211 protein-coding genes, 16 tRNA genes, 3 rRNA genes, 3 pseudogenes and 1 other annotated feature (2 of these 234 running past the window's edge) are annotated in these 230,686 nt (G+C 46.3%); of the genes and pseudogenes, 149 read left to right on the top strand and 84 right to left on the bottom strand.

The window, feature by feature from the left end; genetic code table 11:
* Together ESP131_RS05305 and ESP131_RS05310 are read right to left on the bottom strand one after the other, a co-directional pair.
* Nucleotides 1–612: the 5' portion of a CHASE3 domain-containing protein gene (locus tag ESP131_RS05305; RefSeq protein WP_069940323.1), read on the bottom strand. The gene continues 27 nt to the left of window position 1, outside the view; 612 of the gene's 639 nt are visible here — the first part of the coding sequence; it begins with the start codon at nucleotides 610–612; the stop codon falls past the left edge of the window.
* Nucleotides 613–805: 193 nt separating this feature from the next.
* On the bottom strand, nucleotides 806–1,672 hold the full coding sequence (locus ESP131_RS05310; protein ID WP_029340819.1) for a YitT family protein: 867 nt from the start codon (nucleotides 1,670–1,672) through the stop codon (nucleotides 806–808).
* Nucleotides 1,673–1,809: 137 nt separating this feature from the next.
* On the opposite strand from ESP131_RS05310, the gene ESP131_RS05315 reads away from it, so the two are divergent.
* The gene (locus tag ESP131_RS05315; protein ID WP_029340820.1) at nucleotides 1,810–2,412 is read left to right on the top strand and encodes a hypothetical protein; all 603 of its coding nucleotides are present in this window, start codon (nucleotides 1,810–1,812) and stop codon (nucleotides 2,410–2,412) included.
* Between the two features lie 183 nt (nucleotides 2,413–2,595).
* Complete coding sequence (locus ESP131_RS05320) at nucleotides 2,596–3,432, top strand: formate/nitrite transporter family protein (protein ID WP_069940324.1); 837 nt, start codon at nucleotides 2,596–2,598, stop codon at nucleotides 3,430–3,432.
* Between the two features lie 55 nt (nucleotides 3,433–3,487).
* Here ESP131_RS05320 and ESP131_RS16510 read toward each other — a convergent pair.
* Both ESP131_RS16510 and ESP131_RS05335 read right to left on the bottom strand, forming a co-directional pair.
* Nucleotides 3,488–4,836 (bottom strand): annotated as a pseudogene (locus ESP131_RS16510) (IS3 family transposase).
* Nucleotides 4,837–4,909: 73 nt separating this feature from the next.
* Entirely contained in the window at nucleotides 4,910–5,329 is a 420-nt protein-coding gene (locus tag ESP131_RS05335) for a YkvA family protein (protein ID WP_029340822.1), read from the bottom strand.
* A 98-nt stretch (nucleotides 5,330–5,427) separates the two neighbouring features.
* On the opposite strand from ESP131_RS05335, the gene ESP131_RS05340 reads away from it, so the two are divergent.
* The gene (locus tag ESP131_RS05340; protein ID WP_047395096.1) at nucleotides 5,428–6,651 is read left to right on the top strand and encodes an aminopeptidase; all 1,224 of its coding nucleotides are present in this window, start codon (nucleotides 5,428–5,430) and stop codon (nucleotides 6,649–6,651) included.
* A 55-nt stretch (nucleotides 6,652–6,706) separates the two neighbouring features.
* Here ESP131_RS05340 and murB read toward each other — a convergent pair whose 3' ends face one another.
* Nucleotides 6,707–7,618, bottom strand: coding sequence for a UDP-N-acetylmuramate dehydrogenase (murB, locus tag ESP131_RS05345; RefSeq protein WP_029340824.1), 912 nt, complete (start codon nucleotides 7,616–7,618; stop codon nucleotides 6,707–6,709).
* A 248-nt stretch (nucleotides 7,619–7,866) separates the two neighbouring features.
* On the opposite strand from murB, the gene ESP131_RS05350 reads away from it, so the two are divergent.
* The 4 genes from ESP131_RS05350 to ESP131_RS05365 all read left to right on the top strand — a co-directional run bounded on the left by ESP131_RS05350 (nucleotide 7,867) and on the right by ESP131_RS05365 (nucleotide 10,320).
* A complete protein-coding gene (locus ESP131_RS05350; RefSeq protein WP_047395100.1) occupies nucleotides 7,867–8,382 on the top strand; it encodes a GNAT family N-acetyltransferase in 516 nt (171 codons plus the stop codon).
* A 15-nt stretch (nucleotides 8,383–8,397) separates the two neighbouring features.
* Nucleotides 8,398–8,883, top strand: a complete 486-nt coding sequence (locus ESP131_RS05355; protein ID WP_051656213.1) for a GNAT family N-acetyltransferase — start codon at nucleotides 8,398–8,400, stop codon at nucleotides 8,881–8,883.
* Between the two features lie 29 nt (nucleotides 8,884–8,912).
* Nucleotides 8,913–9,272 carry a hypothetical protein gene (locus ESP131_RS05360; protein WP_029340826.1) on the top strand — a complete coding sequence of 120 codons (360 nt, stop codon included), beginning with the start codon at nucleotides 8,913–8,915 and terminating at the stop codon, nucleotides 9,270–9,272.
* Between the two features lie 112 nt (nucleotides 9,273–9,384).
* Nucleotides 9,385–10,320: a hypothetical protein gene (locus ESP131_RS05365; RefSeq protein ID WP_029340827.1), complete on the top strand. Its 936-nt coding sequence runs from the start codon at nucleotides 9,385–9,387 to the stop codon at nucleotides 10,318–10,320.
* Here the strand turns inward: ESP131_RS05365 and ESP131_RS05370 are convergent.
* Nucleotides 10,309–11,139 (bottom strand): GNAT family N-acetyltransferase, encoded by an 831-nt coding sequence (locus tag ESP131_RS05370; protein ID WP_328286320.1) that lies wholly within the window; start codon nucleotides 11,137–11,139, stop codon nucleotides 10,309–10,311. The two genes, ESP131_RS05365 and ESP131_RS05370, sit on opposite strands and share 12 nt — an antisense overlap.
* 149 nt (nucleotides 11,140–11,288) lie before the next feature.
* Here ESP131_RS05370 and ESP131_RS05375 point away from each other — a divergent pair, with 149 nt between their 5' ends.
* Entirely contained in the window at nucleotides 11,289–11,552 is a 264-nt protein-coding gene (locus tag ESP131_RS05375) for a hypothetical protein (protein ID WP_029340829.1), read from the top strand.
* A gap of 88 nt (nucleotides 11,553–11,640) precedes the next feature.
* Here the strand turns inward: ESP131_RS05375 and ESP131_RS05380 are convergent, their stop codons facing one another.
* Complete coding sequence (locus ESP131_RS05380; protein ID WP_069940326.1) at nucleotides 11,641–12,552, bottom strand: hypothetical protein; 912 nt, start codon at nucleotides 12,550–12,552, stop codon at nucleotides 11,641–11,643.
* A gap of 144 nt (nucleotides 12,553–12,696) precedes the next feature.
* Between ESP131_RS05380 and nfsA the strand changes: the two genes are divergently transcribed.
* From nfsA to ESP131_RS05405, 5 genes are all read left to right on the top strand, one after another.
* Nucleotides 12,697–13,443: an oxygen-insensitive NADPH nitroreductase gene (nfsA, locus tag ESP131_RS05385; protein ID WP_029340831.1), complete on the top strand. Its 747-nt coding sequence runs from the start codon at nucleotides 12,697–12,699 to the stop codon at nucleotides 13,441–13,443.
* Between the two features lie 15 nt (nucleotides 13,444–13,458).
* Nucleotides 13,459–14,697, top strand: coding sequence for an LCP family protein (locus ESP131_RS05390; protein ID WP_047395106.1), 1,239 nt, complete (start codon nucleotides 13,459–13,461; stop codon nucleotides 14,695–14,697).
* A 154-nt stretch (nucleotides 14,698–14,851) separates the two neighbouring features.
* Nucleotides 14,852–15,562 carry an NAD(P)H-binding protein gene (locus ESP131_RS05395; RefSeq protein WP_023467211.1) on the top strand — a complete coding sequence of 237 codons (711 nt, stop codon included), beginning with the start codon at nucleotides 14,852–14,854 and terminating at the stop codon, nucleotides 15,560–15,562.
* A gap of 147 nt (nucleotides 15,563–15,709) precedes the next feature.
* Nucleotides 15,710–16,255 carry a TlpA family protein disulfide reductase gene (locus ESP131_RS05400; protein WP_029340834.1) on the top strand — a complete coding sequence of 182 codons (546 nt, stop codon included), beginning with the start codon at nucleotides 15,710–15,712 and terminating at the stop codon, nucleotides 16,253–16,255.
* A 2-nt stretch (nucleotides 16,256–16,257) separates the two neighbouring features.
* Entirely contained in the window at nucleotides 16,258–16,710 is a 453-nt protein-coding gene (locus tag ESP131_RS05405) for a hypothetical protein (RefSeq protein ID WP_069940327.1), read from the top strand.
* A gap of 91 nt (nucleotides 16,711–16,801) precedes the next feature.
* Here the strand turns inward: ESP131_RS05405 and ESP131_RS05410 are convergent, their stop codons facing one another.
* Nucleotides 16,802–17,011 carry a DUF3006 domain-containing protein gene (locus ESP131_RS05410; RefSeq protein ID WP_058703651.1) on the bottom strand — a complete coding sequence of 70 codons (210 nt, stop codon included), beginning with the start codon at nucleotides 17,009–17,011 and terminating at the stop codon, nucleotides 16,802–16,804.
* A 258-nt stretch (nucleotides 17,012–17,269) separates the two neighbouring features.
* Nucleotides 17,270–18,646, bottom strand: a complete 1,377-nt coding sequence (nhaC, locus tag ESP131_RS05415; RefSeq protein WP_069940328.1) for a Na+/H+ antiporter NhaC — start codon at nucleotides 18,644–18,646, stop codon at nucleotides 17,270–17,272.
* A 508-nt stretch (nucleotides 18,647–19,154) separates the two neighbouring features.
* Between nhaC and argC the strand changes: the two genes are divergently transcribed.
* The 7 genes from argC to argF are packed head-to-tail and all read left to right on the top strand — an operon-like array spanning nucleotide 19,155 to nucleotide 28,318.
* Nucleotides 19,155–20,186: an N-acetyl-gamma-glutamyl-phosphate reductase gene (gene argC, locus ESP131_RS05420; RefSeq protein ID WP_069940329.1), complete on the top strand. Its 1,032-nt coding sequence runs from the start codon at nucleotides 19,155–19,157 to the stop codon at nucleotides 20,184–20,186.
* Between the two features lie 30 nt (nucleotides 20,187–20,216).
* On the top strand, nucleotides 20,217–21,434 hold the full coding sequence (gene argJ, locus ESP131_RS05425; RefSeq protein ID WP_069940330.1) for a bifunctional glutamate N-acetyltransferase/amino-acid acetyltransferase ArgJ: 1,218 nt from the start codon (nucleotides 20,217–20,219) through the stop codon (nucleotides 21,432–21,434).
* A complete protein-coding gene (gene argB, locus ESP131_RS05430) occupies nucleotides 21,431–22,204 on the top strand; it encodes an acetylglutamate kinase (RefSeq protein WP_069940331.1) in 774 nt (257 codons plus the stop codon). The genes argJ and argB overlap by 4 nt, the downstream gene beginning before the upstream one ends.
* Nucleotides 22,170–23,315 (top strand): acetylornithine transaminase, encoded by a 1,146-nt coding sequence (locus tag ESP131_RS05435; RefSeq protein WP_069940332.1) that lies wholly within the window; start codon nucleotides 22,170–22,172, stop codon nucleotides 23,313–23,315. The genes argB and ESP131_RS05435 overlap by 35 nt, the downstream gene beginning before the upstream one ends.
* Entirely contained in the window at nucleotides 23,312–24,370 is a 1,059-nt protein-coding gene (locus tag ESP131_RS05440; RefSeq protein WP_069940333.1) for a carbamoyl phosphate synthase small subunit, read from the top strand. Before ESP131_RS05435 ends, ESP131_RS05440 begins: the two co-directional genes overlap by 4 nt.
* Nucleotides 24,360–27,392, top strand: a complete 3,033-nt coding sequence (gene carB, locus ESP131_RS05445) for a carbamoyl-phosphate synthase (glutamine-hydrolyzing) large subunit (protein WP_069940334.1) — start codon at nucleotides 24,360–24,362, stop codon at nucleotides 27,390–27,392. Before ESP131_RS05440 ends, carB begins: the two co-directional genes overlap by 11 nt.
* Nucleotides 27,389–28,318, top strand: a complete 930-nt coding sequence (gene argF / locus ESP131_RS05450; RefSeq protein WP_069940335.1) for an ornithine carbamoyltransferase — start codon at nucleotides 27,389–27,391, stop codon at nucleotides 28,316–28,318. Before carB ends, argF begins: the two co-directional genes overlap by 4 nt.
* 42 nt (nucleotides 28,319–28,360) lie before the next feature.
* Here argF and ESP131_RS05455 read toward each other — a convergent pair whose 3' ends face one another.
* Together ESP131_RS05455 and ESP131_RS05460 are read right to left on the bottom strand one after the other, a co-directional pair.
* Complete coding sequence (locus ESP131_RS05455; protein WP_069940336.1) at nucleotides 28,361–29,170, bottom strand: MBL fold metallo-hydrolase; 810 nt, start codon at nucleotides 29,168–29,170, stop codon at nucleotides 28,361–28,363.
* A 153-nt stretch (nucleotides 29,171–29,323) separates the two neighbouring features.
* Nucleotides 29,324–29,397, bottom strand: a tRNA-Gly gene (locus ESP131_RS05460).
* A gap of 169 nt (nucleotides 29,398–29,566) precedes the next feature.
* On the opposite strand from ESP131_RS05460, the gene ESP131_RS05465 reads away from it, so the two are divergent.
* Nucleotides 29,567–30,112 (top strand): hypothetical protein, encoded by a 546-nt coding sequence (locus tag ESP131_RS05465; RefSeq protein ID WP_231925692.1) that lies wholly within the window; start codon nucleotides 29,567–29,569, stop codon nucleotides 30,110–30,112.
* Nucleotides 30,109–30,528, top strand: a complete 420-nt coding sequence (locus tag ESP131_RS05470) for a hypothetical protein (RefSeq protein ID WP_023467229.1) — start codon at nucleotides 30,109–30,111, stop codon at nucleotides 30,526–30,528. The genes ESP131_RS05465 and ESP131_RS05470 overlap by 4 nt, the downstream gene beginning before the upstream one ends.
* Nucleotides 30,529–30,600: 72 nt before the next feature.
* On the opposite strand, the gene ESP131_RS05475 is transcribed toward ESP131_RS05470, so the two are convergent.
* Both ESP131_RS05475 and ESP131_RS05480 read right to left on the bottom strand, forming a co-directional pair.
* Entirely contained in the window at nucleotides 30,601–31,557 is a 957-nt protein-coding gene (locus ESP131_RS05475; RefSeq protein WP_029340846.1) for an alpha/beta fold hydrolase, read from the bottom strand.
* 16 nt (nucleotides 31,558–31,573) lie between these two features.
* Nucleotides 31,574–33,253 (bottom strand): formate--tetrahydrofolate ligase, encoded by a 1,680-nt coding sequence (locus ESP131_RS05480; RefSeq protein ID WP_029340847.1) that lies wholly within the window; start codon nucleotides 33,251–33,253, stop codon nucleotides 31,574–31,576.
* A gap of 166 nt (nucleotides 33,254–33,419) precedes the next feature.
* On the opposite strand from ESP131_RS05480, the gene ESP131_RS05485 reads away from it, so the two are divergent.
* The 5 genes from ESP131_RS05485 to ESP131_RS05505 all read left to right on the top strand — a co-directional run bounded on the left by ESP131_RS05485 (nucleotide 33,420) and on the right by ESP131_RS05505 (nucleotide 37,664).
* Nucleotides 33,420–34,307, top strand: coding sequence for a carbohydrate ABC transporter permease (locus tag ESP131_RS05485; RefSeq protein ID WP_023467232.1), 888 nt, complete (start codon nucleotides 33,420–33,422; stop codon nucleotides 34,305–34,307).
* On the top strand, nucleotides 34,304–35,191 hold the full coding sequence (locus ESP131_RS05490) for a carbohydrate ABC transporter permease (RefSeq protein WP_023467233.1): 888 nt from the start codon (nucleotides 34,304–34,306) through the stop codon (nucleotides 35,189–35,191). Before ESP131_RS05485 ends, ESP131_RS05490 begins: the two co-directional genes overlap by 4 nt.
* Before the next feature lie 144 nt (nucleotides 35,192–35,335).
* Nucleotides 35,336–35,583 (top strand) — a binding site (T-box leader).
* 66 nt (nucleotides 35,584–35,649) lie between these two features.
* A complete protein-coding gene (gene asnA / locus ESP131_RS05495; RefSeq protein WP_029340849.1) occupies nucleotides 35,650–36,624 on the top strand; it encodes an aspartate--ammonia ligase in 975 nt (324 codons plus the stop codon).
* A gap of 166 nt (nucleotides 36,625–36,790) precedes the next feature.
* Entirely contained in the window at nucleotides 36,791–37,012 is a 222-nt protein-coding gene (locus tag ESP131_RS05500; protein ID WP_029340850.1) for a hypothetical protein, read from the top strand.
* 16 nt (nucleotides 37,013–37,028) lie between these two features.
* A complete protein-coding gene (locus ESP131_RS05505; protein ID WP_051656215.1) occupies nucleotides 37,029–37,664 on the top strand; it encodes a DedA family protein in 636 nt (211 codons plus the stop codon).
* Between the two features lie 58 nt (nucleotides 37,665–37,722).
* Here the strand turns inward: ESP131_RS05505 and ESP131_RS05510 are convergent, their stop codons facing one another.
* A complete protein-coding gene (locus tag ESP131_RS05510; protein WP_029340852.1) occupies nucleotides 37,723–39,183 on the bottom strand; it encodes a potassium/proton antiporter in 1,461 nt (486 codons plus the stop codon).
* Between the two features lie 188 nt (nucleotides 39,184–39,371).
* Between ESP131_RS05510 and ESP131_RS05515 the strand changes: the two genes are divergently transcribed.
* Complete coding sequence (locus ESP131_RS05515) at nucleotides 39,372–40,652, top strand: ABC transporter substrate-binding protein (protein WP_029340853.1); 1,281 nt, start codon at nucleotides 39,372–39,374, stop codon at nucleotides 40,650–40,652.
* Nucleotides 40,653–40,710: 58 nt separating this feature from the next.
* Here ESP131_RS05515 and ESP131_RS05520 read toward each other — a convergent pair whose 3' ends face one another.
* On the bottom strand, nucleotides 40,711–42,000 hold the full coding sequence (locus ESP131_RS05520; RefSeq protein ID WP_069940337.1) for an NCS2 family permease: 1,290 nt from the start codon (nucleotides 41,998–42,000) through the stop codon (nucleotides 40,711–40,713).
* Nucleotides 42,001–42,198: 198 nt separating this feature from the next.
* Between ESP131_RS05520 and ESP131_RS05525 the strand changes: the two genes are divergently transcribed.
* The 11 genes from ESP131_RS05525 to ESP131_RS05570 all read left to right on the top strand — a co-directional run bounded on the left by ESP131_RS05525 (nucleotide 42,199) and on the right by ESP131_RS05570 (nucleotide 53,122).
* Complete coding sequence (locus ESP131_RS05525) at nucleotides 42,199–43,962, top strand: sensor histidine kinase (protein ID WP_047395124.1); 1,764 nt, start codon at nucleotides 42,199–42,201, stop codon at nucleotides 43,960–43,962.
* The gene (locus ESP131_RS05530; protein ID WP_023467243.1) at nucleotides 43,959–44,663 is read left to right on the top strand and encodes a response regulator transcription factor; all 705 of its coding nucleotides are present in this window, start codon (nucleotides 43,959–43,961) and stop codon (nucleotides 44,661–44,663) included. The genes ESP131_RS05525 and ESP131_RS05530 overlap by 4 nt, the downstream gene beginning before the upstream one ends.
* 24 nt (nucleotides 44,664–44,687) lie before the next feature.
* The gene (deoD, locus tag ESP131_RS05535) at nucleotides 44,688–45,395 is read left to right on the top strand and encodes a purine-nucleoside phosphorylase (RefSeq protein ID WP_023467244.1); all 708 of its coding nucleotides are present in this window, start codon (nucleotides 44,688–44,690) and stop codon (nucleotides 45,393–45,395) included.
* A gap of 100 nt (nucleotides 45,396–45,495) precedes the next feature.
* Nucleotides 45,496–46,878 (top strand): aldehyde dehydrogenase, encoded by a 1,383-nt coding sequence (locus tag ESP131_RS05540; RefSeq protein WP_047395127.1) that lies wholly within the window; start codon nucleotides 45,496–45,498, stop codon nucleotides 46,876–46,878.
* A 38-nt stretch (nucleotides 46,879–46,916) separates the two neighbouring features.
* Nucleotides 46,917–48,110, top strand: a complete 1,194-nt coding sequence (locus ESP131_RS05545) for a CDP-glycerol glycerophosphotransferase family protein (protein ID WP_231925693.1) — start codon at nucleotides 46,917–46,919, stop codon at nucleotides 48,108–48,110.
* 16 nt (nucleotides 48,111–48,126) lie between these two features.
* Nucleotides 48,127–48,516, top strand: coding sequence for a glycerol-3-phosphate cytidylyltransferase (gene tagD, locus ESP131_RS05550; RefSeq protein ID WP_029340858.1), 390 nt, complete (start codon nucleotides 48,127–48,129; stop codon nucleotides 48,514–48,516).
* A 158-nt stretch (nucleotides 48,517–48,674) separates the two neighbouring features.
* Nucleotides 48,675–49,724 (top strand): CDP-glycerol glycerophosphotransferase family protein, encoded by a 1,050-nt coding sequence (locus tag ESP131_RS05555; protein ID WP_231925694.1) that lies wholly within the window; start codon nucleotides 48,675–48,677, stop codon nucleotides 49,722–49,724.
* Nucleotides 49,725–49,884: 160 nt separating this feature from the next.
* Entirely contained in the window at nucleotides 49,885–50,598 is a 714-nt protein-coding gene (locus ESP131_RS05560) for a Crp/Fnr family transcriptional regulator (RefSeq protein WP_231925695.1), read from the top strand.
* Nucleotides 50,599–50,832: 234 nt separating this feature from the next.
* The gene (locus ESP131_RS16625) at nucleotides 50,833–50,946 is read left to right on the top strand and encodes a hypothetical protein (protein ID WP_023467253.1); all 114 of its coding nucleotides are present in this window, start codon (nucleotides 50,833–50,835) and stop codon (nucleotides 50,944–50,946) included.
* A gap of 12 nt (nucleotides 50,947–50,958) precedes the next feature.
* Nucleotides 50,959–51,429, top strand: coding sequence for a cytochrome c oxidase subunit II (locus ESP131_RS05565; protein WP_069940338.1), 471 nt, complete (start codon nucleotides 50,959–50,961; stop codon nucleotides 51,427–51,429).
* A gap of 1 nt (nucleotide 51,430) precedes the next feature.
* Nucleotides 51,431–53,122, top strand: a complete 1,692-nt coding sequence (locus tag ESP131_RS05570; protein ID WP_029340862.1) for a b(o/a)3-type cytochrome-c oxidase subunit 1 — start codon at nucleotides 51,431–51,433, stop codon at nucleotides 53,120–53,122.
* A gap of 90 nt (nucleotides 53,123–53,212) precedes the next feature.
* On the opposite strand, the gene ESP131_RS05575 is transcribed toward ESP131_RS05570, so the two are convergent.
* From ESP131_RS05575 to ESP131_RS05595, 5 genes are read right to left on the bottom strand one after another with little or no spacing between them, the layout of a single operon-like run.
* The gene (locus ESP131_RS05575; protein WP_047395130.1) at nucleotides 53,213–53,842 is read right to left on the bottom strand and encodes a response regulator; all 630 of its coding nucleotides are present in this window, start codon (nucleotides 53,840–53,842) and stop codon (nucleotides 53,213–53,215) included.
* Nucleotides 53,839–54,864 carry a sensor histidine kinase gene (locus tag ESP131_RS05580; RefSeq protein ID WP_034785901.1) on the bottom strand — a complete coding sequence of 342 codons (1,026 nt, stop codon included), beginning with the start codon at nucleotides 54,862–54,864 and terminating at the stop codon, nucleotides 53,839–53,841. Before ESP131_RS05580 ends, ESP131_RS05575 begins: the two co-directional genes overlap by 4 nt.
* Nucleotides 54,861–55,580, bottom strand: a complete 720-nt coding sequence (liaF, locus tag ESP131_RS05585; RefSeq protein ID WP_029340864.1) for a cell wall-active antibiotics response protein LiaF — start codon at nucleotides 55,578–55,580, stop codon at nucleotides 54,861–54,863. Before liaF ends, ESP131_RS05580 begins: the two co-directional genes overlap by 4 nt.
* Nucleotides 55,581–55,639: 59 nt before the next feature.
* A complete protein-coding gene (locus tag ESP131_RS05590) occupies nucleotides 55,640–56,257 on the bottom strand; it encodes a PspA/IM30 family protein (protein ID WP_029340865.1) in 618 nt (205 codons plus the stop codon).
* Nucleotides 56,258–56,312: 55 nt separating this feature from the next.
* Nucleotides 56,313–56,690, bottom strand: coding sequence for a lmo0954 family membrane protein (locus ESP131_RS05595; RefSeq protein ID WP_023467260.1), 378 nt, complete (start codon nucleotides 56,688–56,690; stop codon nucleotides 56,313–56,315).
* 273 nt (nucleotides 56,691–56,963) lie between these two features.
* Between ESP131_RS05595 and rsgA the strand changes: the two genes are divergently transcribed.
* Nucleotides 56,964–58,013, top strand: a complete 1,050-nt coding sequence (gene rsgA / locus ESP131_RS05600) for a ribosome small subunit-dependent GTPase A (RefSeq protein WP_029340866.1) — start codon at nucleotides 56,964–56,966, stop codon at nucleotides 58,011–58,013.
* A gap of 71 nt (nucleotides 58,014–58,084) precedes the next feature.
* On the opposite strand, the gene abc-f is transcribed toward rsgA, so the two are convergent.
* From abc-f to pflB, 3 genes are all read right to left on the bottom strand, one after another.
* A complete protein-coding gene (gene abc-f, locus ESP131_RS05605) occupies nucleotides 58,085–59,785 on the bottom strand; it encodes a ribosomal protection-like ABC-F family protein (RefSeq protein WP_069940339.1) in 1,701 nt (566 codons plus the stop codon).
* Nucleotides 59,786–60,059: 274 nt separating this feature from the next.
* On the bottom strand, nucleotides 60,060–60,779 hold the full coding sequence (gene pflA, locus ESP131_RS05610; protein WP_029340868.1) for a pyruvate formate-lyase-activating protein: 720 nt from the start codon (nucleotides 60,777–60,779) through the stop codon (nucleotides 60,060–60,062).
* Nucleotides 60,780–60,813: 34 nt separating this feature from the next.
* On the bottom strand, nucleotides 60,814–63,063 hold the full coding sequence (gene pflB / locus ESP131_RS05615) for a formate C-acetyltransferase (protein WP_029340869.1): 2,250 nt from the start codon (nucleotides 63,061–63,063) through the stop codon (nucleotides 60,814–60,816).
* 339 nt (nucleotides 63,064–63,402) lie between these two features.
* On the opposite strand from pflB, the gene ESP131_RS05620 reads away from it, so the two are divergent.
* Genes ESP131_RS05620 through ESP131_RS05630 form a run of 3 tightly spaced genes read left to right on the top strand, consistent with a single transcriptional unit; the run spans nucleotide 63,403 to nucleotide 65,673 of the window.
* Nucleotides 63,403–63,831, top strand: coding sequence for a hypothetical protein (locus ESP131_RS05620; RefSeq protein WP_069940340.1), 429 nt, complete (start codon nucleotides 63,403–63,405; stop codon nucleotides 63,829–63,831).
* Nucleotides 63,832–63,859: 28 nt separating this feature from the next.
* Entirely contained in the window at nucleotides 63,860–65,032 is a 1,173-nt protein-coding gene (locus tag ESP131_RS05625) for a DEAD/DEAH box helicase (protein ID WP_023467266.1), read from the top strand.
* Nucleotides 65,029–65,673, top strand: coding sequence for a hypothetical protein (locus ESP131_RS05630; protein WP_023467267.1), 645 nt, complete (start codon nucleotides 65,029–65,031; stop codon nucleotides 65,671–65,673). Before ESP131_RS05625 ends, ESP131_RS05630 begins: the two co-directional genes overlap by 4 nt.
* Nucleotides 65,674–65,728: 55 nt before the next feature.
* Here ESP131_RS05630 and ESP131_RS05635 read toward each other — a convergent pair whose 3' ends face one another.
* The 7 genes from ESP131_RS05635 to ESP131_RS16765 all read right to left on the bottom strand — a co-directional run bounded on the left by ESP131_RS05635 (nucleotide 65,729) and on the right by ESP131_RS16765 (nucleotide 73,108).
* Nucleotides 65,729–67,516: a GGDEF domain-containing protein gene (locus ESP131_RS05635; RefSeq protein WP_069940341.1), complete on the bottom strand. Its 1,788-nt coding sequence runs from the start codon at nucleotides 67,514–67,516 to the stop codon at nucleotides 65,729–65,731.
* A 10-nt stretch (nucleotides 67,517–67,526) separates the two neighbouring features.
* Entirely contained in the window at nucleotides 67,527–69,368 is a 1,842-nt protein-coding gene (locus ESP131_RS05640; RefSeq protein WP_069940342.1) for a GGDEF domain-containing protein, read from the bottom strand.
* A gap of 168 nt (nucleotides 69,369–69,536) precedes the next feature.
* The gene (locus ESP131_RS05645; protein ID WP_029340872.1) at nucleotides 69,537–71,435 is read right to left on the bottom strand and encodes an ABC-F family ATP-binding cassette domain-containing protein; all 1,899 of its coding nucleotides are present in this window, start codon (nucleotides 71,433–71,435) and stop codon (nucleotides 69,537–69,539) included.
* A 1-nt stretch (nucleotide 71,436) separates the two neighbouring features.
* A complete protein-coding gene (locus ESP131_RS05650; protein WP_029340873.1) occupies nucleotides 71,437–72,135 on the bottom strand; it encodes a lysophospholipid acyltransferase family protein in 699 nt (232 codons plus the stop codon).
* A gap of 78 nt (nucleotides 72,136–72,213) precedes the next feature.
* Nucleotides 72,214–72,471 (bottom strand): hypothetical protein, encoded by a 258-nt coding sequence (locus ESP131_RS05655; protein ID WP_023467272.1) that lies wholly within the window; start codon nucleotides 72,469–72,471, stop codon nucleotides 72,214–72,216.
* Nucleotides 72,472–72,509: 38 nt separating this feature from the next.
* Nucleotides 72,510–72,815 carry a hypothetical protein gene (locus ESP131_RS05660; RefSeq protein WP_029340874.1) on the bottom strand — a complete coding sequence of 102 codons (306 nt, stop codon included), beginning with the start codon at nucleotides 72,813–72,815 and terminating at the stop codon, nucleotides 72,510–72,512.
* Between the two features lie 125 nt (nucleotides 72,816–72,940).
* Entirely contained in the window at nucleotides 72,941–73,108 is a 168-nt protein-coding gene (locus tag ESP131_RS16765) for a hypothetical protein (protein ID WP_023467274.1), read from the bottom strand.
* A 233-nt stretch (nucleotides 73,109–73,341) separates the two neighbouring features.
* Between ESP131_RS16765 and ESP131_RS05665 the strand changes: the two genes are divergently transcribed.
* The 5 genes from ESP131_RS05665 (at nucleotide 73,342) to map (ending at nucleotide 78,502) form a co-directional block, all read left to right on the top strand.
* Nucleotides 73,342–74,196: a CvfB family protein gene (locus ESP131_RS05665; protein WP_047395140.1), complete on the top strand. Its 855-nt coding sequence runs from the start codon at nucleotides 73,342–73,344 to the stop codon at nucleotides 74,194–74,196.
* Between the two features lie 332 nt (nucleotides 74,197–74,528).
* Complete coding sequence (locus tag ESP131_RS05670) at nucleotides 74,529–76,091, top strand: degradosome RNA helicase CshA (protein ID WP_029340876.1); 1,563 nt, start codon at nucleotides 74,529–74,531, stop codon at nucleotides 76,089–76,091.
* A 106-nt stretch (nucleotides 76,092–76,197) separates the two neighbouring features.
* A complete protein-coding gene (locus ESP131_RS05675; RefSeq protein ID WP_029340877.1) occupies nucleotides 76,198–76,464 on the top strand; it encodes a hypothetical protein in 267 nt (88 codons plus the stop codon).
* A gap of 72 nt (nucleotides 76,465–76,536) precedes the next feature.
* Nucleotides 76,537–77,727 (top strand): EAL-associated domain-containing protein, encoded by a 1,191-nt coding sequence (locus tag ESP131_RS05680; protein WP_069940343.1) that lies wholly within the window; start codon nucleotides 76,537–76,539, stop codon nucleotides 77,725–77,727.
* 13 nt (nucleotides 77,728–77,740) lie between these two features.
* Nucleotides 77,741–78,502, top strand: a complete 762-nt coding sequence (gene map, locus ESP131_RS05685; RefSeq protein WP_371742190.1) for a type I methionyl aminopeptidase — start codon at nucleotides 77,741–77,743, stop codon at nucleotides 78,500–78,502.
* A gap of 77 nt (nucleotides 78,503–78,579) precedes the next feature.
* Here the strand turns inward: map and menC are convergent, their stop codons facing one another.
* From menC to ESP131_RS05715, 6 genes are all read right to left on the bottom strand, one after another.
* Nucleotides 78,580–79,650, bottom strand: a complete 1,071-nt coding sequence (gene menC / locus ESP131_RS05690; RefSeq protein ID WP_069940344.1) for an o-succinylbenzoate synthase — start codon at nucleotides 79,648–79,650, stop codon at nucleotides 78,580–78,582.
* Nucleotides 79,647–81,020, bottom strand: coding sequence for an o-succinylbenzoate--CoA ligase (menE, locus tag ESP131_RS05695; RefSeq protein WP_069940345.1), 1,374 nt, complete (start codon nucleotides 81,018–81,020; stop codon nucleotides 79,647–79,649). The genes menC and menE overlap by 4 nt, the downstream gene beginning before the upstream one ends.
* 72 nt (nucleotides 81,021–81,092) lie before the next feature.
* Entirely contained in the window at nucleotides 81,093–81,917 is an 825-nt protein-coding gene (menB, locus tag ESP131_RS05700) for a 1,4-dihydroxy-2-naphthoyl-CoA synthase (RefSeq protein ID WP_023469886.1), read from the bottom strand.
* Between the two features lie 18 nt (nucleotides 81,918–81,935).
* Entirely contained in the window at nucleotides 81,936–82,712 is a 777-nt protein-coding gene (gene menH / locus ESP131_RS05705) for a 2-succinyl-6-hydroxy-2,4-cyclohexadiene-1-carboxylate synthase (protein WP_029340883.1), read from the bottom strand.
* Nucleotides 82,709–84,352: a 2-succinyl-5-enolpyruvyl-6-hydroxy-3-cyclohexene-1-carboxylic-acid synthase gene (gene menD, locus ESP131_RS05710; RefSeq protein ID WP_083254770.1), complete on the bottom strand. Its 1,644-nt coding sequence runs from the start codon at nucleotides 84,350–84,352 to the stop codon at nucleotides 82,709–82,711. Before menD ends, menH begins: the two co-directional genes overlap by 4 nt.
* Entirely contained in the window at nucleotides 84,342–85,727 is a 1,386-nt protein-coding gene (locus ESP131_RS05715) for an isochorismate synthase (RefSeq protein ID WP_029340885.1), read from the bottom strand. The genes menD and ESP131_RS05715 overlap by 11 nt, the downstream gene beginning before the upstream one ends.
* Nucleotides 85,728–85,886: 159 nt before the next feature.
* Here ESP131_RS05715 and ESP131_RS05720 point away from each other — a divergent pair, with 159 nt between their 5' ends.
* From ESP131_RS05720 to ESP131_RS05735, 4 genes are all read left to right on the top strand, one after another.
* On the top strand, nucleotides 85,887–86,780 hold the full coding sequence (locus ESP131_RS05720; protein ID WP_029340886.1) for a 1,4-dihydroxy-2-naphthoate polyprenyltransferase: 894 nt from the start codon (nucleotides 85,887–85,889) through the stop codon (nucleotides 86,778–86,780).
* 178 nt (nucleotides 86,781–86,958) lie between these two features.
* Entirely contained in the window at nucleotides 86,959–87,870 is a 912-nt protein-coding gene (locus ESP131_RS05725; protein WP_029340887.1) for a guanosine-inosine kinase, read from the top strand.
* Nucleotides 87,871–87,898: 28 nt separating this feature from the next.
* Nucleotides 87,899–88,327 carry an NUDIX hydrolase gene (locus ESP131_RS05730; RefSeq protein WP_034785907.1) on the top strand — a complete coding sequence of 143 codons (429 nt, stop codon included), beginning with the start codon at nucleotides 87,899–87,901 and terminating at the stop codon, nucleotides 88,325–88,327.
* A gap of 86 nt (nucleotides 88,328–88,413) precedes the next feature.
* The gene (locus tag ESP131_RS05735) at nucleotides 88,414–89,322 is read left to right on the top strand and encodes a YihY/virulence factor BrkB family protein (RefSeq protein WP_029340889.1); all 909 of its coding nucleotides are present in this window, start codon (nucleotides 88,414–88,416) and stop codon (nucleotides 89,320–89,322) included.
* A 51-nt stretch (nucleotides 89,323–89,373) separates the two neighbouring features.
* Here the strand turns inward: ESP131_RS05735 and ESP131_RS05740 are convergent, their stop codons facing one another.
* Nucleotides 89,374–91,323 carry a heavy metal translocating P-type ATPase gene (locus ESP131_RS05740; protein WP_052169485.1) on the bottom strand — a complete coding sequence of 650 codons (1,950 nt, stop codon included), beginning with the start codon at nucleotides 91,321–91,323 and terminating at the stop codon, nucleotides 89,374–89,376.
* A gap of 185 nt (nucleotides 91,324–91,508) precedes the next feature.
* Here ESP131_RS05740 and ESP131_RS05745 point away from each other — a divergent pair, with 185 nt between their 5' ends.
* Both ESP131_RS05745 and ESP131_RS05750 read left to right on the top strand, forming a co-directional pair.
* Nucleotides 91,509–92,438 (top strand): DMT family transporter, encoded by a 930-nt coding sequence (locus tag ESP131_RS05745; protein WP_029340891.1) that lies wholly within the window; start codon nucleotides 91,509–91,511, stop codon nucleotides 92,436–92,438.
* A gap of 163 nt (nucleotides 92,439–92,601) precedes the next feature.
* On the top strand, nucleotides 92,602–92,889 hold the full coding sequence (locus ESP131_RS05750; RefSeq protein ID WP_029340892.1) for a hypothetical protein: 288 nt from the start codon (nucleotides 92,602–92,604) through the stop codon (nucleotides 92,887–92,889).
* Nucleotides 92,890–92,930: 41 nt separating this feature from the next.
* Here ESP131_RS05750 and ESP131_RS05755 read toward each other — a convergent pair.
* The 3 genes and pseudogenes from ESP131_RS05755 to yfkAB all read right to left on the bottom strand — a co-directional run.
* Nucleotides 92,931–94,082, bottom strand: a pseudogene (locus tag ESP131_RS05755) (MFS transporter); the annotation flags it as partial.
* A gap of 71 nt (nucleotides 94,083–94,153) precedes the next feature.
* Nucleotides 94,154–94,336 (bottom strand): hypothetical protein, encoded by a 183-nt coding sequence (locus ESP131_RS05760; protein ID WP_029340894.1) that lies wholly within the window; start codon nucleotides 94,334–94,336, stop codon nucleotides 94,154–94,156.
* An 89-nt stretch (nucleotides 94,337–94,425) separates the two neighbouring features.
* Nucleotides 94,426–95,538, bottom strand: a complete 1,113-nt coding sequence (gene yfkAB, locus ESP131_RS05765) for a radical SAM/CxCxxxxC motif protein YfkAB (RefSeq protein ID WP_035398770.1) — start codon at nucleotides 95,536–95,538, stop codon at nucleotides 94,426–94,428.
* Nucleotides 95,539–95,622: 84 nt separating this feature from the next.
* Here yfkAB and ESP131_RS05770 point away from each other — a divergent pair, with 84 nt between their 5' ends.
* On the top strand, nucleotides 95,623–95,835 hold the full coding sequence (locus tag ESP131_RS05770; protein ID WP_023467294.1) for an SE1561 family protein: 213 nt from the start codon (nucleotides 95,623–95,625) through the stop codon (nucleotides 95,833–95,835).
* Nucleotides 95,836–95,875: 40 nt separating this feature from the next.
* Entirely contained in the window at nucleotides 95,876–97,261 is a 1,386-nt protein-coding gene (rlmD, locus tag ESP131_RS05775) for a 23S rRNA (uracil(1939)-C(5))-methyltransferase RlmD (protein ID WP_047395164.1), read from the top strand.
* A 50-nt stretch (nucleotides 97,262–97,311) separates the two neighbouring features.
* On the opposite strand, the gene ESP131_RS05780 is transcribed toward rlmD, so the two are convergent.
* From ESP131_RS05780 to ESP131_RS05810, 7 genes are all read right to left on the bottom strand, one after another.
* The gene (locus tag ESP131_RS05780) at nucleotides 97,312–98,190 is read right to left on the bottom strand and encodes an aldo/keto reductase (RefSeq protein ID WP_069940347.1); all 879 of its coding nucleotides are present in this window, start codon (nucleotides 98,188–98,190) and stop codon (nucleotides 97,312–97,314) included.
* Between the two features lie 31 nt (nucleotides 98,191–98,221).
* Entirely contained in the window at nucleotides 98,222–98,788 is a 567-nt protein-coding gene (locus ESP131_RS05785; RefSeq protein ID WP_083254771.1) for a TVP38/TMEM64 family protein, read from the bottom strand.
* On the bottom strand, nucleotides 98,785–100,179 hold the full coding sequence (locus tag ESP131_RS05790) for a sensor histidine kinase (RefSeq protein WP_051656219.1): 1,395 nt from the start codon (nucleotides 100,177–100,179) through the stop codon (nucleotides 98,785–98,787). Before ESP131_RS05790 ends, ESP131_RS05785 begins: the two co-directional genes overlap by 4 nt.
* On the bottom strand, nucleotides 100,176–100,859 hold the full coding sequence (locus ESP131_RS05795) for a response regulator transcription factor (protein WP_023467299.1): 684 nt from the start codon (nucleotides 100,857–100,859) through the stop codon (nucleotides 100,176–100,178). Before ESP131_RS05795 ends, ESP131_RS05790 begins: the two co-directional genes overlap by 4 nt.
* Nucleotides 100,860–100,986: 127 nt before the next feature.
* Entirely contained in the window at nucleotides 100,987–101,547 is a 561-nt protein-coding gene (locus tag ESP131_RS05800) for a GNAT family N-acetyltransferase (RefSeq protein WP_023467300.1), read from the bottom strand.
* 230 nt (nucleotides 101,548–101,777) lie between these two features.
* Nucleotides 101,778–102,917 (bottom strand): amidohydrolase, encoded by a 1,140-nt coding sequence (locus ESP131_RS05805; protein WP_029340900.1) that lies wholly within the window; start codon nucleotides 102,915–102,917, stop codon nucleotides 101,778–101,780.
* A gap of 18 nt (nucleotides 102,918–102,935) precedes the next feature.
* A complete protein-coding gene (locus ESP131_RS05810) occupies nucleotides 102,936–103,844 on the bottom strand; it encodes a TIGR01777 family oxidoreductase (RefSeq protein WP_029340901.1) in 909 nt (302 codons plus the stop codon).
* 133 nt (nucleotides 103,845–103,977) lie between these two features.
* On the opposite strand from ESP131_RS05810, the gene ESP131_RS05815 reads away from it, so the two are divergent.
* The 5 genes from ESP131_RS05815 (at nucleotide 103,978) to ESP131_RS05835 (ending at nucleotide 109,567) form a co-directional block, all read left to right on the top strand.
* Nucleotides 103,978–104,793 carry a RecX family transcriptional regulator gene (locus ESP131_RS05815; RefSeq protein WP_069940348.1) on the top strand — a complete coding sequence of 272 codons (816 nt, stop codon included), beginning with the start codon at nucleotides 103,978–103,980 and terminating at the stop codon, nucleotides 104,791–104,793.
* Between the two features lie 321 nt (nucleotides 104,794–105,114).
* Nucleotides 105,115–106,842 (top strand): ABC transporter ATP-binding protein, encoded by a 1,728-nt coding sequence (locus ESP131_RS05820; RefSeq protein ID WP_029340903.1) that lies wholly within the window; start codon nucleotides 105,115–105,117, stop codon nucleotides 106,840–106,842.
* Nucleotides 106,843–106,856: 14 nt separating this feature from the next.
* Entirely contained in the window at nucleotides 106,857–108,917 is a 2,061-nt protein-coding gene (locus ESP131_RS05825; RefSeq protein ID WP_069940349.1) for an ABC transporter ATP-binding protein, read from the top strand.
* A 60-nt stretch (nucleotides 108,918–108,977) separates the two neighbouring features.
* Nucleotides 108,978–109,298, top strand: coding sequence for a DUF1811 family protein (locus ESP131_RS05830; protein WP_023467306.1), 321 nt, complete (start codon nucleotides 108,978–108,980; stop codon nucleotides 109,296–109,298).
* The gene (locus ESP131_RS05835) at nucleotides 109,295–109,567 is read left to right on the top strand and encodes a YfhJ family protein (RefSeq protein WP_029340905.1); all 273 of its coding nucleotides are present in this window, start codon (nucleotides 109,295–109,297) and stop codon (nucleotides 109,565–109,567) included. Before ESP131_RS05830 ends, ESP131_RS05835 begins: the two co-directional genes overlap by 4 nt.
* 45 nt (nucleotides 109,568–109,612) lie before the next feature.
* Here the strand turns inward: ESP131_RS05835 and ESP131_RS05840 are convergent, their stop codons facing one another.
* Nucleotides 109,613–110,596 carry a metal-dependent hydrolase gene (locus ESP131_RS05840; protein ID WP_047395183.1) on the bottom strand — a complete coding sequence of 328 codons (984 nt, stop codon included), beginning with the start codon at nucleotides 110,594–110,596 and terminating at the stop codon, nucleotides 109,613–109,615.
* 103 nt (nucleotides 110,597–110,699) lie between these two features.
* Here ESP131_RS05840 and mutY point away from each other — a divergent pair, with 103 nt between their 5' ends.
* The 4 genes from mutY (at nucleotide 110,700) to ESP131_RS05860 (ending at nucleotide 114,624) form a co-directional block, all read left to right on the top strand.
* Nucleotides 110,700–111,716, top strand: a complete 1,017-nt coding sequence (gene mutY, locus ESP131_RS05845; RefSeq protein WP_029340907.1) for an A/G-specific adenine glycosylase — start codon at nucleotides 110,700–110,702, stop codon at nucleotides 111,714–111,716.
* Nucleotides 111,716–112,141, top strand: a complete 426-nt coding sequence (locus ESP131_RS05850; RefSeq protein WP_029340908.1) for an SRPBCC family protein — start codon at nucleotides 111,716–111,718, stop codon at nucleotides 112,139–112,141. The genes mutY and ESP131_RS05850 overlap by 1 nt, the downstream gene beginning before the upstream one ends.
* A 116-nt stretch (nucleotides 112,142–112,257) precedes the next feature.
* Nucleotides 112,258–112,800 (top strand): nucleoside tri-diphosphate phosphatase, encoded by a 543-nt coding sequence (ntdP, locus tag ESP131_RS05855; protein ID WP_023467311.1) that lies wholly within the window; start codon nucleotides 112,258–112,260, stop codon nucleotides 112,798–112,800.
* 90 nt (nucleotides 112,801–112,890) lie between these two features.
* Entirely contained in the window at nucleotides 112,891–114,624 is a 1,734-nt protein-coding gene (locus ESP131_RS05860) for an ABC transporter ATP-binding protein (protein WP_047395203.1), read from the top strand.
* 51 nt (nucleotides 114,625–114,675) lie between these two features.
* Here the strand turns inward: ESP131_RS05860 and ESP131_RS05865 are convergent, their stop codons facing one another.
* Entirely contained in the window at nucleotides 114,676–115,974 is a 1,299-nt protein-coding gene (locus ESP131_RS05865; RefSeq protein ID WP_029340910.1) for a glutamate-1-semialdehyde 2,1-aminomutase, read from the bottom strand.
* A 175-nt stretch (nucleotides 115,975–116,149) separates the two neighbouring features.
* Here ESP131_RS05865 and perR point away from each other — a divergent pair, with 175 nt between their 5' ends.
* A complete protein-coding gene (gene perR, locus ESP131_RS05870; RefSeq protein WP_369792039.1) occupies nucleotides 116,150–116,572 on the top strand; it encodes a peroxide-responsive transcriptional repressor PerR in 423 nt (140 codons plus the stop codon).
* Nucleotides 116,573–116,586: 14 nt separating this feature from the next.
* On the opposite strand, the gene ESP131_RS05875 is transcribed toward perR, so the two are convergent.
* Complete coding sequence (locus tag ESP131_RS05875; protein WP_029340912.1) at nucleotides 116,587–116,949, bottom strand: DUF2614 family zinc ribbon-containing protein; 363 nt, start codon at nucleotides 116,947–116,949, stop codon at nucleotides 116,587–116,589.
* 114 nt (nucleotides 116,950–117,063) lie between these two features.
* On the opposite strand from ESP131_RS05875, the gene ESP131_RS05880 reads away from it, so the two are divergent.
* From ESP131_RS05880 to ESP131_RS05990, 23 genes are all read left to right on the top strand, one after another.
* Complete coding sequence (locus ESP131_RS05880; protein WP_029340913.1) at nucleotides 117,064–117,933, top strand: nucleotidyltransferase-like protein; 870 nt, start codon at nucleotides 117,064–117,066, stop codon at nucleotides 117,931–117,933.
* A gap of 347 nt (nucleotides 117,934–118,280) precedes the next feature.
* A 16S ribosomal RNA gene (locus ESP131_RS05885) occupies nucleotides 118,281–119,842 on the top strand.
* A 165-nt stretch (nucleotides 119,843–120,007) separates the two neighbouring features.
* Nucleotides 120,008–122,921, top strand: a 23S ribosomal RNA gene (locus tag ESP131_RS05890).
* A 102-nt stretch (nucleotides 122,922–123,023) separates the two neighbouring features.
* Nucleotides 123,024–123,139 (top strand): 5S ribosomal RNA (gene rrf, locus ESP131_RS05895).
* The 16S, 23S and 5S rRNA genes sit together here with 15 tRNA genes alongside, the layout of an rRNA operon.
* 6 nt (nucleotides 123,140–123,145) lie before the next feature.
* Nucleotides 123,146–123,220: transfer RNA gene (locus ESP131_RS05900), tRNA-Asn, on the top strand.
* Between the two features lie 26 nt (nucleotides 123,221–123,246).
* Nucleotides 123,247–123,337: transfer RNA gene (locus tag ESP131_RS05905), tRNA-Ser, on the top strand.
* Nucleotides 123,338–123,358: 21 nt separating this feature from the next.
* A tRNA-Glu gene (locus ESP131_RS05910) sits at nucleotides 123,359–123,433 on the top strand.
* Nucleotides 123,434–123,443: 10 nt separating this feature from the next.
* Nucleotides 123,444–123,517, top strand: a tRNA-Met gene (locus ESP131_RS05915).
* Nucleotides 123,518–123,525: 8 nt separating this feature from the next.
* A tRNA-Asp gene (locus tag ESP131_RS05920) sits at nucleotides 123,526–123,601 on the top strand.
* 7 nt (nucleotides 123,602–123,608) lie between these two features.
* A tRNA-Phe gene (locus ESP131_RS05925) sits at nucleotides 123,609–123,684 on the top strand.
* A gap of 31 nt (nucleotides 123,685–123,715) precedes the next feature.
* Nucleotides 123,716–123,799: transfer RNA gene (locus tag ESP131_RS05930), tRNA-Tyr, on the top strand.
* 4 nt (nucleotides 123,800–123,803) lie between these two features.
* Nucleotides 123,804–123,874: transfer RNA gene (locus ESP131_RS05935), tRNA-Trp, on the top strand.
* A gap of 9 nt (nucleotides 123,875–123,883) precedes the next feature.
* Nucleotides 123,884–123,956, top strand: a tRNA-His gene (locus tag ESP131_RS05940).
* Nucleotides 123,957–123,966: 10 nt separating this feature from the next.
* Nucleotides 123,967–124,038: transfer RNA gene (locus ESP131_RS05945), tRNA-Gln, on the top strand.
* An 8-nt stretch (nucleotides 124,039–124,046) separates the two neighbouring features.
* A tRNA-Gly gene (locus ESP131_RS05950) sits at nucleotides 124,047–124,121 on the top strand.
* A 6-nt stretch (nucleotides 124,122–124,127) separates the two neighbouring features.
* Nucleotides 124,128–124,201, top strand: a tRNA-Cys gene (locus ESP131_RS05955).
* A 36-nt stretch (nucleotides 124,202–124,237) separates the two neighbouring features.
* Nucleotides 124,238–124,318, top strand: a tRNA-Leu gene (locus tag ESP131_RS05960).
* Nucleotides 124,319–124,322: 4 nt separating this feature from the next.
* Nucleotides 124,323–124,393, top strand: a tRNA-Gly gene (locus ESP131_RS05965).
* Nucleotides 124,394–124,431: 38 nt separating this feature from the next.
* A tRNA-Gly gene (locus ESP131_RS05970) sits at nucleotides 124,432–124,502 on the top strand.
* An 87-nt stretch (nucleotides 124,503–124,589) separates the two neighbouring features.
* Nucleotides 124,590–125,750: a tRNA epoxyqueuosine(34) reductase QueG gene (gene queG, locus ESP131_RS05975; RefSeq protein WP_047396209.1), complete on the top strand. Its 1,161-nt coding sequence runs from the start codon at nucleotides 124,590–124,592 to the stop codon at nucleotides 125,748–125,750.
* A complete protein-coding gene (locus ESP131_RS17030) occupies nucleotides 125,725–126,204 on the top strand; it encodes a methylated-DNA--[protein]-cysteine S-methyltransferase (RefSeq protein WP_029340915.1) in 480 nt (159 codons plus the stop codon). The genes queG and ESP131_RS17030 overlap by 26 nt, the downstream gene beginning before the upstream one ends.
* Nucleotides 126,205–126,207: 3 nt before the next feature.
* Complete coding sequence (trmL, locus tag ESP131_RS05985; protein ID WP_029340916.1) at nucleotides 126,208–126,681, top strand: tRNA (uridine(34)/cytosine(34)/5-carboxymethylaminomethyluridine(34)-2'-O)-methyltransferase TrmL; 474 nt, start codon at nucleotides 126,208–126,210, stop codon at nucleotides 126,679–126,681.
* 238 nt (nucleotides 126,682–126,919) lie between these two features.
* Complete coding sequence (locus ESP131_RS05990; protein WP_029340917.1) at nucleotides 126,920–127,486, top strand: DUF5366 family protein; 567 nt, start codon at nucleotides 126,920–126,922, stop codon at nucleotides 127,484–127,486.
* 1 nt (nucleotide 127,487) lies between these two features.
* Here the strand turns inward: ESP131_RS05990 and ESP131_RS05995 are convergent, their stop codons facing one another.
* A complete protein-coding gene (locus tag ESP131_RS05995) occupies nucleotides 127,488–129,263 on the bottom strand; it encodes a transglycosylase domain-containing protein (protein ID WP_069940350.1) in 1,776 nt (591 codons plus the stop codon).
* A 205-nt stretch (nucleotides 129,264–129,468) separates the two neighbouring features.
* Here ESP131_RS05995 and ESP131_RS06000 point away from each other — a divergent pair, with 205 nt between their 5' ends.
* The 4 genes from ESP131_RS06000 to ESP131_RS06015 are packed head-to-tail and all read left to right on the top strand — an operon-like array spanning nucleotide 129,469 to nucleotide 135,665.
* On the top strand, nucleotides 129,469–130,629 hold the full coding sequence (locus ESP131_RS06000) for a glucose-1-phosphate adenylyltransferase (protein WP_023467324.1): 1,161 nt from the start codon (nucleotides 129,469–129,471) through the stop codon (nucleotides 130,627–130,629).
* Between the two features lie 14 nt (nucleotides 130,630–130,643).
* Complete coding sequence (gene glgD, locus ESP131_RS06005; RefSeq protein WP_023467325.1) at nucleotides 130,644–131,744, top strand: glucose-1-phosphate adenylyltransferase subunit GlgD; 1,101 nt, start codon at nucleotides 130,644–130,646, stop codon at nucleotides 131,742–131,744.
* Between the two features lie 14 nt (nucleotides 131,745–131,758).
* Nucleotides 131,759–133,210: a glycogen synthase GlgA gene (gene glgA, locus ESP131_RS06010; protein WP_029340919.1), complete on the top strand. Its 1,452-nt coding sequence runs from the start codon at nucleotides 131,759–131,761 to the stop codon at nucleotides 133,208–133,210.
* A gap of 28 nt (nucleotides 133,211–133,238) precedes the next feature.
* Complete coding sequence (locus tag ESP131_RS06015) at nucleotides 133,239–135,665, top strand: glycogen/starch/alpha-glucan phosphorylase (RefSeq protein WP_069940351.1); 2,427 nt, start codon at nucleotides 133,239–133,241, stop codon at nucleotides 135,663–135,665.
* Between the two features lie 41 nt (nucleotides 135,666–135,706).
* On the opposite strand, the gene ESP131_RS06020 is transcribed toward ESP131_RS06015, so the two are convergent.
* On the bottom strand, nucleotides 135,707–136,525 hold the full coding sequence (locus tag ESP131_RS06020; RefSeq protein WP_029340921.1) for a sulfurtransferase: 819 nt from the start codon (nucleotides 136,523–136,525) through the stop codon (nucleotides 135,707–135,709).
* A gap of 92 nt (nucleotides 136,526–136,617) precedes the next feature.
* On the opposite strand from ESP131_RS06020, the gene ESP131_RS06025 reads away from it, so the two are divergent.
* On the top strand, nucleotides 136,618–138,354 hold the full coding sequence (locus tag ESP131_RS06025; protein WP_069940352.1) for a phospho-sugar mutase: 1,737 nt from the start codon (nucleotides 136,618–136,620) through the stop codon (nucleotides 138,352–138,354).
* Nucleotides 138,355–138,492: 138 nt separating this feature from the next.
* Nucleotides 138,493–139,389: an aldo/keto reductase gene (locus ESP131_RS06030; protein ID WP_029340923.1), complete on the top strand. Its 897-nt coding sequence runs from the start codon at nucleotides 138,493–138,495 to the stop codon at nucleotides 139,387–139,389.
* Nucleotides 139,390–139,571: 182 nt separating this feature from the next.
* Here the strand turns inward: ESP131_RS06030 and ESP131_RS06035 are convergent, their stop codons facing one another.
* From ESP131_RS06035 to ESP131_RS06055, 5 genes are all read right to left on the bottom strand, one after another.
* A complete protein-coding gene (locus tag ESP131_RS06035) occupies nucleotides 139,572–139,760 on the bottom strand; it encodes a hypothetical protein (protein WP_029340924.1) in 189 nt (62 codons plus the stop codon).
* A 142-nt stretch (nucleotides 139,761–139,902) separates the two neighbouring features.
* A complete protein-coding gene (locus ESP131_RS06040; RefSeq protein WP_029340925.1) occupies nucleotides 139,903–140,553 on the bottom strand; it encodes an amino acid ABC transporter permease in 651 nt (216 codons plus the stop codon).
* Nucleotides 140,550–141,317 carry a transporter substrate-binding domain-containing protein gene (locus tag ESP131_RS06045; protein WP_047396216.1) on the bottom strand — a complete coding sequence of 256 codons (768 nt, stop codon included), beginning with the start codon at nucleotides 141,315–141,317 and terminating at the stop codon, nucleotides 140,550–140,552. Before ESP131_RS06045 ends, ESP131_RS06040 begins: the two co-directional genes overlap by 4 nt.
* 163 nt (nucleotides 141,318–141,480) lie before the next feature.
* Nucleotides 141,481–142,587 (bottom strand): ABC transporter ATP-binding protein, encoded by a 1,107-nt coding sequence (locus ESP131_RS06050; RefSeq protein ID WP_035409428.1) that lies wholly within the window; start codon nucleotides 142,585–142,587, stop codon nucleotides 141,481–141,483.
* A 118-nt stretch (nucleotides 142,588–142,705) separates the two neighbouring features.
* Nucleotides 142,706–143,539: a PucR family transcriptional regulator gene (locus tag ESP131_RS06055; RefSeq protein ID WP_047396220.1), complete on the bottom strand. Its 834-nt coding sequence runs from the start codon at nucleotides 143,537–143,539 to the stop codon at nucleotides 142,706–142,708.
* Nucleotides 143,540–143,613: 74 nt separating this feature from the next.
* On the opposite strand from ESP131_RS06055, the gene ESP131_RS06060 reads away from it, so the two are divergent.
* Together ESP131_RS06060 and ESP131_RS06065 are read left to right on the top strand one after the other, a co-directional pair.
* A complete protein-coding gene (locus tag ESP131_RS06060; protein WP_029340928.1) occupies nucleotides 143,614–144,750 on the top strand; it encodes a DUF445 domain-containing protein in 1,137 nt (378 codons plus the stop codon).
* A gap of 20 nt (nucleotides 144,751–144,770) precedes the next feature.
* Complete coding sequence (locus ESP131_RS06065) at nucleotides 144,771–145,145, top strand: YlbF/YmcA family competence regulator (RefSeq protein WP_023467337.1); 375 nt, start codon at nucleotides 144,771–144,773, stop codon at nucleotides 145,143–145,145.
* Between the two features lie 52 nt (nucleotides 145,146–145,197).
* Here the strand turns inward: ESP131_RS06065 and ESP131_RS06070 are convergent, their stop codons facing one another.
* The 3 genes from ESP131_RS06070 to ESP131_RS06080 all read right to left on the bottom strand — a co-directional run bounded on the left by ESP131_RS06070 (nucleotide 145,198) and on the right by ESP131_RS06080 (nucleotide 147,517).
* On the bottom strand, nucleotides 145,198–145,410 hold the full coding sequence (locus ESP131_RS06070) for a YhzD family protein (protein ID WP_029340929.1): 213 nt from the start codon (nucleotides 145,408–145,410) through the stop codon (nucleotides 145,198–145,200).
* A 58-nt stretch (nucleotides 145,411–145,468) separates the two neighbouring features.
* Complete coding sequence (gene dinB / locus ESP131_RS06075; RefSeq protein WP_047396224.1) at nucleotides 145,469–146,548, bottom strand: DNA polymerase IV; 1,080 nt, start codon at nucleotides 146,546–146,548, stop codon at nucleotides 145,469–145,471.
* 63 nt (nucleotides 146,549–146,611) lie between these two features.
* A complete protein-coding gene (locus tag ESP131_RS06080) occupies nucleotides 146,612–147,517 on the bottom strand; it encodes a magnesium transporter CorA family protein (protein ID WP_047396227.1) in 906 nt (301 codons plus the stop codon).
* A gap of 104 nt (nucleotides 147,518–147,621) precedes the next feature.
* Between ESP131_RS06080 and ESP131_RS06085 the strand changes: the two genes are divergently transcribed.
* Together ESP131_RS06085 and namA are read left to right on the top strand one after the other, a co-directional pair.
* On the top strand, nucleotides 147,622–148,542 hold the full coding sequence (locus ESP131_RS06085; RefSeq protein WP_047396230.1) for an HD domain-containing protein: 921 nt from the start codon (nucleotides 147,622–147,624) through the stop codon (nucleotides 148,540–148,542).
* A 12-nt stretch (nucleotides 148,543–148,554) separates the two neighbouring features.
* Complete coding sequence (namA, locus tag ESP131_RS06090) at nucleotides 148,555–149,586, top strand: NADPH dehydrogenase NamA (protein ID WP_047396233.1); 1,032 nt, start codon at nucleotides 148,555–148,557, stop codon at nucleotides 149,584–149,586.
* A gap of 47 nt (nucleotides 149,587–149,633) precedes the next feature.
* Here namA and ESP131_RS06095 read toward each other — a convergent pair whose 3' ends face one another.
* The 4 genes and pseudogenes from ESP131_RS06095 to ESP131_RS06110 form a co-directional block, all read right to left on the bottom strand.
* Entirely contained in the window at nucleotides 149,634–150,551 is a 918-nt protein-coding gene (locus ESP131_RS06095; protein ID WP_029340934.1) for a peptidylprolyl isomerase, read from the bottom strand.
* A gap of 260 nt (nucleotides 150,552–150,811) precedes the next feature.
* Complete coding sequence (locus ESP131_RS06100) at nucleotides 150,812–151,381, bottom strand: HTH-type transcriptional regulator Hpr (protein WP_023467344.1); 570 nt, start codon at nucleotides 151,379–151,381, stop codon at nucleotides 150,812–150,814.
* A gap of 83 nt (nucleotides 151,382–151,464) precedes the next feature.
* Nucleotides 151,465–151,806: a hypothetical protein gene (locus ESP131_RS06105; RefSeq protein WP_023467345.1), complete on the bottom strand. Its 342-nt coding sequence runs from the start codon at nucleotides 151,804–151,806 to the stop codon at nucleotides 151,465–151,467.
* 114 nt (nucleotides 151,807–151,920) lie between these two features.
* Nucleotides 151,921–152,349, bottom strand: a pseudogene (locus ESP131_RS06110) (HIT family protein); the annotation flags it as partial.
* Nucleotides 152,350–152,475: 126 nt separating this feature from the next.
* Between ESP131_RS06110 and ESP131_RS06115 the strand changes: the two are divergent.
* Complete coding sequence (locus ESP131_RS06115; protein ID WP_029340935.1) at nucleotides 152,476–153,528, top strand: TcaA second domain-containing protein; 1,053 nt, start codon at nucleotides 152,476–152,478, stop codon at nucleotides 153,526–153,528.
* 36 nt (nucleotides 153,529–153,564) lie between these two features.
* Here the strand turns inward: ESP131_RS06115 and ESP131_RS06120 are convergent, their stop codons facing one another.
* Together ESP131_RS06120 and ESP131_RS06125 are read right to left on the bottom strand one after the other, a co-directional pair.
* Nucleotides 153,565–153,816, bottom strand: a complete 252-nt coding sequence (locus ESP131_RS06120) for a GlsB/YeaQ/YmgE family stress response membrane protein (RefSeq protein ID WP_029340936.1) — start codon at nucleotides 153,814–153,816, stop codon at nucleotides 153,565–153,567.
* A 33-nt stretch (nucleotides 153,817–153,849) separates the two neighbouring features.
* A complete protein-coding gene (locus tag ESP131_RS06125) occupies nucleotides 153,850–154,098 on the bottom strand; it encodes a GlsB/YeaQ/YmgE family stress response membrane protein (protein WP_069940353.1) in 249 nt (82 codons plus the stop codon).
* Between the two features lie 319 nt (nucleotides 154,099–154,417).
* Between ESP131_RS06125 and ESP131_RS06130 the strand changes: the two genes are divergently transcribed.
* Nucleotides 154,418–155,152 carry an ABC transporter ATP-binding protein gene (locus ESP131_RS06130; RefSeq protein ID WP_029340938.1) on the top strand — a complete coding sequence of 245 codons (735 nt, stop codon included), beginning with the start codon at nucleotides 154,418–154,420 and terminating at the stop codon, nucleotides 155,150–155,152.
* Nucleotides 155,149–156,285, top strand: coding sequence for an ABC transporter permease (locus ESP131_RS06135; RefSeq protein WP_069940354.1), 1,137 nt, complete (start codon nucleotides 155,149–155,151; stop codon nucleotides 156,283–156,285). The genes ESP131_RS06130 and ESP131_RS06135 overlap by 4 nt, the downstream gene beginning before the upstream one ends.
* 60 nt (nucleotides 156,286–156,345) lie before the next feature.
* Here the strand turns inward: ESP131_RS06135 and ESP131_RS06140 are convergent, their stop codons facing one another.
* A complete protein-coding gene (locus ESP131_RS06140; RefSeq protein ID WP_029340940.1) occupies nucleotides 156,346–157,644 on the bottom strand; it encodes an ammonium transporter in 1,299 nt (432 codons plus the stop codon).
* 117 nt (nucleotides 157,645–157,761) lie between these two features.
* Here ESP131_RS06140 and ESP131_RS06145 point away from each other — a divergent pair, with 117 nt between their 5' ends.
* The 7 genes from ESP131_RS06145 to mscL all read left to right on the top strand — a co-directional run bounded on the left by ESP131_RS06145 (nucleotide 157,762) and on the right by mscL (nucleotide 164,532).
* Nucleotides 157,762–158,064: a MerR family transcriptional regulator gene (locus ESP131_RS06145; RefSeq protein ID WP_023467353.1), complete on the top strand. Its 303-nt coding sequence runs from the start codon at nucleotides 157,762–157,764 to the stop codon at nucleotides 158,062–158,064.
* A gap of 143 nt (nucleotides 158,065–158,207) precedes the next feature.
* Nucleotides 158,208–159,254 carry a uroporphyrinogen decarboxylase gene (gene hemE / locus ESP131_RS06150; RefSeq protein ID WP_023467354.1) on the top strand — a complete coding sequence of 349 codons (1,047 nt, stop codon included), beginning with the start codon at nucleotides 158,208–158,210 and terminating at the stop codon, nucleotides 159,252–159,254.
* Nucleotides 159,251–160,183, top strand: a complete 933-nt coding sequence (hemH, locus tag ESP131_RS06155) for a ferrochelatase (RefSeq protein ID WP_029340941.1) — start codon at nucleotides 159,251–159,253, stop codon at nucleotides 160,181–160,183. Before hemE ends, hemH begins: the two co-directional genes overlap by 4 nt.
* Entirely contained in the window at nucleotides 160,173–161,582 is a 1,410-nt protein-coding gene (gene hemG, locus ESP131_RS06160) for a protoporphyrinogen oxidase (RefSeq protein WP_047396240.1), read from the top strand. The genes hemH and hemG overlap by 11 nt, the downstream gene beginning before the upstream one ends.
* A gap of 136 nt (nucleotides 161,583–161,718) precedes the next feature.
* Nucleotides 161,719–163,170 carry a cardiolipin synthase gene (cls, locus tag ESP131_RS06165; RefSeq protein ID WP_029340943.1) on the top strand — a complete coding sequence of 484 codons (1,452 nt, stop codon included), beginning with the start codon at nucleotides 161,719–161,721 and terminating at the stop codon, nucleotides 163,168–163,170.
* 75 nt (nucleotides 163,171–163,245) lie between these two features.
* Nucleotides 163,246–164,127, top strand: a complete 882-nt coding sequence (locus tag ESP131_RS06170; RefSeq protein WP_029340944.1) for a Cof-type HAD-IIB family hydrolase — start codon at nucleotides 163,246–163,248, stop codon at nucleotides 164,125–164,127.
* Between the two features lie 12 nt (nucleotides 164,128–164,139).
* Entirely contained in the window at nucleotides 164,140–164,532 is a 393-nt protein-coding gene (gene mscL, locus ESP131_RS06175) for a large-conductance mechanosensitive channel protein MscL (protein WP_029340945.1), read from the top strand.
* A gap of 261 nt (nucleotides 164,533–164,793) precedes the next feature.
* Here the strand turns inward: mscL and ESP131_RS06180 are convergent, their stop codons facing one another.
* On the bottom strand, nucleotides 164,794–166,956 hold the full coding sequence (locus ESP131_RS06180; protein ID WP_047396245.1) for an ATP-dependent helicase: 2,163 nt from the start codon (nucleotides 166,954–166,956) through the stop codon (nucleotides 164,794–164,796).
* A gap of 246 nt (nucleotides 166,957–167,202) precedes the next feature.
* Here ESP131_RS06180 and ESP131_RS06185 point away from each other — a divergent pair, with 246 nt between their 5' ends.
* Entirely contained in the window at nucleotides 167,203–167,700 is a 498-nt protein-coding gene (locus tag ESP131_RS06185; protein WP_029340947.1) for a GNAT family N-acetyltransferase, read from the top strand.
* Between the two features lie 50 nt (nucleotides 167,701–167,750).
* On the opposite strand, the gene ESP131_RS06190 is transcribed toward ESP131_RS06185, so the two are convergent.
* The 3 genes from ESP131_RS06190 to ESP131_RS06200 form a co-directional block, all read right to left on the bottom strand.
* Nucleotides 167,751–169,217, bottom strand: coding sequence for a glycoside hydrolase family 32 protein (locus tag ESP131_RS06190; protein WP_069940355.1), 1,467 nt, complete (start codon nucleotides 169,215–169,217; stop codon nucleotides 167,751–167,753).
* A gap of 86 nt (nucleotides 169,218–169,303) precedes the next feature.
* Nucleotides 169,304–170,887 (bottom strand): diguanylate cyclase domain-containing protein, encoded by a 1,584-nt coding sequence (locus ESP131_RS06195; protein ID WP_047396251.1) that lies wholly within the window; start codon nucleotides 170,885–170,887, stop codon nucleotides 169,304–169,306.
* 25 nt (nucleotides 170,888–170,912) lie between these two features.
* Nucleotides 170,913–171,383 (bottom strand): GNAT family N-acetyltransferase, encoded by a 471-nt coding sequence (locus ESP131_RS06200; protein ID WP_051656220.1) that lies wholly within the window; start codon nucleotides 171,381–171,383, stop codon nucleotides 170,913–170,915.
* A 153-nt stretch (nucleotides 171,384–171,536) separates the two neighbouring features.
* On the opposite strand from ESP131_RS06200, the gene ESP131_RS06205 reads away from it, so the two are divergent.
* On the top strand, nucleotides 171,537–172,454 hold the full coding sequence (locus ESP131_RS06205) for an ABC transporter ATP-binding protein (RefSeq protein WP_029340951.1): 918 nt from the start codon (nucleotides 171,537–171,539) through the stop codon (nucleotides 172,452–172,454).
* A complete protein-coding gene (locus tag ESP131_RS06210) occupies nucleotides 172,432–173,175 on the top strand; it encodes an ABC transporter permease (protein ID WP_047396255.1) in 744 nt (247 codons plus the stop codon). Before ESP131_RS06205 ends, ESP131_RS06210 begins: the two co-directional genes overlap by 23 nt.
* Nucleotides 173,176–173,234: 59 nt before the next feature.
* On the opposite strand, the gene ESP131_RS06215 is transcribed toward ESP131_RS06210, so the two are convergent.
* Entirely contained in the window at nucleotides 173,235–173,876 is a 642-nt protein-coding gene (locus ESP131_RS06215) for a YczE/YyaS/YitT family protein (RefSeq protein ID WP_029340953.1), read from the bottom strand.
* A gap of 170 nt (nucleotides 173,877–174,046) precedes the next feature.
* Between ESP131_RS06215 and ESP131_RS06220 the strand changes: the two genes are divergently transcribed.
* The 14 genes from ESP131_RS06220 (at nucleotide 174,047) to ESP131_RS06280 (ending at nucleotide 187,422) form a co-directional block, all read left to right on the top strand.
* Complete coding sequence (locus tag ESP131_RS06220; RefSeq protein WP_023467370.1) at nucleotides 174,047–174,610, top strand: glycerol-3-phosphate responsive antiterminator; 564 nt, start codon at nucleotides 174,047–174,049, stop codon at nucleotides 174,608–174,610.
* A gap of 195 nt (nucleotides 174,611–174,805) precedes the next feature.
* Nucleotides 174,806–175,630, top strand: coding sequence for an MIP/aquaporin family protein (locus ESP131_RS06225; protein ID WP_029340954.1), 825 nt, complete (start codon nucleotides 174,806–174,808; stop codon nucleotides 175,628–175,630).
* Nucleotides 175,631–175,660: 30 nt separating this feature from the next.
* Nucleotides 175,661–177,151 (top strand): glycerol kinase GlpK, encoded by a 1,491-nt coding sequence (glpK, locus tag ESP131_RS06230; protein ID WP_029340955.1) that lies wholly within the window; start codon nucleotides 175,661–175,663, stop codon nucleotides 177,149–177,151.
* Nucleotides 177,152–177,284: 133 nt separating this feature from the next.
* Entirely contained in the window at nucleotides 177,285–178,940 is a 1,656-nt protein-coding gene (locus ESP131_RS06235) for a glycerol-3-phosphate dehydrogenase/oxidase (RefSeq protein ID WP_029340956.1), read from the top strand.
* A gap of 144 nt (nucleotides 178,941–179,084) precedes the next feature.
* Entirely contained in the window at nucleotides 179,085–179,765 is a 681-nt protein-coding gene (locus ESP131_RS06240; protein WP_029340957.1) for a DsbA family oxidoreductase, read from the top strand.
* 38 nt (nucleotides 179,766–179,803) lie between these two features.
* On the top strand, nucleotides 179,804–180,793 hold the full coding sequence (locus ESP131_RS06245) for a lipoate--protein ligase (RefSeq protein WP_023467375.1): 990 nt from the start codon (nucleotides 179,804–179,806) through the stop codon (nucleotides 180,791–180,793).
* A gap of 50 nt (nucleotides 180,794–180,843) precedes the next feature.
* On the top strand, nucleotides 180,844–181,731 hold the full coding sequence (locus ESP131_RS06250; protein WP_029340958.1) for a glucose 1-dehydrogenase: 888 nt from the start codon (nucleotides 180,844–180,846) through the stop codon (nucleotides 181,729–181,731).
* 124 nt (nucleotides 181,732–181,855) lie between these two features.
* Entirely contained in the window at nucleotides 181,856–183,403 is a 1,548-nt protein-coding gene (locus ESP131_RS06255) for a fatty acid--CoA ligase family protein (protein ID WP_047396260.1), read from the top strand.
* 67 nt (nucleotides 183,404–183,470) lie between these two features.
* A complete protein-coding gene (gene mgsA / locus ESP131_RS06260) occupies nucleotides 183,471–183,905 on the top strand; it encodes a methylglyoxal synthase (protein ID WP_029340960.1) in 435 nt (144 codons plus the stop codon).
* Nucleotides 183,906–184,001: 96 nt separating this feature from the next.
* On the top strand, nucleotides 184,002–184,157 hold the full coding sequence (locus tag ESP131_RS16770) for a hypothetical protein (RefSeq protein ID WP_167507527.1): 156 nt from the start codon (nucleotides 184,002–184,004) through the stop codon (nucleotides 184,155–184,157).
* Between the two features lie 134 nt (nucleotides 184,158–184,291).
* Nucleotides 184,292–184,954 (top strand): response regulator transcription factor, encoded by a 663-nt coding sequence (locus tag ESP131_RS06265; protein WP_023467381.1) that lies wholly within the window; start codon nucleotides 184,292–184,294, stop codon nucleotides 184,952–184,954.
* Nucleotides 184,951–186,333 (top strand): HAMP domain-containing sensor histidine kinase, encoded by a 1,383-nt coding sequence (locus ESP131_RS06270; RefSeq protein WP_029340961.1) that lies wholly within the window; start codon nucleotides 184,951–184,953, stop codon nucleotides 186,331–186,333. Before ESP131_RS06265 ends, ESP131_RS06270 begins: the two co-directional genes overlap by 4 nt.
* A gap of 110 nt (nucleotides 186,334–186,443) precedes the next feature.
* Nucleotides 186,444–186,917: a competence protein ComK gene (locus ESP131_RS06275; protein WP_029340962.1), complete on the top strand. Its 474-nt coding sequence runs from the start codon at nucleotides 186,444–186,446 to the stop codon at nucleotides 186,915–186,917.
* 97 nt (nucleotides 186,918–187,014) lie between these two features.
* A complete protein-coding gene (locus ESP131_RS06280; protein WP_023467385.1) occupies nucleotides 187,015–187,422 on the top strand; it encodes a hypothetical protein in 408 nt (135 codons plus the stop codon).
* 43 nt (nucleotides 187,423–187,465) lie between these two features.
* Here ESP131_RS06280 and ESP131_RS06285 read toward each other — a convergent pair whose 3' ends face one another.
* Both ESP131_RS06285 and ESP131_RS06290 read right to left on the bottom strand, forming a co-directional pair.
* The gene (locus ESP131_RS06285; protein ID WP_029340963.1) at nucleotides 187,466–187,807 is read right to left on the bottom strand and encodes a hypothetical protein; all 342 of its coding nucleotides are present in this window, start codon (nucleotides 187,805–187,807) and stop codon (nucleotides 187,466–187,468) included.
* A gap of 60 nt (nucleotides 187,808–187,867) precedes the next feature.
* Nucleotides 187,868–188,245 carry a truncated hemoglobin gene (locus ESP131_RS06290; protein ID WP_029340964.1) on the bottom strand — a complete coding sequence of 126 codons (378 nt, stop codon included), beginning with the start codon at nucleotides 188,243–188,245 and terminating at the stop codon, nucleotides 187,868–187,870.
* Nucleotides 188,246–188,383: 138 nt separating this feature from the next.
* On the opposite strand from ESP131_RS06290, the gene addB reads away from it, so the two are divergent.
* The 9 genes from addB (at nucleotide 188,384) to ESP131_RS06335 (ending at nucleotide 203,943) form a co-directional block, all read left to right on the top strand.
* Nucleotides 188,384–191,815, top strand: coding sequence for a helicase-exonuclease AddAB subunit AddB (gene addB, locus ESP131_RS06295; protein ID WP_047396264.1), 3,432 nt, complete (start codon nucleotides 188,384–188,386; stop codon nucleotides 191,813–191,815).
* Nucleotides 191,812–195,363 carry a helicase-exonuclease AddAB subunit AddA gene (gene addA / locus ESP131_RS06300; protein WP_069940356.1) on the top strand — a complete coding sequence of 1,184 codons (3,552 nt, stop codon included), beginning with the start codon at nucleotides 191,812–191,814 and terminating at the stop codon, nucleotides 195,361–195,363. Before addB ends, addA begins: the two co-directional genes overlap by 4 nt.
* Before the next feature lie 206 nt (nucleotides 195,364–195,569).
* On the top strand, nucleotides 195,570–195,947 hold the full coding sequence (locus tag ESP131_RS06305; protein WP_023467390.1) for a response regulator: 378 nt from the start codon (nucleotides 195,570–195,572) through the stop codon (nucleotides 195,945–195,947).
* Nucleotides 195,928–198,471, top strand: a complete 2,544-nt coding sequence (locus ESP131_RS06310; protein ID WP_047396272.1) for a HAMP domain-containing sensor histidine kinase — start codon at nucleotides 195,928–195,930, stop codon at nucleotides 198,469–198,471. Before ESP131_RS06305 ends, ESP131_RS06310 begins: the two co-directional genes overlap by 20 nt.
* Nucleotides 198,472–198,555: 84 nt before the next feature.
* The gene (locus tag ESP131_RS06315) at nucleotides 198,556–198,936 is read left to right on the top strand and encodes a DUF1516 family protein (RefSeq protein ID WP_029340968.1); all 381 of its coding nucleotides are present in this window, start codon (nucleotides 198,556–198,558) and stop codon (nucleotides 198,934–198,936) included.
* A gap of 111 nt (nucleotides 198,937–199,047) precedes the next feature.
* Complete coding sequence (locus tag ESP131_RS06320; RefSeq protein ID WP_231925697.1) at nucleotides 199,048–200,076, top strand: class I SAM-dependent methyltransferase; 1,029 nt, start codon at nucleotides 199,048–199,050, stop codon at nucleotides 200,074–200,076.
* A 105-nt stretch (nucleotides 200,077–200,181) separates the two neighbouring features.
* Entirely contained in the window at nucleotides 200,182–201,672 is a 1,491-nt protein-coding gene (locus ESP131_RS06325; RefSeq protein ID WP_047396276.1) for a phytoene desaturase family protein, read from the top strand.
* Nucleotides 201,669–203,150 carry a phytoene desaturase family protein gene (locus ESP131_RS06330; protein WP_047396279.1) on the top strand — a complete coding sequence of 494 codons (1,482 nt, stop codon included), beginning with the start codon at nucleotides 201,669–201,671 and terminating at the stop codon, nucleotides 203,148–203,150. Before ESP131_RS06325 ends, ESP131_RS06330 begins: the two co-directional genes overlap by 4 nt.
* Nucleotides 203,110–203,943 carry a phytoene/squalene synthase family protein gene (locus ESP131_RS06335; protein ID WP_029340972.1) on the top strand — a complete coding sequence of 278 codons (834 nt, stop codon included), beginning with the start codon at nucleotides 203,110–203,112 and terminating at the stop codon, nucleotides 203,941–203,943. Before ESP131_RS06330 ends, ESP131_RS06335 begins: the two co-directional genes overlap by 41 nt.
* A 421-nt stretch (nucleotides 203,944–204,364) precedes the next feature.
* Here ESP131_RS06335 and ESP131_RS06340 read toward each other — a convergent pair whose 3' ends face one another.
* The 7 genes from ESP131_RS06340 to ESP131_RS06370 form a co-directional block, all read right to left on the bottom strand.
* Complete coding sequence (locus ESP131_RS06340) at nucleotides 204,365–205,837, bottom strand: phytoene desaturase family protein (RefSeq protein WP_047396282.1); 1,473 nt, start codon at nucleotides 205,835–205,837, stop codon at nucleotides 204,365–204,367.
* A gap of 15 nt (nucleotides 205,838–205,852) precedes the next feature.
* On the bottom strand, nucleotides 205,853–206,929 hold the full coding sequence (locus ESP131_RS06345) for a glycosyltransferase family 2 protein (protein ID WP_047396286.1): 1,077 nt from the start codon (nucleotides 206,927–206,929) through the stop codon (nucleotides 205,853–205,855).
* Nucleotides 206,926–207,627, bottom strand: a complete 702-nt coding sequence (locus tag ESP131_RS06350) for a lysophospholipid acyltransferase family protein (protein WP_029340975.1) — start codon at nucleotides 207,625–207,627, stop codon at nucleotides 206,926–206,928. The genes ESP131_RS06345 and ESP131_RS06350 overlap by 4 nt, the downstream gene beginning before the upstream one ends.
* A complete protein-coding gene (locus ESP131_RS06355; protein WP_047396289.1) occupies nucleotides 207,596–208,351 on the bottom strand; it encodes a carotenoid biosynthesis protein in 756 nt (251 codons plus the stop codon). Before ESP131_RS06355 ends, ESP131_RS06350 begins: the two co-directional genes overlap by 32 nt.
* 136 nt (nucleotides 208,352–208,487) lie before the next feature.
* Complete coding sequence (gene pssA, locus ESP131_RS06360; RefSeq protein ID WP_023467401.1) at nucleotides 208,488–209,195, bottom strand: CDP-diacylglycerol--serine O-phosphatidyltransferase; 708 nt, start codon at nucleotides 209,193–209,195, stop codon at nucleotides 208,488–208,490.
* A gap of 60 nt (nucleotides 209,196–209,255) precedes the next feature.
* A complete protein-coding gene (locus tag ESP131_RS06365) occupies nucleotides 209,256–209,723 on the bottom strand; it encodes an aminoacyl-tRNA deacylase (RefSeq protein ID WP_047396293.1) in 468 nt (155 codons plus the stop codon).
* The gene (locus ESP131_RS06370; protein ID WP_029340978.1) at nucleotides 209,683–211,065 is read right to left on the bottom strand and encodes an MATE family efflux transporter; all 1,383 of its coding nucleotides are present in this window, start codon (nucleotides 211,063–211,065) and stop codon (nucleotides 209,683–209,685) included. Before ESP131_RS06370 ends, ESP131_RS06365 begins: the two co-directional genes overlap by 41 nt.
* Nucleotides 211,066–211,259: 194 nt before the next feature.
* Between ESP131_RS06370 and ESP131_RS06375 the strand changes: the two genes are divergently transcribed.
* Nucleotides 211,260–212,033: an enoyl-CoA hydratase/isomerase family protein gene (locus ESP131_RS06375; RefSeq protein ID WP_029340979.1), complete on the top strand. Its 774-nt coding sequence runs from the start codon at nucleotides 211,260–211,262 to the stop codon at nucleotides 212,031–212,033.
* Nucleotides 212,034–212,090: 57 nt separating this feature from the next.
* Here ESP131_RS06375 and ESP131_RS06380 read toward each other — a convergent pair whose 3' ends face one another.
* On the bottom strand, nucleotides 212,091–213,242 hold the full coding sequence (locus tag ESP131_RS06380) for a cation:proton antiporter (protein WP_047396296.1): 1,152 nt from the start codon (nucleotides 213,240–213,242) through the stop codon (nucleotides 212,091–212,093).
* A 143-nt stretch (nucleotides 213,243–213,385) separates the two neighbouring features.
* Nucleotides 213,386–215,173 carry a glycoside hydrolase family 13 protein gene (locus ESP131_RS06385; protein ID WP_047396299.1) on the bottom strand — a complete coding sequence of 596 codons (1,788 nt, stop codon included), beginning with the start codon at nucleotides 215,171–215,173 and terminating at the stop codon, nucleotides 213,386–213,388.
* Between the two features lie 455 nt (nucleotides 215,174–215,628).
* Between ESP131_RS06385 and ESP131_RS06390 the strand changes: the two genes are divergently transcribed.
* From ESP131_RS06390 to ESP131_RS06420, 7 genes are all read left to right on the top strand, one after another.
* Complete coding sequence (locus tag ESP131_RS06390) at nucleotides 215,629–216,885, top strand: extracellular solute-binding protein (protein WP_193749045.1); 1,257 nt, start codon at nucleotides 215,629–215,631, stop codon at nucleotides 216,883–216,885.
* Between the two features lie 126 nt (nucleotides 216,886–217,011).
* Nucleotides 217,012–218,367: a carbohydrate ABC transporter permease gene (locus ESP131_RS06395; protein WP_023467408.1), complete on the top strand. Its 1,356-nt coding sequence runs from the start codon at nucleotides 217,012–217,014 to the stop codon at nucleotides 218,365–218,367.
* A gap of 1 nt (nucleotide 218,368) precedes the next feature.
* Nucleotides 218,369–219,202 (top strand): sugar ABC transporter permease, encoded by an 834-nt coding sequence (locus ESP131_RS06400; protein WP_035409327.1) that lies wholly within the window; start codon nucleotides 218,369–218,371, stop codon nucleotides 219,200–219,202.
* 22 nt (nucleotides 219,203–219,224) lie between these two features.
* Entirely contained in the window at nucleotides 219,225–220,748 is a 1,524-nt protein-coding gene (locus ESP131_RS06405) for an alpha-amylase family glycosyl hydrolase (RefSeq protein WP_069940357.1), read from the top strand.
* 34 nt (nucleotides 220,749–220,782) lie between these two features.
* Nucleotides 220,783–221,814 carry a LacI family DNA-binding transcriptional regulator gene (locus tag ESP131_RS06410; RefSeq protein ID WP_047396486.1) on the top strand — a complete coding sequence of 344 codons (1,032 nt, stop codon included), beginning with the start codon at nucleotides 220,783–220,785 and terminating at the stop codon, nucleotides 221,812–221,814.
* Between the two features lie 227 nt (nucleotides 221,815–222,041).
* Nucleotides 222,042–224,342: a glycoside hydrolase family 65 protein gene (locus tag ESP131_RS06415; RefSeq protein ID WP_069940358.1), complete on the top strand. Its 2,301-nt coding sequence runs from the start codon at nucleotides 222,042–222,044 to the stop codon at nucleotides 224,340–224,342.
* Between the two features lie 183 nt (nucleotides 224,343–224,525).
* On the top strand, nucleotides 224,526–225,377 hold the full coding sequence (locus tag ESP131_RS06420) for a YitT family protein (RefSeq protein WP_035398426.1): 852 nt from the start codon (nucleotides 224,526–224,528) through the stop codon (nucleotides 225,375–225,377).
* Between the two features lie 50 nt (nucleotides 225,378–225,427).
* Here ESP131_RS06420 and ESP131_RS06425 read toward each other — a convergent pair whose 3' ends face one another.
* On the bottom strand, nucleotides 225,428–226,237 hold the full coding sequence (locus ESP131_RS06425; RefSeq protein WP_069940359.1) for a Cof-type HAD-IIB family hydrolase: 810 nt from the start codon (nucleotides 226,235–226,237) through the stop codon (nucleotides 225,428–225,430).
* A 198-nt stretch (nucleotides 226,238–226,435) separates the two neighbouring features.
* Here ESP131_RS06425 and ESP131_RS06430 point away from each other — a divergent pair, with 198 nt between their 5' ends.
* The 6 genes from ESP131_RS06430 to ESP131_RS06455 all read left to right on the top strand — a co-directional run.
* A complete protein-coding gene (locus tag ESP131_RS06430; protein WP_023467415.1) occupies nucleotides 226,436–226,630 on the top strand; it encodes a YjzD family protein in 195 nt (64 codons plus the stop codon).
* 63 nt (nucleotides 226,631–226,693) lie between these two features.
* Nucleotides 226,694–227,827, top strand: a complete 1,134-nt coding sequence (gene iadA / locus ESP131_RS06435; protein ID WP_069940360.1) for a beta-aspartyl-peptidase — start codon at nucleotides 226,694–226,696, stop codon at nucleotides 227,825–227,827.
* A 13-nt stretch (nucleotides 227,828–227,840) separates the two neighbouring features.
* Nucleotides 227,841–228,329, top strand: coding sequence for a thioredoxin family protein (locus ESP131_RS06440; protein ID WP_069940361.1), 489 nt, complete (start codon nucleotides 227,841–227,843; stop codon nucleotides 228,327–228,329).
* Nucleotides 228,322–229,101, top strand: coding sequence for a phosphatidylserine decarboxylase (locus ESP131_RS06445; RefSeq protein ID WP_029340985.1), 780 nt, complete (start codon nucleotides 228,322–228,324; stop codon nucleotides 229,099–229,101). The genes ESP131_RS06440 and ESP131_RS06445 overlap by 8 nt, the downstream gene beginning before the upstream one ends.
* Nucleotides 229,102–229,151: 50 nt before the next feature.
* The gene (locus ESP131_RS06450; RefSeq protein WP_051656221.1) at nucleotides 229,152–230,501 is read left to right on the top strand and encodes an ArsB/NhaD family transporter; all 1,350 of its coding nucleotides are present in this window, start codon (nucleotides 229,152–229,154) and stop codon (nucleotides 230,499–230,501) included.
* A 136-nt stretch (nucleotides 230,502–230,637) separates the two neighbouring features.
* Nucleotides 230,638–230,686 carry the 5' end (the start) of a YqeG family HAD IIIA-type phosphatase gene (locus ESP131_RS06455; protein ID WP_029340987.1) on the top strand. Its footprint extends 536 nt past the window's final position, so only the first 49 of its 585 coding nucleotides appear in the window; its start codon is at nucleotides 230,638–230,640; its stop codon lies off the right edge, out of view.

The raw sequence follows: 230,686 nt of genomic DNA on the forward strand, positions 1-230,686 counted from the left end.
CTTAGGAGCGAAGCGGTGGAAGAAAAAGACCGTGGCACTAATTAATAAAAAGGACAGGATGGAGAGAGCAAGACACATCCATTTATATGTAGCGATTAAAGAATCTGATTGTTGTAATTTGGCTTGAAGCGTTTTATACAAATCATCTTTCACACGGGATAAGTCTTCGAGAATCGTTTGAGTCGTCTGAGTCGACTGTCTAGCAAGACGTTTTGCGGCTGTTGGACTTTGACGTTCATAGACAACAAACACGCGTTCAATCTCGGACTCCCAGACATTGTTGCGGCGAAGGAGATCTTTAATCGTCCCTGGGGTAGTCGACGATTGGTTCAGACTATTGCGCAAATCATGAATTTTAGACGTTGAAAAGTAATATTGTTCGATATAACGATTATCTTCATACAATAAGAGACCACGAACCGCATTGGCACGATCTCGATTGTGTTCGACCAACTGATCTACCTGATTGATTAACGGTATATCATGATCCTTCATTTGCTCGGTCATCGTTGCAATCGTCCGATAACCGGATAACGCATAGATGATCGGGATAGAGGCGAATAAGCTGACCAAGAAAATCAGCAGAATACGCTGACGCCAAAGAGAGTGCATGCAATCATTCCTTTAAATAAAAGACTTATCATAAGCTTAACTACTATCGTAAAAAAAGTGAAGTATGTCTATTTTTTGAATAGGGATAATGACTGAAAAAGTGAATAATACTAATAAAAAAGCAGGAAAGATGATGCAATACGAGAAGCTGTTTTAAGAAGATAAAAAAAGCACAGCTAAGCTGCGCTTGGTGTTAAAACGAATACGAATGTTCCTTGTAATTGCCGAAGACAGTGTGGATTTCCGAGAATGTAACGAATGCATTCGGTTCGACAGAAGAGACGATTTCTTGCAAACGGACGATTTCGTTATTTTGAACGACGACATAGACCATTTTTTTCGTTCGGTTGGAGTATCCCCCACGTGCATCGAGAATCGTGACGCCACGTCCGAGTTCTTTTGTGATGACTTCATTGATTTCATCTGCTTTCTCACAAATGATGATACATTGCTTAGAAGCAGAATAGAAGCTGTAAACCGTCTGAAGGGCTTTGGCGCGAACAAAGCTCATGATGAGAGCGTACATAACATGTTTAAGATCAAAGACCCACCATACTAGGATGTAGATGACAAGATCTTGCATCAGAAATATACGAGGAAGTGGCCAGTTATGAAAACGAGCAAAGAAAAACTTTCCGAGAATATCAAGCCCTCCAGTTGAAGCACCACCGAAGAAGATCAATGCCATTGCGAGACCAGAGACTAGACCAGCAAAGATGGAAGCGACGAGTGGATCGTTTAAAGATTCCGGAACGATTTGAGTCGGAATCCAGTCAATTAAAAAGGAAGAAGCAATGACGATAATTCCAGATAAGAACATGAATCGTTTGCGCAGGAAACGGAAACCTAAAAGGAAGAGGGGAATGTTTAAGAGCAACTGCGTTAATCCGATTGGCGTGTGGAAGAGCTCTTGAATAATGAGCGTGATCCCCATGATACCACCTGATCCGATATCATTTGGAGATAGTAGTAGGCTGATGTAAAGGGAATACAGCAACGTACCAATGATTAAGAAACTGATTTTTTCAACTCTCTTTTTCTGTGGGTGTGTTGTAGTCATGGCAATATGATGAGTGACCTCATGCTCCTCCTTCTGTGAGTATCTGCCTGCAAGAGTACGCTCATATGCATAAAATTTCAACCCTTCTTATGAAAAAAAGATGAAAAAGGGTACGTTTTTTTAGGAAGGTGATGAAAATGAAGAAAATGTTATGGATTCTTGGTTGTATCTGCTTAGGAATACTAGTTGGAATTCGTCTTTTTGAACAACCCAACGAAAAAAATCAATCATCCATTTGGCATGATGGTGATCTTGTAGCGAGACAAGTGGGGGCCTCGATGACGAATACGGTAGCGGTTCGTCAACTAGCCGAACAACTTCCGTTCTCATCAGAATTAAAACAGGTAGATGTTGAAGGAGAATCGTTACGTCTTGCCTATGAAGTGACAGGAAAAGAGCGACAAGCTTGGATCGGTACCGATACCGGGACACTACAAGTGAATCAGGATTTTTTAAAGGCTCGATTATCTAAAGTTCTGATGCATCATACGCTTGTTTTATTTTCAACGATTCCTGATTTAACTGACCTGGAAATTCACTACACGGATCCGTATTCAGGTGCAGATTTTACGATGGACCGGAAAACATTCGACGCCTATACTCCGACCGATATCGAACGAGCTACTTCGTCTTCTAGACGCTTTAATCGTGTCGTCATTGATGGCTATGTGCTTGATGAATCAAGACGAAATACTTTCTTTGAACGCTTCGCATCACGACTACGAATTCAAACTAATTAGTTGTATAAAGCAAGAAAAGGCATTTTTCACAATCTCGACACAATGATATCGTTTACATCTCGTTCTTTTATAAAAACGATAAAACAGGTCTATTCAATACTTGAACATCTTTTAAGATGGAAGTATGATAATAAATGAACAAACATTGTGAAGTGTTGAACAAAAGAAAGAGAGGTTTCTACGATGAACGAGGTAGAAGCATTAGAAGGATTACGGAATAAAGCAATCAAGTCGACGCGCATGCTACAAATGCGTCCTCTCGAGTACTTAGTTCGTGCCATGCTAGCGGGGATTTTCATTGGATTTGCAATTATTTTTACCTTAAAAGCAATTAACGGTTTATATATGGCGGAGTCACCTGTTGCGACACTTGTCGGTGGACTGACCTTCGGAGTGGCACTTGTCTTGATCGTTTACGGTGGGGCAGAGCTGTTCACAGGAAATACGATGTATTTCACGACGGCGACGATGCGCGGCTATACGACGAAGATGGATACGATGAAGGTCTGGTTAATCTGTCTAATCGGAAATGGACTTGGAGGATTAGCGTTTGCGCTACTCTTTTCCCAAACAGGAATCATACAAGAGCTTGGTATGAACAATTGGTTGTTTGCGGTATCGGAAACGAAAATTCATCATACGACGTGGGAAATTTTCACGCGGGCAATCTTCTGTAACTGGATGGTCTGTTTAGCGATTTTCATTCCAAAGAATATGAAGAATGAGTTGGCGCAAATCATGATGATGATGGTACTTGTTGCAGTATTCTTCGCATCGGGATTTGATCATGTCATCGCCAATATGGCATTGTTCTCTATTGCATTAGTCGTACCACACCCGGATACGATCACATTTGCAGGAGCGATGCACAATCTGTTACCGGCTTTAGCTGGTAACATCATTGGTGGAGCAGTCTTCATGGGAATGATTTATACGTGGTTGAATAAAGAAAAACTAGAGGTGGATGAATCACGTCAATCTACGGCACCGGTTCATATCGCTTCGAAGCAAAACGCATAAAAAAGGGCAGCTGTTGCGTGAACTGAACCAAAAAAGTTAGACAATAAATAATTTGTCAGGCGACCTTGAGGACCTGAGTCCGGTATTCCACCGGGCTCAGGCTTTTTAGTCGTCTCTTGATACGACGATGGTTATAGTACTCGATGTAACGCTCAAGCTCATATTTGAAGTGATCCATGTCATCAAACTCCTTGAGATACAGGAGCTCTGACTTGAGCACGGCGAAGAAGCTTTCGATGGCTGCGTTGTCGAGACAGTTGCCCTTACGGGACATACTTTGCGTAATGCCGTGCTCGTGGAGCGTACCAGTGAACGCTCTGTATTGATAATGCCACCCCTGATCGGAATGAAGGATTGGGCGCGCCTCTCCGTCGAGCTTCCCGATTGCCTGGTCCAACATTTCGCCAACGAATCGATATGTAGGTCGGTCCGATAGGGTATAGGCAATGATTTCACGGTTTCCCAAGTCCATCATCGGCGAGAGGTAGAGCTTCTCCCCGAACAGATGAAATTCAGTGACGTCAGTCACCTATTTCTGGTTCAGACCGGTGGCCTTGAAGTCACGTTGGAGAAGATTCGGTGCGACTTCTCCGACCCGTCCTTTATAGGAACGGTATCGCTTCATGCGGACGAGACACTTGAGACCGAGCTCGTTCATGAGACGGCGCACGGTCTTCGGATCGTGCCGGAAGCCTTGGCGTTCGAGAAGTGCGTGGATGCGACGATAGCCACATCGTCCCTCGTGTTCGTGGAAGAGGGTATGGATGGCCGACTTCACCTCCGCGTACTTGTCTTCGCCCGTCAGGCGCGTCCGCCAATAGTAGTAGACACTCCGAGCCATCTCGAGCACGCGGAGGAGTCCCGGGACGGGATAGACCGCCCGCAACTCATCGATTACTTGCGCCTTGATCCGGTTCGTCGCGCATTCTCTTCTTGAACCAAGGCTCTCAATTTTTTTAGCGCAGCGTTCTCCATCTCGAGATACTCGACCCGCTCCTTGAGCTTCTCGACTTCTGTCATCTCTTCAAAATCTTTCTTCTTGTGTCTCGCCATCGGGGCACGTCCTTTCGGTCTAGCGACCAGACCTGCGGTCCCTTCCCGTTCATACGTCGATCGCCAGTTCGAGATCATCCCCGGGGAGGAAATTCGATATTTTACGGCTGCCTCTATGTAGGACAGTCCGTTGGTCGCCATGTCGTTTAATACCTCCAGTTTAAATGCCGGCGAGTGTGTTGTATAGGAAGGATCGAAGATCGTCTCTCCCCAACGTTCATAAAGACGCGACCACTCACGGACTCGTTCAGGTCGTATCCCGAATTCCTCCGCCATAATCTGGTATCCGTCTCGTCCCGTCAGATAACGTTCAACAACCTTGATCTTAAATGCCTTCGTATATTTGACCATAAAAAATACCCCATAAAAGTTGGATTTTTATGTCCAACTTTTATGGGGCAGTTCATGCGACAGCTGCCTATTTTTATTCCATATGTTGAAAGCGATCGACGTCTGCTGCGAGTTCTTCATAGATCGTTTCGACGATTTGTGCGTCATCAAAGAGCCCGAGGACGTTATCGTCCGGTAAGGCGTCAACAGGAGACGTGAAGTACAGAACGGCCGTCAACAACAATTGTTCCTGTTCCGCATGCATTTCAAATTTTTTCTGATAGAGAGCACGAAGCATTTCAAGCAGTTGTTTTAATTGAAAATAAAGGACAAGTTCTGCCTCGCGTTCGATGTCCGAGCTTTCTGTAGACGCGATATCTTGCGTCAAGTGCGCAAGTCCGACTTCTGCTCGAACTAACAATTCTTGTTGTGCTTTTTCATCCCCAACGAGGTCGAGTGCCTGTCGGTGAAAATACGTATAAGCCGATTTAAAATCTCCGGGTGTAAATTCCATGGTGATGCCTCCTTCTATTCTCCTTCTAGTTTCGCCTTATTTCTTGCAAAATTGCAACTATTTCGTGAAAATAAAGATACAAGAAAGGGGATTACATAATGCCGACACAAGCAGAATTACAACAATACGCGTCTTTAGCCGTGCGTACTGGAATTAATCTACAACCAGGACAACAACTCGAGGTGCGTGCAGGAATCGAAAATTTGCCGCTCGTTCGTGAAATCACGCGTGTTGCCTACGAAGTAGGAGCTACGCAAGTATACGTACAATGGTCAGATGATGAGATGACGAAAATCCGTTATTTCGATGCACCGGAAGAGTCGTTTGATACGTTCCCGGATTGGTTAAAAGCACGTTACGACCAACTGGCAGAGGAAAAGACAGCGTTCTTATCGGTCGTCAGTGAAGATCCAGATTTATTGAATGGCGTTGATTCAAGTCGAATCGCACGTGCGAATAAAGCAGCCGGTGTCGCTCTCGCTAATTGGCGGAAGTTCGTCATGAGTGACAATGTCAGCTGGTGTGTCGTAGCAGCACCTTCTGAAAGCTGGGCGAAGAAAGTATTCCCTGATTCAAGTGAGCCAGTTGAAGAGCTCTGGTCAGCTATTTTAAAAGCAACACGTGCCGATCAAGCGGATCCGGTCACTGCATGGGCGGATCACGATCAAAATCTGCGTTCAAAAGCAAAATTCCTGACAGAGAAGAAATACAAAACATTGCACTACACAGCCCCAGGAACAGAATTATCAATCGAATTACCAGAACGTCACGTTTGGTTAGGTGGCGGTGGTCCGAATGCAGATGGTGTTGATTTCATCGCGAATCTGCCGACAGAAGAAGTGTTCACGTTACCGAAAAAGACAGGCGTCAACGGGCATGTCTCGAGCACAAAACCACTTAGCTATAGTGGGAACTTGATTGATGAGTTCACACTCTGGTTCGAGAACGGAAAAATCGTTAAAGCGGAAGCAAAACAGGGTCAAGAAGCATTAGATGACTTGATTTCACTTGATGAAGGTGCACGTTATCTCGGAGAAGTTGCGCTCGTACCACACCGTTCGCCGATTTCTGACTCGGGTATCCTATTCTATAATACATTGTTCGATGAAAATGCTTCATGCCACTTAGCGATTGGTCGTGCGTACTCGACATGTCTCGAAAATGGTCCAAGCCTTTCAGCAGAAGAACTAGAAGCACAGGGTGCAAACGACTCGATGACGCATGTCGACTTCATGATTGGATCCGCGGATCTATCGATTGAAGGAGAACTTGCAGACGGAACGCGTGAATCAGTCATGCGTGACGGAAACTGGTCGATCTAAACGAACAAAAAGGTGAGTCCGAATACGGAGCTCACCTTTTTCGTAAAATGATTGATTATGCTTCTTCACCGATGATTTTCACTTCTGTCTCAAGTAAGATACCGAATTTTTCTTGAACGGTTTCTTGGACATGACGAATGAGCGCGATATAGTCGGATGCTGATGCATTCTCGACGTTGACGATGAAGCCAGCGTGTTTCTTCGACACTTCAGCGCCACCGATGCGTGTTCCCTGTAAGTTGCTATCTTGAATCAGTTTCCCTGCAAAATAGCCTTCTGGACGTTTAAAGACGCTACCACAAGAAGGATATTCGAGTGGTTGTTTCGTTTCTCGCTTATGCGTCAAATCATCCATGACTTCCTTGATTAGTGCTGGGTCACCCTCTGTTAAGGCAAACCGACCTTCGAGGATGATATATTCTTTCTTCGAGAAGCAACTTGTCCGGTATCCCAGTTCGAGTTCATCATGCGAAATGTTTAACAGTTCTCCTTGTCGTGTCAATACAGTAGCGCTATGGAGACAATCCTTAACTTCACCACCGTATGCTCCCGCATTCATGATCAATGCGCCACCAATCGTTCCTGGAATCCCACAAGCGAATTCAAGACCGCTGAGCTGATGCGCGTAAGCTACACGTGAAGCTTCGATGATTGCTGCGCCACTTTGAGCGACGAGTTCATGTCCTTCGACCGAGATATCGGTTAACTTCTCAAAGGAGAGGACAATGCCGCGGATGCCACCATCACGAACGACAAGATTCGATCCGTTTCCAAGCAACGTCAAGGGAATACCTTGTTCGTGAGCATATCGGACGACAAAAGCCGTTTCTTCATAAGAAGTTGGGATGATGAATAAATCCGCGATTCCTCCCATTTTAGTATACGTATGATATTTTAACGGTTCATTGATTAGTACGGACTCTTTTGAAATGCCTTCATACAGTCCCGTCATTACTTGTTCAGTCATTATGGTCTCAGTCCTTTTCGTGAATTCCTACCCAGCGCTCATGCGCTCAAAATATATTTTAACATTAATCGTGCGGTCGTTGTTCAACATACTGTTCCCAAAATACCGACTTATGCCGGGAATTGCAAGCACTAGGGAGTGAATGTCATCGATTAGTAATGAAAAATGTCACAGGGAAAGCAGGATCAGGAAGAGGAATGAAGCGAAAAGAACTCGGGAAAAGAGAAGTATAGAAGGAGGCGATGACGATGGAAAGTGAACGTTTATGGATGCGACCGTTCGAAGAAGAGGATTTCAGTTTTTATAAGTCGCTTGTCCAAAATGAGCAAGTTATGCGTTATATCAATGGAGGTACGGCTCTGAGTGAAGATGAAGCACGAGAGTGGTTCGAACGGCAATTGGAGCGATACTCGGATGAACGACAAACTGGTTTTTTGCTGTTATTCAAAAAAGAAACGAATGAACCGATTGGTTTCGCTGGGTTATTGATGCAGGAAGTGGATGGAAAAGAAGAGTTAGAAGTCGGTTATTGGCTCGAACCGAAGCACTGGAAAGTCGGTTATGGTCGTGAAGCAGCGAAACAACTAATGATGGAGGGGTTCAATCGAGGGCATGATCGAATCATCTCAATCATTCATCCTGATAATCGTGCTTCGCAAAATGTTGCTCGTGCAAACGGGCTGAATTGGGAAAAAGATACGATTTTTAGAGGTATTCCCGTCACGATCTACGCAGGACAATTATCACGACTTTGTCGTAACTAAAGAGGAGAGCTTTTTATGTACGAATTTGAATTCAAGTCTTTTCATCACATGACACCTGATACCTTATATGCACTTTTAAAATTACGAACGGATATCTTCGTCGTTGAGCAGGAGTGTGCGTATCCGGAGCTAGATGATCAAGATCAACAAGCGACACACCTAATCGTACGGAGTGAGAGCGGTCAAATCGTCGGATGTCTTCGGATATACGATCATCCGACAAAAGGAATAGCGATTGGACGGGTAGCCGTTCACCATGCACACCGGTCGGTTGGGTTAGCAAGACAAATGATGGAGAAAGCGATGGTTCATTTGCAGAAAGAAGCTGCGATCTACTTACAGGCACAAGCACACCTAGAAGGGTTTTACGGGTCGTTTGGTTTCGAAACCGTATCCGAACCTTATTTAGAAGATGATATTCCACATGTGGACATGCAGTTTCACGTAAAGGATTCGAAAAAAGACTTCACGTCGACGATCGATGAACCGATGAATAAGTAGAATGAACTTTTCTCGGAGGTGGATCAGTCATGAAGAAAGTGCTGGTCATTTTCGCTCTTAGTCTAATCGGTATCCTATCTTTAGGAGTGGGTATTTCGTATGCTCAATTGCAGGGAAATTATCGTGACTCTGAAAAAGAATTGATGACGATTTTAGAGCGGCAACATGATTTGTCAGCTTCCTCCTTTCTTGAAGTACGCGCATCATTCTCTTTACGACATCGACAAATCATACACGTTCGACTTCGGGGTGAACCTGCCATCACATACGAGTTCATTCAACCAAAGGATGAAATCGAATATCTGGGGTCTGTCGGAACAAGTGTTGAAAAGACAGGAAAACAAGATGCCGTCTTTCGAAATACTCATCTAAAAGTCGGTAAAAAATAAAAAATGGAGAATCTTCCTGAAACGCCGGAAGATTCTCCATTTTTTACTTTCAAGACGATAGGATATTGCGTACACTACGAAGAGATACTGGAATGAGGAGGTCGAGGGAATCATGTGGAAACCCTTTATAAAAAATCAATCAATTGCACCGGCGTTACAAGCCTTCCGGGAGCTTGACATCGAAATGTTTCGGACACATGTTGCCCAACTGAACGATGCGGAACAACAGGCCTTACAATTCATTAAGCGTGCGCTAGAGCAGGATTCACCTGCTCATTTAAAAATAGCGCTCGAAATGAAACAACCACTCGTCGAGGTCGATCGTCTGTTTCAAACACTCGTCACTTGTCAAAATCGTCAGCAGTTACTCGAAATGTTGCTAGCATACGGTCTGGACGTCAATCAAGTCTATACACTTGAAGGGCATCGCTCGATCGTCCGCCAACCTCTTCACTTTCCGGTAGGTCTATATGCGGCGCGCCATTCAGAGTTATGGGCACTTGTTGCTGAAAAGCTGGACGTTACTTATACGATGCATCTTCAACGCAGTGATCAATTCATGGAGACGCATGAATTGAATCTGCTTGATCTCGTCTTATTGCTCGATATAGAAGAGGAGTTGACGATTCGAGTGCTTGATCAGCTGTGCGAATGCAAGGCGACCGTTGGACTTGCAGAACGATTACAACGTCCCGCTTCACCATTGTTGCTAAAGACGATTGAGGCGGATGCCTATTTGCCGACGTTTGTTTATGCTAAACATTATGTCCCGTTTTATGCGCTGATTGGACGACAAACCATACTGTTCCAATCTTTATTGAACCGCGTGATGCAAGCATCCATTGCGTCTGAAATTATTGAAGATGCCTTGCTTGCTTTTCATAATCACCAACCCGGACTTGCCTTGACATGGGGAGATGCCTATATCGAACAGTTATACGAGATGGGGCTAGTGCTTCGTAAAACGGGTCATGTTGATTTTCGGGAAATGGATGCGGAGTATGTGTTGCCTGAATACAAGGGAATCGTCAATCGCCTAAATGATTAATGGAGGTGGATCCGTACTGAACGTATGCCAATGAGAGGTTAACTGGATATCGCAAAACATCGAGGGGTGATACAGGCGTAGTACATCTTGTTGTGTGGATAGAAAAGATACTTCAAACGTTTGGATGTTTGCGCGTCGTAATTTTTCTTGAAATGTATGAAGGATACGGCTACCGTATCCTTGACGTCTCAGCTCAGGTAGGCACGTAATTTCAAGAAGACGGATATTTTGTCCCTGCTTTTGAAATAATAGTGTACCGACAATCAGTTGCTTATCATAGACTAGGTAAGGAATCGCTTTTCGGTGAATCAACTTGTCTAAATCAGATACCTGATAAGGAAAAAAGTGATGTGTTCCTCGAATGGCATCGTTACGAAGTGCGAGATAAGTATCTTGATTCTGTGCATGAACAGCTTTCAAACGCAGCGTAGCAGGCTGTCCTTCTGAGAGTCCAATTAAACGAAACTGTTCGGCATATAAACTATAACCAAGCTCTTTCCAAATCGAAGTTAGAGAAAGATCATGCGGCGGGGACACTTGTACATGAATATGCCGACATCCTTGTCGAACGGCATGTAAGTGTAGCAAAATAGCCAGACGACGAAAGGCTTTGATATCGTGAAAGGCACCGTTTATAAAGTGAACGATGTCATGCACGACATGATATCCAAGCGTCGCTTTCACCTGACCGGATTCGAGGTAGACCCATTGACAATCTTCAAGCGGCTGAAAAAATGAAAAATCAGATGCCTTTTGATGGTGCTGTAGAAGTTGATGGACGTGTCGCCTTTGAACATGAGACAATTGATTGTAATACACAATAGGCAAATTAAGTTCCTCCTTTAGCAAAGTGAAGTTGAAAATATCTTGCTTTTATATTACAGGAAATAAAAGGTATTTATATCTTCTATTTCAAACAAAAAGTAGATGGATTCCTGAAGATAAGAAAGAATCGAGGCAAAATTATCATGAAGTATCTCTGGATCGTCATCGGTTTATCGGGCTGGTTACTCAGCGCGGATACATTGGTAGCCGAAGCACGTGATTACGATGAACCGGGTGTAAGCAGTTCGACGACATATGGCAATTATGGCGCGGAGGATCATATCATCGTTGATCGGAAGGAACCGATTTATGAAGGATTCGATTCACCGAACGACATGGCATTTCTATTCGCTTGTATTGCACTACTCGCAACAGTCGGACTTGGCATCGTCAATGCCTCCGATTGAAATGAATCTGACTAATAAAAGGCAAGTGACGATGGATTCGTCACTTGCCTTTTATTGTCTACTACGTGTGAACAAGAAGAATCTACTCTTAGAAATGAATTCGTTTTTTTCGACCAACGCGTGCCATTCGTTCGTGTTCTTGTTCGAGTCCAGCGCGTTCGAGGAGATCAAGGTAATAGCGAAACGGAGTCGAGCGATGCGAAAAATATGGGATATATTCTGTGAACAGCATCGTTTCCGCTCGTTCTAACGCGCGTAGGGAAATGAGGGAATGTAGCTCTGCGAAACGAATTTCTTGATAGGTGGATAAAGCGTCCGCATCAATCCGAACATGCGATTGTAGTTTTTTTGCATGCGCATTCAAGCAATGGATGTATGCTTCTTGATGTTCTGGTTTCTCGCAATGAGCAAGTACGGCAAGCAAAAGATCACTGCGCTCAGTATCGACGTCCATCGGAACCTTCAACGCTGTATAGAGGGCGCGTTCCATCCATTCGACACCATGACTATCATTTTTATAATAGCCGACTAATTCTTGAAAAAAGTCGACTTGCGAGACTTTCAATAATCGAAACGGATCATTACTTAAAAATAAAGGTTCTTCCCCGGCAGCCGACGAAAGAAGAAAGAAAAATTCCTCAAAGGCAATCCGGGTTCCGTTTTTACGATGAGCATAATGGCGTAAATGCTTCAACAGACGTTTTGCGGTGATATACCAATTCTTTTGTTCGCGAAGCGGTACGATCGGATTCGGCTCAAGGTACTGGAGATCGTATGCTAATTGAATAAACCGTTCCGTCTGAGCAATCGTCTGTTCGACGGTCGGTTGTTCCTGTTCTTTTTGCAAATCCTTATACTTCATGAACTGTGTCAACATGGCGTCAAACTCTTTCTCTTCGATGACTTGTCTCGGGAGTTGACGATAGATTTCGACGATGATATCGCGAAGGGTCGTATCGCCATATTGTTCTAGTAAGAGTCGCAGTTTCCGTATTCTCATGATCGCCCTCCTTCGCAAGAAAAGCACAGTACAACACTATTCATTTCCCGCTTTTTTCATAAACCGAACCTCTTCATTTGCGCTTTTTAGTCAGAGACGACTATCTTAAATAAGAAGACTCATTACAGAAGGGGACGATTACACATGAATGAAACCATTGAACATTTACTCAACCACCGGTCAATCCGGAAATTCAAACAACATCAATTAGACGAAGAGACGATTGAAGCACTCATAAAAGCCGCACAGGCTGCCTCGACATCTTCTTATCAGCAAGCTTATGCCATTATCGGTGTCGAAGACGAAGGATTGAAGCGACAATTAGTTGACGTTGCAAGTGGTCAACAATATGTGGCAGAAAACAGTTACTTCTTTGTCTTTTGTATGGATTACCACAAACATACGTTAGCGGCAGAACTAGCAGGAGGCGACGTTAGCCGGACGATCGAGACGACAGAAGCGCTTGTTGTAGGGGCTGTCGATGCGGGACTCGCTGCTCAAAATTTAGTCGTAGCTGCCGAGTCGCTCGGCTACGGAACGGTCTACATCGGTTCACTACGAAATGATGCCCGTCGTGTCAGCGAACTCTTACAACTTCCAGATCACGTCGTACCATTATTTGGAGTCGCGGTCGGTCTTCCGGATCAACAACCCGGTAAAAAACCCCGCCTTCCGATGGATGCGGTCTTCCACCGGAATACGTATACTGATGACGATACGATGCGTGAGTTACTGACAGGATACGAAGAGTCAACGTCATCGTATTACGGAGAACGGACCGGTGGTCAACGGACAGAAGGGTGGGTCAAACAGATGGCTGCCTCGATGCACGAACCGAAACGGACGTATCTCCGCGAATTCTTGAAAGAGAAACAGATCGCAAAAGATTGATACGGAGGTATCTGAATGGCAGAACATCAACCACACCGCTCTCGCTTGGAGCGACGACGTATGCAGTTAGAAGAGCAAGCTAGACAAGAAGAGCAGGCTAGGCGAGAAGAAGCTTTTTCGAAAGCATACGCGCCGGACGAATCATTTTCTCAAGAATCCTTTGAGAAGCAGCAAGAACCGGCTACGTATCATCGATATGTCGAAGAGCAACCGCGAGATCGAAAAAGTACATCGCGTCGTTCCGGGAGCGGCATGCTTAAACAGGTCGCACAGATGATCGGGGGTGCCGGATCACGGTTGTTTGCTAATCGGGATCGCTCGAGACGCTCGAGGAAGGCGGGGCGATCAGAGCAATCGGTACAGCAGACTCCTGACGTTTCTTCACGAGAAGCTCATCCTAAAAAAATCAAGAAAAAACATCGTGTTAAACGAAAGCTTCTTGGACTATTTTTATTGTTGCTCATCGCATTCGTTCTTTTTGCCTCACAACCGTTCACGTTCTTATTGATCGGAAGTGATGCACGACCTGGAGAATCGTTGCGAGGATCACGTTCGGACTCTCTGTCGGTCATGCAATTCGTTCCACTTTCTCGAACGATTCAGTTGACGTCGATTCCTCGAGACACGTATACACCGATTTCCTGTGAGAATGGAAAGAAGGATAAAATCACACATGCCTTTGCCTTCGGTGGAGAAGAATGTACGCAAGATGCTGTTTCGGGTCTACTCGATGAAGAAATCGATGGAAAAATTGTCATCTCCTTCGATAGTTTCATCGGATTAGTGGATCAAATCGGCGGAATTGACCTGGTCTCGACAGGAACGTTCTCCGAGCAGGATGCGAGTGGGAAAGCAAATCAGTATTCATTCCAAAAAGGGAAGGAATACCATATGGATGGTGCGATGGCACTTGCCTATTCGAGACATCGAAAAACGGATAATGACGGAGCGCGCGCGAATCGTCAGTCGGAAGTCATCCAAGCCGTCGCGACACATTTGATGAAGCCGACTGGATGGTCGAAAATTCCAGCAGCGCATACGTATATGAAAGAAGAGATGAACCTTGATTTAAGTGTCCGCGAGATGGCGACGGCAGGTTTATCGATTGCCTTGATGTCAGAACGAAAACATTATGAAATCGAAGCCGTCAGCCAACGACTGAACGGGATTTTCTATGATTTACCAAATGAGAAGGCACTGCAAGAATTACGTGATCAGCTTGATACGACGTTTTATGGCACATTGAAGAACTAAGGGGGAGGGGTTTCCTTCCGGTCATTGCGGGTATAAATTGATGTACGTTGCTCCTTTGGTGGATTGTTTTAGGTTATCTCTGAAATGATGATTTTGGACATGATATCATGACATTCCACGAAGGTGACTAACTTATCGAGGAGGGACCCCCCATATGAAAGTACTAGTCGTAGGTGCATCCGGTACGATTGGAGCGCGCGTCGTCAAATCGCTTGCCAAGGGTCATCAGGTCACGGTCATCGTTCGTCATGAACATCTGGTGGAACGATTCGAAAAACTCGGTGTCAAGGCGCATTACGTCGATATCGAAACAGAACTCGAAAAAGTCATTGAGCACGGAGTCGCAGGGCAGGATGCAGTCATTTGTGCGGCTACCGCAGGAGTAGACGGCGAAGCAACCGAAATAGAACTGCTGGATCGAACAGTCGCTTTGAAAACAATTGATGCAGCTAAAAAGGCACGCGTACGTCATTTCGTTCTACTGAGCGCTTATGGTGCAGATCGCCCCGAGCAATTCAAGAAAGATGTCTATCCGTTCTATGCTGCTAAGAATGCAGCAGAGGAGCAGATTGAACATAGTGGTTTGACGTATACGATCATTTGTCCGGTTGCCATCACAACAGGTGAAGGGCGTGGCTTGATTGAAGCCGATGAAGATTTGAAGGACACGAAGGACGCGACGATTTCGGAAACGGATGTCGCATCGATTCTCGTTGCTTCTGTCGATAATCGATCAGTATTCAATCGACGTCTAGAAGTCAAGGAAGGGAAGACCTCCTTGAATGAGGCCCTAGGGGGAGCGGAAGCTGTCGGTAGCGTTAAAGATAACCGTCAAGTCAAAAAACAATTACCACGTTTTAACTAACTGTTTGTCTCGTTAAAATGTGAATTCTCTAAAATGAAGCGAACTCTTTCTGCATATAAGGCGGAAGAGTTCGCTTTTTTGTTGATAAAAGTAGATAGTCGAAAAGAGGAAGTCTGCTACACTGAACAAAGAAGGAGGGGGTTAGATGTGAAAAAACCGTTGATCTATCTGATCCTAGCGATTGCTATTATCGGCATTGCCTATCAAAGTTATCAAACATATGATGCGAAACAAAAAAAAGTGGAGCAACAACAAAAACAAGTATCACAAGGTGGTCTTGAAGTCGGGATGAAAGCCCCGAATCTATCCTTACGTCAAGAAGGAAAAACCATCAATCTAGACGAAATCAATCATGATGTCTTTGTCATTAATTTTTGGGCAACATGGTGTCCGCCTTGTAAACAAGAGATTCCAGAACTAAATGCCTTTGCAAGACACACAGATGTACCGGTTTACGGGATCAATGTCACGACTTCAGAGCGACGTGTTTCGGATGTTGCTGATTTTCTGAAGAAAACGCCTGTTGAATATCCTGTATTATATGATCGACAAGGAACATCAGAGGATGCCTATCGCCTCGTAGCAATGCCAGCTACTTATGTATTAGACCGCCAAGGGACGATTCTTGCAAAACACGTCGGTCCTGTGACGGAACAGATGTTAAAAGAGATGGTGAAACGAACAGGAGGATGACTATGGAACTCCTATGCGACAACTGCTCCTTTCAACAAACATTTCAACTCGGTCAACTGGATGGCTGGCCATCGTTTCCTGCTGTTTTGACGCAAGGGGTCGAAGCATTCATGACAGGACTTCCGCTTTGGTTCGTACCGTCGATGCATGAACCGATTTTACAGCGGGCATATGTAGACGACTGGAATCGTTTTCGATTAATCCAGCATTATCAGTTGCATCAAGAACAATTAGCAGATGAGTGGGTACCACATCAATTGGATTTATATCATTGTCCGACCTGTCACCGATTTTCGAATCGATTTTGGTGTGCTCTATTTTTGCAACTAGATGTCGTTCAACCACTTTACGAATGCCCACATGATCAGACGGAACTTGAACGAATCGAAATATCCGATATTGATCAGTTTCCCTGTCCATCGTGTGATGGTCACTCCCTATATGTGCGTAGATAAAGCGAAAAAGCCATTCATTTCATGAAAGACTGATGAGAGAAATTCTTTCTCCATAGTCAATGCATGATACGGAATGGCTTTTTATCGATCATCAACCCATTTGCCGAAACGAAAATGTTTGAAAGGAAGAGGATGATGAATTACTGACATCTAACGTATAGGTTGTACCGTCAAAGATAATCGTATCGCCTAACCTTGCTTCAGGTGGTAAATAACGTCGTGGAATGAAACTTGAACCATTTTCCCATAGTAGGACAGCATATTTGCCGTCAAGTCGCTCCAGCGTACCACGTTTGATCATATTAACTCCTCCCACAATTACATCGAAGTCATTCCTCGGTCGATCAGGAATGTACTCTCTCTCTATCATTCTCTGTAATTTTTATTCTTATGTTTGGTATATTCCCAGTTCATTTCATCTTTACACATGATTCTTAAAAAAAACGCGATTCCAAGCCGTTTTCGTCTTAAATCTGACGTATTTAACAGGAAATAAAGGAGATAGTGGTCAGAAAAAAAGACCCGATAGGACATATCGGATCTTTAATATGAAATAGACTCAAGAGGCGAGAGACTGTTTTGTTTCGATTTTCGTCGGACGGAGAAATGCGAGTAAGAACGTAAACAATGGTGAAAGGAGTAAAAAGAATGCGAACGGAACGTATGCTGTTACTGGGACACCGAGTGTCGAAGCAAAGAATGCCCCAGAAACACCCCATGGAATGAGTGGATTGACGAGTGTTCCTCCATCCTCGAGTGAACGAGAGAGGAATCGCGGATCAATCTGACGCTCTTCAAAGATTTTCTTAAATGCTTGACCCGGAAGCAAGATGGACAAGTATTGTTCCCCAGCCATCAAGTTAACACCGATCGACGATAAGGCGACGGATGAAATGATGTTACCATCACGTTTTAGTTTAGAAACGGTCCGTTCAATGACCACGTCAATGACACCGATACCACGTAAGACGCCACCGAAGGCGAGTGCGAGCATAACGAGCGACACCGACCACATCATGGATTGCAATCCACCTTTACTAATGATGGATGTAACCGTCTCACTGGAAGATTCTAGTTTTAATCCGTTCTGAATGACTGCCATCCAGTTCGAGATATTCCAGTTTCCTTGTACAAGACCTGTTAACAACAATCCACTTAAAACACCAGCAACAAGTGTTGGGATGACCGGCATCTTACGTAATGCTAACACCATGACAAGCAACGGTGAAAGCAATGTCCAAGGTGACAAGTCAAATAAACGAGCTAACTCTTGTTGTGTCGTTTGAACAGCAGACGAATCGACATTTCCACTACTACGTCCGAAGATGAAGAACAAGATGAACGTGATCGTGATAGCGGGAATCGTTGTTCCCATCATGAAACGAATATGATCGAACACAGACACATTGACGATTCCTGGAGCGAAATTCGTCGTATCTGATAAAGGTGACATCTTATCTCCGAAACAGGCACCGCTGATGATGGCACCTGCTGCAAGTGCTGGATTAACGCCTAGTGCGATTGCGATTCCCATCAAGGCAACACCAACCGTACCAATCGTCGTAAAGGAGCTACCTGTAAAGGTCGAGACGACCATCGCAATCAAAAGAGCGCTCGGTGCGAACCAAGTCGCTGAAAGTGTAGATAAACCAAAATGGAGAAGGGTCGGCACTGCGCCACTCATCATCCAGACCGCAATTGTCATACCGACGAGCAACATGATCAAGATCGGTTTAATTGCTTCCCGAATACCTTGAATCATGTGGTGTTCGACGTCCTCGAACTTAAAACCGCGGTAAACGGCATATCCTGAGACGAAAATAAGACTAGATAAGATGGCAAGATGCGGTTCGGCTTTAGCACCGAATAACGCGGACAATAAGATGATGATACTGATTCCTAGGATAGCTGCGGATTCACGGAATGACATGCGCATGCTTCCACCTCCTTAATATGAATATGAAAGTATGTTAACTCTCTGTTACTAACACGCTTTTATGCACAAAAGCATTGAACAAACGTAATATTAACGAATATTCTGGATGGCGTCAACCATAAGAGTTTCTATGAAAAATATAAAAAAACAAAAATGTGACGATTTTTTGTCGTAAACGCTTTCTTTTTTAGTTCAAATCTTGCACAATAAGAAGTATCAAATGACATTTTTGTGAACGATGAGGAGGATACATATGTTTACATTGATTTTTGTAGTAGTCGTCGCGATCATGGGTGCAGGCGTATTTGGGATTGATCATCTCGTAGCGCAACGTGCGGAAAAGCGTTAAGTAGATGCGTGTAAAAGAAGCGTTGAAGGGACTGTCTTATAGAAGACAATCGCTTCAACGCTTCTTTTTTTGTATAAAAACTAATAAAAATTCAATTGACAGTATAAATATACATATGTTTAAATCGGTATAACATTCTTTGAAGGGGAGCGTACTGATATGAAATGTACCATCATCGGAGCAACAGGATACACCGGAATTGAACTGATTCGCCTACTAGAATCACATCCTTCATTTGAGATCATCTGTTTGATGAGTGACTCGATGGCGGGGGAATCCATGCATGACGTATTCCCATTCATGAATAAAAAAACATATTCTTCGTTATCTTCCTTTTCGGTCGAGCATTTGATGGAAACCGAGACGGACATGGTGTTCTTAGCGACACCGAGTGGGATTTCGAAGCATTACTTAGAGCAACTTCAAAATTGGTCCGGTTACGTCATTGATTTGAGTGGCGATTTGAGACTTCCATCTGAAGCATATGCAACGTGGTATGACAAGGAACCAATTGATCTCCAGTTACAACAAAGAGCAACTTATGGATTGCCAGAATGGAATCGTCAAGCTGTTACATCGAGCAAATGGATTGCGAATCCGGGCTGTTACGCGACAGCAGTTTTGCTTGGACTAACACCATTCTTAAAAGAGAAAAAAATCGATCCATCTCAAATCATCATTCAAGCTGCTTCTGGTCTGACGGGGGCCGGCAAAACGTTAACGGCACAGACGCATCATGTTCATTCCAGCGAAAACGTTCGCTTGTATAAAGTGAATCAGCATCAGCATATTCCGGAAATTGAGCAGGCGCTTTTCGAATGGACCGGATCATCGGATCCGATCACGTTCTCGACCCAACTACTACCGATCAATCGAGGCATCATGGCGATTATGACGGTTCAGCCGTTGATCGATTTATCGGAAACGGAGTGGCGATCTTGGTTGACTGACCAGTATGCAACGGAACCATTCGTCCGAATTCAACAGGCTGATCCGGAAATCAAATCCGTCGTCGGGAGTAATCACTGTGATTTAACCGTTTATAAGGATGAACGGACAGGGCGAGTGACCATCGTTTCAGTCATCGATAACATGCAAAAAGGAGCTGCCGGACAAGCTGTTCAAAATGCCAACATTCTAGCTGGTTTTGATGAGACATCCGGTTTAACGCAACAGCCGATCTACATTTAATCAAGAGAAAAAGATAGAGGAGGAACGCCTGTGTGGCAAGTACAAGTAGATACCCCATTGACGATAACAACACCGAAGGGATTTCAAGCTTCAGGGGTACACGTGGGTCTGAAACGAAAGCGGAAGGATTTAGGTCTGATTTGGTGCGAGAAAGGTGCAAGTGCCGCAGCTGTCTATACGACAAATCAGGTGCAAGCAGCACCGATCACTGTGACAAAGCAAGCGTTACAGGAGTCACAAGGACGCATTCATGCCGTCCTCGTCAACAGCGGAAATGCGAATGCCTGCACGGGAGAACTTGGTCTATCACATGCGTATACATCACAACAAGCGTTAGCGACCCACTTCGGGATTGCTCCAGAACAAGTCACGATTGCTTCAACAGGAATCATCGGTCAACCGTTAGCCATTGATACGTTACTGGCAGGTATTCCACAGCTGATGCCTACAAATGACAAGGATGCCGCGAGTGATTTTGCCCATGCAATCCTGACGACCGATACCGGTACGAAATCAGCTGGTCAACAATACATGCAAGGCGATGTCCAAATTTCAGTATGTGGCGTGGCGAAAGGATCAGGGATGATTCACCCGAACATGGCAACGATGCTTGGTTTCTTGACGACCGATGCAACGATTGAACCAGATGTCTTACAGACACTGTTGCGCCGGACGATTCATCGGACGTTCAACTGCATTACGGTAGATGGCGATAGTTCGACGAATGACATGGTCATGATTTTAGCGAGCGGAGCTGCAGGAGGAGCAACAATCGTTGAAGGCACAGACGAAGCGCTGGCATTCGAACAAGCGATCGAAACGGTTTGCCAAGATTTAGCGAAACAGATTGCGCGGGACGGGGAAGGGGCGACAAAGTTGATCGAAGTGACGGTAGAGGGAACACAAACCGATGAAGTAGCGCGGATGGTCGCCAAACAAGTCGTCGGATCGTCTCTCGTCAAAACAGCAATCTTTGGGGAAGATGCGAACTGGGGACGAATCATCGCTGCTGTCGGAAGTATCAAGGAGCCGCTTGATGTATCAAACGTTGACATCAAAATTGGTTCGCAGTGGGTATTGCAACAGAGTATGCCTGTCTTATTCGATGAAACGATTGCATCGCAGGATCTAGCACAGCAGGATGTCCAAATTCATATCGATTTACATGACGGCACAGGGCGAGGGCACGCCTATGGATGTGACCTGACGTACGATTACGTCAAAATCAATGCGAGTTACCGGACATGACGAAACGAAAAGTCATCAAACTAGGTGGTAGTGTGTGGGAGCAACTGGATGCGCGGTATTTCGAGGAATGGAAAGCGTGGGTCGAAACCGGTAACGAACTATTGATCGTCCATGGAGGTGGTCCTCTTCTATCGAGTTACTGTGAACAAGAGGGAATCAAACCCGTGTTTCGAAACGGTGTCCGTGTAACGACGGATGGTGTCTTACTCGGGGCGCGACGGATCTTAGCAGGGGAAGTCCAATCCGGTATCGTCCAGCAGTTGAATCAAGCGGGGATTCCTGCCGTCGGAATGAGCGGGTTAGACGGCGCAAGCGTCCATGGTAAAACGATCAAAGGACTCGGGGCAGTCGGTCAAATCACGCACATTCATCCACGATTGTTCACGGTGTTGAGTACGAATGGTTATGTGCCTGTCGTCACGTCCCTTGTCACAGGGGAGCAAGGTGTATTGAACAGTAATGGAGATGCGTGTGCGATTGCTGTCGCGAAGGCTTGGTCTGTCGACCGATTTGAATTGTTGACGGATGTCGAGGGTGTAAAAGTAAACGGTGACTATCAATCAGAAATCACGTCTGCAGCCATCGAAGCTGCGATAGCGTCGGGAGAAATCTACGGGGGAATGATTCCGAAGGTCGAAGCGATGATGCAAGCCACTCAGCATGGTATTCCAGAGGTCGTCATTCGGTCTGGGAAAAATGCATTAGCTGCAGGGACACGAGTCAAGGAGGAATTACATGAGTGCACTACTACCCACTTATCAACGTACTGATGTGGAATTGGTCAAAGGACAAGGGTCGATCGTAGAAGATGCGACAGGCAAGACGTATCTGGATTTCATCATGGGAATCGCTGTATGCAACACAGGACACCGTCATCCTTATATTCAGCAACGGCTAGAGGAACAGTTGAATCAAATTTGGCATACGTCGAATTTGTTTCAAATCGCGGCACAAGAGCGGGTCGCCGAGCGACTGACGGAAGACAGTCATCTCAGTCATGCTTTTTTTTGTAACAGTGGTGCGGAAGCAAACGAGGCGGCGTACAAACTCGTTCGAAAATGGACAGGGAAAACGGAAGTCGTCACGTTTAAACAGTCCTTCCACGGGCGAACTTTTGCGATGATGGGCGCAACAGGACAGGAGAAAATCAAAGCGGGATACGGGGAGATGGTGAATGGCTTCAAACATCTACCGTTTAACGAGATGGAGAGCCTATCAGCGATTACGGAGCAAACTGCTGCCGTATGGCTCGAAATCATTCAAGGAGAGGGCGGAGTCGTCGTCGCCGACGATGCGTGGCTAGAAGCGTTGATGAAGAAGGCGCAACAATACGATGTCAAAATCATCGTCGACGAAGTACAGACCGGCATCGGTCGGACGGGATCTCGTTTTGCATTTGAACAGACACCCCTCGTACCGGATATCATCACCCTCGCGAAAGGGCTTGGGAGTGGACTCGCGGTTGGTGCGTTACTCGCGACGGAGGAGGCGGCGGAAGTATTCACACCTGGATCGCATGGTTCGACCTTTGGTGGAAATCCACTCGCGATGACAGCTGCGGAAGCCACACTTGACCTCTTGTTAAGTGACACTGTCATGGCAGACGTTCAAGGAAAAGGCGAATATTTACGTCAACAACTAGAAAATAAATTACCCAAGTCGATCGTGAGTTCTATTCGTGGACGTGGCTTGATGATTGGTATCGAGTGCACGATGCCTGTTGCACCGCTGATTGACGCTTTGCGTGAGAATGGTCTTCTCGTCGTCTCGGCTGGTCCTCATGTCATGCGCTTATTGCCATCGTTGTTCGTGACGGAACAGGAACTCATGCACGCCATCGAAAAAATACAACTCGTTTGTCAACAGGAGGTCATCGTATGAAACAATCCGGAAAACTAATGCTGGCGGACGGAACGACGTTTACCGGTTCGTGGCAAGGAACAGCTCCAGTCAAAGGCGAAGTCGTCTTTTTCACTGGAATGACAGGATATCAGGAAGTCTTGACGGATCCGTCTTATCAAGGACAAATTCTTGTCTTCACATACCCGTTGATCGGTCAATACGGTATTCAAGCGGAAGCGTCAGAAAGCAACCAGATTCAAGTCGCTGGTGTCATCGTTCAAACTTTGGCTGAGGACGGGGAAGGAACATCGCTCGCGAGTTGGTTGGGTGAAGCAAATGTGCCGATTTTGTCGGGAGTCGATACGCGTTCTCTTGTGCATCTATTACGGACGGAAGGCGATCAATTCGGTGACATGATGCAAGTGGATATGACTGTCACTGCGTCAATCGACACAGCATACATCGCTTCTGTATCAACGACTTCAAACATCGAATACGTACCGGAAGTCGAACAGGGGCACATCGTCTGTATCGATTACGGTGTGAAACAATCGATGATCGATGCTTTGCTTGAACGCCATATGCGTGTAACGGTCGTGCCATATAATACGACACCGGAACGGATTCAAGCGCTGGCTCCAGATGGTCTGCTGTTTTCCAATGGACCTGGTGATCCAACACAATTAGACCCGTTCCTTTCAGGAATCCGTGAACTGGCGACGAGCTATCCGACACTTGGTATTTGTATGGGACATCAGGTTCTCGCTCATGCCTTCGGCTGTACCTTATTAAAACAACATCACGGACACCGAGGAGCGAATCATCCTGTACGTCATCTAGCATCCGGACAAGTGTTCATGACGTCTCAAAATCATGGTTATGCCGTTGATGTAAAAAGTATCGAAGCGTCTGAGATGGAACTTGCGTACGAACACATCAATGATGGATCCGTTGAAGGATTGATTCATCCGGTACTACCGATCATGACAGTCCAATTTCACCCAGAAGCGAGTCCAGGACCGACAGAGGCGATGGTCGTCTTCGATCAATTCGTAAATAGCGTATTACATCAGGAGGTAGCATATGTGGGATAAACAGAAAGTACTCGTCATCGGTTCGGGTCCGATCGTCATCGGGCAAGCAGCAGAATTTGATTATTCCGGCACACAAGCCTGTCAGGCGCTTCGAGAAGCGGGATGCGAGGTCATCTTAATGAATTCGAATCCGGCTACTATCATGACGGATCCGAGCACGGCAGATCATGTCTATATTGAGGCGATGACTCTTGAAAAAGCAACGGCCATCATCGAACAAGATCGACCATCCCATCTCCTAGCGACGGTCGGTGGTCAAACGGCACTCAATCTTGCGATGTCACTCGAAGAAGCAGGCGTACTTGAACAATACGGTGTCGAACTTCTAGGGACTTCGCTTGAGACGATCCGAGACGGGGAAGATCGTGAACGATTCAAGCAAAAGATGATCGAACTCGCGCAACCGCTCCCGGAAAGTCAAACGATCGAGTCGTTAGCAGAGCTTGAGGAATTCATGGCAGTACACGGAGTACCACTCGTCATCCGACCAGCCTTTACGCTCGGTGGAACGGGCGGCGGAATCGCAGTGACGAAGGACGAGGCACGTCTGTTAGCGCAGAACGGCTTACAAGCGAGTCCGATTTCACAGTGTTTGGTTGAAGTGAGTATCGCTGGCTATAAAGAAGTCGAATATGAAGTCATGCGTGACAGCGCAGATACGACGATCATCGTCTGTAACATGGAAAACATCGATCCTGTCGGTGTCCATACCGGGGACTCGGTCGTCTTTGCACCGATTCAATCGATTTCGGATCGAATGAATCAGCAATTGCGGACGGAAGCACGTAAAATCGTGTCGCACCTCGGTGTCATCGGTGGATGCAACATTCAATTCGCGATCCATCCGACGGAAGAACGCTATTTCGTCATTGAAGTCAATCCGCGTGTCAGTCGTTCTTCGGCGCTTGCTTCCAAGGCGACGGGATATCCGATCGCGAAATTAGCGACACGTCTTGCGCTCGGTGAGAGACTCGACGATTGCATCAATCCTGTCACGAAGGAGACGATGGCGAGTTTTGAACCGACGATGGATTATATCACGGCAAAAGTGCCGTGTTTCCCGTTCGATCTATTTACCGGCAGTAACCGGACGCTTGGAACACAAATGAAGGCGACGGGTGAGAGCATGGCGATGGGGAAGACACTAGAAGAAGCGTTACAAAAGGCGTGGCGCGGTGCAGGAGTCGAGCAATCGCCTCTTTATCCGACATGGATGAAAACAGCGGAGGCTGACGTATTGTGGAAAGAAATAAAGGCTCCGACGGACCGTCGCTTGCTCGCGATGTTAGCACTACTGGATCGTCAGGAGACGACCGTCGAAGAACTCGTTGAACAGACGAAAGTACAAGCTTTATTCGTCAAAGTGCTTCAACGCCTCGTCGATCAGCAAATAAAAATTAAAACGACAGACATCTCTTCTATCAAAACTGCGAAGCTGATGGGCTTTACGGACGAACAGATTGCCTTTCTGATGGGTGTCAATGCCGTAGACATCGAGAAGTTACGTAAAGAGCAAGGCATCCTTCCTGTCTATCACATGATTGATACATGTGCGGGAGAGTTCAAGAGTACGACTCCTTATTTCTACGGAAACTGGAGTGGTCAAACGGAAGTCACAGCATCGACGAAAAAGAAAGTTGCTGTCATCGGTGCGGGACCCATTCGGATCGGTCAAGGAATCGAATTTGATTATTGTTCCGTTCACGCGGTACGTGCATTACAAGCATCCGGTTATGAAACAATCATGATCAACAATAACCCGGAGACCGTCTCGACCGACTTCGAAGTCGCAGATCGCCTGTATGTCGAGCCATTGACACTTGAAGACGTCATACATGTGCTAGAAGCAGAGGATTGCCAAGACGTCCTAGTCCAGTTCGGAGGACAAACGGGGATTGCGCTGGCGTCTGGTTTGGAGAACGCCGGTTATCATCTTCTCGGAACGACGGCAGATGTCATCGATCAAATGGAAGACCGTGAGCGGTTCTATCAATTTTTAGATGATATCGGTATCGATCGTATTCCAGGACAAGAAGTGGCGACGCACGAACAAATGACAGAAGTTGCAACAACGATCGGTTATCCGGTCATGATTCGCCCTTCCTATGTCATCGGAGGTAAGGGAATGCATATCATCCACGATCAAGAGCAATTAGAGACGATTGTTTCCGAATTATCATTCCCTGTCCTCGTGGATGCCTACCTCCAAGGAAAGGAAATTGAAGTCGACTGTATTACGGACGGCACAACGACGTACGTTCCGATTTTGATGGAGCAATTGGAACGGGCAGGAGTTCACTCTGGAGATTCGACGATGATTCTGCCACCTGTATCGCTCAGCGCTACCGTTCAGAGCGAAATCGAGCGAATGGCACAGATGATCGGGCAACAAATGGATTATAAAGGAGCGTACAATATCCAATTCGTCTTGCATGACGATCAAGTCTACGTGCTAGAAATCAATCCACGTGCCTCCCGCACGTTACCAATCGTCGCCAAAGTAACGGGGCAACCGATCTTACAGTGGGCAGTCCAAGCTGCGGTCGGTCAAGCGGTCACGCTTCCGGCAGAACAGTTGAAACTTGATTTCCATGCTGTTAAGACTCCTGTTTTTTCAACGCTGAAACTACAAGGCGTCGATCCGAAAACAGGTCCCGTCATGCGTTCGACAGGTGAAACGCTGCAATGGACGACAGACGGACTGGCGCTGGAACGTTTTATCTTTGACGAAACGACGAAACGGCATTTGACGACAAGAGACGTTATCGTGTCAGGAGCAGACACAGAGGCTTTCGGAACGGGTGTAGCGTTGGATGAAACGATTGACTGGGCACAATGTGCGATTTTCTATTCACACGTGACAGAAGAAAAAGCGAGTCGCGAAGCAGCGCTTGCTGCCGGGGTACAAGTCCTGACAGAACCTGAACTAGCGCATTATCATCTACAAGCGACAGAAAAGTCCTCTTATGCTGTGAAGCCACTTCATACATGGACAGAGCCGATCAAGGAGGAAGTAAAATGAAGACGGTACAACAACTAAAACATTTCTTGACGATGGCGGAACTGACGCCGGAAGCATTGACGGAGCTATTGGCACTCGCGAAAGATATCAAACATCAACCAAGCGTCTATCAAAACGCATTAAGTCATAAAAAAATTGCTTTATTGTTTGAAAAGGCATCGACACGGACACGTCTATCATTTGAGGTGGGTGTCGTCGAGCTCGGTGGGCATCCAATCGTACTGAGTGGAGCAGATATGCAAATCGGGCGGGGGGAGCCGCTCTCAGATACGATTCAAGTCATGAGCCGTTACGTCGATGCCCTCATGATCCGGACGTTCGGTCATGAGATCGTCGACACGCTGGCGACACACGGTACGATTCCAATCATCAATGGATTGACGGATCTACACCATCCGTGCCAAGTCCTTGCTGACTTGCTAACGATCGAAGAGACATTTGGAACACGGTCTGGTAAGATTTTGACATATATCGGGGACGGAAATAATATGGCGCATTCGCTGATGATTGGTGGAGCGCTCAGTGGAATGGAAGTCCGCATCTGTGCGCCGGCGGCGTATGCTCCTGATCCACAAGTCGTTCATGAAGCACAAATCATCGCCAAGGAAACGGGTGGAAACATCATCGTCATGACGGATCCCGAGGAAGCGGCGCGTGGTGCGGACGTCGTGTATACGGATGTCTTCGCAAGTATGGGACAAGAAGAAGAGGCGACGATGCGTCTGCAAGCATTTGAAGGATATCAGGTCAATGCCGATATCATGAATCAAGCAAATGATAAAGCCATTTTCTTGCATTGCCTTCCGGTGCATCGGGGAGAGGAAGTCACGGCAGACGTCATCGACGGCAAGCAATCTGTCATCTTCGATCAAGCCGAGAATCGCCTCCACGCACAAAAAGCGTTGCTCGTCACATTGCTTGGATAATCATAAAGACTCAGTCGCCTCTTGGGCGACTGAGTCTTTTATTTAATCATAATGGCGTCGAGCTAATCGTTCCTCTTGTTCTTTTTTAACTTGCCGCTTATTTTTTTCGTGCAGACGTTTCATGAATGGCGTCGTTTGCCAAGATGGTGCCCAGTCGGATTCTTTTCCGGCACGGAGTGCGAGGATGTAATCATAGCTCTGATGAAGTCGTTCAATCATCTCCGTTCGGACATCACAAATGTGACCGTGTCCGGGTATCAACAGTTTGACTTCATATTCGTAAATGAATGACTCGAGTAGCTCGAGCGTTGTTAAATACTCAGAGGAATCGTGTTCAATCAAGGGGATTTCAACATCGGAAGCATAGTCGCCACAGACTAACAAGTGGAGTGGCATGACGATGAAGGAAAGATGGGTCGATTCATGACCCGGTGTCAAAAAGAAGATCAGCTTCGTCTGACCAATCGTCAAAATCGTTTCAGACTCATGGATGACATGCGTCACATCTGGAAATAACACGGGGGAGTCGATGTAAAATTCATCGTTAAAGTCTTGAACGGCTTGTAGCGCTTCCTGTCGGTCGACATCGATGAACGGTTTTGAAGCGATGACGATGGCATCCGTAAAGGCGTAGGCACCAAGAATATGATCGAAATGAGCGTGCGTATAGACAACGTATAACGGTCGTTCGCGACGCACGATTTCGACGTCTCGACGAATCGTTGCAATCTCATCGGGAAGCCAACCAGGATCGACGACAATCAGACAATCAGGCGTCTCGATCAATGTTGAGGTCGTTTTCATGAGTGTACTTTGATAAATCGTCACGCCAGGCATTTTCATCTGAATCATACGAATCCTCCTTTACGAATCTCTATCTATATCGTTGTATACCCAGAAATTCGTTGGAATCATCAGCAGAAAAAATAAAAAAAGACGACTCGCACGTCGCGAGTCGCCTGCCCTCTAGAGGGAAATGGTCCTAGACCTATGTTATGTCATAATTGGAGCGGGTGAAGAGAATCGAACTCTCGTCATCAGCTTGGAAGGCTGAGGTTTTACCATTAAACTACACCCGCACATTGGCTACATGAAATATAGTAGCATAGCAAAGAGAGCATTTCCATAACTTTTATGAAAAAAGGCAATTTCTTTTAAGATTCAGTGTACAATAATACTAGTTAATCGTTTACAATGGTAATCTTGATTTGTAATATGGGTAAAGTTGGGTAGAGGAGAGAGTGTCTGGTGAATGAAGTGCGAGTTTGGAGCGAACAGCCGATGGGAAAAGGGTGGAAGGCGATCTGTCACCACCAATTCGATCGTCATCGCTTATTGATAGGAGAGTGGTTCCATAACGTAGGTGTACTTGCTTTTTCCATCAATCAAGATGCGGATTTGCTACCGGATGTCCTTCCAAACACATTCGATCTGCCGCTCGTCTCGGAACGTGTGCAGCGCATGATTGCGGCATACGCGCCTTTTTCTGTACAATGTCTCAAGGTACATCTTGAGACGAAGGACGGAGTGGTTCCGTACTATCTTCTCAATCTCTTATCTGTCAGTCGGATCGAACATCTACATACGACGGATGTATTCCGTCCGATCCCGAGACGACGCGTCTATTTTTTGACAGAACGACGAATCAGCGATTCGATTTGTCCGCACCATTTGATGCGGGATGAACGCACACATCGCATGTTCGTCTCTGCTCAACTCGCTCGACAATTCGAGCGTATGGCTGTGACGGGTATCCGCTTTGAAGAGATACAACGAATGGAGGAATTCAAATGAAACAGTACACAGTCGATCATTGGATCACGCTAGAATATCCAAAGGTATTTGAATATCAAGAAGAAGAAACATATGTCAGTTTTTATTCGACGGATGAAAATGCAATGGGTACGCTCCAATTATCCATCTACGAGTCCGATTCAGAAGAACTGACACCGTATGAGGCGGCGGAACAAGAAATCAACTTGTTGGTAGAAGAGTTCGGCATCGAACTGACAGGAGCACTTGAAGTCCGTCGTAATTCAACAAAAGAAGCGTTGCTTGCGGTAGACGGGAAAGAAGAAGATATCTTCTTACGGATCTACGCGTATTCAGACGGGGAACGGTTAGTCTTGTTGACGTACTCTGCAGAACGCGAGACGCTTGAAATCGAGGAAATCGAAGCGATGATTTCTTCACTGACTTGGATTCAATGAAGGATACGATAGAAGTGCAAAAGGCAGCGGATCGCAAGGATCCGCTGCCTTTTTTATATCGATCGGTGTGGCTTAAGAAGAACGGGAAGATGACTGTTTAGCTGCTGGATTGACTTGTTTATTCAACCAGCTCGCGATATCTGCGAAAACGCGGATACGTTCGAACTCATGGAAGAGCTCGTGACGTAACCCTCGATAAATCGTCAGCTGTACGGCATCGACACGGACGCGATTATACATATCAAACAAATGATGAATACCCTTTCCATCGAACGCGACCGCGTCATCCCCACCAGCAAGCAATAAGAGGGGTAAATGACGTGGATGCTGATAGATGGAAGCAAGTGCGTTGACGAGTTTCGTTGCATGCAAGAGTTCGTGGAAGAACCCTAATGTGACCGTTTGACCGGACAATGGATCTGCATCATAGCGCATGACGGATTGTGGATCCGAAGAGAGCCAAGCATTTTTAGAAAGCGCTGGGAAGAAGCGTAAGTTATACCGTCCGAACACGAGTTGTCCAAAACGTTCAGCGGGGTGTGTCGCTGACAGCTGATGGATTTGACGTTCGACGAGTTTTTGACTGACATTACCGAGTAAACCTGTACTAGTTGGGGGTCCACTCGCGATGATTCCGGCTACTGTATGGCCGAGTGTTTGACCGATCCGGCGAGCGATCAACGAACCAAAACTATGACCGAAAATGAAAACAGGTAACGTCGGATAACGCTCTTTGATGTCAGTGACGAGTTCTTCTGCATCCTGCATCAATTGTTTAAAACCCTGATTCGGCTCGAGGTGTCCGAGCGTTCCGAGTTGTGCTGCTCGGGTTCCGAAACAGCGTAAGTCTGCGATGATCGTGTGGTAATGATGCGCATAGAGGAATTCTGCGAATTCCTCATACCGTGCGCCATGCTCCATCATCCCGTGAAAGACGATCACGACTCCTTTAGGATCATGGGCTTCGAGGCTATGCAATGTCGTAGTATAGCCGTCAGAGGCTATCCAATGTGAATGATCAATCGTCATGTAACTCATCCTCTCATCAAGAAAGTCCGAATACCTGTCCGTCTTCCGAAACGCCCATATGGAAGGCGGCAGGAACTGCGGGTAATCCTGGCATCGTTAATACATTCCCAGTCAATGCAACGATGAACCCTGCACCAACCGATGGTCGGATTTCGCGGACCGTGATCGTGAAGTCTTCGACACGACCATAACGAGCAGGGTCATCGGTTAAAGAAAATGGTGTTTTTGCCATACAAATCGGTAACTCATTCAATCCCATCTCCGTACACCGTTCGAGTTCGCGAAGCGCTTTGGCTTCAAAATGAACGTCGGCTGCACCGTAGACACGCTTTGCGATACGCTCGATCTTTTGACGAAGCGGTAAGACGTCAGGATACAGTGGGCGGAACTGGCTCGGTTCCTCAAGAGCTTGCATGACTTCCGTGACGAGTGCTTCGCCGCCAGCCCCCCCTTTACTGAAGACCTCACTTTCCGCGACACGAATATTACGATCCTGACACCATTCTAGGATCATGTTCCGTTCTGCTTCCGTGTCAGTGAAGAAACGATTCAAGGCAACGACGGCAGGGACGCCGAACAGACTCATCGTCTCGACGTGTTTTTCAAGTAACGCAAGACCATCTGTTAAGGCAGCGAGATTTTCTTCGCTGAGTTGCGTTTTGTCGACACCACCATGCATCTTCAAGGCACGAACCGTAGCGACGATGACGACGGCATCCGGGTGGAGTCCGCCAATCCGTGATTTGATGTTGAAGAACTTTTCGGCACCTAAATCAGCTCCGAATCCTGCTTCTGTGACAACGTAATCACTTAGCTTCAGTGCAGTTTGCGTTGCAATCAAAGAGTTACAACCATGTGCGATGTTCGCGAACGGTCCACCGTGAATCAGTGCCGGTGTTCCTTCGACGGTTTGAACGAGGTTCGGACGAAACGCATCTTTTAGAAGCAACGTCGCAGCTCCTGACGCCTGAATATCTTTGACCGTAACCGGCTGTTGATCGTACGTATACGCGACGACGATGCGGCTCAAGCGTCGTTCGAGATCCGTGATAGAGTCTGCTAGACAGAGGACCGCCATGATCTCGGAAGCGACCGTGATATCGAACCCATCTTGACGCGGTACGCCATGAGCAGGACCACCGAGACCAATCGTGACTTGGCGCAAGGCACGGTCATTCAAATCAAGAACGCGTTTCCAGACGATACGACGCGGATCGATGCCAAGGATATTACCTTGATGCAGGTGATTGTCGAGCAAGGCACTGATTGTATTATGAGCAGATGTGATCGCATGCATATCGCCTGTGAAATGCAGATTGATCTCTTCCATCGGTAGGACTTGGCTATAGCCACCACCACACGCGCCACCTTTTAAGCCCATCGTTGGACCGAGTGAGGGTTCCCGTAAACAAATCATCGTCTTATGTTTTGCCCGATGCAACGCTTGTCCGAGTCCGACAGTGACGGTTGATTTTCCTTCACCGGCGGCTGTCGGATTGATGGCAGTGACAAGAATCAGTTTACCGTCAGATTTCGTTGCCAATCGGTTCAACAGTCCGTCTGTCAACTTCGCTTTATACTTTCCGTACGTATCAAAATCCTCTTCTTGCAAACCAATCCGGTCCGCAATTTCTCGAATCGGGCGTAAGACGGTTTGTTGTGCGATTTCTAAGTCCGAACGAATGGTCTTTTCCATGGTATCGACTCCCTCTTTGATTGGATCTCTCTTTTTTCTAATAGTAGCCTATCTAGTGCGAGTGCGCCAAAAGAAAACGTTCAATATTTTCCACCCAATGGGTCAAATGGTGACGTGTTCAAGTGTTAGAGAAAGACGTACTGTAGAGTGGAGGAGGGATGAAACAATGACATCTGGACAAAAGAAGTGGAAACGCGGTCTTGATTTTTGGCTCTTCGTCGGACCGGTCTTTCTTGTATTCGCAGTGATCGTGCTTGTACCGTTTTTCAATGGCGTCATGTATTCGTTCACGGACTGGAACGGTGTGACCGGAGAATTAAATTGGATCGGCTTTGATAACTATGTCCGTCTCTTTACGAGTGACGAGCAGTTCCAGCAGTCATTTTGGTTGACGACGAAATATACGGTCGTCGCCGTCATCTTAACGAATGTCGTCGGTTTCATCTTGGCGTTCTTATTGACACAAAATATTCGCACACGTAATTTCTTACGAACGATTTTCTTCATGCCGAACTTAATCGGTGGATTGATCCTCGGGTTCGTTTGGCAGTTCATCTATGTCAAAGGCTTCGCATCGATCGGTGAATTGACAGGATGGAGTATATTTGAACTTCCATGGTTAGGAGATGCCCGGACAGGATTCTGGGGTATCGTCATCGTTTCGATTTGGCAAGGTGGCGGTTACATCATGGTCATCTATATCGCGGCTCTACAAAACGTGCCACAAGAGCTGATTGAAGCAGCAAAAATCGATGGTGCCAATCGTCTATCGACGTTACGGAACATTACGTTGCCGCTGATCATGCCGTCGGTCACGATTTGTCTGTTCTTGACGATTTCGTGGTCCTTCAAGTTATTCGATACGAACTTATCCCTAACGAATGGTGGACCATTCAAATCGACCGAAATGCTTGCTTTAAACATTTACAAAGAATCGTTTACGAATAATAATCTTGGACTCGGATCAGCGAAGGCAATCATCTTCTTCGTTGTTGTTGCAGCGATTACAGTCACTCAAGTGTATCTGACGAAAAAACGGGAGGTGGAAGCATGAGTACAGCACAACCATTACCCACTCCGCAAGAGGAGAAACCGAAGCGCTCTAAAAAGACGAGAGGTCGTTATTCACTCCGTCTTGGAACGGTCGAACTGGCAGCCTTATTGATGGGGCTACTGTACATGATCCCGTTTTATTACGTTGTCTCGAATTCTTTCAAGACGCAGGGCGATATCTTTACGAACACAACGGGTCTACCAAAGGAATGGATGACGTCCAACTATTCAGAAGCATGGGAAGCCATGAACTTCGGAAAAGTCTTTTTAAACTCCGTCATCATTACAGTCGGCGCTAACGCGGTCATCATCATCTTTTGTTCGATGGCGGCCTGGAAACTCGTCCGGACGAAAACACGCTTGTCGACGATCATCTTTTTCTTATTCGTTGCGGCGATGATCATTCCATTCCAATCGATCATGATTCCCTTATCGAAACTGTCTGGTGATCTCGGATTGCAGAACAGTTATTGGGGATTGATTCTGATGTATCTTGGCTTCGGGTCAGGATTATCGATTTTCTTATACCATGGATTTATGAAGTCGATTCCAGAAGAAATCGAGGAGGCGGCCATCATTGATGGTTGTTCACAATGGGGTGTGTTCTGGCGCATCGTGTTCCCATTACTCAAGCCCATCACGGTGACGATCATCATCTTGAACACGCTTTGGATTTGGAACGATTTCCTACTGCCATCGCTCATGTTACGAGACGTCGATTTACGAACGATTCCACTCGCGACGTTCTATTTCTTCGGTCAGTATACGAAGCAGTGGGACTTAGCACTTGCCGGACTCGTCCTCGGGATCATTCCGTTATTGTTGTTCTTCTTTGCCTTGCAAAAACAGATCATTCAAGGAATTACGAGTGGATCGATCAAATAATTTTTGTAAGCGCGTTCTCGCTTCTGCGAGAACGCTTTTTTCATGATTCACACGTCAGATTAATCTGACAACTTTTATTTTTTTTGAAAAAAAGTCTTTTCAAACACTTGCGACCTGTTGTACGATGTTCTCAATTCAATTGTAACAACGACGTTGAAGGGAAGAGTAACACCTTGTACGACCGTATAGCGAGCTGGGGATGGTGAGAGCCCAGTCGGAAGCAAGATGCGAAGAACCTCCCGGAGTCGCTACCCGAACCCGAATGTCAGTAGGCGTAGCCGGAGTTGCCTGTCCGTTATCATAAGGCCGAAGATGAAGTGATTCGTCTTTTGAGTGAGCAACATCGTTGCTAACATGGGTGGTACCGCGGAACCGAGTCTTTCGTCCCATATTCTTGGGAAAGAAGGGCTCTTTTTTATGGCTTCTTTTTCAAAACACAATTGAGGAGGAACACCACCATGACAACACTCGTATCGATGAAACACACACAGGAAGCTATCACACTCGTAAAGAAACGCTTTGAAGAACGCTTTTCGACGACACTCGGATTGACACGTGTCGAAGCACCATTGTTCGTAGAAAGCACACTCGGTGTCAACGATCATCTCAACGGCGTAGAGCGCATCATTCGCTTCGATGCCTTGGATCACACAGCAGACCTCGAAATCGTACAATCTCTTGCAAAATGGAAGCGTCAAGCGCTTCATACGTATGGATTTGAAGCAGGAGAAGGCTTATACACGTTGATGCATGCGATTCGTCGCGATGAGATGCTGGATGCGACACACTCCATTCACGTCGATCAGTGGGATTGGGAACGTATCATTACGAAAGAACAACGGACGAGTGCTTATTTACAAGAAACGGTACAAGCGATCTATGCAACGATTCGTCAAGTTGAGCAAGAAGTGGAAGCGGAGTACGGCATTTCAGCAATCTTACCGGAAACGATTCATTTCATGACGACACAAGAGCTAGAGGATGCGTATCCGACACTTTCGACGAAAGAACGTGAAACTGAAGTCACAAAAGCATATGGTGCAGTTTTCCTCATGCAAATCGGTGGCGCATTGGCTTCAGGTGAGAAGCATGATGGTCGAGCGGCTGACTACGATGACTGGACACTCAACGGTGACATTTTAGTACACCACCCAGAAATCGGAGCATTCGAATTGTCTTCAATGGGAATTCGCGTTGACCGTGAAGCGCTTTTAAAACAGACGGCGATTGCTCAAGAAGAGGATAAATTGGCGTTCCCGTTCCATCAAGGTGTGCTCGAAGAGCGTCTACCGTTAACGATGGGTGGAGGAATCGGTCAATCCCGTATGGCGATGTTCTTATTGAAGAAACGTCACATCGGTGAAGTCCAGGCTTCTGTCTGGTCGGAAGAGACGCGTAAAAGTCTTCAAGCGGAAGGCGTCCACTTGCTCTGACATATATATAGTAAGAAAGCGTCAAAATAGGATGTTTATAAAGCAAAGGGCATGCTCCGATTCGGAAGCGTGCTCTTTTTTTAGGTTCGTAAGACCTCAGGCGGAGGAAAGACGTGTCGATTCCTGGTAGAATGGGGATAACAATAAATAAGAAAGAGGTGAAGACATGTCTTCTTTATTGATCGTAGGATTACTCATCCCTGTATTATTCCTTGTATTCCTTTGGTTCAACATTAAAGGATTACGGACGATGTGGCGGGATTATAAACGGACAGGCTCAATCGTTGCTCTCGGTTTCTTCATTGTCGGGATTATCGGAATTTTCACAGGTGTTTGGACGACATTAGTCGTCATCATTTATTATCTCCTCCGTCCAGCGAGAGGATGAACGGAGGGTTATTCGTATGTTGGAATGGTTGTTTTCAGCCGGAGAATCCAATCTCTGGCTGTTTTTAGGAATTATGATTGTTGGTCTTGGAACGGAATTGATTCCGGCAGAAGTGGGCTTACCGTTGCTCGGTCTATATGTGTCGAACGGAACGGTCAGTTGGACAGCTGCTGTTCTGGTCGGTTTTTTAGGAAGTCTGATGGGGGCGACGGTCTTTTATCTTCTAGGTCGTTATGCAGGTCGTCCGATACTTATCCGGTACGGCAAATGGTTACTGATTAAAGAAAAAGAAATTGAGCAAGGGGAGCGCATCGTCGGGAAATACGGAACATGGTCTGCTTTGTTCGGACGTTTTTTCCCAGTCGTGCGCTCGGTCGTCTCGATTCCGTGTGGTTTGTTTGGTCTTTCGTTCAAACGCTATTTACTCGCTTCAAGTATTGGACTTTTTCCAGTTTCCTTCTTTTACATCTGGGTCGGTGAACGATTCGGAGTAGAACGTGCTGAATCCATGCTAAAAGGGTTAGAACAAGAGTTATGGTGGATCTTAGGTGGAATCGTCGTGATTCTTGGTGGATACGTTCTCTACCGTCGTGCCAAAGCGAAACGTAAGGAACAGAAGCAAGACGCACAAACGAAACAATCAGATTCATGAATATGTAAAAAACAACGCAGTGGATCTTCAGGATCCACTGCGTTGTTTCATGAACAGATCAAGCGGGAGGAAACAAGAATCGTTTCAGTGTCTTGATCCGATGTTTTGGCGTTAGCAATAACAGTTGATCATTGCCTTCTAGGGCAGTGTCTCCGCGTGGAGTAATGATTTGATCATCACGGATGATAGCTGTGATCAAAAATTCCTGAGGCAAATCAATCTCTGAGATCGTCATTCCAATGAATGGATGGGACATCGGTAACGTCAATTCAATGATTTCCGCATTCGGTTTACCGATTGACATGAATTCAATGACGGTATGGATAGCAGAAGTCTGTGTTTCGTTCAGTCGTAACCGCTCGGAAAGGAACGTCAACATACTCCCTTGAATTAACGTTGATAATAAGACTGTGAAAAACACGATATTGAAGATCATCGATGCATTTTCGATATCGGCAACGAGAGGGTATGTCGCGAGAATGATTGGTACCGCTCCTTTTAGACCAGCAAAGGAAATGAAGACCTTCTCTTGCCACGAATAACGAAACGGAAGGAGACTCACCCAGACTGACAAAGGACGAGCGATGAAAATTAAGATCAGTGCCAGCGCAATGGAAGACAGGATGACCTGGACATCGAGCAATTGTTTCGGAAAGACGAGCAGACCGAGCACGATGAACATTCCGATTTGGGCAAGGTGCGCCATACTCATCGTAAAACGGACGAGTGTCTGTCGGTAGACGAGTTCATGATTACTGATGTAGATCGCTGTGACATATACTGCTAAAAATCCACTGGCGTGGAACGTATCAGCTAAACCGAAAGACAAGAAAGCAAACGACATGAGCATGATTGGATAAAAGCTAGAAGAGGACAAATCGATCCGATTGATCAAGGTCGAAGCTGCCCATCCAATCAACAAACCAATCAGAAGTCCCATCGCCATTTCCCAAACGAGTGATCCAAGTCCCGATAAGAGCGATGCTTCTTCAGGGTTTGTCACGAATTCAAGAAACAAGACAGTCAAAAAGACGGCCATCGGGTCATTCGTACCAGACTCGACTTCGAGTGTTGATCCGACTTTCCGTCGAATCGGCTGACCACTCAAGACAGAAAAGATGGCAGCGGCATCCGTCGAACCAACGATTGCGCCGAGTAAAAAAGCATTCGCCCAACTAAAGCCCAGAATATAATGGGAAGCAACGGCAACGATGGATGTAGCGATGAAGACTCCGAACGTCGCAAGCGAGAGGGAAGGGGCCAATTCATGACGCACTTCCTTCCAAACCGTTTGCAGACCACCTTCGAATAAGATGATGATGAGGGCAACGGTTCCGAGAAGCTGAGCCAGTTCTGCATCGTCAAAACGAATGAACCCCGTAATGTCGCTTCCGGCAATCATACCAAGAGCGATAAAAATCAGTAGAGCAGGAATATTCAGACGGCTTGATAACTTCGTCGTCCAGACGGCGGCAAACAGCAATATACCAATCAATAAAATCGTGAGTTGCAAGGACATGGCATCAAACTCCTATTCATAAAAGAATCTCTAGTTTCATGATACAACAATTCCGATAAAAAGACTCGGATAACGATTGTTCAATATTTTCCACCACACCGGACAACTTTCTCTCTCTTCATTGCAAGCGTTTTCATTTATTGTGAAGATGTAGCACGAAATGAAACGAAATCAGGGAGGGAATCCGAATGCGTAAAAGAAGATGGGCAGCATTACCTGTCGTCACGACGGCGATGGTCGTCGCTTTGGCAGCATGTGGTGGCGGTACATTGAATAGCGATGACTCGAAAGATAGTGGTTCAAAAGACGGTAAGACGCTCAACGTATTCCAATTCAAGGCTGAAATCGCAAAAGACATGGAAAAGATGGCAAAAGCGTATGAAAAAGAAACCGGGACGAAAGTCGTCGTGCAAACAGTCGGTGGTGGATCGGACTATGGCGCGGCTCTGAAATCACAGTTCGCTTCAGGTAATGAGCCGGATGTCTTTAACAACGGTGGCTTTACGGAAGCAAAAACATGGCAGGATAAGTTAGAAGATTTGTCAGATGAAAAGTGGGTCGGTGATCTAACGGACCTATCAAAAGAACCAATGACGATTGATGGTAAATTGTATGGTATGCCAATGAACCTTGAGGGGTATGGCTTTATCTACAATAAAGATATCTTCAAAAAAGCCGGTATCACGGAACTTCCGAAAACATTAACTGAATTGACGGAAGCTTCTAAGAAGCTGAAAGCAGACGGAGTGACGCCATTCTCGATTGGATACGGCGAGTGGTGGATTCTCGGTAATCACCTTTTGAACATTCCGGTCGCACAGCAGGATGATCCAGATCAGTTCATCGCAGACTTGAATTCTGGAAAAGGAAAGTTCGAAGATAACAAACAGTTCAAGGATTTCATGAATCTATTTGATTTAACGATTGAGTACGGTAATAAAAATCCGTTAACGACGGATTACAACACACAAGTCTCTCAATTTGCTGAAGGTAAGACAGCAATGCTTCAACAAGGGAACTGGGCACAACAATTGATTACGGACGTCAATCCGGACATCAACATGGGCTTCATCCCGATGCCGATCAATGATGATAAAGAAAAAATGGATCGTCTTCCTGTCGGCGTACCAAACAACTGGGTCGTCAACAAGAACTCGAAGAACAAAGCAGAAGCTAAAAAATTCCTCGAGTGGATGGCGATGTCTGATACAGGAAAAGACTACATGGTCAATAAATTCAAGTTCATCCCTGCCTTCAAATCAATCGAAGCGAAGGATTTAGGACCGCTTGCAGATGATATTCAAGCGTACTCGAAAGACGGAAAAACAATCTCATGGAACTGGTTCAAGTATCCGGATGGTGCTGTAAACGAGTTCGGAGCGATCATGCAAGCGTATGTTGGTAAGCAAAAAACAGCTGACGAGATGCTGCAGGACTTCACGAAGACATGGGATAAAATGAAGAAATAAGAAGTGATTCAAAAAACATGCCTGTTCCGATTAACTGACGGAACAGGCATGTTTTTTGTTATAAGAAGAATAATTGGATGAAGAAGAGAAGCGCGAATACATAGATGAGTGGATGGACACGCTCTTTTTGGATAGCTTTCATGATCGGATAGACGATGAAACCAAATGCGATACCGGTTGCGATGCTACCGGATAATGGCATGATCAAGATGACGAGGAATGCCGTGAAAGCTTCGCTGAAATCATCCCATGGAATCTGTTTGATGTTTTGAATCATGAAGGCACCGACTAAAATCAATGCTGGCGCAGTAATCGCAGGAACGCTCGAAATCGATTGAACGAACGGTCCAAAGACGGCAGATAATGCGAATAGAATCCCGACCGTCACGGACGTAAGTCCAGTCCGTCCACCAGCAGCAACACCCGCTGCAGATTCTACGTAAGCGGTTGTGGGGCTTGTTCCGAACAATGAACCAGCGACCATCGCAGTCGAATCAGATAATAGGGCACGTTCGCTGTTTTTCAATGACCCATCTTCTTCAATCAATCCAGCCTGTTCTCCGACAGCGACCATCGTACCTGTCGTGTCAAACATCGTCACGAGAACGAAGGAGAGGACACCGCTGAACAGACCGTATTGGAACACGTCTTGAATGGCGTTGAACGGATTCGTGATGATCAATCCTTCTGGTAACGTCGGTAACGCAACGAAGGAATCCGAGAACTTCAATTCACCTGTCAAGAATGCAATCAATCCAGAGAGAATCATGGCATAAAGGATGGCTCCTGGCACCCGTTTGATTGTTAGGATCGCAGCAACTAATAAGCCGATGAGTGTGATCAATGCTTCTGGTGACGTCAAGGCGCCAATCGTGACGATTGTATCTTCACTAGCGACGAGAATTCCTGACATCTTAAGACCGAGTGAAGCAATGAAAAGACCGATTCCACCTGTGATAGCAAGCTTTAATGTCATCGGAATGATCTCAATCAGCTTCGTACGAATCGGTGAGAGTGATAACAATAAGAAAATGACACCAGCGACGAAGACGACTGAGAGTGCTGTCTGATATGGAATCTTCTCACCAACGACAAGTGTATAAGTAAAATACGCATTAAGTCCCATTCCGGGTGCGACTGCGATTGGTAGATTCGCATAAAGTCCCATCAAGAGCGTACCGATCAATGTCGCGATGATCGTCGCAGAAAAAGCTTGAGCTTGAGGAATACCGGCATCTGCTAAAATCGTCGGATTGACGAGCAGAATATATGCCATCGTAATGAACGTTACGAATCCAGCTTGGATTTCACGTTTTACGGTTGTTTGATGTGCGGCAAGTTTAAACATGGATAAAAGGACCACCTTCATAACAAATTGATTAAAAAAACGAACATTGATGATATTATAGTAAAATTCATTCGGAATCAAGTCGAAACAAAAAAGAATTTTTTATCGGAATCGCGAAAGAGAATATCAGGAAATGATGTAAGCGGATTCAAGGTTATGATACGATTGATTACAAGAAAAAGGATGGGGGCGCCTTTCATGAAAAGTATCCGGACGCGTTTGATTCGTCTCGTTGTCCTGGCAATCTTGATTCCGACAGCCCTCGCGACATCGATTTCCTATTTGTATGTGCGGCACCAAAACATTGAACAGGCAGAACGTTCTAGCCTGAATGTTTTGACACGGGGAAATACACAGGTGACCCATTACATAGAGGATATCCGCCGTCTATCGACGAGTCTGTATGCGAATCGTTCGTTGATGAACATCATGCGCGTCGGAGCAGATCAGGAACTAGACGAATCCGATGGAGTCGTTTCGCGGGCGATGTTAGGTCTGTTTTTATCACGTCAAGATATCGAGCAGTTACATTTCGTCATCTTAAATGGTTATTCGGAGTATTCGGTCTACAATATGAAAACAACGAGTCGGGGAACGTTTGATTGGATGCAAGAAACGGATTATTTTCGATTGATGAAACAAAAAAGTGGCTGGTTGATTGACGAGGCGCACACGATTGAACCCTATAATGTCCACACGATGATTCTGGATGAGAAACAAGTCGTCAGTTTTCGTTATCGCATCGATCGTGTCGAGACAGATGAGCCGCTCGGCTTCCTTTCAGTCGATATTCCAGTCCATGTGTTTGAGCAACAGTTGAAGCTGTTCGAGAATGATCCAGAAGAGTCGTTATGGTTGATGACAGAACAGCGCGTCTTAGCACAGACTGGGGCAGAGATGGAACTACCAGTCGATCAATTCACTGGGCAAAGTGGGAGTTTACGTGTTGGAAAATCGTTCATCGTCTACTCGAAGACGATGACGAACGGCGTTCCACTAACACTCGTCAAACGAATTCCATATGCATCGGTCATCCAAGGGGCGAACGAAACGGCATTGATTCTTGTTTTGATTGGTCTAGTCTCACTATTCGTCATGATCATTGCCGCAAGTCTTGTTGCCATGCAGATCACGAAACCAATCAAACAGTTGACGGCAAATGTCTGGCGAGTCGAACAAGGGGATTTATCAGCACCGTTCGTTGCGACGACGAATGATGAGATTGGATTACTCAATCGCCAGTTCCAACGCATGATTCAACGGATTGATCGTTTAATCAAACGGGAGTATCGACTGGCACTTGAAAATCGGACGAATGAGCTACGGGCATTACAATCCCAGCTCAATCCGCACTTCTTATTCAATGCCTTACAATCGATCGGAACGACGACGTTACAAGGAGACCGGAAGATTGCTTACCGCTCGATCACCGGATTATCACAAATGATGCGTTATTCGATGAATAATGAGCAGACGATCGTGACGCTAAAACAAGAAGTCGATCATCTCCAGGCGTATATTCGTTTGCAACAGCAACGTTTTCCAGAACGGTTCCGTTATATCGTTGACGTCCCGTGGCATCTCAATGACATTGAAGTGCCGAAGATGATCTTGCAACCGTTCGCTGAAAACTACTTTAAACACGGCTTTCAGCAGCAATTAGCAGCGACGGAAAACTATCTCGCCTACAAAGTACGGACGGATGGTGGACGTCTCATCATTCAAATCGAGAATAGCGGCGCCATTCTTGAAACAGGACGACTTGAAGAGATTGATCGAAAAATGCGTATGCATCGTAACCCAGAAGACCTCGAGACGAGCGGCATTGGTCTCCATAATATTTATGAACGGCTCTTGATTTTTTACGGGGAACAAGCAAATATGACGCTCTCTTCTTCAGCTGTAGAGGGAGGATTCAAAATCGTGATTCGGATTCCATATGAGAAGGGGGACTTGGCATGAACGTGTTGATCGTAGACGATGAACGACATGTACGGGAAGCGGTCAAATTGCTCGGAGAATGGGACAGTTGGCAGGTCTCACATATTTACGAGGCGGAACATGGGGAAGAAGCGAAACGATTACTGGATACTGGAACGATTGATTTAATGCTGACAGATGTCGAAATGCCAGGACTCGACGGACTAACATTACTAGAATGGACAAAAAATCATCATCCAAAGGTCGTCACGATCGTGCTGACAGGGTATGATGATTATACGTATATGCGACGTGCCATTTTGCATCAATCCTTTGATTATTTATTGAAGCCGGTTGATCCAGATGTACTCAATGATGCCTTGTCCCGCGCGATGGAATGTATCCATCCGGTAGTGGAATCAGGGGAAGCGATTGATCAAATCGCCAAATACATCGAAACGCATTATGCGGAAGAATTGACACTGCAATTCATGAGCGAACGGTTTTACTTGAGCCGAGAGTATATATCACGACGCTTCAAACAGCGTTTTTCCGTTAACTTATCTGATTACATTCAAACGATTCGCTTGAATCGGGCGAAGGAATTACTAAGTGAAACGGAAGCGCGTATTTACGAAATCGCACTTGAAGTCGGATATCAGGATGATAAGTATTTTCGGAAAGTGTTCAAAAAACAATTCGGTATGACACCGAATGAGTTTCGTGAATTGTTGTCGATTTAAACGACTATCGAGGAGGAATCGTACATGAGTGTACACATTAACGCAGCTGAAGGACAAATCGCCGAAACGGTCTTACTTCCAGGAGATCCGTTACGTGCTAAATACATCGCTGAGACATTTTTAGAGGATGTCGTTCTTTATAACGAAGTTCGAGGAATGTATGGCTTCACAGGTACTTATAAAGGGAAAAAGGTTTCGGTTCAAGGGACAGGTATGGGTGTACCATCGATGTCGATCTATGCGAACGAACTCGTTCAGTCATACGGTGCGAAAAACTTGATTCGTGTCGGAACTGCTGGTGGGATCACTCCAGACGTTAAAGTCCGTGACGTCGTCATCGCGATGAGTGCTTCGCATGACATGGCACAGAACCGTGTTCGTTTTAATGGACTAGACTACGCACCGACTGCTTCTTTTGATCTGTTGCATAAAGCGTATACAGCAGCAAAAGAACAAGGTATCGATGCAAAAGTCGGTCAAATCTTCACGACGGATCAGTTCTACCAAGATGATTTCCATCACTTCAAAAAATGGGCAGATTTCGGATGCCTCGCGATCGAGATGGAAGCAGCAGGACTCTACACTCTCGCTGCGAAACATAAAGTGAATGCATTGACGATCTTGACGATTTCAGATCACCTGTTGACAGGAGAAGAAACGACATCGGAAGAGCGCCAAACGACATTCAACGATATGATGAAAGTTGCACTTGAGACAGCGATTCAATTATAAGAAGCAAGACGGAGAAGCCTCTCCGTCTTTTTTCATATCGAAAAAGAGATATGGTAAGATGAAATCAGTGTTATAGATCAGTTAAAGGGGAGATTCTCGGATGGAAACAACGATGACAGAGACAGTGCTTTCAGAACGTCTTCAGACGCAACGCCACTTTTTCCAAACAGGTGCAACACGTAGTCTAGCTTTTCGCTTAAGTATGCTGACGTTCTTACGCCAAGCGATTGAAACGCATGAAGCTGCGATCTATGAGGCATTAAAACAAGATCTTAATAAAGGACAGCATGATGCTTTTACGACGGAAATCGGTTTCGTTTATGGAGAAATTCAACGGATGGAGCGACAACTCCGTCGACTGGCACGCCCGAAGCGTGTCGCAACACCGCTTCTGCATATCGGATCGAAAAGTGAAATCCAGTACGAACCCTATGGCAACGTTCTTGTCATCGCACCATGGAACTATCCTTTCCAGCTGGCACTTGCTCCGGTCATTGGTGCGATTGCGGCGGGGAATACGGTCGTCCTTAAACCATCCGAGCTGACACCGAATGTCTCTCGTGTATTACGAGAAGTCTTTGAAACGGCATTCCATGAACGATTCGGAATCGTTATAGAAGGAGATGCTGAAGTCAGTAGCGCCTTATTAAACGAACGTTTTGATTATATCTTCTTTACGGGTTCCACACGCGTCGGAAAAATCGTGCATCAGGCTGCGGCGAAGCATTTGACGCCGGTCACACTTGAACTGGGTGGAAAATCACCGACGATCGTTCACAAGGATGCGGATCTTCGTCTAGCGGCGAAGCGGATCGCATGGGGAAAATGGCTGAATGCCGGACAGACATGTATTGCACCGGATTACGTATTAATCCATGAAGACGTCAAAGAACGTTTCTTGCAGTTGATTGAAGAAGAAGCCTTCAAACAGTATGGGAATGGCGTCGGTGTCTTATCCTACGTCAAAATCGTATCGGACGATCATCTGAATCGTCTCAGCAGTTACTTGTCGCAAGGGACGATTGAATTCGGTGGACAAGTCGATCCGGAAACGCGCAAGATGGCGCCGACCGTCATGACGAATGTAGCGGTGGATGCTCCATTGATGCAAGACGAAATCTTCGGACCGATCCTGCCGGTGTTGACCTACCGTGAAATCGAAGAAGTCATCGCGTTCGTCAATGAGCGTGACAAACCGCTTGCACTTTATCTGTTCACAGAGAACAAAGCCGTCGAACATCGTATCCTTGAACGGATTTCATTCGGTGGCGGATGTGTCAACGATACATTGATGCACGTCGCACAGCATCATTTACCATTTGGTGGAGTCGGGGCGAGTGGCATGGGTGGATATCATGGCAAGTATAGTTTCGAGACGTTCAGCCACCGTAAAGGAATCGTCAAAAACACGACGGCGTTTGATTTACCTTTCCGCTACATGCGAACAAATAGCAATTCCAAATGGATGCGCTTTTTGTTATGATGAGCTGTGATTAATTGACTTAAGAAGGAGCTCTTCACTTGAAAGATCAAGTAAAACAGTGGATCAAACGAACAGGTTTTATTGAATACGGTCTACAGACCGTCATGAAAGTCTTTACATGGTTTCCACAAAAACGAAATCGAGTCCTTTTCGAGAGTTTTCTCGGAAAACAATATAGTGACAGTCCGCGCGCCATCTACGAATTGATGAGTACGATGCATCCGGAGTGTGAGTTGATTTTTAGTAAACAACGAGGTGTTACGTTTCCACCAGACGTCAAGACAGTAGATCGGTTGACATTTCGCTGGATTTATTTGCTCGCGACATCACGGGTCTGGGTATCAAACAGTCGGTTACCGGGTTGGTTGATCAAACCGAAAAAAACGTATTATCTCCAAACATGGCACGGCACACCGCTCAAAAAGCTCGCGCTTGATATGGATGATGTCCAAATGGCGAATACGACGACTGAGCGGTACAAGCAAGGATTTAAGCAGGAGACTGCAAAATGGTCCGGCTTAATTTCTCCGAATGCCTATTCTAGTTCAATCTTTCGACGGGCATTTGCTTTTGAAGGTGAGATGCTAGAAATTGGATACCCTCGAAATGATATATTTTATCAAGAGGCACGGCATGCTAAAATCAAAGAAACGGTTTATCGCCACTATGAGATTGATTCTTCGAAAAAAGTCTTGCTGTATGCACCTACTTGGCGAGATAATGCGTTCGAAGGTCAAGGGAAATATTCATTTGAGCTGCCCTTTTCGTTGGAGGAATTTGAAAAGCGATTTGGGGATGAATATGTTCTGCTTATCCGAATGCACTATTTAGTCGGAAGTCGTCTCGACGTCACTGCTTATCCATCCGTTCGAAATACATCGGACTACCCGGATATCGCGGAGCTATATATGGCGTCAGACGCTTTGATCACGGATTATTCTTCTGTCATGTTCGATTTTGCGCATTTATCGCGTCCGATTTTGTTCTATACGTATGACTTAGAACATTATCGCGATCAGTTGCGCGGATTTTACTTCGATTTTGAACAGGAGGCACCGGGACCATTATTATCCACTGAAACAGCACTATTTGAAGAATTGAATCAGTTGGATGATTGGCACACACGGTATGCATCAGCATTCCGAGCGTTCCAAGAGACGTATTGTCAATGGGATGATGGGCAGGCTTCAGAACGGGCGATGAAGACGATCATAAAGAGAATTTACGGATAAAAGGGAGAGCAAAATCATGAAGAAGGTTATTACGTACGGAACATTTGATTTATTGCACTGGGGTCACATCAACATCTTAAAACGTGCAAAAGAGATGGGCGATTACCTCATCGTCGCGATTTCGACAGACGAATTCAATCGTTTGAAACATAAACAGTCTTACCACAACTTCGAGAATCGGAAGATGATCCTTGAAGCCATCCGTTACGTGGATGAAGTCATTCCAGAAAACAGTTGGGATCAAAAAGTAGAAGATGTGCAAAAACATGATGTTGATCTCTTCGTCATGGGTGACGACTGGAAAGGTGAGTTCGACTTCTTGAAAGAGCACTGTGAAGTCGTTTACCTCAGCCGGACTGAAGGCATCTCTACAAGCCAGATTAAAACGGAATTAGCTTCGAAGTGATTGAAGAGGAGACCACACGATTGAAGTGCGGTCTTTCTTCGTAGAAGGGCAGGATGAAAGTGGTTAGAGAAGGAATCGTATGGGTCTATTTATTGTTGTTTCGTATTTGTTATGGTGTCTTTCGATGGTTACCGCTTCGATCAGTCACTTTGTTTTGGATGACGTATGGTGATAACGCAAAACCTGTTAATGATCGCTTAGCGCAGGAATTGCCAAGTGAGAAACGGTATCTTGTATATGATCATCATTTCATGAAGCAGCCGGATCTGTGGAAGTCAGATCGGACTCTTCGATTTCGTCGTTTACGATTCGTTCGACTGGCGTATTTGCTTGCGACCTCCCGGACGGTCTTCGTCGATAATTATGTCGCAGAGTTCAGTGTCGCAACAACGCGACGAGGAGCACGACGTATCCAGCTATGGCACGCGGCAGGAACATTAAAGCAATTTGGACTGACCTCTTCAAAAAGTCTGTTCGTATCGGAACGAGTACGCAATCGATTTCGACGTGTTTATCAGGAATATGGCGATTTCATCGTACCGGGAATGCGCTGTGCGACACAGTTCATGACGCCACACGACTTAAAACGATCCCATTTTAAACCATTCGGCATGCCACGAACGGACTATTGGTTTGATGAGGAGCAACGAAAGCAGAAAACACTGGAATTAAGAAAACAATACGCAAAGACTGACCGTCGGATCTTATTGTATGCACCGACATACCGGGAATACAAAGGGACAGAAGATCATACGATTCAACAGTTCGAACAACTTGCTCAAGCGGGATGGACGATTCTCGTTAAATTACATCCGACGATTCGAGCTCTTTCTACCTATCGTTCTAGCCATATCCATCTTCTAGACGATACGTATCAGATCAATGATTACTTGCTGATCACAGATGTTCTCGTAACTGATTATTCTTCCATTCCATTTGAAAGCTGTCTCCTCAACATTCCGGCGTTCTTGTATACACCGGACATTGACACATACCGACAACTACCAGGGCTCGTTGATCAATATCCGAAACCGCTACCTGTCCGACAGACTGAACGGATGGAGCAGTTGATGGAGTGGATCATGTCTGATGTGATACTTGAAGAATGTCGTCAACACATGCAGAAGTTCCAACAGAACTGGTACGATCAGACACCCGGTCAAGCAGTCAATCGAATTGTTCATCATTACTATGGTATAAATCCATGACATCACTCCTGACGATTTCTTTTGTATTCTTAAAAGTAGTCGTCAGGTAATTTTAAAAATAATAATGTGAAATGTTGAACAAAGTTTGACAATCTTTTGAAAATCCATTCTTTTGGACTGTGATGTTCTATACTAAAAGCAGAAGAAGAGGAGAGGAGAAATGGATATGCTAACTTGTGGAACGACGGAAGCCAATACGTTCGTCTTATCACCTGAGACAAGAACGTTACTGGAGAGCTTCATGACGGAAACGACGTTCAAAAAGGATTCCATCGTCTGTTGGGAAGGGGAATTGAACGACAAGTTGTTTTATGTGAAACAAGGAGGCGTCAAACTATCGAAGTTGACGAAAAAGGGCAGTCCATTACTCATGTTTTTATACTTCAAAGGGGATTTGTTTGGTGAATTTGATGTAGGAGAAGCTTTTCCGAGCTCCTACAGTATTGAAACGATGGAAGATAGCATCATCGGATTCTTATCAAAAAATCAATTAGAAGAGCTCATGAAAAAAGACGGTGCCTTTGCGCTTGAAATCATGCGGTGGCAAGCATTAATGCGGAAGCAAACGGAAACGAAATTACGTGACTTACTACTGTTTGGAAAACCAGGGGCATTAGCTTCGACGTTACTTCGCCTGATTGCGATGGAAGGGGAACAGGTGGGAGAAGCTTATCGTCTTGCGAAGCGACCATCCGACGGTGAATTTGGTCAATTGATTGGTGCACCACGTGAAACTGTTAATCGTATGTTTTCTCAGTGGAAAAAAGAAGGGGTCATTTCGATGACAGCAAAAGAAATCATCATTCACAATCCGCAATATTTACGGGATCTGTGTCATTGTGAAGGGTGCCCGGCAGGTGTTTGTCGAATTTAATCGATAGTATGCGAACAATTCGAACGTGAAGCAGTTTTTTCTGTCTCATGTTGGAATTGTTTTTTTTTTGTATAGAAGTAGCACTTTCCTCGCTTGTTCAGATGTGAACTTTCTGTGTGTTTTTAGAAAGAAAACTGCGGAATTTTCATATTTAAAGTGATATTTATCACAGTTTCCAGACTTGCTGAATTCTTACAATAAAGACAAGTTCAAAGCAGGAGAGGAGAAATCATCATGAGCCAAAAAACAGAATCGAACCTAAAAGGAACATTCGTTGCCGTTCTGATCGTGGCAGGTGTCATCATCGGGATGTGGAGCTCAATCTTTCTATTATTCATATCACGTTAAGGGGGAGTCACGATGCATATTCATCGTCTAGAAAAAATCTGGCTGGTCTTTGGATCAGCGATGCTAGCGGTTTTCTTGATCATCATCGGCGTATCCGCTTTTGCATCCGGGAATCAACCGCCATCCGATGCGACATTGATTGATCCGACGAAAGTCGATCAAACTAAGCCATTTGATAAGCCAGGACTAAAGAAGATTGATGACAACCTATATGAAGCGGTCATCGTTTCACAAGCTTTTCAGTTTACACCAAAAGATATGGTCATACCTAAAGGAGCGACAGTCGATTTTCTCGTGACATCGAAGGACGTCGTTCATGGATTTGAAATCGTTAAGACGAACGTCAACATGATGGTCGTTCCCGGACATATTAATTCGATTGAGTATACGTTCAAGGAAGCTGGCGAGTATCTCGTCGTCTGTAATGAATACTGTGGAAATGCTCATCATATGATGACAACCAAAATCAAGGTGGTGGAATAAGATGAATGCCATTTCAAAAAAACTACGACAGTTCGAGATGGAACGTGGTTTACCGGCTACCGTCATCGGAATCAAGGAAGCAAAACTGGCCTTCGCACATGTCAGTTTTTCACTTGTCGCTTTATTGATCGGTGGTCTATGTGGATTACTACAAACGATGGTACGAACAGGTGCCATTCCAGAGATTGCTGGAATCGGATATTATGAGCTTCTGACTGCACATGGGTTGATGCTTGCGATCGTCTTTACGACATTATTCATTTTTGGATTATTGTTTTCATTTTTAGGTCAATCATTCGGACGCTTCGAAGAGTTTCCTCGACGTCTTGGATGGGTCGGATTTTGGTTCATGATCCTTGGTGTCGTCCTCGTCACGTGGATGGTACTTGCAGGTGAAGCTTCCGTCCTCTATACATTCTATGCACCACTCAAGGCACACCCTGTATTTTATATCGGACTCGTCATCTTCGTCGTCGGAACATGGATCGCGTCTGGTGCCATGTTCCGCATGTATGCTGATTACAAGCGGGAACATCCTGGCGTTCATCCACCGCTTCAAGCGTACATGAGCATCATGACTGCCTTGTTATGGGTCGTTGCGACACTCGGCGTAGCGGCAACGATTCTCTTTCAGTTACTTCCCTTATCCCTCGGTTGGACAGATAAGGTCGGAATCGAGCTATCCCGGACGCTATTTTGGTACTTTGGTCATCCACTCGTCTATTTCTGGTTGTTACCTGCCTACATCGTCTGGTATACGGTCATTCCGAAAATCGTTGGTGGCAAGATTTTTTCTGACGCGTTAGCACGTATGTCATTTTTATTATTCCTACTCTTTTCCTTCCCGGTTGGTTTTCACCATCAATTGTTAGAGCCAGGGATTTCAGCATTTTGGAAATATGTCCAAGTCGTCTTGACATTCCTCGTCATCATCCCATCATTGATGACAGCCTTCTCCATGTTTGCGACATTCGAGTTAGCGGGACGCCGTAAGGGAGCAACTGGCATATTTGGTTGGGTAAAGAAAATGCCGTATCGTGATGTTCGTTTTCTTGCACCGTTCATCGGGATGTTATTCTTCATTCCAGCAGGTGCAGGTGGTGTCATTAATGCGTCCCATCAACTAAATATCATCGTTCACAATACATTATGGGTCACTGGACACTTTCACATCACGGTCGGTGCGGCTGTCGCACTAACGTTCTTCGGAACAGCGTACTGGCTTGTTCCACTCTTACGTGGTCGGACGTTGACGCCGGCAATGAATCGTCTCGGACTTGTTCAAACGGCTGCCTGGACGATCGGAATGCTCTTCATGTCGACGGCGATGCATATCTCAGGTCTACTCGGTAATCCAAGACGGACCGGTCCGGCAACTTATTTCAAAGATTCAATCGTCGCCGACTGGATTCCGTATCATGTTGCAATGGCGATCGGTGGAACGATTTTATTCATCTCGATTCTGCTATTCCTCTATGCGATGTTCCAACTTGCTTTCCGGGCACCGAAGGGAAAAGAAGAATTTCCGATTGCTGAAACAGAAGAAAAGGCGATGGCAACACCACTCTTCTTTGAAAATTGGAAGCTATGGATTTTCGTGACGTTCGCTTTGATTGCGTTTGCCTATACGGTACCGATTTGGCATATGATTGAAAATGCCCCTCCAGGAGCTCCCGGATGGAGACTCTGGTAAGACAGTGAAAAACCCCGAATCGTCTCTAAATAGGAGACGATTCGGGGTTCTTTGCGTGAGCTTAAGGAATAAGTAATGAAGGGCTAAATCTTATTTGACGAGATTATGCTTGAAGGCATAGACGACAGCTTGTGTACGGTCTACGACATCGAGTTTCGATAAGATGTTCGAGACGTGTGTCTTAACGGTTTTTAAGGAAATGAATAATTCGTCTGCGATTTCTTGGTTCGCCATACCACGAGCCATCAATTGAAGAACTTCCTGCTCACGTTCCGTCAAATCATCATGCAAGTGTGTCGTAGGACGACGAAGACGTTCCATCATTTTACCGGTCACTTGTGCTGCCATGACCGATTGACCGTTTGCCGTTTTGCGAATCGCTTCTGCAATATCAAAGGCGCTAGCGGTCTTTAAAACATAACTCATCGCACCCGCTTCAATGACAGGATAGACTTTCTCGTCATCAAGAAAACTCGTCACGACGAGAATTTTTGCTTCCGGCCAGTCTTTGCGAATCAGTCGTGTTCCTTCGACGCCATCAACTGGCTCCATCACTAAATCCATCAAAATGACATCCGGTCGATGTTCAAGCGCAAGAAAGGCTCCTGCTTGACCATCCGACGCTTCGGCGACGACCTCGATGTCTGGTTGTGTGGAAAGGAAAGCAGACACACCGGCCCGGACCATCTCATGATCATCTACTAATAATACGCGTATCATACTTGCACCATCCGATCTTTTCTAAGTTTGACTTCGATTTGGGTTCCTTGTCCTGGAACACTGACGAGACGAATCGTTCCGCCCATCTCAGCCGTCCGTTCCCGCATCGAATTAATGCCATAAGAGGCAAGTTTCTTTTCATCAACGACGAATCCGACACCATCATCATTCATGCTCAGAATGATCGTTTCGTTGAATTGTCGAAGTTCAATATCCATATGAGACGCTTTCGCGTGACGTAATGCATTCGTCAATCCTTCTTGAACGATCCGGAATAACTCGTTTTCAATTTGTCGTGGCAGTGACATCTCTTCTAACTTCCAACTTAATTGTGTGGACTGCTTTCTAGATAATTCTTCGAGCAATTGAGAAAGTCCTTGTTGTAACGTCATCCCTTCAAGTTCGACGGGGCGAAGTTGAAGTAAGAGTGAGCGCATTTCAGACTGTGCCGTTTGTGCCATCGTCTCGACCATCTCGATTTGTTTGGCGGCAGCTTCAGGTTGAGACAGAATCGTCTGTTTGGCTGCTGTTGTCATCATGGAAATGGCATAAAGCTGTTGCGAAACGGAGTCATGTAAATCACGTGCGAGTCGCTTTCGTTCTTCCGTAACGGCTTGAACTCTTACTTGTTCAACATGTTGCGGACGCGTGCTGATCTTTTGGACGGTTTCGACTTGTTCGTCGATACGTTTTCCGATCCGCGATAAGCGTGTCAACGTATGGAAGTAGGGACCGGGAACGATTGTCACATCTTTTCCTTGTTCCAGTTCAATGATGGCAGTCGTGACACGTTTGAAGTCACGTCGCAAGAAAAAGTAATGCATGCTACCGATGGCAAGGGGTAGTAATAACGAGAGTCCGATGACGAGTAGAAGGACAGGGAAATCTTGTTGACGGACGAACAAGACATGCCAATCGACTTGTCGCGTACTTAAGAATAACAACGTCGTCATGACGGCTGTCAAAAAGCCCGTCATGACTTGGAGTGCAATGACACCAAGCGGGAATTGATCACGCTTCATATCGAAGACACCTCCACGTTGCCAATACCGAGCATGACATGAATACGAACCTTCCGTGTCGCTTCACCGTATTCCGGTGCTCGGAATTGAATACGTCGATTAAAGAAGGTTGGAATCCGGCGGATGTCCGTCTTGACGCTTCCGAAGCCGATTGAGGTATCAAGCGTATAGTCATAGCCGGACGGTAAAAGAATCCGAACGTCTCCGACGACACCACTGACGACGATTAATGTCTCACCTTCCGGAACGTAAGCGTGTGTCAAATCGATTTCTAAATCCTTGACGATGAACTGTTCGCTTAAATCCTGTAAGACGTATGGTGCATCGGCTTGGGTTGAGAAGGAGTAAGCCGGTTGAATCTTGATGCCTTCTTCTTCATATTGATGCGGGGCAATCCGTGAAAACAAAAATTCTCGGACGGAATGCCGTGTTACGAGAATAATCCCAAGATAGAGCAAAATTCCGGCAATGACAAAACCGATGGCAGCCGAACTAAGGACGACGCCAGCAAGAATGATCGTACCGACGATGTAGAAGAGAATCGCTAATTTTTCATGATTGCGTCGTCGGAAATGAATCCCGACATAGTACAGCAGGAACGGAAATAAGACACCAAACAATACATTTCCTGCACCGGACAATAGGTCATAGAACAGACCGAGGGCGAACAGGATCGATACGTAACCGACCAGTTGTTTCGTACTTAATCGTCGCACGATCAATCTCCTTTCTAACATGACAAAGGGAGGCATACGCCTCCTTCGTCATTGACTGCTTATTGGTGAATGCGGCGCTCGAGTTCAGCGATACGCGCATCGATATCATCTTCATCAACGGCTGGTTGTTTTGCCTCAGGCTCTTCTGCCGTAAACGGATGTGCTTCTTCTTTTATAGTAGCATTTGGTTCGCGATCTAGCACCTGGTTCATCTTGTTTTTTAAGTTTGAGACGTTTTCGCGCATCATCCATTCGTACCGTTTGTTCTGTAAATCTTCGAGCTTTAACTTCAACTCGAGAGCTTCACGTTCCAATTCGTTCAACTCGCGTTTCGTCTCAGCGACGAGTTCTTCGAAGAACCGGTATTGCTCCCCGTAATGTTTCGATTCGATGGCTGCGCGCTCAGCCAGTTGTTGTTCACCGGCTTCATTTGCGATCTCAACTTGCTTGAAGCGTTTATCGGCTAAATCCTTCGCTTCTTCTTGTTTATGCGTTAATTCTTGCAGTAATGTCCGTTGACGCTCGAGTAGTCGATCGATTTCTTTTAAATCAGCTTCTGTAGATCGAATATGACGAACGAGCTTTTTAGCAGGTACTTCGCCCTGTTCGGCTGCCTTTTTAACTTCTGTCATCATTTGTGTTGCAAAATCGTTGAGTTGATCAAATACATTTTTCATGAAAAATTCCTCCTTAGAAGTGGCGAATGCTATCGGGTCATACCTTTTGATTTGATTAGAAACGTTTTTCGTCTAAGTCTTTCCAGTCTGCTTCGAAATGTGTCGTTGATGTACGGCGACGGTTAAAGAGATCCTGGACATTAACACGTTGTAGCTTCATACGCATGTAACCGACGTACAATGCGATGGCTGCTGCGATTCCGATAACTGCCCAGATGTTCGAGAGGGCAAGTCCGATTCCGATGGCTGCTAGGAATCCGAAACCGAGTTTCGCTGGCCATTTGTTCGATTGCATGAACTTACTGATCGAATAGAACGCGAGTAACGCCCCTAAGCCAAGTCCGATCATGTGCGGTAATGTTCCGATGACAACGGCAAGTAATGCCAGTCCAGCGAGAATCATCACCAGTTGTTTTCCTTTCGATTGCTTCATGAGGAAGCCTCCCTTGTGTTGATACCTTTATGATACGGGAGTCCTTCTGTTCCGACGACGCTCTTTGGACCGTATTTGCTCTCGGGCTTAAGGCGGAGAGAAGGTCTGACTTCGAGGGAAGCGCTGTCAGAACCATTGATTGATATGGTATTCTATAAAGGAATCGAATTGAGAGGAGTGATGTTGATGAGTGCAACAATCAACGTAAAACAAGTAACATGTGTCGGAAACCAGGGAGGGGTTTCCCTCCCTTAAATCAGAGGAGGAAACCATTTGAACGAATGGGGTACACCACCTGTCTACGAAACGACAGGAACAGAACGATTAGGACGGATTATAGCTGTCTATCAAACACACTATCGTGTTATGACGGAAACAGGAGAGTCGCTCAGCGAGCTGTCTGGTAAGTTACGTTTCCAATCGGGAACAAAAGCTGAATTGCCAGCGGTCGGGGACTGGATCATCCAAACAGAGCGAGAGCCAGGCAAAGGACGAATCGAACGTGTCTTGCCACGATCTTCTCAATTTTCCCGAAAAGCGGCAGGAACGGAAACCGAGGAACAAATCATCTGCGCAAATGTCGACGTCGCCTTGCTTGTCATGGCTTTTGGACATGACTTCAACGTCCGTCGACTGGAACGCTATTTAACGGTTGCTTGGGATGCAGGGGTGACACCAATCATCGTCCTGACGAAAAAAAGTTTGATGCCGTCGATTGAAACGGAACTGCAGGCTGTCGAAGCGATTGCGTTCGGAACACCAATCCTTGCCGTTGATTCCTTGACGGGTGACGGATTAGAGGTGTTGCGTGAACAGTTACAAATCAAGCAAACGATCGTGTTAGTTGGATCGTCCGGCGTCGGGAAGTCGACACTCGTCAATGCTTTAGCTGGAGAACAGTTAATGGAGACGGGGGGCGTACGAGAAGACGATGAACGCGGACGTCACACGACGACGCATCGCGAACTGAAACGACTATCGAACGGTCTATTGCTTGTTGATACACCGGGGATGAGAGAATTGGCCTTATGGGATGGAAGTGACGGTTTATCGTCGACTTTTTCCGATATTGAGGAGCTTGCTGAAAACTGTCGTTTCCGAGACTGTGAACATGAAAAGGAACCGGGCTGTGCCGTTCGGACAGCTTTAGAAGATGGTACACTAACTGCTGAGCGCTGGAACAGCTTCGTCAAGCTAAAACGAGAAATCGCTTATGCGGAACGCAAGCAAAATGTGGCGTTGCAGGCGGCAGAGAAGGAAAAGTGGAAAAAAATCCACAAGCAGGCCCAAGCGCATACGAAAGTGAAGTATCAAAAGCGATAATACGACTGAAATATGAAAAGCATCTGCAACGGAAAAAGGAGTCTCTTTTTCTATGCAGATGCTTTTTCTCGTTATTCTTTTGAAAGTGATTCATTCGTTTCTGTATTGAACGGAACGTTACCCGTCAAAGCATCAAGACGGTGTAAGTCGGATTGAATCGCTTCAGGGTCACTTCGGCGAGCGTTTCGTACCGTGGCAGTTCCGACCGAATGATCGTTGAATCCAGTCGTTAAATCAAACGTCCGATTCGACAGCCGATCGGTGAAATAGCGATCGTGAGAGACGAAGAGGAGCTCACCAGGGAAGACATCGAGAGCGGCTTCGATTTGTTCACGAGTCGCAAGATCCAAATAGTTCGTTGGCTCGTCGAGAATAAGCAAGTGAGCACCAGAAAAATACAGGCGTAAGAAAGCGATCCGACATTTCTCGCCCATACTAGCGTCGGAAATCGACCGGTAAACATCATCGCGACGGAATAAAAAACAGGCGAGCAACGTCCGAGCGTCCGTTTCACTCATTGTGCCATACTCAAGTAATGCCTCTAACAACGTACCAGATGTCGGTAAGTGGGAAAGGGCTTGTGAAAAATAGCCAGTCTTCAATCGAGGATGACGGATTACATTCCCTTGATTAGGGACATACTCGCCCTCGATGAGACGCAGTAAGGTCGATTTCCCGCTTCCATTCGGTCCGATGACAGCAATTCGGTCGCCACGTTCTACCGTAAACGAAACATCGTTTAGGATTAGTGTTGTCTCATGCATGAATGAGACACGTTCGAACGAAATCAGTCGTTTCGCACGAATCGCTTCATGTTCGAATGCGACGTGAACAGTCGGTACAACCTGTGGTTTTTGTACACGATCCTCGAGTAGACGCTCGAGTTGCTGCTCTTTTGCCTTGACCTTCGTCGCATGTTTAGCAGCCTTCTTTTTCGCATAGGGATCCCGTTCACTCGCTTGATTCGTGGCTTTTTGATGCCATTGCCGGTATCCTTGAATCATGCGTGTCAGCTCTTTACGTGTACGTTCTTGTTTTTCATACGCTCGTTGTTGCGACAGAACTTGATGTTCTTTTTGTTCTTTATAGGACTGGTAGTTTCCGCTGTATCGCGTTGCCCCTGATTCGGATAATTCAATGACGGCATCAGCCGTTGCGTCGATGAAGAATCGTTCGTGTGAGACGTAGAGAATCGAGGTCCGTGACATGTTGACCCATTCCGTGAGCCACTCGAGTGTCTCTTGATCCAGATGATTCGTCGGTTCATCGAGAATGATGAAATCAGGTCGTGACAGAAGCAGACAGGCAAGTTGGAGGCGCGTCTGTTCACCGCCGCTTAAACTGGATGCATTATGTGTCCAGAGCGCTTCCTCTAATTTGACTTCTTTTAAGACGCGTGCTGCATCTGCTTCAAGCGAGAAGGCGTCCTGATCGAGTGCTTGTTGATAGATCGTCAAGTCACCATTCATGGCATTAGCGCGAAGTTGATAACGAACCGCATCCGCTCGTTTGACGACATCAAGAACGGTGTGATCGCCCGCTACGAAGTGTTGTGATAGTAGACCGAGTTTTTTGTAATGACGCTTGATCGAACCGTCAGTCGGCTGAAGTTGGTCAGCGATCAAGTGTAACAGTGTCGTTTTTCCGATGCCGTTCGGACCGATTAAGGCGACATGTTCACCGGTATGAATATGAAAAGAAACGTCCGAGAAAAGACGTCGTTCGTCGTAGTCCATCGATAGGTGTTGGATCGTAAGTGTTTCAGTAGGCATAAAAGCAGCTCCTTTAGTGTTCATTTCCGATAAGATGAAATGAAAAACACACCATCCGAAGCGAGCGGATGGTGTGCCGGAGTGTAACTCAAAGAAGGTGCTGGCCAGAGGTTGGTCACACCGAAAAAGAGCAGACTCGTAGCGTCAGACATCCGCAACTGCATTGCGAAAGAGATGATTTCATTCATCAAGCGACGTGTACGAGTGATTGCTTCATTTCGGTGTTGTACCTCCTGTTCATAGTCTATGACGTCATTGTAACAAAATGGAAACGTTAACACAAGTACGATTCAAGTAGGGTTTGCGCAGTATCCGTTTCTTCTGGTGAAGGGGGAAGCACATCAGTTAACGGATATGCAAGACCGAGGTTTTCCCACTTATAGACACCGAGTTGATGATACGGGAGTACTTCGACGCGTTCGACGTTTCCGAGCGTCCGGATGAACTCGCCGGTCTGACGGAGGAAATGTTCCGACATCGTAATACCTGGAACGAGGACGTGACGAATCCAGACGGGAATGTTTCGCTCGGCTAGGCGTTTTGCGAAAGCGAGTGTATTGGCGTTACTCCGTCCAGTCAATACACGACAAGCAGCATCGTCGATATGTTTGATATCGAGCAGTACCAGATCCGTCGCATCGAGAATGGCGTCGATGTTTTTCGGGACGACGGATCCCGCGGTATCGATGACCGTATGCAGTCCATGTCGTTTTGCTTCTGTTAAAGCAGCCTCCAAGAATTCTGGCTGAGCGAGCGGTTCACCTCCAGAGAAGGTGATTCCGCCACCCGTTGCCTCGAAAAAGGAGCGATAGCTGATCGCTTCTTTTACGACTTCGTCTGCTGAGACACGCCGTCCGCAACCGAACTCCCATGTATCCACGTTATGACAGTATTGACACCGTAATGGACATCCTTGCGTAAAGACGATGAATCGAATGCCAGGACCATCGACTGTTCCACATGATTCAACGGAATGGATCATACCATAGGTCATCTTGCTCACTTCCTTTCACATACTACACATCATTTTAGAGAGAACCGTGGAACGTTCGATTAATGACATCGATCTGTTGTTCGCGCGTCAGTTTAATGAAGTTCACGGCATAACCGGATACCCGAATCGTTAACTGCGGATATTGTTCTGGATGCTCCATAGCATCGAGTAACGTCTCACGGTCAAAGACGTTGACATTCAAATGGTGTCCTTTTGAAGTCGTACCACCCATATATCCGTCAAGTAATCCGACCGTATTGCGAATACGTGTGGTCTCATCCTTACCAAGTGCTTTTGGCACGATCGAGAACGTGTAGGAGATACCGTCGAGCGCATGCTCATATGGTAATTTTCCGACAGATGTCAGTGCGGCGACAGCTCCTCTAGTGTCACGTCCGTGCATCGGGTTAGCACCCGGTGCAAATGGTTCACCCGCACGGCGTCCATCTGGCGTATTTCCTGTCTTTTTACCGTAGACGACGTTTGAAGTGATCGTTAGGACAGACTGTGTCGGAAGCGCATTGCGATACGTTGGATGTTTACGGATTTTCTCCATGAACAGCGTCACGAGATCAACTGCCATCTGATCGACCCGTTCATCGTTATTTCCGAACTTCGGAAACTCGCCTTCGATCTTGAAATCAACTGCAATCCCATCCGCATCTCGGATCGGACGGACTGTTGCGTAACGGATGGCGGATAGACTGTCAGCGACGACCGATAAACCAGCGATACCGCATGCCATCGTCCGTAAGATTTCCGGATCGTGTAACGCCATCTCAATCCGTTCGTAACTGTATTTATCATGCATGTAATGGATGACATTCAGTGTGTTAACGTACAGTTCTGCGAGCCAATCGAGTTGACGATCATAAGCCGCCATGACGGTTTCGTAATCGAGTACTTCATCAAGCATCAATGGACTTGCGGGGGCGACTTGAATTTTGAGCTTCTCGTCCATTCCGCCATTGATTGTATAGAGTAATGCTTTTGCCAGGTTTGCTCGCGCACCGAAGAACTGCATCTGTTTCCCAATCTTCATCGCGGAGACACAACAAGCGATGCCGTAATCATCTCCATAAACCGGTAACATCAAATCATCGTTTTCATATTGAATCGAGCTTGAAACGATCGACATCTTCGCACAGAATTCCTTGAATCCGCGTGGAAGCTGAGTAGACCAGAGAACGGTTAGATTCGGTTCCGGTGCCGGACCAAGTGTCGAGAGTGTGTGTAAGAAGCGGAATGAACTTTTCGTGACGTTTGATCGCCCATCTTCACTCATTCCACCAATGGATTCCGTTACCCACGTCGGGTCACCCGAGAAGAGATCATTATAGTCCGGTGTCCGTAAGAATTTGACGATCCGAAGCTTCATGACGAAATGATCGACGAGTTCTTGTGCAGTCTCTTCCGTCAAGCGACCAGCCGCAAGATCACGTTCGACATAAATATCAAGGAACGTCGAGACTCGACCGAGTGACATGGCTGCCCCGTTTTGCTCCTTGATGGCAGCAAGATAGGCAAGATAGACCCACTGGAATGCTTCTTGTGCTGTTTCTGCAGGGCGGGAGAGATCGAAACCATAACGAGCTCCAAGCTCGGTCAATTCCGTTAATGCGCGCAACTGTTCATTCATCTCTTCACGGTCGCGAATCATCGATTCAGATAAGAATCCGCCACGTGCCTTTAAATCCTTCTTACGTTCTTCGATCAAGCGTGCCGTTCCGTACAAAGCAACACGACGATAGTCACCGATGATCCGTCCGCGACCATAAGCATCAGGTAATCCGGTGATAATGCCGGCTTTACGTGCAGCGCGCATCTCAGGGGTATAGGCATCGAAAACCCCTTGGTTATGTGTCTTCCGGTACTCGCTGAAAGTTTTCGTGACGGTCTCGTCTGCTTCAAAGCCATACGCAGCTAGGGCATCATTCACCATCCGAATCCCACCGTTCGGATGAATCGAACGTTTAAACGGTTCGTCAGTCTGTAAGCCAACGATTTTTTCAAGTGAGCGATTCAGATACCCTGCATCATGCGAGAGGATCGTTGATGGTGTTTTAGCATCGACGGCATACACACCACCACGTTGTCGTTCTTCATTCGTCAGCTGTAGAATTTGTTGCCAAAGCCGTTCCGTTGCTTGCGTCGGACCGACTAAAAAGTGATCATCTCCTGTATATTCCGTGCGATTGAGTCGGATGAAGTCTGCGACATCGATCGTCTTTACCCATTCACCAGACGTAAAGTTCGTCCAAGCACTCGTTTTTTCTAATAACATGGATACCACTCCTTTAATATTGAGCTAATCATCAGTTCCTTATGTGAATAGTGTAACAAAAGGAAGGGCTGATTCCCTTTACGTTCATGTGAATGTTTTAACAAGTGAACAAACGTTGATATGACGGGCTTTCTTTATTTCTGTATTCATATGAAAATAGTTTTAAAAAAACAGTTTTAGATTGCTAATTCAAGGTTTTTTGGAAACTGTATGAGTTGTTTTGAAAAAGATTCACTAGAACAGTTGAAACTGTGAGGAATGTCACGCTACGGTGCCTTGTATTTTTAAGACGTATCGTTGACAATGAAAAAGGGAATATAGAACGTGGAGGTGTGCCAAATGGAGTATGTATCATTAACACAACAAGGAGAGTATCAGTCAGGAGACTGGGTCTCGCTGAAAATCGGATCGGACGGTTCAACGCGAACGGGAATGATCACGGAATTCGAAAATGATGGATTCTGGATTCGGTTTGAAGACGATTTTGATTATGAAGACTTTATCGGCTATGATGAATCGTATTGGATTGCGTTTGTTCGTCGTCCGGTTGACGTAAAAGCGACGTATGCGAGTCTTGCGGAGTACCCGGCACTCGCTGCAGAATTACAGGATCGTGTCATCCAAGGGTTCGAAATTTTAGAAGAAGAAGCCGGTGAAAGCGAGATTCGATTCCACATTCGATTGCTCGACGCAGGAAATGAATATACACAGACATTACGGGGATACCGTGATGCATCAGGAGATCATGTCGAATACGTAACGGCATGATGGAATTAAGAGAGTAGGAGAAATCGTTATGAATTTTACAAAACCATTTTTACAGGAAGCATGGGAACGCGCACGCTTTACGGAGTTGATGCCTGTTCAAGAACAAGCGATTCCGTTGTTGCGCGAAGGAAAAGATGTCCTGGCGGAAGCGCCGACAGGAACAGGGAAGACGCTTGCCTATGTCATTCCAGCTTTAGAAAAGATTGAAGTAGAAGAACCACACGTGCAAGTCGTGATCACGGCACCAACACGGGAACTCGTCATGCAAATTCATCAAGTCATTCAATTGTTTGCTCAAGGAAGTGGGATCAAATCCGGTGCATTCATTGGTGGAGTTGAATTAAAACGGCAATATGAACGATTGAAGAAAAAACCGCAAATCATCGTCGGAACACCTGGGCGTCTCGTTGAGTTGATTGATTCGAAGAAGTTGAAGATGCATAAGGTGAAATTGATCGTCTTGGACGAAGCGGATCAAATCTATGAGAGTGGTATGAGTGACTCGGCGACGCGGATCGCAAACAGTGCACTACGCGATCGACAACTGGCATTCGTCTCAGCTACATTACCGGAACGGACAGCAGAATGGGGACGGACGCTTGCGAATAATCCTGAGACAATTCGGGTTGAGCGTGCCGTCAGCACACAAGTGACATTTGGTTATTTGGAGACTTCACGTCGTCAGAAGCCGGAATTGTTACGTCGTCTGGCGAACATGCAAGGATCAAAAGTGCTGACATTCATTAATAACCGCTCCTTCCTCGGACCATTGAATGGCGAGTTGAGTAAATTTTCATTGAAATACCGGATTTTAGACGCTGAAAAAGGAAAACGAGAGCGGATGGAGACATTGCGTTCTTATAAAAAAGGAGAGTTTCCGTTACTCGTTACGACAGGTCTTGCGGCACGTGGTTTAGATATCGAAGCAGTCACGCATGTCGTCCATTATGATTTACCGGAGTCGCTTGACGATTTCGTACACCGTTCAGGTCGGACGGGACGTGGAAATGCGAATGGAATGGTACTTGCTCTTGTTACGGATCAAGACTTAAAACACTTAAAAACACTTGCGAAGCAAATGGGCGTCGAGATGGAAGCAATGGAAATTTACCGTGGGGAAGTCATTCCAAAACGTGAATTCACAGCACCTCAGACGATTAAACGACCGGCTACTCCTCACCGGAAAGGGCGATCGAAATGAAGAACGATCGAAAAGTAATTCCGTTTCCGACGACGGTTTCTGAAGCGGAAATGAATGCAGCCTTGAAGAAGATGTATCAAGAAGCAGCGACAGCACGTAGTACGGATTGGGTCGCTTTCATTGAAGAGATTGCGACGGAGGGACGTTGGTATTTAAAAGATGCTGAATTGTTCCGGGACTTATTCGTAGATTGGGCAATCTTCTATGAAACGGATGATCAAGGAAAAACGCCGCATGGTCGTTTTCTTGAGCAGGTCAAAGAAGAGTTATCGCCTAGTCTCTATCGTGCCTTGCGTGGATTAGCGGACCCGATGCCCTCACTGTTTCAAGTCGAGGCGGATGGTGTCGTTGATTTGATGTCAAAACAGACGTATCAAACAGATTTGTCTGAGATTGAAGTCGAACCAGGTGATTTGTTGATTGGAAAACTGCTCTACATTTCTGGGAAATGGCGCTTTGCGATTGCCTATATGAAAGTAGCGCGCGCACTGGTACCAGAAGTCCTCGCCTTGTTGACAGATTTCGTGGATGAAGTAGGAGAAGACGCGTTGCTTCGCCAGTACCCTGAATTTTGTGCGGAATTGATCGACTTACTCCTTGATATCGAAGAAGGCAACATTGCGCCGAGACCAGAAGAATAATCGGAAAAACCTAGGACACATGACCGACTATGGTCAATGTGTTCTAGGTTTTTTTTCAAGAATCTGCTCGATATAGGGCGACATCGTTTTTATCCCGATGTTTCACGCGATACATGGCAAGGTCGGCTTGCTTTAAGCATGTTTCAAGATCAGCCTTATGACACGCGGTCACACCGATGCTTGCAGAAACGAATAAGGATTGTCCTTTATAGACGTAAGGACGTCTTAAAAAGTGTAAGGAGGATTTACATTTTCGACGTAAGGACAGTTCATCATCGGCGTGTAAGAGGATCGCGAACTCATCTCCACCAAGTCGATACACCTGTTCTAAAGAATTCGTATGCTCGCTCAATCGTTTCGCGACCTCGATCAATACGTAATCACCTGCTTCATGACCATACGTATCATTGACTTGCTTAAAACCGTCTAAATCGACTACCGCAAGATAATTCATCTCGAGGAGATGGTTCGAAAAATCTCGCTCTAACGAACGACGGTTTCCGATACTTGTCAAGGCGTCATGGTAGGCGTGGTATTCGATACGTTTTTGCCGGAGCTTTCGTTCAGTGACGTCATGTAAAATCGTGAAACGTCCCATCGAGGTGGTGGCAATTTGAATCGGAATATCAATGATCTCATATCGTCTATGTTGTTCATCTTCATACTCATCGATATCTGTCTCAAGTGTTTCTAATAAGTGACGCATCGTACGAGGAATATGTTCAATCGTCATGTCGGGTAAATGAAACAGACGTTGGGCAGCTAAATTTGCGTATAGTGCCGTTCCGGATTGATCGAGTCGAATCATCGGATCAGGGTGACCGAGAAAGAGTGGGATGACTTGCTGTTCGCTATCTTTAATTTGTTGTTTTCGGTGCTCGATGCGTGAAGCGAGTTGTTCATTCCGTTCGTGTAATTGTGCGACGATCAACCCATGCTGACGAGCAATCAAGATTTGTCGAATGATTAGTAAAACTAAAATGATAAAGATATCGAGCTTTCCGCCTTCTCGTTCCACCATGTAATGAATAAATAAAGGAACGGCCAGTAGAGGGAGCCAGGAACGGGGAATGACCGTCGTTCGAGTGGTTCCTTCTTCGATATGATCAATATGCCATAGAATAGCTGCACTTTGCACCAAACGGATCAAGATCGGGAAAAATAGCAGATAATTCGCTGAGAAGTCCGGGAAATAAACACTTGAGACTTCGTAGATACCGCGAATAAAAATGGATAAAAACAATAAGAACAATGCCATCCTTGATACCCAATGGGTTTCTTGGATGAACGTGAAATAGAAGAAAACGAATAAACCGAGTGATGTATTCGTGATGACGATGATGGCATAAGGAACAGTTTGCAGTCCAGGATTCGTCAATTCATTGAGGACGTGAAACGCGACAAGTCCAATGAAAACGACGATGATCGCGGCATCGACGAAAGCGAGTACGTGTTGTCCGAGTGTCCGTTTTGTGATGATTCGGTAAAAAATCGCGTATAAGAATACGTAATGGGATATTGAAAATAAAATTAGGCTATAAATAGATGGAACTGGAAAGTCTGGATTGAAGAAATGTAATGTCTCAAGAACGGAACCGATACAGGATAAAACCAGTGATCCTAAAGCAATCAGCCAGAATTTTCGTCTTGGTACGACTAATGCTTGTTCCTTACGATAAGCAGTAAGAATAAAATAAGCAATCAATCCAAGAGAGGCATACTGTAGTACTTGTTCAACGATCCGATTAGAGATGGAAGGGGTCCATGTGGCAAGGATCATTAGAGTAAAAGAGATGACGAGCATGGCAGGGAACCAACGGATGAAATAGTTCGATTTAAGCATGGACTCCCTCCTAACGTTTAATTTGAGTAGCGAACAAAAAATTGTTTTTTTCGGTCTTCTTAATATGGTACATGGCTTCGTCTGCTCGAATCAATAATTGTTCTGAGCTTTTACCATTTTCAGGGTATAAGGAAATTCCGATTGATGGTGTGACTTGAAGCGTATGTGTCTGGATATAGAACGGATGATTCAGAACTTCGAGAACGTGTTCGGCAAACTGTCGTGTTTCCGAAGCAGATGCTTGAATGAAGATCAAAAACTCATCTCCGCCAAGACGTGCAACGAGATCAGTTGACGTCGTCATCGATTGAAGACGGATCGCTGTCTCTTGTAACACTAGGTCACCAACATCATGCCCATAAGTGTCATTGATGTGTTTGAAACCGTCCAAATCAATGAATAATAAGGAGCCGTATTCTAACATCGGAAGAGTCAGATAAAGTTGTTCTTCGAAGTAACGCCGGTTTGGCAAATGCGTGAGCGAATCGTGATACCCCATACGTTCTAGCCATACTTCCTGTTGATAATCTTCCGTGATATCCGCCAAGATGACGAAATAGCGTTGTTGATCTGGGATATCGATGATTGTCGTATTCAAAAAGCTTTCCGGATGTTCCTCCGTAACCGGTACATGTAGCAAGTGAGAGGGATAAATCAGCTGCGCTTGTTGAAGCAATGGAATGAGTCGATCGAGTTGTAGCCGTTGACTCGGTCCGAGCGGTAAATCGCTCCACCCAGCTTCTACAGCAGCTGGATTGACAGATCGAATCTGATACGTAGCATCGATTTCAAGAACAACTTCTGGATAAGATAGAAAAAGCGACGTTAGTTCTTTTTCGCGTAACTGTAAGAGTGCTGTCTTTTGATGGACGATGTCTTCTAGATTCGTTTGCAGTGCTGTTGTTTCCTGTAATAACCGCAGATTTTCCTGATATGAAAAAAGCTGTCGCGTTAAAAATAATAAAAACGTAATGCCGACGGAAAGTAAGAAAAAGGTTTGGGAGACAGGGAAGAATGTAATATAGAGAATCAGTACAGATAATAAGATGTAAGACATCAAGGAACGCGTAAGTGTTTCGATCCGAATAAGAGTTGCTTGTTGTTCATGACTGATGGGAAGAGCGCGAGTATTCATAAAGGCAAGGATGAAGAGTCCGCTGAGTGGGTATAACGGAAGCAATAAACCAGCTATTCGTGGTTCACCGTTCAATAACAACGTATAAAAAATAAAGTTCGTCATACCGAGCACGAACGTTCCGAGTACTAGGAAGAGGAAACCCAATCTCGATACGTTTCGCTTTAGACCAGAAGCATAAAGTAAGAAAAAGAAAAGCGTCAATAGAATCGTCAAGAAGGCATAGAAGGTCCAACTGATTTGCTCGAGCACCGTTCGTGTATAAGAGGGGACAAAGCGGAAAATAGCGATGTATCCAGCAATCATCGATACAGTGAACAATGTTAAAGAATCAAGAATCAATAATTTTTGTTTTTGAAACAAAGTTAAATCCAACTGTCGAAATAAGAAGATGACCATCATCGTTAAATGAACCGTGTAAGGCAGATCGAGTAAGACGTTCAGGTTAACAGCGTCCCATTGAAAAAGACGGCCGATCATATTGAAGAAGTCGCCAAGGAAATACGAAAAAAAGGCGACCGATAACCATTTATATGGAATAGAAGGTTGTTTGAAAGCCTTCGATTGACTAAGTAGGAAAATGACGAAAGAACCGATCAGACTAATGATCGCTGAAAATTGTAACGAGCGATCTTGTGGCAATAGCCAGAGCAGAGTGTACGTGACGACTAAGTAGAATGCGACGGTAGGGTAGATGTTTTGAACAATCCGTTTCACCGGAACTCCTCCTTTCGCAAGCCTTTCATGAAAATGAAATATGCTATAACATTACCCGATATCTAGCATGAATTCACATTTATTTTCATATTAAAAAAGAAATAAAGAGATGGCTCCCATTTCATGAAAAAAGCGGAGTTCTTCTCAGTGAAGAACTCCGCTTTGAAATCATTGATTGGATTGGCGATAGGTCTCGAATGCTTCGATCTTCTCGGATAGGTATGACCAATACTCCATCCGTTCATCAAGCATCGCTTTCGTTTTTTCGATGGATTGGTACAGTTCATTGACCTTACCGAGATCGCTTCCTGCCGAAGCAAGTTCGGCTTCTAATTGCTCCAATTCAGCCTCACTCTCTTCGATTTGTTGTTCAATGACAGCCCAATCTTGCTGTTCCTGGTAGCTCAATTTCTTCGGTGCTTCTACTTTAGGTAGATTAACTGAAGTGGTTTTTTCAACGATGACTGAAGGAGCAGGTATCGTGATTTGCTCGAGATAGTCTGTATATTGTCCGTAATAGAAAACGATATTCGCATCTTCGAAAGCAATCAGACGATCGACGACCCGATCGAGGAAATACCGATCATGACTGACTGTGATGACGGTGCCTGGGAATGATTCCAAATAATCTTCGAGTACGGATAACGTTTCGGTATCCAAGTCGTTCGTCGGCTCATCGAGGAAGAGGACGTTCGGTTCCTCCATCAAAATCGTCAACAATTTCAATCTCCGCTTTTCTCCACCAGATAGTTTACCGATTTGTTTATATTGTGCTTCTGGCTTAAAGAGAAACTGTTCGAGCATCTGACTTGCCGTGATTTCTTCACCAGCAAGTGTCGTGATGACTTTTGCGATCCGTTCGACCTCATCGATGACACGGCGTTCTGGATGCGTGAACTCGGCAAATTGCCCATAAAAGCCAATCTTCACCGTTTCGCCGTGAATGATTTCACCGGTTGTTGATTCTAAGCGTTTCGCAAGGATTGAAAGAAGTGTTGATTTTCCGCTCCCGTTTCGCCCGACGATACCATACCGTTCTTTCCGTCCGATCAGAGCGTTAAACGATTCAAAAAGAGTCCGTTCACCAAATCGATGCGAGACATCATGCGCTTCGATGACCTTTTTACCAAGACGGGTCGAACCGACTTGTACTTCGAGTGTCGATTCTTCTTCCTCGTACGAGAGGTCTTGTAAAGCATCCACGCGCTGGATCCGAGCTTTTTGTTTCGTCGTCCGCGCCTTTGCTCCGCGACGCAACCAGGCGAGTTCGCGACGGAGGATGTTTTGACGTTTTTCTTCCATAGATGCTGTCCGTTCACGACGTTCGGCACGTTTCTCAAGAAACGATTCATAGTTTCCGACATAGAAATAAGCCGTACCGTTCGCGATCTCCATCATATGATTCGTCACACGATTCAAGAAATAGCGGTCGTGGGTGATCAGTAGAATCGCACCACGGTATTCCTTGATTTGAGTTTCAAGCCAACTGATCGTCTCGGCATCGAGTTCGTTCGTCGGCTCATCGAGAAGGAGAAGATCGGCTTCATCGAGTAAAGCTTCAGCGAGTCCGACACGCTTGCGTTGCCCTCCAGAAAGAGAGCCGATCAACGCGTTCAAGTCGAGGATGCCGAGTTTGTTTAAAATCATCTTTAAGCGTGATTCCGTGTCCCAAGCTTGCGCAGCATCGACTTCTGTCTGAGCAACGATGAAGCGGTTGAGTAACGTTTCACTCGTCGGATCTTGTTCGAGTGCTAGACGCGCTGTTTCATAGTGACGTAACGCGTTAATCGTTGGTGTATCACCAGACAACAATACTTCCATGACCGTTTGGTCTTCCGGATAATCGGTCGTTTGCGATAGCAAGCGGATCCGATAATCATTCGGGTGATGCATCGTACCAGCGTCTGCCGTCTCTTTACCTGCCAAGATATGCAGGAGAGTCGACTTACCGGTACCATTGACGCCGATGATGCCAATCCGGTCGCCGGGTGAGACGGAGAATGTCACATCTTCGAAGACGATTTTATCGGCAAATTCTTTTTTGAGATTTTCTGCTTTCATTAACATATTAGACACCTTCTACAATCTGTTTGATTTGCTGTTCGACTGTCTGGACGAGTTCTTTCTGCGTCATCGTACTCGGATCAATCGACGGTAAGATCGTGACGTCGACCGTGGCGGGACGAATCTTACCCGTCTCCTCCATGACACGATAACTCCCTGAAATTGCGACGGGTACGACGCGAGCACCACTTGAGGTCGCGAGTGTGAAGCTTCCCGCTTTGAACTCCGCCATTGGACCGCCTTTGGAGCGTGTTCCTTCCGGGAAGATGATCATCGATTGTCCGTCCTTGATCGTCTCGACACCAGAACGAATCGCTTTCAGCGATTGGCGTCGATCTTTTCGATCAATCATGACACATCCCATCAGATTCATCCAAACATTGACGATTGGAATTTTATTCACTTCGATTTTTGAGATGAATGCTTTCGGTTTATCGATTGTTCCAAGTAGAATCGGGACATCGAAGTTCCCTTGGTGATTCGAGATGAAAACGACGGGTTCGTTTGCCGGGATGTGTTCACGACCCGTCACGTTGACACGAACACCAGCGAGTCGGAGAAGAGAGTTTGCCCAGGCACTTGCTACACGCTGGACGAATGCATAGCGCGCGAGGTGCGTTCGACGTTTTGCACTAGGTAAAAACGGTAAGGTACAGGGTAAGACAAGTCCAAAATAAATGAACCATATGACAGTACGTATCATGGTGAAGTGACAGCTCCTTTTTTCATTACTGATGTTATTGTACAAAAAAAGACCGGGCGTCGCACCCGGTCTGCGTGATTATTCCCAGTAACGAGGTTCAGATTCCTCTTCGCTTTCTCCTAGTTCAAAGGTGAGGCGACGTGTCGTTGGATCAACAGAGAACGTAGCGTTCGTATTGTCGATCTGTTTGATTTCCATCGTTTCCTCATCCAAAATGAGAGTCAAGCGGACCTTATCTTCGTGATCTACGAGCAGTACGCCATCTTCCTTCAACCATAAATCGATGACAGGGGAGTAGCGAAGTGTCCAACCGTTTGATAAAGGGATTTCGTTCATAATGAATCTGTTCCTCCTAGATGATGAAATCGTGTTCTTTACTTATCATGCTGGTCTGTCGCGGAGAATGCAAGTGGTGTGCTGGAATCTTGTTGAGGATAGGAGACTTGATAAGAAAGTTCACGCTTTTTCATCCGTTCGTATTGTTTTTTGACACGACGGTGTTGGACGTATTCAATATAAGTCAGATAGGACGTACGTATCAGCTGGCGGATTGATGATAGTGACAGACAAATCGCTAGCGTAAAGACGAACACACCGATCGAACTCGTATAATAACCGGTAACAAAACTTAAATATGTAGTGATGAGACCCGCAATCGTCGTGAATAAGTAGAAGAGCACGTCCGTTTCCTCCTCGAAATTAAAATAATGGTATGTCCATTACAATTCGAGGTAAGTCGTGATTTTCCTTTATCGTCCTGTAAATGTCCGGAAAAAATAAAAAATCCACACGGAAGGTGTAGATTTTAAGGGCGATCGATTTGCTGAAGCGCTGGTGTCTTCGGTGTCATATCCGTACTGTTCGATCCTTCTGCGAAGACGATTCCAATCGTAGCAAGGAACGCAAAAAATGCAAAAACCAATGTTTTCGTGAAGCGTCGTGCGAACGAACGCGATTGAATGTTATGAAACATTTTTATCCCCCATATTTACCTAAACTAAACCTTCTTTTTCCTGTTATTTAATCATATATCTTTTTTTCAAAAAAATCACGCAAATGTGTTCCGTTCACAAATATGTCACAAATGTCATCGTTGTGTCGATATCAGAGATGAATGAAAAAAGAGTATAGTATGGTAGGGAAAGAACAGCAGAACGATTCACAAGGACTGGAATCGATTCAAATACAGAGAGGAGATGACCCGAAATGGGATTACGCGCAGGACAGGTTGTCACATTAAAAGTAGAACGCGAAGCAGAGTTTGGAGTGTTTCTGACAGATGGAAATGAAGACGTGTTGTTGCATAACAATGAACAAACACGGAAAGTAGCCCTCGATGAAGAGGTAGAAGTCTTCTTGTATCAAGATAATGAAGGGCGTCTAGCATCATCAATGACGATTCCAGAAGCTTCATTTGAAGACTATGTCAAGACGACGGTTAATGGAACACGCTATAACACAGGAGTGTTCGCGAATATCGGCATTCAAAAAGACGTTCTCGTCTCACTCGACGATTTGCCGCAGCGCCGGATGTTCTGGCCAGAAGAAGGCGATCAACTCTTCATTCGTCTGAAACATGATCAGAAGCTTCGGTTACTCGGAGACCCTGCACCTTATGCATACTTCAACTTACGTGCGAAGCCAGCTCCAGAAGAGTGGAACAACATGGACGTTGAAGGTCTCGTCTTCTCACAACGCGAACCAGGCGTTAACGTCTGGGTCAACGATCAATCGATCGGATTCTTACATGAACGTGAGATGGAACGCTGGCCGCGTCTTGGAGAAGTCTTGAAATTACGAGTGACAAATGTAAAACCAGATGGTACAGTATTACTTTCAGCACGACCACGTGCCTTTGAAGCCATTGATACAGACGCGGAGTTGATTCTGAACCATCTACTTGAACATGATGGTCAGATGCCGTATGGTGATAAGACAGCTCCCGAGACGATCGATGAAGTATTCGGTCTCAGTAAGGCAGCATTCAAACGAGCGCTCGGTCGCCTGTTGAAAGACAAAAAAATAGAAAAAAATGAAACGGGTATTCGGTTGACGAAATAATCGGACCGAGTAAGCCTGCGTTTCGAATAGATAGTAAGGAATTCATCATTTTGGTGGTTGCGGCTGGTTTGATTACCGGCGACCATTTACTGAATATACCCCATCACTAGTGGGGGCACGCGATGACGTTCATCGCACGGTCCGGGCATTACGCCTTTCCCTCGCCCTTATGGCAACGATTATGATGGTGACTTCCCTAAACATTATTATAAGAGAAACCACTCTATCTTTATGTGATAGATTCTGTTATAATAGGTAGTCGATTGTATTCGTTACGGTAGCGTCTGTTTAGTGGCAGACGCTTTTCATATGACAAAGGAGAGTATTTAGCATTGACAACATTTCGTGAATTAAATCTTAGTGAGGCACTTATCAAAGGTGTCCTAAAAATGGGCTTCGAAGAAGCAACACCAATCCAAGCAGAAACAATTCCAGTCGGACTCAGCGGCGTTGACTTAATTGGTCAAGCACAAACAGGTACTGGTAAAACTGCAGCATTCGGTATCCCAACAATTGAGCGTCTTGACGCAAAATCACGCCACATCCAAGCGTTGATTCTTGCTCCAACACGTGAACTCGCAATCCAAGTAGCAGAAGAATTGAACCGGATCGGTGAAGTAAAACGCGTTCATGCACTTCCTGTTTACGGCGGTCAGCAAATCGATCGTCAAATCCGCGCACTTCGCAAAAATCCACAAATCGTCGTTGCGACACCAGGACGTTTGATGGACCACATGAACCGTAAGACGTTGAACCTCGATCACGTTCAAACGGTCATCCTTGACGAAGCAGATGAGATGTTGAACATGGGATTCGTCGAAGACATCGAAAAAATCCTCGGTGCACTTCCTGAAACACGTCAAACACTCTTATTCTCAGCAACGATGCCACCGCAAATTCGTAAAATCGCAGATCGTTTCATGACGACTCCGACACACATCAAAGTCAAAGCAAAAGAAATGACAGTTGAAAACATCGACCAGTCATTCATCGAATTGAAAGAAAGCCAAAAATTCGACGTTCTTTGCCGTTTGATCGACACGGATTCTCCGGAACTCTCAATCATCTTCGGTCGTACGAAAAAACGTGTTGACGAAATGACTGAAGGCTTGATCCAACGCGGATACACAGCTGACGGTTTACACGGTGACTTAACGCAAGCAAAACGTGACCAAGTCATCCGTCGTTTCAAAAAAGGAACGATTGATATCCTCGTCGCGACAGACGTTGCAGCACGTGGTCTTGACATCTCTGGTGTCACACACGTCTACAACTTCGATGTCCCACAAGATCCAGAGAGCTATGTTCACCGGATCGGTCGTACGGGTCGTGCTGGTAAAACAGGATCGGCTGTCACATTCGTTACACCGCGTGAATTCGGTCAAATCAAAACAATCGAACGTGTTACGAACAAAAAAATGTCACGTCGTCATGCACCAACACTTGATGAAATCTTAGAAGGCAACTTGAAGCTTGCTGCACAAGAACTCATCAAACGTGTTGAAGCAAAAGACTCAAAAGAATATACGACACTTGCACAAGAACTCTTAGAAGAGTACGAAGCAGTGGAACTTCTTTCAGCAGCACTTAAAGGATTGACGAAAGAGCCGGATGCAACACCAGTCCAAATCTCTTCAATCGAACCAATCCGCGTGAAACGTTTCGGTAGCAACGGTGGTGGAAACCGTCGTCCTTACGGAAACAAAGGTGGAAGTGGAAGCGGCAACCGCAGTGGCGGATACCGTGGAAACAACCCACGTAGCGGTAGTGATCGTCGTGAAGGTGGTCGTTCATCTTCTTCATCAGATCGTCGTGAAGGCGGTTATGCTGGACGTAGCAACCGTAGCGAAAGCGATCGTAACCGTGGTGGACGTAAACCACGTTTTGAAAAGTAAACGATTCGAACCGATTTGTCACAGACAAGTCGGTTCTTTTTTATGATTTATCTAAGCGGTCATGATAAAATGAGCCATGAACGATAGGGAGAGGGCTGAATCATTCGTGTATACCATTTATGTAGCAGCATCCGTCTGTCTCGTTGCACTGATTATCGCGACGAAAAAGATTTGTGAGCGGACGACAAAAGGACATTTTCGTTATATTCCGTTGGCGACCTTATTATTCGGTGGCATCATCTTTCTTGTGCTAGCCATCGGTAAGGGAGGAGCCGTCGGAATTCAATACGGCGTCCTGAGTATCATCTACTTGACGGCGACATTCGGTGTGTACTTGTATATCGCTTTGCGGAAAGATACGACGTTATCGTAAAACAGGGGCTCTCTCGTTACAGAGAGGCTCTTTTTTTGTTAAGATAGAACAAGAGTACAAGGGGGGAATAGAATGGATGCATTAGATGTCATCGTTCATCCCGAAGAGATAGAGGCGTGGTTTCAACCGATCGTAGGCGCTGCCCCTTTTAAGGTGGAAGGGTATGAAATCCAGTCCCATTTTCGTGGAGAACCGTTAAAACCATTTTTTCAGGAAGATGATGTTCCAATCGAGTATCAACTCGAAGTCATGGGGCATGTCGTCCGTCAAGCATTCCAAAAAGTACCCTCCGATGCACAAGCGTTCATCTTAATCCGTTGCCGTCCAGCTTGGCTGTTTGAAAACGGTGGCGAGGACTTCTTGCATGTCTTACGGACGGTCGACTCATCGTTTCCAAAAGAGCGGATGTATGTCACATTGACGGACGTCCAAGTCGATGATTTTGACCGTCTAGGTCGGATCGTCGCATATTACCAGAACTCTGGACTGAAGGTAGCGCTGGACCGTGCGGAAGCAACGAGTCTCGAACGTGTCTTTTCGATGTCACCGGATATGTTGATCGTCGATTTATCCTCCATGATTGAGAAAAAGACTGTCTCAGCGTCATATCCGCATCTCTTACAGACGATGGAGCACCTCTGTGATCAGCTCGGAGCGCCACTTTTGTATAAGAATATCAGTCATCTCGGTCAACTTCGGTATGCGTGGCAGCACGGAGGGCGTTACTACATGGGGAATTTACTTGGAGAAGCATCACCTGAATGGGTCATGACCTGTCCTGGTATGGAAGTGTTGATCCATGAAGTTCCGATGTTCTACAAATATGATCGCGAACAGATGAATCGCTTGTTCCAACTGGAGCAAGACTGGACAGTCCGATTTAAGGAAGATTGTCAGTCCTTGAAGCCGGAGCAAGATCTCGACCAATGGTTGCTGACGCTCGCCCGGAAGATGGAGCCGGAATTCATCCGGTTTTATATCACGGATGCGAATGGATTCCAACAATCTTCAAACGTCAGTAAAAAAAGTGGGGAGTGGAAACTGTATTCTTTCTACAAAGGATACAACTGGAGTTTTCGTCCTTACTTCATCCGGACGACGGTAGCGATGGAACGACGACATAGCGGATATTTGTCCGAACGATATGTCGACTTCAGCTCGAGCGAACAAACGCGGACATTTAGTATGCCGCTCGGTAATGGGATGTTCTTATTTGCGGATATTTCTGCAGATTATCTATATCAAGAACGATTGAGTGAATGAGGAGGAAATGAAAGTGTTAGATTATGATTACGAGGCATTACGAGAAATTGGACGAATCGTCGCCATGGCACGCGATGAGATGGCGGATGCCGTCAAACCCGGAATCACGACGAAGGAACTCGATGACATCGGAGCACGTATCCTGAAGGAACAGGGGGCAGAGTCTGCTCCAATCGTCATGTACGATTTCCCAGGAGCGACATGTATCAGTGTCAACGATATCGCAGCACACGGTATCCCAGGGAAGTATGTCATTCAAGAAGGCGATATCGTCAATGTCGATGTCTCAGCTGTGAAAAATGGCTATTACTCGGATACAGGGAAGACGGTTATCGCAGGAGAAGCAAAACGTCCGGAAGATGTCCGACTCGTTGAAGTATCATTGACGGCGCTTGAGAAAGGACTCGAGAAGGTCAAAGCCGGAACGAAGGTCAACCAGATTGGAAAAGCGATCTACGCTGAGACACGTAAAAGTGGTTTCACGGTCATCCGTAACTTAGCAGGACATGGTCTTGGGAAGACACTTCATGGTGAGCCAGAATCTATCTCGAACTATTTCAATCGTGAAGAAAACGATTTGTTGAAGGAAGGGCAAGTCATTGCTGTCGAGACGTTCATTTCAACGGGAGATGAGTTCTGTATCGAAGATGAGCGGGATGGTTGGACGTTATACACACCGAACCGGAGTCTCGTCTCACAATTCGAGCACACTGTCGTCGTCTTAAAAGACGGGTATGAGATTTTGACGAAAGTCGATGGCAAAGAATCGTTCTAAGAAAAGCTCATATAGTAAAACACGAGAAGAGGCAAAGGAAATTAATCCATTGCCTCTTTTTTGTCGTAGTGTTCTTGTTACAAGGAGATTCGAGACGTTGCCAATTTGTTTAACTGTGATTCGGATACGGCTGGAGCGGAATAACGAATGTGTCCGTGTTCGACATGATACGGGGTCTCAAGCAAATCTTCTTCGAAATAATCGGCAGTACTTGCCATATCGATCGGATAAGCGAGTCCAGGAAGTGTTGCAAAAGCAAGGGTCTGACGACGACCGATACCGCTCTCGAACATCCCACCGAGCCAGTAAGGCGCTTTTGTTCGAAGGGATAAGGCATTCGTCAGTCCACCGACGCGTGCCGGCTTAATATTCAGTATCTGACCGGCGTGGAGCGCCTGCATCAAATCGGCATCTGCTGGAGTGACGATGGATTCATCGAGACAAATCGGTGTCTGTAAAAGGCTAGCGAGACGTTGATGCCCGGACCAATCCGATGCTGCGAGCGGTTGTTCCATCATAACGAGACCAAATGAATCCCACTGTTGTAACAGGGGAAAGTCCGCTTCAGTAAAACTACCGTTGGCGTCAAACATCAAAGGCGCATCAGGAAAAGCGGCGCGAACCTGCTCGAGAACGCCCGTATCTGTCGGAGCGAGCTTCAGTTTGATCCGTCCATACCCGGAAGTGAGGGCTTGTCCTACGGCTTCGACGGTTTGTGCGGCAGAAGCCCGTCCGAGTGCTTTCCCGCAAGGTACGAGGGATGATTCATCACCTCCGAGATACGTGGCGAGCGATTGCCTGGAAGCTGCTGCGAATAATTCATAGATTGCTCCTTCGAACATCGCTTTTGCCATCGGATTACCTTGCACGATGCGGAAGCGATCCGTAACGTCTGCTGGATGATGAAGCGGTTGTTCAAGTAACCGATATAGCAGCGGAGCGATTCCTTTGAGGGAGTGTTGTGTTTCCGATGTATACCACGGTGTATCGAACGCGACGCCTTCTCCATAACCGATTCGCCCTTCCGAATCGATCAGGCGCAAAATCGTCGTCCGGCGTACCGTCAGCGTCGAGAGGGCAGTTTGCATCGGACGACGAAAGACGAGTGGAACATCGAATAGTTCGGCGGAACGAAGCGTGATGCTCATAATGACTCCTTCAGTTGCTTCCGCAATAGTTTACCGTTCGCATTGCGTGGCAGCGCGCTATGATAGATATAATCAACCGGACATTTATATTTAGCGAGCAATTGACTGATCTCGGTTCGGACGGTGGCTTCATCGAGTCTACTGACGATGAAGGCGACCGGAACCTGTCCCCATTTAGCATCAAATCGTCCGACGACACCTGCTTCTTGAATCCCATCAATCGAGAGAAGTGCTGATTCGACTTCAGCCGGATAAATGTTTTCCCCACCTGAGATGATGAGGTCGCTTCGACGATCGAGGACATAGAGGTATCCATCGGCGTCCATACGTCCTAAGTCACCAGTCTTAAAAAAACCATCTGCTGTAAAAGCGTCTGCCGTTTTCTCTTCCTCATGAAAATAGCCTTTCATGATTGTTGGCCCTTTGACTTCGATTTCTTGATGACGCGTAATTCGGATTTGCGTCGGATGAATCGCTTGTCCGGCCGATCCGATCTTTCGTAAGGCATCCTCTGGCAAAAGAGTCGCGATTTGAGAAGCTGTTTCCGTCATCCCGTATGTCTGCATGACCGGGATATTACGATCAAGGGCACGCGTCAGAATCGGTAATGGAACAGGACCGCCTCCTGTCAGTACGACGCGAAGCGCGTGGCAACGTAGTCCGGCTTCGAGCAACCGATCAAGCATGACCGAGACGAGTGAGACATGGGTAATCTTTTCCGTCGTGATCCAGTGCAAGGCGCGTTCTGGGGAAAAATGTGGCTCGAGGATGATCGGCACTCCGTAGATGACCGCCCGGTAGACGACGGCTAACCCACTCATATGAAATAGCGGTGTGACGATCAAAAAACGATCCTCTGGCAGTGATCCGATATGACGCGCGGCGTTCGTCGCACTCGAGAAATGATTCAACATTGTTTGTTCGACGGCTTTCGGATGTCCGGTCGTACCACTCGTAAAGAGCATCGATTGGACGTATTGCTTGGGCATATGACGGATCAACAGGTCAGGGGCTTCTTTTTCATAAGAGAAAGCCACACACGGGATCCTTGTATCGAGTGTTCGGTCCGTCACGATGAGCCGTACATCTGCTTGTTTGAATTGACGTAACACTTCTGTCTGTGTCAAACGTGTGTTAATCGGAACGACGGTCAATTCGAGCAACTGAGCCGCGTGAAGTGCGACGATGTAGCGCGCACTCGATGGACCATAAAGAGCAATCCGGTCTCCGCGTGTCACGATCGTCGCCCATGTACTTGCTAAGCGGTGAGCACGTGTATACAGTTCAGACCACGACCAGCGCTCGGTTTCCGTAATGAGCGCGACGTCATCTGGTTGTTCTTTTGCCCGTGTATAGATCCAAGGATACAAAATAGTCACTTCCTTTTGAGATGAATATACGAAAAAGGTTCAATGTCAGAAGACGATTGAACCTTTTTTTCATTATGGGAAACGCGGGAACTGTCCGAAGTCCGGATTGCGTTTTTCTTTGAACGCATCGCGTCCTTCTTTTGCTTCGTCTGTTGTGTAGTAAAGCAACGTAGCGTCTCCAGCGAGTTGCTGAATCCCTGCAAGACCATCTGAGTCGGCGTTGAATGCCGCTTTGAGGAAACGAAGAGCCGTTGGTGAATGTTGAAGGATTTCAGCACACCATTGAATCGTTTCTTGCTCGAGATCTGCGAGTGGAACGACCGTGTTGACGAGTCCCATATCAAGTGCTTGCTGTGCGTCATATTGACGGCAGAGGTACCAGATTTCGCGCGCTTTCTTGTGTCCAACGACGCGTGCGAGGTAACCAGAGCCATATCCAGCATCGAATGAACCAACTTTTGGACCAGTTTGTCCGAAGCGGGCGTTGTCTGCAGCAATCGTCAAGTCACATACGAGGTGAAGGACGTGTCCGCCGCCAATCGCATAACCTGCGACCATAGCGATGACTGGTTTTGGGATGACACGAATCAAACGTTGAAGATCAAGGACGTTCAAGCGTGGAATTTCGTCGTCACCGACATATCCACCATGTCCGCGTACCTTTTGGTCTCCACCAGAACAGAATGCGAGATCGCCTTCACCTGTTAAGATGATGACGCCGACATTTTGATCGTCACGTGCACGTGAAAATGCGTCGATGAGTTCGTGGACCGTGTGTGGTCGGAACGCATTGCGAACTTCAGGACGGTTGATCGTGATTTTTGCGATCCCGTTCCATTGTTCATATTTGATGTCTTCATAGCTGCGGGCTGATACCCATTCCGGAGCATATTTCATTTGAATTCCCCCAATATGTTAGTGATGAATAAGTAGATTCTTTACCATTGTAACAAACTTTTGCGGTTGGTCGATATGTGGGGCGTGCGAAGCGTGCAAAATCACGTGAATTTTTTCAGGTGATGCCGCGCGTGAAGCGATGGCACGGAATTTTTTATCCTCTGCCCCGACGATCCAATCAATCTCTTTCGGAAGGCATGACCAAAGGGATGGCATGCTCCCTGTACCTTGTGCACGTAAAGAAGCACTCAGACCTTCAACCGTTTGGGACATGCGCTCCTGACGCAGTTGCGTGCGTTGCTGTTCTTTGAGAAGGGCTTGGGGTTTAAATAGTCCAAGTGTCTCCCAGTAATCGATGAAAGCTTTGAGTCCGTCTTTTTCAAGTCGCTCCGCTAACTTTCGATCGGATGCACGACGTACTTTTCGCTCGCTTGCCGTCTGGATACCGGGTGTCGTACTAACAGCAATCGTCCGAGCGATTTGCTCAGAGACGACGCTCAGCATTAAAGCAATTCGTCCACCCATCGAATATCCAAGGACGATCCATGGCTCGGATCGCGTAGCGAGCAGTGCCTCGAGATCCTTGACCTGTTGCGTCAAACGCATTCGTTGCTCAGATGCCGGTGTCGTTTTTCCATGTCCCATCAAATCCAGACGGTAGACGGTGAAGTGGGTCGATAAATGCTCACTTAGCAGATTCCACGTCGAGAGGGAGCCTGTAAAACCATGAAGCAATAGAAGCGGTGGACCCGATCCCTCGATTTGCACATGATACGTATGCCCACGCAAAATCATTGGAACACCTCGGCTAGCGCTTGATTCGTTACGTCCCAGATCGAACGGTGCATCTGTACGTTCTCTGTTCGTGTTGTCTTGACTTCAAGAATCCGAGTGACGTTCGTCTCTTCCGCAAGTGCTTGACGTAACGCGGCGATCGAATCGATAGCCTGATAAGTTACGCTGTAGCCGGAGGCGAGAGAAGCGAAGTCGAGATGCTGCGGTGTGCCGAAGAGTGGTTCGAAGACTTCTTGCTCAAGTTGTTGTTGCGGTAAAAAGCTAAAGATGCCGCCACCCGCATTGTTGACGAGAATGATCGTTAGCGGAAGCGTCCGTGCTGTCATCAGACCGTTGATATCATGAATGAACGCCAAGTCACCGACGAGTAAGTAGCGATGCTTGGCATCAAACGTTGCTCCTAGCGCACTGGAGAGAATCCCGTCAATCCCGTTCGCTCCTCGGTTCGCGAGTAGACGAAGCGGTGTTCCTGTCGGTAGGAACGTATCGACATCCCGGATTGGCATGCTGTTCGAAACGAAGAGACTTCCGTCCTGTAACGTCGCCAATGCACGGACGACGTTATATTCCGTCATCTTTTCTTGATCGATCGTCGCAAAAGCACCGACGACGCATCGCTCCGCCTGTTGCAACAGTGTCAGATATGCAGGGTCGTGCGGAACAGATTCATGATGCGCGAGTTGTCGCGCGTGACCAATTATGAAATCAGAATGAAGTTGCGGGTCGCGCCAGTTTCCTGGATGACCGACGACCGTCGTCGGAATATCCCGAGACCAAAGCAGATAAGGTTTTGACGTCGGCATGGCACCAAAACGAATGATTCGATCTGGTCTGACGTGCTGAGCGGTAGCTGGATGTTTGAGCCATGTATCGTAATAGGCAAAAACGTGAGCATCATGCGATTGTCTTCCTTGACTGAGTGGATCTGCTAACACTGGAATCCCTGCTTGTTTCGCATACGAGATGACAATCTGACTGTCCGCCGCAGTGAGTTGTGGCCCAAGTACAAACAGAAGACGTTCTTCTTGAAGCACGGTCGCTAAAGCGCTGTTTACTCCCGGTGTTGGTTCAGGTAAAACACCGACCGGGCGCCCTGTCCGTAAGAGATCTACTTCCGGTACGAGGGGTTCACGTAACGGAACATTGATTTGAACCGGTCCTGCTGGTTCCGTCAGGGAGAGTAGGGTTGCACGTTGTGCGACATGAGCGACGTAAGGAAGGCTTGCCTCTTCTGCTAAAGGAAGATCAAACGCATGCCGAACCTGCTTTCCGTACAGACCGACCTGATCAATGGCTTGTGGCGCACCGACATTCCGTAATTCGTGTGGTCGATCGGCGGTCAAGACGATCAACGGAAGTTCAAAGATGTTCGCTTCGGTCACTGCTGAATAATAGTTCGTCGCAGCGGTACCGCTCGTACAAATCAATGCAACGGGACGAACGCGTTCTTCCGTCCGTGTTAGACCTAAAGCAAAAAAACTAGCCGACCGTTCGTCAACAAGGACGTGGGTACGGCTAGAAGGATGCAGAAAAGCAGCAATGGCAAGTGGTGTCGAACGGGAACCGGGACTGATGACGAAGTCCCGGACACCAGAAGCGACGAGCGTATCAATTAACGTATGCATCCACTTAGTCAACATAAATATCATCCTTTTCAATCGAACCGACGTGTCCAAGTGCTTGGACCATCGGTGATAGTTTAGTTTCCGTCTCTGCCAGTTCACTATCGAGATGAGAGCCTTCGACGAGACCACAACCGGCATAAAGAATGACCGCCCGTTCTGTAAATAATCCAGATCGAATAGCAACGATGAATTCCCCGTCATCCTGTCCGTTCATCCAACCAACAGGTGAACCGTACCATCCTCGTTCGAACGTCTCGATTTCTTGGATGGCATCGACTGCTAACTGCTTTGGTTCGCCCCCAAGCGCAGGTGTCGGATGCAGTTTTTCGATTAATTGGAATAACGTCACATCTTCTTTTAAATGAGCTGTGATCGGTGTATAAAGATGTTGGATATGGCGATTCTTCAAGAGAATCGGTGTATCCGGACAATCCAGTTCCTCTGAAAAGACAGATAATGTTCGTTCGATCGAATCCGCGACGATTCCGTGCTCCACCCGGTTCTTTTGATCTTGTAATAACGATTGACCGAGTGCTTCGTCCATCTCATCCATCGCGTGGCGTGGTGCAGAACCAGCGACGGCTGCCGTTTCAAGACGACGTCCACGTTTTAAGACGAGTCGTTCCGGTGTAGCGCCGATGAAGGCTTCTTCCGGATTCGGTTGGAAACAGAAGACGTAGCTGCCGGGTTGCGTATCTTCGAGTTCAGCGACGACAGCGGCTACGTCGAGCGGACGATCCAGCTCATAGACGACTTCGCGCGCCAGGACGATTTTTTCAAGTGTCGTCTCCAAGTAGTGCATCGCTTGATGGAACGAAGCTTCAAAGGCTTCATTTCCGTCCCGCGATAGTCGTAAGCGTGTGACGCCTGTCGAAGTCGATGCATGCGGTTGATTGACTTTGGCGAAATCGAGTGCGAGTTCATTTAAAATCGAATCGACTTGATCCATAGGCTCGACGCGAGCAAAAATCGTCACACGTGTCTTGCCATCTTGTTCTAGAAATAAAAACTTCGGAATCGTCATCGAAGCGTCTCCGAAGGAAGACCAACGATAATCCGGTTGTTTGAGCTCGGTAAACGAAAATCCGCTGAACGCAAATAAATCATGACCGACATGATCGCGATTCAAGTTTGCCCATTGCGATTGAATCCGTAAAAAACGATCCGTTCCTGAAGCCTGAAGTTGTTGTACGATGCCAAACCCGATGGCCCGCATCGAGCGATCAGGTGTCGCGAAATAAAATCGTTCCTCGATACCCTGTTCGAGGGAACGCATGTCAGTTGCTTCGATTTCCCATGAATACGAAGCGAGTATAGGTCGTTGTGAGGCGTTCGCCTGACTGACGGCCTGTTCGATACACTGTTTTAGCTCTTGTTGAGCGTAAGCCATACCGCTCATTGCCCCCTAGTCTATAGATACTGTGATATGTTTCACTTAATCTAAGTGTAAACTTTTTGCGGACAAAAAAGAAGGAATAAGCTATCTCTGATTGAACATTGACAGCAAAAAACGAAACCCGATACACTTAGACAGGAAAGGGGTTATTATATGAATAAATCAATCGCTGTCTATTGGCGAATGACACGACCGCATACGTTAACAGCAAGTTTTGTTCCAGTCGTCGTCGGTACGGCAGTTGTCGCACCACGCGTGGAATCGATACGCTTGGATTTGTTCGTGGCGATGTTGATCGCATCGATGCTGATTCAAATCGCAACGAATCTGTTCAATGAATACTACGATTACAAACGTGGTTTAGATACGGAGGAGTCGGTCGGAATCGGTGGATCGATCGTGCGTGATGGATTCAAACCGGGTACGATCCTTGCGTTCGCACTTACGTTGTATGGCATCTCGGCATTACTTGGTGTGTATCTGTGTATCGAGACGTCGTGGTGGTTGCTTGTCGTCGGACTCATCTCGATGTTCGTCGGATATATCTATACAGGGGGACCGCTGCCAATCGCCTATACACCGTTTGGAGAGGTCGTTGCAGGCTTTTTCATGGGGTATATCATCATCGCGATTTCTGCGTACTTGCAAATTGGTTATGTTCCGACAGAAGCCGTTGCGATTTCGGTACCAGTCGCCATCTTGATCGGCTCGATCCTGCTTGCGAATAACATTCGGGACTTGGATAATGATAAGGTCAACGGACGAAAAACGATTGCCTGTCTCGTCGGACATCGCCGTGCTGTTTACGTCTTGATCGGATTTTTTGCGGCAGCTGTCCTGTCTCTCATTATTGCTGTACTCGCATTCGAAGTCTCATGGTTTGCGTTACTCGCGTTGTTAAGTATTCCACTCATGATCAAAGCAGTCCGTCTCTTCTGGGAAGACTTGCCACCGGAAAAACTGATGCCTGGTATGGCACAGACTGGTAAAGTGAATACGATTTTCGGACTTTTACTCGCAATCAGTCTCGTGATCGCGAATATCTAATCTTAATTTAAAGTAGCAGGCGATTCGCTTGCTGCTTTTTTTACGTGAAGATAGGGAACAGTTAGAAAAAAAGTACTTCGGTTGTCACTGATTTAAAATTTTACTATAATTGAAGCAATGTGCCTGAAAGATCAAACAAGGTCGGAAATCAGGAAATATGGTTAGAGGTGGAACTGAAATGAATAAAATCGCGGTAATCGGAAAAGTATTCGTCGACATAAAAGGAACTTCGTTCGCTCCTTTGCATAAGGATGCGAAAAACGTAGGAGACATCACGTTTTCAAATGGAGGAACAGGACGCAACGTAGCACAAAATCTAGCCGTCCTCGGGAATGAAGTTCGCTTTATCTCGACGGTTACGAATGATCAGATTGGCGTGGGAGTGCTCGATGAGCTGAAATCCTACGGTGCGAATGTGGATCACGTCGAAATGTTAGAAGATCATGGAATGGGTATGTGGCTAGCTGTCATGGATAACGAGGGTGACTTGCAAACATCGATCTCGAAACAACCGGATGCCAAGTTGCTCGAAGAGGCGATTTTACGTCAATCGATCTATGCACTCGATGGAGTCGATGCCGTTGCAATCGATTTGGATTTGTCCGTCACGGTCTTAGAACGTTTGATTCATTTATGTCGTAAGATGGAGTTGCCATTGTTTGGTGTTTGTGGTCACTTGAGCGTCATCGAACGAAATCGTCATCTGCTACAAGGGTTCACTGGATTCATTTGTAGCCGAGAAGAGGCTGAAATTCTGTCTGATCTATCGATCGTGACGGTCGAAGATGCGATTCATGTAGCAAATGAGCTAGCGAAAAAGGGCGCTCCGTTTACGGTCGTGACGATGAGTGAACTGGGGGCGGTCTACGTTGATCGTCGTACGGCGACATCAGGTCACGTCGGAACGAAAAAAGTGAAGGTTGTCGACTCAACGGGAGCAGGCGATTCCTTCTTCTCCGCAGTCTTGTCCGAATTGACACAGGAAAAGTCAGCAGAAGAGGCTTTGAAGCTTGGTATGAAGGTCGCAGCAGAAGTCATCGCTTCAACAGAGAATGGACTCGTTCCTGAAATGCTAGATGCTCTTCAATAAGTAGAAATGATAAAAGGGAGGTGGCGTCATGCCGATTCAACGAAGTGCAATCATTTTACGAAACGAACAGGATGAAATTGCGTTGATCCGACGGGATAAACCGAACGAAACGTATTATGTCTTTCCAGGCGGTGGGAAAGATGACGGAGAATCGTTAGAAGAAACAGCGATTCGCGAAGCACATGAAGAACTTGGCATCGACGTGGAGTTGACCGGTATTGCCGCCATCGTCCGTTTTAATGGATTCGATAATCCTTATTTTTGGGCGAAAACAATTGGTGGTCAGTTTGGCACGGGTACGGGTGAAGAATTCGAAGAGGAAGGATCGGGTTATACACCGGTCTGGATCAAGCGTTCGGAGCTACCTTCGTTGCCAATTCGTCCACCGTCACTTGCCAAACAACTGGCAGAAATGACAGAACCATTCTATGAATTAATCCTTTCTGAAAACGAATGAGGTTTTAGTTGAAATAAAATGGGAAAAGTATATTAAAACAATGAGGTGGTCTTCGACTGCCTCTTTTTCATGAAGGAGAGATGACGATGGCGCATTCACGCGATCCAAAAGGGCTTGCCCTGAACTTAAAGCAGCGAATGTCCGATCATAATATCACGGATTATGCAGGGACACTCGCCTATTACTGGTTTTTATCCATTTTCCCAGGAATCATTTTCGTCATTTCGGTCTTATCATTCTTTGATATCGATCGTCAGACACTCGAGTCACAAATTCGGGACCTAGCGCCAGGCGGAGCCGTTAATACGTTCACGGATACAATTTTCCAAGCCATCAAAGAACCGCAGGGTGGTCTGTTATCGATCGGTGCGATTCTTGCTGTCTGGTCCGCTTCCAAAGGAGTCGATCGTTTGATCACGACAGCAAACCATGCCTATGGTGACTTCTCTCCCCGTGGTTTTGTCGCAGCGCGTGGGATTGCCTTGTTACTCACGATCGTGCTCGGAGTCGGGATGTTGTTGCTGATCGTCTTGAATGTGCTCGGTGGTCCGATCATTACGTATCTTGCCAACTTCGTGTTGCCGATCGATATGGGGCAAAAAATCCTACTGACGGTCTTACGATATGTCGTATCGACGATTCTATTGATTGGTATCCTGTCGATTTTTTACCGCGTCGCACCAAAGCGCCCGATTACATTTAAAGAGGCAATTCCAGGAGCCGTCTTTGGTGTCATCGTCTGGCAATTATTATCGGTTGGATTCGGATTTTACGTCTCGAACTTCTCGAACTACAATCAGACCTACGGTTCGCTCGGTAGTGTCGTCATCTTGTTATTATGGCTCTACTTCACAGGGCTGATCATCTTGCTCGGTTCTGAATTGAACGCATCATGGGAACGGTTCATGAAAAAAGCGGATCCAAAAAAGATGGAAGAAAAGCGCTTGAAGGAACAAGCGGAACTTGATGCGATTCCGACGAATACGTTCGGATGAAGATACGAAAAAACGTCTGACTGCCTTGCGGCAATCAGACGTTTTTTCGTGTTAAGCAGCTAATCGTTTCTCAGATGAACGCTGTGGAAGACTTGGTAAAGCATCCTGTTGAAGAAGGCGTAAACCGTTCAGGATGACAAGAATCGTTGATCCTTCATGTCCGACGACAGCGAATGGCATGATTAGGAACTGGGACAAATTCGATGCGATCAATAGGAGAATGACACCGATCGCTAGCGTGATGTTTTGTTTGACGATCCGGTTCATCTTCCGCGCTTTATGCACGGCATAGGCAAGGCGACCTAAATCATTTTTCATCAAGACGACGTCAGCGGTCTCGAGCGCGGCATCTGTTCCTTCACCCATTGCGATACCGACATGTGCTAGTGCAAGGGCAGGGGCATCGTTAATGCCGTCACCCACCATCGCGACGGTCCGACCTTCTGTTTGGTATTGCTTGATATAGCGGACCTTATCTTCCGGTAGACATTCAGCAACGAAATCCGTTAATCCTGCTTCACGTGAGATGGCAGCTGCCGTGACTGGATTATCACCTGTTAACATGATCGTTGCGATGCCGAGATCATTTAAGGCAGCAATCGCTGTTTTAGCCTCTGGGCGAATCGTATCACGTAACGCATAAAGCGCTACAATCTGTGCTCCATTACTGACATAAACGATCGTATGCCCTTGTTCTTTCAGTGACTGTTCCATCGCGACGAATGGATCGTCTAAACCATCGTGGAATGCCCGTTTACCGATACGATAAGTGATGCCATCGACGGTTGCTTCAATTCCGTATCCTGTTACATCTTTAAACGTTGATGGTTCGCGGACATCGGTTTTTAAGTGATTGACGATCGCTTGTGCGAGCGGATGGTTCGACTGTGCTTCGATGGAAGCAACTGCTTGCTGAACTGTTCGAACGTCCATGCCTTCCGCATAACGACTTTCAGTGACGACGGGTTTCCCTGTTGTCAGTGTACCCGTTTTATCGAAGACGATCGTGTCGACTTGTCCGAGTGTCTCGATGTGTGCGCCTCCTTTAAAGAGAACGCCATTTTTCGCAGATGCGGCAATTGCAGATAAGGCAGCAGGCGTAATCGATGCAACAAGAGCACAAGGTGAGGCGACGACGAGAAGAATCATCGCGCGGTAAATACTTGTCTCAAACGTCCAACCGACGACGTAATGAGGGAGGACCATCATGAGTGCGACAACGAGGAGGACGATTTTGACATAACGGCTTTCAAAGCGTTCGATGAACTGAGCAGATGGTGATTGCTCACTTTGTGCATTTTGGACCATATGAATGATCTTTTGGAACAACGATTCGTCAGCAGCTTTCGTCATCTCAATCGTCAAGACCCCATTCATGTTGACAGTTGAGTTGTAGACGGTATCGCCCGTTTGTTTTTCAACCGGAATCGATTCACCTGTAATCGATGCTTCTTCGATCGCTGCTTGACCACGAACGATGACACCATCGACCGGAATTCGTTCCCCCGGACGAACATAGACAAGGTTACCAATCGCTAATTGTTCGATTCCAACGACTTCGAGTTGTCCGTTTGCATTCAGACGTGTTGCTTCCTCAGGTTGTAAAGACATTAAACTTTGTAAGGCACGTTCGTTCTTATTCATCGTATATGTTTCAAGGGCACCGGATAACGCGAAGATGAAAATGAGGATCGCACCTTCCATCCAGTAGCCGATGGCAGCAGCACCGATCGCTGCTAAAATCATCAGCAGTTCGACATTCAACGTTTTTTCTTGATACGTCTCCGTCAATCCTTCCTTCGCTTTTGCATATCCTCCGATCACATATGCGGATAAGTACAATGTGACATAAACGGCAGACGCCGCATTGAATTTTTCAAGTCCGTAAGCAACTAAAATCAATATTCCGCTAAACAATGCTAGAATCAATTCGTGATGCTCATCCCAAGCATGACGGAATACGGAACGCTGTTGAACATCGGTAGTAGTGGAAGTCGTCATATTAAAACTCCTTTCGAAATGTAAATGAGAAATGAAATCATTATAGAAAGAGAATGAGAATGTGATATATCAATGAGTTTAACTGATTGATAATGAGTTTCATTGTCTCTAGATTATAATTATTATTATCTGTAGAATTACTATACCATGCTTCAGTGAAAAGGAACAGGAAAGGAACTAGAAAGATGCAAAAAATTTTAACCCATCGGATTGGACTCGTCGTCTTTGCGTTATTGACGACTTTTTTGTGGGGAAGTGCGTTTCCCTTCATTAAAAAAAGTTATGACTTATTACAGATCACGTCTTCGGAATACGGAGAGCAACTGCTGTTCGCAAGCTATCGTTTCTTTTTGGCAGGTGTGCTGTTACTTGTCGTCAGTGTCCTCGTCTTCAAACAGACGATTACGCTGAAGGAGCGGACCTATGCCTATAGTCGTCTTGGCTTCTTTTTGACGTTCTTGCAGTATGTCTTCTTTTATATCGGTTTGTCGTTATCAACCGGCGTACAAGGATCAATCATTGCGGGATCGACTTCGTTCTTCCAGATGTTGCTGGCTCATTTTCGATATGAAGACGATCGACTGAATCGGTTTAAAGGACTCGCCTTATTCCTTGGATTCACAGGTGTTATCTTGGCCAACTGGCCGCAAGGGGGGCAAGGTGTCTCGTTTGGAGTAGGGGAAGGATTGTTGATTGCAGCAATGGTTTCCGGAGCGTTCGGTAATTTAATCGCGAAAGAATACTCGGCACATTATCCTGTGGCACCGATGACTGGATGGGCGATGGTCATTGGATCAATCGGTCTCTTCATCGCAGGAGTCATTCTCGATGGTCACGTCGCACCGTTCACTTTTTCAACGACAAGTGCTTGGATGCTCATGTATCTTGCCTTCTTATCAGCAACTGGATTTACGCTTTGGAACTTACTGATGAAATATAATCCGGTCAGTAAAGTATCATTGTTCATGTTCTTCGTACCGATTTATGGTGTCAGTTTATCTGCCTTGATTTTGGGCGAGACGATTCCACCGCAAGCGTTGCTTGGATTACTCTTCGTCGTCAGTGGTATTTTAGTATCGACGTACCTTCCTGTTTGGTTTCAAAAGCGAGGTTGACGAAGATTCAGAATCGTGCAAAAATAGTTTCAATCAAAGTAACTCCCAATCGTTCGTTGCTTAAGCCGACCTGTTCGGCTTTTTTCTGTACGGTCAAGTGAAGACCGATTCGGCCTTGTCTGAAAGGCTAGTGCGACTATAAAACGGAAGGAGATGAAAACGAATGGAACGGAATGAGATCGTTCGAAAGATCATTGCCGCTCGTCGTCCACGTGATGAGTTTGCCCGGTTCGTCGTAACGTGCGTCAGTCAGCAGTTGAAGGAAACCCATGGAGATGTGGATGTGGAAATCATCGAGGCGGAGAGAGGTTACGATTCAGTGTGGTCAATCAACGGTCGAGAGGTCGTCGTGCTGCTCGAGACAGAAGAGCTGAAGCGTGCAAAAGAACAGCCGTATGCGATCGACGATAAGCTCTGGCGGAGTTTTCGGCAAGAAGGAATCGTGAAATAAAACAAAGGATCTTGCGCATGATTAGCGCAAGATCCTTTGTTTTATATCCGGGATGATTCGTGACGTTTCGCGTATCGTAAGAGAAACGCAAGTGTCGCTAGGACCAGAACGAATAGACTGAAATAAAGCATAGCTGGAAGCAGAACGAACAAGCTGCCAGCAATCGGTCCAAGGATCGAACCAAGACTAAAGGCAATCCCTGCAAGCAAGTTGCCCGTCGGAAGAAGGTGTCGCGGTAACTGTTCCGTCATATAGGCGACACCAAGCGAGTACGTCGAGCCAAGTGCCATCCCGCTGACAGCAAAAATCGCAAACAACCAGCCGTAACGTTCGAAGACGAAGCAAGCAATCAGGAAAGCGACAGAGCCAATTGAAAGAACGGTTACTAACGTCCGACGTTTTCCGAAGTGATCAGCAAGTCGTCCAAGTGGAAGTTGCATGATCAACGAGCTGACGACGAATGTCGTGATCAAGGTACTCGTCTCAGATAGACCGTACCCGTTACGTGTCGCAAAAACGGGAAAACTGGCATTCAGTGTGGCTTCGAGAAAACCATATGTAAAGCCAGGGAGTAATGTGAACCACGCGGTCGATAGGACAAGTTTATACCGTGAGGCAGCGCTTTGCAATTCCTCCGGCATGACAGACGATGGTTTTTCGTTCGGCATACGCGATAACAAGATCAGGACGATGACCGTTAATGTACCAGTCAACACGAACGGTAGCCAGTTGATGACATCGACGAGAGGTGCTGCAAGAGGACCAAGAGCAAAACCAAGACCGAATGCCATCCCGTATAGTGACATCGTTCGTCCTAACCGTTCATTTGGAGTAATGGACGTCACCCAAACCTGTGATCCATAGTGTAACGTCTGATCACCAAATCCGACGAGGAACCGTAAAATCATCCAAGCAATGACGCTCGGAAGGAGTGGAAATAAGAAAACGGCCACTGCAACAAGAGCGAGTCCGAACGAGATGACCGGAATATAACCACGTCGTCGCAGTGGACCTTCCATGAGAGGGGCAGCGACGATGACACCAATGTATAGAACGGCAGCGCTGAGACCATTGATGAAGGCTGGAGTCCCTTGACGTTCAAGTAAAATAGAGAGCAATGGAATCAGCAATCCTTGCGTGAATCCGGAAATGAAGACGATTGATAAAATGAGAGCAAAACGACGTGACACGAGTAACGACGACCTTTCTTTTTTCTTTTAGCATAACACGCCCCGGTCTCTGAAACGAAAGACCGGGGCGTGCTTCATTTATTTTCTTGTTCAAAACGTGTCGGACGCGGCATATGCAGAAGATGTTCATCCCAATCTGTCTGATCGAACACTTCATCATGTTCGATGCTGTGTGAAGTACGAATCCCAACCATCATGACGAATAAGACCATGCTGAACGTACCGATGATTGCGACAATACCTACGAGCCATTCCATCCCGGTCACCCCTTTTTTTAGAAAACAGAATGTGTCTACTTTGTGACATTTTTCCCAGGACGCCATCGTTCAAAACCTATTTTTCATTCTTAAAGCCGGCTGGATTGTTTTGTGAAATCAATCTCAGGGTAATATGCGTTTTTCACAAGCGCATTTGGTCCAAGGCATTGCACAGCAGGACAGTGACACGACAAGCTTTTATTCAGTTCTGTCTCTTGCCACTGGGCATACGCATCATTGAAGGACGTCTCATGAATCGTACCGAGCGAAGCGAGTTCGTCGCCGAAATCAGTCACGATGATCTCGCCATCAAAGATGTTGACGTTAAGACGAGAACGACCATCTGGGTCATTGCGAACCGATACGTTTTTTTCTTGACGCAAGCGACGGTGCAATTCTAAATCTGCCTCTTCCATCGAACATGCGTAGAAAGGAAGTGTTCCGAACAACATCCAAACGTTCGGATCGCGGACGTCAAGCAAACGATGAATTCCGTCACGGATTTCAGATAAACTAGCTGCTTCGATCATTGACGCGAAGTCAGCGGGGTACATGGGATGCACTTCATGACGGACACAGCCCATATCGACGATTTCCTTATGGATTGCTTCAAGGTGTGGCAATGTCCGCTTGTTGATCATCGTCTCAGCAGACACGATGACACCTCGTGCATTCAGAACACGAGCATTCTCTTTCATCGTCTCGAAAAGCTTCGTCCGTGCTTCACGTGATGGTTTTCGTTCCATCATCGCAAAGCCACCATCGATGAAGTCATCGGCTGTTCCCCAGTTATGTGAGATGTGCAAGACATCTAGATAAGGAATGATTAATTCATAACGAGATAACGGAAGTGTTAAATTTGAGTTGATTTGGGTTTTAGCGCCACGTTCGTGGGCATACTTAAGTAAAGGGACGACATATTCCTTGACGGATTTCATCGAAAGCATCGGTTCTCCGCCTGTGATGGAAAAGGCACGCAGGTGTTCGATTTCATCCAGACGTTGAATGAGTAGTTCGACTGGGATTTCAGGTGACTCGCTACTGGATAACATGTAACCGACGGCGCAATGTTCACAGCGCATGTTACACAGTTTTGTCGTCGTGACTTCGATGTTCGTCAAACGGACGGTGCCGTATTGTTCAATGTCACGATAAGCTTCCCACGGATCGTTTGCGATCGTGATGGGTGATGATTGTGGCATAGGTACTCCTCCTTTTTAGTGCTCCACTTCGTATCGTATGCTAAAATAACGTCGGAATCCAGCGGAAGAAAGGAAGTCTGAATAATGGGAAAAGCAAGAACTGATAAACTTGGTCAAATGAATGTGCTAAAATCAAGGATGCAGCTTCTCTGTCATACAATCGATTCACTTGATGAATCATCAGATATCGAAGATTTGGAACGACTGATCGTATCACTAGATCAACTCAAGGCGAAGGTCGTTCGATATGCGAAGGATATGAAAGAACAAGAAGAAACGAAAAAAGCGGTAGATTGAGACCGCTTTTTCATTTGCACAAACGGAAAGGATGAAATCAATGGCAACAAAAATCAAATTAAAGACAGGTGAGATCCGTTCGGTCACGTGTTTACGGATGGGAATCAACGGTGAAGGGATTGCGACGCTCGAGCGACAAATCGTCTTCATCCCAGGATTACTCGTCGGGGAAACGGCACAGATCGAGATCACGGAAATTCATGCAAACTATGCGAATGCGAAAATCTTGAAGCGTGACGATCGTTCACCGGACCGCGTGACACCGCTTTGCCCGGTCTATAGTGTCTGTGGCGGCTGCCAATTACAACACATGAGTTACGACGGACAATTACGTTATAAGGAAGAGATGCTACGCAATGCTTTCTTAAAATCAACGAAATTGAATATCGAGAAAGCCGATATTCGTCCGACGATCGGTTCGAAAGAATGGGAATACCGCAACAAGTCACAATTCGTCGTCGGTAAACAAGGGAATGAAATCGTCAGCGGTCTCTATTCGGCCAATTCGAATCGTCTTGTCGCGATCGATGATTGTGTCGTTCAAAACAAAGATACGCTTCGTGTCAACCAAGCTGTCACGAAACTGCTCAACGATTATAAAGTACCCGTTTACCATGCAGCAAAACAAGACGGTGTCATGCGACACATCGTCGTCCGGACAGGAATCAAAACGGGCGAAATTCAAGTCGTACTGGTTGCCTTTAAAGACGGCTTCCGTGATTTAGAAGGTTTGTCACGCGATATCATGGATATCCCGGGGGTCGTTTCGGTCGCGCTGAACATTAATGATAAGTTAACGTCACGTGTCTTCGGAGAAGAGACAGAAGTCTTGCGTGGCGTTGAACGGATCGAAGAAGAGATGGGCGAGTTCACGTATCAATTGTCTCCTCGTGCTTTCTTCCAGTTGAATCCAGAACAGGCAGAGCGGATGTATGAAGAGATTGCGCGTGCCGCTGCTTTGACAGGCGAAGAGCGTGTCGTGGATGCATACGCAGGTGTCGGTTCAATTGGACTCTGGATCGCTAAAGGAGCAAAAGAAGTCCGCGGTATGGAGATCATTGAAGAAGCCGTTGAAGATGCCAATGCGCACATGAAGCAATACGGATTCGACCATGCCCACTACGTTGTCGGTAAGGCAGAAGCGTGGATTCCACGTTGGGTCAAGGAAGGCTGGATTCCAGATGTCTTCATCGTCGACCCACCACGCTCAGGTTGCGATACACAATTGTTGAACGCGATGATCTCGTCTAAAGCGAAAAAAATCATCTATGTTTCGTGTAACCCGCAGACGCTTGCCCGCGATTGTGATCACTTGATGAAAGCGGGATACAAGGTATCGTACATTCAGCCGTACGATATGTTCCCACAAACAGCGCACGTTGAAGCAATCGTCGTGCTCGAAAAAAAGAAAAAGAAAAAGTTCTAAATAACAAGCCCGTATGCACTCCTTGAACGAGTGGACATACGGGCTTTTTATCATGTTTGCGAGGGATAACCGAACGTCGCGTCACACTCAGCAAAGCGTTCCTTTAATTGAGCAACACGGTCAGCGGGTAATGGACCACGTTCGATCAGTTGCTGATTCAATGCGAGGTGTTCTGGTCGAGACGTGCCGATGATAGCCGTCGTGATTCCTGGCTCAAAAACCGTGAAACGAAGCGCTGTCTCAAGCCAACTGGATTCTTCGAGGGGATAAGCGAGTTGTTGCGCACGTTCCCAGTAAGGTTCGACATACTGTCCGACCGGACGCTCCGTGAAGCGCCACGGGGCATTTCCGATCGGACGTTTGGCGATGACACCGTGATTCGAAAGCGTAGGTAGGACTTGATCGACACGTTGGTCAAACAGATTAAACGATGTTTGGAAACTGTCGAAGCGATTCGTTTCGATAGCATATGTCAAGTCTTCCCGATCACCGGAATAAGCAATGACGCGAACTTTTCCAGCTTGTTTTGCTTGTTCAAGCGCTTCGATGACATCTCCTTGGGCGAGGATTTCTTGACTACAAGAATGTAAGTGTACGATGTCGAGATAATCCGTTTGTATCGTCTGTAAGGCTTGATCGATGCCACCATGGACCGCTTCAAAGGTCCAGTCCTGCGCACCGGGAACATCATAGCCGACTTTCGTCGACAGAATGACGTCGTGCCGACGATTCTTTAGAAATTGTCCGACGCGTTGCTCCGATAAGCCGTAGCCGCGTGCCGTATCGATCAGGTTGATGCCGAGATCACGTGCTCGTTCGAGTAAATAAACTGCTTCCCGGTCCGTCATCTGTTCTGCACCAATGTGACCGGCTCCGAACCCAAGCGGGGACACGAATAAATCAGATGTTCCAAAACGTCTTAACTCCACGAACAATACTTCCTTTCAGGTACCTGTAGTTTTAAATCGATGGTGTTCGTTTTTGATGAATACGGTATAGCAGATAACCAACGAGTGCCACGCCTGCAATCGACCATTGAACGATGAATGAGGATTGCATGAACTGATGGACGGCGAGCACTTCGACTAACATGGCTGGAATTTTTCCGATCGTACTCGCAGTCAGGAAAAGTAGAATCGAAATACCACTAGCGGCACTGACAATGTTGACGATGCCAGACGGAACGAACGGTAACAGCCGTAGCAAGATGATCGTCCAAAACGCTTCACGTCCTTGTTGTGCTTGCAGTTTTTGTTGCAAACGAGCGAATCGATCGGGAAGCGGACGACGAAGGGCATACCGCAGTCCTTTTCGGTAAAGTAGAAACGCACAAACCGCACCTAAGACTTCACCGATGAAAGAGAGCAATGTGCCCATCCATAATCCGAAATAGACGAGATTCGCAGCGGTGACGAACGTACTCGGTAGGACACCAAGTACACTGACGACGACGCCGACCAAGACACTAACGAATGGAGCGAACGGTCCAAAGAGTTCAAAGGTTTGGATGACATGTTGTTCCATCATTCGAATCCATCCTCTTCATCCGGAAGAAGCGGTAACTCGATGTGGACAGTCGTTCCTTCTCCAAGAACGGAGTCGAACCGGATCGTCCCATCATGACGATCGATGATGTGTTTCGTGATCGCAAGACCGAGACCAGTGCCACCATCTTTCCGCGTCCGTGATTTATCGACACGGTAAAAACGTTTTGTCAGTCGATCAAGATGTTCTTCCGGAATGCCTTCCCCTTCGTCCTGGATAAGACAATGCGTCCGGTCGCCGATCGTTTCAGTCGATAAGAAAATCTGTTTGCCAGGCGGTGTGTACCTTAAGGCGTTATCGAGTAAATTGCCGAAGACTTGCTCAAGGCGGTCCGTATCGCCTAAGACAATTTGATCTGGATCGAGGTTCATCACGAACGTGACTCCTTTTGACTGGGCGATGGGTTCCATCCGGTAGATGACATCTTCAAGTACTTGACTGAAGACAAGCGGTTGCTTCGACATCGGATAGGAATCGCGCTCGAGTTGAGCGAGATCGAGCAGATCATTGACGAGACGTTGCAGACGTTCCGTTTCCCGCTCAATAATTTGGTAATACTGCGCACGCTTTTCTTCCTCAAGCGAATCATCCTGCATCATCTCTGTGTAACCACGGATGTAGGAGAGAGGTGTTCGCAATTCATGACTGACGTTCGCGAGGAACTCTTTCCGCTGCTCGTCGACTTCCCCGAGCGATTCCGCCATCTTGTTTAACGTTTCTGCGAGTTCTCCGATCTCATCGTCCGATTGAATCGGAATCCGGTAATCAAAGTCACCTTGTGCATAAACAGTCGAGGCGCGCTTCATGTCGATCAACGGACGGATGATCGTATCGATGATTTGTCGTCCGAAGATGACGAGATTCAAGACAATCAGTCCGATCATGAAGAAGATCATCAAGCGGAGTGGGCGGAATGGTTCACTGATTTGCCCAAGTTCCAGGTACAAGATCAGCGTACCAACCAGTCGATTGTTTTCGATGATCGGAAACCCGGTCATCAAAATATCCGTTCCTTCAATCGGATGGGTCCGACTGGAGACGATGGTTTCACCGTTTCGAAGTTCTTCGATATCCGCATTCGTCAAAAAGCGCAGTCCAGCTGGATTTTTCTTCAGGAAATCGATAAAGAAGACTTTCGATTCCGTCAACTCATTCGTATAAGTCATTCCATCGTAAAAAGCACCAGATAATCCTTCAGATTCATAAATGTTGATCAGCTTTTCGCCTCGGTTCAATAAGATATCTTCCTGCGTTTGAAGATAGAATCGATCGTAGAGGTAGAACGTCAACAAGACGAATAAAATGGCGGAAAAAACGCTTGTGAACCAAATCGTGATCCAAATCCGGCGCCGGATCGTATAGCGCTTAATCATACTTCCTCGAATTTATAACCGATGCCCCAGACCGTTTGAATCGAGCCACCAGCTTCCCCGAGCTTTAAGCGAAGTGTTTTGATGTGTGTATCGACCGTCCGTAAGTTCCCGATATAGTCCGCACCCCAGATTTGATCGAGTAACTGTTCGCGAGAAAAGACCTTATCATTGTTTTGAGCGAACAGGTGCAACAAATCAAATTCCTTACGCGTCAGACTGACCGGCTTGCCATTGACGTGGACACTCCGACTTTCAGTGTCGAGTTCAAGCATGCCGAGCGTCAGGGTAGCCGATTGATCAACTGTAAAGCGATGAGAACGACGAAGAGTCGCTTCGATGCGAGCAAGCAATTCTCGAGGGCTGAATGGTTTTGTGATATAGTCATCAGCTCCGATTTTCAGACCGTGAATACGATCGAGCTCGTCCGAACGTGCCGTCAGCATGATGATCGGAACGTTTGAGAATTCACGGATGCGCATACATGCTGTCAAGCCGTCCATTTCCGGCATCATGACATCGAGTAGAACGAGATGGAATGTATTTTGTTGAATGAGATGGATCGCTTCTTGTCCGTTAGAAGCTGTCATCGTCGTGTAGTGTTCTTTTTCAAGATTCGAGACGAGAAGGTCACGCATTTGTGCTTCATCATCTACTACGAGAATGTTAAACGATTCTGGCATTAGTCTTCGCTCCATTTCCTGTAGAAGAAAGTGTTTCTTCCATAAAGATGAGTTTTCTTATTTATCATACCATTTCAAACTTTAGAAGCGCATGTGTGGACACAAAAAAGCATGAGAGACAAGGCTCTCATGCTTCGAGTTGTTGGTGATCGTATAGTGTTTCGAGCTCCCGACCATGAATGTACATGTGGAAACTAGATTTTGAGACTTCATATAGCGTGAACTGTGTCTCGCCGGCATTCAATTGCTCAAGAAGCGCAGGGCGCAACTCATCCGCGCAGAACGCATACGGCAATTTTTCAGCTGCTTTTTGTGACCGAATATTGCTTTTGCGAATTTTCATGAAGACACTTTCATATCCAAGCTCGAAGAACAGCTCAGAGAAGAAGGCTTCTTTCGCTAAATGATTGTATCCTTTACCATGATACGGTTTACCTAACCATGTACCGAGAAACCCATATTGTCCTTCGATATCGAGTAAACTAATCGTACCAATCGGTTGATCGAATTCATCTAGGATGGTACGTGATACGATTTCACCACGTTCTTCCTCTTCGATTGCCTGCTTTGTAGTAAACAGAAATTCATCAAAGTACCGTGTTTTTTGGCGGACGTACGGATATACGTCTTGATGCTGCATCAGTTCGAACAAATCAGCGCAGTCGCTCAGCTCCCGTTGCTTGAGCATACTTCCATTCCTCCTTTTAGGACCGCAAGAATGATTGTCGAAAGCTACCTGTCTGACTCGTTTGAACCGCGCATGGTATGCCTTCTTCAGTTGTCGGATAAGATAATATTACCTTCTTTTTTTAAAATTGCAAGAAAATAATTTTTGTGAAAAAAGATACAAAAACAAGATGTTTTCCGTAAGCGTCTAAAACCCCCGAAAGGTGCAATAAACACCTGGCGGGGGTGGAGTTAAGTCAAGTTCAGTTGAGCGTGTTCAAAAATGATTTTTCCATCAATCATCGTCATGAGCGGCTTCGCTAAATAGTCGAGTGGGAAGTGACTCCACAGGACGAGATCCGCGTCTTTTCCGGTCTCGATCGATCCGACACGATCGTCCACACCGAGCGAGCGGGCGGGATGAATCGTGATCGCGCGTAAGGCGATATCGACCGGTAGACCTTCTCGTGCGGCAAGACCAGCGCAGAGGTTCAAGTATTGGACAGGGGTGTACGGATGATCGGTCGTGATGGAGATTTCGAGACCGTGTTCATGGAGAACCCGGTACGTTTCCCATGTTTTATTCTTCAGTTCGATTTTAGACTTCCGCGTGAATGTCGGTCCAACTGTCACTTTTTCGATCGGCAATTGCTCCATTTCTTTTGCGACGAGATGACCTTCCGTACAATGTTCGATACGTAAATCAAGATCAAACTCTTCCGCGAAGCGAATAGCGGAAAGGATATCATCTGCTCGGTGCGCATGTACACGAAGCGGCATCTTATGATCAAGGACCCGTTTGATCATCTGATGAGCGAACGTTTCGGAAACTCGTTGTGTCCGAACTTCAAGAAAGGCTTCGCGCAACATCCCCATGATGCCCATCCGTGTGAGTTCACCGGCGCGGCCAGCACTATGGACACGCTTCGGGTTTTCACCGAGTGCCACCTTCAGACCCGCATACTTTCGAAGAATCATATCATCGATGAACCGTCCGTGCGTCTTGATGACACTCGTGACGCCACCGATGATGTTCATGCTACCAGGCATGACTTGAACGGTCGTGATCCCGTGTTCGACGGCTTCCTTAAAGCCTTCATCCAGCGGATAAACGCCATCAATGGCACGTAGATGAGGAGTCATCGCGAAAATCGTCTCATTCGCATCATTTCCGACGGTTCCGGTACCTTCGTCATATAATCCGAGATGTGTATGGGCATCGATGAAACCGGGCAATAAAAAGTGACCTTCTGCTTCAATGACTTGATCGTTTTCTAAATGATCCAGTAATTCACCGATTTCAATGATTTTCCCATCACGAATGCGGATGTCCCCATAAAAACTGTCCGAAGTAATCGGATAGATATGTGCATTTCGAATTAAGATATCCAAGTATCGTCCACCCCTGTACTAGTTTGAATGCTCGATTGCTCGCAATGCATCCTTTAGTTCAGCATACCGAAACTTGTATCCGTTTTCGAGCGCTTTTTTCGGAACGACACGAGCTCCTTCTAGTACAATCGTACTCTTTTCACCGAGTGCGAGTTCTAACGCGAAGCGTGGCGCCGGGAGCCAGTGTGGGCGATGTAAGACTTTTCCGATCGTCTGTCCGAAACGCCGCATCGTCTCCGGATGCGGAGCAGTGATGTTCATTGGTCCTTCGACTGTCGGGGTCTCAAGTGCGAATATGAATAAATCGACTAAATCGTCGATGTGGACCCAGGAGACCCACTGTTTTCCGTCGCCCATCGTTCCACCGCCAAACAAGACATAGGGCAGGCGCATTAACGGATAAGCGCCACCGGCTTTCGTTAGGACGACACCGATTCGTGGATGGACAAGTCGAATGCCAGCGTCAGCAATCGGGCGGGCAAGGTCTTCCCAGGCGACACAGACATGACTTAGGAAGTCAGCGGTCGGTGGAAGGGGTTGATCTTCGGAAAATGTTTGATGCCGATCTTGTCCGTAAATGCCAACCGCAGATGCAGACAATACGACATTCGGCTTTTGATCGAGTGCTTCAACGATTCGAACGAGCTCCTTCGTCGTGCTGACGCGACTGTCGAGAATGACACGTTTTCGTTCATCCGTCCAACGTCCGTCGTTGATCGAAGCGCCAGCCAGATGAATGAATGCATCGACGCCCTCTAAGTGCTGTTCCGGTTTTGCGTCTTCTGTCATCCACTTGATATATGTGACCTGCGCGTCATTCGCTTTCGGATGACGCGTTAAGATAAAGATGTGATGTCCTTGATCTAGTAAACGCTTCGTCAAGGCTTGACCAATCATACCAGTTCCGCCGGTAATCGCAATGTTCATGTAATCCATCCCCCCTGAAATAAGTAAAAGTGGCTTCTTTCCATTTGTTCCCGTTCCATGGTTTCACTCAAACATAGACCTGCCTGTTCATGATATCGTAGAACTACCGAATCAGGTTAGGGGAGGGAACGACATGAAGATCAAACGGATCTCGACACAGAAGAAGAACAGCGAACGATTCAACATCTATGTCGAGCGTGAGGGCAAAGAGGAATACGCCTTTGCCGTAGATGTGGATATCTTAATCAAATACAATCTGCAACGCGATAAGGAGCTCGATGACGACTTCGTCAAGGAAGTACTGACGGCTGAGGAACAGCAGAAGGCATATCGTCTCTCATTGAATCATTTATCATACCGGATGCGGGCAACAAGTGAGGTCGTCACGTATTTGACGGAAAAAGAGACACCGGAGCATGCGATTAAACATGCGATCGATCGATTGACGGAGCAACGCTATCTGGATGATCAACAGTTCGCGCTTGCTTATACGGCGACGAAAAAAGCAACGACACCACAAGGACCAGGAAAGATTCGCCGTGATCTAGAAGTATTGAAGATCCCAAAGACAGCAATTGATGAAGCAATCGCGACGTTTACGGATGAAGAGGAATATGAAAAAGTCCTGAAGTTTTTGCGGCAAAAGCAAAAAGAGCTTCAACGGCGTTCTGTACGCGAATTGACGCAAAAGCTACAGATGACACTCATGCAGCGCGGGTTCTCGTCCGATTTGATTAAAGCGGGCATTGAAGAGGTATTTTTAGCTGAAGAAGGTGACGAAGAAGAACAGGCGGCACTTTATCAAGCACGCAAGTATTATCCGAAGTACCGGCAACTCGAACCGTTTGAACGCGAACAGAAGGTGAAGCAAGCGCTCGTCCGAAAGGGATTTCCGTACGGTCTGGCAGCTCAAGTCCTCGAACAAATCAAAGAAGAAGAGGCGGAATAATAAAAGCAAGATGAAAAATTGACAATTATCCGACAATTGTGCTATTCTACGCACAGACTAAGAAAAGGAGGAACCGTCCTATGAAAAAGCCAATTGGTTTCACACACATCCAACAGCTGAATATGACGGAGACTCTTGAGCACGTATAAGTAATTCATTTCATGTGCGAGCAAGGGGATTCGTCTCCCGAGCGCGCAGACGAACAAGAATGCATCATGCCCATTTCAAGGCATACTGATTCTCGGACTGCATCCGGAAATCCGTATGCCTTTTTGCGTGCTCGGAAAAAACACTTCATTTCACAGTAAAGGGGGGACCCTCATGCGTTTATTTCGGCAATTGAGTTGGTTTCTAAAAGAACACAAATCATCTTACCTCGTAGCAGTCGTCTTACTGATTATCACGGGCTTCATCGATTTGACGCCGCCGTGGTTGATCGGAAAAGTGATCGACGGTTTACGCTCAGGTTCGATGGACCGAACGACACTCTTACAGTATGTCGGTGGATTAACGGTCATTTCCATCGTTTCCTTCATCTTGACGTATCTGTGGTTAGCGAAATTATTCGGAACGGCATTTTTATTAGAACGGACACTTCGGAGTCGCTTCTTTACGCACTTATTGAAACTGACGCCGACGTTCTACCAAAAGAATCGGACGGGAGACTTGATGGCGCTCGCGACGAACGACTTGAAGGCGGTCGAGCGGACAGCCGGATTTGGTGTCTTGACGCTCGTCGACTCGTTGAACATGACGGCAATCACCCTCGTCGTCATGGGGGTGGCGATCGATTGGAAGCTGACACTTGCTGCCTTGTTACCGATGCCACTTCTCGCCTACGCGATGAATAAGCTCGGAAGTCAAATTCACGGACGTTTCATCACTGCCCAGGATTCATTCGGAACGATGAATGACCAAGTTGTCGAGTCGATTTCCGGACTGCGTGTCATTCGCTCGTTCGTCCAAGAACCGGTCGATGTCAAACGCTTCGACGATGTCACGACGGATGTCTTTGAGAAAAACATGCACGTCGCAAAAATCGATGTCTTATTTGAACCGATCATCAAGCTGCTCGTCGGCTTCAGTTATTTGATCGGCTTATCGTTCGGGACATATCTCGTCTTTACGAACGACATCACGCTCGGACAATTGGTCGCCTTTAACATCTATCTCGGGATGCTGATTTGGCCGATGTACGCCTTTGGCGAATTGATCAACGTCATCCAGCGTGGAACAGCAAGTCTTGACCGCTTAGAAGCAACGATGCGAGTCAAACCGTTGATTGCTTCGACACCGCGGGAACACGTCGATCGCCCTGAACGGATCGAGATGAACGATTTGACGTTTACGTATCCAGAGACAGCCCATCCGGTCTTACGAGATTTGAATATGACGATCGAACAAGGAACAACGATCGGGATCGTCGGACCAACCGGATCCGGTAAAACGACGTTCTTGCGTCAATTCCTACGTGAGTATCCGATTGGACGGGACATGCTGACGGTCAATGGCATACCGTATGAAGATGTTGCGCTAGAGACGGTTCGCGGTTGGACGGGTTATGTGTCACAAGAACATTTACTATTCTCGAAATCCGTCCGGGACAATATCTTGTTCGGTGCAGGTGAAGCGACAGAAGAAGAATTGCAGGAAGCGATTCGTCTCGCATCCTTTGAAAAAGACATTGAAACGCTCGAACAAGGACTTGAGACGATGGTCGGTGAACGTGGCGTCACGTTGTCAGGCGGACAAAAGCAACGTCTATCGATCGCGCGGGCGATGTTAAAAAAACCAGAGTTGCTGTTGCTGGATGATTCACTATCAGCGGTAGACGCGAAAACGGAATCACATATCATTGATTCGATTCGATCGAATCGTCACCAATCCACGACATTAATTGTTGCCCATCGTTTGTCGGCAGTGGCACATGCGGACGAAATCATCGTCTTGCAAGATGGAATGATTTCTGAACGAGGAACACATGACAGCCTGATGGCACAAAATGGCTGGTACGCTCAACAATTCGAGCGACAAAGTGAAGAGATGTAAGGAGGTGCCTCTGCATGAATGAATTAGATTTATACCAACTCGATCCGGCACGTCGGAAGACGACGATCCGTTCGTTGATCCGCTATGCGATGCATGAGAAACAAGCGATCTTTTTAGGATTATTTTTACTCGTACTGGCAGTCGGAGCGGAATTGACAGGTCCGTATATTGCGAAAGTCATCATCGATGAACATATCGTGGCAATTGAAAAGGACTGGGTCGAGGTTAAATCAGACGGTGCGGTCATCTATGACGGCCGTCAGTTCGCCAAAGCACAAGACGTCTCGAAAAGTCAGATTGTTCAATCCGTCTCGATCGTCCAAACGACCAACGGCTACTTTTTCGTACCGAAACAAGTCGTCAGTGGGGGAGAGCGGAAAATCAATGGAAATACGATGACGATCACGCGTGGAGACGACGTCTACACGTATGATAATATTCAAAAACTGACACAAGGACAGGTCTATGATTTTTATTCAAAAGACTTAAAAGCAATCGGCTGGTTGTCCTTGATCTACGTCCTTTTGCTGCTGGCAGCGGCTGGTTTGAACTGGATTCAACAAATCTTGCTCCAGCGATCTGCCCATAAAATCATTAAACGGATGCGGCTTGATGTCTTTACGCATCTGCAACAGTTACCGGTCCGTTATTTCGATCAGACACCGATCGGTAAAATTGTCAGTCGGGTCACGAACGATACGGAAACGATTCGCGATCTTTATCTCGGTGTGCTCGCCCGAGTCTTCTCAGGGATCATCACGATGGCGGGGATTCTCGTCGCGATGTTCTTCCTCGATTATCGCTTAGGACTCGTCTCGCTGATCATCATTCCGATCGTTTATTTTTGGATTCAGCTGTTCCAGAAACTTGCGACGAAGAACAACTTCAAGGTCCGCTCGCTCGTTGCCGACATGAATGGTCAACTGAATGAGAACATCCAGACGATGCCGATCATTCAGGCTTATGCACGCGAGAAGGAAGTCCTTGCCGAATTCGAACAAAAAAACGAAGAAAACTATCAGACGCGGGCAAAGTTGTTACGACTCGATGCCCTGATGTCTCATAACCTATCCTACTTTTTGAAAAACTTGACGCTCGCCTTGTTGATTTGGGTCGTCGGCGGAAAAAGTCTGACGAACGGATCGTTTTTATCGCTCGGGATTTTATATGCGTATATCGATTACGTGTCCCGTTTATTCGAACCCGTCACCCAAATCATGAATCAGCTGTCACCGCTACAACAAGCACTCGTTTCAGCGGACCGGATGTTCCAATTGCTTGACGAAAAGGGAGAGCCGGTCGAACAAGGTCGCGTTGCTCGGTTTAAAGGAGCGGTGACCTTCAAAGACGTTGAATTCAGTTATGAAGCGGGGAATCCCGTATTACGTGAGATTCAAATCGATGCTCGTCCTGGCGCGACGATTGCTCTCGTCGGTCACACGGGTAGCGGGAAAAGTTCAATCATGAATTTATTAATGCGTTTCTATGATCCGTCAAAAGGACAGTTGTTGATTGACGGACAGGACGTGACGACTTTACCGAAACAAGCGGTTCGTGAGCATATGGGCATCGTCTTACAGGATCCGTTCCTCTTCACAGGAACGATTCGCTCGAACATCACACTCGGCAATCCTGATATTTCAGAAGAACGGGTACGACAAGCAATCGAAGCCGTCGGCGCGGATCGGTTCATTGATCGTTTACCGAACGGGCTCGATGAACCAGTCATCGAAAAAGGTGCCACATTATCAGCGGGTGAACGACAGTTGATCAGTTTTGCCCGTGCGTTAGCGTTCGATCCTGCGATCCTAGTTCTTGACGAAGCGACAGCGAGCGTTGATTCGGAAACGGAAGCGGTCATTCAAGATGCTTTACTGACGTTGACGAAAGGACGAACGACGTTCATCATCGCCCACCGCTTGTCGACGATCAAAGATGCGGATGAGATTCTTGTTCTCGATCGTGGTCAAATCGTCGAGCGAGGGTCCCATGATGTGCTCCTTGCAACGTCCGGTATTTATGCGAAAATGTATGCGTTACAAAGTAAGCGGAATCTTGAATTGAAATCAAGCTAATCCATCCAGTTTCTCCTCCTTTTCGTTTATACTGAAAAACGAAGAGGGGGAGTTTTTGTAATGGAGACACGGATGAGTCAATTATCGAAATACGAGCTTGAGATGTTGATCACGAAATTAAGTGAACAAAAACGAAAAGCGGAGCAACACGGGAACGTCAGTGAAGTGGAGGTCGTGACGCGGAAAATCGCTATTGCGAAAAGTTATTTGATTGATCCGGCACGATTCGAACGGGGGGCCTTTTACCGAATCGAAGGAGAAGAGGCACGATTTGAGTTACACTTCGTCAATGGCGTCATGGGCTGGGGACATTTTGAAGGAACCGCTCAGGAAGTCGCGATTCCGCTCGCGTTATTCACAGGAGAGGGAGAACAGACATGACGAATCGAGAACAAGCCCTTCAGCAACTGGCTGAAGAATTATTGCAAGTAAATGAAGTATTAATCCCGGAAGAAGCACTGACGTGGGTCGAAGTGCTTTGGGAAGATTTCGAAGCGACACTCGCACGCGCAGGTGAGAAATATCAAGGTGAAGCCGTCGCGGTTCATTTCGTCGAGCAGCAGATCAAACAGCACGGGGCAATGTTGCACCGGTTTAATACGACGAACGAAAAATTCAAGCATTTGATGACAGGTCGAAACGTCGAATGAAAAAAGCTCCGCACATCGGGATTTCCGTTGCGCGGAGCTTTGTCTTTATAATGCAGGGATGAACAGTTTTTTCTGCAAGGTCCGTTCGCTGAAGACCCAGCCGGTATAGGAGCTGACGATTTCTTGTGTGGCGGCGTCGATTCTGACGACGGCAACGAATGGATAGACTTCCTTCGTGAAGTAACGCAAGTTGGTGAAGCGGTATTCGACAATGCCATCCTTTCGTGAGACCGTATACGTATGAATCTTCGAGAACTCAAGAAACGCTTGCAAGTCAGCATTTTGTTTGACGATTTCGTACAAGGCGTCACCGTGTGGTTCGTCCTTGATGCGGAAGTTTCCACATTCGACGACGGTTCCACTGTTGATCTTAACGACGGAATACTCATCGCGTAATCGTGCCGCGACATGCCACTCATCCCATTTCATGCCAGGTGAGATGAACAGTTTATGGGCGCCGCGATAATAGCGTGCAGCGGTCGCGAGTGCATCGTTTCGCAACTTGAACTGCACAGCGTAATAGATGATGACGATAGCGATCAAAATCGGGAAGATGACGATCGTCGCTCTCGTTAGTAGCCAAATCCCGAACGCGGCATAATACATCGTGAACAGATATGGATCAAACGTATTGATGACACCCCAACCGATCCAGGATTGTTTGAACGGGTGTAAGGCTTGTGTACCGTAAGCATTAAACAGATCGACAAAGACATGAAGAGCGACAGCGATCTGCGCCATCAGCCATAATGAAGTCGGAGGTATACCGAACAACGTGCCGATGACGATTGAAAGTAATAACGGCCAGGCGAGCAAGGCAATCAACCCGTGCGATTTTCCGCGGTGTTGACGCAAGTAGGCGCTGTTTCCTTTAAATTTAAAAACAGTATCGAAGTCCGGTGCGTGTGAGCCGACGAGCGCCGTCGTCGTCACGGCAGCAAACATCGTCGTGCTCGCTGCGACGTCAGGGTGTAGCGTCGAGATGGCGGCGAGACAAAGTCCCATGCCGATATGCGTACCAGTATCCAATGCGAATTCGCTCCTTCTATAAAATCGTGATGGTGAATCCATCGAGGTTCTGCCGAGTAATTTTTAATAAATATATCGTATCCAAGAGAAAAGAGGTAACCTTTTGACTGTCGTTCAAGAATATTTCACAAACTTTAATAAAACACAATTTACCACAGAACTGATTGCCTGGTTCCTTCGTGAACAGCGGGATCTCCCGTGGCGAAGAACCAAAAACCCGTATCATATCTGGATTAGTGAGATCATGCTCCAACAAACACGTGTCGATACGGTCATTCCATATTATGAACGCTTCACGAAACGTTTTCCGACTCCACATGATTTAGCAGAAGCGGATCAGAGTGAAGTCCTGAAACACTGGGAAGGCTTAGGGTACTATTCCCGTGTCAAGAATCTTCAAATCGCGGTTCAGGAAGTTGTTGAAAAATATGACGGAATCGTTCCGGATGAGAAGGAATTATTCAGTCAGCTGAAGGGTGTCGGTCCGTACACGACGGGAGCGGTACTGTCGATTGCTTATGGACAGGCAGAACCAGCAGTAGACGGAAACGTGATGCGGGTTCTCTCGCGTGTACTTGGAATCTATGAAGATATTGCTGCACCGAAGACGAGAAAGTTGTTTGAAGCTGCGGTTTATCAGTTGATTGATCCGGCTGATCCGTCAAGCTTCAATCAAGGCTTGATGGAACTTGGTGCGATGGTCTGTACGCCGAAGTCTCCGATGTGTGGACTCTGTCCTGTTCAAGACGTTTGTTTTGCATATGATCGAAATGCACAGGAAGAACTACCTGTGAAGACGAAGAAAGGGAAGACGCAAATTATTCCTTATGATGCTCTTGTTTATGAAGCAGACGGAAAAATCGCAATTGAACAACGGGCGGAGACCGGTTTGCTTGCTGGTATGTGGCAATACCCACTTCGAGAAGCAGAAGAAGATCGTAATGGAACGCTTGTCGGGCACGTCCGACATATCTTTTCACACCGGATCTGGGAAATTGCCGTTTATCGCGTGACGGAACAGCCGGACCAGACGGTACTGGTTGATCAGGAAACGTATGCGAAGCATCCGGTATCTGTCGCGCAAATGAAGATTGATCGACTATTAAAGGGGGAGATCTAATGCATACTTTTCGTTTTGAGACACGTGTCGATACATCAAAGGAGCAAGCGTGGGATTTTTTAAGTGACGCCAAGGCCTTAAGTCGATTGACGGTATTTCCGCAAGTGAAGACGTCAGGCGATACGCGGACACGAGCGGGAAATACGATTCGTCTGCGCGTTGGTGTTCCTCCACTATTTGTCTCGTGGACGTCTTGGATTCCTTTCGTAGAAGAATATGTCTTCGTTGATGTCGGTACAAAAGTTCCGTATCCATTCCGGGCATGGTGCCATGTGCATCGGGTCGAAGAACGTGAATCTGGCGTCTATTTCGTGGATGAAGTGACGTATGCATCCTTCTTGCCAGCTTTCATCATTGAAGCATTCATCTTGAAACCGATGTTCAAACAACGAAAAAATGCGATTTTGAATCACTTTCAAGCCTGAATTCCGTCATTTTTCTGAAAAAATACCCTTTCGTTTTTCATGCGTTCTGAAAATGGGTATAATAAGCACGAGAGTATAACAGAATGGAAGAAAAACGCTTTAGAAAGGAGTAGCACATGAGTCGATTCCCAAAAGAAAGTAGCAAGATTGAGATTCAAAGTTTCAAACATAACGGGAGCTTACACAGAGTTTGGGAAGAAACGCTCGTGCTGAAATCGACGGAAGAAGAATTGATTGGGTTCAATGACCGCATTATGGTCAGTGAATCGGATGGTCGTCAGTGGCGAACACGAGAGCCTGCAATCTGTTACTTTTCAACAGAACTCTGGTTCAATGTCATTTGTATGATTCGGGAGGACGGCATTTATTATTACTGCAATCTTGGATCACCTTCTACGTTCGATGAGAAAGATCGAGCAGTCAAGTACATTGATTACGATTTAGATATCAAAGTATATCCGGACATGTCCTACATGATCCTCGATGAGGACGAGTATGAGAAGCATCGCCGCGAGATGAACTATCCGAAGGCGATTGATCGTATTTTGAAAGACAATGTCCAAATCCTGATTCAATGGATCCGCAGTCGGAAGGGTCCATTTAACCCGGCTTTCGTGGATATGTGGTATCGTGAATATGAAACAAGATATCGGAGATGATGGTTCGCCATCGTCTTTTTTTAATTGAAGGAAGTGAAACACGTGGCAACACAAGCAAAACGTAAGAAACAAGGCTCGATCCGCCGCTATATGGCATTCGTCAAGCCGTATCAAAAACAGATTCTCCTGACGGTTTTCGTCGGGATCATCAAGTTCTCGATCCCACTCGGACTTCCGTTGTTGTATAAGTACATCATCGATAATATCCTAACCGGAAACACGATGCCGATGGCGGAAAAAAGTAAACAACTGGCATACTTAATCGGAGCGGGTGTCTTCATCTTCTTGATCGTCAAACCGCCGCTCGAATATGTTCGTCAGTACCTCGCGCAATGGTCCGCGTCGAAGATTTTATTTGACGTACGGAATCGATTGTTTGATCATGTTCAGAAATTATCACTTCGATTTTATTCGAATACGAAAACCGGAGAAGTCATTTCGCGGATCATCAATGATGTCGAGCAGACGAAAGATTTCGTCGTCACGGGATTAATGAATTTATGGCTTGATATGATCACGATTTTCATTGCGATCGCGATCATGTGGACGATTGATCCGAAGTTGACGCTCGTCGCCATCATTCCATTACCATTCTATGCCCTTGCCGTTAAGTTCTTTTATGGTCGCTTACGTGGATTGACACGGGAACGCTCGGCAGCCCTTGCGGAACTACAAGGTCATTTGACAGAACGGGTCAACGGGATGGCGGTCATTCGTAGTTTTGCACTCGAACCACACGAGAACAAAGCGTTTAAACATCAAAATGATGGATTCTTAAAAGCCGCGCTTCGTCAAACGAACTGGAATGCACGGACGTATGTCGTCGTCTCGACGATTACGGACTTCGCACCGATCCTGATCTTCGGAACGGCAGCCTTCTTCGTCTTGAACGGACAAGTGTCGCTAGGAACGATGGTCGCATTCATTGGGTATATCGACCGTCTGTATGCGCCGCTCGGTCGTCTCGTCAACTCCTCAACGACGTTGACACAGTCGATTGCTTCGATGGACCGGATGTTCGAGTTTTTAGATGAGCCGTATGATATCACAGAAAAACCAAATGCACGCGATCCAAAAGACGTCCGCGGAAACGTTCAGTTTGAAAATATCAGTTTCGCTTATGAAGAAGGCGGCGAGCTAGCGATTGATCGTTTAACGCTTGACGTTCAGGCAGGCGAACGGATTGCTTTCGTCGGGATGTCAGGTGGTGGGAAATCAACGCTCGTCAGTTTGATTCCGCGCTTCTATGATGTGTCTGCCGGTCGGATCACACTGGACGGCGTTGACATTCGTGACTTGAAGTTGCGTGGTCTTCGCGATCAGATCGGGATGGTCATGCAGGAATCGATTCTCTTCAGTGAATCGGTCCAGATGAACATCAAGATGGGGAATCCGGAGGCGACGGACGAGGAAGTCATCGCAGCAGCAAAAGCAGCAAATGCCCATGAATTCATCGAACGGTTACCAAACGGTTATCATACGCCGGTCGGAGAACGCGGCGTCAAGTTATCAGGTGGTCAAAAACAACGTCTTGCGATTGCACGGGTCTTCTTGAAGAATCCACCGATTCTAATTTTGGATGAGGCGACGAGTGCGCTTGATTTAGAGAGCGAAGCGATGATTCAAGACTCGTTAGCACGTCTCGCGAAAGGGCGGACGACGTTTACTGTCGCGCATCGTTTATCAACGATCACCGATGCCGATAAGATCGTCGTCATCGAAAATGGTCAAATTACGGAAATCGGCACACACGAAGTCCTCATGCAAAAACGAGGCGCTTATTTCGAACTGTATGCGATTCAAAATCTGGAACTCGTCGAATAACACAAAAGCAGCGATCCTCGTGAGGGTCGCTGCTTTTTTTAGGAGAAAGACTTAGAGTCGAGCAAAGGCACGATCGACTGCTGCGATCGTTTCTGTGATGTCGGATTCCGTGTGTTCTGTCGTCAAGAACCACGCTTCGTATTTCGAAGGAGCGAGGTTAATGCCTTCTTCAAGCATCAACTTGAAGAAGCGACCGAACATCTCACTGTCCGCACGTTCTGCACCATCATAGTCAATGACCGTTTCATCCGTGAAGTAAACCGTCATGGCGCCTTTGAGACGGTTGATCGTAATCGTCACGTCATGACGTTTTGCTGCATCAAGGACACCTTGTTCGAGTAAGGCACCAAGATGATCGAGTTGTTCATAAACGCCAGGCTGCTCGAGTAATTCAAGGCAAGCGATACCGGCAGCCATCGATGCTGGGTTACCTGCCATCGTCCCCGCTTGGTAAGCAGGACCGAGTGGCGCGACATGTTCCATGATTTCCTTACGACCGCCATACGCACCGATCGGTAGTCCACCGCCGATGATTTTTCCGAGTGCCGTCATATCAGGACGGATATCGAGTAGTTCTTGTGCACTGCCGTACGTGAAGCGGAAGGCTGTGATGACTTCATCGTAGATGACGAGTGCGCCGTGAGCATGCGTGATTTCGTTGACCGCAGCAAGGAAACCAGGTTGCGGTTCGACGATGCCGAAGTTTCCGACGATTGGTTCGACGAGTACACAAGCGATTTGGTCGCCCCATTGTTCCATGATTTGACGATACGATTCGATATCATTGAACGGTGTCGTAATGACTTCTTTTGCCGTCGCTTTCGTGACACCGGCTGAATCTGGGGAACCAAGTGTTGCTGGTCCGCTTCCTGCTGCGATCAGCATCAGATCCGAGTGACCGTGGTAACAACCACTGAACTTCACGACAAGCTCACGACCTGTATACGCACGAGCGACGCGAATCGTCGTCATGACGGCTTCGGTTCCAGAGTTCGTGAAACGAACCTTTTCAAGCGATGGGATTGCTTTTTGTAGTTTATGTGCAAAGTCGATTTCTAGACGATGTGGTGTGCCGTAAAGAAGACCGTTTTGGGCAGCATGGGTGATCGCTTCCGTAATGTGAGGATGACCGTGTCCCGTGATGATCGGACCATAGGCTGCTAAGTAATCGATATAGCGATTGCCATCGACATCGTAAAAGTAAGCACCTTCTCCGCGTTCCATATAGACAGGTGCACCGCCGCCGACGGCTTTGAATGAACGGGATGGGCTGTTGACGCCACCAACGATACACTCTTGTGCGATTTCATATAACGCCTCTGAAGTAGGACGTGTAGTATGGGTAGACATGAGGATTCCTCCAATCGATAATTCGTGAAAAATATCACGATATGATTGTATCATGGACGTCAAATCCGGTGCAGAGCCGTTGACGGAATGCCTATTTGTAGGTAGACTAATTATAAAGATTACAATCTGATAATCAATGAAAGATAGAAATGAGGGGATGGACGTGGCTAACGAAATGCTGGATGACGCCGTGAAGTCACTTCGGGAATCAGGCGTTCGAATGACACCACAACGTCACGCGATTTTGGAATATTTAACGACGGGACACACGCATCCGACAGCGGATGAGATTTATCGTGCACTCGAGCATCGATTTCCAAACATGAGTGTGGCTACTGTATATAATAACTTACGCGTGTTTCGAGAAAAGGGAATCGTTGAGGAAATGAATTATGGAGACGCTTCAAGTCGCTTCGACTTCGTTACGACACGCCATTACCACATGATCTGTGAGAACTGTGGAAAGATCGTTGATTTCAACTATCCTGTGCTCGATGATGTCGAAACGGTTGCGGCGCACTTAACGGGCTTTAAAGTCGATCGTCACCGATTAGAAGTGTACGGAACTTGTCCGGACTGTCAATCGAATGTCCAATAAAAAAACGAGCTGCCTTAGCGGGGAGCTCGTTTATTGTGTTTATTATATTTTTCATCGAATTCTTTTCCTTCAAGAGACGGATCCATCGTCAGTGGTTCATCGCAATGCATACATAAGTCGACGCGACCAAGGACTTTTGTTTCTTTTCCACAGTTTGGACAAGTGACGACAGCTGCTTTTGTTGATGTTAGACCAATCAAGAAATAGAGTGCCGTACTAGCGAGGACCATGACGAAGCCGAGAAGCATGAGTAAGACCATGATGATTTCAAATTGTTTGAGTAATAGGCCGCCATACATGACGAGCATCCCACCGAATACAAGAAACATAGCAAGGTTTCGTGCGCGGTTTATTTTATTTTTACGTTGTTTTTTCAAGTGAATTCCCCCTGTTGTCAGTCTAGCATAAGATGTGCGACTGCCTGAAGAAGGAAAGCTTGTTTTTTTGTCGAAAATGGTAACGACGAGTTCGTATAGAAGGGTGAGAAGTAAATGGAACAAGCAACACGGACGATTTATTCGGAATACGCGGCTTATCGTGAAACGCAAGGAATCATTGCTGTTGAGAAACGACAGCCACGGGATTCCCTAACGGATCAATTTGATACGCTTCTTGTTGTCATCACAAGAGATCCGGAAGTCGAATGGACGATCAAACATTACCGGTTGAACACACTGAAGGTATCCTTACATCTTGTACACGAGGATGTGTTATCACGCTGGATTTTGTTAAATGCGAATCGACGAGCGATCCACTGGATTGCAGAGGGAACAATCGTGTTCGAACGAAATGATTACTTAGTTGATTTAAAACGGCAACTACTCAACTTTCCTGATGAGGAACGTCATTTACAGATGACGATTTCATTTGCTAAATTATTACGTCGTTTTCAAGATGGAAGAAACTTGTTCAGTCGCGGACATCATTATGATGCCTATACACATGTTCATCATGCATTGCACCATCTCGCGCGACTATCCGTCCTCGAGAAAGGGAAACATCCCGAGACAGTCGTCTGGGAGCAAGCGCGACTGGATGATCCGGATGTTTATAAACTATATGAACAATTATTGATGAGTGAAGAGACGCTAGATCAACGTATTCATCTTGCATTGATTGGACTTGAACATCTTTTACAGTCCAAGGTGTTATCGGGAGGGCGTTATCTATTCGAAATCATGCGTGAACGGACGGTACCTTGGACGATGTATGAATTGATGGAAGAAGAACGACTGCAAGAAGTTAAAGTGGATTTAAGTAGTTTGATCGACTTCTTCATGCGAAAAGGTTTGATTCGTATTTCGTATCAAACGACTAAAGGTGCAGGGGTCGAACTTGTGACGTATGAGCCGGTCGTATGACGATCGGCTTTATTTTTTTCTCATGATCGTTTTGGCTATATATAGAAGGAAAAAGATTGCGAAAGTTTTTTTAGAAAAACTATTGACGGTGTTATACCGAGATAGTATATTAATACATGTCGACAGGGCAACACACACTGGACGGTGACAAGAAAGAAAAAAGATTTCAAAAAGGGATTGACGCTTAAGTTATTCCATGATATCTTATTAAAGTCGCTGAAAACGACACGACGAACTTTGAAAACTGAACGATGAGGCAAAAATCGTATTCTACGGAATACAAAAACGAATGAAGCGCAAGCTTCGTCAATCGTGACTTCGGTCACAAAAACGAGCAAGTCAAACACTTTATGGAGAGTTTGATCCTGGCTCAGGACGAACGCTGGCGGCGTGCCTAATACATGCAAGTCGAGCGCAGGAAACTGACGGAACTCTTCGGAGGGAAGGCAGTGGAATGAGCGGCGGACGGGTGAGTAACACGTAAGGAACCTGCCTCAAGGATTGGGATAACTCCGAGAAATCGGAGCTAATACCGGATAGTTCAACGGACCGCATGGTCCGCTGATGAAAGGCGCTTCGGCGTCACCTTGAGATGGCCTTGCGGTGCATTAGCTAGTTGGTGGGGTAACGGCCCACCAAGGCGACGATGCATAGCCGACCTGAGAGGGTGATCGGCCACACTGGGACTGAGACACGGCCCAGACTCCTACGGGAGGCAGCAGTAGGGAATCTTCCACAATGGACGAAAGTCTGATGGAGCAACGCCGCGTGAGTGATGAAGGTTTTCGGATCGTAAAACTCTGTTGTAAGGGAAGAACACGTACGAGAGGTAATGCTCGTACCTTGACGGTACCTTACGAGAAAGCCACGGCTAACTACGTGCCAGCAGCCGCGGTAATACGTAGGTGGCAAGCGTTGTCCGGAATTATTGGGCGTAAAGCGCGCGCAGGCGGCCTTTTAAGTCTGATGTGAAAGCCCCCGGCTCAACCGGGGAGGGCCATTGGAAACTGGAAGGCTTGAGTACAGAAGAGAAGAGTGGAATTCCACGTGTAGCGGTGAAATGCGTAGAGATGTGGAGGAACACCAGTGGCGAAGGCGACTCTTTGGTCTGTAACTGACGCTGAGGCGCGAAAGCGTGGGGAGCAAACAGGATTAGATACCCTGGTAGTCCACGCCGTAAACGATGAGTGCTAGGTGTTGGGGGGTTTCCGCCCCTCAGTGCTGAAGCTAACGCATTAAGCACTCCGCCTGGGGAGTACGGCCGCAAGGCTGAAACTCAAAGGAATTGACGGGGACCCGCACAAGCGGTGGAGCATGTGGTTTAATTCGAAGCAACGCGAAGAACCTTACCAACTCTTGACATCCCATTGACCGCTTGAGAGATCAAGTTTTCCCTTCGGGGACAATGGTGACAGGTGGTGCATGGTTGTCGTCAGCTCGTGTCGTGAGATGTTGGGTTAAGTCCCGCAACGAGCGCAACCCCTATCCTTAGTTGCCAGCATTTAGTTGGGCACTCTAGGGAGACTGCCGGTGACAAACCGGAGGAAGGTGGGGATGACGTCAAATCATCATGCCCCTTATGAGTTGGGCTACACACGTGCTACAATGGACGGTACAAAGGGCAGCGAGACCGCGAGGTGGAGCCAATCCCATAAAGCCGTTCCCAGTTCGGATTGCAGGCTGCAACTCGCCTGCATGAAGTCGGAATCGCTAGTAATCGCAGGTCAGCATACTGCGGTGAATACGTTCCCGGGTCTTGTACACACCGCCCGTCACACCACGAGAGTTTGCAACACCCGAAGCCGGTGAGGTAACCGCAAGGAGCCAGCCGTCGAAGGTGGGGTAGATGATTGGGGTGAAGTCGTAACAAGGTAGCCGTATCGGAAGGTGCGGCTGGATCACCTCCTTTCTAAGGAAAACGTCCCTTACGGGACATGCCCATCGTTCAGTTTTGAGAGCTCGTCTCTCACGTCTCGCAAGAGACACTCGCACCTTGAAAACTGAAGACATCAACAAGACATCAAACTTTTTATAACCATGTCATTAGACGTGTGTTCTTAGAATACCAACGCTAGATCAAGGTATGAAGGGCGTACGGTGGATGCCTTGGCACTAGGAGCCGATGAAGGACGCGACGAACAGCGATATGCTTCGGGGAGCAGTAAGTATGCTTTGATCCGAAGATTTCCGAATGGGGGAACCCACCATCTGTAATGGGATGGGACATGTTACATGAATACATAGTGTAGCGTGAGGCAGACCCGGGGAACTGAAACATCTAAGTACCCGGAGGAAGAGAAAGCAAATGCGATTCCCTGAGTAGCGGCGAGCGAAACGGGAACAGCCCAAACCGAAGAGCATGCTCTTCGGGGTTGTAGGACACTCTATACGGAGTCAAAAAGGAAGACAGTAGGTGAAGGACCTGGAAAGGTCGGCCGAAGAAGGTGACAGCCCTGTAGCTGAAACTGTTTTCCCTCCAGAGTGGATCCTGAGTACGGCGGGACACGTGAAACCCCGTCGGAATCCGGGAGGACCATCTCCCAAGGCTAAATACTCCCTAGTGACCGATAGTGAACCAGTACCGTGAGGGAAAGGTGAAAAGCACCCCGGAAGGGGAGTGAAATAGATCCTGAAACCGTATGCCTACAAGTAGTCAGAGCCCGTTAACGGGTGATGGCGTGCCTTTTGTAGAATGAACCGGCGAGTTACGATAACGCGCGAGGTTAAGCCGATGAGGCGGAGCCGTAGCGAAAGCGAGTCTGAACAGGGCGTTCAGTGCGTTGTCGTAGACCCGAAACCAGGTGATCTACCCATGTCCAGGATGAAGGTCAGGTAACACTGACTGGAGGTCCGAACCCACGCACGTTGAAAAGTGCGGGGATGAGGTGTGGGTAGCGGTGAAATGCCAATCGAACCTGGAGATAGCTGGTTCTCCCCGAAATAGCTTTAGGGCTAGCCTCGAGGTTGAGAGTTCTGGAGGTAGAGCACTGATTGGACTAGGGGCCCCCACAGGGTTACCGAATTCAGTTAAACTCCGAATGCCAGCAACTTATACTCGGGAGTCAGACTGCGAGTGATAAGATCCGTAGTCAAGAGGGAAACAGCCCAGACCGCCAGCTAAGGTCCCAAAGTGTATGTTAAGTGGAAAAGGATGTGGCGCTGCCTAGACAGCTAGGATGTTGGCTTAGAAGCAGCCACCATTCAAAGAGTGCGTAATAGCTCACTAGTCGAGTGGCGCCGCGCCGAAAATGTAACGGGGCTAAACATACCACCGAAGCTGCGGATTCCGTAAGGAATGGTAGGGGAGCGTTCCAAACCGCTGTGAAGCTGTACCGGAAGGAGCAGTGGAGCGTTTGGAAGTGAGAATGCCGGTGTGAGTAGCGAAAAGAGGGGTGAGAATCCCCTCCGTCGAAAGCCCAAGGTTTCCTGAGGAAGGCTCGTCCGCTCAGGGTTAGTCTGGACCTAAGCCGAGGCCGAAAGGCGTAGGCGATGGATAACAGGTTGATATTCCTGTACCGCCGATCCACCGTTTGAACAATGGGGGGACGCAGGAGGATAGTGACGCATGCGGATGGAAGTGCATGTGCAAGTTTCAAGACCGTCTGATTGGCAAATCCGTCAGGCATCAAAGTCAAGGAACGATGCGGAGTCCCGTAGGGACGTAGGTCACGATTTCACACTGCCAAGAAAAGCCTCTAGTGAGGGGGAAGGCGCCAGTACCGTAAACCGACACAGGTAGGCGAGATGAGAATTCTAAGACGCGCGGGATAACTCTCGTTAAGGAACTCGGCAAAATGGTCCCGTAACTTCGGGAGAAGGGACGCTCTACATGAGTAGAGCCGCAGTGAATAGGCCCAAACGACTGTTTAGCAAAAACACAGGTCTCTGCTAAATCGCAAGATGACGTATAGGGGCTGACGCCTGCCCGGTGCTGGAAGGTTAAGGGGATGGGTTAGCGCAAGCGAAGCTTTGAACCGAAGCCCCAGTAAACGGCGGCCGTAACTATAACGGTCCTAAGGTAGCGAAATTCCTTGTCGGGTAAGTTCCGACCCGCACGAAAGGCGTAACGATTTGGGCACTGTCTCAACGAGAGACCCGGTGAAATCATAGTACCTGTGAAGATGCAGGTTACCCGCGACAGGACGGAAAGACCCCATGGAGCTTTACTACAGCCTGATATTGAGGCTTTGTGCATGATGTACAGGATAGGCGGGAGACGTCGAGCCCGGAGCGCCAGCTTCGGAGGAGTCACCCTTGGGATACCGCCCTTCATGCATAGAGTCTCTAACTCGCAGCCGTAATCCGGCTGGAGGACCGTGTCAGGCGGGTAGTTTGACTGGGGCGGTCGCCTCCTAAACAGTAACGGAGGCGCCCAAAGGTTCCCTCAGAATGGTTGGAAATCATTCGTAGAGCGCAAAGGCAGAAGGGAGCTTGACTGCGAGACCTACAAGTCGAGCAGGGACGAAAGTCGGGCTTAGTGATCCGGTGGTTCCGCATGGAAGGGCCATCGCTCAACGGATAAAAGCTACCCTGGGGATAACAGGCTGATCTCCCCCAAGAGTCCACATCGACGGGGAGGTTTGGCACCTCGATGTCGGCTCATCGCATCCTGGGGCTGGAGTAGGTCCCAAGGGTTGGGCTGTTCGCCCATTAAAGCGGTACGCGAGCTGGGTTCAGAACGTCGTGAGACAGTTCGGTCCCTATCCGTCGTGGGCGCAGGAAATTTGAGGAGAGCTGTCCTTAGTACGAGAGGACCGGGATGGACGCACCGCTGGTGTACCAGTTGTTCCGCCAGGAGCATCGCTGGGTAGCTACGTGCGGACGGGATAAATGCTGAAAGCATCTAAGCATGAAGCCCCCTCCAAGATGAGATTTCCCTTTGAGTAATCAAGAAAGACCCCTCAGAGACGATGAGGTAGATAGGTCACGGGTGGAAGCATGGCGACATGTGGAGCTGAGTGATACTAATCGGTCGAGGCCTTGTTCTAGCAGATGCATTGTTGATGACTTCAGTTTTGAGGGCACGAGCCTTTCAAAAAAACGAAAAAAAGTCTTGACGTTATGTGAACATAATGTTAAGATAATAAATGTCTGGTGGCGATAGCCAAGTGGTCACACCCGTTCCCATGCCGAACACGGAAGTTAAGCACTTGAACGCCGAAAGTAGTTGGGGGCTTCCCCCTGTGAGGATAGGACGCTGCCAGGCGATCGTTCCGCAATAGCTCAGCGGTAGAGCAACCGGCTGTTAACCGGTAGGTCGTAGGTTCAAATCCTACTTGCGGAGCCATTTATTACTTCTTCACCACGTACAATGGAGAGCTGTCCGAGTGGCCGAAGGAGCACGATTGGAAATCGTGTAGGCGTCAAAAGCGTCTCAAGGGTTCGAATCCCTTGCTCTCCGCCATCATCACTTTCAATTCATAATGGCCCGTTGGTCAAGCGGTTAAGACACCGCCCTTTCACGGCGGTAACACGGGTTCGAATCCCGTACGGGTCACCATTTATAGCGTCGCGGGGTGGAGCAGTCTGGTAGCTCGTTGGGCTCATAACCCAAAGGTCGTCGGTTCAAATCCGGCCCCCGCAATTACATACGGTCCTGTGGTGTAGCGGTTAACATGCCTGCCTGTCACGCAGGAGATCGCGGGTTCGAATCCCGTCAGGACCGCCATTGTTAAGGCTTTGTAGCTCAGTTGGTAGAGCAAAGGACTGAAAATCCTTGTGTCGGCGGTTCGATTCCGTCCAAAGCCACCATCTTTAAAAACAACATGATTTTCCCAATTGTGGGGGGGTAGCGAAGTGGCTAAACGCGGCGGACTGTAAATCCGCTCCCTCGGGTTCGGCGGTTCGAATCCGCCCCCCCCCACCACCATAGGGGCATAGTTTAGCGGTAGAACTACGGTCTCCAAAACCGTCAGCGCGGGTTCGATTCCTGCTGCCCCTGTTTACCATGGCGATTGTGGCGAAGTGGTTAACGCACCGGATTGTGATTCCGGCATTCGTGGGTTCAATTCCCATCAGTCGCCCTCTTATTATTGGGCTGTAGCCAAGTGGTAAGGCACTGGATTTTGATTCCAGCACGCGAAGGTTCGATCCCTTCCAGCCCAGCTTTTCAAGCGGAAGTAGTTCAGTGGTAGAATACGACCTTGCCAAGGTCGGGGTCGCGGGTTCGAATCCCGTCTTCCGCTCCAATGAGTGGCGCCATAGCCAAGTGGTAAGGCAGAGGACTGCAACTCCTTTATCGTCAGTTCGATTCTGACTGGCGCCTCCAACTATTTCTCAATTAAATAGTTTTGCAAGAGATTGTGCCGGTGTGGCGGAACTGGTAGACGCGCACGACTCAAAATCGTGTTCCTTTGGAGTGTCGGTTCGATTCCGACCACCGGTATCTTGCGGGTGTAGTTTAATGGTAAAACCTCAGCCTTCCAAGCTGATGACGAGGGTTCGATTCCCTTCACCCGCTTTATACTTTTTACACAATCTGATGTTTCACCTGATTATGCGGGTGTAGTTTAATGGTAAAACCTCAGCCTTCCAAGCTGATGACGAGGGTTCGATTCCCTTCACCCGCTTACCAAAAAAGAGCAATGTGTCGTTTTCGCTGACACCTTGCTCTTTTTGTTTAGGAAGGAATCTTAACAGGAAAGGAGTGAGTCGTGATGGATGGTGTACAATTGAAACTGGCTTTACAAGAGTACGCAACAGAAATCGGAATCGATGAGCTGAAGGTGACGACAGCCGATCCGTTTCTTGTCTTAAAACGTCGTCTGCAAGTGCAGCAGGAGAAAGGATTTGCTTCTGGTTTCGAAGAGCCGGATATCGATTTACGAACGACTCCTTCGTTACTCGTAGAAGATGCCGCTTCGATCATTGCGATTGCGGTCGCGTATCCAAGTACCCTCAAAAATGCACCTCGTGGTAAGGAAGGAGAGCGGCGCGGTATCTTTTGTCGATCGTCTTGGGGGCTCGATTATCATCAGGCGTTACGACAACGTTTAACGTTGCTTGAAGAAAAAATTCAAGAGCTGAGTCCGGGTGCGCGGACGCGCTCAATGGTCGATACGGGAGAACTCGTCGATCGTGCTGTGGCGGAACGAGCAGGTATCGGATTCAGTGGGAAAAACTGCTCGATCATCAGTGAGGAGCACGGATCCTATCTCTATCTTGGTGAACTAATTACAGATATCGTCCTACCGCCTGATCAGCCAGTCGAAGAATTGTGTGGAACATGCAATAAGTGTATCGACGCTTGTCCGACGGATGCGCTTGTTGAACCTGGCGTCATCGATGCTAAACGGTGTATCTCGTTTTTGACACAGACGAAAACGCTGCTTCCAGAACCATTTCGAATGGCGCTTGGGAACCGTCTATACGGTTGTGATACGTGTCAGCAAGTCTGTCCATATAACCGGAAGAGGAATGCGACACATCACGCTGAACTACAGCCGGATCCAGAACAAGTCAAACCGCTCTTAGTCCCACTCTTATCCATGAGTAACCGTGAGTTCAAGAGTCGGTTCGGAACATTATCCGGCGCATGGCGTGGAAAGAAACCGATTCAGCGTAATGCGATTTGTGCGCTCGTTCATTATCGAGACAAGAGCGCGATTGAGGCGCTACGGTTAATGACGGAAAACGATGCCCGCGAAGACATGCGGGCGCTTGCACTCTGGGCAGTTGGTCGAATTGGTGGAGTCGATGAGAAGTCGTACATCAAATCACGTCTTTTAGCGGATACTGCAGTGGATGTTCAAACAGAAGGACAACGGTTACTTGAGGAGTGGGGGGAATCAGATGCCATTTCAACAGCTCACTTATGAGTTTGGTACATTGCTCGTCGCATGGGAAAAAGAGCAAATCGTGTATCTCGATTTTGGATTGAATGAAGAGCGTGCTCGGACCTATTTAAAAGAAGAAACCGACGAAGGTGAGTTACCGAAAGCTTGGCGCATGGCATTTGATCGTTACGCACAAGGAGACATACAAGCGCTTGACGCGCTTCCTTGTCAGTTACGTGTCACACCATTTGCAGAGCAAGTATTGCATGCTTTACGAACCGTTCCGTTTGGTCAGACGATCAGTTACGGTGAACTGGCTCGAATGATTGGCAAACCAAAGGCAGCACGAGCCGTCGGCGGTGCCTTGAATCGGAATCCGATCGCATTGATTTATCCATGTCACCGCGTCATAGGGGCGACGGGTAAACTGACGGGTTTTGCAAGTGGGATTGCCCATAAAGAAGCGCTTTTAGCGCATGAGATAGGAGAGAATTGAATCATGGCTATTCATGTCGTTATGTATCAACCGGAGATTCCTCAAAATACAGGAAATATTTCACGTACCTGTGCAGCGACGCATTCCGTCCTTCACTTGATTCGACCGCTCGGCTTCTCGACGGACGATAAGCAACTTAAACGTGCGGGTCTTGATTACTGGGAATTCGTCGATGTTCGTTATCATGATTCGTTAGAAGAACTGTGGGAGAAACATCCGGAAGGTATTTTCTACTATATTACGAAATATGGGGAACAGTACCCGAGTCAGATTGACTTATCGGACATCGAACAGGACTATTTCTTCGTCTTTGGTCGGGAAACAAAAGGATTGCCGCTTGAAGTCATCGATGCGAACGCAGAACGGTGTATCCGTCTACCTCAATCGAACCTCGTTCGTTCACTGAACGTCTCAAACACGGCAGCGATCATCGTCTATGAAGCATTACGTCAACAAGGATACGCAGGTCTTCTGTAAAGCAAAAGCTCCATCCTGAATCAGGATGGAGCTTTTATGAATTATTCGTTACCTTCAGGTTTTTTGTTGTAGCCTGCAGTGAAGATTGCTGTCAAAAACGCAAGACTTACGCCGACCATTAAGATAAATGCCATTTTTGTTTCCCCCTTCAGTCTCTTGAACCGATATAATCTATTATAGTATACCTGTAAGTGAAATTGTGTGCTACATATGAATTTTCTATGAATGGAGACTCCACATGCGTACGAACGTTTACCTATTAAGTTATGCCCCGCTGATCAGCATTTTGTTATTTAGTACGTCCCTTGCGATTGCAACGACGGAACTCGCATTACATTGGCTCGATCAAGTCGGCGTGTACGATGAACTACTTCAACTCTTGACGGCACGCGATACGAAGCTCGTCGTTTGGCTTGGCTTTTTGATCGTCTACTTTATGATCTTTAGTTCGCTTAAACTATTATCGGATACGATCAATCAGCTCGGTTTTGCCTTTTTCATCAAGGAACAAGAGGGAACGACACTCGGTATGTTACGTCCGGGAAGTATTCTGCTACTTATCGGAGGTTGTGTCAGCTTCGCCTTCATGACGTCCTTCTTGCATGTCGGCATCGTGTTGCTTGTGTCCTTTTTCATCTATTTTATCTTTTACACGGTTCAAATCAGTAAAATGACGAGTGCAGCAGGAGCCGTCGGTTTGATCATCTTTTCTTTCTTAGCCTGGGGTGTTCTGCTTGCTGGTCTATCATGGGTCGGTCTAACTTTATTCAATTCCTTCGGGGAAGCGATTTTATTTCCGAGTTGACTTAAGGACGTAAAATCTTCGCCCATGTCTGGACCTGTAACGTTGCATTCGCCTCAACAGGGAAGGGACGCGGGCGATCTGCCCCTAGCCAAATCCCTCCGATATGTTGATTCTTAATACCGACGAACCACATGTCCTTGTTATCGTTCGTTGTTCCTGTTTTTCCTCCGATATAGCGCGCAGAGGAATCATATCCTTTGCGTCCCGTTCCATATGTCATGACATTTTTTAAACCAGCCCGTAATTCCCGATTCGTCTGACTGGACCAAATGCGTTGTTCCTTTTCTTGTGGTCGTTCGACCGTTCCATTCTTAAGCGTAATACTTCTAATCATCGATGCCGGTCGATAGAGCCCATCATTAACGAATACGGTATAAGCGTTCGTCAGTTCATATGGACTGATTCCGTACTGTAAACCACCTAGAGCACTCGTAAAGGCGTCATCCTCACGTGTCCATTGGCTGAACTGGAACGGACGGATGGACTTCAATCCTTCCCGGAAAGACACCGCGAATGCTCGAATGGCTGGTGTGTTATAGGAGTAAGCGATCGCATCAGCAATCGTTACTTGTCCGAGAATTCGATTTCCGCTATTTGACGGACAGTATCCATCGATACAGACGGGACTACCGTCTAACGTGCTCGACAAGCGGGCTTTCGTTTTTTCAAGGTAAGGACCATAGACAAGTAACGGTTTGATAGCTGAACCAGGTTGGCGGTACGACTGCACTGCTCGGTTGAACTGACCTGTCAAATTCGATTTGTAGCCGACAAGAGCCGTGACCCCGTGTGTTTGTCCGTCGATGCCAACATAAGCACCCTCAATCGGGTCGGGTAGATTGCGAAGAGCTTCTTTAGCTCGTCGTTGTTCTGCTGAGTCGAGGTATGTCGAGATGACCGCACCTTGTTGATGCAGATATTCTGCAGCATGCTTCTCACTCCAACCATTTTTTTGAGCCGTCATCCGAACGGCAGCTTGAACGGTCGCATCGATATAGTCCGGATAAGGAACACTCGGTTTGTAGGATCGAGGCGACACACGAGAAATAGCAAAATCTTTTGTCAGGACACGATCGCGTATTAACGCTTGAACGATTCGTTGCTGACGTTTTTTTGTGTTTTCAGGAAAGCGTAGCGGGTCATAAAGAGAAGGATTGTTCGGAATTGCTGTCAGAAAACTGATTTCAGACCAACTCAACTCGCGTGCTGGCTTATTGAAATAGGATTTCGCAGCAAGTTCGATGCCATAAATATTATTCGCAAAATAGGCTTGATTGACATACGCTGTCATCAGTTCTTTTTTCGAATATTTTTGCTCCAACGACACAGCAATTAACAGCTCTTTTATTTTTCTAGTATATGTTTTTTCGTTTGACAGATACGTCATTCTTGCCAGTTGTTGTGTGATCGTACTGCCACCTTGAGATTTAGAATCAGACTGATTTTTTGTAAACGCGCGTAAGATTCCTGTGATGTCATATCCGTCATGTTGATAGAAACGCTGATCTTCAATGGCAACAAACGCTTGCTCAACTTTTTGCGGCAATGTTCGAGGAGTTAGGTCATCCCGTCGTAATCCGTCATAGAGCTCGACTCGTTTGTTTTCATAGGTTACAGTGATTGGTTGGTAGGAGGTCAGTGGATGTCGCGTCGTCTGTTCATCGGCCCAGAAAAAAAGTGTACGTGCTGTTTTCAGCTCATCTTTGATTGAAAATAAGGAAAATAGAAGCATCGTCGCAAGACCAAGTAAGACAAGATATCCTGTAGTAATTCGCATGAGAACTCCTTTCAAAAAGCCATTTCATTCCTATTATCGGTCTTTTATGGAGAAATCAATAGATTTTTTTTCGGTTTTTGTATTTTAATAAACCTATTTTGCAGGAATGTTATATTAAAAAGAGAAAAGATTGGGTATATAAAAGTATCTGTGGATTTTACAACGCGAATTGTCTGAAAAAAAGAGCATAAATGGAGGGGACGAAATGGCTAAAAAGAATGTCGTTGCGATGTTACTTGCAGGCGGAGAAGGGAAACGTCTGGGAGCTTTAACGAAACATACTGCAAAACCAGCTGTTGCATTTGGAGGAAAGTACCGGATCATTGATTTCCCGCTATCGAACTGTACGAACTCAGGAATCGATACAGTTGGTGTATTGACGCAATATGAACCACTTGAATTAAACCGTTATCTCGGAATCGGGAGTCCATGGGATCTGGATCGCCGTAATGGCGGATTAACGATTCTTCCACCATACCAAGCACAGAACGGCAAAAACTGGTATGAGGGCACAGCAAATGCTATTTATCGAAACATGAGTTATATCAATCAATTTGACCCTGAATATGTTCTTGTTCTATCAGGTGACCATATCTATAAAATGGACTATGAAAAGATGATTGAGGAACACCGTGTGACAGGTTCTGATGTCACGATTTCCGTACGTGAAGTACCATGGGACGAGGCACCGCGATTTGGTATCCTCAATACGGACGATGACTTACGAATCAATGAATTCGAAGAAAAACCAAAAAATCCGAAATCAAATCTTGCATCGATGGGGATTTATGTCTTTAACTGGGATATCTTAAAACGCCACTTGATTCAAGATGCCGGCGATGCGGAATCAAGCTTTGACTTCGGTAAAAATATCATCCCGAACATGCTTTTTGAAAATCTCAATATCCGTGCGTATAAATTCAAAGGGTACTGGAAAGACGTCGGAACGATTCAATCTCTTTGGGAAGCGAACATGGACCTATTGACGGCAGAGCCTGAGTTCGATTTGTATGAACCGTCATGGAAAGTACATTCGGTCAACCCGAATCAGCAACCACAATACATCGGGAATGCTGCGACAGTCGAGACATCGATCATCAACGAAGGATGCCACATCGAAGGAGAAATCAATCATTCGGTTCTCTTCTATGGTGTCGATGTAGCAGAAGGATCACTCGTCAAGGACTCGGTCATTTTCCCGAACGTCAAAATCGGACGAGACGTCACGATTCACCGGGCAATCTTAGCAGATGGCGTGATTGTTGAAGATGGTGCGACGATTGGGTCTCCGGACGGAGAAGTCTTCGTCATTGAAGCAGACAGTATCGTCAAAAAGAACGAAGTCATCAAAGAAGCGATTCAATAAGGGGGATATACGAAATGAAGGTCGATCTATTAGGCGTCATCAATCTGAGTGGTGAAGAAGGATTTTTTAAAGAATTGACAGAACATCGCAACTTGGCAGCAGTGCCATTTGCCGGTCGTTATCGGTTGATCGATTTTACATTGACGAACATGGTACAAAACGATATCGCGAACATCGGGATTTTTACGCTCGAGAAATATCGTGGAATGATGGATCACCTTGGATCAGGTAAGGAATGGGATCTTGACCGTTCAAACGGCGGACTTTACATCTTCCCACCCGCATTATCACAAGATGCGAATGAGTTCCGCGGGGATCTATCGAACTTCCATCTGCACCGTGATTTTTTCCTTCGCAGTAAAGAAAATTACGTCGTTGTCTCTGGTTCAAACATCTTATCTGCAGTAGATTATCGTGATGTGTTACGCGAACATAAAGAATCGAATGCGGATATCACGGTTGTTTATACGAAGCGTGAACTACCTTGTAAATACTGCCGTCCGATCCGTTTTGGCGAACAGAATCGCGTAACGGCAATCGGATCACGGGGTTTCCAGCCGACGGATGAGACATTCTACATGGAAACGGTCGTTCTGTCGAAAAATCTCTTTGTTCGTTTAATTGATGAAGCGATTGCTCGTGGTGAGTACGACTTACTTCAGAGTATCATTCGTTCGCAGTTGAACCGTCTACACGTGCATGGTTATGAGTACAGTGGTACATCACAAGTCATTCACTCGCTTCGTTCATACTATCGTGAGAGCATGCTGTTGCTTGAACAATGGGGAGCAATCAATGACTTCCAGCATGTCTATACGAAAATCAAGCATGAGCCACCGACACGTTATCTACCGGGTTCTGACATCAAGAACTCACTTGTCGCGAACGGCTGTAAATTAGAAGGAACGACGACGGACAGCATCTTGTTCCGGGGTGTCAAAGTCGGAAAACACGCTCGTGTCAAGAACTCGATCATCATGCAAAAATCAGTCATTGAAGAAGGCGCGGTCGTTGAGTACGCGATTCTCGATAAAGAAGTCACCGTCAAACGCGGTCAAGTCATCCGCGGAACGGCAGAAGAACCAATCGTCATCAAAAAACAAACAATCGTTTAAAGGAGATGTCATTCATGAAGGTATGGTTTGCTGCCACGGAAGCGACACCCTTCATCAAGACAGGGGGGCTAGCTGACGTCGTCGGCTCGCTCCCCTTAGCGCTTGCTGAGGAAGGGGCAGACGTTTCGGTCGTCTTACCCAATTACGGTCAAATCAAGGAGCAATATAAATCAGAGATGGAGTTCTTGTTCGACTTCATCGTGCCAGTCGGTTGGCGCCAGCAATTTGGTGCTGTCCTCCGATTAAAACAAGATGGTGTGACGTTCTATTTCATCGATAATGAGTACTACTTTAAACGAGATGGCGTCATTTATGGACATTACGATGATGCGGAACGGTTTGCGTATTTCTCACGTGCTGTCCTTGAGATGATTCAACATCTGGATCGGAAAGAAGTACCGGACGTCATCCATTGTCACGATTGGCAAACAGGTGTGATTCCAGCGTTCCTGCGAATCCATTATCAACACCTAGAGCGCTATCAAGACATTAAAACGGTCTTTACGATTCACAATCTACAATACCAAGGTGTCTTCCCAGAGGAAGTGCTCGGTGACTTACTTGGTTTGAGTCATGAACATTTCACAGCAGATGGGATCGCTCATAACGGTCTCGTCAATTACATGAAGGCAGGACTCGTCCACTCCAATCAAATCACGACAGTCAGTCCGTCGTATCGTGATGAGATCATGGATCCGTATTACGGTGAGACGCTTGAGCCGGTCTTACAACATCGTGCTGTCGACGTGCGTGGCATCTTGAACGGGATCGACTATCGTCAATTTGATCCTGCGCATGATACGCATCTCGTTGAGACGTATTCCGTTGATACCGTCACGGAAGGAAAAGCAAAAAACAAGGCTGCCTTACAAGAGGAACTAGGTCTCCCGATCAATCCGGACGTACCACTGTTCGGTTTCGTTTCTCGTCTTGTCGACCAAAAGGGAATCGATTTACTCGCGCATATCTTGCCAGACTTGTTCGAACTCGATGCGCAGTTCATCATTCTCGGATCGGGTGAAGCGGAATATGAAGGGTTGTTCCATCATGCGACATCGATTCGTCCAGACAAAATCGCTTCTTATATCGGATTTGACGTTGGTCTCGCACAACGAATCTATGCAGGAAGTGATGCCTTCTTAATGCCTTCGCGTTTTGAACCGTGTGGTCTCAGTCAGTTGATTTCGATGAAGTATGGCTGTTTACCGGTCGTTCGGGAAACAGGCGGGCTCCGTGATACGGTCAAACCGTTCAATCAATTCACGTTAGAAGGAAATGGATTCTCGTTCGCGAATTATAATGCACATGAGTTTTTAGAAGCGATTAAACGTACGATCGAGGTGTATCATGATCGACCGGTCTTTGAGCACTTGATTGAGACAGCGATGAATGAAGACTTCAGTTGGTTGCGTTCAGCCGATGAATACTTGGCGTTATATCGTTTGATTGCACCGTCCGCCACTTGATCGTATCACTGGGAAAAGGGGTTACGTCATGTTCAAAGATAAAGAGAAGTTCAAGGAGAGGTTTACGGAACGATTCGTTTCGATGCATGGCAAGGCAATAACGGAAGCAACAGAAAACGATATCTATCAGACACTTGCCTATCTGGTACGCGAGACGGTCACGACTGATTGGTTACGGACAAAGGAAACATATATCCATAAAAAAAGTAAGCAAGTCTATTACTTTTCACTCGAGTTTTTACTCGGACGTTTCCTGCATAACAACCTATTGAGTCTTGATGTCTTAAAGGATGTGGAACGGGGACTTGACGAACTCGGATATCAGCTCAGTGATTTGACAGAAGAAGAGCCGGAACCAGGACTTGGAAACGGCGGTCTCGGTCGTCTCGCGGCGTGTTTCCTCGATTCTCTGGCTGCGCTTGGTCTTCCTGGACACGGGAACGGGATCCGGTATCAGTATGGTCTGTTTAAGCAAAAAATCATCGACGGCTATCAAGTCGAGTTACCGGATAACTGGCTGAAGAACGGGAACATGTGGGAAATCAGACGTTCTGATAAAGCGGTCGATGTTCCATTTGGTGGTCATGTCTGGCTTGAAGAAGTCGGTGATGGTGGATATCGTGTCCATCATGAACCGGCTGAAATCGTCCGTGCTGTTCCGTACGATATGCCGATCGTCGGCTATCAAAACAAGGTCGTCAATAACCTGCGACTCTGGAGTGCTGAGTCTCCACTTGATGATGATGAATTACTTAGCCAATACCGTGGGAACTATAAAGATTTACTGGCACATAAACAATCGATTCAGACGATTTCAGAGTTCCTGTATCCGGATGATACGACGTACGAAGGAAAAGAGTTGCGTCTGAAGCAACAATACTTCTTCGTTTCTGCCGGATTACGGAGTATCTTGACGTCCTTTAAAAAGCGAAATCATTCATTGAAGCAACTCGGGAACCATATCGCTATCCATATCAACGATACGCATCCGGTCGTCGCGATTCCAGAGTTGATGCGGATTCTAATCGATGAAGAAGGATTTGGATGGGAAGAAGCATGGCGCATCACGAAGAGTGTCATGTCGTTTACGAATCACACGTTACTATCAGAAGCACTCGAACGCTGGCCGATTGATTTGTTCCGTCGCTTGTTACCGCGTATCTACCTCATCATCGAAGAAATCAACCGACGTTTCTGTAAGGATGTCCTTGCGAACTATCCACATATGGAAGCGCATATGCGAGATATCGCCATCATCGCGGATGACCGAATCAACATGGCGAATCTTGCTGTCGTCGGCACGCATTCGACGAATGGTGTCGCGCAGATTCATACTGAGATTTTGAAGCAACGCGAGATGCGACTATTTTATGAGATGTTTCCGCTTCGCTTCAATAATAAGACGAACGGGATTACACATCGTCGCTGGTTCCTCTCATCAAATCCAGCACTGGCAAATCGTGTGACAGAAGCAATCGGGGATAGTTGGATTCAGCATCCGTCCGATTTGCAAAAGTTGACGAAATGGGCAGAGGATTCAGCATTACAGAAGGACATCGCAGAAATCAAACTTCAGCGTAAAGAAGAATTAGCGTTGCTCATTGAAAAAGAAACCGGTATCGTCGTGGACCCGACCTCGATATTTGATGTTCAAGTCAAGCGATTGCATGCGTACAAACGTCAACTGTTGAATGCGTTACACATTCATTCGCTCTACTATCGTCTGAAGGAAGACCGTTCCTTCACGATGACACCGCGGACATTCATCTTTGGTGCAAAGGCGGCACCAGGCTATCATTATGCAAAAGAAGTCATTCGTTATATCAATGCGTTAGCTCGCTTGATTAATCAGGATCCAGACGTCAGTCCGTACTTGAAAGTCGTCTTCCTAGAAAACTACCGTGTATCGCTTGCTGAAAAGATTTTCCCGGCAAGTGATGTCAGCGAGCAGATTTCGACTGCCAGTTATGAAGCCTCCGGAACCGGCAACATGAAGTTCATGATGAATGGTGCACTGACAATTGGAACGCTCGACGGAGCGAACATCGAAATTCGAGACGAAGTTGGGGATGCGAATATCTTCATCTTCGGCTTAACACCACAGGAAGTCATGAATTATAAACAATACGGTGGTTACAGTGCGTACGATCAATACAGTGCCCAACCCGAGTTGCGACGGATCATCGATAGTCTCGTCGACGGAACATTATTTGCTCCAGGTGAATTCCAAGCGATTTACGATTCATTATTAACGTATAATGATGAGTATCTGATCCTGAAAGACTTCATGTCGTATCAACAAGCGCAGGAACGAATCGATCGGATGTATCAGCAACCAGAAGAATGGTATAAACGCGTCATTCTTAATATTGCACGGTCAGGTGTGTTCTCAAGTGACCGCACGATTAAAGAGTATGCGAATGCGATCTGGAACATCAAACCGATTCAACTCTGAACAAAAAGACACCGACAGATGTTTCTGTCAGTGTCTGATGCTTACGAACGGGAGACATCTTCACCACGGCTGACCCAATCACTATAAGAGCCGGCGTAAAGTCGGACATCAGTTTTCCCAAGTGAATGGAGAGCGATGACATTGACACACGCTGTCACACCACTTCCACAATAGAGGATAGGTGCTGTGACTGGTAGGATGTCGGCGTACAATTCTTTCAAATCTTCTGCGTCCCGTAAGCGACCCTCTGGTGAGAGCGCTTGTTCAAAGAAGCAATTCACGGCACCTGGAATGTGACCGGCGACGTGATCGAGTGGTTCGATTTCTCCACGGTATCGATCGGGCGCACGGGAATCAATGACCATCGTTTCTGTCAGCTGATCCTTCAGTTCTTCGAACGAGACAAGCATCTCATCTTGAAAACGAGGCGCGTACTGAGAAGGTTCATAAGTAGGAACGTCTTCCGTGACCGGAAGATCGAACGCTAGGTAAGAGGAGAATCCGCCCTCAAGGACGACGACACGCTCATGCCCGATCCATTTAAATAACCACCACGCACGAGCGGCATACGGAAAGCCATCGTCATACAAGACGACGAAGTCTTCTGGTGTCACACCATGCTGTTCGAGTGTGTGTTGCCACGCTTCTTTTGAAGGAAGCGGATGCCGACCGCCGACCTCATCGATTGGACCGGAAAGTTCAGTCGTTAAATTCAAGTGCTGTGCACCTTCGACGTGTTGTTCTAAGAAAGCATTTCGTCCATATTCAGGTTGTTGCAAGTCATATCGGCAGTCAAACCAGCGAATCTGATCCGTTCGGACGAGCTGTTGAAGATCTGCCATTTGAATCGTAGGAAACATGCCTCATCACCTTACCCTTTCTAGTGTTAATCATATGAAAGGTATCGCTTCATCGCAAGTCTTACCCTCATTCAAAAAGGAGTCGATTTACCATGTCATGGAAAGAAACTTATCAAAAATGGGATCAGTTCGCTGATTTAGACAGTACATTAAAAGAAGAATTAGTCACGTTAGCAACGGATGAAAAAGCAGCTGAAGAAGCATTCTATAAAGAACTCGAGTTCGGAACAGGTGGTATGCGTGGGGAAATCGGTGTCGGGACAAACCGGATGAACGTATACACTGTCCGAAAAGCATCACAAGGGTTCGCAGCATTCATTAAGGCGTCGGGGGAAGAAGCGGCAGCAAAAGGAATCGTCATCGCACACGATTCCCGTCACTTCTCACCAGAATTTGCGCTGGAGGCGGCACGGACGCTCGCAAGTAACGGCATCAAGGCGTATCTGTTCGACGGTCTACGTCCGACACCAGAACTTTCGTTTGCGGTGCGATCTTTACAAGCAGCAGGCGGGATCGTCATCACAGCGAGTCACAACCCACCAGAGTACAATGGCTACAAAGTATATGGGGATGACGGTGGACAACTTCCGCCAAAAGAGGCGGATGAACTCGTTTCATACGTCAGCCAAATCGAAGATGAGCTGTCGATTGAACTTGAGAAAGAAGAAGTCCTTCGTGCGAACGGATTGATCGTCCGTGTCGGAGAAGAACTCGACGAAGCGTACCAAGACAAATTACAAACGATTCGTGTCTTACCTTCGATTCAATCGGAATTAGCGGATCCGCTTAAAATCGTCTTCACACCACTTCATGGAACAGGTCTTGTGCCGGTAACAGAAGGCTTGAAACGTTACGGTTTCGAACACGTGACAGTCGTCAAGGAGCAAGCAGAGCCAGACGGTGCATTCCCGACCGTGACGTCACCGAACCCGGAAGAACATGCTGCCTTTAAACTGGCAATCGAATATGGTGACCGGGCAGATGCCGACATCTTGATTGCGACGGATCCCGATGCTGACCGTGTCGGAGTCGCGACACGTGATGCAGACGGAGAATGGACAGTCCTGACAGGGAATCAGACGGGCGCTTTATTGCTCGACTACATCCTTTCGCAAAAAGCGGCGCAGGGAACACTTCCAGCGAACGGATTCGTCGCGAAGACGATCGTTACGTCAGAACTGGGGGCATTGATTGCGCGTCACTATGATCTTCATGTCGAGAATACATTGACAGGATTTAAGTTCATTGGTGAGAAAATCAAACAATATAACGCATCGGGTCAATACGAGTATCTCTTTGGCTATGAGGAGAGCTATGGTTACCTCATCGGTGACTTCTGCCGCGACAAGGATGCCGTCCAAGCGTGCTTATTAGCTGCTGAGATGGCTGCGTACCACAAGAAAGAAGGACGGACGCTCTATGAGGCATTACAGGCGATTTACGAGCAGTTCGGGTACTTTGAAGAGTCACTCCGCTCTCTGACGCTCAAAGGGAAGGATGGCGTGGCACAGATTGGTCGTATCATGGATACGTTCCGTGAGAATCCGCCAAAACAAGTGGCGGGAGAACAGGTCGTCTTGTTCGAGGACTATGATGCGAGCATCGCCCACGATTTGAAGACGCATCAACCTTCACCGATCAACCTGCCAAAATCCAACGTTCTGAAGTTTACGCTCAGCGATGGATCGTGGTTCTGCCTTCGTCCATCGGGCACGGAACCAAAAATCAAATTCTACTTCAGCGTCACGTCACCAGATGCTGCTGAGACGACACGCAAACGTCAGCAGATCGAAGATGAAGTCATGCAAGAAGTCGAACAAATTCAATAAGTCCCATGCAGGATCACGTCATCGACGGGGTCCTGTTTTTTGTCTGAGAGCATTGAAAAGTGAAATTCGTGCAACCGGTTCCATTTTGAGGTACAGTAAACGAGATAGAGTTTATACGACAGAGGAGTTGGAAGACAGATGGAACGGATTCAACTAACAGAAGATTTATCATTCTCACGCATCATTCATGGCTTATGGCGATTGAATGAATGGGAGATGACGAAAGAAGAGCGTCTCGAATTGATCGAAGCATGCCTTGCTTTAGGGATTACGACGTTTGATCACGCGGATATCTATGGCGATTATACGAATGAACGCTTATTCGGAGAAGCTCTTGCTTTAAAACCGGAGTTACGTGACCGGATGGAGATCGTTACGAAGACGGGCATCAAGATGAAAGGGGATCATTTCTCGGATCAGTCCTTATCATTCTACGATACGACGAAAGAGCACATCATCAAACAAGTCAACCGTTCTCTTCAAGAACTCGGTGTCGAGTACGTGGATACGTTGTTGATTCACCGTCCAGATCCGTTGATGGACCCGAACGAGATTGCTGAAGCGTTCGTAGAGTTGAAGGACGCAGGAAAGGTACGGACATTCGGTCTCTCGAACCATACACCTGCCCAACAAAGTCTCATTCAGTCTCGCTTACCATTCATGCTCGTGACGAACCAACTCGAGTTGTCGGTATCAGAATTGAAACATTTCGAGGATGGATCCGTTGATCTCTGTCATGAAAATGAGATGCCGTTGATGGCATGGAGTCCGCTTGCGGGGGGGCGTCTCTTCAAGGACGAGCAATATGCACCGTTACGCGAAAAATTAGCTGAGATCGCAGAGACGATCGGGGCAGAAGAAATCGATGAGGTCGCATATGCATGGTTGCTCAAACATCCAGCACGTATCATGCCAATCGTTGGTTCTGGTAAGATTGAACGCATTGAATCTGCGGTTCGTTCGACGAAAGTATCGTTGACACGCGAGCAATGGTTTGAGATTTTGAAGGCATCACGTGGTCGTGACGTCGATTAATTGGTTTTGAGATAGACGCTCAATGCGCACGTTGTCCGTTAGCGAAATAAAGTGAGAGGATCGTTTCCAATATATCATTCGGAAGCAATCCTCTCTTTCGCTTACACATAGAATGTACGTCAAAAAGTAGACAAAAAAAAAGCCCCATCTCAAGGGGGAGGAGAGATGGGGGATCTATGAGGTTAAGCTTCTAAACGAAGCATCTCCTGACGGTATTTATCTAGACGATCTTTACTTGCTGAAACGGCAGCTTGGTCATTGGCTTGAATCGCATCGAAGAGCGTACTGAGCTCATAATCGATTTCGAGACGTAGCACTGGAATTCGCTGCTCTGCATCTTGTCTACGGAAAGCTTCAATTACTTGTTTCATCTCGGCCACGCTCCTTTGTAAGTTGTCAGATAATTCTGATTTTTATTAGTATACTTGATTATTCCCGGATTGCCTAGTGCTAAACCTAAAAAAATCTAAAAAAAAACACTTGAAATCCATACGGTTCCAAGTGTGGGAAAAATCATTCTGGAATACTGAAGCGTGCTTCTAAGCGATGTTGAACACTTTGAATGATTGTCGACATGATCCAGTAAATCGCAGCCGAGAACAAGAGTAACGGCATGACGAGGTAAGTTGTCGCTGAAATCTGGTCAGAGACATACGTCAATTCTTCAACAGCAACGATCGTACCGAGTGATGTCGATTTGATGATATCGATGACAGAGTTCGAAAGCGGTGGAATCGCTCGAGATAGCGCTTGCGGTAAGATGACATCCTTGAATGTCTTACGACGCGGAATACCGAGCGAGTCAGCTGCTTCCCATTGTCCACGATCGACAGAGGAGATGGCAGCGCGGAACGATTCTGAGATATACGCAGAAAAGTGAAGCGATAAGCCGAAGGCGAGGGCTTGGAATCCAGTCAACTGAAGGACAACGAGACCATTGTATAAAATCAGGATTTGTAGCAGTAATGGTGTTCCTCGGAAGAACGAGACATATAAACGTGCAAAACCGCTAAAGACGGCAAGACGGCTATCACGCATGACGGCAAGAATCAACCCAAGAATAAGCGCAAAGACGATGGCGAGACCACTTGCAAGAAGGGTCGTACCAATCGCCTTTGCGTAGACGTCCGAGTTATCCCGGACGATCGTCAGTAATTCACTCACTTACTGATATCCTCGTTGAAGTACTTCTCACCGATTTTTGCAAGAGTGCCGTCTTCTTGCATCTCAGCGAGTGCTTTATTGAAGTCTTCTGTATACTTGCTGTTTTTCGCCATCATGAAGCCTGATTCGTTCTTGTCGAACGTTTCACCGACCGCTTTAACTTTGTAGCCTGCTTTCTTCAGCTCCGTCAAGACGAAGAGACGATCGTTCATGGCAGCATCAACACGACCTGCTTCAAGATCTTTCAAGACTTGGTTCGCACCTTTGTAGTATTTCACTTTCGCGCCAGCTTCTTCAGCTGTTTTGGCATAGAGTGAACCTTGTGTCGAACCGACTGTCTTTCCTTTTAAGTCGTCGAGTGTTTTGATGTCGTTCGTTTTATTGTTGACGATGATTGTTGAACCAGAGACCGTATACGCATCAGAGAAAGCGTATTTTTCTTGGCGCTCAGGCGTGATTCCCATTTGGTTCGCGATGACATCGATCCGTTTTGAATCAAGTGCTGGGATGAGTCCTTTGAAGTCCATCGCTTTGTAATCGACTTTATAGCCGGCGCGTTTTGCGACTTCGTTCATGACGTCTACGTCATAACCTGTCAATTTTCCTTTTTCTTTATACGTGAAAGGTGGGTACGTTGCTTCTGTACCGACTGTAATGACTTTTGACTCTTTATCAGAACCTGCGTTGTCGTTCGAAGCGCCGCATGCTGCAAGCACCCCCGCTGTCGATAATGCTGCTACAGCTAATTTCAAACCGTGTTTCATAGCGCTCTCTCCTTTATAAATAAATGATTTCAATTCCTAGTTTTCGAATAGGATTAATTTTAAGCTACAAGCAGTATCATACAAAGTTACAGGAACGTCTGTCAATAAAAAAGACTGCCCTTAATAGGACAGTCTGAAACATCGTAACTGATCGATGATGCGATTAACGGATCGTTGCTTCTGTTGAAGCATCGAAGAAGTGTGCTTTTGTCATATCGAAGAAGAGATCAAGCTGCGATCCCATCTCGACGTGTGAACGTGAATCAACACGTGCCGTGAACGCTTGTTGTCCGACTTTTGAGTAGAGGTAAGACTCTGCACCCATCAATTCAGATACTTCGATATGTGCTGGGAAGCGGTGTGCTGTTTTCGTGTCTTGGTAAATCAATTCCGCATGGATATCCTCTGGACGAATTCCGAGGACGAGATCTTTATTCGTATAACCGCGGTCGCGGAGAACTTTCATTTTTCCTTCTGGTACTTCGAATTTCTCTTCTGTTCCTGAAACATGGAAGAGACCGTCTTCTGCCAATTTACCTGTCAAGAAGTTCATCGATGGTGAACCGATGAATCCAGCGACGAACATGTTATCTGGGTGATCATAGACTTCTTTCGGCGTACCGACTTGTTGAATGATTCCCGCTTTCATGATGACGATCCGTGTCGCAAGCGTCATCGCTTCCGTCTGATCGTGCGTGACGTAAATCGTCGTCGTCTCAAGACGTTTGTGTAACTGAATGATTTCCTTACGCATTTGTACACGCAATTTAGCATCTAAGTTCGAGAGCGGCTCATCCATCAAGAAGACTTTAGCATCACGAACGATGGCGCGACCAATCGCTACCCGTTGGCGCTGACCACCAGAGAGTGCTTTTGGCTTCCGCTCGAGGTATTCTTCAAGACCAAGGATACGAGCTGCGTTATCAACGCGTTGCTTGATTTCATCTTTAGGGAACTTCCGAAGCTTTAATCCGAATGCCATGTTATCGAAGACGTTCATATGCGGATACAATGCATAGTTTTGGAAGACCATCGCGATATCGCGATCTTTTGGTGCTACATCGTTCATGCGTTTGCCATCGATGATGAAATCCCCACCTGAGATTTCTTCAAGTCCAGCGATCATCCGAAGTGTCGTTGATTTCCCGCAACCTGATGGTCCGACGAAGACGATGAATTCTTTATCTTTAATGTGAAGGTTGAAGTCATCAACCGCTTTTGCATCACCTGAGTAGATTTTATCGATATGTTCAAGACGAATTTCAGCCATGTGTAGTTCCCCCTAATGTAAATGATGAAATAATAACGCTTACAAGATTTAGTATAAAAGAAGTCAGGGAGTCTGCCTATGGACAACCTGACTAAATGCAAACGTTTTCAATTAGGCATCATGCTACAAGAAGTAAGGTATAGAGAAAAGTAGCGCCTTCAAATGAGCGAACATCGATTCCAGTCTGCTCCGTCAACCGGTCGAGTCGATACTGGAGGCTGTTTCGATGTAAGAATAGATGTTTTGCTGTCAGGGAGACGTTCAAATTAGCTCGACAAAAAGCAAGGATCGTCTCACGAGACTCTGGCTCGAGGGAACGGATGAACTGATCGACGAGTGTCGCGCGATGCCGGTCATCTAGACTTGCAAGGCGGAGCATGGCAGGCAAGAAACGTTCGATGTGCATCGAAGGAACGAAAGCAAGCGCTGCTTGTTCAAGTTGGAACTGAACGGCGATATCACCTGCAGCACGTTGTTGACCAAGCAATACCTTACCGTCGAGTACAAAATCAGATTGTAATGCTAAAAATAAATCGGATAGTTCTGACTCGATGACAAACTCTTCGCGTTCAACGACCGTGAAGCGATGTGCGCTAAAAGGAATAAGGATGCTCGTCTGCGAAAAGAAAGAGGAGAGCAATTGTTGAATTTCTTCACTTGTCCGTTCATCGGTTGGATTGAACAAAAAATGGACAAGTCGGAACGACTGATCTTCCAAGGCATGAGCAGATTGGATACGCTCTCGCCATAGATCGATATCAGACCGTGACGTCGTGATGATGCGTTCAGCGAATACATCAAGCAGTTGTTGTTCACGGTCAGAGATGGCAGTCGCCTTGATTCCAAAACAAAGTCCATCTTCAAGGCGATATACGCTATACTGTTCCTGGCAATAAACATTCGGATCGGTCGTAAGCTGGTCATTGAATACAGTCATCAGTTGTCGTAACACACGGCATCACTCCTAAATCGTACATAACTATCTCGACTTTACCATAAGTCGAAAATCGGAAGGAATGATAACTTATGTCAGATACGTTTTTACTCGTATTGAAACTTGTCGGAATCATTGTCATTGGGGCTCTGATTGGGGCAGTCACGAATCATTTAGCGATTCGGATGTTATTTCGACCACTTGAACCGAAATACATCGGAAAATTTCGCGTACCATTTACACCTGGTCTGATTCCTAAACGGCGGGATGAACTGGCAGCGAATCTCGGACGGACGGTCGTCAAGCATCTCTTGACGCCAGAAGGAATCGGGAAACGTCTCGCATCACCAGCTGTTCGTGGAGCCGTCACTCGGCTCGTCGAACAAGAAGTCATGAAATGGACGCGCTCGGAAGAGACGACGGAAGCGTGGATCGGTCGATTCATCGACGAACCAAAACAACGGATCCAAGGGAAAATCAGTTATCACTTGGAGCAGGAGTTTTCGCTCCTCATGGGCAAATGGCGTGAGCAGTCTGTGCGCGAGTTGATCGGGGAAGCCGGAGAACAAAAAATCGAGGAAGTCATGCCAAGACTCATCACATCCGTATTACACCAAGCAGAGGAATATTTTGATGGACCAGAAGGACGTTTACAACTTGAGGAAACGGTTGCTCGCTTCATCCAACAGCGTCTCGGAGGTGGGATGTTCGGGATGTTGCTCGCGAACGTCAACGTCGTTGATATGATTCAGCCGGAGCTGAAACGGGTACTTCAATCAGAGTCGACGTCTCAGTTCATCCTTGCCTTATTACGTCAGGAATGGCAAAAGGGACTGGATCGTCCACTCTCATCCTATATGACGGAAGAGACGGAGTCACGGATTCGACAGACCGTCAAAGAACAAGTCTTGGCGCGTTTACCGATTGAATCGATGCTTGCTACACCATTACGCGTCTGGTTGAATCCACTCGAGTCACAATTGCTCGAGCAACATGTCCCTGTTGTCATCGATCATCTATTTGAACGGACGACGAATCAAATCGGACAAATTCTACAAACGCTTGATCTCGAAACGATCGTTCGAGAAGAGGTCGGTTTGCTGGATACTGCGTATCTCGAGGAAATCGTCTTATCGATTTCTAAGCGAGAATTCCGGGCTATCACTTGGCTTGGAGGGTTGTTAGGTGGTTTAATTGGATTGATACAGGCGGGGCTTTATCTCGTCTAAACAAATTGGAGGTTTTACTCATGGCAGAAACAAACTTATACGATCACGCGTACACTCTGGAGCGTGCATTACGTGAAACTTCGGAGTACACGACATTAAAAGATTTGTACACGCAAGTGAATGCGGATCCGGAATCAAACGAATTGTTCGCATCGTTCCGTAACATCCAACTTGAATTACAACAAAAACAGATGCAAGGTGAAGAAATCACACCAGACGATATGGCGTCTGCCCAAACTAAGATGCTTGAAGTACAAAACAACCCATTAATCAGTCAGCTGATGCAAGAAGAGCAACGGATGCACACGATGTTGACGGAAGTCACACAAATCATCATGAAGCCGTTAGAAGAACTCTACGCGCCAATGATGGAGCAACAAGACGACGTCCAATAAGTAATCAAAAAGGAAGACGGCCATAATGGCACGTCTTCCTTTTTTGTATGGCTCAAGATGAAGCAGGGACGATCCGTGGCAAGTAAGCGCGCTCGAAATGAATCAAACGACCTGAACGTGTGACGCGAGCTGCATGATGGGCGTATCCACTCTCATTGAGACGTCGAATCCCTTCTTCTCGTGCCTGTCCATCTGTTTCTGCTTCAAAAACGTCATCGAGTAACGTTTCACCACGATCTGAAAAGACTGTCATCGTATACTGCATACTTGTTCCTCCCTTGTCTAATCGGTATTGTATTCAGTATAATGAATCGCTATTCATTTTACAAGCGCAAGTCTAAGTCTTGCCACGTCAGTTGTCTCGCAGCAGGAGGTGTAGTAAGGTGACTGACCGTCATACCAATCAAACGGATTGGTCCGTCGAAGGTGATGCCATTGAAGAGTTTCGTTGTTTCCTCAAGTAATCGTTCTTCGTCCGCCGTCTCTTCTGAAAATGTATGCCGTTTCGAACGTGACTGGAATGTATCAGTCTTCCACTTGATCGTGATCGTTCGGCAAACGAGTTCTTTTTTTTGAAGACTCGCAATGACGGATTTTGATTCTCGAATCAACGTCTCAAATATCGTATCGATATCCTCCGTATCTTCTTCGAAGGTCGTCTCAGAACCGATTGATTTTCGCTCGCGTTCCGGACGAACCGGACGCTCGTCGATCCCATACGCCATCGCATGTAGTTCCGTTCCCCGATCGCGTCCAAGCAATGCTCGTAATTGTTCGACCGGCATTGCTTGAACATCTGCGACGGTTTCAATCCCTTGTTTGCGTAACGCTTGTTCCGTGACTTTTCCGACGCCATGTAAGTCTCCAATTTTTAATGGAGATAAGAAACTCAGGACGTCCTCTGGAGGAACGACCGTCAATCCGTTCGGTTTCTCGTATCCGGAAGCGACCTTCGCGACGAGTTTAGAGTTAGAAACACCAGCAGAGGCAGTCAGACCTGTCCGTTCTTTAATTTGTTGTAGAACATATTGCGCAATATAGGTCGCACTTTTTTGATCAAAGTAATTTTCGGTGACGTCGAGGTACGCCTCATCCAGTGAGAGGGGCTCGACGAGCGGTGTCACTTCTCGAAAAAGTGCCATGATTTGCGCACTGACAGCCCGGTAGACGTCAAAGCGAGGACGAATGAAGACGGCACGAGGGCAAAGCTGGAAGGCACGTCTTGACGGCATCGCGCTATGGATGCCGTATTTCCGTGCTTCATAGGAACAGGTCGCTACGACACCGCGTGCATGAGGCGGTCCACCGACGACGACGGGAACACCTTTTAATCGAGGACGATCGCGTTGCTCGACGGAAGCGTAAAAGGCGTCCATATCAATATGAATGATTTTTCGTTCCATCGTACAAGCGTCTCCTTTCAGTAGATATGATACAATTAGTATAACGAACTTATGTTCTGATATCTATTTTTTTGGTCGACTGTTCTTTGGCATCCGAACAAGAGCGCCTAACCATCCACGCCAGCGCATCCAGTAGAAGATGCCACCGGTTGAGAGAAAGATTAGACCTAGGGATAGGGCGTAACCGTATTTCCATTCTAATTCCGGCATGATTTTAAAGTTCATCCCCCAAATTGCACCGAGGGCCATCGTTGGTGTCGCGACGGCAGTAAAAATCGTTAACGCCTTCATGATTTCGTTTCCACGGAAGTTCGAGACGGTCGTCGATAAGTCGAGCAGGACCTCAATGTCTTTTTGATAATGTTCGATGAGCATTAACAGACGGCGGACACGTTTCGTAGCTAGCTTCAACGAGAGATCCTCGAGATACGTGTCCTCGTCGAGAAATGATTCTTCACCAGCCATGACGAGCTCTTGAAACGGAACGATCAAATCGGACCAGTTCTCGATCGTGTCGCGTAGCGCGAAGATGCTATCAAGCGAATCTTCATTAATGCTGCCACGCAGTTCATCTTGTCTTGAGAACAGTTCCGTCTCAAACTGATCGATACCGGCAAAATATGTGTTCAGCTGTAAAGCAAGAATCGTATAAAAAGCAGCGAACGGATGCGCGGGCGAGTAGGGGGCAACGAGTGTCACGATCGATTCCGACAATCCGATCGTGATCAGTTTTTCTTTCGTCACATAAAAACAAATCGAGCGACGGTCACTTTTGTCGACAGGATTTTGCCAGGTGACGACAGCACCATAAAGAACCCCTTTTTCCGAGCGGGTAAAGTTCATGTCTTTTGATCGTAGCTGCGTGAGCCAGTCCATTTCGGATTGGTCGACGGTAGCCGCCGGAAATGTTTGTTCATAGTCAGCTAAATCGAGATAGCGGGACCAATTAAATTGAGGTTCCAGTTCCATGTTCATGACTCCCATATAGTAGAATGAAATAGTATATGCCTTAAGTGTAGTCAATGGAATATAAAAAAGACACCTATTTTACAGATAAAGGACGTGTTTCAAGTATGAAAGGAATCGGTAAGTTAGCAGTTGGAGAAACGCTCGATCAACGAGCGATGATCAAGCAGGCTGTCAAAGGAATTGCGGCAAACGGGAAACCGTATTTAACGCTCATCTTGACGGACAAGACAGGCGAAATCGAGACGAAGATGTGGGATACGAGTGATCTTGAAAAATATGCGCCGAAGTCGATCGTCCATGCTGCTGGAGAAGTCATGGACTATCGAGGACGGACACAGCTGAAGCTTAAACAAATCACAGTACTAGAAGAGACGAATGTCGAGGATTATGTTCAATCGGCACCAATTCCGCGAGAGCAGATCGAGACGGAAGTCCTCACGTTCGTAGAATCGATTCAAAACAGTGACATGAAAAAGCTCGTCAAACATTTGATTACTTCACGATTTGACGCCTACTTCACGCACCCGGCAGCGGTCAAGAACCATCATGCCTTTTACTCGGGGCTGTCGTACCACGTCCTTTCGATGTTGCGTCTAGCGGATCAAATCGCTCAACTCTATCCGACGTTAAACCGTGACGTGCTAATCAGTGGCATCATTCTACACGATTATGCGAAAATCAAGGAGTTATCCGATCCGGTTGCACCGGAATATACGTTGCCTGGTAAACTCGTCGGTCATATTACGATGATGGTAGCGGAACTTGAAAAAGTCGGAGCAGAATTACAAATTGACGCAGAAGTACTGACGGTCTTGCAACATCTCGTCTTAAGTCATCACGGACGACCAGAATGGGGTTCTGCCGTCGCACCACAGATGCGAGAAGCAGAAGTTTTGTTCTTGATCGATAACCTTGATGCACGGATGACGATGATGGATCGCCTTCTGGAATATGTCGAGCCAGGACAGTTCTCGGAACGATCATTTGCACTGGATAATCGTGCTTTTTATCGTCCGAAGCTATAAGGGGGAAGAAAGATGAAGACGAAGTTGTTTGATACGGTTCAACTCGGAGCGTTGACATTCCGAAATCGGGTCATCATGGCGCCGATGTGCATGTACAGTGCAAAAGAAGATGGACTAGTGACAGATTGGCATGTCACACACTATGCAACACGTGCAATGGGTGGTGTCGGTGGTGTCATCTTAGAGGCGAGTGCCGTCACGCCAGACGGTCGCATTTCAGCCGGTGACCTTGGAATTTGGTCAGATGCGCATATTGAAGGCTTACAACGGATTGCCGACCAAGTCAAAGTAGCGGGTGCAAAAGCAGGCATTCAACTGGCCCATGCCGGGCGCAAAAGCACGACGGCAGAACCACCCGTCGCACCGAGCGCTTTACCGTTTGATGATACGTATACGGATCCACGCGCATTAACGCTTGAGGAAATCGCGACGATCAAACAACAGTTCATCGATGCAGCATTACGAGCAGAACGAGCAGGATATGATTTCATTGAAATTCATGGAGCTCATGGTTATTTATTGAATACGTTCCTCTCTCCGTTATCAAACGTTCGTGAGGACCAATACGGTGGATCGATTGAAAATCGGATGCGCTTGTTGCTAGAGATCATTGATGGGATTCAGGAAGTCTCGAAGCTCTCGATTTGGGTCCGGATTTCAGCAGCCGATCATGCAACGGGGGGAATGACAGCAACGGATTATATTCCACTTGCGAAGGAACTAGCAGCACGTAACATTGATCTACTCGACTGTAGTTCAGGTGCTGTCGTCGCTAATGCCGTACCTGAAGTGTATCCGGGCTATCAAGTGAGCTACGCAGAAGAGTTGAAGCGAGAGGCGGGTATTGCAACAGGCGCGGTTGGATTGATTACGACAGCTGCTCATGCAGAGGAAATCGTCCGTAACGGTCGAGCAGATATCGTCCTGCTCGCACGTGAACTACTTCGCCAACCGTACTGGGTCTATCATGCGGCAGCCGAACTTGGGGATACGGTCGCCTTGCCGAAACAATACGAACGAGCTCCGATTCGGACGGTTCGCTAACTATTCAAGATATGAAAAAAGGAAGCCTTCGCGGCTTCCTTTTTTGATTACTGCTGTTGTTGTTGCATCATTTGTTGTTGCATTTGTTGTTGTTCTTGTTTATCTAAATCAAAAGCATCCTTGAAGTCTTTGTTTTCGATTTTGACATCGTATTCTTTCATGAGTGAACGGTAGATATCGTTCGGGTTGACTTGTGCTGCTTTTTCTTCAGCAAGTGCTTTTTTGATGCGTGATTTTTCTTTATCAAGTGTAAAGTCTTTCTTTTCTTTACGATCGACTACTTTGATGATGTGGTAACCGAACTGTGTTTTAATTGGATCGGAGATTTTACCTTCAACGCCATCCTTGAACGCATAATCTTCGAATTCCTGGACCATCTTACCTTTTGTGAAGTATCCGAGGTCTCCACCTTTTGTACCGCTACCTGTATCTGTTGATTTCTCTTTTGCAAGTTTCGCGAAGTCCGCGCCGTCATCCAATTGCTTTTTGATGTCTTTTGCTTCTGACTCTTTCGCGACGAGGATATGGCTTGCTTTAACTTCGACTTTTTCTTGGTCAAAACGCTCTTGGATTTCTTTATCTGTTACTTTTGATTTTGCAGATTTTGCTTCCGTTAAGAGCATTTGTGTGCGAAGAACTTTCTCGAATTCTTTTTCGTTCTTGATTCCAGCAGATTTCAATGTCGTACTGAACTGCTCTTTATCCGGGAACTGGTCTTTTGTCTTTTTGACTTCTGCTTCGACTTCTTTATCCGTGACTTCCTTGCCGTATTTCTTCTCGAGCAATTTGTTCATCGTTTGCTGGAAGGCGATTTGAGCACCAGCTTTTTCGTATGCTTCTTCTTGGACGTCAGCCTTGTTGACTTCGCCTCCTTTGTAATTGATGACGGCTTCGTCATTTGATCCACATGCTGCTAACGTAAATACACTTGCGACTGCTGCTGCGCCTAACAATTTCTTTTTCATACATACACCCCTAATTTACCATTTATTTCAACCGTTTTATCATATCATATTCTCGTCTGGTTGACAGCTGTATCTTGTCATGCCAAGAGATACTTGCTCTTTTCCATGCTATCACATCCAAGTAGTTGGTTGAGGATAATTTTTATGGGAAATTGTGAGGGAAATAACGCTCTTGAGACATAGTAGTAATGTCCTTGTCATGAGGAAAAAAGACCTAAGAAAAAGCATTCTAGCTAGAGGCTAAAACGCTTTTGGTAAGGTTATGCTTTTTTGATTGAGTCCATGACTGGATCTTGAGGGCGACGATCTGCTTCTTCTGTGATCATCTTCGATGTCTCAGCGAATATGTCCATGAAACTGTCGCCATACAAGCGACGTACGATCGCAGAAATGTCCGTTAATTCCGGGAACTTCCCGTACAGTTCCTGAAGAGGAAGTGATGCACGGAAGACACCGTTTTCTTCAGGGCGGAACGCTTGAATCGTCTCAAGTAAGAGTGATTCGCCCTCTGGTGTCAACTGGACGTAGGTATTTCGTTTATCTGTTTCCTTTTTTGAGAACGTCAACAGTCCGCGGTCTTCTAACTTCTTCGAGAAGTTAAATGCCGTTGAGACGTGCATGACACCATACTTCGCGATTTCTGAAATTGAGGCGCCACCTAGCGCGTGCGAAATCCACAAGATATGATGTTCATTGATGTTCAGATCAAAGGGCTTGATCCAATTTTGCCAATCTTTTTCTACCGTTTTCCATAGTGCTTTGCTTAACTGGACAATCTTGTGGCTATACAATAAAGCCTCTTGTCCAGGATATAACTTTTCGTGTTCCATATCTGACTCATCCTTTCGAAAGGTGACAATGGCTCAAACGCGCAAAATGCAAACTATACAAAAACAAATCGAAGCAACGGATCTTACTTTTGTGGAGAAAGCTGGTCTGCTTCCTGTTTCGCTTCATCAGCGAGAGACTGGATCTTCGTGAGCGATGCTTGGACTTCCGTTTGGTATTCCGAGACGCTCTGCATGACTTCTTCTTTGAAGTGCATACCAGACGCTTTTGCTGTCTCTACTAAGTTCTTGCCCTCCTGGGTCAAATCCTGCACATTCGTTACGATTGTAGAATAAGAATTTCGACGTTGATGACCGTTCGAAGAGTCGCTTTTCGTACCTTGGCGAAGCGCCTTCAGACCGTAAAAAGTCACAAGTGTTAGCGTAGCACCAAAAGCGACCCAGTTACGGGCGGGACGCTTCGACATATTGAACCTCCTTTTTAATATTAAAATATTTGTTTCATATTATTTTACCGAAAATCGAATGAAAGAAACCTATTTCGGCAATATTTTTCTAAGAATAGAAGAAAAAGAACAGACTTAGATGCGTGAAGCGATCGAGTTAGCGAGTTCAGCCAATTCCTCTGCCGTGTAATCGTCATTATGAACTTCCCATTTCGCGCCGAAACCATCTTGTTTATCGTGACGCGGAATGAGATGCAGGTGGAAGTGGGAGACCGATTGACCCGCTACTTTTCCTGTATTCGACAAGAGATTCATGCCAGCTGCCTCTGTCTCTTGTTGAAGTGCACGACTGATTTGCGGGATCGTCGCAAATACGTCTTGTGCTTGTTCAGGAGAGAGATCATACAAATTATCGGCATGTTGTTTTGGGATGACGAGCGTATGTCCTTTTGTCACTTGTGACAAGTCTAGGAAAGCGAGAACTTGTTCGTTCTCAAATACGATATGACCAGGGACTTCTTTGCGAGCAATTTTACAGAAAATACATGACTCTTTTTGCATGGAACGTTCACTCCTTTGGGTAAGATAATATTAGTATACGGAAAGTTTCCGACTTCCGCACGATTGACAGTCAAATTGAACCCGATACACTTAGAAACATACAGCTACTGAAGGGAAGGAGCGAACTGCATGGCATCACGAGTAGCCTCAACGGCTCAAAAAAAACGAAAACAGCGTCTGCTCGTCGGTAGCGTTATCGTCGTTGGTCTTTTCTTATTAGTTGCCTTTTGGTTTGGGCGTAACATACAAGAAGCGGCGAAAATGGAGAAAACAGACGAGCGTCTTGCTGTCTTATTAAAGGAAAAGGATCAGCGTGGGTTCCAAAAGCTAGTCACGATGAGCGGTAAGTCACTATCGATGAGTGAAGCGACGCGACTCGTTAGTTGGTTGACGGCTGATGCAGAGCGGACGGACCGGGTCATTGCACAAGTCAAACAGGATCAAGACGCAGGTAAGCAAGTGAAGACACATCTGTTTTCGTTACAAGAAGAAGATGGATGGCTTTGGTATGATCGGTACTCTCTTGATGTGAATCCTCAGCGGTTAACCGTTTCGAGTGATCTACCGGGAACAAAGGTTTCGTTAGATGGAGAAGAAGTCGGAACGATTGATCAGAAATCCCTTGAAATCAAGCGTTCTCCTGGAGAGTATGATGTTCAGGTAAGCGCGGAACAATCAGGACAGACCATCGAGGAATCAAAGACTATACAACTCGGAGATGAACCGAACGCGACAGCCGACTTTAAATTGGCTGATCGGTTCAATACGACCGTTTCGAACGAATATGCGGTCGATATCAAAACGTTACTTGAGACGGAAGTAAAAGCCCGGACTGGAAAAAGTATCGATACGATGACTGGTTATCTTGGACGTTCGCGTGATTCGTTTGAGAATACATTCGGAACGCCTGATTCAACGGTTGCCAATCGAGCGCGATACGATGGATATGAAGTGACCTATCAGTCGGGGCAGGTGGAAGAGTTGTTAATTCGATTGAATAAGACTCCGGATGAACTTGAAGCCATCGCTGGAAAACCAGAAGGAAAGAAGCAAGAACAAGTCGGTACGATTTGGGAATATCCGTCTAGTTTTCTTGAAGGTGTGTTCGAATGGTTAAATTTACGGACGGAAAAGCGGGTCGTCGAGCGAGAGGACGGCATGTGGTTACAATTAAAAGACTAAAAAAAATCCTCGGACAGGATGTCCGAGGATTCTTGTTTATCGTTTATTCACCGCACGGAGAATGAACGATACGATAAGAATAAGGATGATAGCTCCGAGTAAAGCAGGAACGATTGCGAATCCGGCAACCATTGGACCCCAATCTCCAAATAATGCTTGACCAATTAATGCCCCAACGAAACCAGCGATGATATTACCGATGATGCCGCCTGGTACGTCTTTACCTAAAATTAGACTTGCTAACCAACCAATAATACCACCAACGATTAATGCCCATAAGAATCCCATTTAAAACACTCCTTTTCAATTTGAAATATATGATTACTTGCGTACTGCCCGGAGAATAAGTGAGACGATGAAGATCAAGATGACTGCTCCGAGAATAGCCGGAATGACTGCAAATCCACCAACTGTTGGTCCCATTGAACCAAAGATAGCTTGACCAATCATCGAACCGATGAAACCAGCGATGATGTTACCGATGATGCCACCCGGTACATCCTTCCCAATGATTAAACTTGCAATCCAACCGATGAGACCACCAACGATTAATGCCCATAAGAATCCCATTTTTAAACAACTCCTCTACATATTAGTTTTACCTGTTTTCAGGCAGTTATAAACACGTGTGAAAGTGAAAAAATCTGAAATCGTTCGTTCATTAAAAAAGGACTAGAAGATTAGACCACTTGATAGAGAATAAATGAACGATTCATCGATTTCACTTTCGATTTGCATGTAAATCGTTTTCATATATTGATGTAACGATTACACTTAGAGTAATTACCGAAAAAACAAGTATTAAAACATTATATTTTAAAAAACTACTCGTTACGCTAGAAAAACGAAGCGAGTCTACTTTACGATGAGTCTAAAGGGAGTGGCAAATATGTTATTAGACATTAAAGGTTTGTCAGGAGGATACGGGTCAAAAACGGTTCTGCATGACATCAATATCGAAGTCGATCAGGGGGAACTTGTTGGTTTAATTGGTTTGAACGGTGCCGGAAAATCGACGACAATCAAGCACATACTAGGTCTTTTACCAGTCAAGACGGGATCCGTTCGAATCAATGGATTGGATTTAGCGACGAATGAAACCGAGTATCGTCGTCAAGTCGCGTATATTCCGGAACAGCCGATGTTATATGAACAACTGACGTTACGTGAGCATCTTCGTCTGATGGCGCAAGGATATGACGTCGAAGAGACGATTGCGACAGAACGCGCGCAACATTACGCTGAACGACTCCGAATGACGAAGCAACTAGAATGGTTTCCAAGTGTCTTCTCAAAAGGGATGAAGCAAAAAGCAATGATTTTATGTGCACTCGTCACAGGCAGTGAGCTGTTAATCGTCGATGAACCATTCGTTGGATTAGATCCGCTCGCGATTCGTGAATTACTTCAGATTTTTAGTGAACTCAAGCAGGACGGTAAAGGGATTTTAATGTCGACGCATATCCTTGAGACAGCCGAGCGTCACTGTAATCGATTCGTGCTCTTACATGAGGGGCATATTGCAGCGGAAGGAACGACAGCTGCTTTACGAGCCCGATATGGACTGCAAGATGGAACCCTGGATGATCTCTACGTTGCCGCGATCGAGGAGGCGGAACGATGAACAGCCAGTCCTTATGGAAGGAACGATATCAGGCGGCGATGACGGAGACCGTGAAATATACAAGGTACATGGCGAATGGCGGACTGTTATTCACCGTTTACTTCGTTATTTTGTACGGTTTAGTCGTCTACGGTCGTTTCCTCGATCAACTCGATCCATCGTTTCCTGGTCGATATCTCATGGCAGCCTTATTTCTGATTTTACCGCTCTACCGGACAAGTCGGACGTTTCTCGTCGAAGCGGATCAAGTGTTTCTATTACCGGTATTAGCGAAGTTATCAAGTTTCATGCAACAAGTACGAGCGTACAATGCGGTCTTTGGGATCATTCGTGCCATAATTCCGTTTTTAGCAGTCGTTGTCCTTTATGTCCGAACGGAACAGACGACACCACTTGAACTTGTTTTACTTGGAGCAGCGCTTGCTTTGTTCGGAGCGGCTGCGAATTTATCAAAGCTTGAAGGTATCGCACATCGGACGGTGTTACTGTATGCGTTTGGAGCGGCGCTACTCGTCATCATCGATATGGCGTGGATGACGATCGTCGTCGCACTTCTCTTAATGGTCGTACTCCATTTGAAGCGTCAGGACCATCTTCCTCTACGCGAATGGATTGCACTTGAGCAGGAATCGCGCGATCGATTTTATCGATTAGCGAATTGGTTCGTCGATGTTCCCCATTTGACAGTAACGTATAAACGGCGTCGTCTCTTAAGTAGCATGGTCGAGCGGATTCCACATCGAGCGCAAACGACATTCGATTACTTGTATGTCAAACAGTTCATCCGGAGTGGAGACGGGATCGGATTGATTGTTCGTTTGACATTAATCGGGGCTGTGTTCATGTGGTTAGCAAATGGCAACGAGTTGTTCGTTGCGCTTGCAATCCCTGCGTTTGCAGGACTGACAAGCTTTCAGTTAGCACCGTTCACGAAGGCAGTAGACCAACATCTATTGACTCGTCTATTACCGTTTGGAAATGCTGTACAGGCGAAACGGAAAATCATTCGTTTCGCAGCAATCAGTCAATGTATCGTCTTGACGCTACTCGGATTCTTTTTAAGTGGATCCCTCTATGTCGTTGGTGGTGCAGCCTTGGCGCTTGTAATTGGTGAATACTACGCTCGAAAATAATAAACAAGAAAGAGCCTACGCGATGAATCCATCGCGTAGGCTCTTGTTCGTTATCAATCATTAATTGACACGTTCGTTTGAGAGGTCTTCTTCTTCGACCATACGTAATTCTTTGCTGACAGGAGCAGGGAGATCGTAAGAAGCTTGACCATGTTCTGCGACGTCAAGTCCACGTAGTTCATCTTCGCGTGTGATCCGAAGACCAATCGTAAGGTCGAGAACTTTTAAGAATGCGTAACTTAAGACGCTGACGATGACGACGGCAAAGACGACACCAAGTGCTTGAACACCGAGTTGCGTAAAACCGCCACCATAGAAGAGACCAGCTTGTCCGATTCCTGTGATTTCAACGAGTCGTGGTGAAGCGAAGAATCCAGTTGCGAGTGTACCCCAGATACCAGCGACGCCATGAACGGAGAAGGCACATAGTGGATCATCTACACGGCTAGCGAGAAGAATACTCGTCCCATACGTGATCACACCAGCGAGGAAGCCGATGACGACAGCTGCCCACGGTTCAACGAAGGCACAGGCTGCTGTGATGGCAACGAGTGCAGCTAATACACCGTTGATGATCGACGGGATATCTGCGACACGACGGTGCCAGAATGAGATGGCAAGAGCACCGAGGGCACCTGCTGCAGTCGCCAGTAACGTCGTCAAGGCAACGTAACTAAAGAATCCATCTGCAATCGTTAGTGTCGAACCAGCGTTGAAGCCGAACCAACATAACCAGAGGATGAAGGCACCGACGACAGAATAGATGACGTTGTGTCCGAGTAACGGTGTTTTTTCAGCACCGATTCGTTTCTTAAGCAGTAAAGCAGCAACAAGTGCAGCGATCCCACCTTGTAAGTGGACGACCGTTGACCCAGCAAAGTCTTGCATCCCGAGCGAACCAAGGAATCCACCTGCCCAAACGGAACGTGCGATGATCGGATAAATGATAGCAACGAAAAACGTTCCGAACAACAGGTAGACGGATAATTTAGCACGTTCTGCGAATCCGCCCCAAGCGATCGCGAGGGAGACAGCGACGAATGAGAGTTGGAAGAGGAACTTCACATCAATCGTGATGTTTGACCAATCAAGACTGCTGAATCCTCCTTGTAATAAAAATCCTTCCGTTCCGATGATGGAATTGCCATCACCGAACGTCAATCCGAATCCGATTGCCCAAAAGGCGAGAGCGGCAACTGAGAAGCTGATGATTTGTTTGACTGCGACGTGACCCGCGTTCTTCGCTCGTAACATCCCTGTTTCTAGAAGTAAGAATCCGATTTGCATCGTAAAGACTAGTAGTGCTGCGAATAAGACATAAAACGTATCGACTGAGATAGCGAGTTGTTCCAGTTTCATTGTCGTTCCTCCTTTATCCATTTAAAGTATGTGTTTACTTTAGACGGAAATACTTTCGAAGAAACGTGTTGTGTCAGAAAATCTAACATGGTATTTTTGTGGAAAGGAGTGACGAAGATGAACTACCGTGAGAAAAAGGTGATGTCGATCGGAATCGTCTGTGAATTGACCGGCTTGTCAGAACGTCAGATTCGTTACTATGAGGAACGGAAGTTAATCTTTCCAGAACGGACAAATGGAAAGACACGAAAATATTCGTTTACGGATGTCGAGCGACTCGTCGAAGTCGCGGAAAAAATCGAGGATGGCTGGCGCACGCACGAAATTCGAGAAAAAGAACGCAAGGTAACGGAACAACAACGTTCTGACTTGATTCGTGGTCAGTTGAATGCTGCATTCGGTCTTTACAAGAAACAGTGAACATTTCATGAACTGGTAACAGAACTGTCATTTTGTAAACGATTTATTGGCACAGACTTCTTAATTTCAGATATAATGTTTCTGTGTTCACAAACTTATCGTACGTTTTTTTGGGGCGTTAGAACGAGTATAAAGGGGTAGTTATGATGAAGAAATTCAATGATACGTTTTTGCGGGCGATCCGTGGCGAGCAGATTGATCACGTTCCCGTCTGGTACATGCGACAAGCAGGTCGTTATCAAGCGGAATATCGTGAAATCAAGAAGACGCGGACGCTTTTCGAGATCACACATGACTCGGAACTAGGCGCATATGTGACAGAACTACCTGTAAAACAATTAGGGGTCGATGCAGCGATTCTGTATAAAGACATCATGACGCCACTTCCATCGATGGGTGTTGACGTCGAAATCAAGAGTGGCATCGGGCCAGTCATTGCGAATCCGATTCGCACGATGGCAGATGTAGAAGCACTGCAACCTTTCAACCGTGAAGATATTCCGTATATCTATGAAACAATTCGTTTGTTACGGGAGCGACTCGAAGTACCGTTGATTGGTTTTTCCGGGGCACCATTCACGCTCGCGAGCTATATGATTGAAGGTGGTCCTTCGAAGGGATACCATAAGACGAAAGCATTGATGTATGGACAACCTGAGGTATGGCATGCCTTAATGGAGAAACTAGGTGACATGGTCATCGATTACATCAAATCACAAGTAGATGCAGGAATCCAAGCGTTCCAAATCTTTGATTCATGGGTCGGAACGACAAGCCGGAAAGATTATGTCCGTTACATCAAGCCGACGATGGAACGCATTTTCACGGAATTAAAAGACACAGGCGTGCCGATGATCATGTTCGGTGTAGGAGCGAGTCACTTGGCGGAGGAATGGCACAGTTTACCGTTAGACGTCGTCGGACTTGATTGGCGTTTGTCGATCGACGAAGCGCGTGAGCGTGGACTGACGAAACCTGTCCAAGGAAACCTCGACCCATCTTATCTGTTAGCGCCATGGGATATCCTTGAAGCAAAAACGAAGGAGATTCTCGACATGGGAATGAAGCAACCAGGCTTCATCTTTAATCTCGGTCACGGCATCTTCCCGGAAGTCGATCCAGAAGTATTGAAACGTTTGACTGCATTTATCCATGATTATTCGAAAGAAAAAATGGAGGTAGGAAAATGAAGACGTTAGGACTACTTGTTATGGCGTACGGTACGCCATATAAACCAGAAGATATCGAGCGTTATTATACGCACATCCGTCGCGGACGCAAACCGTCTCCAGAAGCATTGGCAGAGTTGACGGAACGTTACGAAGCCATCGGTGGTGTCTCACCACTCGCACAAGTCACGATTGATCAGGCTGAAGAGCTACACCGTCAATTGTCTGAGAAATATGCTGGTGAAATTGAGTTCAAGCTCTATCTTGGTCTGAAACACATCGAGCCGTTCGTTGAGGATGCTGTCGAGCAAATGGCAAAAGACGGCATCACGGAGGCGGTCACGGTCGTTTTAGCACCGCACTATTCGACGTTCAGTATCCGTTCATACAATGGTCGTGCGAAGGAAGTCGCGGACAAGCACGGTATTCATTTAGCATCTGTTGAATCGTGGTACAAAGAAGAAGCGTTCCTCGATTGGTGGGGTAAAGAAATCCGCAAGACGTTCGACGCTTTACCAGTACCTGAAGAGAAAGCTGTCCTTGTCGTTTCAGCACACAGTCTGCCTGAGAAAATCATCGCAAACGGTGATCCATACCCAGAGCAATTGAAAGAAACAGCCGAATTGATCGCACAACGTGCAGGTGTACCGCACATGATCACAGGCTGGCAATCGGCTGGACAAACGCCAGAACCATGGCTTGGACCAGATGTTCAGGATTTGACGCGTGATGTCTACGAAGAAAAAGGATACGAAGCATTCGTCTACGTACCCGTTGGTTTCGTTGCCGATCACTTAGAAGTACTGTTTGATAATGATTACGAGTGTAAAGTCGTCTGTGACGAACTCGGAATCCATTATGCGCGACCTGTCATGCCAAATGCGAATCCAGCTTTCATGAAGGCTGTCACGGAAGCCGTAGCGAAACAGGTGGGTAGTTATGTCCAGTAAACGTCTCGTCATCGTGGGCGGTGGTATATCAGGACTTGCAGCCGCCTATTATGCAGAGAAACAGTTTCCGGAAATGAATATCACGTTACTCGAGGCAGAAGGTCGTCTCGGTGGTAAGGTGGCGACATATCGGGACGAAGGATTGACGATCGAGCGTGGACCGGATTCATACGTCGCTCGGAAACACGTGCTGACGGATCTCATCGAAGAGATCGGATTAGGGGAACAACTCGTTCGCAATAACACGTCGCAAGCGTATATCTTGGATGTGCGCGGTCTCCACCCGATTCCAAAAGGTGCAGTCATGGGTATCCCGACCGATTTAGAGTTATTCGCAGAGACATCTCTATTGACGGAAGAAGAAAAAGCAGAGGTGTCAGAACGCTTGCTTCACCCTGCTCCTGATTTGACGATTCCGGAAACGGACATTCCATTAGGGGAATACCTGCGTCCGCGTCTTGGAGATGCGCTCGTTGAGAAGTTGATCGAACCGCTTCTTTCAGGCATCTATGCGGGTGATATCGACCGGATGAGTACGTTTGCAACCTATCCGCAATTTGTTGCCAATGAACAAAAAGCAGGAAGTTTGTTCGAAGGAATGCGTCTCATGCGTCCGCTTGACCAACAACAAGGTCCGACGCTCAAAGCGACAGGTCAATTCTTGTCACTTGCTACTGGACTTGAATCCCTTGTCGAGCGGCTAGAAGAGGTGCTTGAACGGACAGAAATTCGTCTTGAGACACCACTTCGCTCCATTGAACGGGAAGAAGATGGGCGGTATCGTCTCGAAACGGATCATGGTCCAGAGTATGCCGATGATATTTTGTTGACGATTCCGCATCACCAAGTCGTGTCCCTGTTACCAGAAGCGACGCTTCCAGGGCTTGCGAACCTTTCGACACACTCAACGGCGACGGTTACGTTGATTTTCGATAAAGAAACTGCGTTACCGATTGATGGAACAGGATTCATCGTCAACCGTCGGGCACCGTATTCGATTACAGCATGCACGGCGATTGATCAAAAGTGGAATCATGCGGCACCAAATCATACCGTGCTCCGTGCCTTCATCGGACGCCCCGGAAAAGATGCACTCGTTCGTGAATCAGATGAAGTGATTGAACGCGTCGTCTTAGAAGACCTTGAAAACATCTGTGGTCGTCCATTGCAACCGGAACGTGTCGTCATCAGTCGTCTATTAGACGGCTTACCGGCCTACACGGTAGGACATGCACAGCGGATTCAAGAAGTGCGAGAAATCGTCTCTTCTCACTATCCACACATTCATTTAGCCGGACTTGCTTATGATGGTGTTGGATTGCCAGACTGTGTGGCAGGTGTCAAAGCGACGCTTGAACAAATGGCGTTACAACAACCAGAACCATGTCCAGAATCATGACACACCTAAACCTTTTTGAAGCTAGCAGTGCTTCAAAAAGGTTTTTTTGTCTTCAGAAGAATGATGAGGAAAGAAACGGGAATAAGAGACAGAGGAATCAAAATCGAAGAATACCGTTAAAACGGGAGGGAATCGTATGGTGGAAGTATGGAGTACATTCACGATCATCATCGTCTACGGATTGCTCATCATGAATATCTTGGCTGTTCTGACAGTTATTTTTCTCGAACGGCGCGATATTGGTGCGACGTGGGCATGGGTATTCATCTTGTATTTCGTTCCGCTCGTAGGATTTCTCGTCTATCTGTTTTTCGGAAGACTGTTGAAAAAAACGAATTTTTATCGTGTCACGGATGAAGAACAACTGGAACAGGATAGACGGATTGCCTTACAGAAAAAAGAACTTGTAACGATGGGACGGCACCCGATGATTCAAAAGCACCGGGATATGATTCGGATGAACCTGATGTCGAACGGTTCGTTACTCAGTCTCTCCAATCAACTGCAGATTCTTTCGGATGGCGAGCAGAAGTTCAATCGGATGATTCAAGATATCCGCCAGGCTGAGCATGAAGTGAATATCCAGTACTACATCATTCAGAAAGACCGCCTCGGGTTAGCGTTGATCGATACATTAACCGATTGTGCCCGTCGAGGAATCAAAGTCCGTCTCTTGTATGATGCTGTCGGATCACGCAGTCTCAAACGGACGGATTTCAAGGATTTACTCGCACACGGCGGAGAAGTGTTTGCCTTTTTCCCATCGACGATCGGATTCGTTAATTTTCGATTGAACAACCGCAATCACCGTAAATCTTGTATCATCGATGGTCGAATCGGTTACATTGGTGGGTTCAACGTCGGTACGGAATATCTCGGGATCGATGAAAAGTTTGGCTACTGGCGAGATACACATTTTCGCTTGGAAGGTGACGTCGTTCACGATCAGCTTGATCGCTTTATTCTCGACTGGAACCAAGCAAGTGACGTCTATACGGAAAAATCTTTGTTTTACTATGGAACGCACAGGATTCAGGATATATTACCGATGCAAATCGTCACGTCGGGTCCGGATTCCCGTTCAGAATATTTGAAGCTTGCCTTGATTAAGATGATTAACGAAGCAAAACGGACGATTTACATTCAATCGCCTTATTTCATTCCAGACACGAGTTATTTAGATGCGTGTAAGGCAGCTCTTCTGTCCGGAGTGGAAGTGCGAATTATGATCCCGAACAAACCGGACCATCCATTTGTTTACTGGGCAACGACTGCTGCTGTAGGGGAACTACTATCTTACGGAGCTAAAATCTACACGTATGAACCTGGATTTTTACATGCGAAGACGATCGTCGTCGATGGCGAGGTTGCTTCGGTTGGAACGACGAATATCGATGCACGAAGTTTTCGGTTGAATTTTGAAATGAATACGATTGTCTATGATCAGGAAGTAACGATTGAACTAGAACGGCTCTTCCTCGCCGATTGTGAGGTATCAAAGCTCATGACGGTCGATTCGTATGCCGCGCGTTCAAGAATGATTAAATTCAAGGAAAGTATTTCGCGTTTGTTGTCCCCGATCTTGTAAACCGCGTTTACGACCAGTCAAAATGTGAAAAATGGTATAGTGGTATGGAAATAGAAAAAGAGGAGAGTGAAGACGATGGCAAATCCAATCAAACTACTCGTATCAGACATGGATGGAACCGTTCTTTCGGGTAAACAACGAATTGAACCGGAAACGATTCAGGCAATTGAAGCAGCACGCGAACAAGGTGTCGAGTTTGCAATCGCGACAGGACGTAACTACTTAAATGCAAAAGAATTAACAGATGCAGCAGGAATCCACTGTCCGATCATCGCGTCAAACGGGGCACGTGTGATGACCGTCGATGGAGAAGAGTTGAGTGCGACGACGTTAACGACGGAGCAAGCGCAACAAATTTACGGCATCATCAGTCAATATGAAGTCTTCTTCGAGATGTTCTGTGATCAAGGACTCGTGACAGCACAAGGGGCGACAATCGATGCAGCCTACGATTCGTTGAAAGAGTTGAGTGAAGAGAGTGATCGGGCAAAACAAGTGCTCGATTTCTTCCACGATCGCTATTATGTCCAAGAAGACGTCAAGATGATTGATGGATTCCGATCGTACATTCGCAACCAAGCAGGACAAGTGTTCAAGTTCATCTCGTTCTCGTTTGATCAAGAATTAATGAAAAAGATTTGGCAGGAAATCGAGCAGAAGGTCGACGGTGTCTATGTCACGTCGTCAGGACACGATAATATCGAAGTCATGGCAGCTGGGGCCGATAAAGGAACGGCAGTTAAAATTCTTGCCGACCACCTTGGTGTTCCGATTGAACAAGTCGCTGTCATCGGTGATAACTTGAACGATATCCCGATGTTCAAGGTTGCCGGCAAGGCGATTGCGATGGGGAATGGTCATGATGAAGCAAAAGCGATTGCCCATCACGTGACGAAAACAAACAATGAGCACGGCGTCGGATATGCGATTCAGCAGTTGGCGTCCCGCGCTTGGTAAGGGGGACGTTTCATGTTTAAGGCATTCAAGGAGTTCGCCTTTCGCGGAAATGTGATTGACTTAGCGGTCGGGGTCATTCTCGGTGCTGCCTTTAGCGGGATCATCAAGTCGCTTGTCGACAGTGTCTTCATGCCGTTGATCGGAATCATCATCGGTGGCATTGATGTCAAAGGCTTGTCAGTCATGGTCGGAAACGCGGAGTTACAGTATGGTCAGTTTCTTCAAGCAAGTATTGAATTCTTGTTGATCGCATTTGCTCTGTTCCTCTTCGTCAAGGGCATCACTTCGTTCCGAAAGAAAGAAGAAGTCGTCGAAGAAGAGGCAGCGCCAACGACAGAAGAAAAATTACTGACAGAAATTCGGGACGCCTTGGTTCGTCAGAATGAGTCATCGACGAAAAATTAACGGATACAACAAAGGCTGACTCAAAAGTCAGCCTCTACAAAGATAAAGGTGGCCGAATAAAAATCTGCCACCTTTATCTCGTAACAAAAAGAATGACGCGTCACACGTCACTCCTACAGGAAAAAGCGCATTATGCGCTGTCAGAGACAAACAAGACCCGCTTTCCTGCTTGAATGAAGCAGGAAAACTGGCTTGTGTCTCGCCTGAGGAAAGAGCGTGAAAAGACGCGTCATTCTTTTTTTGAGTCAGGTCCATTTTAAATCATAAAATTTCGAGTAATGCATTTTCAGAGCAGACTTGTAACGAAAGCTGTTTTTTCATTCCTTGATCAAATGAAATTTCTAGCACGTCGTCAACCAGGTGCAAGACGGTTCCAGGACCAAATGCTGTATGCGAGACACGCATGTTCTCAGTGATCGGTAGTGGAGGAATGCTAGCTCGCGCTGTAACAGCAGGGCGATGGCGCTCTACTTTTCGTTTTGCAGCGTCAGGCGTGACAAGACGATGGACGTCTTCGACGAATGGCGAGACATCAAATGATTTTGATTTAAAACGATAGGACAGGAGATGTAGTTCATGTCTTGCCCTTGTCATGCCGACGTAAAACAAGCGCGCTGCTTCTTCCATATCATCGAGTTGCCCATTCTTATAAGCTTTAATCGTATCAGCTGACGGTAGAATCCCTGCGACGAGATCGATCATGAAGACACGATCGAATTCGAGTCCTTTCGCACTGTGGAAGGTCGAGAGGGTGACCGCATTTTGATTTTTATTTTGTTTCGCATCACGCATTAACTGTTCAAGATGCGATATTCGTTCGCGAAAGGCAAGTAACGTCGGTACATCGCTTGCGATATTATCGATCGTATTCAATGTTTCGAGCAGATGATCGAGGCTAAAACCAAGACTCTCACTCATTTTCCGTAAATTCTTTTCGTATCCTAATTCATGACGAATGAGGGAAAGCGCAGCAGACGGACGAACGGTCTGAATGGAAGCAAACGTCCGTTTCATTTGCTGGAGTTGTTTCTTTTGATAGAACTTCATCTCGATTTTATTTATAAGCAGATCAAACAAAGACTCACCCGTACCGAACTGCTGCAATTGAGCCAGTTGCGCTTTTGAGATATACCCGGCGAATTTCGTATGGATGGTTGCTAGAATCTCGATATCTGTTGGATCTTGTGCGAATGTCATGAAATTTAAAATATCCTTCAAAATCCAATGACTGAAGAATTTATGATCAACATCCTTAATGTAGAAAGGGATATTTGCTTGATCTAACGCATTCATGACGTTAATTGAAGAAGCGTTGTTGCGATATAAGATGGCTACTTCACGATAATTTGTCTCTGTCCGTAACTGATTCAACAGATAGCGGGTCTGATCTTCATAAGTCGGTAGCGTCTCTAAGATGATTGGACGAACAGCAGCGTTCTCCGTGAACATCTGTTTCGGATAGCGTGCTTTATTGCGCTGAATGAATTGGTTCGCGACGGATACGATGTCTTGAGACGAACGATAATTTTGCTCCATATAAAGAATCGTCGCATTCGGATACGTATCCTTGAAATGAAGGATTTTCGAAGCATCTGCACCACGCCAACTGTACAGTGTTTGGTCATCATCCGCGACGACACATAGACGGTTGTGTGGTAAGGCTAACTTCTCGACCAATTGATGCTGGACGAGTGACGTATCCTGACTCTCATCCGTTAAAATATAGTCAAAGCGTCGCTGATAATGTTGCAACAGACGACGGTCTTGCTCCAAAATCGTATTTGCATACGTCAACATATCGTCAAAGTCGAGTAACGGATGTAAGGGATCACGCGACTTAAATTGTTCATATGCCACATAGATATCAGGAAAATGTTTAATCGTCGTCGGTACTGCCTTGATTTCCTTTAAAGACAGGAGACGGTTCTTGACGAAGGAAATCATCCGTAATAACTCATCCATCTGATCATCAGTAATGACACTCCGATTCATTTCCTGGAAAATACGCCGGAGTAACATGCGTTTATGTGGCGCATTCGGATGTTGTTGATCCATCGGTCCTTCGATGATCGTATAGGAGAGACGTTGCTGGGATGTATGATCCCGAACGACTTGAAAAGCAAAACTATGGATCGTTGAAAAAGCTGCCGTTGTTCCGATTAGCTCATGGAATAAGTGATAAAATCGATCCGCCATCTCACGCGCTGCCGCTTTACTGAAGGTCAGCCCTAGAATACGATGTGGTTCGATCTTTTTTTGTAAAATCAAATAGGCAATTTTAAAATTAAGCGTCGTTGTTTTTCCAGAGCCGGGTGAGGCGAGTAACAGCAACGGACCATGGTCATGTTCGATTGCCTGTTGTTGAACAGGATTCAGTTGAATGCCGGTCAATCGCTCCATCTGTTCGAAAAAATCTTCATGCATGATACAGTTCACCTCGAGCGTATTAATTTCGCGTCCAATAATCGAACTTTCCCTAGTGTATCATTTTTAGTGTCAGGAGTGGATTACGGAAAGAAGAACCGTGGAATAAAGAGACAAGAACCTATTGGATGTTATGTAAGACGAGTACCCTAAAAGACTAGGCAAATGGACACAAAAACATTAAAATGGGAATAGATGTAAGAGAGTACTCTCTTGTCCTGTACAAAGAGGGAAGGCGGAATGAGAATGTCTGTAGTGAAATTACACATGTATACGAATGAACATTATGAACAATGTGAGGCGTTCATTCTTCCAGAAGAACAAGTCCAGTTTACTTCTTTTCCGACGGATGTCGTCACAGATGCAGTTGCCCATCCAGATAAATTCCCGGTCGTCATCAAAAAAGACGATCTCGTCGTCGGATTTTTTATTCTCCATCTCAATCCCCCTAAAACACATCGAACACATGAACAAAGTGTCCTGTTACGTGCCTTTTCCATTGATGTACGCCATCAACACCAAGGATACGCGAAAGAGGCAATGATGCAGTTGCCAGAGTTTGTCCATCATCATTTTCCAGAAGTCACAGCGATCACACTGGCAGTCAATAAGAAGAATATTGCTGCAAAATCATTGTATTTCAAGACGGGATACGTCGATACGTTACAGTCCGTCATGGGTCCGATTGGGGAGCAACACATCCTTGCATTTGATTTAGAAAAAGAACTGCGATTGAAGCATTGAATTAAAAAAGCATTTTCCTGATTCTATTCAGGAAAATGCTTTTTGTTCATTTAAGATAAATCAAAAATGGATAGATGGGCAGTCGCTTCACCAGAGAAGGCGATCCCACGACTGGATGCTTTCGGGAAGATGCGTCCAGATGCAACGGCTTCTCCATCGTTCAGGAAAAGTTCAAATGAAGAACGATCTACGAACAAACGTAATGTATGCAAGTCTTTTGTAAGGACAGTCGACCGCGATGTACCAAATGTTTCAGCAGGGACTTCCGCGCCTGAACGGCTTCGATCGATCGTAAATTGACGTGATACAGCATCGTAGTGGAATACCGTCTCTTCTGTAGCGTCTTGACGAATCGAGAAGCGGAACGAGTCGGACGACAGCTTCAAGTCTGTCATCATGAGTTCGAAAATCTCGGCTTCCGCAATCGTCACATCTTGCTCGAAAAGAATCGTTTCGTCAAACAGTGTCTCTTTTCGTAGCTGTGTCAGTTCACGGACAGGTCGTTGACGAAGTTGTCCCTGTTCGATCGTTAATTCACGTGGCAATGTCAAAGCATGTGCCCAGTTATAGATGTCAGAAGGATAACTAATATCCGGTAACCCCATCCAACCAACAAGAATCCGTCGACCATCTGCCGCTTCAGTTGTTTGTGGCGCGTAGAAGTCAAATCCGAAATCGAGTTCTTGGAACGATTCGTGTGTGAATGTTAAGTCGGGTAAAGCTAACGGTTCACCGATGAAATAACCGGACTGGAAGATATTTTGATAGTTCGTACCATCCGGTTCAATCCCTTGAGGACTAAAGAGGAAAACACCTTTTCCATCGAGTTCAAAATAATCAGGACATTCCCACATATAACCGAATGTTGGATTGTTCGTCTGTAATTCACCGAGGAATGTCCAGTGCTCTGCATCTTGAGACTGATAGATGACAGTACAACCCGTCAAGTCAATGCGCTGTGCACCAATGATGCAGTACCAGGTACCCGATGCATCTTGGAAGACTTTCGGATCACGGAAATGTTCCGTATATCCTGCAGGAACGTTTGGGATAGCAGGTGGTAAATGTTTTTCGATTCGTCCATCCGAGCGGAGATGACCGACGATCTGGCTCGTATGGCGATTCCAATCCGCATCCCGTTTATTGCCGGTATACATGATGTGCACTTGATCATCTTTAATGAAGCCACTACCGGAATAAGCACCGTGCGAATCAGGATCGTCATTCGGGATCAAGGCGGCTCCTTCATCGAACCAATGTACAAGGTCTTTTGATGTCATGTGATACCAGTACTTCAGCCCGTGTACGGGTCCGAGTGGAAACCATTGATAAAACAAATGATAGAGACCATCATGATAGACGAAGCCGTTCGGATCATTCAAAAGTCCGGTCGGAGGTTGGATATGGTAAGAAAATCGCCAAGGAGATGTGCGAACTTCTTCCTTCATCGCTTGGTAGACGCTCGGATCGACATCCGAGAGGGGACGGTATCGTGCTTCACGTGTCCATTGATTCATGTTGACAGCTCCTCGTTGAAAAATTATACGCTTCTCGTTCACCTTACGGAGGAGAGCAGCGCTTGTCAATCCTCCGTCCTGAATGGTCAATGAACGGACATACATCCTCTACCGTTTTGCTTCGAACGATAGAGCGCTAAATCAGCATGATGCATGACTTGTTCGAGTGATTCTCCTGTCACCTGTTCGGCGACTCCGATACTCATCCCGATGTGGACGGTTTGTTCTTCTAAGTGATACGGCATCGAGACGTGAGCGATCCATTGTTCACCTAAGTATCGTGCTTCTGTTAAGGATTGAGTCGTCAAGACGATGATGAACTCATCGCCGCCCAGACGAGCCACGAATCCACCCGGTGGAAGCAATTGTTCGAGACGTTGACTGACTTCGATCAGCAGGAGATCACCTAGCGCGTGACCATACGTATCATTGACTGATTTAAAGCCGTCTAAATCAAGGCAAAGATAGATAGAATGCGTTTCTGCAGGCAATTGTTCGATGTATTGAGCGAGACCGTTGCGGTTCGCGAGACCAGTCAGGCTATCGCGTTGTGACAAGCGTTCAAACGTTAATTTCTCTTGTTCGGTATGTAGCAAGCGATGAATCAGTCGTTGTAAGGCATCCGTCAGTGTCTCGATTTCTCGGATTCCACGATGATTCGGGAGTGATTTTGATGGATCATCCTGCATCTGTTGTGCGGCATGTGTGATTTTTAATAATGGTCGTGTCAATAGCTTCGCTAACATCCAGCCAAGTACGGCTGTAACGAAAGAGGCAATCAAACCAGCGATGAAAATCGTTTGACGTAAAGCATCGGCATCAGCGAACGCAATCGAAGTCGGTTGACGTACGAGAACCGTCCAACCTAAGCCATCGTAATCCTTGTAACCTCGGCTTGTGCTTTGACCAGAGACAAATTCTTTCCCTTGCCAGGAAGCGGTCGCAGAAGCATTCGAAGTCAGCGTTACGCTATCGGGTAATGTTTTACCGCTCCATCCGCTTGGTCCAAGTAAAATCGTTTTTCGATCTTGACTAATGATGAAGACATCGACTTGTTGGAGAGAGGAAGTAGCACTCTGAAAGCTTTGTTCAATCGCTTTTGCCCATTCGAAACTGAGATGTGTTGCGAGGACACCAGAAAATCGACCCTGATCATATAAAGGTGTACTAATATCGACGAATTGGAGTGGCTCACCGCTTGGGTTCGGCAATAATTTTGCGAGTAGGACAGCTTCATGGACATCCCCGATGAATGGTTGTGATAAGGCTTGTTGGAAGACAGGGCGTTCCTTGATCGACGTTCCTTCAAGAATCTGGTTCGTTGACGCAACGACGTTACCTTCCGTATCTAATCGACCAATCCAAGAAAAGTCAGGAATCTGCCGTTGTAACTCTTCGAGTGTCCGTCGCGTTTCTGTTTTTTGTTCTGTTTGTTGAATCGTTGATAAGGAACCCAGCAATTTTACTTCGGCATAACGTGACCACATGTAATGATCAAGCTTATCAGATAGTTGGTGAGCGGTCGTTGACAGATTCATCCCGACTTCCGATTGGAGTCGGTTTGTTGCATGTTGACTAATGAAAAAAGTTAATCCGAGCGTCATGCTAAAAAATAGCAGGGAAATCAATCCCGCTAACAAAATATCAAAGCGAAGTGAGGGTTTGGACATTGTGTGATACTCCATTCATACGTTTTCATTTGTTTTTACTTACATCATACACGTAGACGTCTACGAGTTGTTCGCGGTTCGAGAAACTCGTTCGCACATAGCGGAAATCGTGTTTTTCCCAAAAACGACGGGCTCTTAAATTATCAGGTAAGACCGCGAGATGAATGTGAGGTTCCTGACTTAGGAATCGATCACAAAAAGCGGATAGTAACCGACTGCTAATTCCCGTACCGTGTTGAGAAGCATCCATTAAGAATAAACCGATCCAAGGTGTACCGTCTTTTGGATGCTTCGGTAGGTAGTCAATCAGTAAGACGGGTTCTCCGTCCACATATCCAATCAGCGATACGGTATCGGGATTTAAAAACTCTTCCTGTAAGGTCGAATCAGAGAGCGGAAGCACTCGTTCTTCTAAGAGCGCATATTCAGGAACGCTCGCGTACAACGATTGGATGATCGGAAAGTGATCATGTGTTACTTGTTCAAAAAGAATCATCTAGCGACTCCATTTTTTATTTTTAGTATAAAATTTCTGCTGTTACGCCTTTTTAATTGGAATCGGATTACATATTTGTAAGAAATGAAACTTATCCTTTAAAATCACGTACACTAATAGCATAGACAAAATATGAATGAGGAGGAAGAGCAGATGTTAAAGATTGAAAATATCTCAAAGCGTCTCGGGAAAGAGCAAATTTTAAAAGACGTCAGTTTTGAGGTATCCCCAGGAGAAGTGTTCGGCTTCCTCGGACCGAACGGAGCAGGGAAGACGACGACGATTCGCATCATCACGGGACTACTCGAGCAGGATGCAGGGAAAGTCACGGTCAATGGATTTGATGTCGTAGAAGAGCGTTCGAAAGCGTTGACGCAAATTGGAGCAATCGTGGAGAATCCAGCGTTTTATCCTTATCTGACAGGCAAACAAAACTTGGTTCATGCAAAAAACCTCATTCCGGGACTCGGTCAAGTTGATTATGATGCACTAGCACGACTCGTTGGTCTCGAAGGAAAGCTTTCAAAAAAAGTCGGAGAGTACTCACTCGGAATGAAGCAACGACTGGGAATTGCTCGTGCCTTGCTACATAACCCGCGCGTCTTGATTTTAGATGAACCGACGAATGGTCTGGATCCATCCGGGATTGCGGAGCTTCGTGAATATTTACGCCAAATGGCGCGTGAACAAGATATCGCGATTTTAATTTCAAGCCATATGTTGAGTGAGATGGAACAAATCAGTGATCGTTACGCGATCATCGATCAGGGTGTCATCAAGTCGGTCGAGTCCGTTCGTAATGAAACCGGAGCGAAAATCGCTCTACGTGTCAATGCGGAAGCGATGACAGATGTACTCGATGCCCTTCGCGTCGCAAACTACCCATCAGAAGTACTCGAGAATAAAATCATTATCACCGCACCGGAAAGTGAATGTCCAGCTATCGCTCGACTCGTCGTGCCGATTGCCGATTTACATGAACTGACCGTTAAACGCTTGACGCTCGAGGAACAATTCCTGCAAGTAACGAAAAAAGAGGGGGATTCACATGCTTTCGCTCATACAAAATGAATGGATGAAATGGTGGACGACTAAAAAAGCGAAAATCGTTTTAGCGCTATATGTCGTTATTGCAGTTGGTATTATCATCATTGCAAAGACGAATGATTTTGAGTTCACACGTTATGATTATTATTCATTAACGTTCCTTTTACTGACATCTCTATTAGGAATCATTACGATTGTCTTCACGGCAGAAGCCATCGGGAATGAAGTACGTTATGACACGATGAAACACTTATTAATGAGTCCGTATTCCAGAATGACGATTTACTTCTCGAAATTGATCTTCTCGATTTTGATCATGTTATTTCAATTCGTGTTCATCGCTGCGATCGTCTACGCAGGCTCATTTGCGTTTTCAGAAGCAGGAGATCCAATTCTGTTCCGAGATACGATCGTCGAAGTTGTCAGTCCGATTTTTACAATATTCATGACGTTATTCTTCTCATTGTTATTCCGTTCTGTCGGAATGATCATCGGCTTCACCGTACTGGCTCAGTTCTTTACGAGCATTGCGGGTAACTTACTGATTGGCTTCAAGCCAGCAATCGCTAAGTGGATCATATTCATGCATTTAGACTGGTCAATGTATTTCAAGGGTTCTATGACCTATGGTACGAGTGAAGCGATGGGAACATCTTTGACATTCTCCGTCTTGTTCGTATTGGCACACATCATCGTCTTGTTAGGTGCATCGATTCTTGTCTTCCAAAGAAAATCATATACGTAAATGAAAGAGCTCCTGCTGATAGATAAATTCGTCTATCAGCAGAAGCTCTTTTTCAGTATTCAAGAACTTGTTCGTTTAGGCGGACGTGCTGTAATCGGGAACAATTGCTGGAACCATTCGATTAGTGGACCGTTCAATAAGAGGAAAATGAAAGTTCCGACTCCGATGCCGATCAGTTCGCGTTCAATTAGTGAAAAGAGGCAAGCAATCACAAAAGGAATGCCGAGGCTGATCGTTGCTCCGAGCGATGTACTTTTAAAACGACTGATGAGTGACTTCATCAAGTAATCCGGTGGCATCAATACGAATCCGATTTGGAGATAGAGGGCGAGTCCAAGTGAAATCAACGGCATGCCGATCAACATGTACACGGCGCGCATCCACAATCCTTGTGGTGTATAAATCAATTGATGGATCGATAAGAAGAAATCAATCGCGGCGCCGAAAAGGACGACGAGTGCAAAACTAAGGACGATCGTCCACCAACTGAAGCGGCTTCCGAGAAAGAGTGTTGCAATCAAGGCGAGTACATGTAGGACGATGATCGCTAGTCCAACGGTTAACGGTGAGATTGCCGCGACGGCTTCACTCGCTGAAGTCCAAGGTGCACTCCCGATCGAGGCGGTCACCATGAAGCTGTTTCCTAAGGCGTTAATTAAAATAGAAAATAAATAGATGACAATCCGTTTTTGCTGACTCATTGACGTGCACAGACGGTAGGACTGCGCGTTCACCTCCTGAAAATAAATCGTTTCGTTAAGCTATACCCTAATCGTAGCGCTCTTTTCACTTATTTTCATGAAAAGAGCATTGCCTATTCCTTATGTTTCACGACATACTTAGGACACATTACGAATCAGGGGGAGAACGTATGACATATTTTGGACAGAAGATCCTGCCTTCCGTTAGAAAATTAGAAGACTTTGAAAAGATGCTGAAGAGTCCATATGAATATGGGGTCTTACTCGAAATGCACGTATCGCGTTTAAAAGCAGTCTACGAGATGGCGCATCGTTACGACAAAAAAATGTTTTTGCACATGGATCTCGTTCAAGGATTAAAAAATGATGAATACGCAACGGAATACGTCTGCCAAGAATTGAAACCGTATGGTGTCATTTCGACGAAGGCAAGCGTCATCTTGAAAGCACGTCAAAAAAAGGTCAAGACGATGCAACGCATGTTCTTACTCGATTCGAGTTCACTCGAAAAGAGTTATCAACTTATGGAACGGACGCAACCTGATTACATCGAAGTGTTACCAGGGTTAATGCCAAAGTACATTCAAGAAGTGAAAGAAAAGACGGGACGTCTCGTTTTTGCAGGAGGACTCATCGATACGGTCGAGGAAGTTGAACAAGCGATTGAAGCAGGTGCCTCAAGTATCACGACATCGAATAAGGATTTGTGGCGTCATTTTGAACCACGCTCCTAATCGGGGTGTGAGGAAAATCATTCGGATTATTTGACAGCGTTTTCACTGGTTGTTATAGTGATATCAAGTTGATACAAAGTGACGGAGAAAAGGGAGATTCACGTGTGAGTCCTGCTTGAAGAAAATTCAAGCATGAACTGACGTGGATCTCCTTTTTATGTTGCTTTTTTCACATAACAAAAAGGAGGAATACACATGTCACCCTTACTAGCGGAATTTTTAGGTACAGCCTTGCTTGTCGCGCTTGGAAACGGTGTTGGTGCAGGCGTTAGTTTGACGAAATCGTTTGCGAAGGATGCAGGCTGGATCGTCATCACGTTTGCCTGGGGTTTTGCTGTGGCGATTGCAGCGTATGCCGTCGGTCAATTCAGTGGAGCACACCTTAATCCAGCAGTAACGCTTGGTTTAGCCTTTGACGGTTCATTTGCATGGGCGGACGTACCAGGCTATATCGTCGCTCAAATTGCCGGCGGGATACTTGGTGCAAGTCTTGTTTTCGTCCATTACTTACCACACTGGGCGGAGACGAAAGACCCAGCAACGAAACTCGGCGTCTTTGCGACGTCACCAGCGATTCCACATACATTTGCCAATCTAATGAGTGAAATGATTGCGACATTCTTACTTGTCATCGGGTTGTTATCGATCGGAGCGAATAAGTTCTCAGATGGTTTAAATCCATTGATCGTCGGTTTCTTGATCGTCAGCCTCGGTATGTCATTCGGAGGCACGACAGGATATGCGATGAATCCGGCGCGGGACCTTGGTCCACGTATCGCTCACTTCATCTTACCGATTCATGGAAAAGGATCTTCGAACTGGGGATACTCATGGATTCCGGTTCTCGGACCAGTTCTCGGTGGAAGTCTTGGCGGATTGTTTTATCGTTCGGTCTTCACAGGAAAAGATACACCGGCTTTTTGGGTTGTAGGACTTGTGACAATCGTCATATTAGGCTTATGCTATAGATTCGGTGTTCGTCCGAACAAAACAACGTCAGTGGAGTCAAAGTCAGCTTAACTTATTTAGATACAAAAGGATGGGGAAGAGATGGAGAACTACATTTTGTCATTGGATCAGGGAACGACGAGTACACGTGCGATCCTGTTTAATCGTGCCGGCGAGATCGTCCATTCAGCACAACAGGAATTCACGCAGTATTTTCCGAAACCAGGTTGGGTCGAACACAACGCAAACGAGATTTGGGGAAGTGTCCTTGCTGTCGTGGCGACTTGTCTGACGGAGGCGAACGTAAAGCCATCGCAGATTGCTGGTATTGGAATCACGAACCAACGTGAAACAGCTGTCGTCTGGGAAAAAGAAACAGGGAAACCGATTCACAATGCAGTCGTGTGGCAATCGAGACAAACGGCTGAAATCTGTGAAGCGCTTCGAGCAGCCGGTCATGCCGAGCTCTTCCGTGAGAAGACAGGTCTATTGATTGACGCTTATTTCTCTGGTACGAAAGTCAAATGGATTTTAGATCATGTCGAAGGAGCACGGGAACGTGCTGAACGTGGTGAACTATTGTTCGGTACGATCGATACGTGGCTCATCTGGAAATTATCCGGCGGAAAAGCACATGTGACCGACTATTCGAATGCAAGTCGTACGTTGATGTATAACATTCATGAATTAAAATGGGATGACGAGTTACTCGGCATCTTAGATGTCCCGAAAGCGATGCTTCCAGAAGTACGACCATCTTCTGAAGTGTACGCAGAGACAGCAGGGTATCACTTCTTCGGAGAATCAGTTCCGATTGCTGGAGCAGCGGGCGATCAGCAAGCCGCATTGTTTGGTCAAGCGTGTTTTGATACAGGAATGGCGAAGAACACATACGGTACAGGCTGCTTCATGTTGATGAACACAGGGGAAGAGGCTGTGAAATCAGATCACGGATTGCTGACGACGATCGCGTGGGGCGTCGATGGAAAAGTGGAGTATGCTTTAGAAGGAAGTATCTTCGTCGCAGGATCTGCGATTCAATGGTTACGTGACGGCTTACGTCTCATTGATGATGCCAAAGAATCAGAAGGATACGCAACACGCGTCACGTCTTCAGACGGTGTCTACGTTGTACCAGCATTCGTTGGTCTCGGTACACCTTACTGGGATTCAGACGTTCGTGGTGCCGTCTTCGGTTTGACACGTGGTACGGAAAAAGAACATTTCATCCGCGCGACACTTGAATCACTCGCTTATCAGACACGCGACGTCCTATCTGCGATGGAGCAAGATTCAGGGATCGAGATGAAAACACTTCGTGTCGATGGTGGAGCGGTTAAAAACGACTTCTTGATGCAGTTCCAAGGTGACATCATCCAAGCACCAGTTGAGCGTCCGGAAATCAATGAGACGACGGCATTAGGAGCAGCCTACTTGGCCGGTCTTGCTGTCGGATTCTTTGAGAACCGTGAACAGATCGCGACGCAATGGAAAAAAGAACGTCGCTTCGAGCCAAGCATGGCGAAAGAAGAGACGGATGCGCTCTATGGTGGATGGCAAAAAGCTGTTCAAGCTACGATGTTGTTCAAATGATGTGAGATATGTTATAGTAAGGTCAAGTTAATAAATCGGTCGGAGAATATGGAGAGACCACAGCAGCAGTTGACATAGTCAGCGTGTTTGTTGTGGTCTCTTTTTTTTCGAACCTAAACAGGAGGAACTATTCATGGCTAACCAACCATTCTCAAGCAAAAACCGTGCAGATGTCTACAATCGATTAACACGTGAAGAACTCGATCTACTCGTCGTAGGTGGCGGTATCACAGGTGCGGGGATCGCCCTCGATGCGGCGTCACGCGGTATGAAGATTGGCCTCGTCGAAATGCAGGATTTCGCGTCCGGTACGTCTAGTCGTTCAACGAAATTAGTCCATGGTGGTCTACGTTATTTAAAACAATTCGAAGTTCAAATGGTCGCGGAAGTCGGTAAAGAACGTGCGATCGTTTACGAAAACGGACCACATGTCACGACACCAGAGTGGATGTTGCTTCCGATGCATAAAGGCGGTACGTTCGGACCATTCAGTACGTCGATCGGTCTTCGTGTCTATGACTTCTTAGCAGGTGTTAAACGTTCTGAGTGGCGTTCGATGTTATCTGCGAAAGAAACATTGGCAAAAGAACCACTCGTCAAACAACAAGGTCTTAAAGGTGGCGGATACTACGTCGAGTACCGTACGGATGACGCTCGTCTTACGATCGAAGTCATGAAAGAAGCGGTTGAACACGGTGCACGTGTCGTCAACTATACAAAAGCAGAAGAAATCATCTATGATGCTGGGAAAGTCGTCGGAATGCGTGTGACGGATCTTTTGACAGGTGACGTGCATGAAATCCGTGCGAAAAAAGTCGTCAACGCGACAGGTCCATGGGTCGATGAATTACGTGAAAAAGATGGCTCTAAAGTCGGGAAACAACTTCGTTTGACAAAAGGTGTCCACGTCGTCATCGATCAATCGAAATTCCCACTCAAACAAGCGGTCTACTTCGATACACCAGACGGTCGGATGATCTTCGCGATTCCACGTGATGGAAAAGCATACGTGGGTACGACAGATACGTTCTTCGATAAAGATACAGCACATCCGAAGTTCACAGTCGAAGACCAAGACTACGTCCTAGACGCGATTCACTATATGTTCCCAGAGGTTAAAGTGACAGCAGAAGACGTAGAATCAAGCTGGGCTGGTGTACGTCCATTGATTTATGAAGAAGGAAAAGATCCTTCTGAAATTTCTCGTAAAGATGAAGTTTGGCAATCTGAGTCAGGTCTCATCACGATTGCTGGTGGGAAATTGACTGGATACCGTAAAATGGGCGAGCACGTCGTTGATCTCGTCGCTAAACTTTTGAAAAAAGAAGAAAACGTCGCATACGCACGTTGTTCGACGAAAAACATGCCAATGTCTGGTGGACACGTCGGCGGAGCAAAAGGATTTGCTGAATTCCTTAAAGCTCAAACAGCAACGAATGGTCTAACGACAGAAGAAGTTCAATTCCTTGCAAAACGCTACGGTTCGAACTTACCGAAAGTACTTGAATATGCAGCAGCATACGATGCGGCAACGACAGCTCTTCCACGTTCTGTCTATGCACAACTCCACTACAGCATCGAACATGAAATGGTCGCTCGTCCGATCGACTTCTTCATCCGTCGTACAGGCGCTGTCTTCTTCGACATCGCGTGGGCTCGTACTCACAAAGACGCGGTCATCAAAGAGATGAAATCTGTCTTGAACTGGACTGCAGAACAAACAGCTGCTTACACGAAAGAACTCGATATCGAAATCGAAGATGCAGCGCATGCACTCGTGACAGAATAAGTTTTAAAATGGTAAAGAACCAAGATGCAATGTCTTGGTTCTTTTTTGTATGAAGTCAAGGAGGTCTTGGGCGGAAAGATTGCAACTCTGCCTAGAGGCGACTATGCTTAAAGTATGATATCGCACAAAAAGGAGAGAACACAGATGAAAGTAGAAGTATGGTCGGATTATGCATGTCCGTTTTGTTATATTGGGAAGCGTCGCCTAGAACAAGCGATTGCGAATGAAAAGTTGGATGTCGAGGTCGAATTTAAAAGCTTTGAACTCGATCCAGATGCACCAGCAGTACCAACGCAAGGATTATACGAAATTCTTGCTTCAAAATATGGAACGACTCTCGAGCAAGCACGGAATATGTCGCAAGGTGTCGTTGATACGGCACGTCAGGAAGGCTTGCACTATGAGATGGATCGTGTCATCCCAGCCAATACATTCGAGGCTCATCGCCTGACTCAATTCGCTAAAAAACATGGTAAGATGAATGCAGTATCAGAAGCCTTGTTCACAGCGTATTTCATGAATGGAGAAGATTTAAATGACCCAACCATTCTGACACGGATTGCAGTAGATGCTGGACTTGCTGAAGCAGACGTCACAGCGTTTCTCGCTTCAGAAGAACTGGCGACAGATGTTCGAGAAGAAGAAGCAATGGCGCAACAACTCGGTGTTCGTGGTGTACCGTTCTTCGTCTTCGACCGGAAATATGCCATTTCAGGCGCACAACCAGTAGAGGCATTCGAACAAGTCTTCGCGAAAATTCGCCAAGAACAAACACTTGAAGTCATCGCTGAAGGTGACGCATGTGGTGTTGACGGCTGTAACTGATCAATTATGATTCCATCACAAAGGAGCACGAAACCCTTATGAAATTCATCTTCCATCCTGAGATTCGCGATGCGCGAATCAATCTCGCTGTTGAAGAATTCATCTTGAACAACCTGAACGTCAATGAAGAAGACTATTTCTTGTTTTATATCAACGGTCCGTCGATCATCGTCGGAAAAAATCAGAACACGAACGAAGAAGTCAATCTGAAGTATGTTGAGGAAAACGGCATCCACGTCGTCCGTCGTCTTTCCGGTGGTGGCGCTGTGTATCATGACGAAGGAAACTTGAACTTCAGTTTCTTGACGAAAGATGACGGAGATTCGTTTAACAACTATAAAAAGTTCACGGAGCCGGTTGTACAAGCGCTGCATAAACTCGGTGTCGAAGCGGAGTTATCCGGACGAAACGATATTCATGTCGGAAGCCGGAAAATCAGTGGGAATGCCCAGTTCACGACTAAAGGCCGGATGTTTAGTCACGGGACACTGATGCTCGATTCAAACATTGAAGAAGTCGTCAATGCGCTTGTCGTCAGTGAAGAGAAGATGCGCTCTAAAGGCATTAAATCAGTCCGGAGCCGTGTCGCGAATATTTCGGAATTTCTGTCAGAACCATTGACGATGGAACAATTCGTCGATCATCTCCTTGCTTCGATCTATGAAGGGAAAGAGATTGAACGGTATATTTTGACAGAAGAGGACTGGGATAAAGTACGTGCCATCTCGGCAGAACGTTATGGCAACTGGGAGTGGAATTTCGGAAAATCGCCGAAATTCGATGTCATCCATAAAAAACGATTCCCGATCGGGACGATTGATTTCCGATTAAACGTTAAAAAAGGCATCATTGAAGAAGCGAAGATCTACGGCGACTTCTTTGGTGTCGAAGATGCGGAAGAAATCGCACGGGCGCTCGAAGGTTCACGTTATGACCGTGCGTCTCTTCGCGAAGTGCTCGGTCGCTATGAATTGAAAAAATATTTCGGGGCTGTCGAACTTGATGAGGTCCTAGACGTTTTAGCGTAAGTCTTTATGGGAAAACTCTTTCTATCAACTGCATAGGGGGAGTTTTTTTCATGGGCTATAATAAAGATAATTTTTTAGAAGGTTCGTTGACGGACTTTATTGATTTTGAACGGATTTCAGAAGGGTTACCAAAAACGGAGGATCAACAACCGTTACCATATTATGAGCGTGATGATTATAAGGCAGCAGGTAAACTGGAAGGAAAAGTAGCAATCGTCACAGGCGGAAACTCTGGGATTGGACGCGCTGTCTCGATTGCTTATGTCCGGGAAGGTGCAAAAGTCGTCATCGCTTTCTACGGTGATCAAGAGGGCGCGGAAGAAACAAAAGCACGTCTCGAGGAACTAGGAGGCGAAGTCCTGCTCTCTCAAGGGGATATCGGAGATGCGGAGTACTGTGAAACACTCGTCCAAAAAACAATCGATCGTTTTGGTCGCTTAGATATCGTCGTCAATAATGCGAGCATGCAAAAACCTGAAGATAGTCTGAAGGACATCACAGACGAGTCGATGGAAAAGACGTTCAAGACGAATATCTTCGGAATGATGCGTCTTGCACGTGCTGCGCTACCGCACCTTTCACTCGGTTCTGCCATCATCAATACGACATCGTCGACGGCATACGAAGGGAACGCGCTTTTAATTGACTATTCTGCGACGAAGGGAGCCATCGTCAGCTTCACGCGGAGTCTTTCAATGAACTTAGCGAAAGAAGGAATTCGTGTTAATGCCGTCGCACCAGGCCCAATCTGGACGCCGCTCATCACAGAAACGTTCCCACATGAATCGGTCAAGACATTCGGGAAGAATACACCGATGGATCGTCCGGGACAGCCAGCTGAAATGGCATCGGCATATGTCTTCTTAGCGTGTAATGATTCAAGTTATATGACAGGACAAGTTCTTCATTTAAACGGTGGCGTCATCGTCAACGGTTAAAAAGAAACTCGGTGAAAACGTTTCCAAAAAGTGTTACACTATCCATACGGTCGCTTTTGACTACGTATGGATTTTTTTTACGCAAAAAATGAATAGTCATTCATTCGAAAGGGGAATTTTGCTCATGCTTGGATTGATTCAATCCGTCGAAGAAACCGCTCGAACACATCCGGACTCAACCGCGTATGTGTTTGAGGACACGCAAATCAGCTATCGTGAGTTCGTCGAGAAGTTTCACCGGGCAGCCGGTGCGCTTGAAGCGAACGGAATCCGAAAAGGCGATCATGTCGCGCTGATCTTAGGGAATAGCCCAGCATTCCTAGTGGCATATTACGCCATCATGAAACAAGGGGCAATCGCGATTCCAATCAACCCTACATATACACCGGATGAGATCGGGTATATCCTGATGAACGGTGATGTGAAGGGGATTTTAGGCATTGCGCCGCTCGTCGAAGCTGCAAAAGATCGTCTCGTGCATTTACCGAATCTCAAGATTGTTGTCTCTGTTCCTTACGCGGATCAAGAAGGACCAAACGAAACACATCAACAAGTGACGTTCATCACGCTCGATCGCTGGCTCGAAATCGAACATCCCTTGACAGAAGTGACGAATGAACTGGACGACATCGCTGTCATTCTCTATACGAGTGGAACGACAGGAAAACCAAAAGGTGCGATGTTATCCCACCGTAATCTGACATCAAATGCGCGCTCGATTGGAGATTATCTACATGTATCTAGTAGCGATCGAACACTTGCTGTGTTACCGATGTTCCATGTCTTTTGTTTGACGGTCGTCGTCAATGCTTCACTCGCACATGGAGCGTCAATCATCATTGCTTCACGTTTTTCACCACAGGAGACGTTCGAGTTAGCGAAAAAAGAACAGGTGACAATCTTCGCGGGAGTGCCAACGATGTATAATTTCTTACTTCAAACCGTGAAGGCCCATCCAGAATATGCGACCTATTTTGAATCAACACGTTTGTTCGTCTCAGGGGGAGCGAGTCTTCCAGTGCCGCTTCTTGAAGCGTTTGATCGGACGTTCCAGTGTCATATCCTCGAAGGATACGGTTTATCGGAAGCATCACCCGTCACTTGTTTCAATCCGGTCAATGGTATTCAGAAACCAGGATCGATTGGTACGTCGATCGTCGATGTCGAAAACAAAGTCGTCGATGAACTCGGACAGGAATTACCAGATGGTCAAGTCGGAGAATTGATCGTTCGTGGACCGAACGTCATGACGGGTTATTACAAGATGCCGGAAGAGTCGCAAGCGACGTTACGCGACGGCTGGCTGTTTACGGGTGATTTAGCTCGTCGAGATGAGGATGGATACTTCTATATCGTTGATCGCAAAAAGGACATGATCATCGTCGGTGGTTACAACGTCTATCCACGTGAGGTCGAAGAAGTGCTTTATCAACATCCAAATGTCATCGAAGCAGCCGTCATCGGCATACCGGACGAGGAGATGGGCGAGGCTGTCAAAGCATTTGTCGTTGCCCGTGAGACGATGACAAAAGAGGAAACACAGGCGTTCTGTGCTACATCACTCGCAAAATATAAATGTCCGACACAGATTGAGTTCATCGATCAATTACCTCGTAATACGACCGGAAAGATTTTACGGACCGTATTGAAGAAACAACCGACGAATTCATGAGTGGAATCAAGAACTTCAGGTTTCTGAAGTTCTTTTTCTGTGCATAGACAAGAAGGAGGGGATACAGATGAACATCGCATTGATTGCACACGATGAAAAAAAGGATGAGATGATGGGCTTTACACGAGCTTACGCCGCATTCTTCAAGAAAAATACATTGTATGCGACAGGAACGACCGGACAACGAATCATGGAAGCAACCGACTTGCACGTCCATCGCTGTAAGTCAGGTCCACTCGGTGGTGATCAGGAAATTGGCGCTCTCGTGGCGCAAGGGAAAATCGATATCGTAATCTTCTTACGGGATCCACTGACGGCGCAACCACATGAACCGGACGTCTCGGCACTCATTCGATTATGCGACGTATACGATCTGCCGCTTGCGACGAATGTTGGAACTGCTGAAATTTTAATCAATGGACTCGAACAAGGACAATTCGATTGGAAGGAAATCATCCGAAAACGTCATGAACTGGAACAAAAAAAGTTTTTAGACGATTAATTTCATGAGAACGCTTCTCATTTTCGATTGAGCATGCTATAGTCAGTTTGAGGATGATACTGATTATCAATTGCGATGGAAAAGGTGGCGAAGAAAATGGAGATTCTATTAATGACGGGTGTAACGGTATTGCTAGGAGGCGGCGTTGGATTCTTGACGCACGTCGTAAAAATGGAACGTCGTCAACAGGCAACAACTGTGACTTCAAAGAACGAGCAAGTAGCGTATCCAGCGCTCCGTCTCGTCAAATAATAGAAAATTTACGACTTCGCCTTTCTTTTCTTTTGAAAAGAAAGGTTTTTTTGAATTATTATCCACTCTCCCATAATTTTGCGGAATTCCTTTGATACACTGAAACAAAGCACATTAGTCGAGGAGTGAGAGCCATGCATACAATCTATTTAGTTGATGATGAAGTGAACTTGAATCGTGTACTCGTGAAATATTTGGAGCAAGAAGGATGGCAGGTGAAATCGTTTACGTCTGGTGAGGCGGCAGCCTCTGCCATCGTTGAAAAGCCTGACTTATGGATTTTAGACATCATGCTACCGGATATGGATGGTTTTCAATTGATTAAACGGATCAAGGCACATGATGAGACGACACCTGTCATTTTCATCTCGGCTCGGGATGAGGATATCGATAAAATCATTGGTCTTGAGATGGGATCGGACGATTACATCGCAAAACCGTTCCTTCCGCGAGAACTCGTCATCCGCGTCAAAAAGATTTTGGCACGAACGTATGCGACACCAAAGAGTGGTGTCATCCAATACGGTGATTATATGATTTATCCAGAGAAACGAATCATCGAAGAGAATGGTCAAGAAATCGATTTGACGTCGAAAGAATACGATCTATTGATTTTATTCGCCACACAAATTGGGACGCCGATGTCACGCGAGCAGATTCTCGTCAGCGTCTGGGGTGACGATTATTTCGGTTCAGACCGAGTCGTCGATGATCTCGTTCGTCGCGTCCGTAAAAAATTATCGAAGCTTGAGCTCGAAACGATTTACGGTATCGGTTATCGCTTGGTGTCTGCATGAAAAACCGCAGTCTTGGATTCCAGATTTGGGCGATGTTTCTGCTCGTCATCGTCACGCTTTCTGCGGTCATTCTCCTGGTCATCCGGTCATCGATCGGAAATTTCATCGATGAACAGGTCTATGCGACACTTGAGAATAGCGAAGTCTTCTTCTCGAAAGATGCTTCCGTCATCGAGATGCTTCAAGATAATCCGATTGAATTTGACCGCCGGAAACAGGAGTCCCGTTCTGTGAATATCCTACTTCTTTCTAAAAACGGAAAGCTCTATTACGGTGGAGCGCCACAACAGCTGATCAATCAGATGTACCGTGATGCGATTGATCAAAAAACAGTTACGGCAAAGTATACGACGCGTCTTGATAAAGAAGATGTCTACTACAGTATTCGAAAAATCGAGGATAGTGGTGAAACGTACTATCGTGTCTCCTATGTTTGGGATGCGTATCGACAAGAACTGATTACGCAGTTATTCTCGAAAATCGGATTCGTCGTCATCATCGGAAGTATCTTTACGCTATTCATTGCGTTTTGGTTAGCACGACGTTTGACACAACCACTCGTTGAAATCGAGGGAGCGGTCGGTAAAATCGCGGCTCAAAAATGGGATACACCACTTCCGCTTGACCGCGGGGATGAAATCGGACGACTCGCACGATCCGTCGATGCGATGCGGATGGATCTTGAAAAGCAGGATAAGGCACAAAAATCATTACTTCAAAACATCTCCCATGATTTGAAAACGCCAATCATGGTTATTCGAAGTTATGCCCAGTCCATCTCAGACGGGATTTATCCAGATGGTGATTTGACCGGATCCGTATCCGTCATTGATGAAGAGGCGGAGCGGTTAGAGAAAAAAGTCGCGGCTCTACTTTATGTCACGAAGCTCGACTATTTCGAGCTCGATCGTTCGACCTGGGACAATGTTGACATCGACCGGATGGTGCATCTGTTGAAAAATCGCTTTTCTGGAACGAAGTCACTGGAATGGCATGTCAGCGGAGAAGCAGGAATTGTTCTTGGTGAAGGAGAGCAGTTACGTGTTGCGCTAGAAAATGTCATGGACAATGCGATTCGTTATGCCGAAACACGAATCGATATCCGATTGTCCGGAACAGCGGATCAGGTGCATATCGAAATCGAAAATGACGGACCACCGCTTGACGCCTCCTCGCCACTGTTCCATCAATTCTCACGTGGCAAGGAAGGAAAGTTTGGGCTTGGTCTCTATATCGTCAAACGGATCGTTGAGCGTCATGATGGAACGGTCGCAATCGAAAACCGTTCTGCGGGAAATGGAGTTGGAAAAGTTTGTGTGATTTTTAATTTCCCACGTCATTTTATTGTGCAAGAGGAAAAAAAACCAAAAGAATTTTAAAAACGGGATCTTTGGATCTCGTTTTTTTCGTTAGGAAATAATCGTTCCGTTCATGCAAGGCAAAAGGAAGTTTGATATAACCAATATAATCCAGGAAGGGAGCGAAGGAGATGTCATACCCAATCACGGAAGAAACGTTAGCCTTGATCCCGCGATACGGTCAATACGGTGAACCGCAGACACTCGTCATCAAGGAACATTCTGAAAGTATTTTAGATGGTCATCCCATTAAGTTGATTGAAGAATCCTGTTTGTATTTTGGTTCGTCGATGCGTGGAAGAATTGAAGCAGCGCGGCATATTCTTGGTCCGAACCGAAAGACACCTGTTTTAGTGGATTGGCAAGCACAGACGATTTTCTTTCCAACGACCGCAAAAGAAAAGGCAGAATGTATTTGGATTAATTTTAAACAGATGAAGACTGTTCAGAAAAAATCGGGTAAAGTACAAGTCGAATTTCAGACCGGGCAATGTATCGATACCGATGCATCTGCGTACAGCATCGAGCGACAACGGATTAAAACGCTGGAACTGGCGTATGAAATGCAACGTCGTTTTCAGTTGCCGGAGTTTAAGAATCGGTGAAAAGTGGAAACACATAACAGGAATCTTACTTACGTAAGGAGAAACAGTAGAGAGAGAAATCATAGGGAGGTGAAGCGGTAACTTTTACCGCGACACGATGAATGAATCATACGAATGGTTAAATCGCCGAAAACTACAGCCTGGATTTGGTGCGACTGGAGGCAGACGCTTTATCAGTTCTCGCATCGTGCGTCCGGAAAATACACCGGGTAAACGAATCAAAGGAATTAAACGGGCACGACAATTGGTCGTCGATGATGCTGGAAATCGCCGTTGGGTCACGAAACGCATCGTCGTGACGGATGCTGCGAAACACGTCACGATGAACCGTCGGACATCTATCGCCTTGAAGGAGACGAATGAGTCGCGCCTTGAGCAAGTCAAACAAAAACTAGCATCTAACAAAAAGGTCTTATTACCGATTTTGGCGGCAACAGGGATCGCTGTCGCAGGTGGCGTTCTTGCTTACGTTCTTCGTCGGAAGAAAAAACAATCTGATCAATAAAAAATAAGCCGTTCTCCAATCGGAGGATGGCTTATTTCATGCATTATAAGAATCGTTTTCGTAAAGAAGTCGAGAGTGCTTTGTCTGCGATTTCTTCTAGTTCCGTCAAGTTTGTCGGATCAAAGCTATCATTGTAGAAACGACCTACGAAGTCGACACGATCGTAATCGAGTTCCTTGAAAATCAAGTGTTTATGGTCGTCATAAAAAACGACACGATAGTAATCAGATCCACGTTCAAGTGTTACGAGACCTTTGATATGATCCAATTTTTTTTGTTCTTCGGTTTGCTCTTCCTCGAGCGTGTCATCCTCGTTCGTCGATGCTTCTGCTTGCTCGATCGCATTCTTTACGAGTTCAGGTCGTTGTTCTTGTTCTTCCGTCATGTTTTATCGCCTCCAATTATTATTTTACATGGAAATGGACAGATGAGAAAGAAAAATCCCTCAGTCCATCTGGTGTGCTTCACAAACGCGTAGTACATTCATCGCGCCAATTCGTAATCGCTCGAGTAGTTGGAGTCGTGCTTCTTCATTTGGAATCGTATCAAGAGAAGCTACTTCCATCAGTTCCAACCAACGGATGGCATGTTCTTTTTGAATCGGTAATAACCGGTGAATCATCGCTAAACTCGCCGGCGGTTGATCCGGGTCGCGCGGTCCTCCTGTCAATTGGATCAAGAAGACGAGTTGTGCCTGTTCGACACGTTGTCGATCTTCAGGGAATAACGGTCGCAACAGTGAATCATGGTAGACTTGATGATAGAACGAGCGAACCAAGGATGTGAGTATATGCTCGCCTCCGATGGTTTCGTAAAGTGACAAGAAGCATCACCTGCCTTACATAGGATGTGTCCTGATTATAGCAAATTTATACTTAGAAGACATGCGCCAAAAACAGTACATTTGTTCTTGTTTGTGAGATACTGATAGTAAAGAAAAAACGAGGAGGAGGTTTTCTTGATGAACCATATGCATATTGGTCGTGCCGGTAGTGGGAAAACGACACAATTGATCGAGCGCGTCGTACAAGAACTCGAGCAACGACCGCTAGGGGAGAAGATGTATTTCATCGTTCCGGATCAGATGTCATTTGAAATGGAGCGGCGGATTGCGACAGATGACCGGATAGCAGGTCTTGTTCGTCTTGAGGTCATGAGTCTACGGCGCTTTGCGTTTCATATCTTACGCGATTACGGGAATCAAGCGATTCCATTTCTCGATGAGACAGGGACACAGCTATTACTGCGACAGGTCGTCGAGGAATCAGAAGACGAACTGAAGATTTTTAAACGAACTAAAAACATGCCAGGATTTTTCCAAGGACTTGATGAGCTCATCGCGTCGTTTAAACGCTCGCTGATTGAACCAGATATGTTGCGTCAAGTGAGTGATCGTTCTCTCGAACGGTCACCGAAATTGAACGATCTTGCTTTGATTTATGAGCGCTTTACGGAACGCATCGTCGATAAAGCACTCCATGCGGACGATTACTATACGACGTTACTTGAATTACTTCCAAAAGCACGACTGGATCAAGCGACGATCATCGTCGACGGATTTTATGAATTTTCGCTTCAGGAACAACAAGTACTGCTCGCCTTGATGCAACAAGTGGCTGAAATGCATATTAGTTTTACGATGGACCCAACGGATCCTTATGCGAAACAAACCTCTTTTGGTGTGTCTCAGCGATGCTACATGCAGTTGATCGGTCAGATGCAGGAGCTGTCGATTCCATACGAAGAAATCTTGTACGATCAACCAATCAAGTTTCAATCAGAAGGGCTACGACATTTGGAGCAGGCCTTGTTGAAGCCGGGATATCCCGCTGTCGATCATGACGTTGACGGCTTTCAGATGACAGCTGCAGTTAACCGTCAAGTCGAAGCAGAATCAGCCGTGCGGAAAGCGATTCAACTCGTTCGACAAAAAGGGTATCGTTTTCATGAAATGGCATTCGTCGTGCGACATCTTGAGCCGTATGCGGATCACTTGGAACGAGCCTTCCACATGTACGATGTTCCGTATTTCTTGGATCAACGTGAGTCGATGGTTCATCATCCGCTCATTGACTTGATTCAATCTGCTTTAGACATCGTGACGTCGGGTTATCGGGAAGAAACAGTCTTTCGTTTACTGAAGACGGAGCTCTTGCCGATTCCAGCAGAAGATGCGCGTCTAGCGCTCGATCGTTTCGAGACGTTCGTGCTCGAACGCGGCATCAAAGGATCGATGTGGCAACAACCATGGCAATTAAAGCGACGCCTAGCAGAGGAAGTTCGCTTAACGGAAGAAGAGCTTGCGCAAGAAGAAGAACTGAACGATTTACGAACCTTCGTCGTCGACTTGATTGAACCATTGCACCGTCGGTTGAAGCAGGCAAAGACAATGAGCGCGTATACGAAAGGTCTTTATCAATTCCTTGAAGAACAAAAAATTGCAGAACGTTTAATGGAATGGCGTAAGCAGGCACTAGAGCAGGATCAGTTACTTGTTGCTCGAGAGCACGATCAAGTGTACGAAGCGATACTCCATCTATTCGAACAGCTAGAAGCTGCTGCGCCTGAGCATACCTTGTCAACGGAACTGTTTGTTCAGATGGTCGAGACAGGACTTGAGAGCCTTCGTTTTGCACTTGTTCCTCCATCGCTTGATCAAGTTATCGCGACGGACTATGTCCGTGGACGATTACAACGAGTGAAAGTCGTCTTTTTACTGGGAGCGAATGATGGTCTGATTCCGTTCGTTCAAGATCAATCAAAGTTACTGTCCGAAAATGATCATGACTTCTTACATGAACATGGTATTCCGGTTGGAAAAGCGTCTCTTGACGTGTTTGATGATGAGCTGTTTTACCTGTATCAAGGGATGATGGCTCCAAGTGAAGCATTGTATGTTAGTTACGCACTTGTCGATGAAGAAGGAAAGGCGCTTCAGCCGGCAGCGATCACAAAACAATTAAAGCGACAACTGTTGCTCGATCGTCCGATCAAAACACACTTTGCAGAAGCTGGAGAACATGCACCGCAAGAACAACTTGATTTCGTGACGAGCCCAGATCGCGCGGCAGCAGCGACAGCGATTGAACTCCGGCGTCTGCAACGACGTTATCCGATCCAGCCAATTTGGTTCGAAGTGTATAATACGCTTCTCGAAAACGGACAGGGACGTGAACGGATGGGATTATTCTCGAATGCCTTGTTCTATCAAAATCAAGCGGAAGCCTTGCCGGAAGGATTGGCGCATCGTTTATATGGTGAGTCACTGCAAGCAAGCGTTTCGCGTTTTGAGACCTATAATGCCTGTTCGTATAAGCATTTTGCACGATACGGCCTTCGTTTACGCGAGCGAAAACTGTATAAATTCGAAGCACCGGACATTGGGAATCTGTTCCACGGTGCACTGAATGATCTGTCGCTCAGTATTAAAGCTTCTGGACGACACTGGCGCGAGCTCGATGGCGAGACGTGCGGAACACTTGCGAAGGAAGCTGTTGAAAAGGTGACACCTGAAATTCAGAATGCGATTTTGATGAGTTCGAGTCGGTTCGGGTATATCAAGAAAAAATTGACGGATGTCGTCGAACAAACAGCTAAAATGCTTGTTGAACAAGCAAAACGAACAGATTTTGAACCTGACTTATTTGAAATCAGTTTTGGGAACGCGACGTTCCCACCATTACGCTTTACATTGCCGGATGGAACAGAAATTGAATTCACGGGTCGCATCGACCGGATTGATCAGGCGACGATTGGTGATCAGCTATACGTTCGAATCATTGATTATAAATCAAGTGCTCGAGGACTTGATTTTGCGGAAATCTATTATGGGCTTGCGATTCAGATGTTGTTGTATTTGAAGACGGTCGTGGAACAGTCGGAGCTGCTTTATCAACAGCAGGCAAAACCAGCTGGTGCGTTATATTTCCACGTCAAAAACCCCATGTTGCGGGGCGATTTATCGGCTGACGAAGAAGAACGCAACCGACTGTTACTCGAGTCCTATCAAATGCAAGGCGTCATCCTCGAGAATGACGAAGTACTACGAGCGATGGATCATATTGCGTACGATGAACGAAAAAAATCACCGCTTGTCAAAGTGACATTCACGAAAAACGGACTGCATAAGACGCAGACGAAAGGTGTCGTACAGGAGGAAGATTTATCAGCGCTGATGGATCATGCATGGGAGGCACTAAAAGACAGCAGTCAAGACATCTATGATGGGGATATCGCTATCAATCCATTTGATTATCAAGAGCGGACTCCGTGTAGTTTTTGTGAGTATCGTTCAGTCTGTCAGTTCGATGAATCGCTTGGGAATCAGTATCGCCCATTAAAGACGATGTCTGAAAAAGAGGTACTGGAACGGTTGAAGGAGGAAGAAGAATGAGCGTGCGTTGGACGGAAGAACAACAACAAGCCATTTCAGCTAGAGGTGGACATATCCTAGTCTCAGCGGCAGCCGGATCAGGGAAGACAGCTGTCCTCGTCGAACGGCTGACGCAACGATTGATTGATCCCAAAGATGAGTTGTCGGCAGATCGAATTCTAGTTGCTACCTTTACGAATGCGGCAGCACGTGAGATGAAGACGCGGGTCATCGAGGTCATGGATCAGCGCATCAAAGAGGCACCGGACGATTTGTATTTGAAAAAACAGCGTCAATTGATGAACCGGGCACAAATTACGACGATTCATTCGTTCTGTTTGTCGATTCTCCGCGAAAATTATTACCGGATTGGTCTGGATCCTGCGTTTCGAATTGCCGATGAATCTGAATTACTGTTATTACAAGACGATGTCTTAGAAGCGGTCTTTGAGTCCTTTTATGCTTCTGAGGACCCGGGATTCTATGATTTGATTGATAGTTATACGTCAGATCGGGATGATCAAGCGATGCTGACACTGATTTCGAATCTCTATCGGTTTTCCCGTTCCTTACCGGATCCGGAAGCCTTTTATGCACATTTAATCAGTCAGTACGATCAGCCAATTGATCCGGATGATTCTCCACTTATGCAACGACTAGTCGAATTAGAGTGGGAAAGTCTCTCAAATGTATTGGGACGTTACCGAGAACTTGCTTTTGAGCTGGAGCAGTCTGGTTATGCGGAAATGGGAAAAATGATGCGACAGGACATTGCTCCTTTTACCTCACTTGAGACGTCAGCACGCCAATGGTCGATGGTTGCGCTTGCTTTTCAAGCAGTAGAGTTCGGTCGCTGGAAGAGTCCACGCGGGGATGAAGGAATCAAGCCGTTTCAAGCAGAGCGGACGCGACTCGTAGCGGAGTTCAAGAAAATGAAAGAGCTATTCGTCCAAAAGACTGGTGTTGATTATTTAGAAGACTTACGATCGCAGCTTCGACATGTGGAAACGATCGTAACACTCGTACGTCAATTTGCAAGTGATTATCTTGAAGCGAAACAACAACGTGGTATCGTCGATTTTTCGGATCTTGAACATTTTGCATTAGAGATTTTGACGGACGAAGGACAACCGTCAGACGTGGCAAAACTTCTGAAGGAACGCTTCGTCGAAGTACTCGTTGACGAATATCAAGATACGAATGAGGTTCAGGAACGCATCATCCAATTGGTCTCGAAAACGGATGAGGCGACAGGAAATCTATTCATGGTCGGTGATGTCAAACAATCCATCTATAAATTTCGTCATGCAGAGCCAGGATTGTTCCTTGAGAAATTCAAACGATTCCAACAGACCGACGTGGGAACACGGATCGATTTAACAAAAAACTTCCGGAGTCGTCTTGAGGTGCTGGATGGAACAAATCAAATCTTCCGCCAAGTGATGGATGAGACCGTCGGGGAGATTGATTACGATGAAGCCGCGCACCTTCGACTCGGGAATCTGAGTTATCTCGAATCGGAGCAAGTGGCGCCTGAATTACTTTTGATTGATCCACTTGATAGTGAAAAAGAAGAGGTTGAAGCACGAGCGATTGCAACACGAATTTTAGAACTCGTTGATTCGATGCATCCACATCTAATTTACGATGCGAAAGCAAACCGATTCCGGACCTGTGAATACCGCGACATCGTCGTCTTAGCACGGTCGCGTGGTAAGCGTGTCCAAGCGCTTGTCGAAGTGCTCGAACAGTATGAGATTCCGGTCTATGCGGATACGACGGGCGGATACTTCCAAGCGACGGAAATTCAAATCATGATGGCATTGCTCAAGACGATCGATAATCCACTTCAAGATATTCCATTCGCGAGTCTGTTACGATCGCCGATTTTTGGAGTGGCAGATCGAGATTTAGGACGGATTCGAGCAAAACAAAAAGAAGGAAGCTTTTATGAGGCAGCGCTAGCGATGGCGGCAGAGGAATCATCATTCGGGATTCGAATAGATGAAATCATCCGTCAGATTCAATCATGGCGAACTGAAGCGCGTGGGAGTGCTCTTCCGGCTTTCATTCGATCGCTCTTTGATCAGACCGGCTATTTTGAGTACGTCGGCTGTCTCGCCGGAGGAAAAAGTCGTCAAGCCAACTTGAACGCCTTATATGAGCGAGCGAAGCAATATGAGACGTCCGGTTATCGTGGATTATATCGTTTCCTTCGTCTGATCAATCGATTAATTGAACGAGGAGAAGACTTCGCAGAAGCCCGTTCGCTTGGAGAAGACGAGGACGTCGTTCGCATCATGACGATCCACCAATCAAAAGGACTCGAGTTCCCTGTGACGATCGTCAGCCAATTGACGAAGCAATTCAACAAACAGGATCAGATGCAAGCGATTCAGTTGCATAAGACGTATGGCATTGCCCTAGATGCGATTGATCCAATTCGTCGTTTAAGATCTGGGACCCTTCTGAAAGAAGTCATTCGCCGGGAAATGGATCGAGAGATGAAGGCGGAAGAGATGCGCGTCTTGTATGTTGCGATGACTCGAGCGAAGGAAAAGTTGATTCTCGTCGGCACAGTCAAGGATTTAGAAGATCAAATGGCGACTTGGCAGATGACGCCACCAGATGAAGTCTTACTACCTGAAAATGACCGGCGCCAAGCGAAGAGTTATGCAGAATGGGTCGTTCCGGCAGTTTTACGCAGTAGTTTACTACGTCCGGATGAGACGGATTGGTCGATTCGCGTGATGTCTTTAGAGGAGTTAGCACCGTATCAAGAAATCTCAACACTCGTGGAGCAACTCGAACACGTCCAGAAGCTTGAAAAAATCGATGTGCCGATTAATTCGCAAGTCAAAGAAATCGTCGAAGCGGCATTTTCGTATCAGTATCCGCATGCGCTTGCGACAGAGACGGCAGCAAAACAGACCGTCACGGAACTGAAGCGAGCGGAACAGCTGGAACGTGCAGCATTTGAAACGACATATCGCCAGACGACCTATTACCGAACGCCTCAATTCCTCGGACCAGTTCTCAGTGGGGCGGAACGAGGAACGGTCTTACACTTAGCGATGCAATTGTATGAACCGGACGAATCGATTTCGCATCAAATTGATCAGTGGGAAGCAACGGAACGCATTACGCCGATTGAAGCGACGACGATGCGGGAAGCGACAGCACAGTTACAAGGGTTCCTCGACTCTGAAATCGGACAATTGTTCAGCGAACGATTACGGACGAACCACGTCTATCGTGAGTTGCCATTCACTTATAAGATCGGGGCATCGCGTTTCCGGAAAGATTGGACAGGTCCAGTGGATGACGCAGTCATGCAAGGAATCGTCGACTGTTTGATTCAGGATGGAGAATCATATATCTTGCTCGATTATAAATCGGATCAAATCGTTACGACGGAAGTCGGACAAACACCTGCAGACGTGTTACGTGAACGATATGCGACCCAATTGAATCTGTATCAAGAAGCGCTAGAAGCGATTCTTCATATTCAGATTACACGGAAGGTCATCTATGCGTTTGCTTTAGAAGAAACGATTGATTTAGTTTAATTTAATTTTGATACGATCGAGACCTTCCTCGTTCTCCTACTTAAGGTAGAGATGAGGGAGGTTTTAGCATAGGACGAAAGAGGGATGAGGAATAAGGAGGGAAAATCAGTTTCTGAAGCGATTTCCGTTTCTTATTGTGAAGGAACTGTGTAAAATAAAGAAGATATGTCACTTTGACGATGGATAATTTTGGGAGGTTTTAATAGATGGCACGTATTTTATTAGCAGAAGACGAAGATGTCTTACGAATGTTAGTACTCGATACACTAGAAGATGAAGGATATACGATCGACGAAGCGACAGATGGAGACGAAGCGTATCAAAAAATCATGAACGCTGAATATGATCTCGTTTTACTCGATTACATGATGCCTGGAATGACAGGGATTGAAGTCATCGAAAAAGTCCGACAACATCCGGATAAGCAACATCTAAAAATCATGATGTTGACGGCTAAAAGTCAACAATCGGACCGCGAACGAGCGGAAGAGATTGGTGCGAATTACTTTTTCTCAAAGCCATTTAGTCCGTTAGAACTGATTGATGTCGTGGGAGGAATACTGAGTGATCACCAAGTGGATTAATCGAAAAATCGGGCGCCAACTCATGGCTTCCTTTTATGTCGTATTAGCTACATTGATGATTTCATCATTGATCGTCTACAACTATACCGATACGAAACTGCAGGCGACTCGGGCGAAATTAGAAGATATCCGTGATCGGAGTGCACGTGCGGGTGCCTTATGGGAAGAGTGGCAGGATGTCCAGTTCAATATGCGTGGTTATGCCTTGATGGGGAATGGAGAATTGTACAATCAAGTCATGGCTCAGCAAGATAAGATTGATCAGGATACAGAATGGTTCGAAAAAAATGCGATTTATGATCAGGGAAAGGCATTCGCCCAGTCCTCGAGAGAATTGTATGGTTATTATTTCGATGCCATTTTGCCGCTTATTCAATCTTATGTCAAAGCGAAAGAATCCGGAGATGTCACGGAATCGTTCTTAAAAGGAACAACACTTGCTGAACTGCCACTTGGTCAGCGATTGTTAGCTGAAGGTAAGATTCAATTAGATGCTCAAGGAAACATTGATGTACTATCAGAGATCAATAAGAGCGAGCTAGCACTCGGCGGTTATCGTGAATTTTTAGAGGATTGGGCACAACGGACGAGCGCCCAGCTGGAACGGGAAATCCGGACGACACAGCTGATTTGGTTAGCGAATATCGTCGTCTTACTTGCCATCTTGATTTTCTTTATTTATCCGTTTATTCGCCGCATCACGATGGAATTATTATCTCTCGTCAAGAACAGTCAACGGCTTGCAAACGGTGAAGATGTTTCGAGCGTCAAAGTACCGAATCGTAAAGATGAAATCGGAATTCTGGCGTTATCCTTCAATCAGATGGCAAGTTCGATTTCCGAGAACAAGCAGCATTTATTAGCGAAAAATGAAGAATTACAGGCGCAACAGGAAGAACTGCAAGCCCAACAAGAAGAATTGCAAGCACAACAGCAAGAGCTTGAAGAAGCGTTAGAGCTGACGATGCGCAATGAACAGCATCTCCAGTACCGGAATGATTTAACCGAGACACTTGCGGCACGTGAGTCGTTGACCGCTTATCCCGAAATCATCGAGAAGCTCGTCACAATCACGGATTCGGAGATCGGTGCATTGGTGTTCGTGGATGAGGAAGATAGTTATTCTGTCGTCACTTATGGGATGACGGATGAACTGGCAGAACAGTTGCTCCAAAATGATGCGTCACTGTTGAAACGAGCAGAATCGCTTAAGACCCCAGTTCATTCTTCTAAACAAGTCGCAAGCAATCATCCATTACCGTATCCGTACTATATGTATGAAACGGCTGTGCCGATTCTCGATCCAACGGCAGATGATATCATCGCGTATATTTACCTTGTCCGCTACCGCGATCAGTTCACGAATGAACAGATGCGAGACGTCATGTCCTTCTCCCGTCAACTGTCACTATCACTCTTGCGAATGCGTTTATTTGACGAGATGACAAAAGAAAAAGCGAAAACGGAGCGAATTCTCGATTCGATTCGAGAAGCGGTCATCTATCTTGAACCTGGGAAAGAAGAGGTCTTCGTCAATCGACCGCTGTACGATCTGTTCCCGGAATTACGATATGGAGTCCACACGGAGCAAGAAACGCTTCAAACATGTCTTGAAGTCATTCGATCTGTCGTCGATGAACCAGAAGTCTTCAGCAGATACGTCGATTCAGTTCTCCGTGGAGAATTACCGACGGATAGTCTACAATTCTCGATTCGAAACGAGACGGTATTCATTCAATTTTATGTCGAGGTGATCCAGATTCATCAGGTGCATAAAGGAACGATGCTTGTCATGCGTGATGTGACGAAAGAGACCGAAATGGATCGTTTGAAATCGGAACTCGTTTCAACCGTCTCTCATGAACTTCGGACGCCACTCTCTTCGATTTACGGCTTTACAGAGCTCATGCTCAACCGGGACATCGAAGAATCGCGCCAAGATCGATATTTACGGACGATCCATTCCGAAACGGAACGCCTTGCGAATCTCGTCAATGATTTCTTAGATGTCCAGCGTATGGAGTCGGGCACACAATCGTATAAAAAAGCATCGGTGAACGTTCATGCGATTGCCGAAGAGACGACACAGTTCTATGCAGCTTCGACACAAGCTCATCGGATTACGTTCCGTCACGAAGGAGATCAGTTACCCGTCATTGAAGCAGATGAAGAAAAAATCAGACAGTTGCTCAATAATTTATTGAATAATGCGGTGAAGTATTCACCATCTGGCGGTGCGATCGATGTCGTACTGACGACATCGCTTGATCAAGTCATTCTTCAAGTTCGGGATGAAGGAATTGGGATTCCAGAACAATCGCTCAGTCGTCTCTTTGAAAAATTCTACCGCGTCGACAACTCAGATAGTCGAAAAATTGGTGGTACGGGTCTCGGTCTAGCTATCTGTAAGGAAATCGTCACCGGTCATGGTGGAGAAATTCACGTGGAATCGGTCGTAAGGGAAGGAAGTCTCTTCACTGTCAAATTCCCACTCGTCCAATCCACACATGTGACAATCTCCTGAAAAAACCATATATCAACAAAATAACACTAGGTGTTCGTACGGAAATCAGATACGATGAGATAGGAAAAGAAAGGAGGAAATGAAATGCCAATCACAGCATTCGTTCACACACACGTCTTACTTTGGGTACTTTTATTGGTCACGTTCTTCGTCGCCTTTTCGATGTACAAGAACAATAAGAAAGCCGCAAAAGGCATTCATATGGCGTTCCGTCTTCTACTTTTATTGACGTTCGCGACAGGTCTTTATCTGTACATCAAAATCATGGGGATGTCTGAAAACCCAGATCCACTCTACCATGCGAAGATCACAGCAGGATTACTAACGCTCATCTTCGGAGAGTTGACACTTGTTCGGCTTAAAAAAGGAAAAGCTTATTCCGGTTTCGTCATCGGATTCGCCGTGCTCGTCCTTGTGACAGTATTCCTTGGTTATTCACTCCCATACGGTATGAAGTTCTTCTAAGTTCATACAGAATCAAAAGAGTCCTTTTCGACCTTATAGGTTGAAAAGGACTCTTTTTGTCATGTCCGTTAGTAATTTTTGTTTACAAGTGGTTGTTATTTGGGAAAAGGGATGTATTACACAGTAGAGAGGGGAACGCTTGTGGCACAGTTGAAGGAATGGACGAAGGTTTTCCGGGCACGGAAATGGATGAAACGCGCAGAACCGGTGTTACCACTTTGGCATGGGTATATCGGTTATAAATATGGATTATTCGATGCTCTTCAAACAGGAGCAACGCAAGCAGAGGCACAGCTACGGATGCAGCGTCCGCTGACACAGGAAGCGCTATCCCGCTGGTTCGAAGTCGGCGTCGCAGTCGGTCACTTGAAGAAAAAAGATTTACGCTATACAGCGACTCGCCATGTTCTTCCGGAACTCTCTCAATCAGACGACCGCAGTATCGGATTTATGTTATCGGAAATGATGGAGCTGCACTTACCAGCACTATTCTCTTATCCTCAATTCTTAGAAGAGGGTCAACAAAAGACCTTTAATGGAGAGGAACATGGAGACGTTGTAGCCGAAACTTCAGCTCTCGTTGAGACTGTCGCTTTCCCAGCAGTACGTCACATCATTCGGAATCGTAATCTAACTTCACTTCTTGATATTGGTTGTGCCTATGGCGGGTATCTCCGTAAAATTCACGAGGCATTGCCGGACTTACGACTCGCCGGAATTGATATTGAAGAATCAGTCATCGCCGAAGCAAAACGGCGAGATACGAGCGGAGAGATTGATTTTGTCGTCGGGGATATCAAAACGTTTGATGTCAAAGAGACATATGACGGTGTCATGATGAATAATATTTTGTATTACTTCCCGCAACCGGAACGACTTGCACTATTAGAAGGAGTTCGTCGTTTCGTCAAGGATGATGGAACAGTCATTCTCGTCACACCATTACGTGATAGTTCACATGGCGCACCTTTCTCAGCAGCATTCAATGCCTTTATGACGTTGCATGAGAATCTGTATCCATTACCGAGTAAGGAAGAATTGAAAGAAGATCTATCAAAAGCTGGGTTTGAAAACATTTCGATCACACCATTCTTAAAAGAAGGTGCCTGGTATATCGTCACTGCAAACGCCACTTCCTAAGCGAAGTCTGGCGTTTTTACAGTTGGAAGACAGTTCAAATTTGTCGCTTTTACTATGTGCTTAGTATAATAGTTGAAACGATGAGAGATAAAAGGAGAGATTTGGGTGAAGCGACGCGTAGCAGTGATAGGAGCAGGACCTGGGGGACTTGCATGTGCCTTGTTATTAGCAGGAAAAGGAGTAGACGTCACCGTTTACGAAAAACAAACGCAAGTCGGTGGACGAACTTCTGCCGTTAAGCTAGGTGACTATACATTTGATCGAGGACCAACATTCCTTAATATGCCGCATATTTTAGAAAACGTCTTTCACGAAGCCGGTTTACGGTTAGAAGACTATTTAGATTTAAAGGCACTTGATCCAATGTACACGCTCTATTTCAAAGGCGGAACGGAGCAGTTCACGATGACGACGGATCGGGACCGGATGAAAGAGACGATTGAACAACACTTCCCTGGAAACGGAGAAGGATACGATCGATTCATGGCAGAGCAAGCACTTAAGCTTGGAAAACTCATGCCCATCTTGCAGACACGTCACGATCGGCTGACGGATTACTTATCACCACGTGTCTTAACAGCACTTCCGCGTCTTTCGCTCGGTCGATCCCTCTATGACGTGTTATCCGATTATTTCACGAGCGAAGAACTGAAGTATTCTTTTACATTCCAAGCGAAATATTTAGGCATGTCAGCTTGGGAATGTCCAGGTGGTTTTTCGATCTTGTCTTATATGGAACATGCTTACGGTGTCCACCATCCGATTGGCGGGATGCATCAAGTACCGCTAGCAATGCAACGTGCGATCGAGGAGCTGGGCGGAACCGTACAGTTAGGTGCGGGCGTCGAACAATTGATCTTAAATGGAAAAACTGTCGAAGGAGTCATCCTTGAGTCAGGTCAACATGAGTTATTCGATGAAGTCATCATCGGTGCCGATTTCGCACATGCGATGAATCATTTGGTGCCGGAAGGGGTTTTGAAAAAATGGTCCCGACCAAAAATTGACCGTAAAAAATTCTCATGTTCGACGTTCATGTTATATTTTGGTGTCAACCGGACGTTTGATGCACCACACCACACGATTTATTTTGCGGAGGACTATGAGAAAAACGTTCGTGAGATGACACAGACGCTTGAGCTATCTGATGACTTTTCATTCTATGTCCAAAATCCATCCGTGATTGATCCAACGCTAGCACCTGAAGGCAAGTCTGCTATGTATGTACTAGTGCCGGTACCGAACAATTACTCTGAACTTGATTGGTCGATCGAAGGACCGAAACTACGTCGTCGTGTTCTTGACGCCCTTGAAACGCGTTCGCCGTATCAAGGGATTGAAGCAGCAATCGAAGTCGAAGAGATGTTCACGCCAGACGACTGGGAAGCGATGGGGATCCATCAAGGCGCGACGTTCAATCTCGGTCATCAGTTGACGCAGATGATGTATTTCCGACCGCATAATCAATTTGAAGAGCTCGATCATCTGTATCTCGTCGGAGGTGGCACACATCCAGGTAGCGGATTACCAACGATCTTCGAATCCGCGCGTATCACGGCAGAACTTGTGCTCAAAAAAGAAGGGGTGCGGACATGAAGATAGGATTCGTAGGAGCCGGTGTCGGTACACTGCATGCAGCGCTTTTGCTGACAGCAAGACATCCCGGAGTCGAGATTACGATTTTTGAAAAAGAAGCGCATGTCGGTGGTCGATTACGATCCGTCGATTTTGAATCAGGTGGCCGCATCGATGAAGGTCCGACGATCGTCCTGATGCCAGGCAAGTTAAAAGAGCAGTTGGCAGAAGCCGGCGTGACGGGAGTAGAACTTGAACGGGTCGATCCATTGTATGACCTTCACTTCGACGACGGTACCGTCGTCACGAAAGTAGCCGATGTCGTGGATCAAGCGATCGCAATCGAACGTCAATTCGGTGAAGGGCGTGGATTTTATGAATTCATGCATCAAAAAGAAAAGGATTATGAGACGAGTGTATCGAAATTTTTAGAACGTGGTTATCGTCGAAAGACAGAGTTGTTGCACCCAGACATGATGCGTCCATTATTACAGATGCATGCTCTAGAAACTGCACATGACCATTTGAAGCGATACTTCAAGAGTAAATATTTGCGCATGGCATACAGTTTCCCGACATTTTATATCGGCGGAAATCCTTATACAACACCATCGATTTACGGTTTGATTCCGTACCGGGAACAAGCAGAAGGTGTCTGGTATGTAAAAGGTGGCTATTTCTCGCTTGCTGAACGCATGTATGACACATTAGTCGAACGTGGTGTCCGATTCGTCTTCGAGGCACCCGTTGAACGAATCGTTGTCGACCAAGGACAGGCGAAAGAAATCATCTTACAAGATGGAACACATGAAGCCTTCGATCAAATCGTACTAAATGGAGAGTTTCCATTGATGGAACGTCTTGTGGAAGGTAAACAACCTAAAACCTATACGCCTTCAGGCGGTACGCTACTGCTGTATTTCAAAATGAAAGGGAAAGTCGATTTACCAGTGCATCGCTTTTTGATGCCAAACGACTTGGAACCGCTCATGACGAATATCTTTAAAAAGGGACGATTACCTGAACATCCGGCAGTCTATCTGTTCCATCCAAGTCAGATTGACCGTAGTTTGACAGGAACGGACGATAGCGTCGTCTATTCATTAATTCCTTCTCCACGTGGCTATGGTGTAGAAGATTATGAAAAAGTAGAGTTCGTTGAGACCGTACTTGAAAAAATCGAGCATCATCATCCGGGATTCCGGGAAAAGATACAAGAAATGAGGATTCGTACACCGAATGATGCACAGGCCTTTGGATTGTATCAGGGAGGGAGTTTTGGGATTGCGCCGACGATTCGCCAATCCGCTGCCTTAAAGACACAGGCAAAACCGTATCCGGATATCGATCGATTATATGCCGTCGGTGCATCGGTGCATCCGTGTGGAGGAGTACCAGTCGTCATGATGGGCGCAACGATACTCGTAAACCGAATGGAACAAGAGATGGGGTGGAAACATGAATTCAGTGACGATCCAGAACGCGTATATCAAATGTGAGGAAGTCATTCAGTCCGGATCTAAAACGTTCTATAAAGCCTTCTCACTCTTACCAAAAGCAGATCGACAAGCTGTTTATGCCATCTATACATTTTGCCGATTCCTCGATGATACCGTCGATGAATCAGAGACACCAAAAGAGAGCTTAATGGCTTTCTTGAATGAATTCAAACGATTCCGTGATGGCGAAGTACTAGATAAACCGTTATGGATTGCTTTAGCAGATGTATTTGAACGTTATGAAATGGATGAGACACCATTTCTTGAGCTCGCAGAAGGGATGCGTTGGGATATCGAGAAAAATCGTTATCAAACGCTTGAGGAGACAGAGCAATACAGCTACTACGTAGCGAGTACTGTCGGTTTGATGCTGTTACCCATCCTTGCACCGCAACAGCCTGATCTCCGTAAATCAGCTATCGATCTTGGAATCGCGATGCAACTGACGAACATTTTGCGCGATGTCGGTGAAGATGCAAAACGCGGCCGCATCTACTTGCCCCATTCATGGATGGAGACATACGGTGTCACAGCGGAGTCGTTACTCGCTGGTCGTCCTTCAGGAGACTTCATCGGTCTCTGGGAAGAGGTTGCCCTTCGAGCAGAGCATCTATATGACGCGGCGATTCCATCGTTTGAACGATATCCACGTGAGAGTCGGCGTGCTCTAAAAGCTGCTGCCTTCCTATACCGCGGTATTCTTGATGCAGCGCGGGATAATCACTATGACGTCTTTACGAAACGCGCGTACGTCAGCCGTTGGCAAAAAATGAAGTTACTTGCTACGATTTAATACATGACCATAGAAAAAAGACCTTGGCGGGGACCAAGGTCTTTTTTCTATGGTCTGAGACCGGGGAGTCTCAGATTACTTCTACACCAGAGCGAACATCTGGACTACGAGATAGGTCTGTTTCGACCACGGGGATGGTCTTTTCTTTATCGAGCTATCTGTGGACCATTCGGATGAGACGATCTAAGGGGGAACGTCGTAAGTCATGCGAATGGACACACGATGAGTCACGTGATGAAATGGGTGGGTCCCATTTGATTTCGCTGGTTAGAAAAAGTAAGTTCTTCAACGCTCTTGACTCGGGGAAGTCACCTTGCGCTTGATTGAGGATGTGGGGTCAATCACTACCTCTTGAACTCGAAGTAATCGTATCAAATCTTAGTTGTCCGTACAAGTGATTGATATGCAATTCACATAACGTTCACAGGGTAGCGGCGACAGCAGAGACGATTCGTTCACTTGCTAGTTTTCCTGAAAGCGTCACCATTGGACTACCGCCACCAGGATGCGTTGATCCACCGGCAAAAAACAAATTGTGAACATTCTTTGAACGGTTGCTCGGACGGAGGAAAGACGACCGGATGCCATTGGATGACAAGCCATATAACGAGCCGTGATAAGCAAAGAAGGTTTGTTCGATATCCTGTGGTGTGATCCGTTGTTCGAAGACGACATCAGATGAAATATCAATTCCAAATGACTGCAATCGTTGATTGATCAGTTGATCATACGTATCAAAATCAATCGCATGTCCAGTATCCGTTGCGGGTGCATTGACGAGCACGAATAAGTTGTCACCCGCTTGTCCCATTTCTGGTGCTGTGACGGAAGAATTCGAGATATAGATCGTCGGCTCCTCAGCGTAACGTTTTTCATCAAAGAGTGCCTTGAACTCAGCTTCGTAATCCGAAGAGAAGAAGACGTTATGATGAGCTAGTCCTTCGATCCGACGTGAGAGACCGATACATCGGACGTAGGCAGAAATTGATGGTTCGACTTGAGCAGGTGTCGGATTTTTAAAATCAGGTCGTGCCGTTTCTGAGATCAGGCGTGGATATTGTGTCAATAAATCGCCGTTCATGACGACGAAGTCGACCGGTAGATATTCCAAATGATTCAATTCGATTTCCGTTGCTTGTCCATCTACGACTTCGATCTGTGTCACCTCATCGCCAAGACGGAAGACGACACCTAGTTCTTTTGCACGTCGAGCGAATCCTTCTGCGATTGCTGTATTGCCGCCATTCGTGAAGTAGACGCCGTCATTTAGTTCTAAATGAGCGATGAGACTGAAGGTAGCGGGTGTTTGATAAGGACTACTCCCGATATAGGTCGCATAACGATCGAGTGCCTGAATCAACCCTTTATCCTTAAAGTAGTGCTTATGCAGCCCATGAAGGTTTTGGAAGGGATGCACTTTCAACATGTCTCGCCAGAGGGAAGGGCGGATGAATGAATCTATATTCGTAAAGAATTGTTGTTTTGCAATCGTATGCAACTTCGCCACTTCTTCTTGATAACCTGTAATATCGTTTTTTGCCAACTGACCGTTCGTGAAACGATCTACTTCTGTCCGCATCGCTTCACGTCCAGACGAGAACGTTAAGGTGCGTCCGTCAGAAAAGTGATTGACCGTGTGACGCTCAAGTTTCGTGAATGTAAAGTATTCATCAGGATCCGCACCAGATTCAAGAATGACAGATTGAAAAACTTCCGGCATCGTGATCGTGTTCGGACCAAAGTCGAAGCGATGTCCTTCTGTGATGATCGGCATCATTTTGCCACCGATATGTGTATTGCGCTCGATGACCGTGACACGAAATCCTTTTGCAGCTAATGAGATGGCAGCGCTTAGTCCTCCAAGACCAGCTCCGATGACAGCTATATGTTTCATGATACTGATTCCTCCTTATGAATAGGTCCTACCCTTCCATGTGATTTCCCGTTTCCTAAAGCTTCGAATCATCGCACTTGCTAGCAAGATGACATAAAAGAATACAGCTAGTGGATGGAGCCACCAAACATGTCGGATTCGTGCCGCACGATCAATCCGGAATCGTGCTAAGTAAAGAAGAATCAGTGCACCACCCATCTGCCAGGATGGGTGAAGGATGAGATAAGGTAGGACACTTGCTTGAACCAAGTAAAAGAGTAGAAAGTATGATCCGACAACATAAGAATCGTTCATCCCACGAAAGACATTCTTTAGAAAACCTTGCCAGACCTCTTCATTCGTGGCGTACATATCACAAGAGACTGCTGGAGCGACTTCGACGAGCGTCGTCGTCCATCCGTATTTTTTAAATGTGCGACAAAGTTCTAAATCGTCAACGAGAGCCGATTGAATACTTTCATGTCCACCGACTTGATCATACGCACGTCGTTCGACGAGAACGACCATTCCGTTGGCTGCAGCAAACGCTGGATGCTTCACCTTGCGAAAAGGAATCGGAAGATGTTGTGCAATAAGAACATGTTGCATTGGAATCAAACACTTTCCAAGAAACGTCGGTACAGGAAAGGACGGGAAACCGGAAAGGAAAACGGCTCGTTCTGTTCGTAACGTTCCGTATAAGCGACAAATTGCATCAGGTGTCAGTGTCACATCAGCGTCGAGAAATAACAAGTAGTCCTCTGTCGTTCGTTTCGCGAGTTGATGACACGCATGGACCTTTCCTGCCCAGCCTGTTGGTAAGGGAAGACCATCAATCACTGTAAAACGGTCGTCTTGACCAATCCGATCGAGCAATAACTCGCGCGTCCGATCGGTCGAGCGGTCTTCATATAAGTAAACGTGCATCCCAGGTGTCAGAGCATGTTCTAGTGCGTCTAATAATTTTCGTACATTACGCTCCTCATTACGTAAAGGGATGCAGATTGCTAGACTATCTGGTTGAACGGGATCCGTTAATCGTGGTAAAAAAGCTAAATTGATCCATGTATAGAGACAGACAGCTAGAGCGAAGAAGAGAAAGAACCAACTCATGACCGAAATGCCCGTAACCAGCGCTCCGTTCGCGCAGGAAGTGGTTCCCTTCGTGTAGAGATACAACGATATAAATCAATACGTTCCGCAATTGCATCTGCTCGAATGTCGTCGTATAAGGCGGTTAGTTCTGCCGTCAGTCGTTTTGCCTGGGCACTTGAACGTTCCTCAGGTAATGGATGAAAGCGACGCGTCCGGATATAGATGTCCGGTTGCTGTTCATGGCCATATGAATAATAAAAGGCGACGAGAGACACGTGATCCGTATGACGCGTCAAATGTGTGGCACCACTTGCTAAGCGAAGCGGACGGTCCTCTTGATGACGTTCCTCGCCTTGAGGAAACATCCAGACGCTGCTGCCATTTTGAAGTCGTTCTTTGGCATAATGAAGACTTGTCTTGATATCCGCGAATGATGTCCGATCAACAGAGAAAGCTCCAAGACGAGAGAAGAACGGGAAGCGAGCAAGCCCTGCTTGGTCAATCATGACGTAAGGATCGTGATGGAAACAGGTCTGATCCAAATGAAAAAGAATCATACCATCCCACCAAGAACTGTGCGTAGCAAGCATGAGACCAGGGACAGGTAGATCGTCTGCTCGATATAAGACACGGTGGAAATGACGTCGGATCAAAGCATGATCAACATACGTATGAAATACGGATTCAGCTAATTTGCTTTTGTTTGCTTCTTTCAACGATAACCCCTCGTTTCACAATGAAATAGACGATGAATGCACTTAAGCTGACCAAAGTGACGCCATAGAGACCAGCAACTCCTGCTGTTACACCGAATAAAGTGTGCAACATCAAAAAGAGATACTGATTGTTTTGTTCGAGTGCGGCATCCGTCGCTTTGACTTGATAGCGATTGATGAAAAAGGAAAAGACGAGCGCCGTTCCATACCAGCCGAAGAAGTTCTGTGTCGGAATATCGTAATACCAGCCACCGTCTTGCCAAAGCCAATACGATTTCACGTTAGCAGCAACAGGATCAATCGCTAAATCGAGCCAGACGGCAAACAATGGAACGAGGATCAATGTACTATAGCGAAACGAAAACAAACGGGAGAAAGCGAGACTCGCCCCCATGACCGACAGCCATGCAGCCCCGATCGTAATCGGCACACCTAATAATTGAACACCGAAATCCGACTCATAACGATATGTTCCAAACGGCCAACCGGTATGGACCCCAATCGACTCGATGATGATCGAACCAAAGAAGATGAAGGGGATGACAAGACGACCCTTCGGTAAGATATGCCAAAAATAGAGTGCTGCGTATAAGCCGGAAGCGAATAAAAAGACGGCATTGGCCCACTCGAGCCAAGGGGGGAGTAACGAAAAACCAACTAAGATCAAGCCGATGGTGAACCAAATTGAAAAGAAAATCCAAAGACGTTTATGAAACTGCTCCATGCGTGACATTCCTCCATTTCCAAAATAGCTTCTGTCATAAGTATACCCATATATCTTGAAAACGAGCGAGGGAGAAGCGGTCCTATAAAAAAAGTGGTCCGGCTTCTCGCAAGAGAAACCGGACCACTTCCTACCATCATCCGTTTGAATGTTGCTTTTGCTTCTTCTTTTTGATGAACGAGAAAAGGAGAAACGCGATATACAACGGAACAGCAACGAACCAAAACGTCGACCATTCATTGCTACGAGCAATCATGACATACGTCACGTATAGCAATGTAAAGGTGATGACGAACGTATGGCGCGGAACGGGAATGTCTTTAAAACTTGGAATCTTGACACGACTGACCATCAAGAAGGCAAGACCTGTGAAGACAAGTGGAACCATCAAGTCGTTCATTCGTCCACTAAACAACGTAACAACGGCCAAAATACCACCTGCCGCCGTAATCGGTACACCTGAAAAATAAGCAGATGCCACATTCGTTGCCGATAAATTAAACCGGGCAAGACGGAATGCGCCGAACAACGGGAACAGAGCAGAAATTAGTAAACCAACTTCTCCGAATTCATAGAAATACGTATAGTAGGCCATCATTGCAGGTGCGACACCGAATGTCACGATATCTGCTAATGAGTCCAGTTCTTTTCCGAAGTCGCCTGCTACACCAAGCATCCGAGCAAGACGTCCGTCCAGACTATCAAGCATCATCGCGATGACGATTAGTAAGGTGGCATTTTGAAAATCACCTTTTGCCGCCATGACGATGGCTAAAAAACCACAATACAGATTTCCGAACGTAAATAGGTTGGGTATTGAATTACGAACACGATCTTTCCACAAAATGATTCCTCCTGCCACTTAATCGATACTACTCATCATACCATAATTAGGAGATGGAATTCAGCCGTTCGTAAAGAGAATCCCCTGAGTGAAAGATAAAAAATCATGAGGATTCAACCGAACTTGATGTCCACGTTTTCCGGCGGATACGATGATGAATGGTTCATGGATAGCACGATCCGATAAAAGAACCGGAAAGTTCTTCTTAGCACCGATGGCAGAGACACCACCTCGAATATAGCCAGTCAGGTCTTCTAACTCCTTCATCGGAACAAGCGCGACTTTTTTCGAATGCAATGCTTTAGCTGCTGCCTTAAGAGAGAGTTCTTCTTCCCCCGAAATGACGACAAAGACATATTTATTTTCGACCATTTTCAAAACAAGGGTTTTAAAAATGGTCGAAAGGGGGTAATTAATCTTTCTACCGACGGCTTCAGCAGATAAATCATCAAGATCAACAGGATAAGTGAGGGATTCGAAGTCAATCTTAGACTGCTTCAGAAGCCTCTCGACGTTCGTTTTGCTCATGTGTTTCTCCTTTGACGAGTGAGTATTGGACCCATTTCCGTCCGTGCCAACGTTTCATGGCGAAAATGCCACGGAACCATTCGTCAGCAGAGAAGGCAATCCAGATTCCAAGTAAACCAAGACCGAAACCAAGACCAAGTGTATAACTGAGGACGACCGCAATTCCCCACATCGATAGAATACCGATGGCGACAGGGAAACGGACATCTCCTGCCGATTTAAGAGTTCCCATGAGTACGATGTTCATCGCGCGACCTGGTTCAAGAATGACGCTTGCCCAGAGTAGTGGGATACCGATTGCAATGATTTCAGGACTCGATGTGAACACTGATAGAATCGATGAACCGAATGAAGCGAGAGCGACAGCTGAGATGAAGCTTGCGAAGACGGCAATTTTCAATGTTTTCACAGCACGTCCATATGCTTGTTCAAATTGTTGAGCGCCAACTTGGCGTGCGACGAGAAGTTGCGTCCCTTGCGCGATCGCAAGTGTAAATAGGAAACAAAGCATTGTGATGTTCGATACATACACACGAGCGGACAATGCTGCTTCACCAATCGTTGCGATGAATCCTGTGATGATGAGTTGTGAAAATTGATATGAGATTCCTTCACCGGCAGATGGGATTCCGATGTTCATGATCCGTTTCACATCTTCCCGGTCGAAATGAATCAAGTCTTTTACTTTAAAACGTAATGAGAGTTTCCGGTAAACGACGAAGAATAAGACAAGGACAGCGATTGTCCGAGCGATGACGATCGACCAGGCGACACCGGCAACACCGAGAACGGGAATGCCGAAGAGTCCAAGAACAGCGATGACGTTACCAAAAGCACTAACGAAATTCATGAGTAGCGTGACATACATAGCATTTTTCGTGAATCCATGACTCCGGAGAATCGCACCGAGTGTCAGAGAGATGGCTTCTAAGAAAAGGAATAGACCAACGATCTTAATGAACGTTTCGCCATAGACGAGCGTCTCTCCTTCTAATGAGAAAAATCCAAGGAGTTGTCTTCCGAACAATACGACGGTCAGAGAAACGATGAGACCGGTATACAAGTTAATCGCAAAAGCAGAACGAGCAGTTTGACGAGCGTTTTGTGTTTTTCTTGCACCGAGGTACTGACCAATGATGATCGTTGCACCGACCGAGGTAATGTTAAAGAGAATAATGAAGATGTTCAAAATTTGATTGGATACACCGACTGCCGCAGCAGCGCTATCTGAGTAATAACTTAAAATCAACGTTGCAATGATCCCAAGGCTCATATGCAATGCAATCTCGATGAATAATGGCCACGTGATGTGGAATAAGCTTGGTTGCTTGACTGTTTTCATAAAATAAATCCCCTTTGTTTCATAAAACGAATAGTGTTTCTTTATCTTTTTGAAACTATACGCCTTCGATTTTCATAATGAAAGAGGGTTTTTTGTGTTTCATTAAAAAAAAAGAGATTTAAAAGGATTTTCATAAAATATCACGAATACATCATAATGAACAATCATTCATTTTTAAAAGGTAGGGGAATCCGATGAAACGAGAAATGAATTATGCCGTCAAGGATCAGGTTGCGACGTTAACCCTTGCTCGACCGAAACAACTGAATGCATTAACTTCGAATTTATTGGAGGAGTTAGCAGACGCTCTAGAAGAAGCGAATCAGGATGAGGAAGTACGTGTCATCGTCTTGACAGGCGAGGGACGTGGGTTTTGTGCAGGTCAAGACTTGAAAACTGTCTCACCTGAGCTCGATCATGGTGAATATTTACAACAGTATTATCATCCTGTCGTTCGTGCACTCGCTAAATCGAAGAAACCGACGATTGCTGCCATCAATGGTGTAGCGGCAGGGGCTGGGTTATCACTCACGCTCGCTTGTGATTTTCGACTAGTCGACAAGGAAGCGAAATTATCGCTTGGGTTCATTAATATCGGACTTGTCCCAGATGCGGGTGCTCCGTATTTCTTGCCTCGGCTAATTGGTGCAGCAAAAGCAACAGAGCTTGCGTTACTCGGTGACACGATTTCAGCAGACGAAGCTGTTTCGCTCAACCTTGCGACACGAAGCATCGAATCAGAGCAATTTGTAGAAGAGGTCACAGCGTTTGCTCGTCAACTGGCGGATCGTCCGACGAAAGTAATCGGATATATCAAGCAGCTACAGGCAGCGAGTTATGAAAATAACTTGGAGGAAATGCTTGCTCAAGAAATCATCTACCAGTCACGCGCTGGGAAAACGGAAGACCATCTTCATGCTGTTGAATCCTTCATCGAAAAAAAACGCCCTGTTTTTGTCGGACGATGAATCGAAGACATATATAGAAGAAAGACGTCGGAATCGCACGATGCGCCGACGTCTTTTTCACTTCAATTTCTTTTTGATTTTTCGTGCGGTCGCATGTGTACGATCCGTTAAGGCAGTAGAGATACGGAACAATAGGATTCCAAGAAAAGCGGAAACAAAAATATAAATTCCGGTCAACGTCACGAATGCGCCACTAGCGAGCGTGATGAATAGAATCGAAAATTCACCGCGTGGTCCAAGACAAAAGCCTGATTCGATCGCATGATAATTGGATAGACCGAACGATTTTCCACCGAGATAACCGACTAAGAATTTCGAGACGACTCCCCAAATGACAAGAGCGAAGAAAAATAGATCAATGGGTAACCCCTCAGTCAACTCGAACGACATTCCGAACGTGATAAAGAACAAGGGTAATAATAAGTCTTGGAACGGAGTGACTAGCCGTTTAAGATAACGCGTCTCATCCAGTTCGGTTAACAGAATACCGATGATGAAGGCACCGAGTACTTCGGATAGACCAAATAAGATTCCAATTCCAGAAAACAATAAGATTAAGCCGATGATCCCGATTCCAGCATCCGGGTGTCGATAGAGGGAATCGACTAACCGTCCACGTCTTCGAATAAACAACGTCATGATCATCAGAGCAATGAAGAAGAAGGCGAACCCGAGAAAGATGATGCTGATTTTGGCAACCGAGAACGTCTCAGTCCCTAAAACGAACGGAGCCGTCGTCAGTAAGATTGGTGCCATCAAATCTTCGAAGACGAGTAAGGACAGCACGAAGCGATTCACGTCTTGGTGTTTATCTGGTTCACGGTCGAGTAGCCGAGCAGAAATCGAAGAACTCGTCGCATACAAGACACAGCCGATCAAAAACGATTCGGCGACTGAAAAGCCAAACGATAGGGTCAACAGGATTGTTCCACCGAACGAAAGTAGAATATCGATGACTCCTGCTTTCCAAATGGAACGGAGCTGAATCAGCAAGTCCGCCACTGAAAATTTTAGACCGAGTAAAAAGAATAAGACGATGATGCCCGCTTCTCCTCCGAGTTTCAGCTCTTCGGGAGGGTCGTAATAGAAGCCAAGGACGATTCCGATCAAGATGAAGGCCAGAATACTTGGGACGTGGAATCGTTCACTCAAGTAACTGATCGTAAACAAGCCGATGAGGATGAGACCGGCGTAAAAGAAAATTTCCATGGAGGATATCCTCCTTTCTGTACCCTATACCCTAATTCGCAAGCATTCATTAACTCGTTTCTATCCTGGAGAACGGATACAGAAGAAAAAAGCCTGGACACAAAACTTCTTTATAGAAGGTAAGTGTCCAGGCTTTTAGATGGTTATAAGACTTGAACGATCGTTCCCGAATACGCAGGGAGAGAGACATCAAGCGTCTGCTGGTGCGTGTTCGTCAATAAATCAAGCCCCCGACCAGCTTGTGGAGCGGTCAACGAAACAGAAACATCTGAGTTGTTGAAATAGATATAATACAATCCTTCCGGACTCATGCGACGCATGATGATCGTATTTGTCTCATCATTCGCGTGAACGAAAGAGATATGTCCTTTGTTCGCAAGTGTCTTATGTTGTTTTCGAAGCTGCAACAAGTGTCGCGTATAGGCGAATAACTCCTGATCCTGCTCCTCTGGATCCCACGGCATACATTTCCGGCAGCCTGGATCTTGATCCCCATCAAGACCGATTTCATCTCCATAATAAATGACAGGACTGCCCGAGAACGTCAGCATCGAAAGTAACAAGAGACGTAACTTACTCTTATTATTCCCTGCACGCGTCAATGCACGCGGTGTATCGTGAGAACCGATCAAATTAAAGGTTACTTCATTGACATTCATCGTGTTTGAGAACAATACATGCGACATATCGTTCGCATACGAAGTTGCTTTAGTCTTATCTAAGGCAAAGAAGTTCAAGGCGGCATTCGTAAATGGATAGTTCATGACGGCGTCAAACTGGTCACCGAGCAACCATTCCTGTGAGTCATGCCAAATTTCACCAAGGATATACGTGTCAGGGTTGACCTCCTTGACGACTTGACGGAAATCACGCCAAAATGCGTGATCGACTTCGTTGGCGACGTCGAGTCGCCAGCCATCGATTCCGAATTCTTCGACCCAGTAACGAGCGACGTGGAGCAAGTAAGACTTTACTTCATCATTCTCGGTATTGAATTTCGGCATCTCAGGTACGAAAGCAAACGTATCGTAGTTCGGCAATGGTTCTGTCACGAGCGGGAAATCACGCAGGTGGAACCACTCTTTATAGGTGGAGTGACTACCATGTTCACGGATGTCAGCGAATGCTTTATGGTGGAAGCCGGCATGATTGAAAACGGCATCTAACATGATGCGAATCCCGTGTGCGTGTAACAGATCGACCATTTCCTTGAATTTCTCTTTCGTACCGAATTGTGGATCAATTTCTAAGTAATCGATTGTGTCATATTTATGATTCGATTTCGCCAAGAAGATCGGGCAGAAGTAAATACCAGTGATACCAAGTTCAACGAGATAATCGATGTGGTCGATGACTCCTTGGAAATCTCCACCGAAAAGATTCGTCGTTGTCGGTGCTGTACTATTCCATGGAAGTGTACCAGCTGGATCATTCGTCGCATCGCCGTTTGCAAAGCGATCTGGGAAGATTTGATACCAAACTGTATCCTGGACCCAATCTGGTGCAGTGAATACGTCGACTGCATTAAGGAAAGGAACACAGAAATAGTAGCCTGTATCATCGAGCGGTTTTTCATCGAACCAGCCACGTTCCGTGAATACATGACTTGTTGCACCGTCATGGAGACGGAAACCATATCGTAGACGACGGAAGGGAGGAACAACATCGATGAACCAGTAATCGTATAACTCATCTGATCCACTTCGCTTCATCGGTGTTTCAAATGTATTCCAGTAGTTTGATTTTGAGGGATCGAAGTTCCAATCGGCAGCATCTGGGTTTTCAGTATGCCAATCGTATGGGTCGCCCCAAATCAGATCGACGCGATCAACGTCATTTTTTTTCGTTTGTAAACGGATGTGGATTGTTCGCTCATCGTACTTATAGACGAATGGAGACATCGCACGGTGGAACACAGCTTCTTTGAACATGGCAGTCACTCCTTAACGCAATCGCTTGCATCGTATTGATTATGTCTTCGACCTAAGAATAGTAAAGCGCTTTCTTAAAGTCAATTGCAATCCCGTGAAATCAAGGATTCCTGATAAAAGTCGAGAGTCTAATGCAATCGTTTGCATCATATTGTGCAAAATATAAAAATGAAAACGTTTTCTTTTTTACTGCTTCTCTGAACTGGTATTTGATTCAAATAATGAAAATAGAAATAAAAAGTTTTTGAAATGTAAGAAAATAATTGAATAAAAGGACTTGTCAAAAGGATTTTAGATTGTATAATAAAAATGTAAAGGTGATGCAAACGTTTTCATAAAACACTTACAACCACTCGGTTGTTATCATGAGAAAATGGTTGTGCCTTTATGCAAACGTTGTGCATTAAAACTTATCATTCATAAGTTAACTTGGGGAGGAAATTTCAATCATGGAAATGAAAAAATTCGTAGCAGGTCTTTCTGTATCTGTCATGGCAATCGGTGCTCTTGCAGCATGTGGCGGTGGATCGGATTCTGAATCATCATCTTCAGATTCAGGCAGTAAAAAACCAAGCAAGATCGTCATCTGGGAAGACACTGAAAAAGCTGAAACAACTAAAGCTGCAGCTAAAGCGTTCGAAGAAAAAGAAGGCGTCAAAGTTGAAGTTAAAGAAGTCAAGATGACGGATCAACAGAAGAAAGTAGCACTTGACGGACCAGCAGGTAAAGGACCGGACATCATGCTTCTTCCACACGACCAAATCGGTACAGTCGTTGACCAAGGTTTGATCGCGGAACTCAAGGATGGCGAAAAAGCACTTGAGCCATTCATCGATACAGCGAAATCGGCAGTAACGTTTGATGGTAAAGTCTACGGATATCCGAAAGCAGTTGAAACACCAATCCTCCTTTTCAATAAAGATGAATTAAAAGAAGCACCAGCTTCAATGGATGATCTATACAAGATCTCAACAGAGCAAAAGAAAGACGGGAAATACGGATTCCTCGCGCTTTGGGATAACTTCTACTTCGCACACGGTCCAATCGGTGGATACGGTGGTTATGTCTTCAAAGACAACGGCGGCAAATTGGATCCAGCAGATATCGGCTTGAACAACGAAGGTGCTGTCGAAGGTATGGATTACATCGGCAAGTGGTACAAAGAAGGTCTCTTCCCGAAAGGTCTCATCGGTGGTGGCGGTGGTCAAGCACTTGATCAACTCTTCGGTGATAAAAAAGCTGTTGCTGTCATGAACGGTCCATGGGCAGTTGCGAGCTATAAAGAAAAAGGCATCAATCTTGGAGCTTCAGCACTTCCGAAACTTCCAAACGGTGAGCCAATCAAAACATTCGTTGGTGTAAAAACATACGCGATTTCAGCATACTCGGAAAATGCAGAGTGGGCTGAGAAGTTCTTGGCATCACTCACAGGTGAAGAAAACGCTAAAGCAATGTTCGAAAAATACAATGAGATCCCACCAGTCACTGCTCTTCAAGAAGATGCAGCAATCAAGGATAACGAAGTCGCAGCAGCAGTCTTCGCACAATCACAAAACGGTGTGCCAATGCCAAACATCGCTGAGATGGGTCAAGTTTGGGAACCAATGGCAGCAGCACTTCAGCTTGTTGCAACAAACAAACAAGATGCACAAAAATCAGCTGATGATGCTGTCAAACAAATTAAGCAACAAATCGAAGCAAACAATCAATAAGCGTAAATGGAACGCGTGAATCCATGAAAAAGAGATAAAGAGAGGGGGATCTTGGATTCCCCCTCATCTTTATGGTTGGAAGAGAAGCCTGAGGTCAGACATGACCTTTGGAAAGGAGAACGGACGATGGCTGCGATTGCAACACCACACCCGACGAATCCAACGCCTGAAAAAAAGACGAACCACCGCACGATTGCGGCGCTGATGTCGATCATTCCAGGAGTAGGACAACTATATAATAAACAATTCCTTAAAGGCGCGACATTTTTTGTCGTCGTACTATCATATTTTCTCGTCAACTTTGAACTGTTCTTTAAAGGAGCAGGAAATGGTCCTGGCGATCGCGGAGCGATCTGGGGCTTGATTACACTCGGTGAGGTACCAGGCGTAAGAGGGGATCACTCGATCTTTCTGATGGTCGAGGGCATCATTGCCTTGATTTTACTTGTCTTTGGTATCGCCATTTACGTCTGGAACTTTATCGATGCGTATCGAATCGGTAAGTTACGTGACATGAACCTTGAAGTGCCATCTTTGAAGATGCAACTACGGAACTTCCGCGATAACGGGTTCCCGTACGCGATGTTGATTCCTTCATTAGTACTTCTGGTGTTCACGGTCGTCTTACCGTTGATCTTTACTTTCTTGATTGCCTTTACGAACTACAAATTCAACAACTCGCCTCCAGCGAAGTTAGTTGACTGGATCGGTATCCAAAACTTCTTGAATATCTTCACGGTCGATATTTTCCGTGATACATTCGTCAGCGTTCTCGGCTGGACGCTTGTCTGGACCGTCGCTTCGACGACGGGTGTCATCGCGATCGGTATCGGACTTGCAGTCTTGCTGAACCAAAAAGGACTCAAAGGAAAACGATTCTTCCGTTCCATCTTGATCCTGTCATGGGCAGTACCAGCCTTCATTACGATCTTGATCTTCCGCTCGATGTTCAATGAGACATTCGGTGTTTTCAATACGACGTTATTACCAGCGATTGGTCTTACTGACGGTGTCGACTGGATGACAGATCCGACGTATACGAAGCTTGCCTTGATCGGGATCCAGTGGTGGTTAGGTTTCCCATACATCATGACACTGACGACGGGGATCTTGCAGTCGATACCAGAAGATCTTTATGAGGCAGCGACAATTGATGGAGCGACAGCAGGTGAGAAATTCCGCTTGATTACGTTGCCGATGATTCTTTTCGCAACAGCACCAATTTTAATCACGCAGTATACGTTTAACTTTAATAACTTCAACATCATTTATCTCTTCAACAACGGTGGACCGGCAGTACCGGGTCAATCGGCTGGTGGAACGGATATCTTGATTTCGTGGATTTACAAATTATCACTAGGCGCGAACCCACAGTATGGATTTGCAGCAGCGATCACGCTTGTGTTGTCGTTCTTCATCATGACGATTGCCGTCATTCAGTTCAAGCGTTCAAAATCATTCAAAGATGAGGATATGATCTAATATGAGAAAACAAAACCGAATCAATATGGCGTTGTCATATCTCATTTTGACGATCGCCTCCATCATTATCGTCTATCCACTCCTTTGGGTCGTTGGTACTTCACTCAACCCAGGGAAAAGCATTACATCGGATATCTTCCCAAGTAATCCGACCTTGATCCACTACTTTGATTTGTTTGATCCAGCAAAAACGGATTATGGCATGTGGTATCTAAACACAATCAAGATTGCCGTCATCACGATGGTCGTCTCAGTCGCTCTAATCACGTTAACAGGATACATTTTTTCGCGCTATCGCTTCGTCGGTCGGAAAAATTCACTCATCTTGTTCCTCGTGTTGCAGATGGTACCGCAATTCGTTGCCATTATTGCGATTTATGTCTTGCTTAATATGTTAGAATTGTTTGATACGCATCTGGCGCTCATCCTCCTCTATTCGGGTGGTGCGATTCCAATGAATACGTATCTTGCAAAAGGATATTTCGATACGATTCCAAAAGAACTCGATGAGGCGGCACGAATGGATGGTGCCGGTCACTTACGAATCTTCTGGCAAATCATCTTACCGCTTGCAAAACCGATGGTCGCCGTCATCGCGTTGTTCAACTTCATGGCACCATTCAACGACTTCATTTTAGCATCGCTCGTCCTGCGTTCTCCTGAGAAACAGACACTTGCGGTCGGGTTGTACAACATGGTGTCGGAGCAGTTCGACAATAACTTCACGTTATTTGCGGCAGGTGCCGTATTATCAGCAGTTCCAATCGTTCTTCTCTTCTTCGCATTCCAGCGCTTCTTCGTGTCTGGATTGACGGCTGGTGGAACAAAAGGATAATCATAAGGGGGAAATCAGCGGCATGAGACGAGGCATAATGCTTCTCCTCTTGCCGCTTCTCTTGTCTATCGGGCTTCAACCGATGGCGGGTGAAGCAGCAGGTTGGGAAAAAGAACGAATGTATTTCATCATGGTGGACCGGTTCGAGAATGGCGATCCGAGTAATGACCGAGAGGCGGATCCTGAAAATCCAAAAGCGTTCCAAGGCGGCGATTTAGCAGGCGTTACGAAACGTCTCGATTACATCAAGGAAAAGGGCTTCACTTCGATTTGGTTGACGCCGATCTTTAAGAATCGTCCGAATGGTTATCATGGATACTGGACAGATGATTATTACGAAATTGATCCGCACTTCGGAACAAAGGAAGAGTTTAAACGTCTCGTCAAAGAAGCGCATGACCGGGATATCAAGGTCGTCCTTGATCTTGTCGTCAATCATTTAGGACCAAATCATCCAATGGTGAAAGAAAAACCGGAGTGGTTTCATAAAAATCAACCGATCATGAATTGGAATAACCCGTCGGAAGTCGAGAATAACTGGCTGTTCGATTTACCGGACTTCAATACAGAAAATCCGGAAGTCGTCGATTATTTAATTGATGTCGCGAACTACTGGGTCGATGAAACGGGTATAGACGGATACCGGATCGATACGGTTCGCCATGTACCTGCCACATTTTGGGAAACGTTCATCCCAGCAGTAAAAGAAAAGCATCCAGACTTATTCTTATTGGCTGAAGTATTCGATGGAGATCCGCGAAAAATTGCGTCCTATTCGAAATTAGGTTTTGATTCCGTGACGAACTTCCCGTTTTATTATGGAGTCAAGGATCAGTTTGCTCGCAAAAATGGTTCAGCGGAAGAGCTCGATTCAGTTTATAATCGAGATACTACGTTTAATCCGAATGCCAAGGGACTTGCAACCTTCATTGATAATCATGATATCAAACGCTTCATCACGGAAGCAAAGATTGGTGGAGCAGACGAAGAGGAGCGGCAACTTCGACTAGCATTGTTCGCACTCTATGCTGCACCAGGGATGCCGATCGTCTACCAAGGAACAGAGGTGGCGATGCCAGGTGGTGAGGATCCCGGAAACCGGATGATGATGACATTTGATCAGAACAAGAAGATGCAACAGTACGTAAAAACGTTGAACGAGATGCGTCAGGACTACCCAGCGTTTGCAACAGGGAAGCAACGCTTGATCGCAAAAACCGATCATATGGCAGTCTACTCCCGGGAGACGAAACAACAACAAGTCGTTTACGCGATCAATCTTGGAGAAAAAAAGACGAGCTTACGCGTGTCTGCGAAAGAAATTGGTGATGACCAGCGTCTAAGAGGACTTTTATTCTCAGATTTGGTGCGTCAGGATGGTGACGCCTATGAGATCACGCTTGATGCAAATAGTGCGAACAGCTATGTCATCGAAAAGTCACAAGTCAACTGGTGGTCGATCGTCGCAATTGGTGCGATTGCTCCGATTTTAGCGCTCATACTTCTTCTCGTTCACCGTAAACGCATGCAACGTCAAACAAAATAAAATACTTAACTAGGGGAAATGTGAGGTGAAGGGGATGCAGGTAACAATCAAGGATGTAGCACGGGAAGCGAATGTCGCACCCTCGACGGTATCACGCGTCATTGCGAATAGTTCACGTATCAGCCAAAAGACGAAGGAACGGGTGCGACAGGCGATGGATGAGCTCGGATATTATCCAAACGTTCATGCACGCAGTCTAGCGAATCGAACGACACAAGCGATCGGTCTCGTCATGCCAAGTGCTGCAACAAAAACGCTACAAAACCCATTCTTTTCGGAGGTCATTCGAGGAATTAGTACAAAAGCGCATCAAAATGGCTATTCGTTATATATGACGACAGGTGTCTCGGAAGAAGAGGTATATGAAGGTGTCGTCTCGATGGTTCAGGGCCGTCGCGTCGATGGCGTCGTCGTATTGTATTCTCGTACGGATGACAAAGTCGTTCAATTTCTGCAGGACTCGAAGTTTCCGTTCGTCGTCGTCGGTAAACCATTCAGTGATTCATCACACGTCACGTATGTCGATACGGATAATTACTTAGCGGGTCGCGAAGTAACGAAGTATTTACATCAACTCGGGCATGAGTGTATTGCATTCGTCGGTGGGGCACAGGATTTAGCTGTGACACAAGAACGTGTCGGTGGTTATAAGACAGCTCTCATGGAAGAGGGAATTCCGATTCACGATTCTTATATCGTCAGCGCCCCATTTATGACGACGGGTGGTGCCGAGGCAGTCAAACGACTGATGTCACTTGAACATCCACCGACTGCCGTCGTTGTTAGTGACGATATGATGGCACTTGGTGTCATGAGTACACTGAATGAGATGGGTATCAGTGTGCCGGATCAAATGGCCGTCGTCAGTTTCAATAACTTGTTCATCGCAGAATTCTCAAGCCCACCGTTGACTTCTGTTGAAATCAATATCTTTGGACTTGGTTTTGAAGCGACGAATTGTTTGATTGAACAAATCAATGAAGATGCGACACCTTATGGGAAGCGCGTCATCGTTCCGCATTATCTCGTTGTCCGTCAGTCATGTGGCGGAAAATCTGAAGCATGAAACAGAAGTCTATTTTTAAGCCGATTGGTTTGAAAATAGACTTTTTTTGATTCAAAAGGATGTCGATTTCTAGTAAAAGGAAGCGGTTGCAGAAAAAGAAATTTATTTTCGTGCAAACGATTGCATTGATGCTTTTTATGTGTACAATAAAGAATGTAGAGTATAGATGAAACGCTTACATGATCAGATTGACTGACATGCGTAGCATAAAAAGGAGCGACTTGACGATGAAACGACTTTTTGAGGTCAATGAGTGGAAAATTACAGAGCTTGGTTTTAATCCAGAAGATAATCGACTAGCAGAATCGATGACATCGATCGGAAACGGTCATATGGGAATGCGCGGTACATTTGAAGAAGAATATACTGGTGACACGCATCAAGGCATGTATGTCGCAGGTGTTTATTATCCCGATAAGACACGTGTCGGCTGGTGGAAAAACGGTTATCCGGAGTACTTCGCGAAAGTACTCAATGCTGTCAACATCATGGGTTTGAAAGTATCTGTCAACGGAAAAGCTGTTGATTTGAATACGTGGGAAGTCGTTGACTTCAAACGTGAACTTGATATGCAACATGGTGTATTGACGCGGGCGATGTTGTTGAAGCATGGAGAAGAAGAGATAAAAGTCGAATCCAAGCGCTTCTTCTCGATCGTCGATAAAGAAATCGCTGCCTTGCAATATACGGTGACACCTGTCAATCTCGAAGCAGAAATCGTCATTGAATCGTATCTCGATGCGGATGTTGAAAATGAAGACTCGAACTATGATGAGAAGTTCTGGCTTCCTGTCGAACACGGAATTGAAGAACGGTTCGGTTATGTGACATCAAAAACGAAAAAGCTCGATTGGCATGTGACGGCAGCGATGATCACGGATGTCGAAGGCGCACGATGTGAAGTCGTCGATGGCAATACGCAGTACGTCGCGAATCGTTTTACGAAACAAGCCGCAGTAGGTGAAGGTGTCACAGTCGAAAAATTCGTCGCACTCGTAACGAATCGCGACCATGAAATCGATGCGTTACTGGAGCAAGCGATGAAACGTGTTCACGTCGCATTCGAATCAGGCTTTGAACCATTGCTTGCGACACATGAAGCCGCTTGGTTGCACCACTGGGAAGAAGCGGATGTGAAGATTGAAGGTGATGTCGAGGCACAGCAAGGGATTCGATTCAACATCTTCCATATGTTCCAAACTTACACAGGTGAAGATTCACGCCTGAACATCGGACCAAAAGGATTCACGGGCGAGAAGTATGGTGGTGCGACGTATTGGGATACGGAAGCGTACTGCTTGAACTTCTACCTTGCGACGTCGAAACCGGAAGTTGCTTGGAATTTACTCAAGTATCGCCACAACCAATTGCCGCAAGCGAAAGAAAATGCGGATAAGAATGTCGGCATGAAGGGGGCGCTTTATCCGATGGTAACGATGAACGGAGAAGAGTGCCACAACGAGTGGGAAATCACGCATGAGGAAATTCACCGGAATGGTGCGATCGCACATGCGATTTATAATTACACGAACTACACGGGAGACACGTCGTACCTTGGACAATACGGGTTTGAAGTGTTAGTCGAGATTGCTCGTTACTGGGCAAGTCGCGTCAATTACGTGCCGCATAAGGATGTCTACATGATTCTTGGTGTGACGGGACCAAACGAATATGAGAACAACGTCAACAACAACTGGTATACGAATCTGATTGCGGCATGGTGTCTCGAATATACACAGACCGTTCACCGTCATTTGGCACAAGAAGAGCCAGAACGTCTGCAAGAACTCATGCATCAATTAGCATTGACGGATGAGGAGTTGGCGAAGTGGGCAGATATCGACGCGAAGATGTATTATCCGAAAGATGAAGCAGCACCTGGGATCTTCATGCAACAAGATGGTTTCATGGATAAGGAGCAAATCTTGGTCGCTGAACTCGATCCGAAACATCTCCCGCTGAACCAGAATTGGTCATGGGACCGGATCCTGCGCTCTGTTTTCATTAAACAGGCAGATGTCTTACAAGGTCTCTACTTCTTGACGGATCGCTTCAGTTTAGAAGAGAAAAAAGCAAACTTCGATTTCTATGAACCACGTACGGTCCATGAATCGTCACTATCACCATGTATCTATTCAATCATTGCAGCAGAAGTCGGGTATGAGGAAAAAGCGGTTGAATTGTATCAACGTTCGGCTCGACTTGATCTTGATAACTACAACAACGACACGGAAGACGGATTGCATATCACGTCGATGGTTGGATCTTGGATGTCGATCGTTCATGGGTTTGCTGGATTACGAGTAGCAAATGATACGTTGTCCTTTAAGCCGATGTTGCCAAAAGGATGGACGAGTTATACATTCCGGATGCAATGGCGCGGTCATCATATCCATATCCATGTACAGCCGAATGCTGTCGAAATCGCTCAAACGGAAGGCGAAGCATTCAGCTTGAATGTCCATGGAACGACTGTGGAAGTTCCAGCAAGCGGACAGATTACAGTTCCTGCTTCGATGACAGTATAAGAGAAAAAAAGAACCGATTTTTTAGTCGGTTCTTTTTTGTGTAACAAGAATCAGGACACCTTTGTCACAAATGAAAACGCCATCATGAAAAAGAACATCAATCTTTGGAAATCTTGACTATCCGGCGACATTTGAATGTGCTAAAGTGTTTCAAGATAGTTATGAATGAGAGGAGAACGGCGTGTGACAGCAGTAGTAAAGGAAAGTATGTTAAAAGTGATCGTGGCTTCGATTGGGGGATTCGTCATCGCCGTTGCCATGAACTGGTTTTTGATTCCTAGTGGTGTATATTCGACTGGATTTACAGGACTTGCCCAAATCTTGACGCAAGTCCTTCAAAATACAGCATTTGCGTTTGGTGAAAACGTCTGGTTCTTGGCGTTGAACATACCTCTGATCGTGCTCGCATGGATCATGTTAGGTCGGAGCTTTACAATCATCACCTTGATTTCAGTTTTGGCAACGACGATTTTCATTGGTCTTATTCCTCAATATGCTGTCATACCAGGTGATCAAACACTGAATGCAGTGTTTGGAGGGGTCTTGCTTGCGATCGGTACCGGTATCACGATTAAGTTCGGTGCTTCGACGGGTGGTTTCGATATCGTTGCCCTCATCTTCGCCCGTTTCTCCGATCGCAGTGTTGGCTTGTATCTGTTCGTCTTGAATTTCTTGATCGCCTTATTGGCAGGGGCATTGTTCGGATGGTCGACTGCCTTATACACGATTGTCTTCATTTACGTGACATCGAAGGTCGTCGATGAGATTCATACAAGCAACCAGCGCTTGACGATATTCATCGTCACGAATCATGCGGATGACATCACGACGGCTCTGCATCAGCATATCATTCGAGGAATCACGCAGATTCCTTCGATCGGTACGTATTCACGAGCTGAAAAAGCGACGTTGATGATGGTCATCGAGCGTCACGAATTGCGGGACATTGAACGGATTTGCCGGGAAGCGGACGAGACGGTCTTCATCAACGTCGTCGCAACGGACTCGGTCGTCGGATACTTCCGAAAAGGATAATGAAAAAGGCACTTGCTCTGCAACATGCAGCAAGTGCCTTTTATCTGTTTTCATGCGAGCCCGAGGACGTGTCTCAAGTAATAGGCGATCCCGTCATCTTCATTTCGCTTCGTCGTGCCGTTTGCCAGGTGCTTCAGCGCGGGGATGGCATTTCCCATCGCTACACCATGTCCAGCATACTCGATCATCTCTAAATCGTTTTCCTCATCACCGAAAGCAATGATTTGTTTAGAGTCAATACCAAGGTGATGCGCGATATGGGCAAGACCGACCGCTTTACTTGTACCTTTTCGCATCACTTCGACCATGAATTCAGGCTTCACCCATTGACGATTGAGTACCGTCTCGGCATGAATACCAGATAATTCGGAGCGGATCTCATCGACGTGTTCTCCTTTGGCATGAATCAAAAGAGAGGTTGGTTCATGCATAAGCACCTTTCGTAAATCTCCGGTCGTGACGGATAAGGCATGGTCAGTATAGAATTCGTAGATGCCAACCGGATCATATTGAAAATAGACATGATCCGTGACTTCACAGACGATGTTCTGTGTCTTCGTCTCAGCGACGGACTCTAAAATATGTTGAACGGTTTTTAATGGAATTGGATGATGCTGGACTTCAAAGTGGGTGTCTTGTGGGTGATGGACGAGACCACCGTTAAAGTTAACGATTGGTGTCGTTAAACCGAGCTGTTCGTAATATTTCCTGGCGTGACGAAACGGTCGTCCGGTTGCGATGACGACTTCGTGACCATTCGCACGCGCACGTTGCAGCGCATTGATGTTCGCAGCGCTGATTGTCTTATCATCTTTTAAAAGAGTGCCGTCGAGATCGACAGCGATTAAGTGACGGGTCATGATGGAATCCTCCGCTTTCTTTTCGTTAATTCTACTGTAGCATATGAAGCGATTGTCCTTCTTATGAAACGATTAAGTTTTTCAAGGAAAAGAAAGCGCTTGAAAAAATTAGAGAAAAGCTGTTGCTTGGTTTAAAAAATGGTATACTACAAATCGTAGGATAACTCTATAGTACGTTATGGAAACGGAGGGGAAATCATGCGTTTTCTCGTTACATTCTTTTGGTCATTCTTACTCGTGAACACAGCTGTGTTCATCGTATCGGCAGTTGATGCAGTAACGTATAGCTTCGGATTCGCGACAGCTATGTCTGTCGTCACTTCACTTGTCGTCTTCGCACTCGATGCCGTCAATGAAGATTTAGGTCTTGGTCAAGGGACTAAGGCAGAATAAGGAAAAGCGAGATGTCGTCACATGGGCGATAGGCTCGCTTTTTGTCTTAAGGAGGAATGATCGATGATCGTCATCGAACAGGTTCTGTGGCAACAGATGCCGCAAAATATCTACATAGCAGGAAATCAGATCATCGGAATCGGTTCCTATACCATAGATGAAGCAATGATTACGCATCGGATCGATGGTCGCGGCAAACAGCTAGTTCCTGGATTCATCGATGGACACTTACATCCAATCGGTGGGGGAGGAGAAGGCGGATTTGCGACGAGAACAGCATCGCTGACCGTTCGAGACATATTCGAAGGTGGTGTCACGACGGTCGTTGGATTACTCGGAACGGATGGTTGGACACGAACGGGAATCGATCTACTGGCACATATACGAGGATATGCTGCATCTGGTATCCGCCCCTTTCTATTAAGCGGAAGTTATATGGTTCCACCGGTCTTCCTGACGCAATCGACAGGACATGATATCGTCCTCATCAATGAAGTGATCGGTATCGGGGAAATTGCCATCAACGATCATCGGTCGACACAACCGACAGCCCATGAACTCGCACGATTAGCGTCAGAAGCCCGAATTGCCGGCATGGTCAAAGGCGTGTCGGGAACGATGAACGTCCATATCGGAGACGGGAAACAAGGACTCAATCTATTACATGAAGTGATTGACACGACTGATATCCCCATCGGACAATTCCTTCCGACGCATATCAACCGGAGTGAACGGATTTTTGAAGCGGGACTCGCCTGGGCGAAACAGGGCGGACGAATCGATTTCACGACGTGTACGACGGAAAGCTTCATTGCGGAAGGCGAAATTCCGGCAGGACAGGCTGTCGCCCGTGCTTTAGCAGCGGGAATCCCACCTGAACAGATCACGATGTCGAGCGACGCTGGTGCCAGTCTTCCGGCGTTTGATGATGCAGGTCGCTTAGTGCGGATTGATACAGGAAAGCCTACTTCTCTGATGCAAGCCGTGCGCGATGCAGTGGAGCATGGTGTTGCTTTTGATCAGGCAATCGCGACGATCACGCGACATGTCGCGGATGCATATGGTATACCGGGCGGGCGAATCGCGGTCGGAGAACGAGCGGATCTGTTACTGATTGATGACGCTTTGCAAATCGATACGATTCTTGCGAATGGTCATGCTATAATGATTCAGAAAAAATGGCTAATACCAGAATGACGGAGGGATAGACGTGTCAAAGAAGTCGAAACGAAAAAACACGAAAAAACCGCAATCCAAGGCGAATTGGATTACAGCGGGAGTCATCGCCTTGATCGTATTGGTGGGAGGATTACTTCTTGTCTTCACGGATCGAGAAGATTCTGCATCGAAGAACGGCAATCTAACGGCTACACAAGTCGCAGATAAAGTAAAATCCGGTGATGAATTCTATACGTATTTCTATCAAACGGGTTGTTCCCACTGTGAAAAAGTAAAACCATATCTCGTCCCGCTTGGTGAAAAACAAGATATCCCATTCGAACAGATTGACCTTGCTGTCGAACAGTCGGCTTGGGATACGTTTGGTATCGAGGGTACACCGACTGTCGTTCACTTTAAGGACGGTAAGGAAGTTGGACGTGTCGCAGGTGAGCAAACGGAAGACAGCTATAAAGAGTTCTTCGCTGGAAAAGACGTAGAGGACTCAAAAGAAGAATCATCTGGTGATCTCAATGATTAAAAAATGGTTTTACTCTCGTGTGTTCGAATTAAATGGACACCCGCTTGTTGCCAAACAACTGAAACGTTTTGCGATGAGCCGTATCAGTCGTCCGTTTATCCGTCCGTTCGTTCAGGCATACGATTTAAATATGACAGAAGCGACTCGGAGCCTTGAAGAGTATTCGAGTTTACATGACGTCTTCGTTCGTCATGTCAAACGGGAAATGCGACCGATCGATCAAGCAGAAGGCGCATTCGTCAGTCCGTGTGACGGTGTGCTATCCGTCGTTGACGATTTGACGGCTGATAGCCGCTTTACCGTCAAAGGACAATCGTATACGGTATCCGAGTTACTCGGTTCCCATCATGAAGCACAGCAATATGTCGGTGGACGTGTAATGATCTTTTACTTAAGTCCGCAAAACTACCATCGTGTTCATGTACCGATGGATGGAACGGTCCGGACGAGTTATACGCTCGGTCGCGATTCGGCACCAGTAAATGAGATTGGTCTCACACATGCGCTTCGCCCATTGACTCGGAACTACCGTCGTGTGACACGCATCGTCCAAGGGAAACATGCTCTTGAACATGTCATGGTCGGTGCACTCAACGTCAACTCGATCGTTCGGACGAACGAGTCGAAGGACCTTCGTCGCGGGGATGAGTTCGGATACTTCTCATTCGGTTCGACGGTCGTCCTGATTTGTCCGAAAGATGCATTGACGTTAGACAGTCAAGCAATCGGACCAGTTTTAATGGGGCAACGCCTCGGACAATGGCATTCATGAAAGCGAGACGCCCGTTTTGGGCGTCTCCTTACGTTTAGGAGGAATGAATCATGCCGGCACTGGCATTAGCAGAAATCGGAAGTACACAGGTCCAAACCTATATCGCACTCATCATTTTTTTAGTGACCTATGGCTTCATCATCAGTGAAAAAGTAAGTCGGGCGATCGTCGCCTTGCTTGGAGCGCTCGCGATGGTCATCATCGGCATCGTGGATCTCGAGACTGCATTATTTGAATACATCGAGTGGGGAACGATCGTCTTATTGATTGGCATGATGATTCTCGTCACGATTGCCAACCAATCTGGCTTGTTCGAATACATCGCAATCCGTGCGGCGAAGACGACGAAAGGTGATCCGATCAAGGTGTTGATTCTACTGTCTGCATTGACGGCACTTGGATCTGCCTTTCTTGATAACGTCACGACGGTTCTATTGATCGTTCCAATCACGTTTTCGATTACGAAGATACTTAAGATTGCGCCGTTTCCGTTCTTGCTCGCAGAAGTATTGTTTGCAAACATCGGTGGGACGGCGACCTTGATCGGCGATCCACCGAACATCATGATTGGTGCTGCGAATCCACACTTAACGTTTAACGCCTTTTTAGTGAATCTCGCACCGATTATTCTCGTCATCACGGTTGTAACGATTGGCATTCTGTACTTCATCTTCCGCAAACAACTGCATGTCGAAGCGGAAGATCGACAGAAACTGATGGAAATCGATGAAAAGAGTTATATTGTCAGTCGCAAATTGGTCACACGGAGTAGTATCGTCCTCGTCAGTACGATTGCGTTGTTCGTGTTGCATCCGGTGCTTGATCGAATCGGACTCCATCTCGAAGCACCGGCCATCGCGATCCTTGGAGCGACGGTCCTAATGTTGCTGACGATCGAAAACGATCATCAGCTCGAAGGAATTTTTGCCCGCATCGAATGGACGACGATCTTTTTCTTCGCCGGACTGTTCGTGCTCGTCGGCGGGATTCAGGAGGCGGGTATCATTCGCTACCTTGCGGAAAAGACGATTGATCTGACAGGCGGTGATATCAAGACGACAGCAACTGCTGTGCTTTGGTTGTCCGGTATCGCCAGTGCGACGATCGATAACATCCCGTTCGTCGCGACGATGATTCCACTCATCAACGATGTGGCTGCTGGGATCGGATTGTCACCAGCAGATGCGAAAGTGGACGTGTTATGGTGGTCCCTCGCACTCGGTGCCTGTCTCGGTGGTAACGGAACATTGATTGGTGCGTCGGCGAACGTCATCGTCGCGGGTCTTGCGACACGACAAGGTGAAAAATTCACCTATATGCGCTTTTTGATTTACGGAGCACCGATCACGATCGTAACGTTGATTCTATCCCAACTCTATCTGTGGATTCGGTATTATTAAGAAAACGGAAGGTCCGCCTTCCGTTTTCTTTTGTGCGTCGCTCTTACTACCTGATTGTGCTATAATCGAACGATAAGAGCATAACTGTTTCTTAAACTTAACTATAGAGCTAGACCATTATCTGGAGGTTTTATTCTTGTTCAAACGACTTTATCCGAAACATTTCGTGGCTTCGATCTACGATA

This window comes from Exiguobacterium sp. U13-1, assembly GCF_001750115.1.
GTDB lineage: Bacteria > Bacillota > Bacilli > Exiguobacteriales > Exiguobacteriaceae > Exiguobacterium_A > Exiguobacterium_A acetylicum.

Bases quoted from the DNA above. Each gene is read 5' to 3' on its own strand.
- ESP131_RS05310 (WP_029340819.1), bottom strand. From the start codon at position 1,672: ATGACTACAACACACCCACAGAAAAAGAGAGTTGAAAAAATCAGTTTC.
- ESP131_RS05315 (WP_029340820.1), top strand. From the start codon at position 1,810: ATGAAGAAAATGTTATGGATTCTTGGTTGTATCTGCTTAGGAATACTA.
- ESP131_RS05320 (WP_069940324.1), top strand. From the start codon at position 2,596: ATGAACGAGGTAGAAGCATTAGAAGGATTACGGAATAAAGCAATCAAG.
- ESP131_RS05335 (WP_029340822.1), bottom strand. From the start codon at position 5,329: ATGGAATTTACACCCGGAGATTTTAAATCGGCTTATACGTATTTTCAC.
- ESP131_RS05340 (WP_047395096.1), top strand. From the start codon at position 5,428: ATGCCGACACAAGCAGAATTACAACAATACGCGTCTTTAGCCGTGCGT.
- murB (WP_029340824.1), bottom strand. From the start codon at position 7,618: ATGACTGAACAAGTAATGACGGGACTGTATGAAGGCATTTCAAAAGAG.
- ESP131_RS05350 (WP_047395100.1), top strand. From the start codon at position 7,867: ATGGAAAGTGAACGTTTATGGATGCGACCGTTCGAAGAAGAGGATTTC.
- ESP131_RS05355 (WP_051656213.1), top strand. From the start codon at position 8,398: ATGTACGAATTTGAATTCAAGTCTTTTCATCACATGACACCTGATACC.
- ESP131_RS05360 (WP_029340826.1), top strand. From the start codon at position 8,913: ATGAAGAAAGTGCTGGTCATTTTCGCTCTTAGTCTAATCGGTATCCTA.
- ESP131_RS05365 (WP_029340827.1), top strand. From the start codon at position 9,385: ATGTGGAAACCCTTTATAAAAAATCAATCAATTGCACCGGCGTTACAA.
- ESP131_RS05375 (WP_029340829.1), top strand. From the start codon at position 11,289: ATGAAGTATCTCTGGATCGTCATCGGTTTATCGGGCTGGTTACTCAGC.
- ESP131_RS05380 (WP_069940326.1), bottom strand. From the start codon at position 12,552: ATGAGAATACGGAAACTGCGACTCTTACTAGAACAATATGGCGATACG.
- nfsA (WP_029340831.1), top strand. From the start codon at position 12,697: ATGAATGAAACCATTGAACATTTACTCAACCACCGGTCAATCCGGAAA.
- ESP131_RS05390 (WP_047395106.1), top strand. From the start codon at position 13,459: ATGGCAGAACATCAACCACACCGCTCTCGCTTGGAGCGACGACGTATG.
- ESP131_RS05395 (WP_023467211.1), top strand. From the start codon at position 14,852: ATGAAAGTACTAGTCGTAGGTGCATCCGGTACGATTGGAGCGCGCGTC.
- ESP131_RS05405 (WP_069940327.1), top strand. From the start codon at position 16,258: ATGGAACTCCTATGCGACAACTGCTCCTTTCAACAAACATTTCAACTC.
- ESP131_RS05410 (WP_058703651.1), bottom strand. From the start codon at position 17,011: ATGATCAAACGTGGTACGCTGGAGCGACTTGACGGCAAATATGCTGTC.
- nhaC (WP_069940328.1), bottom strand. From the start codon at position 18,646: ATGCGCATGTCATTCCGTGAATCCGCAGCTATCCTAGGAATCAGTATC.
- argC (WP_069940329.1), top strand. From the start codon at position 19,155: ATGAAATGTACCATCATCGGAGCAACAGGATACACCGGAATTGAACTG.
- argB (WP_069940331.1), top strand. From the start codon at position 21,431: ATGACGAAACGAAAAGTCATCAAACTAGGTGGTAGTGTGTGGGAGCAA.
- ESP131_RS05435 (WP_069940332.1), top strand. From the start codon at position 22,170: ATGAGTGCACTACTACCCACTTATCAACGTACTGATGTGGAATTGGTC.
- ESP131_RS05440 (WP_069940333.1), top strand. From the start codon at position 23,312: ATGAAACAATCCGGAAAACTAATGCTGGCGGACGGAACGACGTTTACC.
- carB (WP_069940334.1), top strand. From the start codon at position 24,360: ATGTGGGATAAACAGAAAGTACTCGTCATCGGTTCGGGTCCGATCGTC.
- argF (WP_069940335.1), top strand. From the start codon at position 27,389: ATGAAGACGGTACAACAACTAAAACATTTCTTGACGATGGCGGAACTG.
- ESP131_RS05455 (WP_069940336.1), bottom strand. From the start codon at position 29,170: ATGATTCAGATGAAAATGCCTGGCGTGACGATTTATCAAAGTACACTC.
- ESP131_RS05470 (WP_023467229.1), top strand. From the start codon at position 30,109: ATGAAACAGTACACAGTCGATCATTGGATCACGCTAGAATATCCAAAG.
- ESP131_RS05475 (WP_029340846.1), bottom strand. From the start codon at position 31,557: ATGACGATTGATCATTCACATTGGATAGCCTCTGACGGCTATACTACG.
- ESP131_RS05480 (WP_029340847.1), bottom strand. From the start codon at position 33,253: ATGGAAAAGACCATTCGTTCGGACTTAGAAATCGCACAACAAACCGTC.
- ESP131_RS05485 (WP_023467232.1), top strand. From the start codon at position 33,420: ATGACATCTGGACAAAAGAAGTGGAAACGCGGTCTTGATTTTTGGCTC.
- ESP131_RS05490 (WP_023467233.1), top strand. From the start codon at position 34,304: ATGAGTACAGCACAACCATTACCCACTCCGCAAGAGGAGAAACCGAAG.
- asnA (WP_029340849.1), top strand. From the start codon at position 35,650: ATGACAACACTCGTATCGATGAAACACACACAGGAAGCTATCACACTC.
- ESP131_RS05500 (WP_029340850.1), top strand. From the start codon at position 36,791: ATGTCTTCTTTATTGATCGTAGGATTACTCATCCCTGTATTATTCCTT.
- ESP131_RS05505 (WP_051656215.1), top strand. From the start codon at position 37,029: ATGTTGGAATGGTTGTTTTCAGCCGGAGAATCCAATCTCTGGCTGTTT.
- ESP131_RS05510 (WP_029340852.1), bottom strand. From the start codon at position 39,183: ATGTCCTTGCAACTCACGATTTTATTGATTGGTATATTGCTGTTTGCC.
- ESP131_RS05515 (WP_029340853.1), top strand. From the start codon at position 39,372: ATGCGTAAAAGAAGATGGGCAGCATTACCTGTCGTCACGACGGCGATG.
- ESP131_RS05520 (WP_069940337.1), bottom strand. From the start codon at position 42,000: ATGTTTAAACTTGCCGCACATCAAACAACCGTAAAACGTGAAATCCAA.
- ESP131_RS05525 (WP_047395124.1), top strand. From the start codon at position 42,199: ATGAAAAGTATCCGGACGCGTTTGATTCGTCTCGTTGTCCTGGCAATC.
- ESP131_RS05530 (WP_023467243.1), top strand. From the start codon at position 43,959: ATGAACGTGTTGATCGTAGACGATGAACGACATGTACGGGAAGCGGTC.
- deoD (WP_023467244.1), top strand. From the start codon at position 44,688: ATGAGTGTACACATTAACGCAGCTGAAGGACAAATCGCCGAAACGGTC.
- ESP131_RS05540 (WP_047395127.1), top strand. From the start codon at position 45,496: ATGGAAACAACGATGACAGAGACAGTGCTTTCAGAACGTCTTCAGACG.
- tagD (WP_029340858.1), top strand. From the start codon at position 48,127: ATGAAGAAGGTTATTACGTACGGAACATTTGATTTATTGCACTGGGGT.
- ESP131_RS05555 (WP_231925694.1), top strand. From the start codon at position 48,675: ATGACGTATGGTGATAACGCAAAACCTGTTAATGATCGCTTAGCGCAG.
- ESP131_RS05560 (WP_231925695.1), top strand. From the start codon at position 49,885: ATGGATATGCTAACTTGTGGAACGACGGAAGCCAATACGTTCGTCTTA.
- ESP131_RS16625 (WP_023467253.1), top strand. From the start codon at position 50,833: ATGAGCCAAAAAACAGAATCGAACCTAAAAGGAACATTCGTTGCCGTT.
- ESP131_RS05565 (WP_069940338.1), top strand. From the start codon at position 50,959: ATGCATATTCATCGTCTAGAAAAAATCTGGCTGGTCTTTGGATCAGCG.
- ESP131_RS05570 (WP_029340862.1), top strand. From the start codon at position 51,431: ATGAATGCCATTTCAAAAAAACTACGACAGTTCGAGATGGAACGTGGT.
- ESP131_RS05575 (WP_047395130.1), bottom strand. From the start codon at position 53,842: ATGATACGCGTATTATTAGTAGATGATCATGAGATGGTCCGGGCCGGT.
- ESP131_RS05580 (WP_034785901.1), bottom strand. From the start codon at position 54,864: ATGAAGCGTGATCAATTCCCGCTTGGTGTCATTGCACTCCAAGTCATG.
- ESP131_RS05590 (WP_029340865.1), bottom strand. From the start codon at position 56,257: ATGAAAAATGTATTTGATCAACTCAACGATTTTGCAACACAAATGATG.
- ESP131_RS05595 (WP_023467260.1), bottom strand. From the start codon at position 56,690: ATGAAGCAATCGAAAGGAAAACAACTGGTGATGATTCTCGCTGGACTG.
- abc-f (WP_069940339.1), bottom strand. From the start codon at position 59,785: ATGCCTACTGAAACACTTACGATCCAACACCTATCGATGGACTACGAC.
- pflA (WP_029340868.1), bottom strand. From the start codon at position 60,779: ATGACCTATGGTATGATCCATTCCGTTGAATCATGTGGAACAGTCGAT.
- pflB (WP_029340869.1), bottom strand. From the start codon at position 63,063: ATGTTATTAGAAAAAACGAGTGCTTGGACGAACTTTACGTCTGGTGAA.
- ESP131_RS05620 (WP_069940340.1), top strand. From the start codon at position 63,403: ATGGAGTATGTATCATTAACACAACAAGGAGAGTATCAGTCAGGAGAC.
- ESP131_RS05625 (WP_023467266.1), top strand. From the start codon at position 63,860: ATGAATTTTACAAAACCATTTTTACAGGAAGCATGGGAACGCGCACGC.
- ESP131_RS05630 (WP_023467267.1), top strand. From the start codon at position 65,029: ATGAAGAACGATCGAAAAGTAATTCCGTTTCCGACGACGGTTTCTGAA.
- ESP131_RS05635 (WP_069940341.1), bottom strand. From the start codon at position 67,516: ATGCTTAAATCGAACTATTTCATCCGTTGGTTCCCTGCCATGCTCGTC.
- ESP131_RS05645 (WP_029340872.1), bottom strand. From the start codon at position 71,435: ATGTTAATGAAAGCAGAAAATCTCAAAAAAGAATTTGCCGATAAAATC.
- ESP131_RS05650 (WP_029340873.1), bottom strand. From the start codon at position 72,135: ATGATACGTACTGTCATATGGTTCATTTATTTTGGACTTGTCTTACCC.
- ESP131_RS05655 (WP_023467272.1), bottom strand. From the start codon at position 72,471: ATGAACGAAATCCCTTTATCAAACGGTTGGACACTTCGCTACTCCCCT.
- ESP131_RS16765 (WP_023467274.1), bottom strand. From the start codon at position 73,108: ATGTTTCATAACATTCAATCGCGTTCGTTCGCACGACGCTTCACGAAA.
- ESP131_RS05665 (WP_047395140.1), top strand. From the start codon at position 73,342: ATGGGATTACGCGCAGGACAGGTTGTCACATTAAAAGTAGAACGCGAA.
- ESP131_RS05680 (WP_069940343.1), top strand. From the start codon at position 76,537: ATGGATGCATTAGATGTCATCGTTCATCCCGAAGAGATAGAGGCGTGG.
- menC (WP_069940344.1), bottom strand. From the start codon at position 79,650: ATGAGCATCACGCTTCGTTCCGCCGAACTATTCGATGTTCCACTCGTC.
- menB (WP_023469886.1), bottom strand. From the start codon at position 81,917: ATGAAATATGCTCCGGAATGGGTATCAGCCCGCAGCTATGAAGACATC.
- menH (WP_029340883.1), bottom strand. From the start codon at position 82,712: ATGATTTTGCGTGGGCATACGTATCATGTGCAAATCGAGGGATCGGGT.
- menD (WP_083254770.1), bottom strand. From the start codon at position 84,352: ATGTTGACTAAGTGGATGCATACGTTAATTGATACGCTCGTCGCTTCT.
- ESP131_RS05715 (WP_029340885.1), bottom strand. From the start codon at position 85,727: ATGGCTTACGCTCAACAAGAGCTAAAACAGTGTATCGAACAGGCCGTC.
- ESP131_RS05720 (WP_029340886.1), top strand. From the start codon at position 85,887: ATGAATAAATCAATCGCTGTCTATTGGCGAATGACACGACCGCATACG.
- ESP131_RS05725 (WP_029340887.1), top strand. From the start codon at position 86,959: ATGAATAAAATCGCGGTAATCGGAAAAGTATTCGTCGACATAAAAGGA.
- ESP131_RS05730 (WP_034785907.1), top strand. From the start codon at position 87,899: ATGCCGATTCAACGAAGTGCAATCATTTTACGAAACGAACAGGATGAA.
- ESP131_RS05735 (WP_029340889.1), top strand. From the start codon at position 88,414: ATGGCGCATTCACGCGATCCAAAAGGGCTTGCCCTGAACTTAAAGCAG.
- ESP131_RS05740 (WP_052169485.1), bottom strand. From the start codon at position 91,323: ATGACGACTTCCACTACTACCGATGTTCAACAGCGTTCCGTATTCCGT.
- ESP131_RS05745 (WP_029340891.1), top strand. From the start codon at position 91,509: ATGCAAAAAATTTTAACCCATCGGATTGGACTCGTCGTCTTTGCGTTA.
- ESP131_RS05750 (WP_029340892.1), top strand. From the start codon at position 92,602: ATGGAACGGAATGAGATCGTTCGAAAGATCATTGCCGCTCGTCGTCCA.
- ESP131_RS05760 (WP_029340894.1), bottom strand. From the start codon at position 94,336: ATGGAATGGCTCGTAGGTATTGTCGCAATCATCGGTACGTTCAGCATG.
- yfkAB (WP_035398770.1), bottom strand. From the start codon at position 95,538: ATGCCACAATCATCACCCATCACGATCGCAAACGATCCGTGGGAAGCT.
- ESP131_RS05770 (WP_023467294.1), top strand. From the start codon at position 95,623: ATGGGAAAAGCAAGAACTGATAAACTTGGTCAAATGAATGTGCTAAAA.
- rlmD (WP_047395164.1), top strand. From the start codon at position 95,876: ATGGCAACAAAAATCAAATTAAAGACAGGTGAGATCCGTTCGGTCACG.
- ESP131_RS05785 (WP_083254771.1), bottom strand. From the start codon at position 98,788: ATGATGGAACAACATGTCATCCAAACCTTTGAACTCTTTGGACCGTTC.
- ESP131_RS05790 (WP_051656219.1), bottom strand. From the start codon at position 100,179: ATGATTAAGCGCTATACGATCCGGCGCCGGATTTGGATCACGATTTGG.
- ESP131_RS05795 (WP_023467299.1), bottom strand. From the start codon at position 100,859: ATGCCAGAATCGTTTAACATTCTCGTAGTAGATGATGAAGCACAAATG.
- ESP131_RS05800 (WP_023467300.1), bottom strand. From the start codon at position 101,547: ATGCTCAAGCAACGGGAGCTGAGCGACTGCGCTGATTTGTTCGAACTG.
- ESP131_RS05810 (WP_029340901.1), bottom strand. From the start codon at position 103,844: ATGAACATTGCGATTACCGGCGGAACTGGTATGATTGGTCAAGCCTTG.
- ESP131_RS05815 (WP_069940348.1), top strand. From the start codon at position 103,978: ATGAAGATCAAACGGATCTCGACACAGAAGAAGAACAGCGAACGATTC.
- ESP131_RS05820 (WP_029340903.1), top strand. From the start codon at position 105,115: ATGCGTTTATTTCGGCAATTGAGTTGGTTTCTAAAAGAACACAAATCA.
- ESP131_RS05825 (WP_069940349.1), top strand. From the start codon at position 106,857: ATGAATGAATTAGATTTATACCAACTCGATCCGGCACGTCGGAAGACG.
- ESP131_RS05830 (WP_023467306.1), top strand. From the start codon at position 108,978: ATGGAGACACGGATGAGTCAATTATCGAAATACGAGCTTGAGATGTTG.
- ESP131_RS05835 (WP_029340905.1), top strand. From the start codon at position 109,295: ATGACGAATCGAGAACAAGCCCTTCAGCAACTGGCTGAAGAATTATTG.
- ESP131_RS05850 (WP_029340908.1), top strand. From the start codon at position 111,716: ATGCATACTTTTCGTTTTGAGACACGTGTCGATACATCAAAGGAGCAA.
- ntdP (WP_023467311.1), top strand. From the start codon at position 112,258: ATGAGTCGATTCCCAAAAGAAAGTAGCAAGATTGAGATTCAAAGTTTC.
- ESP131_RS05860 (WP_047395203.1), top strand. From the start codon at position 112,891: ATGGCATTCGTCAAGCCGTATCAAAAACAGATTCTCCTGACGGTTTTC.
- ESP131_RS05865 (WP_029340910.1), bottom strand. From the start codon at position 115,974: ATGTCTACCCATACTACACGTCCTACTTCAGAGGCGTTATATGAAATC.
- perR (WP_369792039.1), top strand. From the start codon at position 116,150: ATGCTGGATGACGCCGTGAAGTCACTTCGGGAATCAGGCGTTCGAATG.
- ESP131_RS05880 (WP_029340913.1), top strand. From the start codon at position 117,064: ATGGAACAAGCAACACGGACGATTTATTCGGAATACGCGGCTTATCGT.
- queG (WP_047396209.1), top strand. From the start codon at position 124,590: ATGGATGGTGTACAATTGAAACTGGCTTTACAAGAGTACGCAACAGAA.
- ESP131_RS17030 (WP_029340915.1), top strand. From the start codon at position 125,725: ATGCCATTTCAACAGCTCACTTATGAGTTTGGTACATTGCTCGTCGCA.
- trmL (WP_029340916.1), top strand. From the start codon at position 126,208: ATGGCTATTCATGTCGTTATGTATCAACCGGAGATTCCTCAAAATACA.
- ESP131_RS05990 (WP_029340917.1), top strand. From the start codon at position 126,920: ATGCGTACGAACGTTTACCTATTAAGTTATGCCCCGCTGATCAGCATT.
- ESP131_RS05995 (WP_069940350.1), bottom strand. From the start codon at position 129,263: ATGCGAATTACTACAGGATATCTTGTCTTACTTGGTCTTGCGACGATG.
- ESP131_RS06000 (WP_023467324.1), top strand. From the start codon at position 129,469: ATGGCTAAAAAGAATGTCGTTGCGATGTTACTTGCAGGCGGAGAAGGG.
- glgD (WP_023467325.1), top strand. From the start codon at position 130,644: ATGAAGGTCGATCTATTAGGCGTCATCAATCTGAGTGGTGAAGAAGGA.
- glgA (WP_029340919.1), top strand. From the start codon at position 131,759: ATGAAGGTATGGTTTGCTGCCACGGAAGCGACACCCTTCATCAAGACA.
- ESP131_RS06015 (WP_069940351.1), top strand. From the start codon at position 133,239: ATGTTCAAAGATAAAGAGAAGTTCAAGGAGAGGTTTACGGAACGATTC.
- ESP131_RS06020 (WP_029340921.1), bottom strand. From the start codon at position 136,525: ATGTTTCCTACGATTCAAATGGCAGATCTTCAACAGCTCGTCCGAACG.
- ESP131_RS06025 (WP_069940352.1), top strand. From the start codon at position 136,618: ATGTCATGGAAAGAAACTTATCAAAAATGGGATCAGTTCGCTGATTTA.
- ESP131_RS06030 (WP_029340923.1), top strand. From the start codon at position 138,493: ATGGAACGGATTCAACTAACAGAAGATTTATCATTCTCACGCATCATT.
- ESP131_RS06035 (WP_029340924.1), bottom strand. From the start codon at position 139,760: ATGAAACAAGTAATTGAAGCTTTCCGTAGACAAGATGCAGAGCAGCGA.
- ESP131_RS06045 (WP_047396216.1), bottom strand. From the start codon at position 141,317: ATGAAACACGGTTTGAAATTAGCTGTAGCAGCATTATCGACAGCGGGG.
- ESP131_RS06050 (WP_035409428.1), bottom strand. From the start codon at position 142,587: ATGGCTGAAATTCGTCTTGAACATATCGATAAAATCTACTCAGGTGAT.
- ESP131_RS06060 (WP_029340928.1), top strand. From the start codon at position 143,614: ATGTCAGATACGTTTTTACTCGTATTGAAACTTGTCGGAATCATTGTC.
- ESP131_RS06065 (WP_023467337.1), top strand. From the start codon at position 144,771: ATGGCAGAAACAAACTTATACGATCACGCGTACACTCTGGAGCGTGCA.
- ESP131_RS06070 (WP_029340929.1), bottom strand. From the start codon at position 145,410: ATGCAGTATACGATGACAGTCTTTTCAGATCGTGGTGAAACGTTACTC.
- dinB (WP_047396224.1), bottom strand. From the start codon at position 146,548: ATGGAACGAAAAATCATTCATATTGATATGGACGCCTTTTACGCTTCC.
- ESP131_RS06080 (WP_047396227.1), bottom strand. From the start codon at position 147,517: ATGGAACTGGAACCTCAATTTAATTGGTCCCGCTATCTCGATTTAGCT.
- ESP131_RS06085 (WP_047396230.1), top strand. From the start codon at position 147,622: ATGAAAGGAATCGGTAAGTTAGCAGTTGGAGAAACGCTCGATCAACGA.
- namA (WP_047396233.1), top strand. From the start codon at position 148,555: ATGAAGACGAAGTTGTTTGATACGGTTCAACTCGGAGCGTTGACATTC.
- ESP131_RS06095 (WP_029340934.1), bottom strand. From the start codon at position 150,551: ATGAAAAAGAAATTGTTAGGCGCAGCAGCAGTCGCAAGTGTATTTACG.
- ESP131_RS06100 (WP_023467344.1), bottom strand. From the start codon at position 151,381: ATGGAACACGAAAAGTTATATCCTGGACAAGAGGCTTTATTGTATAGC.
- ESP131_RS06105 (WP_023467345.1), bottom strand. From the start codon at position 151,806: ATGTCGAAGCGTCCCGCCCGTAACTGGGTCGCTTTTGGTGCTACGCTA.
- ESP131_RS06115 (WP_029340935.1), top strand. From the start codon at position 152,476: ATGGCATCACGAGTAGCCTCAACGGCTCAAAAAAAACGAAAACAGCGT.
- ESP131_RS06120 (WP_029340936.1), bottom strand. From the start codon at position 153,816: ATGGGATTCTTATGGGCATTAATCGTTGGTGGTATTATTGGTTGGTTA.
- ESP131_RS06125 (WP_069940353.1), bottom strand. From the start codon at position 154,098: ATGGGATTCTTATGGGCATTAATCGTTGGTGGTCTCATCGGTTGGATT.
- ESP131_RS06130 (WP_029340938.1), top strand. From the start codon at position 154,418: ATGTTATTAGACATTAAAGGTTTGTCAGGAGGATACGGGTCAAAAACG.
- ESP131_RS06135 (WP_069940354.1), top strand. From the start codon at position 155,149: ATGAACAGCCAGTCCTTATGGAAGGAACGATATCAGGCGGCGATGACG.
- ESP131_RS06140 (WP_029340940.1), bottom strand. From the start codon at position 157,644: ATGAAACTGGAACAACTCGCTATCTCAGTCGATACGTTTTATGTCTTA.
- ESP131_RS06145 (WP_023467353.1), top strand. From the start codon at position 157,762: ATGAACTACCGTGAGAAAAAGGTGATGTCGATCGGAATCGTCTGTGAA.
- hemE (WP_023467354.1), top strand. From the start codon at position 158,208: ATGATGAAGAAATTCAATGATACGTTTTTGCGGGCGATCCGTGGCGAG.
- hemH (WP_029340941.1), top strand. From the start codon at position 159,251: ATGAAGACGTTAGGACTACTTGTTATGGCGTACGGTACGCCATATAAA.
- hemG (WP_047396240.1), top strand. From the start codon at position 160,173: ATGTCCAGTAAACGTCTCGTCATCGTGGGCGGTGGTATATCAGGACTT.
- cls (WP_029340943.1), top strand. From the start codon at position 161,719: ATGGTGGAAGTATGGAGTACATTCACGATCATCATCGTCTACGGATTG.
- ESP131_RS06170 (WP_029340944.1), top strand. From the start codon at position 163,246: ATGGCAAATCCAATCAAACTACTCGTATCAGACATGGATGGAACCGTT.
- mscL (WP_029340945.1), top strand. From the start codon at position 164,140: ATGTTTAAGGCATTCAAGGAGTTCGCCTTTCGCGGAAATGTGATTGAC.
- ESP131_RS06180 (WP_047396245.1), bottom strand. From the start codon at position 166,956: ATGCATGAAGATTTTTTCGAACAGATGGAGCGATTGACCGGCATTCAA.
- ESP131_RS06185 (WP_029340947.1), top strand. From the start codon at position 167,203: ATGTCTGTAGTGAAATTACACATGTATACGAATGAACATTATGAACAA.
- ESP131_RS06190 (WP_069940355.1), bottom strand. From the start codon at position 169,217: ATGAATCAATGGACACGTGAAGCACGATACCGTCCCCTCTCGGATGTC.
- ESP131_RS06195 (WP_047396251.1), bottom strand. From the start codon at position 170,887: ATGTCCAAACCCTCACTTCGCTTTGATATTTTGTTAGCGGGATTGATT.
- ESP131_RS06200 (WP_051656220.1), bottom strand. From the start codon at position 171,383: ATGATTCTTTTTGAACAAGTAACACATGATCACTTTCCGATCATCCAA.
- ESP131_RS06205 (WP_029340951.1), top strand. From the start codon at position 171,537: ATGTTAAAGATTGAAAATATCTCAAAGCGTCTCGGGAAAGAGCAAATT.
- ESP131_RS06210 (WP_047396255.1), top strand. From the start codon at position 172,432: ATGCTTTCGCTCATACAAAATGAATGGATGAAATGGTGGACGACTAAA.
- ESP131_RS06215 (WP_029340953.1), bottom strand. From the start codon at position 173,876: ATGAGTCAGCAAAAACGGATTGTCATCTATTTATTTTCTATTTTAATT.
- ESP131_RS06220 (WP_023467370.1), top strand. From the start codon at position 174,047: ATGACATATTTTGGACAGAAGATCCTGCCTTCCGTTAGAAAATTAGAA.
- ESP131_RS06225 (WP_029340954.1), top strand. From the start codon at position 174,806: ATGTCACCCTTACTAGCGGAATTTTTAGGTACAGCCTTGCTTGTCGCG.
- glpK (WP_029340955.1), top strand. From the start codon at position 175,661: ATGGAGAACTACATTTTGTCATTGGATCAGGGAACGACGAGTACACGT.
- ESP131_RS06235 (WP_029340956.1), top strand. From the start codon at position 177,285: ATGGCTAACCAACCATTCTCAAGCAAAAACCGTGCAGATGTCTACAAT.
- ESP131_RS06240 (WP_029340957.1), top strand. From the start codon at position 179,085: ATGAAAGTAGAAGTATGGTCGGATTATGCATGTCCGTTTTGTTATATT.
- ESP131_RS06245 (WP_023467375.1), top strand. From the start codon at position 179,804: ATGAAATTCATCTTCCATCCTGAGATTCGCGATGCGCGAATCAATCTC.
- ESP131_RS06250 (WP_029340958.1), top strand. From the start codon at position 180,844: ATGGGCTATAATAAAGATAATTTTTTAGAAGGTTCGTTGACGGACTTT.
- ESP131_RS06255 (WP_047396260.1), top strand. From the start codon at position 181,856: ATGCTTGGATTGATTCAATCCGTCGAAGAAACCGCTCGAACACATCCG.
- mgsA (WP_029340960.1), top strand. From the start codon at position 183,471: ATGAACATCGCATTGATTGCACACGATGAAAAAAAGGATGAGATGATG.
- ESP131_RS16770 (WP_167507527.1), top strand. From the start codon at position 184,002: ATGGAGATTCTATTAATGACGGGTGTAACGGTATTGCTAGGAGGCGGC.
- ESP131_RS06265 (WP_023467381.1), top strand. From the start codon at position 184,292: ATGCATACAATCTATTTAGTTGATGATGAAGTGAACTTGAATCGTGTA.
- ESP131_RS06270 (WP_029340961.1), top strand. From the start codon at position 184,951: ATGAAAAACCGCAGTCTTGGATTCCAGATTTGGGCGATGTTTCTGCTC.
- ESP131_RS06275 (WP_029340962.1), top strand. From the start codon at position 186,444: ATGTCATACCCAATCACGGAAGAAACGTTAGCCTTGATCCCGCGATAC.
- ESP131_RS06280 (WP_023467385.1), top strand. From the start codon at position 187,015: ATGAATGAATCATACGAATGGTTAAATCGCCGAAAACTACAGCCTGGA.
- ESP131_RS06285 (WP_029340963.1), bottom strand. From the start codon at position 187,807: ATGACGGAAGAACAAGAACAACGACCTGAACTCGTAAAGAATGCGATC.
- addB (WP_047396264.1), top strand. From the start codon at position 188,384: ATGAACCATATGCATATTGGTCGTGCCGGTAGTGGGAAAACGACACAA.
- addA (WP_069940356.1), top strand. From the start codon at position 191,812: ATGAGCGTGCGTTGGACGGAAGAACAACAACAAGCCATTTCAGCTAGA.
- ESP131_RS06305 (WP_023467390.1), top strand. From the start codon at position 195,570: ATGGCACGTATTTTATTAGCAGAAGACGAAGATGTCTTACGAATGTTA.
- ESP131_RS06315 (WP_029340968.1), top strand. From the start codon at position 198,556: ATGCCAATCACAGCATTCGTTCACACACACGTCTTACTTTGGGTACTT.
- ESP131_RS06320 (WP_231925697.1), top strand. From the start codon at position 199,048: ATGTATTACACAGTAGAGAGGGGAACGCTTGTGGCACAGTTGAAGGAA.
- ESP131_RS06330 (WP_047396279.1), top strand. From the start codon at position 201,669: ATGAAGATAGGATTCGTAGGAGCCGGTGTCGGTACACTGCATGCAGCG.
- ESP131_RS06335 (WP_029340972.1), top strand. From the start codon at position 203,110: ATGAATTCAGTGACGATCCAGAACGCGTATATCAAATGTGAGGAAGTC.
- ESP131_RS06340 (WP_047396282.1), bottom strand. From the start codon at position 205,837: ATGAAACATATAGCTGTCATCGGAGCTGGTCTTGGAGGACTAAGCGCT.
- ESP131_RS06345 (WP_047396286.1), bottom strand. From the start codon at position 206,929: ATGAGTTGGTTCTTTCTCTTCTTCGCTCTAGCTGTCTGTCTCTATACA.
- ESP131_RS06355 (WP_047396289.1), bottom strand. From the start codon at position 208,351: ATGGAGCAGTTTCATAAACGTCTTTGGATTTTCTTTTCAATTTGGTTC.
- ESP131_RS06365 (WP_047396293.1), bottom strand. From the start codon at position 209,723: ATGAGCAAAACGAACGTCGAGAGGCTTCTGAAGCAGTCTAAGATTGAC.
- ESP131_RS06370 (WP_029340978.1), bottom strand. From the start codon at position 211,065: ATGAAAACAGTCAAGCAACCAAGCTTATTCCACATCACGTGGCCATTA.
- ESP131_RS06375 (WP_029340979.1), top strand. From the start codon at position 211,260: ATGAAACGAGAAATGAATTATGCCGTCAAGGATCAGGTTGCGACGTTA.
- ESP131_RS06380 (WP_047396296.1), bottom strand. From the start codon at position 213,242: ATGGAAATTTTCTTTTACGCCGGTCTCATCCTCATCGGCTTGTTTACG.
- ESP131_RS06385 (WP_047396299.1), bottom strand. From the start codon at position 215,173: ATGTTCAAAGAAGCTGTGTTCCACCGTGCGATGTCTCCATTCGTCTAT.
- ESP131_RS06390 (WP_193749045.1), top strand. From the start codon at position 215,629: ATGAAAAAATTCGTAGCAGGTCTTTCTGTATCTGTCATGGCAATCGGT.
- ESP131_RS06395 (WP_023467408.1), top strand. From the start codon at position 217,012: ATGGCTGCGATTGCAACACCACACCCGACGAATCCAACGCCTGAAAAA.
- ESP131_RS06400 (WP_035409327.1), top strand. From the start codon at position 218,369: ATGAGAAAACAAAACCGAATCAATATGGCGTTGTCATATCTCATTTTG.
- ESP131_RS06405 (WP_069940357.1), top strand. From the start codon at position 219,225: ATGAGACGAGGCATAATGCTTCTCCTCTTGCCGCTTCTCTTGTCTATC.
- ESP131_RS06410 (WP_047396486.1), top strand. From the start codon at position 220,783: ATGCAGGTAACAATCAAGGATGTAGCACGGGAAGCGAATGTCGCACCC.
- ESP131_RS06415 (WP_069940358.1), top strand. From the start codon at position 222,042: ATGAAACGACTTTTTGAGGTCAATGAGTGGAAAATTACAGAGCTTGGT.
- ESP131_RS06425 (WP_069940359.1), bottom strand. From the start codon at position 226,237: ATGACCCGTCACTTAATCGCTGTCGATCTCGACGGCACTCTTTTAAAA.
- ESP131_RS06430 (WP_023467415.1), top strand. From the start codon at position 226,436: ATGCGTTTTCTCGTTACATTCTTTTGGTCATTCTTACTCGTGAACACA.
- iadA (WP_069940360.1), top strand. From the start codon at position 226,694: ATGATCGTCATCGAACAGGTTCTGTGGCAACAGATGCCGCAAAATATC.
- ESP131_RS06445 (WP_029340985.1), top strand. From the start codon at position 228,322: ATGATTAAAAAATGGTTTTACTCTCGTGTGTTCGAATTAAATGGACAC.
- ESP131_RS06450 (WP_051656221.1), top strand. From the start codon at position 229,152: ATGCCGGCACTGGCATTAGCAGAAATCGGAAGTACACAGGTCCAAACC.